This is a genomic window from Sphingomonas sp. (assembly GCF_965227385.1).
Lineage (GTDB): Bacteria > Pseudomonadota > Alphaproteobacteria > Sphingomonadales > Sphingomonadaceae > Sphingomonas.
The window spans coordinates 3255001-3479370 of the sequence record NZ_OZ245750.1; the positions used below are offsets into that span (position 1 = coordinate 3255001).

A 224370-nucleotide genomic window follows, 5' to 3' on the forward strand; every position below is an offset into this window, starting at 1 on the left:
TCGGCGGGTTTGGCGCGGGCGCCGTGCTCGGTGCCTTTGCCTCGCGGCGACTCCGCCAGATGCTGCCCACCGAGTTCCTGATCCGGCTCGCCGCGCTCGCTTTGGCGGCAGGTGCGGCACTCGTCGCATTGAAACTTGGCCTGGCTGCCACCCTTGCCGCGCTGATACTGGCCGGCGCAGGCTGGGTGAGTGCGCTTTCCACCTTCAATGTGAGCGTCCAGATGGCCTCCCCGCGCTGGGTCGTCGCCCGCGCGCTCGCCATTTATCAGATGGCAGCGTTTGGCGGCATGGCTGCAGGAAGCTGGGTTTTCGGCGCAATTGCCGGCGACCATGGCCTTGCCACCGCACTCCTCATTGCAGCTGGCGTGCAGTTGCTGAGCCTTGTTGCAGGTCTTCGATTCGCGGTACCAACCATCGAACAGCTCGACCTCGATCCGCGCGACAGCTGGCGTGAGCCACAGACAAGTATCCCGGTCGAACCGCGCAGCGGGCCAATCGTGATCACGATCGAGCATCGGATCGCAGAGCACGACATCGCCCGCTTTCTCACGGTAATGAGCGAACGCCGACGGATCCGGCGACGCGACGGCGCACACCACTGGACCTTGCTGCGTGATCTCGAAGAGCCCGAGCTGTGGATCGAGCGCTATCACGTCGCGACTTGGGTCGATTATGTTCGGCACAATCAGCGGCGCACCCGCGCCGACGACCTCAACAGCAACGCGTTGCGCGCACTCCAGATCGACGGTGCGGCACCGGTGGTGCATCGCCGGATCGAACGCCAGACCGGATCGCTCCCCGCAACGCGCACGCCCGACGCGCGCGAACTCGATCCGGTTACCGACGCGACGCGGTCGAGCTAGGCGAGACCTGACTGAGCCCCCAACCGACCCCTGCCCGTCCGTTAGCGAGGAATGGGGGGATGCCGCGTTCCAGCCATCGTTCGCCGATCAGCCCGTCAGCGCGGCAAGCAGGGCGTGCGCGGCGCCCTCACTCGATGCCGGGTTCTGACCGGTAATCAGCAACCCATCGGACACGATATGGGGTTGAAACGGACTGCCGCTGGAGAACTCGGCGCCCTGTGCGCGCAACTTGTCCTCGAGGAGGAAGGGCACGATGTCGGTCAGGCCGACCGCTTCTTCTTCCGCGTTGGTAAAGCCGGTAACCTTGCGCCCCTTCACGATCGGCGCTCCATCTGGCGCGGTGACCGGCTTGAGGACGGCGGGCGCATGGCAAACGAGCGCGACCGGCTTGCCTGATGCAAGTGCGGTTTCGATCAGCGACTTGGATGTCGCGCTTTCCGCGAGATCCCAGAGCGGTCCGTGGCCGCCAGGATAGAAGACGCCGTCGAAGCTGGCGACGTCCATGTCGGCGAGCTTCAGGGTTGAGGCCAGCTGTGCCTGAGCCTCGGCATCCTGCTTGAACCGTTCCGTCGCCGCGGTCTGTGCATCCGGTTCGTTGGATTTTGGATCGAGCGGCGGCTGGCCGCCGGCAGGGCTGGCGAGCGTGATGTCGTGTCCCGCGTCCTTGAGCACATAATAGGGGGCGGCGAATTCCTCGAGCCAGAAACCGGTTTTCTCGCCGGTGTCGCCGAGCTGATCATGGCTGGTCAGGATCATCAGGATCTTCATGAGTGGGGTCCTTTACAGGTTGGGGCCGGGCACGAGTGCGCGAGCGTGTCAGGGCGTGGGAACCCGTCAGCGCGAAATGAGTTTCGCGTCCGGAACGTTTTTTCTGGATGGTTCGGGAGCGTGCGCGAACAGCGCGCGTGCAAGGCGCGCTTGCGCCTTGCCGCCGCCTTGGGCGCGCGCTAGCGAATTTATTCAACAGGTATTGAATTAAGGTCGCAGGACACCGATCTGGTCGCGCAAGGAGCAGTGCATGAGCGAGCGACGCGGCCGCGGACGGCCAAAGGAGACCGAGACGGATACCAGCGCGCTGATCGCGCGGTCGGCGCTGCTGCACTTTGCCGCGCAGGGTTATGATGCGACGAGCCTGCGCGAGATTGCGGGCGCTGCGGGGGTCGATGTCGCGCTGGTCGCCTATCGCTTTGGCGGCAAGGAGGGACTGTGGAAGGCGATCGTGTCGCAGGCGGCGCGCGATCTGCATACGGCGCTGCAGGCTGCCGAGGCGGACCGTGCTCCGGTCGAACGGTTGCGGCACGCCATGCGGAGCTTCATCGCCTATCTGCTTGATCGGCCCGAAGTGCCGCGCCTGTTGCTGCGCGACATCACGATCGACAGCGAGCGGTCCCAGTGGCTGCTGGATGAGCTGTCCTCGCCGCTGCATTCCCATTTCTACGATCTCGCCGTTGCAGCAGCGGGCAATTGCGTCGGCAAAGCGCCGGATCATCTGCAGTTTCGGGTCGCCAACTTCATCTATGGCGCAGCGAGCGCGGTGGCGCGGCGCGAGCGGCTGACGCGGCTGGTTGACGGGATCGGCGACGATGCGACGTTCGCGGCGGCGTTGGAGGCGACCTTGGTCGAGGGAGCACTGCGTTGTGAGTGAGCGGCCCGTCCTGATCGACGATGCAGCCGGTTACCGGTTCAAGCCGCACGAGCTGCCGATCCTGCCCGGATCGCCCGCCAACCCGGACCACCCGCGCCGGCGGCGTATCGCCTATCTGGGCATCGGCATATTCATGGGCTTGCTTGGCGGCGCGCAGAACGGGTTTCTGCTGGCCAATGCGGGTGCGCTGCAGGCGCAGCTTGCGCTGACTCCCGTCGGGGCCGGATGGCTGACGGTCGCCTTCTACTCGACCTATGCGACCATGAGCATGATGCTGTTCCGCATCCGGCAGGAATTCGGCATTCAGATGTTCGTGCGCTGGGCGATGGTAGGGCTGGTTGCCGCCAATTTCGTGCAGATGATCCAGCCGGGCTATTATCCCGAGCTTGCCGCGCGGGCGGTTGCCGGGATCACGGCAAGCGGCCTGTCGGCGCTCGCGATCTATTATCTGATGCAGGGGCTGCCCGCCGCGGTGCGGGTCGGCGGACTGGTCATCTCGCTGGGACTGACGCAGGTCGCGTTCCCGCTGACCCGTGCGCTGTCTCCCGCCTTGCTGGTCGATGGCGATATGAGCCGGGTATTCCAGTTCCAGTTCGCACTGTCGCTGCTCGGGCTGGGACTAGTTACACTGCTGCGGCTGCCGCCAGGCATCCGCAAGAAGACGTTCGAGCCGCTCGACATCCCCAGCATCGCGCTTTTCGTGATCGGGGTTTCGGCGCTGTGCGCGTTCCTGATCCAGGGGCGGATCGAGTGGTGGGATACGCCGTGGCTTGGCTATGCCCTCGCGCTCGCGATCCTGGGCATTGGCGGCTGCCTGTTGATCGAAGCCAATCGCAAGAGCCCGATGCTGGACCTCAGCTGGTTGTCGAGCCGGGCGATCCTGGGGCTGGCGCTGATCGGCGCGACAGTGCGCATTCTGGTGGCCGAGCAGGGCTTTGGCGCGAGCGGCATGTTCGCCGCGCTGGGGTTCGGCAATGACCAGCTGGTCGGCTATTTCTGGGTGCTTACCGGTGCGACCTTTGGTGGGATGATGGTTTCGGTCGCGCGGCTCGATCCGCGCGATCTGACCCGGCCGGTGCTGGTGGCGGTGGCGCTGATCTGCATCGCGGCATTCGCCGATACCCGCACCGGCGTGATGAGCCGCCCGCAGGACCTGTATCTGACCCAGGCCGCCATCGCCTTCGCCGCCGTGTTCGCGATGGGACCGCTTCTGATGGAAGGCATGCTGCGTGCGCTGGCGGCGGGACAGAATTATGTGGTCAGCTTCATCGCGATTTTTTCGCTGTCGCAGTCGCTGGGCGGGCTGGCAGGGATTTCGGTGCTGTCCGCCTATCATACGATCCGGCTCAAGACGCATCTGATCGATGCCGGCAACACGCTGACGTTGGGCAACGCGCCCTTGGCACAGGCGCTGAGCAACGCAGCGCAGCGGGTGGCACCCGTGCAGCTCGACCCCGCACTGCGCCAGCAGGCGGCATCGGCAAGCATTTCCGCCGAGGTCGGTCGCGAGGCCGCCGTGCTCGCATTCAACGACGTGTTCTTCGTGATCGGTACGCTGTCCGCGCTGACCTTCGTCGCGCTGTTCGTGCCGTGGCTCATCAACAAGATTCGCGGGCGCAATCCGCTCGCCAAGGAACTGGCCTTCATGGAGGCCATGCGCACAGGAACGACGCAATGACCAAAAAAGCTGAACCCGGACCCGAAGCCGTGGCCCGCGAAGACGAAGCGCCGGCAGTGGAGCAACCGACCGGCTGGGCGCCGGCACGGTCGCGCCGCAACATCGTAATAGCGGTCGTCGCGATCGTGATCGGGGCGCTGGTGGCGCTCTATGCCTGGGGTCTGCCGCCGTTCGACGGCGCGACCCAGACGACGAACAACGCCTACGTCCGGGGGCGCACGACGATCGTCAGCCCGCAGGTCGGCGGCTATCTGGTCGACGTGCCGGTGGCGGATTTTCAGCGCGTGGAGAAGGGCGATCTGCTCGCCCGGATCGACGACAAGCCGTTCCGCGAAAAGGTGCAGCAGGGCGAGGCCAATACCGCCGCGCAGCGCGCGACACTCGCCAACAGCGCGCAGAGCCTGCGTTCGGCTCAGGCTCAGCTCGACCTGCAGGATGCCGCGGTCGCAGCAGCGCGTGCGGGACTGCAAAAGGCGCAGGCGGACATGAACCGGATCGCCGAGCTGGTGGATGAGGGATCGGTTTCGCTGCGCGAGCGCGATCAAGCGCGCGCGGCGCTGCAACAGGCTCAGGCCGGGGTGCGGCAGGCGCAGGCACAGCGCGCGATCGCGGCGCAGAATGTGCGATCGGTCACGGTCGGCCGCGGCGCGCTCGAAGCGCAGGTCGCCGGGGCGGAAGCCACCAAAGGCCTCGCCGATTTCGAGCTGTCGCGCACCGAGATCCGCGCCGCGCGTTCGGGTCGGCTGAGCGAAGTCACGGCGCGCGTCGGCCAGTTGGTCACGCCTGGAACGCAGCTGATGTACATCGTCCCCGACGATTTGTGGGTGGTTGCCAATTTCAAGGAGACGCAGACCGCGAAGATGGCTGTCGGGCAGCGCGCGACGCTAAAGATCGACGCGCTGGGCGGCATCCGCCTCACCGGACGCGTCCAGAGCATTGCGCCGGCCGCGAGCAGCGAGTTCAGCCTGGTCAAGCCCGACACCGGCGCGGGCAATTTCGTGAAAGTGCCGCAGCGGATCGCAGTGCGCATCGTCCTCGACAAGGGGCAGGCGGCGGCGCGCCGACTTGGTCCGGGCATGTCGGTGGTGGCCACCGTTCACACCAAGGGATGAGGATGATGCGCAAGTCTCTGATCTTGGCGGCAGTGTCCGCCCTCACCCTGTCCGCCTGCGCCCCGGCCTTGCAACAGGTGCCGCCAGGTAGCGCCGTCGCCCCGCCAACCGAATGGCGCACTCCGCTGGGGGTGACCGCGCCGATCGAGGCGGACTGGTGGAACGGCTTTGGCGATCCCCAGCTCACCCGGCTGGTCGAGCAGGCGCGGCAAAACAACGCCGATGTGCAGGTCGCCGCCGCGCGGGTCGAGGAAGCGCGCGCGACCGAGCTGGGATCGCGCGGCTATCTGCTCCCGTCGGTCGGCGCGGGTGTCGAAGGCGGGGTGCGGCGGGAGGTTTCGCCGTTCGGCCGGGCGCAGGAATCGATCGCGGCGCAGCCGACGTTCCGCGCGTCGTACGAGCTTGACCTGTTCGGCAAGAATGCTGCGCGTGTCGACGCCGCGAAGGCCGGGGTCGCGGCGAGCGCGGCGAGTGCGGAAGCCGCCCGGCTTTCGGTGAGCGCGGCGACCGCGACGGGCTACATCACGCTGCTCGCGCTCGACAAGCGGCTCGAGGTGCTGGAGGCGACGCGTGACGCGCGGGCGCGGGCGCTCAAGTTCGCGCGGGACCGGGCGGAGGTCGGCTACACCTCGCAGCTCGAACTGCGCCAGGCGGAAGCGGAGTATCAGGCGACGGTGCAACTGCTCCCGCAGCTCAAGGCACAGATTGCGCGACAGGAAAATGCGCTGTCCGTGCTGACGGGCGTGGTGCCGGGGGCGATCACGCGCGGCGGAGCGCTGGAACAGCTGCGCCAGCCCGCGCCGCCGGCGACGCTGCCGTCGCAGCTCTTGCGGCGTCGCCCGGACATCGCCGCTGCGGAATATACGATCGCGGCTGCCGATGCCCGGATGCGCGTGGCGCGCGCCGAGTTCATGCCGTCGATCAACCTTGGGGCGAGCGCGGGCGTGGTGCTGTCCGACCTGCTCGCCAATCCGATCGGTGTCTGGTCGCTCGGCGGCAGCGTGCTTGCGCCGATCTTTCAGGGCGGCAGGCTGCAGGCGCAACTCGACGGGGTGACCGCGCAGCGCGATCAGGCTGCGTGGAATTATCGTTCAGTCGTGCTCAATGCGTTTCGCGAGGTTGAGGATCGGATGGCGGTGCTGACAAATCTGCGCGATCAGGAGGTCGCGCTCATGGCGCAGCAAAGGGCTGTCGCGGATGCATTGCGCCATGCGCAGAATCGGTACCGCGCCGGCTACACGCCATACCTCGAGCAGATCGATGCACAACGCGCACTACTCGGGGTCGAACTGTCTCTCGTCCAGACGCGTGCGGACAAGCTGACGGCCATGGTTGGATTGTTTCAGGCGGTGGGCGGAGCTCCGGAATAAGCTCCGGCGCACACGTCCTTCATTGTCTTGGTCGGCGCGCGCCTGCGCGCACTACACGCTGCCGTAACTGTTTCAGTCCTGAACCAGACCGCTGTTCCTCAGATGGGACTTTCACAGGTAAGCAGGTCGTTCGCGGCGGATGCGATCGCCGGTTTCATGGCTCATACTGATCGAGAAAGTCTGCTGTGCCCAACGCCACCACTACGGCGACCACGGCGGACATGGCGACCGGATCCGGCTCCGTACCCTGCGCGATGGCGGCTCGAACCTCGCCGGGGTCCGGAAAGGCCGCGAGCAACGTCCGCATCCGTTCGAAGTCCAGATAGGGCACATCGTTTCCGCTCCGCGCCTCAATCGCTTCAAGCCGCTGCTGGAGGATCTCGCGATTGTCGACCATGTCCAGTGTGATGCCGGGAAAGGCGGATAACTTGTGATGGCGCTCGCAAACCGATTGCGGAAGCACGCCATGCATCGCCTGGCGAAAAACCTGGCGACGACGTCCCGCCTGCAGAAACATTGCGCTTGGCAGCGACAGGGCAAACTCGACGACGCGACGATCCAGCAATGGAAACGCAAAGGCCACCCCATATCGGGCGCCGGTCGCGGCCCAGCTTTCGGCGCGATCGGCGATGTGCGTTCCGGTGATCAGGCTGGCGCGGCTCTCACGGGCGTCGGCGGACATGGTCAGCGGCTGCGCTGCACCCTCCAGCGCCGCGAGCGCGGCATCGCTCAGCCCGGCCAGTGCGGACCAGCGCCGGGTGTGCCGCCCGGTCAGCGATCGCGCGAAGTTTCGCAGCCGCTCAGGAATGAGATAGGCAGTCACCTCATTGCGGATCGCGCGCGATAACGGCAGGCCGCGTTCGCGCGCAAATGCCCGCAATTCTCGCAACGCGGCGCCAAATTGTCCTCCGGTCAATTGCTCGGCTATCGCAGCTCTGCCGTTAAAGCTTGCGGCTTCATCACCGCCCCAGCCCGACAATATCAGTGAAACACCTTTCGCCGCCGCATCCGCGCACACCCGGTGCTCGGGATCATCTTCGCCCGCAAGCGCGGCATAATCGTCATAGTCGCGCCCACCGGCGAGCCAATCGGTTGCACCTCCAACAGGGCTCCAGTCGATGCCGGGTTCCTGCTCCAGCACCGCTTCGACGAATGGCCGCTCGTCCTCCAGAGCGATATCGTTGCGAGGACGATCGAGAAAGCTCCAGGCCCTGAGCGTACGGCCCTCGTCGCGCAGCCCGCGGGCGGCAAGCACGGCCACTGCCGACGAGTCGAGTCCGCCGCTCAGATGGGCACCGACCTGCCCGCCAGCTGGCAGTCGGCAGCGCACGGCCTGATCCATCAGTCGCCGCATTTCGGCCGCGGCAGCGGCACTTTCGATCGGATTGGTGCCAATCGCCGCCCGATCGATCCGCCAATAGCGCTGAACCGTCAACGTGCCGCCCTCGAGCACCAGGAAATGCGCGGGCGGCAATCGCAATATGCCCTGGATCAGCGTCTCATGGGCAGCGCCCGAGGTCGCCAGCCATCGAACGATCGCGCCGCGATCGGCACGGCGTGGCACGATTCCGGCGCCATGGATTGCGCAGGGAAGCGAGGCGAACGCAAAGAAACGGCCCGGCTCGTACGCATAATATAGCGGCCGGATGCCAAAAACGTCGCGCCCGCAGGTCAGGCGCCGCCCGCCATCATCCCAGTGCGCAAAGGCGAAATCGCCCAACACCTCGGCAAGGCTGGCCGGATCGCGCGCTGCCAGCTGGGCAAGATGCCAATTCCATTGGGCGGGATCTTCGCCAAACGGCTCATCCAGTCTGGCGTCACTGGCGATTACCGACCCGTCACGCTGTACCAATGGTGAGAGTTCTGCATCAAAGCCAAAGAGCAGGCCGATAGAGATACCATTGCCGTCCCATACCCGCTCGCGCCAGCCCGGCACGGCCGGCACCATTGGCTTCAGCATCGCGCGCGCATGCACGGAGGCGTCCTGGTCTCCCGACAGATCGACAAAACCGGCGATCAGTTGCATTGCGGCTCAAACATGCGCGTCAACCAACTGCGCGAAGCGGGTCATCGGCCCGTCCAGCAATTGATGATACATGGCCCCCCACCCTACATTGGTTTCCACCAGTACCGGTCCTTCCGCCGTGAGTGCGACGTCCCAACCGAGAAAGAGGAAGCGCGGCCAGCCGGATTGATGCGCGCGCAGCACCAGCGCAACGCTGTCGTGAAAGAACGGAATTTCCGCACCTGCCAGCCGCATGCCGCTGTCTGGATGGGTTTGCATCGGCGTGCCATCCGCCGCGATCGCGCGCGTAATGCGTCCAGCAACCTCGTCTAGCCCGCAGATAATGCCATTCACGGTGGTCGGATGATCGGAACGCGCCAGCACCAGGAATCCGGCAACGACGACGGCATCGCCGGCGGCAGTCATGCCGGTAACGAGGCGCAACGTTGCCAACGCCTCCGTGCCCAGCGCCGTGATCGCCGGATGGTTTTGCATCAGCGGCTGAACGATGCACTCGGCCTTGAGCGACTCTTCGGCCAACGCGCTTGGCGTCAAGCGTCTGCCGCGGGCATCGCTATACATGCCATCGCAAAGGACCCACCGCGCGCCGCCGCCGCGTCCGAGGTTCGGCTTGATCCACAAGCCCGGTTGATCCGGCACGAATGGCTGTTCCGGGAACAGCTGGGCTTTGCCGTCAAACTGCGCAAGCGTTGCAATGTGCGGCAGTCCCTGATCGCGCGCGATCTGCGCGAAGCGGGCCTTGTCCTGCACGTCCGCCATATCCGCTCCACGCGCGCGGCTTAGCGCAGCCAGGCCGGGGCCGTCGTTCCAAAAGACAAGATCGGCGTCACGCCCGTCGCCCGGGCACAACCGATATAGCCGGTATTCGAGCGGGGGAACTCCATGTCGCAGCGCGCGCCATAGCATGTCCTTCAGCGTACCCCGCGGCAGTGGCGCTCCGACATTCTGGCGCATCGCATGACATTCCGCAATTGAACGCCATAGCGCACCGATCGGCCAACCGAGCGTAACTGCAGTCCGTGCCGCAAAATGTTTGGCTGAACGCTTGGGAAAACGAGTGCGACGGGCGAGCGCGCGAAAGCGGCCAACAGGTCCGGAAGGCGTCCCGATCGTGAAGGGAAAACCGAACTCGATCAGTCCGCGGATCTTTGCAAAATCGCTCCAAACATGCCGGATCACATTCTTGGTGTCCAGATTTTGGACGAAAAATGCCTATTCCGTTCAGATTTTGTAGCTTTGACACCTCTCATACTTGACCGAATTTATGTGTTGCGTCATTCCGGGTCAACACGGGAAGCCGGGAGGAGAAGCACTGTGAATCTGGATTCCAATCAAGGCTCGGGGCGCCGCCCCTGGGCAACTCCCGAACTGGTAGTCGAAACCATCGAAAACACCCGGCAGCCAAAGGCACCGTCGGCGCCCGAGCGCGTCGTGTCCGGCGTTCCGGCCGGTCCGCCCTCCTGATATAGCCGGCGGCATGCAGGTTACTCTCGAAACCCGCCTCGTGAGAAGTGAAGATGTGATGCACGTGTCCGTCGGCGACGACGAGACAGTGATGATGAGCATCGCGGGTGGATATTATTACGGGCTCAATCCCGTTGCCACGTGGATTTGGCGCTTGCTCGAGAAGCCGCAGGCGCTTTCGGACGTCTGCAACAGCCTGATTGAAGAGTTCGAAGTCGACCGCCCGGCTTGCGAAAAAGAAGTCCTGCAATTCGCCCAACAACTGGTTGACCACCAAATTGTCGGACCGGCGGACTGAACTGGCGTCGCGTGCATGGATGCTAGTCTTTCGCAGGCGTCTCCTGCATTGCGCTGGTACCGGATTTGCGGGCTGACGGTCGCCTCCGAAATCGAGTTGTCCGGGGCACTGCCGGTGCCTGCGGCGATCGATGTCGACGTCTCCGTCCGACGCGGTGTTGCAGGGATGGAAGGGTTGCGGCTCAACCTGCCTGAGGGCGGGGCGATATCCGTTTCAGAGGGTCGACTGATCATCATCGATGTCGCGGACGATGGGCTGGAAAAGGCCGCGATATTCGTGCTCGGCTCGGCCATGGGTACCCTGTTGCACCAGCGCGGCACCACGGTCCTGCATGGCTCTGCCGTGGCTCGGGACGGTCAGGCCCTGCTATTCACTGGTGCCTCAGGGGCTGGAAAATCGACGCTGGCAGCGGCGCTCTGCACGCGCGGTCATCGCTTCGTCGCCGATGATGTCTGTGCGATCAGCAGCGACAGGCAAGAGCCAGCGATCCATCCCGATGGGCGGCGCCTGAAGCTGTGGGAGCCCTCCATAGCGCGGCTGGACCTCGCGGACCGACGGAGGGCCCGCATTGCGGCTTTCGGCGAAAAGTTCTTCATGGCCCCACCCGAAAGCATGGCCGTCTCGTGCCCGATCCTCGCGATATACGCCTTATGCGACGCGCCAGAAGGCACTGCGGTGGCATTTGAGCGATTGGGGTCTGTGGACGCGATGCGGGTGCTCGATGCAGACAGTTACCGCCCCGACCTGCGTGACCTGGTCCGTTCCCACGCAGAACGGATTGCGGCTGCAGCGGCACTGACGCGGCGGATCGCCATATATCGGCTCGTCCGACCGCGCGATTTGGCCGGCATCGATCGATTGGTCGATGCCGTCGAGATGCACTCCACCGCCCTGGCGCTAGCCGCCTAGCGCAGCTTCCTGGTCCCGGACCGGCCTGAGATCGGCGACAATGGAGATCCGCCGCTCGGTCAGCCCGGTCGGGACGACATCGTGGAAGATGTGCGACGGAAAAATGGTCAATACCCCTGCCTCGGGCTTGATCAGCCTCCGCCCCCAACTGGGCTTCAATCCCGGCGCGTAGTCATTGCAGCCGCCGAGTGTCAGCATGCCACGGTCATCACTGGAGTCTGCAATCTCTGGCGGAACTACAGCGTGGTAGACGGCGGAAATGTATCCGCGATTATGGATATGCTGGCCATTATGCCCGTCACCCCAGAGCACGGTGTTGGCGGTGTAGAAGATCCCTTTGGCGGGCGCAGGGCCAAGAATTTCCGCCATCCGATAGGCGTCGAGATCGTCGATATACGCCACCATCTCCTGACGCATGAACGCATAAAGCGCCGCGAAGGCTGGACCCTCGCCGCGCGGCGCAAGATTGATCTCGCTATCGGTCAGGGCAACTGTGACCGTTGCCGGATCGGCCGCCACCGCCTCTGCCAGCGCCACATTGAACGCCTTGATCGAGCCAAACGAAGCCGGGGGAACGAAGGCGACGCGTTTGACGCATGCCTCGAGGTTCATGATGGCACACGCTTCGTCATGCCGGCCCAGCCGTTCCAGCGCGATACCCTTGAACGCCCGCACCAGCGCGGTTGCCGCACGATGCGACGGCTGTGCATTGATGGCATCGAGCAACGCGGTGCCGTCGGCCGATCGGGCAAGCAGGATCAGCAACTCGTCCAGCGCCGGAAAGAAATCGAAATCGGGATCCTCCAGGCTGCGCAGCAGCGCGTCTCGCGCCTCCTCGCCCCGGCCCAGTCGGTTCAGCGCCCGACCGCGAACGAGCAACGCCGCTGCGGTTTCACCCATCTTTTCGCAGGCCGCCATGGCATCGGTGGGCCGGTCCAGCGCAAGCAACGCCGACGCCAGCGCTTCCCATGCGGCGGGATCATCCCACTCCGCAAGCGCCGCGCGATGGGACTGCTCGGCGCCGGCAAAGTCCGCTGCCGCAAACTGCAAATTGCCTAGTTCGAAATATTGCTGCGGGGTCGCATGTCCTCGCTCGGCCAATTTCGTGAGCAACGCGATCTTGCCATCGCGGCGCACGGACATCGAGTGCGGTTCTACCCAGAGCATTCTCGACGCTAGCGCAGCCAAGGCGCGGCGGACAATGTCAAAACGGAATGATCCGGCACTTGCCGCATGCGCGGCTATTCGTCACACTTCATCCATGGCCAATCAAACCCAGAATTCCGGCGCCGGGCAGCAGCGTTATATCGTGTTCGACAACGCGTTCGGCTCACAGCACGCGGCTGATCTGATGGCCTATGCCACACAGCGTCAGGACGATTTCAGCTCTGCCGAAGTGCAGTTGCCAACGGGCGGAAAACCCTATTTCAACCCGAATGAACGCGACTGTCTTAAGCTTCGGGATCTCGGCCCGCTTGAGAGCAGGTTTCAAACTGCCATCAACGCGTTTTTGCCGCAGGTAAGCCACGCTTTGGGTATTTCCTCCGAACGGCTCCAGCCTGGTGAGATCGAGCTTTGCGCCTATGGACCGGGCGGACATTTTCACCGCCATCACGACGTGCTCCGTCGCAGCCGGGGCACGCGCGAACTGACTTCCGTTTATTATTTCGGCGCTGAGCCTCGGCTCTTTTCAGGCGGTGAGCTGCGCATCCATGCTCTTAACCTGCCGATCGGGGCATATGGCGACGCGCCGATCGATATCGAACCGGTTGCCGATCGGCTGATCTTTTTTCCCAGCCTGTTGCCGCACGAGGTTCTGGAGGTTCGCAGTCCCTCGCCCGCCTGGGAAGCGCGCCGCTTCAGCCTGACCTGCTGGATTTGGCGGATGCGGGACGAGGATACGGCAGAAGCTGAGCGATCCTCCCCCAGTCCTTGAATGGCGTTGGAGGTAAAAGGGCCGTAACTTGCAGCCAGTCCCCCGGGGCAGATCGCAAGACGCTGTAACTGCTCGTGCAATGCTGGATGGACGACCTGACCGCGCGCGTGGTCGCGATGAGCTGCGTTCGTTCGAGACACGGTCACCCTTTCGAGTCGTTACTTTCGAACAGAGGCATGTGCGAGGTGCCCGGCTCGAAATTGGACACCGTAACGCCAACCAGGCGCACCCCTTGCTCAAGCGGATACAAGGTGCGGATCAAGTCGACAGACGTCGCTCGCAACGTCTCGACGCAGCGCACCGATTGCGGCTGCGTCCGACTGCGTGTCACTTGTTTGAAGTCCGCAAACTTGGCCTTCACGGTAACGGTCCGCCCAAACTGCTGACGCGCAGCGCACCAGGCACCGACATCGTCAGCCATTCTGAGCACGCCCGCCTCGATCTCGGCAGGGTCGCTGAGGTCGCGATCGAACGTCGTCTCAGACCCTGACGATTTGCGCTCTCGGCTCGGGTTTACCGGACGCTCGTCGATGCCGCGCGCGACGGCATGATACCAGTCGGCAGAACTGCCGAAATGTCGCACCAGGAATTCGATCGACCGCGCTTTCAGATCCGCGCCCGTCTCGATCCCCAGCCGCCGCATCTTTGCCGCCGTTACGGGCCCGACGCCGTGAAACTTCGCAACGGGCAGTTGCTCAACCCAAGCAGCCCCCATGTCAGGCGTGACGGCAAACTGCCCGTTGGGCTTGCGGTGGTCGGATGCGAGCTTCGCAAGAAACTTGTTATAAGAAATGCCCGCTGATGCGGTGAGACCCGTCTCAGCGAAAATGCGCGCGCGGATTTCCTTGGCCGTTGCCCATGCGGTTCCAAGACCTCTGCGATCCTCGGTTACGTCAAGATAAGCCTCGTCGAGCGACAGCGGCTGGATCAGCTCTGTGTATTCCGCAAAGATGCCGTGGATCCTGGAAGAGACGGCGCGATAGACCTCGAAGCGGGGCGACACGAACACGAGATCAGGGCAGCGCCGCAATGCGGTTACCGATGGCAACGCCGAGCGTACCCCAAAGGCGCGCGCTTCATAGCTCGCAGCGGCAACGACCCCGCGGGCTCCCGCAGATCCCACGGCGACAGGCTTTCCTCTCAGGTCCGGGTTATCGCGCTGCTCGACCGACGCGAAGAATGCATCCATATCGATATGAATGACTTTTCGAACTTGCGGACCACACACCCCTTCCACCTAGCACATGCCGAACAAAGATGGAACAGCCGCAACCGCACGGTCAGCGCAGTCCTCGGTCGATCCGTTTTCGAGCGTGAGCAGGCGGGACGATCCGAGCAGGTCGGCCCCGAAATAAAATCGTCGCGGGGGAAACCAACGAGCGCTTCGGCAATTTGGATGCTCGGAAGGAGCCTTCATGGCCATCACCATCAACGGTACCTGCTACGATCCACCGGTAGACCCGCGGGTATCGCTGCTCGATTTCATCCGGGATCACGCAGCGCTGCCAGGCTCGAAGAAAGGCTGCGATCATGGCCAATGCGGGGCCTGCACGGTTCTGCTCAACGGCCGTCGCATCAACAGCTGTCTGGCGCTGGCCGTGATGCACGATGGCGATACCGTCACCACGATCGAAGGCATCGGGACGACGGCCGAACCATCGCCACTGCAGCGCGCATTCGTCGCGCATGACGGCTTTCAATGCGGATATTGCACGCCGGGTCAGATTTGCTCGGCCACCGCGATGCTGCAGGAGATTGCCGATGGCTGGCCCAGCGACGCGACCGATGACCTGGCGAGCCCCCCTTCCCTGTCGGAGGACGAACTGCGTGAGCGGATGAGCGGCAATCTGTGTCGATGTGGCGCCTATCCCAATATCATCGACGCCATTCGCACCGTCGCGGACACACCGGCATGAAGCCGTTCGAATATCGTCGCGCCGCCACTGCGGTCGAAGCTGCGTCCGCAATGGCAGAGGCAGGCACGCTGGCCATCGCCGGCGGCACGAACCTGATCGACCTGATGAAGTTGCAGGTCGAACCCCCTGACCGACTGGTCGATGTCACGAAACTGGACCTAGCACAGATCGCCGACACCGATGGCGGACTGCGCATCGGCGCGATGGTGTCCAACACCGATCTCGCGGTGCATCCGCGCATCCGCCGCGACTATCCGGTTCTTGCCCGCGCAATCCTTGCAGGCGCGACCCAGCAGTTGCGCAACAAAGCCAGCGTCGGTGGCAATCTCTGCCAGCGCACCCGCTGCCCCTATTTCACCAATATCGATCAACCCTGCAACAAGCGTGCGCCCGGATCCGGTTGCGGCGCGATCGCCGGCGTTTCGCGCATCCACGCGATCCTTGGCGCGAGCAAGCATTGCATCGCGACCTACCCCGGTGACATGGCCGTGGCGCTGGCGGTACTGGATGCGAAAATCGACATCCTCCGCGCAGACGGTACCGCCCATTCCGTTGCTGCGCGCGCATTTCACCGCCTTCCGGGGGACCAACCCGAACTGGACAACGTGCTCGAGGCCGGCGACCTCATCACCGGCGTGCGCCTGCTCCGGCCCGTCGGCGGCAAGCAACTCTACCGCAAGGTGCGCGAGCGCGCGTCCTACGCGTTCGCGCTGTGCTCGGTTGCGGCGATCGTGGCGATGGAAGGCGGGCGGATCACCCGCGCGGACCTCGCTTTTGGCAGCATTGCGCACAAGCCGTGGACCGACGATCGCCTGAGCGACCTGCTGGTCGGTGAACAGCCGAGCCTCGCCGTGTTCGATCGTGCTGCCGACATCCTGCTGGATGACGCACAAGGCTATGGCGAGAATGACTTCAAGATTTCGCTGGTTCGGCGGTCACTGATCGCAACGCTATGCGACGCGACGGGGATCAGCGCATGACCATTCACCGCAGGCAGGACGAGCCCGACGCGCGCAACCTGCTCGATACGATGGCGCAGGGTACCATCGGCCAAGCGCTCGACCGACCCGAGGGGCCTCTCAAGGTCAGCGGTACGGCAACCTATGCTGCGGAATACCGGCTCGACGACATGCTTGAAGGCGTGCTGGTCGGAGCGACCATCGTCAAGGGCAAGGTGGAGGCCATCGACGATGCAGCGGTCCTCAAGATGCCGGGTATCGCAGCCGTCATCAGCGACAGGCGGATGATTGCCCGCGCCGCGCAAGGCACAGCGGGCGAGGCACCGACCCACACGATCGATACCGTCGAATATTGGGGACAGCCGGTCGCGCTAGTGGTGGCCGACACCCTCGAGAATGCGCGCGACGCGGCCAAAGCGCTCGTGGTCCGCTACCGTAGCGAAGCGGCCGCAGTCGATCCCGCGACCGTCGTTCCCGAGGGCGATGCAGACGCGACGCAGCAAGGCGATCTGGCAAAGGCAATGGATGAAGCCGACGCGGCAGTGGACGTCACCTACTCGACAAAGGGCCACGCCAGCGCCGCGATGGAGCCGCACGCCGCCATCGCCGATTGGGACGGAACGCTCCTGACCGTTCGCGCCAGCCTTCAAATGCTCAACTACAATATCAGCGAGCTCGCCGACGCGCTCAGCCTGCGCGAATCTCAGGTGCGGTTGCTGTCGCCTTATGTCGGCGGCGGGTTCGGCTCCAAGCTTGGCATCAGCCAGGATGTGGTCGCGGCGTCGCTTGCCGCGATGCAGCTGGGGAGGCCGGTCCGCGTGGTGATGAGCCGACAGCAGGTGTTCCAGACGATCATGCGGCGTTCGGAAACCCGGCAGCGCCTGCGTCTGGCAGCGACGGCCGATGGCACCATCAGCGGGATCGGCCATGAGGCGATCGTGTCCAACCTGCCCGGCGAAACATTCGCCGAGCCGGTGACCCAGTCCACCGCTTTCCTCTATGCGGGGAAGCACCGCACGATGGCCGTCAATCTCGCTCGGGTCCATCGCATGACTGCGGGATCGGCTCGGGCGCCAGGGGAAGCCGTCGGCATGCCGACGCTCGAAGCTGCGCTCGACGAACTGGCGGACAAGCTGGCGATGGATCCGGTCGAACTGCGCCTGCGCAACCTCCCCCGGACTCATCCGGTGTCCGGGCTGCCCTTCGGCTCGCGCAAGCTTGCCGAATGTCTCGAACAGGGGGCAGAGGCGTTCGGCTGGGAGAAAGGGCCGCGCAAACCGCGGTCGCGGCGCGAGGGTGAATGGTGGATCGGGTCAGGGGTCGCCAGCGCGGCGCGGGTCCACAATGTCGGCGAGGCAAAGGCGCGTGTGACGCTGCGTAGCGACGCCACGGCTGTCGTGGAATCCGACATGACCGATATCGGCACCGGTACCTATGCGATCCTGCGCCAGATCGCTTCCGAAATGCTCGGGATCGATCCTGCCAGCGTCGACGTCCGGCTGGGCGACACGCGATTTCCGCGCGGTCCCGGATCGGGCGGCAGCTGGGGCGCCGCATCGATCGGTTCGGCCGTATCGCTCGCCTGTGAAGGCATCCGGGAGGCGCTCGCCAAACGCCTCGGCACCCGCGCGGAGAAGCTCGTGCTGAAGGACGGGTACGCGACGCTGTCCGGAAAAGAGCAAGCTCTGGCGGAGGTGATAGACGGCAACGCGATCTCGGTACTTGGCCATTTCGAGCCGGGGGACGTCGAGGGAGCGTTCGTATCCTCTGGCTATGGTGCCTTTTTCGCCGAAGTTGCGGTGAACCACTGGACCGGCGAAACGCGCGTACGGCGCATGACCGGAGCATTCGGGTTCGGCCGCGTCCTGAACGCCAAGACCGCGCGCTCGCAATGTATCGGCGGGATGGTGTGGTGCATCGGCACCGCGCTGACCGAAGCGCTCGAGTTCGACCCGGTCGACGGCCATGTCGTCAACTGCGACCTTGCCGAATATCATGTGCCGGTCCATCGCGACGTGCCGCACATGGACGTGATCCTGGTCGAGGAGCGCGATCCGGCGGCGAGCCTGATCCAGGCAAAGGGGATCGGCGAACTTGGAATGTGCGGAGGTGCCGGCGCGATCGCCAACGCGATCTACAATGCGTGCGGCGCGCGGATCCGCGACTTTCCGATGACGCCGGACCGCGTTCTGGCGGCAATACCACCGGGCTGAAACCGGCCCCCGAGTCCTGGATCCGGGAGCCGGATCGCAGCTTGAGCCTGTGCATCGGCGCGAGGCCGCTCACCCCCAGCCGCGGTTGCGTTGGCTGCAAGCGGCAGAGACGACCAGGATAGAGCGCCGCCGTCCTCAGGCCTTATGCAATTGCGCCCGATCGGGTGTGACCGCAAATGTGGCGATGGTCGAAAGCGCGCCGCCGCGCCGGCTGACCGTGTCCACGCCCTTGACTTGCGTGAGCCAGCGCTCCTTCGTGATATCGAAGACCTGATATCCGCGCTGATCCTCGAACAGCGCGACGTGCGGATTGTTGCGCATCAGCGTATCGTGGCCCGGTATCGGCTTGCCGTCGCCGTTCGTGGAGATGGACGTCGCGAGGAACTCGGTCGCCACCATCTCGCCGTCGAGCGCGTCCTCGCGCAGCGGGACTGTGCCGGCAAAGTGCTTGTGATAGTCGCCGGACGCGATCACGACGTTCGACAGCCGCTGCCGACGAATGCTGTCGACCAGCCGTGCCCGTGCTGGACGATAGCCGTCCCACGTATCAGTTGCGAGGTTCGGGTCATTCTCGTCGGCCTTGCGTCGGTCGAACGGCATGACCAGAATCTGTTGCGCCAGCAGATTCCAGTGCGCATTGCCGCCGAGCCCCTGATCCAACCATTTTTCCTGGTCTTCGCCAAGCACCGTGGCGCCGTTGTGCGCGGCCGGCGGGCACGGCTTGCGCTTGCCGTCTTCGCAGACCTGGTCGCTGCGATTGCTGCGGGTGTCGAGTACGTGGATCCGAAGCAGGTTGCCGTAATCCAGTCGCCGATAGGCAAGCATGTCCCGCGCGCGCGGGAATTGCGATCGGCGCACCGGCATATGCTCGTACCATGCCTGCATCGCGGCGAAGCGGCGCAGCAGGAACACGGTGCGCGGCGTGCCGGTCTCGTCGAAGAAGCCGACCCAGTTATTGTCGACCTCATGGTCGTCGAACGTGGGCAGGAACGCGACCGAGCGATGCGCGGCCTGCAAATCCGGGTCGGACTTGTACTGGGCGTACCGGCGGCGATAATCGTCGATCGAATAGGTTTCATCGCCGACATGCTCGCGCACGCACACCGGCTTGCCGTCAGTCTTCGGACAGACGCGCTGCGCCCAATGTTCGTAGATATAGTCCCCATAATGAAACACCGCGTCGAGCTCGGGTTCCTGTGCCAGATGCTGGAGGGCGGTATAATAGCCGCCCTCCCAATGCTGGCAGCCGGCAACCGCGATCCGCACACGGTCGACCGACGCCCCGGCCGCGGGTGCGGTCCGTACGGTGCCGATCTGGCTCGTCGCGGTCCCGACGCGAAAGCGATACCAATAGCGCCGGCCCGGTTTCAGCCCAGCCACCTCGACATGAACGCTATGGGCGAGTTCCGGCCGCGCATGGGCTTCACCCGATTGCGCGATCCTGGCGAAGCGCTCGTCTTCGGCGACCTCCCAGCTGACCGCCACGGCCTTCATCGGCATGCCGCCGCCGGGATCCATCGGCTTTGGCGCCAGGCGTGTCCACAGCACGAACCCGTCGGGCCAGGGGTCACCCGATGCCACGCCCAGCGTGAACGGATCGCCTTCGAGCGGCGCAGCCAGCAGGCCTTGCGGCGCAAAGCCGGCCAGCAGAACCAACCCGCTGGCGGTCTGAATCAGGGAGCGACGGTCGAAATGCATGGTTACATATCCTTGGCGCAGGCGGGGCGTTGCCCCGGGGCAGCTGGGTCGATGGTCGTCACGGTTGCGGCGCGTCAGAAGCGCGCGCGCACGCCGAATGTCCCGCTGCGACCATTGTGGATGTAGATCGCACTATGGTTGCCCACCGTGCCGGTCGTGGCGAGGCTGCCCGGCACGATCACGTTGATCGGCTCGTTGAGCAGGTTGCGCAGCGAGAAGAATGCTTCCCAGCGCTTCGCGAAGGCATAGCTGCCCGACAGGTTCATATCGATCCGCTCCTCGAACCAGGTCGGCGTGGTGCTGCGGTATTTGTCCCCCGTCCAGACACTGTTGAGGAACAGTTTCACCGGCCCCTTGCTGTACGTGATCGAGAAGGACGCGACCTGATCCGCGACGCGCACGATCGGCACCTCCGGGTGGTTGTACATGTACGATCCGCGAACCGACAGCCCGTCGAGCGGTGCGGGCAGGTAGGTGAGCGCGTGGTTGAACTCGACCTCAATGCCGCGAATGTTCACCGCATCGCCGCTCACCGTCGTCGTGGTAACGAAGGTGTAGTTCGCATATTCAGTGCCGGTATAGCCGAACTCTTCCGCCGTCAGTTCCTGCTCCTGGAACAGACCCTTCACCTTGTTCTGGTAGAAGTTGATCGCCACGATCCCGACTGGCTCGAAATAGCGCGCCAGACGTACCGAGAGATTGTCGGAAATCGCCGGTTCGAGGCTGGGATTGGGTGCGCGGACGATGTTGTCGACTGCGTCGATCGTCCATGCACCGGCCAGGACGCTGACCGGCGGCCGCAAAATCGTACGGCTATAGCCAAGCTGCAGTTCCGTGCTGCGACCGAACAGATATTTGGCCGACGCGCTCGGGAAGAAGAAGTCGTAACGCCCCTTCCGATCGACCCTCGGGTTGGTCAGATACTGATATTCCAGTCCTTCGATCGTGGTCGCGCGACCCGTGCTGGCTGAGACCGCATAGCCCGCGGCCTGAACCTCAGCGGCCGACAACGGATCAAATGCACGCGATCGGGTCCGGGTCTGCTCCCACCGCAAGCCTGCACGCAACCGAAGCTGCTCAAACGGCGTCGCGGTCGCCATGCCGAAGAGCGCGGCGGTCGTCTCGCGATACCGGGCATTGTTTTCGACATTCGCGCTGTACCAGTTCGCGGCGGTAAAGCTGCGCTGCCAGTCCTGGGGATTCTGCGAGAACAGGTCATACACCCGGCCCATGCTGGGCAGATAGATATCCGAATTGCCGGACAGCGACCGGATGCTGGCGCCTGCGTCAGAATAGGAGAGCTGGTTGTTGCTGCGGATCGCGGTCAGAAACTCGGCGTTCGTCAGTGCGCCGACATAGGTGTACTGGTTCGCAGCCGAGCGGTTGTCGAACGCATATTCGGCATCCTGCACCTTGAACCCGGTCTTGAAGACCACCGGCACCCCGGCAACTTCGGTATCGTAGGTCGCGTTCATCGCGCCGGATCTGAGCGAAACTTCGGATGTTGCACCGTTGGTCGTCCGCAACGTCGGTCGACCGGTCAGGGTAAAGGACGCAGCATCGCCCCAATCGGGACCGCTGGTCTGGGACACCGTCCAGTCCGCATCGAGGATGTCGCCACGGCTGGCCGAGAAATTGCCGGTCGACCCGATCGCGCTGGTCAGCGACGTGACCTGCCCCTTGGCCGGGCTGTCATAGCGGCTCGTCGCCCGGGAATAGGACGCAAAGCCATCGATGCGCAGTCCATCGTGCTCCCACTCGAAGCCCGGCGTGATCGCGAAGGTCTTGTTGATCTTGTATTGCACCGTACCGGCCACTGCGAGCGTGCGCGTGTTCGCCGACTGGTTGGTGGTGAAGTCGAGCGCCGCGTCGCCTGTCACACCCGCGGTACGCGCGCCGGTGGTCAGCGTGGGGGTGAGCTCCTGCTGGTACACCGTGCCCCGATTGAAGTTCGTCGCAAGCGACAGGATCAACCGGTCGGTCGCGCGAAAATCGAGGTTCAGCGTCGCGGCCATGCGAGACGTTTCGCGCGCCTGCGTCTGCAGGGCGAGCGACGTGATCGCCAGCGGGTCGGCGCTGCGCGCGGTCGGCACATAATTGCGGCTCGCCGTGATTTCCTCGCGCTCGATATAGGTGTCGGTGTAGCCGAAGCTGGCGAGCACGCCGAGACGCCGGCCGAACAGGCTTTCCGAATACAGAATGTCGGCATTCGGCAGGAAGCGGGCACCGCCGAAACCGCCCTCGTCCGGACCGGTCCGCGTGCGGCTGTCGAACAGGTCGGCATGCGTCGCGCCGCTGACCCGCACCTGAAGCAAGCGCTTGCGCCGATCAAAGGCGCGCTTGGTGCGGATGTTGATCGTCCCCGCCGGCGCATTCGCGTCGACATCCGCGCTGGTCGTCTTCGAAATTTCGATCGAGTCGATCCCGGCCAGCGACATCGACTCAAAGCTGAAGACGCGCGCCGAACCCGCCCCGGTGTTGGCGTCAGCGGTGGCAAGCCCAGCACCGTTGAGCGTCACCTGCGTATAATCCGCGGGCATGCCGCGCAGGAACGCGTTGACCGCCGTGCCATTCGACCCATCGGTGTCCACGCCCGGCATGAACTTGAGGAACTCGGCAGGGTTGCCGTCGTCGATATCGCCATAGCTTTCCGCTGAGAGGACATTCTTGATGTCCATCGACTGGCGCTGGTTCATGATCGCGCGGGCATCGCCTTCGCGCACGCTCCCGACAATGACGACTTCCTCACCGGCCGAGCTCTGCGGACCGGTCGGCTGCATGTCGAGGCTGAGCTCGGTGGCGCTAGCGGCGGCGATCTGAACCGTCTGCTCCAGCGTCGTGTAGCCGGTGAAAATGATCCGGACGGTTGCTGGACCCACAGAAAGGCCACGGACGTCGAAGGTCCCGCCTTCGCCCGAGGTCGCCGTGCGCCGCTTGCCGCCAGCGTCGGTCACCTCGATGATCGCGTTGCGCAGAAATTCGCCGGTGTTCGCGTTCTGGATCTGGCCCGACAGACTCCCCTCATCGGCGTCGGGCTGCGACGCCGCAGCAGGCGTTTGGGCACCGCCCACCGTGGTGGACGACTGAGACTGCGCCACTGCCGCAGGCGCGAGCAAGACGGCGACGGCAGCAGCAGCGCTGCCGCTCAAATATCGAAACTTCATGCTTACCCCCTCAAAAAGGCTGGCTTGATCGGATGTGAATCGGTCGGAAAAGACGACGCCGGAGCGTCACACGTCGAATGCATGCGGGAGGATGACGAGATCGCGCACGATCACGCCCGCCCGCCGGGTGACCATGAACAGGATGGCGTCGGCGACGTCGGCGGGCTCCATAAGGGCTCCGGCGGCGATTTCATCCTTCAGCCGCTGGGGGTCCCAGTCCTTGAGCAGCGGCGTGTGCACCGGGCCCGGCAGCACGGCAGCGACGCGGACGCCGTGCGGCGCAACCTGGCGGCGGACGGTGTGGACGAATGCCTGAACAGCGTGCTTCGACGCGGTGTAGACCGGCTCTGCCACGATCGGGATGGCCCCGGCGATCGAGCTGGTGACGATGACATCACCGCTGCCCTGCCGCATCATCGCGGGCAGGACCGCACGGACCGACTGGAAGGTGGCGTTGATGTTGAGGTTCAACATCGCGTCCCACCGGTCCGCATCGCCCTCCCATACCTTCCCGCCGACATAGCTTCCGGCATTGGCGTGCAAGATGTCGATCCGCCCGTGCGCTGCGACGATCGCATCGATCGCCTGTTGGACGGCGGGATAATCGAACAGGTCGAGCACGACGGACCGGCACTGCGACCCCAACTCGGCCACTGCGGCGTCCAGCGCAGCCTGGTCGCGATCGAGCAGATGCACCACCGCTCCGGCCGCAATCAGCGCGCGCGCCGTCTCGAGACCGATGCCGGATGCGCCTCCGGTGATTGCGGCGATCGCGCCATCAAGCGATTTGGATTGCATAGTCGTCTCCTGGGGCATGGTCACCACCGCAGCTTGGGCAGAATGAAATCGGGCGCCGTGCCATGGCGCGCGAACTGCGCGTCGAGCTCGGCATCGGTGGCGTCGGCGATGATGCCGGTCCGAACGAGGCAGCTCGCAAGCCCCGCCTGGGCCGCGCCGCCGATGTCGTGGTCGATGCTGTCACCGACGCACAGAATGCGCGCGTCTGGCGTACCGGCAACGCGGTCGCGCGCTGCGGTGTAGATGGCCGGATACGGCTTGCCGATCCAGGTGACAGGGCCGCCCAGTTCCAAATAGCTCGCCGCAATCGCGCCGGCGCCAAACCGCAATCCTACGGGCGTTAGCATCTGGAAATCGGGGTTGGTGCAATAGGCCGGAACGCCGCGTCGCGCCGCGGGGGCGAGCAACGCGCGATACGTGTCGAGCGTCATGCGATCCCCCTCGCTCCCGGCGATCAGGACCACATCGCAGTCTGCGGCGTCATCAACCAGCTCGAGCGGCAACCCGTCGATCGCCATGCGGTCGCCGTCGCGCGTGAGCAGCAGGCAGCGCTGGCCCGCCGGCAGCGCGCCAAGTACCGACCGGCCGACCTCCCCGGAAGTGACGATCCCGGAATAGAGCCGGGCGTCAAAGCCAAGCCGTTCGAGCCGCGCGATATTACTGGCCGACCGCTTGCCCGAGTTCGACAGCAGTACGACCTGCTTTCCGTGATCGGCGAGCGCCGCCAGCGTTGCGACCGCCCCGGGATAGGCTGCGCTGCCGTCATGCAGAACGCCGAACTGGTCGATGAAGAAGGCGTCATAACATGCGGCCAAATCCGACAAGCCCGAAAGGATTGTCGGCGCGGAAAGCGTGGTCATGCCGCCACTCCCGCGCTGACGCCCTGGAGCGCGAGCCGCGCTGCGCCACTCGCTGCCTCGACCGACTGGGCGGGGAGGAACGGCGCACCCAACAGGCGCTGGCGCATCAGCGTCCAGTTCGGATTGGCCGCGCCGCCACCCACGCTGCGAACCGAGCGCAATGAAGGCGCACCAAGCTGCGTCAGGCGCGAATAGCCCTCCGCCTCGATCGCGGCGATCCCGGCGAGCAATTCATGAAGGAAATCGGCCTCATTGACAGGACGCGGCGACAGGCGGGGCGACAGCCCGGGATCGGCAAACGGAAACCGCTCGCCCACTGCGAGCAGCGGATAATAATCGAACTGCGCCGCGCGGTCGGGATCGATATGCTCGGACAGCTCGGCCAGGCGATCGCGGTCGAAATAGGCCGCCAGGACCCGGCCACCGGTGTTGGATGCGCCGCCCGCGAGCCAGCCGCCACAGATGCGGTGACTGTAGATCCCGTGTTCGGGCGAGCTGATCGGGCGGTCCGCCAGAACCTTGAGCGTGAGCGACGAACCGAGCGCAGTGACGCCATCGCCGATTTCGCAGGCGCCAGTCGCGAGGAACGAGGCGCAGCCATCGGTCGTGCCCGCGACGATCATCACGTGCCTGCTCAACCCGAAGCGGTCGGCGACCTTCGGCAGGATCGGCGCGATCGGTGTCCCTGCCGGCACGATGCGCGGCAACAATCCGTCACGCAGCCCGGAATCGCCGATCCACCCGCCCCAGCACCCGGCGATGCAGTCATATCCGGTCTTGAGCGCGTTGTTCTCGTCACCGATATCCCACTCGCCGGACAGGCGTGCGGCCAGCCAGTCGGCCTGGTGCAGCAGGCGCGCCACGCCGTTGGTCGTTTGGAGGACAAGCGCCTTGGCCAGGCCTGAAGTCGGCCCATGCGCGGCGCAATCGCTCGGAGCGATCGCCGCGATGCGCCGCACGATCGAAACGTCTTCGACCGCGTCATTGTACATCAGCGGCAGGCCCAGCGGCTCGCCACGGGCATCGATGGCCAGCACGCTACCGGATGTTCCGTCGATCGCGATACCGATCACGGCGTCCCGGTCGATGTGGGACAGCACGTCCCCCACCGTCCTGTCGACCAGCGCGGCCCAGCCCAGCGGATCGCGCGGATCGACATCATGGTCGGCAAAGCGTCGGGCAGCCGAAGCAATGTCGCGGCCCGCGACATCCATCGCTACGCAACGGACACCCGATGTCCCGACATCGATTCCCAGGACCAGTGGGTGGCTCATGCCGCGGACCGCGCGATCGTACCGTCGATCGACGGCAAGTTGGCGCGCCACTGACGCCGATATTCGTCCAGACCGACAAAGTTGCTCGGGACGACCGGCGCAGGTCGCGGAAGTTCCAGCCGGACGCCGTGCGCGGCAAAGGCCAGCGATGCGGCGCCAGCCGCCGTCCCTTCGTTCATCTCCGCTTGCTTCACCACCTGTCGCGGCCGCAGCTGCGCCAGCAATTCCGCCAGCACGCCCCCACTGGCAAGCCCGCCGTCAAGGACGAGATCGGTGTCGGACCGGATCGAATCGAGGCAGAAGTCGGTCATCAGCGCGACGTAGAGCATGGCAACCGCTGCCCGCTCGGCGGCATCGCGCATCGGCGGCAACGCAGGGGCCGGAACATGCCCGAACGGCCCGGCCGCAGCGAAGGCGGGCGGCACCATGATGCGTTGGTCGATCACGCGCTGAATGCTGGCACGATCCACGGCTGGGACGGCATCGCCAGCGATCACATCGAACTCGCGCCCGCCCATGAACCCGATCGTCGGCACCGGATCGCCGTTCACATCGACATTGCAATAATGGTCGAACCGCGCGTCGAGGGCGTCGAGGGGGCAGTCCGGGTTGAAGATGATGACCCAGGTGCCGGTCGAAACGAGCGTGAACGGCGCGTCCGACACGCTGCGATAGGCATGAAGCGCCGCGTTGCTGTCGTGCACGCCATTGTGCACCGCAATCGCCCGATCGGCGAGCTTCAGCTCCCCGATGACCGCCCCGGCGGGCGCGAAGTCCGGCATTTTCTCCCGCCAGCCCTGCTCGGCCACGACCGATGCGAAGTCGCGTCGCGCCGGTGCCCAGATGTGCGAGTGGCATCCCATATAGCTGTATTCGGCAGCCGGTCGCCCGCCCAGCCGCCAGCTCCAATATTGCGGGTAGCCGAGGATCGCGCCGGTTCGCGCCAGAACGTCTGGCTCAAGATGCTGAAGCCACAACAGATGCCGTCCGTAATTGAATCCCTGCGGCCGCGGCGGCGCGAAGGTTTCGGAATAGGGAGGCAGGCCGGCATGCACCGCGTCGGCAAATGGTCCGGGAAGTTCCTGCTCATAGTCGAGGATCGGCCGAGCGAGGCCATCGGCGTCCGTCAGCGCGAACGTACACCCATGCGCCGCGACCATCACGCCCATCATCTCACCGGCGCAGGCAGCGTCGGCTTCTTCCAGCGCCGCATGCGCCCACTGCGCAAGCGCGGCGTCGTCGAGGACCGAGACGCCGTCGATCATGCGCCAGACCGGACGCGTGCGCGCACTATGACGGACCTGACCGTCGGCCGCGAACACGAGCAGCTTGGTGTTGGTCTTGCCGAAGTCGAGAACGGCAATCATCACGCCGCGCCCGTACCGGTCGGCACGATCCTCAGCTCAACGCCCATATCCTCGAGCATCGCACGATGGTCCGGTGAAAGGCCGTCATCGACGATGATCGTATCGATCCGGCTCCACGGCAGCGAAACCTGACGCGCACCGACGACGAATTTCGAGCTTGCGACGAGCGCGACGATGCGATCAGCGCAGGCTGCATAACGCGTGGCCACATCGACCAGCAACGGATGCGATTCGAGCAGTCCGCGCTCATCGGCACCCTGCGCGCTCAGGAAGAATTTGGAGGCGAAGAACGGCTCTGCGCTGCCAGCGCCGTGCAGGATCAGCGGCTCGCGGTGCAACTCGCCACCGGCCACGGTCAATGCGCACGTGCCCGTCTCTCCGATGACGGCGGCAAGCGGCATCGAATTCGTGAACAGGCGGATATTGCGTCGGGCAAGGCGCTCGCCCAGCCTGAAACAGGTCGACCCGCCATGGACGATGACGGCATCCCCATCCTGGACCATGGTCGCGGCTTCGGCCGCGATGGCATCCTTTATCGTGACGTCGACGGCGCTCCGCTCGGCATAAGTGCGCGCAAACACGCCATGCGCAGTCGCTCCGTCGATGGCGGAGATTCCGCCATATACTTTGCGCGCAAGGCCCTGCTCATCCAGCTTGTCGATGTCCCGCCGCACCGTCGCGACGGACACTTGCAGGCTTTCGGCGAGGTCGCGGGCCGACGCGAATGGCGACGCCCGTAGAAGCTCAAGGATCCTGTGATGTCGATCCGAATCGCTCAACCGCCCCTCCCCTGCTTGTTGTGATCGAACTACGCCACATTATGACGCAATTCAATCTAAAAATGATTTTCTTCGATCATAGATTGACGCAAATACGTCATATATGGCAGCTATGCGATCCGGTCGGCGCACGTTGCGGACAGACCACGCACCGCAGGAGAGGATCGATACCGATGGATGATGGTCTCGCCATCCTGCGCGCACGTTCGGCAATCTGGGGACGTGACCCGACGCTCGTGCAGGGCGCCGGGGGCAATGTTTCGCTCAAGATCGACGATACGCTCTGGATCAAGGCGTCTGGAACCTGGCTAGCGGACGCCGACAGGCAGGATATCCTGGTGCCCGTGGCGCTCCCGCTGGCGGACCCACCCCGGGTGAAGGACGGCCATCGCACTGCGTTGCGCCCGTCGATCGAGACATCGCTTCACGCCGCGCTGCCGCACCGAGTCGTCGTGCATGTGCATAGCGTCGACGCGATCGCACATGCGGTACGTTCGGACGCCCCGGCCATTCTGACGCAGCTGCTGTCCGGCCTTTCCTGGGCGCTGGTCCCGTATCGAAAGCCCGGCCTGGAGCTCGCGGCGGCGGTGCGGGACGCTTATGTCGCGACGAAGGCAGAGATCTTCGTGCTCGCCAACCACGGGATCGTGATCGGCGCCGACGATGTCGACATGGCTGAGGCCCTGTTGCGCGAGGTCGTGTCGCGACTCGAAATCGCACCGCGTGCCGTCGTTCAGCCATCTGCGAAGCCGCACAACGTATCGGTGCCGGGATATCGCGCGGTAACCGATCTGCGCGTGGCGGCGCTCGCGATCGATCCGGCGAGTCTTGCCGTCGCGCTCGCGGGACCGCTCTATCCCGATCACGTCGTCTTTCTCGGCGCGGCGCCGCTGGTCGTCGGGGCATATGACGAGATCGCGCCGGCTCTTTCGCGGGCGCAGCGGGGCGGGCACCCTGCCGTTCGCTGGATCATCGTTCGAGACAACGCCGTGCTGATCGCCGACGATGCCCTGCGCGGCAGCGAAGAGATGCTGCGCTGCCTGGGCGACGTGGCAGCGCGCCTGGCGCCCGGCACGCCCCTCGCCCCCCTCGCTACAGCGGATATCGATGCGCTGATCGACTGGGACGCGGAACGCTATCGCCAGGCAATGGCGACCCCGGCAGTCGCGACGCCGACCTGCGCAGTCTGACGGAGCAGTACAGCATGACCCTTATCCCGGAACGCCGCCGCTGGCTGATCGTCGCCGTCATCTTCGTGGCGCTGGTCTTCAACTATCTCGACCGCCAGATCGTCGCGATCCTCAAGCCCGTGCTCAAAACCGAATACGCACTGGATGACAGCGGCTACGCGCTGCTGATCAACCTCTTCACCGTCAGCTATGCCGTGATGTATCCGATCGGCGGCTGGCTCGTCGACCGCTTCGGGCCGCGCACCGTCATGGGCATCGGCATCATCGGCTGGTCGCTTGCGTGCATCGGCGGCGGACTGTCGCGCACGATCGGCATGTTCGGACTGTCGCGCGCGATGCTCGGCGCTGCCGAGCCAACCAACTATCCCGCACAGCTCAAGGTCGTCGCGATCTGGTTTCCCGGTCGTCTGCGCGCCACGGCCAACAGCCTTTGCGTCGCGGGTGGATCGATCGGCGCCATCATTGCCCCGCCGCTGATTGCGTGGGTCGCCATCTCCTATGGCTGGCGCAACGTGTTCTTCATCGCGGGAGCGGTCGGGCTGCTGATCGCGCTTGCGTGGTTCCTCGTCTATCGCGATCCGCCGGAATCGGTCCGCAACGACGTCGAGGCATCGGTCGTCAGGGTTGACGATGGCGCAAAATTCACCTGGCCCCAGCTTTGGCGAACCCGCAGCCTGTGGGGCATTCTCCTCATTCGCTTCGTAAGCGATCCGGTCTGGTATTTTTGCCTGTTCTGGCTCCCCGGCTATCTGCAGGAGGACTCCGGCCTGACCCTGCAACAGGTCGGCATGGTCGGTTGGATCCCGTTTCTTGCCGCCGATATCGGGGCGATCGCCACCGCGGCATGGTCCGATCGAATGGTTCGTCGCGGCAGCAAGCCACTTTTGAGCCGCAAGCGAATGCTGTCCGTCGTCGGGCTGCTTGCGCCACTGTGCGCACTGACGCCCTATCTGCCCAATGCCTTCACCACATTGCTGGTGTTCAGCCTGGTCGCGGTCGCTGCCCTTAGCTGGCTCTTCACGATCAGCGTCGTCATCGCCGAATCCTTCCCCGTGGCCAATGCCGCCAGCGTGCTCGGCATCGCCGGTGGCTGCGGCGCGGCGGGGGCGGTCGTCTTCAACTATTTCGTCGGCCAGCTGATCGGAAGTGTCGGCGCGCACCAGATCTTCCTGGTGATGGCGCTGCTCCACCCGATCGCCATCGTCATCTTGTGGACGATGGTCCGTGAAGAACGGGTACCGCCCGCACGCCCCGTCGCCGTCTGATTTTCGCCCTAACACCTTACCCTTCAGCATCAGGATATCATCATGTCAGCGCAGTTCGTCAGCACGATCCAGGAACCCGCACGCACGCTCGCCGTCACCGCAAACTACGACGTTCTCGTGGTCGGCGGCGGTCCTTCGGGCCTTACCGCCGCACTCGCGGCGGCTGAGGATGGGTTGCGCGTCGGCCTGATCGAGAGCCGCAGCTTCCTCGGCGGCAACATGACCATCGGCCTGCCGGTGCTTGGCTTCCTTGGGCAAAAGGGCAATCAGATCATCGACGGCCTCCCCCAGAAGTTCATCGAGAGGCTGCGCAACGAACGCGACGGCGCGAGCGAGCATCGCCCCTGCCCGCTTCACATGGGCATCACGCTGGTCGAACCCGAGGCGGTCAAGACCGTCGCACTTGAAATGCTGACCGAGGCGGGCGTCGATATCCTGTTCTACACCTTCCTCGCGGGAACCATCGTTGAAGACGGCGCGATCCGCGGCGTCATCACCGAAAGCAAGAGCGGGCGCAGCGCGATCCTCGCCAAGGTGGTCATCGATTGTACCGGCGACGCCGATGTCGCCTATCAGGCCGGGGTGCCGACCGAGAAGGGGAATAGCGAGGGCGGGATGCAACCGCCGACGCTGATGTTCTGCCTTGCCGGCGTCGACACGGACAAGCTCCGCAACACGATCGCCGAGTCCCCGCCCGCAGCACGGACCTACCTCACCGATTTCATTCCGGCCGAATATTTCGGCCAGAACCACCAGTTCATCGTGGTGGGCTTGCGGGAGCTCATTGCCAAGGCGCGCGCGGAGCGCGGGCTGGAAATTCCCAACGAGCGCACGATCATCATCACCGGCCTCAAAAAGGGCGAGGTGTGGATCAACATGACGCGCGTAAAGGGCACCGATGGCACCGATGCACGCAGCTTGACCGAAGGCGAGATCGAAGGACGGCGGCAGATCGATGACATCGTCACCTATCTCACCAACTATGTCGCCGGCTTCGAACACGCCTATTTCACCAAGACGGCACCGTTCCTGGGAATTCGCGAGACGCGCCGCATCGTCGGCAAATATGTGATGAACCAGGACGATGTACTGTCGTGCAGGCATTTCGACGATGCGATCGCCGTCGCGAGCTACCCCATCGACATTCATCGCCCCGGCGACGAGGATTGCACGCTGATCTGGTGCGGCGACTGCTACGACATCCCGTATCGCTCGCTGGTCCCTGAGGGTGTGAGCAATCTCCTCGTCGCGGGCCGCAGCATTTCCTGCACGCACGAGGCGATGGGCGCAATTCGCGTGATGGCGACCTGCATGGCCATGGGCGAGGCGGCCGGCCGCGCCGCCAAAATATCGGTTCGCGGCAATCGCGCGCCAGCCGATATCGATGTCGGCGAATTGCGCCGGCAGCAGCTCGAGCGCGGGGTCTATCTGCGCAACGCTGACGGCTCGCGCATGACCGTGGCGCAAGCAGCATGAAGTTTTTCGCCGACACCGCCGACACCAACGACATTCGCGAGCTGGCGGATGCCGGGCTGCTGGATGGCGTGACCACCAATCCGTCGCTGATCCACAAGGCGGGGCGGAACTTCCTCGAGGTGGTCGCCGAGATTTGCGAAATCGTCGACGGCCCGGTGTCGGCGGAAGTCGTCGCGCTCGATTACGACGGCATGATGCGCGAGGCGGAGATCGTGCGGAAGATCGCCGACAATGTCGCGGTCAAGCTGCCGCTGACGATCGAGGGGCTGAAGGCGTGCAAGGCGCTGACCAGTGACGGGACGATGGTCAATGTGACCTTGTGTTTCTCGGCCAATCAGGCGCTGCTGGCGGCGAAGGCCGGGGCGACGTTCATCTCGCCGTTCGTGGGGCGGCATGACGATATCGGCTTCGACGGCATGGACCTGATCGGCGATATCCGGCTGATCTACGACAACTACGCGTTCGAGACCGAGATCCTGGTCGCCAGTGTCCGCCATCCGATCCACATCCTCGAAGCCGCCAAGCTGGGCGCCGACGTGATGACCGCGCCGCCGGCGGTGATCCGCCAGCTGGTCAAGCATCCGCTGACCGACAAGGGGATCGAGGGCTTCCTGTCCGACTGGGCGAAGACCGGACAGACCATCGCCTGATCATCCGTGGTCGCCGATTGAAGATTGCGACGCCGGCTTGCCGCGTCACGCAACCGGCATCCTACATTCAACTGGAGAGCAATATGTCCCGACCCCGTGCAGTGCTGAGCTGCATGCTCCTGCCGTTCATGCTCCTGACCACCGGCGCAGCCAGCGAGGATCGCGCGGGCTTTCTGTCTCCGGGTGAGTTTGACGTGTCAAAATTATTGGAGCCGGCTCCGCGCCGTGGCGATCCGCGCTATGAGGCGGATCGGAAGATCTTCCGTGCCACCCGCGCGCTGCAAGGAACGCCCCGATGGCAACTCGCTGCCTCCGACGTCGATACGAGTCCGACGGCGATGCTGCGCAAGTTCAGCTGCGCTGTAGGGATCGAGCTGACGCCGCAAGATGCGCCTAAGCTCGCCGAACTCGTACGACGGGCTAGCCTCGACACCGTCGGCCAGATGTCGATCGCCAAGGAAACATTCGCACGCGCGCGCCCGTTCACCATCGATCGCGGCGCGATCTGTCAGCCCGTCGACGCGCTGATCGATCGTCGGCATGATCGCATGAGCTACGATTATCCCTCCGGCCATACGACGCTGGGTTGGACCTGGGCGCTGGTGCTCAGCGCCGCGTTGCCGGACCGCGCGCAGCAGATCCTCGCGCGGGGACGCGCCTATGGCGAGAGCCGGTATGTTTGCGGTGCGCACAACAAGAGCGCCGTCGAGGCGGCCTTCTACGCGGCATCGGCAACGATGACGGTGGTCGCGACGAAGCCAGCCTATCAATCGGCATTGGATGAGGTTCGCGACGAAGTGGCAAGCCTGCGGCGCAGCGCCCCCCGTCCGTCGAAATCAGCGTGCGCGCAGGAGCAGGCTCTGACCACTGGCAACGCGATTTCGCGCCTATACCGCACGGATGAGAGACCCAAAAGGCAGCGTCAGTGACGCCTGCGCGCTGCGATCAGCCCCGCGCTGTCGAAACCATCGACGGGCGGTCGCACGGGGCGTTCGAGGTCCGACCGACGCGTGCGCCCGCCGCGGGGCAATTCCCGCCCGACCGGCTTAGTCGGGTCGAAGCCTGAACATCGCCTGCCGAACCGTTGCGATATGCGGTGTGTCCTTCCACGCTATCCCGATGTCACGGCGCCGGGCTCCCGGACCGCGCGAACCGATTTCGGCGAACCGCGAATCCTGGGGGCGGAAGATCGCCGTCTTGGTCCCGTCGCGCGCGGTTCCCGGCATGCTCGCCCAGCCGTCCGGGTGGATATGCGCGTCCATATGGCAATCGATGAACACCGCCTGCCCGATCGCCGCAGGATCCGCATAGCGGCCATCCGGGAAGAGCGTCGTCGGATGCCAGGGTCGACCCAGCGCCACCGAGCCATCGGCAACCCCGCGCTCGCGCGTCAGGCGCGAGCGATAGATGACGATACCGATCGGCTGCTGAATATTTGTCGACGGAGCGGTGACGAACGAGGCGAACGGTTCACCATCCGTCGCCGCGCCGCGCCGCCGCGTACGAACTTCGCTATGCTCGATCAGCAGCATGCCGTTGCCGAAGATGAAGTCGACATTACCGGCAATGAGGCTGTTGCGGATGATCGTCCGCTTGCCGCGGGTGAACAGCGTATCCTGATAGCCCAGCATCGCCACGCGATCGAACAGGACGCGGTCGCTTGCGGTATCCAGCGTGACCGCAACCGCCTGACTGTTGGAAATCTTGCGCGGATCGCCGTCGGGCCGCGCGTCATTGCCGAGGTAATCGAAATCATTCTCGATCGTCATGCCCGATACGAGGACCTCATCGGCCGCAACGGTCAGCGTCGCCGATCCGGCAGTGCCCCAGCGGCCGCGATCATAATGCGCGGCGTGTTCGGCGACGGCGTCGAAGTGGAGCCGGGTGCGACCAATGCCGCGCCCGATCAGCCGGATGCGATTTCGGCGGATCGTCGGCTTCTCCCGGAACGCGCCCGCCCCGACCTCGATCGTGATCCAGCGATCCGACCGGTCTTGCTCGGCTGCCTCCAGCGCTGCCCCGATCGTGGTGAAGCACCGTGGCTGCTCAGCGCAGGACGTGCGCACCTTCAGCGGAGCGGTCCCGGCAAGCGCAGGCGATCCCGCAGCGCACAGCAAGGACAGGCACAGCGCGGTGAGAGCAGTCTTCATCAGCGTTCCCGGAGAAAGCGGTCGATCTCGGTGGCGACGCGCGGGAGATAGGGGTCGTAGAGCCAGAAAGTGTGCGGCGCGCCGTCCAGCTTCACAAAGCGGTTACGGATGCCGTGCCGGTCGAGCGCCGCCTGCACGGCGCCCCGCCCCGCCGTGAAGCGCGCATGACCGCTGCCGAGGATCAGTGTCGGCGGCGATCGCGCATCGACATAGGTAGCGGCGCTTGCGGCGCGCCACCGCGCGGCCTGCGTCGCGAAATCGCCACCGACCCAGCGCGCGAAGGGTGAGGCCGCGCGGGCGGCATCCTCATGGTGCAGCGCCAGCGGGTCGGTCATGTCGAGCACGCCGTCCAGATCGATCAGCGCGCGCACCCGTGTGTCGCCGCCGGGCTGCGGCGCGAACGGGCCGCGCACAGCCGAATAGGCGAGCAGCGCCGCCATCTGTCCGCCCGAGGAATCGCCGCCCAGCGCCAGACCACCTGGGCGCAGTCCGAACTCCGCCCCACGCTGCTTCACCCACAGGATCGCTGCATTCACGTCGATCAGCCCGGCCGGATATTCCGCCTCGGGCGACAGCCGGAACTCGGGCATGAACACGGCATAGCCGCGCTGGGCGAGCAGATTGGCGAGCGGATAGCTGTGCGACTTGTTGCCCGACGCCCAGGCGCCGCCATGGATCAGCAAAATTCCCAGGCCATTCGATCGTCCGGCGGGCGGAAGGAACATGTCGAGGTGAAGATCACGGTCGCCGATCTGGCGATAGCGCTGATCGAACACCATCCGCTGCCCCCTGACGGTGCGGAGTAGCGGCAGCCTGATTTCGGGGTGCGTCGCGCTATCGGCGGCAAAGCGCCGCGCGACATTGAAGCTGTCATCGATCGGCAAAAGGCTCTGCGCCGCCACGGGATTGGCGACGGCGCAGAGCAGACCTGCGGAGAGGGCCGCCGGTTTAAAAACGCAGGCGAGCACCGACAAACCACTGCGCCCCGGTGTGGGTGTATTCGCGGGTGAGGTCCTGTGTGCCGTCGCCGGTGCCATAGATGCGCTCGACCTCATCGGTGATGTTGATCCCTTCGACGGTCAGCGTGAGCTGCGGCGTCACGTTGTAAAAGGCCGAGAAGTCGACATGGGTTGGCCCATATTTCCGCTCCTGGGCATTGCCGCTGCTGCCCGGCTGGGAGAGGAGATAATCGTCCCGCTTGTTCGCCGACACCCGCGCCCCGAACTTCTTCGAGTCGTAATAGACCGTCAGATTGTACGAATTGCGCGACAGCCCGGTCGAATCGCGGGCAGAGACATAAGTGTAGTTCGATGCCACGCCCAGGTTGCGCAGCGCCCCGGGGAGGAAGGTGAAGGGCTGATTATAGGTCAGCTCGATCCCCTTCACGCTGTTGCCGCCGTCCGCGTTCACGGGGATCGTGAAGGTATAGGGCACCAGCGCCGGATCGGCATTGTAGGACGGGTCATATTGCGGGTCGGCATAGATGGCCGGCCAGAAGGCCGGGTCGACCATCTGCGTCACAACCCGCGTCGTCAGCGACGTCGTGATGTCCTTGTTGAAGAAATTGACGGCCAGCAGTCCGCCCTTGCCGAAATACCATTCGAGGCCAGCATCGATATCGTTCGACTGATAGGGCTTGAGATCCGGGTTGCCGAGATTGCCGACCGTGCGCGTGGTGTAGCCGAACACCGGTCCGGCAATGTTGAGCGTGCTCAGGCCGGGCCGCGTCATGCTGCGCGCATAGGCGAAGCGCGCGACCAGTTTGTCGGTGATATCCAGCGCGAGGTTCATCGACGGCAGATAATTCTCGTAGCTGCGCGTCACCTCAACCGGCTGGCCAGCGATCGTCGCACGCGAACTGAGGTTGGTCTTGACGTAGCGCAGACCGGTATTGGCCCGCAGCTGCATGCCGCCCAGGTCGAAGCTGCCATTGAGCTCGACAAAGCCCGCCAGCGTCTCCTCACCAACTTCCCAGCCTGCGCCGACATTGGTGGTGTAACCAGCCGGGATCAGGTTGCTGCTGGCGATCTTGTCGAAATCGATCACCGCAAAGCGCGTCAGCCCGATGCCCTCGAACCCCTCCCCGAAATTCGGATAGGGAAAGTTGCGCATATAGGTCGACGGATTGAAGTTGACATTGGCCCCTGCCCCTTCGCCATAGCGGACCTTGCGGTTGTTATAGGCAAAGCCGGTCTTGGCAGAGAAACCGTTGTCATCGGCATAGGTAAGGCCGAGCTTGCCGGTGTAATTCTCCTTCAGCACCGTATTGATCCGGTTCGCCGCGGTCAGCGCGTCGACATAGTTGCTGAACGCATTGGGGTCATAGGACCCGAAACTGACGACCGGGACATAGGGATTGGTGCGATAGTCATAGGAATAGGCGTGCGGCACCGAGCGCGCGTAGAAGCGCAATTCCGTGCGGTCGGCGTCATCGCTCGCCTTCCCCAGCAGGCCCTCGACCTTCACCCGGTCAGAGATTTCGTAGGTGCTCGACAGCACGAACTGTTTGAATTCCGACGTGGATTGCTGGTGGCGGCTTTCGTACCAGGACGTCACGTCGTTGAACTGTGCCGCGATCAGCTGCTTGCCGTCCGGGGCGATCGTAAACGCCACCGGGGTCTGACCGACAAAACCGCCCGCCGGGCCATGGGTCAGCAGCCACTCCATCGAATTGTAGCTGTACCGGTCATTGTCCAACCGCGAATAAAGCGCATCGAACGTCACCAGCAGCTTTTCGGTGGGGCGGAATTGCAGCGATGCGGTCAACCCCAATCGCTGCTGATCGTTGCCGAAGAAATCGGCGCGTGGCAGGCGCGGCGCCCACAGGCAGTCGAGCGGATCGGCCGCTCCGCACGCGCGCGGCGTGCCGGTCACGGTCGGGTTGGTGTCGGCCCAGGAGTCGCCGTTGACGTAGGGGCTGATCCACAGGACGCTCGAATAGCCTTCCTGATAGACGGTCCGCTGCGAATAGGCGGCCGACAGCAGGACGCCGATCGTATCGTCGGCAAAGGTATTGCTCACCACCGCAGCGACGCGCGGATCGATCTTCCCGGTGAGCGAATTATATCCGCCCTGCCCCGACAGGAAGACGTTGAAGCCCGGATTGTCGAGCGGCTTGGACGTATAGAGATCGACGGTGCCGGCAATGCCGCCCTCTTCGATCGAGGCGGTCTGGGTCTTCTGGATGTCGATCCGGTTGAACAATTCGGATGCAAAGACGTGGAAGTCGAATGCGCGACCGGCATTCACCGTGAAGCCACCCGAATCCAGCCCGTCACTGCTGGCGGGGACCTCCATCCCGTTCAGCGTGGTCCGGGTAAAGTCCGGCGCAAAGCCGCGCAGGGTGATGTTGCGGCCCTCGCCACCCTCGCGAGAGATGGCCACGCCCGGCAGGCGCTGGATCGATTCCGCAAGGTTGAGGTCGGGGAGCTTGGCGATGTCCTCCGCCATGATGCTCTCGATCGTGTTGACCGCGCGCCGCTTGTTCTCCTGGGCGTTCTGCAGCGACTGGCGGAAGCCGGTGACGACGATCTCTTCGCCCGGCCCGGTTTCTTCAGCTGCAGTGGCAGCGGTTTCCTGCTGTGCCGGAACCGACGAGCTACTGTCGGCGGTGCCCACCGATGCCGCAGTCGTGGTCGCCGGTGCGACGACTGCCTGCGGGCTTGCCGGCCGGCGCTTCACCACCATCGCACCGCCGATATCCACCGCGACCAGATCGGTCCCGGCGAGCAGCTGACGCAGCGCGGTGGCGACATGCATCGTGCCCTTGACGCGGTTGACCTTGAGCCCGTCGACAATCGTCTTGGGGGCAAGGATCTGGATCCCGGCCTGACGCGCAAATTGGGGAATGCCGGTTTGGGCCGGCTGAGCCGGCACGTCGAACCGGCGAATCTGTGCTGCCGCTTCGGCGGGCGCAACCGCCAGCACCGCAACCGCCGCCACACTCGACATCAGAACATGATTCATCGTGCGCATTCGCACTCCTCCCCCAACGATTCCGCGCTCGCCTTGTGCGATGCTGCGATCAAGGGGGAAGAGCGGTGCCCAGCCGGATTTCCGTCACCGGGCGGCGTTTTTATTTCGCGACAGGCCGATTTCGTTCGGGGTGACCGTGACGTCGGCATCCAGCGTCGCCTCCAGCGTCCGCGCGAAACCGACCGGATTGTTGAGCTGGAACAGGCCGACCAGCCGTTCCCGCCCCAGCGCGGGATCGCGCACGACGAGCTGCTGCTGATTGTAGCGGTTGAACGCGGCCACCGCCTCTTCGAGCGTTTCGCCCTCCAACGCGATCTGCCCTTCGCGCCATGCGAGCGATCGCTCGATCGCGCTCGGGGCATTGCCCGTCACCGGCGCGGTGCCGTCGGCGCGAAACGCTGCGAACTCGCCCGCGTCGAGGATGCTGACGGCGCCACTGGCATCCGATGCCCAGATCGCAACCCGCCCCTCGGTCACCGCGATGCGCACGCCGTCACGGGTCCGCTTGACCGAAAAGGCCGTGCCCACCGCCTGCACCTTGGCGATACCGGCATCGACGATGAACGGGCGCTGCCGGTCCTTGGCCACCTGGAACCACACCTGACCACGTGCCAGATCGATCCGGCGCGCGTCCTTGGCCAGGGCGATGCGCAATTCGCTCTCGGCATCGATCGCCGCGATCGACCCGTCGGCCAGCGGCATGCGGCGGATTTCACCGGGACCGGTCGCAACGTGATCTGCCGAAGCGCCACGTAACCCGATCACCGCTGTGACCGCGGCGGCGGCGGCGATACTTCCGGCGCCGGCCAGGACCCAGCGGCGGCTACGCGGCGTCGCGGCCGTCTCCTCCTCCTCTGCGGACCCGGCCGGCTCCGGCGAGATGGCGCGATCGATGCTGCTGAGCGCGGCCTGCGCCCGCAACAGCGCGCCGGCATGGCGCGGGTGCGCCGCCAGCCACGCCTCGAGCGCCACGCGCTCGTCGGGCGAGAGCGGATGGCGCAGCGCCCAGCGGGCGGCTTCGGCTTCGATCGCATCACGCATTGCGACGCTTCCCCCGCGCAAGGCCGGGCTCGGCCACGGCGTCCGGATCGGTCAGCAGGCGGAGAATGGCGCGCAGGCTGCGGCTCGCGTCATTTTCCACGACCGCCTCCGATACGCCCATCGTCTGCGCGATCTCGCGTTGCGACATGCCCTCCAGGCGGCGCATGATGAAAATGGCCCGTGCGCGGTCGCTCAACGTCGCCAGCGCCGCCTGCACCCGTCCCAGTTCGCTCCGCGCCATGACGACGTCTTCGGGCGAGGGATCGTCGGAGCTCCACTCCATGTCCAGTTCCGCGAGAGCTTCAAGCCGGACCACACGTGCCGACCTCAGCTGATTTTGCAGGATGTTGCGCGCGACGGTGTAGAGATAGGCGCGCGGCTGGGTGATATGCGTGACGTCGTGCAGACGGGCGAGCCGACAATAGCATTCCTGCACGATATCCTCGACATCGCTTGGCGACGCGACACGCCGCCGCAACCAGGATCGCAGGTCGCGTTCCAGGGGAAGGATCTCGCGACCGACCCATGCAGCTAACTCCTCACGCGTGTTGATAAAACTCCCCCTCCAACCCTCAAGAGTCGTATCGGCGCGGTTTCCGTCAAGCGCACCAAATTTTCTTTGGGACTTGCGTTGCCCCGAGGAGGACTGCCGCGGGTCTCGCCCGACCGGCCTCACGCGCGGGCACGCGGCTGGCAGCTGCGCAGGATGACCCGGGTTCGCGTGAGAATATCCGAGGTGACGATCGATCGCGTCGACACGTTGCGCCAATCCCCAACGATCGGCGCTGCGCCGCACGCGCCAGGCGCGGCGCTGAACCAAATATCGTGGAGGCGCGTTTCACGGTGACAGGAGACACTTCATGCCCGTCGAGCCGCCCATCCCCGCCCAGCCATCGATCCCGCCGCCCGAGGCGCCGCCCATGCCTCAGCCCGGCCAGCCGGCACCCGCCACGCCGGAGATCGAGCCTCCGGCGCCGGACATCGACATCCCCGCCCCGCATCCGGGCGGCGATCCGCCCTCGACCCCGGTTCAGCCGGTGGCGTGAACAATCACGCCACCTTGGTTGACGCCACCAGCGCACGATAATCGGCGATGTTGCGGTCGAAATAATAGACCTTCGGCGCCTCGAAAGTGATCATGTACAATTGCCCGCGGATAATCGCGCCCGTGGCTTCGCCTGAGCGACGCACCTCTTCGCCCTGGACGGCGAAGCTGTAGGCGAAGCGGAAGCCGGGTTGGCCGGCAAAGGTCGCAGGCTCGATCGCGTCGACGGTAAACAGCGAGGTCGACGCCGCGATACGATAGGTTGATTCGAACATGGCGGCGACGTCGGGTGCCAGCATCTTCGAATCGAATTTCGGAAGCGGCTTGTTCTTCTTGTCGACCTCGCGGAACAGCGTGCCGCCCGCAGGGATCGCCGAATAGAAGATCAGATCGTTCAGCGAATGGCCGTCCAGCGTCCACGCCTCGGCGTTACGACCCAGCCGCGCGCCGAGCCGATTCCACGCGATCGTCGGCGTCACCGACATCGTCGATTTGCGGATCAGCTGACTCTGCCCCGGTGCCATCAGCTTGAACCCGGCCGTCGCAGGCGCGGACACCAAAAGTGCCGCCGCTGCGGCAGACAATATGAGCTTGTTCAATTCAGCCTCCCGCCAACATCTTGATCATTGCGTGGTCTTTTGCCTCCGGTCGATGCCGGAGATACTCTTTCAGCGCGGATTGCCCCTCGACCGTCTGGCCCGCCCGAAGCAGCGCCATGCCCAGGCCGCGATGCGCCTCCACCGGACCGCCCCCGGCAAGGGACTGACGATAGAAGTCGGCAGCGCGCTCGAAATCGCCGACCGCGGCGCGCGTGCGATACAATTCGCCCCGCGCGAACAGCAGATCCGCGTTCCACCCAGCCGATGCCAGCTGGCCCAGCAGAAACTCGGTTCCGCCGAAATCGTTCAGCTTGATCTGGTCGTCGATCAGATCGGGCCAGTATCGCGCGATCGCCGCGCGATATCGCTCCTCCCCCAATTCCCGCCCGTCCGCATGTGGCACGGCTTCAGCCTGCGCCTTCAGCGCCTGCATCCGCTCGAGGCTGGGCGGGTGGCTGGCGAACATGCCGCCCTCCCCGCGCCGCTTGGTCTTGCGGGCGGCGGCGGTCGCGTCATATTCCGCACTCAACTGGCTCCAGATTGCCGACGCCGCCATCGGATCATATTTGCCGGCCACCAGCGCCGAGATTGACCCCTTGTCCGCCGCGCGTTCCATATCGCGCGAGAATTCGAACATCGAACCGAGCAACCCGAGTTGGGCCAGCGCACCGAATGGCACGAACGACAGCCAGGCCATCGCATTGGTCTTGTTCTTGATGCTACGGAATGTCTGAAGCGAATGGCGTTCCTTGAAATGGGCATATTCATGCCCGAGCACGGCCGCCAGCTGCGCCTCGTTACGGACCCGCAGCAACAGCCCGGTCCAGATCTGCATCATCCCGTTGGGGGCGATGCTCGCATTGAAATAGGGCGTGCGCGTAATGTAGATGCGCACCCGCGCGCACTCGGCCTCGCCCACGGTGCGACACATCACGCCGCGAACATAGGCGTTGATCTCGGCGTCGCGCACCAGGAAATTGGATGCCTTGAGCCGCCGCTCGGCATCCTCCACCTGCATCCACAGCCCGCGCTCGTCAGCGTCCTGCGGTCCTTCGCCCACCGCCGGGACCGGAGTCGGCACCTGCGCCGCACGCGCAGGTCCGGCGCACAGCGTTGCTGCGGTTGCAAGCAAGGCAACCGCGGTTACGATCCGCCCGCGCATCGGATCAGCGCTTGCGCGCGGCCGCTACCGGGGCGACGCCCCCCTCACCAGGGCGGGACGGCATTGAGGCCATGACGGCATCGACCATGCTCTGCGCGCCGGCCTCCTCGCGCACATCGCCCTTCGATCCGCGCTGGATATTGAACCACACGACATTTCCGGTCGAAAGCTCGACCAGCGACGCATAGTAGACGTGCTGGCCACCGCCGGCGATGACACAGACGCCGATCAGGCAGCCCAGAAAGCCCGCAACTTGAACCGCCTTGCGCCCTGCGCTCGCGAAATTGTCGCGACCGTAGAAGAAGAGCGCGTAATTTGCCCCCGATGCCTCGCCCAGCTTCCTGGCGTCCGGCCCCAGTGTCCAGTCGAACTTGTCCTTCTTCGTCGGCAGCTTCGCGCCGTAATATTTGTAGGTGATGATCGCATCGGCAACCGCGCGGTGCAGCGCTTCATAATCGTTGATCAGTTGCTCGCTGTCCGCGCTGGGATCGAGCGTCTTGAGCTCGATGTTGCGCGCCGTATGGGACGCCTGCAGTGCCTTGGCGAGGTGTTCGCGCGCGGCCTTGGTCCAATCGGCGTTCGGTTCGATCAGCCCGCCGGCCTGCATCTCGCCGACTTCCATGTCGGGGCGCATCAGCAATATTGTCACCGGCTTGTCAGCGGGAAGCGCATAGCCCTGTGCCGTATGGTTTTTCTGACGCGCAGACGCAGGCGTAGCAACAAGCGCCGCAGCCGCGACGCCAAGCATCAACTTTCCGAACATCAGCCCCCCTTGGCGCCGAATCAACCCCCTCGGCGCGCAGTAATGCTGCGCGACATTCGGCGTTTCCGCAAGTAGCATCGGGACCTGAGCAACAGACACGTTGATCGGTCAGGCAGGGCCGGCTCACAAAGCTTGATCTAACCCGCCAGTGCCTTCTTAAGCAGGTCGTTAACCACGCCCGGATTGGCCTTGCCGCCCATCGCCTTCATGGTCTGACCCACAAAAAAGCCGAACAGCGCTTCCTTGCCGCCGCGATACTGTTCCAGCTGGCCCGGGTTCTTTGCCAGCACTTCAGCGATTACCGCCTCGATCGCGCCGGTATCGGATGTCTGCTTGAGCCCGCGCTCCTCGACGATCCTGCCCGCGCTGTCGCCGGTTTCGAGCATGATCTCGAACACCTGCTTGGCGAGGCTGCCCGAGATGGTGCCATCAGCAACGAGGCCGAGCAATTCGGCGGCCTGTGCGGCGCTGACCGGCGACTCCTCGATGCTCTTGCCGAGCTTATTGAGCGCGCCGAACAGTTCCGACGTCACCCAGTTGGACGCCGCCGCGCCCTTTGCACCCGCGTCGAGCAGCGCATCGAAATAGCGCGCGGTTTCGACCTCGGCGGTCAGCACGCCGGCATTATAGGGCGTCACCCCCGCCGCGATGTAGCGCGCGCGCTTGGCATCGGGCAGTTCGGGGAGCGAGGCGCGGCATGCATCGAGGAACTCGTCGTCCAGCTCGAGCGGGAGCAGGTCCGGATCGGGGAAGTAGCGATAGTCGTGCGCGTCTTCCTTCGACCGCATCGACCGCGTCTCGCCGCGATCGGGGTCGAACAGGCGCGTTTCCTGCACGATCGTGCCGCCGCTCTCCAGCACCTCGATCTGGCGCTTCGCCTCGATCTCCACCGTCTGCATGACGAAGCGGACCGAGTTGACGTTCTTGGTCTCGGTGCGCGTGCCGAACTCGGCACCGGGCTTGCGCACGCTGACGTTGACATCGGCGCGCATCGAGCCCTGGTCCATATTGCCGTCGCACGAGCCGACATAGCGCAGGATCGAACGCAGCTTGGCGAGATACGCCCCGGCCTCGGCCGGCGAGCGCATGTCGGGCTTCGACACGATTTCCATCAGCGCCACGCCGCTGCGGTTGAGGTCGACATAGGACAGGCGCGGATGCTGGTCGTGCATCAGCTTGCCTGCGTCCTGTTCGACATGGATGCGCTCGACCCCGATCGTCTTGGTCTCGCCATCGATGTCGATCTCGATCGCGCCCTCGCCCACCAGCGGGTGGTAGAGCTGGCTGATCTGATAGCCCTGCGGCAGATCGGCGTAGAAGTAGTTCTTGCGGTCGAAGCGCGACCATTTGTTGATCTGCGCGTCGATCGCCATGCCGGTGCGCACCGCCTGCCGGATGCACTCGATGTTCGGCACCGGCAGCATGCCCGGCATCGCCGCATCGATGAGGCTGACCTGCGTATTCGGCTCCGCCCCGAACGCGGTCGCGGCGCCGGAGAACAGCTTGGCGTTGGACGTGACCTGCGCGTGGACCTCAAGGCCGATCACGACCTCCCACTCACCGGTTTCGCCTTTGATGCGGTATGCGGATTCGCTCATTTCTTCAGCTCTTCAATTTCACGACGCAGCGCATCTTGCTGACGTTGTTGATCTCGACCGGACAGCTTCGGCCTTGGGCGCCTGCGCTCGCGAAAAGCAGGTATCAACTCGATGACCCGACCAACAGCCGAGGCAATCGCGTCCGATACGCTCACCACCACTGCTCCGGCCGCGCCGTAAATCCTGCCCGCTGCTCGATCGCAAGGCTCGCGTTGAGCACGCCCTGTTCGTCCAGCGGCTTGCCGATGATCTGCAGGCCGAGCGGCAGCCCGTCCTTGTCCAGCCCGCCGGGCACTGACATCGCCGGGATGCCAGCCAGCGAGGAGGGCACGGTGAAAACGTCGTTCAAATACATCGCCAGCGGATCGGCGCTCTTCTCGCCCAGCGCGAATGCGGCGCTCGGCGCGGTCGGGGTCAGCAGCAGATCGCACTGCGTCCACGCCCGTTCGAAATCGCGAGCGATCAGCGTGCGGACCTTTTGCGCCTGGGTGTAATAGGCGTCGTAGAAGCCCGCCGAGAGGACATAGGTGCCGATCAGGATGCGGCGCTGCACCTCAGGCCCGAAGCCGGCGGCGCGGGTCGCGGCGTACATGTCCTGCAACCCCGCCCCATCGGGCAGATCGCGCTGGCCATAGCGCACGCCGTCATAGCGGGCGAGGTTCGACGACGCCTCCGCCGGCGCGATGATGTAATAGGCCGGCAGCGCGTATTTCGTGTGCGGCAGCGAGACTTCGACGATCTCCGCGCCCGCGTCCTTCAGCCAGTCGATGCCCTGCTGCCACAGCGCCTCGATCTCGCTCGGCATGCCGTCGACGCGATATTCCTTGGGAATCCCGACCTTCTTGCCGCGCAGGTCGGGGTTCAGCCCCTGCTCCCACTTCGGCACGTCGAGCTTGAGCGAGGTGGCGTCCTTCGCGTCGAAGCCCGCCATCGCCTCCAGCATGATCGTGCAATCGCGCACGTCGCGCGCCATCGGCCCCGCCTGATCCAGCGACGAGGCGAACGCCACCACGCCCCAGCGCGAGCAGCGGCCATAGGTTGGCTTGATCCCCGAAATGCCGGTGAACGCCGCGGGCTGACGGATCGAGCCGCCGGTATCGGTGCCGGTCGCCGCGGGCACGAGCCGCGCGCTGATCGCCGCCGAACTGCCGCCCGACGATCCGCCGGGTGCCAGCGGTGCATTCCCGCCATCCTTGCGCCGCCAGGGCGAGATGACATTGCCGAAATAGCTGGTCTCGTTCGACGATCCCATCGCGAACTGGTCGAGGTTCAGCTTGCCCAGCATCCCCGCGCCCGCATCCCACAATTTCTGCGAGACGGTCGATTCATAGACCGGTTTGAACCCCTCCAGCATGTGGCTGGCGGCGGTGGTCTGCACGCCCTTGGTGCAGAACAGGTCCTTCATGCCGATCGGCACGCCGGCGAGCGGCTTGAGCGTTTCGCCAGCGGCACGCGCGGCGTCAGCCTCACGCGCGGCGGCGAGCGCGTGCTCGGGCGTTTCGACGATGAAGGCGTTCAGCTGCTTGGCCGCGCTCACCTTGACGATGAAGGCGTCGGCGACTTCGCGTGCCGAAAATTCGCCAGCGCGAATGCCGTCGCGTAGCGCGGCGACGCCGAGGTTGGTGAGGTCGGTCATTATTCGATCACCTTCGGCACGGTGAAAAAGCCATGCTCGGCGAGCGGCGCATTGGCCAGCACCGCGTCGCGCATGTCGCCGTCATTCACGACGTCATCGCGCAGGCGCAGCGTGTTGGGGATCACGGCGGTCATCGGCTCGACGGACGAAGTATCGACCTCGCCCAGCTGCTCGATCCAGCCGAGGATGTTGTTGAGCTCAGGCGCGAGCCGCTCGGCGTCGGCATCGCTGATCGCGATGCGCGCAAGGCTCGCGACCTTCTTCACGGTGGCGGGTTCTACGGACATGGGGGAGCGCCTAGCAGCGACGCCCCCGTTTCAGCAAGCGGGGTTATTCGAACGGATCGCCGACGGGTACGTTGCCGATAAATACCTGGCGTCGCTGAACGGGTCGGATCGCAATCTGCCCACGCGCCGCCGCCTCGCGGAGCGCCGCCAACGTAGCCTCGTCCAATGCTGGCTTGGGCCGGTCGTCCGCGACCCAGCGGCCCCCTGCGCCAGACAAACGCAGCACGTTGCAACTGGTGACGTGGCGCGCTGCGTTCGGGCTCGCAACGCAGCCGCCCGACACCGCCAGCGCCTCGGTCGCTCCAGAAGTGTAGAGCAGCACACAGCCCTGATTGGTCATGTCGCCGCAGACGTTCCAGTCCGACAATAGCGCGCTCAATTGCGGCGGCAGTGGCACCCGGCGCGGCAGGATTCGAACGCCTCGTTGGACAACGGCATCGCGACGCGCGCGCTCGGGCGCGTCATCGGCTTCGTAGCGCGTCTTTCTGGCCGCAGTCGTCCGCGCAAGCGTTGCGATCGTTCGATTGCTCGCCGTCTTCAACCGCTCCAGCGCCCTCCGCCCCGGCTCGCCGAAGTCGAACGCCAGCGCCGCCCAGTCGAACTTGTCTGGCGACACCTTCCCCGACTCCAGCCGCGCGACCTGATCACGGGTCGAGATCGCATTGAAGCTGACCAGCGGCGTCGCGAGCAGCAGCGCGACGCCGCACACGATCATCGCCAGATGCAGGTTCGCGGGTCGCACCCGCTCCGCCCAGCCGCCGCGCTCGCGGATCACGCTGGCGAGGTACGCGACCGCCACCACACTCGCGATGACGACAAAAGTGAGACCCCATAACCGCTCCGGCGTGAAGCCATATTGCCCGATGCGCAGTCCGGTCGCGATGGCCGCGATCCCGACCAGCGGCAGGGTCGCCACCGCCAGCACCAACGCCGCCCAGCGCAGCACGCGGTTGCGCGGGGCATCGTCGCCGCCATTGCCGATCACCGCATTGACCAGCAACAGCGCCCCGACCGCGCAGGCGAGCAGGATCGGCGTGGTCGCCTTGGTCGCCTCCCACAAGGGCTCCAGCCCGGTGAACGGCAGCGCGATCAGGAACAGACCCAGCCCGACCGCCAGCACCGGCGCGAGCACGCCGAGCACCAGCATCGCGACATTCTGCAGCAATCCCACGATCCGCCGCTGCTCGCGGAGCAATGCGAGGCCCAGCCCGAACGCCAGCCCGACCAGCGGACGCCAGAACCACTCTTCCCGCAACAGGTCCGAGAGCAGGTCGATACCGATCAGGTCGAACAGCGCCGCCAGAAGGAACGACAGCAGCAGCACGATGCCGACGAATGCCCAGCTGAGGCACCACAGCACCGCATTGGTCCAGGCGTGATCGTGCGCCAGCGGATAGGACAACGGCCGATACCCGCCCTCACGCCCGGCCTGAAACAACGGCGCCGCGATGCCGATGGCGAGCGCGAGGCAGGCCAGCCGCCACCCCTCGGTCGCGCTCCACCCCGATGTTGCGCCGTTGAAATAGAGGATCAGCGCCGCAACGGCGCCGCATCCAAGCGCGAAGAGCGCCGAGCGGATCAGGTCCGTGCGGATCGCGACGAACCCGAACAGGATCGCCGACACGCTGACAAAGCTCAGCAGCGCGAGACGCAGGGCGCTGATCTCGGGCTGATAGCCGGTACCGAAAATCCAGTGGACAATCAGGCCGCCCACCAGGCCCAGCCCGGCGAGGACGGGCGGCAGCAGCGGCCAGCGCTCGTCCCGTTGTTCGACCGCTTCGCTCATCCCCTGCCCCTTCGTGATCGTTTGCCGAGCTTGCATCCTTCGCAACCATCGCGCAACGGAAAGCGATTGCCCGGCAGCCCCTCATGCTGCATTGCACAATGGAGAGGCCCGAGTGGCACGTAAGTTCCTCTATATCGTGGCGGTGTTGATCGTGCTCGCGCTTGCAGCGACCTTTGCGTACCGGATCTGGGGTGTGGAACTGCTGCGGCAGGCCATGGTCCCCGGCGGGCGCTTCGAATCACAGGCAGCGCTGCCCAGAGGCAGCTATGCGCGCGCCGACATGTGGCTCGCCCGCCCCGACAAGCCGGGCAACCCCGCGCTGTGGACGCCACAGGGGATCAAGCCGGCCGACAAGCCCGAGGCGGCGGTGTTCTTCCTCCACCCGACCTCCTACCTCAACCGCGCGAAGTGGAATGCGCCGCTGGATGACGAGGAGGCGAACGACCGCGCCAACCTGTTCCTGCGCGGACAGGCGAGCGCGTTCAACGGCGCGGGCGCGATCTGGGCGCCGCGCTATCGGCAGGCGACGTTCGGCGCGTTCCTGACCAGCAAGGCGGATGCGCAACAGGCGCTCGACCTCGCTTATGGCGACATCACCGCTGCCTTTGACCAGTTCCTGAAGGAAGCGGGCGACCGCCCGATCATCCTTGCCGGGCACAGCCAGGGCGCGCTGCACCTCACCCGCCTGTTGCGCGATCGCGTCGCGGGCAAGCCCCTCGCAAAGCGCATCGTCGCTGCCTATGTCGTCGGCTGGCCCATATCGAAAGCGGCGGACCTGCCTGCACTCGGCCTGCCCGAATGCACCGCCGCCGACCAGAGTGGCTGCATCCTTTCGTGGCAGAGCTTTGCCGAACCCGCGGACCCATCGCTGATCCTCGACACGTTCGACGCCTCGACCGGCTTCACCGGCGCGCCGCGCAAGGGCACGGCGATGGTCTGCACCAACCCCGTTACCGGCGTTCCGGCCGCAAAGGACGCGGCGATGTTCGATGTCGGCAACCTGCTTCCAGCATCGGACCTCTCCTCGGCCACGCTGGCGAAGAGCCAGACGACGCTGCGTTGCGACGGTCGCGGCTTCTTGTTGCTCGGAACCGTACCGCAGGGGGTTGGCGGGCAATATGTCCTGCCCGGCAACAACTATCATGTGTTCGACTACACGCTGTTCTGGAGCAATGTCCGCGCCGACGCCGAACGGCGGCTGACCGCCTATCGCACGCGGCGCAGCGCCTGGATCGACCTCTTTGCGCGCCGGGCAGTGGGATGATTACCACCGACGCCGCTGCGTTTCGCGATGCCCTGCCCGACGGCGGGCGCCTGCTCGGGCTCGATGTCGGGACCAAGACGATCGGGACGGCTTTGTGCGATGCCGGCTGGTCCTTCGCCAGCCCCGCGCACCTGATCAAGCGCACCAAGTTCACCGCCGACAAGGCTGAACTGGTGACACTGATCGGCCACCAACAGGTCAAGGGGCTAGTGATCGGCCTGCCCCTCAACCTCGACGGGACCGACAGCCCGCGCACCCAGTCCACCCGTGCCTTCGCCCGCAACATGGCCGATCTCGCCCTGCCCATCTTCCTGTGGGACGAACGCTGGTCCACCGCCGCGGTCGAACGTCAGATGATCGCCGAAGACCTCTCGCGCGCCAAACGCGCCGAGCGGGTCGACAAGCTTGCCGCAAGCTACATCCTGCAAGGGGCGATCGACGCGCTCGCCGCGGGCTAGACTTGCCCTCCCCGCCTCGCTAACCGGCACCTTTAATGCAACCGCCGATCGATCATCGCCCCGGCGCCCAGATTCAGGGGCGCGCCGTGTTTCCGCACGCGCACCTCACGGGCATTTCCGGGCTCCAGCCGCACGAAATCCTGTTCCTGCTCGACGAGGCGGAACAATGGATCGAGGCGAACCGCAACCGCGCGCCCAGCGACCATCGCCTAGACGGGCTGACCCAGATCAACGCGTTCTTCGAGAACTCGACGCGGACGCTGCTGAGCTTCGAGATCGCGGGCAAGCGGCTCGGCGCAGATGTCGTCAACATGCACGCCGCGCAATCGAGCGTAAAGAAGGGCGAGACGCTGATCGACACCGCGATGACGCTCAACGCAATGCGCGCGGACGTGATCGTGATCCGGCACATGTCCTCCGGCGCCGTTCAGCTGATCGCAGACAAGGTCGATTGCCCGGTGCTCAATGCCGGCGACGGCAGCCATGAGCATCCGACCCAGGCGCTGCTCGACGCCCTCACCATCCGCCGTCGGCGGGGAGCCATCGCACATCAGCGTGTCGTGATCTGCGGCGATATCCTGCACAGCCGCGTTGCGCGCTCGAACATCCTCGCCCTCACTGCGCTCGCCGCCGAGGTCCGCGTGGTTGCCCCGTCCACCTTGATGCCCGCCGCGATCGAGAAGATGCACGTCTCCCCCTTTACCGATTTCGATGCGGCGCTGGAGGGGGCCGACGTGGTGATGATGCTGCGACTCCAGAACGAACGCATGTCGGGGGCCTACATCCCCTCGACGCGCGAATATCACCTCAATTACGGCCTGACGCTCGAACGGCTGAAGCGTGCCAAGCCCGATGCGCTGATCATGCACCCCGGCCCGATGAACCGCGGGGTCGAAATCGACTCGGTTGTCGCCGACCTGCCCGGCCGTTCCGCCATCACCGAACAGGTCGAGATGGGCGTGGCAGTGCGGATGGCGTGCCTCGACGTGCTGACCCGGCGTGCGCGTGGCGTGGAGGGCTGGGCATGAACCGCATCTTCCGCAACGCCCGGCTGATCTGCCCTGAAGGTGGTGCGCGTAGCGGCGACCTGTTCGTCGCCGACGGGCGGATCGCCAACACTGCGCCCGACGGGGCCGAGGTCGTCGACTGCGGCGGCAAGCTGCTGGCCCCTGCCCTCACCGACCTCGGCGTGTTCGCGATGGACAAGGCGGCGTGCCGCGCCGGCGGAATCGTGCGCATCGGCCTGATGCCCGACCAGTCGCCCGTCCTCGATGGCCCCGGCCTGGTCCAGCGCGCCGCCGACATGGGCAAGCCGGAACTTTGGGTCCACCCGATCGCCGCCGCCACGCGCGGGCTGGAGGGGACCGACCTTGCCGAATATGCCACCAATGCCGGAGCGGGCGCGCGCGCCGTCGGCAGCGGTCGCGGCTGGATCGCGGACAGCGGCGTCATGCGCCGCGTGCTGGGCTATGCGCGGGATTGCGGGATGGTCGTCATCTCGCACCCCGAAGACGTCGGACTGACTCGCAACGCCGTGGCAACCGAAGGCGAGACCGCGACTCGGCTCGGCCTCCCCGCCGCCCCCGCGATCGCCGAAGCGCTGGCGGTCCAGCGCGACCTGACCCTGGCCGAAGCGACCGGCGCAGCGCTTCACTTCCGCCAGCTGACCACCGCCGCCGCGTTCGACCTGGTGCGGGCCGCCAAGGCGCGCGGCGTGCGCGTCACCTGTGGCATCACCCCGGCGCATCTGCTTCTGTCCGACATCAACCTGTCCGATTTCCGCACCTTCGCGCGCCTGTCTCCCCCGCTCCGCGACGATAGCGACCGCCTGGCCGCGCTCGCCGCGCTTGCTGACGGGACGATCGACGTGCTGTGTTCGGGCCACGATCCGCGCGGGCCGGAGGAAAAACGCCTGCCGTTCGCCGATGCGACTCCGGGCATGGCAGGTGCGGCAACGCTGCTGACGCTGGGTCTGGGGCTGGTCCGCGACGGCCATTTGACGCTCGACCGCCTGTTCGCGCTCGTCGCACGCAACCCCGCCGGTATCCTCGGCATCGACACCGGCACGCTCGCGGCGGGCATGCCCGCGGACCTCGTCCTGATCGATCCCGATGCGCCGTGGCAGATCGCCGCCGACGCGATGGCCGGAAAGGCGGGGAACACCCCGTTCGACGGCCTCCCCGTTCAGGGCAAGGCGGTGCGGCTGTTCAAGGGCGGCAGCGAAGTAGCCTGACTAAGTAAAGGGCCGGGGAATCACCCCCGGCCCTCTGATCTTTCGTTCGGCCCCCGCCTCAGCGCAGCCAGCTGGCCTTCTTGTCGCCTGCAGCAGGACGCACGAAGCAATTGCCGCCGTCACTACGAACTTCACGGCACAGCGCATCCGCATCAGCGCGGGCGAGCCCGCCGACCGACAGCCGCTGAAACGCGCCCGCCTTGGTCGAAACACCGGCGCTGGCCGGGGTCATCCCCTTCAGCTCGGGCGTGCGGCGCACCATTCGGCCCCATGCGTCACGGGCGACGCCGATGCTGTCATAGGCACCGAGCTGGACATACCAGCTGCCCTTCGCGAAACGCTGGGTGGACGGAACATCTACCCGGACCGGCTTGATCGCGCCGACGCTGGCGACCGAAGTTTCGGCACGCACGGCGCGGGTCGGGAGCGCCTGGACGATTTCCTGACGCGGGCCGAAGACGATCTGCTGACCGCTCGGCGCGGTGACCGACGGTCCCTGCGTGACTTCAATTGCCGCCACATCCACCGACGTCGCGGCTGCGGCTGCTGCAACCGCTTCGACCGGGGCTGGGCCGGGCATATAGGTTTCGACCGGATCGGCGACGCGCGTTGCGGCAACCGCGCTGGTCATCGCGTGGGCCAACGCCAGCCGCTCGGGCTGCCCCTGGTCTGCGATCGGCGTCACGCCGAGCAGCGAGGCGACCTGGTCATAGGCGTTCTGCGGTCGCGCAAAGCTCGCCCATTGCATCATGCGGCCATCGACCTGATCGGGCGACAGGTCGAGCGCGGCGATCGCGCGTGCCTGCGGCCACTGGCCCGCCAGCGCGAGGCTGAGCGCAAGGTTCTGGCGCGTTTTGGCATCAGCGCCGGGCTGGCGCGCAATCTCCATCAGCAGCGCCACGGCACCTGCGGGATCGCCCGCCAGCGCCATGGCCAGGCCGCGGTCGCTTGCCGGGATCGTCGCGCTATGCGTTGCCAGCGTTTGCCGGGCCACGTCCCATTCGCCCGTCGCAATCTGCGCGAGGGCAAGGTTGAGCGCGGTGCGGCCATTGGCGGGATCGAGCGACAGAGCCTCGTTCAGCGCCTGCGCCGCCGACACGAACCGGCCCGCGAACAGATAGGTTTCGCCCAGCAGTTTGCGATATTCGCCATTGCGCGGGTCGAGCGTAACCGCAGCCTCGGCATGGGTCACCGCCTTCTGTCCCTCGCCCTTCTTAAGGGCCTTGGTGGCGGCGGCCGCTTCCTTGGCGGCGCGGCGCAGATCGGCGGTCTCGACACCGCCGCTGGCGACGGCGAGGCCGCCGATCAGCGTGGGACCGCCCACGATCGGTGCACCCAGCACCAGTGCAGAGACCGATACGGTCAGAATGCGACGAAGGTTCATGGCTCTGTGTCCCCCTGGATCAGCGCGCCTTGCCCGCGGGCAGCCGGTCGACCAGCGCCCCCAGTTCGGGCAAGGATTCGAGAAATGCATCGAGCGCCTCGGTGACGATGACCTGCGCCGAGCGGCCATTGACCGCCGAGGCAAGGCGCAGCTTGAGATGACGGTCTTGATCGAGCCGCAGCGTGAACGCCGCCTTGCCCTTGCGCGCGCCGACCTCGCGCCCGATCCGGGCGGCGGTGGCGGTCGATACAGGGCGCACAGGCGTTTCGGGTTCAGGCGCGACCGGTGCGGCAACGGGCGGTGGCGGCGCGAATTCCTCGACCAGCGTCTGGCGCTGAGCAAGCACCGGCGGCACCGGTTCGACCACCGGCGCGGGCGCGGGCAACTCGCCGCCCATGTCGTTCCAGCCGAGATCGTCGAGCGAGGTCCCCGGATCGAGGCCGACGAAACCTTGCGGGCGCATCGCGGGGCGCGCCTGCCCCTTGCGGGCGAGCAGGCCCGAGGACAGCGACGCGGCGGGCTTGGCGGAGCCGAACATCAGCTCACCACCCGGCGGCCAAAGCCACCCTGCGGACGCCCGGCAAAGGCGGCATGCGGCGCCGCCGCAACGGCGGGGGCGCTGAACACGGTGCGGCGGAAATTCTTCTCCAGCCGGTCGTTGATATAGGCCCAGAGGGCGGTGACCTCGGCGGCGGACTTGCCGTTCGGATCGACCTCCATCACGGTGCGACCGTCGATCATCGACGCGGCGAAATCGGTGCGATGGTGCAGCGTCACGGGCGCTACGGTGCCGTGCTGCGACAGCGCGACGGCGGCTTCACTGGTAATCTTGGCCTTGGGCGTCGCGGCGTTGACGACGAAGATCAGCGGCTTGCCAGCGCGGTCGCACAGGTCGACCGTGGCGCCGACGGCGCGCAGGTCGTGCGGTGATGGACGGGTCGGAATGACGATCAGCTCCGCGACCTGGATCACGCTCTGGATCGCCATGGTGATCGCGGGCGGAGTGTCGATCACAGCAAGGCGGAACCCCTGCTGGCGCAGTACCTCAAGATCGGCCGCGAGGCGGGCGACCGTGGTCTGCGCAAAAGCCGGGAAATCGGTCTCGCGCTCGTTCCACCAATCGGACAGCGACCCTTGCGGATCGATGTCGATCAGAACGACGGGGCCATGGCCGGCCCGCTGCGCCTGCACCGCCAGGTGCCCGCTCAGCGTGGTTTTGCCCGAACCACCCTTTTGTGATGCCATCGCTAGTACGCGCATCTACCCCTCGAAAAAATCCCGGTTGCCCAGCCTTGGGGATGCCATCGGGAAACTAAGAAGGGGTTAATACGGTAGCGCGGCACCGGATTGTCCCATGCCGGGCTTAACCAAAGCGCAAGCATATCTTGGCCATGCTATGGTTAACTGGCATTATCCACGTGTTGCGGATCGGGGAACGGACGGAATGAAGCACATCATCTGGGCGGCGGCGGCGGTCGGCGCGATGCTCGTCTGCGCGCCGGTTTTGGCACAGGCCGATGTAAAGGCCGGTGTCGAAGCCTGGCAGCGCGGCGATTATCGCACGGCGGTCGCGCAATGGCGCGGCCCGGCCGTGGCGGGCGACGCCGATGCGCAGTTCAACATGGGGCAGGCGTACAAGTTCGGCCGCGGCGTGCCGGCCGATCTTGCACAGGCCGAGGAATGGTATCGCAAGGCCGCGCTTCAGGGCCACCCGCAGGCCGAGGAGAATTACGGCCTCGCCCTGTTCGAGAATGGCAAGCGGCTGCAGGCGGCTGAATGGCTCGAAAAGGCCGCTGCCCGGGGTGCGCCGCGGGCGCAATATGTACTCGGCACGATGCTGTTCAATGGCGACGCCGTGACCAAGGACTGGGTCCGCGCCTATGCCCTGATCGTCCGCGCGGCCGCCCAGGGCCTGCCCCAGGCATCGACCTCACAGGCGCAGATGGACGGCTATATTTCTTTGGCCGACCGCCAAAAGGGGTTGGAGCTGGCGCGCGTCTACGAACGCGATGCCGGTCGCCCGAGCATCGCAGCGGCGCAGCCGCCGCGCGGCAGCCCGCCGCCCGCTCCGGTCGGGCGCGCCCAGCTCCCGCCGTCCACGGCCTATCAGCGGGGCGAGCCGACCCCGGCGCCGACGCAGAGCGCCGGAGTGCGCCCCGCTCCACCGATTGTCCGTCCTGCGCCCAGGCCGACCCCGAAACCGGCGAACCCGCCCCCCGTGACGGCCACCGCCGCCATCCGCGACGGCGGCTGGAAGCTTCAGCTCGGCGCCTTCGGCGAACCCGGCAATGCGCAGAAGCTGTGGTCACAGGTCGGCGGCCGTTTCCCTGGCCGCGCGGTCAGCTATGTGAAGTCCGGTCGCTTGACCAAGGTGCTCGTCGGCCCCTTCGCCTCCAGCGCCCAAGCCGGCGCCGCGTGTCGCGGCCTAAGCCCCTGCGTTCCGGTGCGGGAGTAGTCCCAAGCTCCTTCCCCGCCAGGGTTAGGATAACTCGGGTTCACGCCACCCAATCCCCTCGCGCGATCCCCTGCGCATAGAGCAGGGCTGTCAGATCGCCATGGTCGATCCGCGCGCCTGCCGCAGCGGCTACGATCGGCTTGGCGCGATAGGCTACGCCAAGCCCAGCCTTACGGATCATCGCCAGGTCATTCGCGCCATCGCCAACGGCCATCGTCGCCGATGCGTCCAACCCCAGCTCTGCCATCGCGCCGAGCAGTGTCGTTTCCTTGGTCGATGAGTCCACGATAGGCTTGGTCACAGCCCCGGTCAGCGCGTCGCCATCGATCAGCAACTCATTGGCAATCACGCGGTCGAAGCCAATCTGTGCGCCGACCGGGCCGGCGAAGCGCGTAAAGCCGCCCGACACCAGGATCGCGGTCGCCCCGCGCGCCTTCATCGTCCGCACCAGCGTGCGCGCGCCGGGCATCAGCCGTACCCGTTCGGCCAGACAGCGGTCGATCGCGTCCGCGCCCAGCCCCTTCAGCAGAGCCACCCGTGCGTCCAGCGCCTCGGCAAAATCCAGTTCACCACGCATCGCCGCTTCGGTCACTTCGGCGATCTGCGCCTTGATCCCGGCATAGTCGGCCAGTTCGTCGATGCACTCGACCGTGATCATCGTGGAGTCCATATCGGCGACAATCAGCGCCTTCTCGCGGCCCGCGACAGGCTGTACGACGACGTCCACCCGCGCCCATGCACCTTCCAGTGCCGCGCGCGCTGCGCCGGGGTCGGTATCAAAGAACAGGTCGCTCGCCTTGCCTTCGTCCAGCGTCTCCACGCCGCGCGGTCCGCACCCGGCATCAGCCAGCTTGTCCAGCGCGGAGGAAATATCCCCCGCGTCGAGCCGATCCGCTGCTATCAGCGTTGCGATGAACATGCCGCACTCCTCCAGGCCAAGGGTCGCGCTCATTGCAGGACCGACCGCCAGCGGCAAGTCCGCTTTGGCGATCGCGCTCGCGCAGGCAACTGGCGGCACGGTGATCAACGCGGATTCGGCGCAGGTCTATGCCGAGCTGCGCGTGCTGAGCGCTCGCCCCTCGACCCGGGACGAAGCGCAGGCGCCCCACAGGCTGTTCGGCCATGTCGCAGGCACCGACGATTATTCCGCAGCGCGCTGGGCGGCCGAGGCGAAGGCGGAGATCGCGGCGGCGCAGGGACGCGACAGCCTGCCGATTCTGGTTGGCGGGACCGGCATGTATATCCGCACGCTGCTCGATGGTATCGCCCCGGTCCCGGGCATCGACCCCGCGATCCGGGCGGAGGTCCGCACGCTTCCCGTGGCGCAGGCCTATGATCTACTCAGCGAACGCGACCCCGATGCGGCGGCGCGCCTCGCCCCCGCCGACACCACGCGCGTCGCGCGCGCGCTGGAAGTGGTCACCGCCACCGGCCGCACGCTGGCCGAGTGGCAGCGGGCCAAGGTCGGCGGCATCGGCGACCAGATCGACCTCGCCCCGCTCATCCTGCTCCCCGACCGCGCATGGCTGACTGAGCGCTGCGACCGGCGGCTCGCCGCGATGTTCGATGGCGGTGCGATCGACGAGGTCGCTGCCCTGCTCGCCCGCGACGACATCCCCCCCGAAGCCCCGGTGCGCAAGGCGATCGGCGTGCCGGAGATCGCCGCGATGCTGGCCGGCGAGATCGGGCGTGCAGAAGCGCTCGAACGGGCGCAGGCGGCGACGCGGCAATATGCAAAGCGCCAATATACCTGGTTGCGCCACCAGCCGCCGGCCGATTGGCGACGCACTGACTCGACAGATATTATCAATCAGATGTCAAATTTCGCACGAATCGTATAAACGTATTGCTTGACACGCATCTTTCATACGCATAGCAGCGCGCTTCCCCCAGTCGCATTGCACTGCGGCAAACCAGGAGACCTACCGTGGCCGAGAAAAGCGGAGCAGACATTCTGATCGAGGCGCTGGTCGACCTCGGTGTGGAGGTCGTGTTCGGCTATCCCGGCGGCGCGGTGCTCCCGATTTACGACGCGATCTTCAAACAGAAGAAGATCCGCCACATTCTCGTCCGCCACGAACAGGCGGCGACGCACGCGGCGGAGGGCTATGCCCGCTCGACCGGCAAGCCCGGCGTCGTGCTCGTCACCTCCGGCCCCGGCGCGACCAATGCGGTCACCGGCATCACCGATGCGCTGATGGATTCGATCCCGATGGTCGTCATCACCGGCCAGGTGCCGACGCACCTGATCGGCAGCGACGCATTTCAGGAAGCGGACACGGTCGGTATCACCCGCCACTGCACCAAGCATAATTATCTGGTGAAGGACCCCGCTCAGCTCGGCGCGGTGGTGCATGAGGCATTCCATATCGCCACCTCGGGCCGCCCCGGTCCGGTCGTGATTGACATCCCCAAGGACGTCCAGATTGCGACCGCGCGTTACAGCAAGCCCGGCCCGATCCAGCACAAGACCTATCGCCCGCAGGTCAAGGCCGACAAGGCGTTGATCGAAGCGGCGGTGGAGATGCTGGCGGCGGCGGAACGACCGGTCTTCTACACCGGCGGCGGCGTCATCAACTCCGGACCCGGCGCGTCGCAGCTGCTGCGCGAGCTGGCGAAGATCACCGGCGCACCGGTCACCTCGACGCTGATGGGCCTTGGCGCCTTCCCCGCTTCGTCGGACCAGTGGCTCGGCATGCTCGGCATGCATGGCACCTATGAAGCCAATTATGCGATGAATCAGGCCGACCTGATCATCGCGGTCGGCGCGCGCTTCGACGATCGCGTGACCGGACGGCTCGACGCCTTCGCGCCGCATGCGAAGAAGATCCATATCGATATCGACCGCTCGTCGATGAACAAGACGGTGCGCGTCGACCTGCCGATCGTCGCCGATGTCGGCCACGCGCTCGAGGACATGCTGCGTATCTGGAAGGCGCGCCAGCATCCCAAGCCCGACCTGTCCGAATGGTGGCGCCGCATCGAAGGATGGCGCGCGGTCAAGTGCCTAGACTTCCCCGAGGAAGGCCCCGGCATCGACGCCAGCACGATCATGCCGCAGCGCGCGATCCAGGCGCTGTGGGAGGCGACGCGCGACCAGGCCCCAATCATCACGACCGAGGTCGGCCAGCATCAGATGTGGGCCGCGCAGCACTTCCATTTCGAAGCGCCCAACAAGTGGCTGACGTCGGGTGGTCTGGGCACAATGGGCTACGGCCTGCCCGCCGCGATCGGCGCGCAGTTGGGCAACCCCAAAGCGCTGGTGATCGACATCGCCGGCGAAGCGTCGATCCAGATGAACATCCAGGAGCTGGCGACCGCGACCCAGTATCGCCTGCCGGTCAAGATCTTCATCTTGAACAACGAATATATGGGGATGGTCCGCCAATGGCAGGAACTGACCTATTCCAGCCGCTATTCGGAGAGCTACAGCGACTCGCTGCCCGATTTCGTCAAGCTCGCCGAAGCCTATGGGTGGAAGGGCATTCTGATCGAGCATCGCGATCAGCTCGACGCGGGAATCGCCGACATGCTGGCCTATGACGGGCCGGTTATCGTCGACTGCCGCGTCGCGAAACTCGCCAACTGTTTCCCGATGATCCCGTCGGGCGCCGCCCATACCGACATGCTCCTCCAGGCCGCCGAGGTTTCCGGCGAAATGGACGACGAAGCCAAGGCGCTGGTCTAAGCTCATGCACATCAAGGAAGAGAAGGCCGAGCGGCACACGCTCGCCGTCATCGTCGACAACGAACCGGGCATCCTCGCCCGGATCGCCGGTCTGTTCACCGCGCGCGGCTACAACATCGAGAGCCTGACGGTGAGCGAGATCACCGACGACAAGTCGGTCAGCCGCATCACCATCGTCACCAGCGCGAGCCCGCACGTGCTGGAGCAGATCGTGTCGCAGCTCGACCGCCTCGTGCCTGTACACAAGGTCCACGATCTCACTGCCGAGGGCGATCATGTCGAGCGCGAGCTGGCGCTGGTCAAGGTAGCGGGCACCGGCGACCACCGGATCGAGGCGCTGCGCCTGTCCGAAGTCTATCGCGCCCGCGTGGTCGATGCGACCATCTCCAGCTTCGTGTTCGAAGTGACCGGCACCACCGAAAAGATCGACAAGTTCATCGAACTGATGAGCGAAGTCGGCCTGATCGAAGTCGCCCGGACCGGCATCGTCGCCATCGCACGGGGACGTGAGGCGGCCTGAATCAATCCGTCACCCCTGCGAAAGCCGGGGTCTTGCGCGGCAAGCGCACGGCATAACCACGGGAGACCCCGGCTTTCGCCGGGGTGACGAGCCCGGACCAAAGGGAAGAAGAACATGCGTGTCTATTACGATCGTGACGCCGACCTGAACCTGATCACCGGCAAGAAGATCGCCATTGTCGGCTATGGCAGCCAGGGCCATGCCCATGCCCAGAATTTGCGCGACAGCGGCGTTGGCGAAGTGGCGATCGCGCTGCGTGCCGGTTCGGCGACCGCCAAGAAGGCGGACGGCGCGGGCTTCAAGGTCATGTCTACCACCGAAGCGGCGAAATGGGCCGATATCCTGATGATTCTGGCGCCCGACGAACATCAGGCCGCAATCTGGGAACATGACATCAAGGGTCACATGAAGCCGGGCGCCGCGCTCGCCTTCGCCCATGGCCTCAACGTCCATTTCGGCCTGATCGAACCGCCGGCGGACATCGACGTCATCATGATCGCGCCCAAGGGCCCGGGCCACACCGTGCGCAGCGAATATGTCCGCGGCGGCGGCGTCCCCTGCCTGATTGCAATCCATCAGGATGCGACCGGCAACGCGCATGACGTCGCCCTCGCCTATGCCAGCGGCGTCGGTGGCGGCCGTTCGGGCATCATCGAAACCAACTTCAAGGAAGAGTGCGAGACCGACCTGTTCGGCGAGCAGGCGGTTCTGTGCGGCGGCATCACCCACCTGATCCAGGCCGGGTTCGAGACTCTGGTCGAGGCGGGCTATGCCCCCGAAATGGCTTATTTCGAGTGCCTGCACGAGACCAAGCTGATCGTCGACCTGCTCTATGAGGGCGGCATCGCCAACATGCGCTACTCGATCTCGAACACCGCCGAATATGGTGACATCAAGACGGGCCCGCGCATCATCACCGACGAGACCAAGGCCGAAATGAAGCGCGTGCTCGCCGACATCCAGTCGGGCCGCTTCGTCAAGGACTTCGTCCTCGACAACCGCGCCGGTCAGCCCGAGCTGAAGGCGAGCCGCAAGGCCGCCGCCGCGCATCCGATCGAGCAGGTCGGCAGCGAGCTGCGCGCGATGATGCCGTGGATCGGCGCGAACAAGCTGGTGGACAAGGAAAAGAACTGACCGAAAGCCGGGGCGGGGTTGGATTCCCCGCCCCGCCTCCATAAAGCTGGAGCCATGCGCTCCCCCGCCCTGCCCTTCGCCGTCGCGCTCGCGCTGATCGCGGGCGGCTGTCAGGAGCGGCGACCCGACGACGTGCCGGTCGTGGTGAGCGCCATCGGCGACCCGGCGACCTTGCGCGATCCCGCGCGCGCCACGCTCGACTTGCCCGACGCCGTGCTGCTCGGTGCCACGGCGCAGGGGCTGGTCCGCTTCGACGCGAATGGCGGGATCGAGCCGGGTGTGGCGGAACGCTGGATCGTCAGCGACGAGGGCCGCAGCTACATCTTTCGTATCCGCAAAGCCGAATGGCCTGACGGAACCAACGTGACCGCTGCCGACGTCGTCGCGAGCCTGCGCACGGCGATTGCGCCGCGCGCGCGTTCACCCCTGACGCCGTTCGTCGCGGTGATCGACGAAGTCGTCGAAATGACCCCGCAGGTGATCGAAGTCCGGCTGAAACACCCGCGCCCCGACCTGCTGAAACTGTTCGCCCAGCCGGAATTCGCCATCCTGCGTCGCCCCCGCCTCTCCGGAACGGGACCACTCCGGGCCGGTGCGGAAGGCGGCGGCAGCCCACTGCTTCGCCCTGTGCCCGATCCCTATGCGGCGATCGAAAATGCCGCAGCGCCCGAAGCTGCAGACAATGTCCGGCTTATCGGCGAACGTGCGGCAGTCGCGTTGGCGCGGTTCGCGGCGCGCGAGTCCGACCTCATCCTTGGCGGGAGCTTCCACGACTGGCCGCTGCTCGACCATGCGGGGATCGCGCCAGCCAATTTGCGCATCGACCCCGCTGTCGGCCTGTTCGGGCTGGCGGTTGTCTCGGAAGAAGGCTTCACCGCCGATCCGGCCAATCGCGCGGCGCTTGCGATGGCGATCGACCGCGCGGCGCTGACCGCGCGTTTCCGTCCCCAATGGACACCGGTCGAAACGCTGCTGCCCGCGCAACTCGACTCGGCGGCAGCGCCGGCCGCTCCTGCATGGCTCCCGCAATCGCTGGACGCGCGGCGCATCCTTGCGCGCAACCTGGTGACCGCGTGGCGCGCCGCCAATCCCGACGCATCGCCGGTCATCCGCATCGCCATGCCGCGCAGCCTGGGGACCAAGCTGGTCTGGTATAGCCTTCGGCGCGATCTGCGCGCGATCGGCCTGCAACCCGCCTGGGTTGCCGAGAGCGAGGACGCCGATCTGCGTCTGGTCGATGCGGTCGCTCCCTATGACAGTGGCCGCTGGTATCTCGCCACCGCCTGCCGCCGGTGCCCCGAGGATCTGGCTGCGGTGATCGACGCGGCACGCGACGCGCCGACCCTGGCGGACCGTTCACGCCGCATCGCCGAAGCGGACCTCGCGCTTACGGCTGCGCATCGCTATATCCCGGTCGCACAACCGCTGCGCTGGTCGGTGGCGGCCCTCAGGCTCCGGGCGTTTCAGACGAACCCCCGCGCCTGGCATCCGCTGACCCATCTGCGCGAACCGTAAGGGAGGACCGACATGGCCAAGGCGACCCGCATGCAACGCACTCCAGGCGCCTTTCCGGTCGGTCGCGATCCGCAATCGGTGCGCCAGCGGGTCACGGCGATGGAAAAGCTGCTGGAGCGCAGCTTTACCATTCCCGGCACGCGCCAGACCGTCGGCCTTGATGCGCTGATCGGCCTGATTCCGGTCGGTGGCGATGTGATCGCGGCGGCGATGGGCCTCTACATGATCTGGGAGGCACGCAATATCGGCATGTCACGCGGCGCCATGCTGCGCATGGCTGGCAATGTCGGTTTCGACTGGCTGATCGGCCTGATCCCGGGCGTGGGTGACGTCGCCGACTTTTTCTACCGCTCGAATTCGCGCAACCTGCGGATCATCAGGCGGCATCTCGACAAGCACCACCCGGCGACCGCGACGATCGATCGCTAGAGCGGAATTGCGTCGGCCCCGATCGCCGGCCAAGCCGCTTCAACGGTTCCGAAACACCGCTAACCGGATCAGGCAACCGGCGGCGGTGGTGGTACGCTGCCATCGCTCGCACGAAACCATGCCGCGGCATCGGGCCGGAACAGCATCCACACAGCGACGGCGTTGAGCGCAAACGTCATCACGTTGAGCGCGGCTGGCACGATGCCGGTCTGCTTGAACCCCGCTAGGGTAAAGGGCAGGCCCACCGCCGAAAGCCCAAAAAGGGCTACGATGATCCACTTCGCGACCTCGCTCGCCTTGCGCGCGGTGAAATACCAAAGCAGCAGCGAGACGAACAACACGAACAGGGTTAGTCCGATCAGCAGACCCTGCATCGCGGGGATCATCTCGGGCATGCGCGCAAACGACGAATCGACGGCCGAAATCTGCGCGCGCCAGCCAAGCGCCGAGTTGACAGCCCACACGGCGACCGACGCCAGATAGGCCTGTTCGAACCGGATGATCGACTGCGGTCGCATGATGGTTGCCTCCCCCTTGATCGGCCAGATGCTTGGCGTCAGGCCGGGGCGAAGTCCAGCCCGATGTCGACCGCCGGCGCCGATTGGGTGAGCCGCCCGACGCTGATATAAGTGACCCCGGTCGCGGCGATCGCGGCGATCGTGTCGAGTCGGATCCCGCCCGATGCCTCGGTCGGCACGCGTCCTGTGACCAGCGCGACCGCTTCGCGCAGCAGCGCCGGCCCCATATTGTCGAGCAGCAAGTGCGTCGCTCCAGCCGCCAGTGCCGGTTCGATCTGATCGATCCGGTCGACCTCGACGATGATCGCGGCGATCCCGGCGCGCACTGCCCGCGCCACGGCCTCTTGCACCGATCCGGCAACCGCGACGTGATTGTCCTTGATCATCGCCGCGTCCCACAGACCCATGCGGTGGTTCTGCGCCCCGCCCATCCGCGTCGCATATTTCTCCAGCCGGCGCAGGCCCGGGATCGTCTTGCGCGTGTCGAGCAACGTCGCGCCGCCCCCCGCCATCGCGTCGACATAAGCTCGCGTCATCGTCGCGATCCCTGACAGATGCTGGACCGTGTTGAGCGCGGAACGCTCGGCGGTCAGCAACGCCCGCGCATTGCCGCGCAGCCGCATCAGGTCGCTTCCCCCCGCAACCGTCTCGCCCTCTGCCGCAAGGATCTCGATCTCGACCGCCGGATCGAGCGCGCGGAAAAATGCCGCGGCGATCGGTAGCCCGGCCACGACCACCGCATCGCGGCTGTCCATCACGCCGTCGAACACCGCATCGGGCGGAATGACCGCCTGCGCCGTGACATCGCCGGCACCAACGTCCTCCGCCAGCGTTGCGGCGACGAATGCGTCGAGATCGAACCCATCGAGCTGAAACACGGACATGGTGACTCCTGAAACCTGCGCCGCCGCCTACCGCCGCCGCCCGGCGGGGGCAATGTCGGTCAGCGGCCTTGCGCCCGTTGCCATGCGCGCGGCCCGCCCCTATTTCCATGGCGAAACACTTTTAGGGGTAACCAATATGACCACCTTCGACGACCGCGAACGCGCGTTCGAAGCCAAATATGCCCGGGACGAGGAAATGGCGTTTCGCGTGACCGCGCGGCGCAACCGCCTGCTCGGCCAATGGGCGGCGGCGAAGATGGCGCTGACCGCCGAGGAGACGGACGCCTATGCCAAGGCCGTAGTCCAGGCCGATTTCGAGGAATCGGGCGACGAGGACGTAATCCGCAAGCTGCTGGGCGACCTGACCGCTGCAGGGGTCGAAGTCGACGACGCCGCCGTGCGCGCCGCCGTTGAGGAAATGACGGTCGAAGCCCGTCGCCAGCTGATGGAAGCGCAGTAATCATGCCGATGGCGGCGAGCGAGATCGAGGCGCTGATCCGCGCCGGCATCCCGGATGCGGCGGTAGAGATCACCGACCTTGCCGGCGATGGCGATCATTATGCCGCGCGGGTAACGAGTGAGAGTTTCCGGGGAATGCCGCGCGTGCGGCAGCACCAGGCTGTATATGCCGCACTCGGCGGTCGGATGGGGGGCGTGCTGCACGCGCTCCAGCTGACCACCGCCGTGCCGGCGGGGAGTGAATGACCATGACCGACGATACCAATGCCCGCATCCAGACTCTCGTCGATTCGAACGACGTGCTGCTCTTCATGAAGGGCACGCCGCTGTTCCCGCAGTGCGGCTTCTCGAACCGCGCCGTGTCGATCCTCAACCATCTCGGCGTGGAATTCGGCAGCGTCGACGTGCTGCAGGACCAGGAAGTCCGTCAGGGCATCAAGGCGTTTTCCGACTGGCCGACCATCCCTCAGCTCTATGTGAAGGGCGAGTTCGTTGGCGGGTCCGACATCATGATGGAAATGTATGAGAGCGGCGAGCTTGCCCAGCTGCTCGAAGACAAGGGCGTCGCCGCGGCCTGATCGGCGGCGATCCTGATTGCGCGGGTCGCCAGCGTGCGGCCCGCTTTTTCGGCGTGCATCGCCGGCCAATGCACTCGACATCGCCACAACGGGAAAGGGCGGACGGCCCGAAAGCCACCCGCCCCTGAAGCGTCGCACCTGACGGTGAACACATATGCCAGCAGTGTTGCACCGCGCGTGCCAGATCGCGTGAACCACGCACATCCGCGCATGACGCTGGTTAACGAAATCTGCCGCTCGGCGAAGCTGTCAGTTTTTCCGACACTTTTCCCACCTACCCGCTCCTGAACATCATTCATCGCGCGTTCAGCCCATTGACTACAGATGTGATCGAAGCGATTACACCCGTAGTCAAAGAGGGATGCGATGACCGAGCGAATCAGCGAAGCCGAGCATGCGGTGATGGAGGTGCTGTGGGACGAGTCCCCGCTCGCCGCCCAGGATGTGGTCGAGCGCGTGGCACCGTCGCGCGGCTGGAGCGCCAATACGGTCAAGACGTTGCTCGGCCGCCTGCTCGCCAAGAACGTCATCGCCGCCGATGAGGATGGCCGCCGCTATCAATACCGCCCGCTGGTCGAGCGCGGCGACTATGTCGAGGGTGAGTCGCGTCGCCTGATCGACCGACTGTTTGGAGGCAAGCTCACCCCGCTGGTCGCGCACCTCGCCGAGCGCGACGCGCTGACCGATCAGGACATTGCCGAGATTGAGGCTCTGCTGAAGGAGCTCAAGCAATGATCGCCTGGATGATTGAAACCTGCGTCGCCACCACGCTGCTGATGCTGCTGGTCCTGGGGCTGCGCAAACCGGTCCGCGAACAGTTCGGTCCCAACATCGCCTACGCGCTATGGCTGTTACCGGTGCTGCGTCTCGTGATGCCGCCCTTGCCCGGCGCGTGGAGCTTCACCGAACTGCTCGGCGGGCTGACGCACAGCGCGGAGCAGGGGCCGGGCGTCGCGGTCGGCGTCCTCAACGCCGAAACCGCGCCGTCGGTCGTGATCGATCAGGCACTGCTCCAGGCGCAGTTCGAGCTCGCCGGACATCAGGCCGATCTGGCGCTGGTCCCGCCCACCACGGTGGCCGATGGTCCGAATATCGCGCTGTTGCTGATCGGGGTGTGGGCGATCGGCGCGCTGATCTTCATCGGCTACCATCTGATCGCGCACAGCCGCTTCTGCGCCAATCTGATGCGCAAGGCGGAAGTTCGCCGCACCGTTGCCGACGGGCGCGTCCATGTCATCGAAACCGATGCGGCCACCGGCCCGCTCGCCTTTGGCATCTGGCGCAAATATGTCGCGTTTCCGCGGGATTTCGCGGAGCGTTATGACCCGGTCGAGCGCAACCTCGCGCTCGCCCACGAACTCGGGCACCATTTGCGTGGTGACCTGATCGCCAACTGGATCGCGCTGGTCGTGCTCGCGCTCCATTGGTTCAACCCGGTCGCATGGCGGGCGTTCCGCGCCTTCCGCGCCGACCAGGAGCTGGCCTGTGATGCCTTGGTGCTCTCGGGCCGCGCACCGGCGCTGCGCCATGCCTATGGCCGCGCCATCGTCAAGTCCGCGCATGGGGGTGCGGTCTCGGCAGCTTGCCACCTACACACCGTCAACGAACTCAAGGGGAGGCTCAAAATGCTCTCGAAACACAATCCCAAGTCGCGCGCGCGCGTCACCATCGGAATTGCCGGCGCCGCGGCACTGACTTTGTCCGGCCTGGCGCTCACCGCCTCGGGCGCAGGCGCTGCGATGACCCAGGCCGACGCACCGATGCCGCCGGCCGCGCCCGTCGCCCCCGAGGCGCCAGAGGCGCCAACCGCTCCCGAGGCGCTCTCCGCGCCCGATGCACCCGACGCTCCTCAAGTGAGCAAGGAACAGCGCGTCCACCGCACCGTCGTGGTCGAGCGCAGGGGCGGCAAGGACGTCAAGACGGAGACCCGCGTGGTTCGAACGGACCGCGACGGCACGGCGTTCTCCTGGACCGGCGACATGGACATGGACATCAACGTTGAGGTCAAGTCGATGAAGTGCGGCGGATCAAAGGACGACGATGTCAAGATCGAGACCCGCAATGGCGACAAGCGCAAGATCGTGCTCTGCACCGACCGCATCGAAATGCGCGCCGACGCTGCGGCAGCCGAGGCCAAGGGTGCAGAGGCGCATGCGCGGCGCGCCCAGGCCATGGCAATCGCCAGCGCCGACATGGGCAAGCGTCACGCCATGATGGGCCTCAAGATGGCCCGCCGCTCGATCGAAGCGCAGACCGAACTGAGCGCCGCACAGAAATCCGCAGCGCTCAACGGCATCGATGAAGCGATGCGGGAATTGGAAGCAGCCGACAAGGACTGATCGCGAAGCGGACCATTGCGCGGCAAGCCCATCACCGCGCAATGGGCCACCAGGGCCGGCCGCGCGCCCTTCACGCGGTCGGCCCGTTCGCGCGTCCTTCGGGGTTGTGCAGACCGCGATGAACCGCCATTTCGGGCTTATGGATGATGCGGCAACCGGCGTGGCGATACAGCTTGAAGCGCTGGTGGCGCGCGTGCTGGCAGCCAACCCCTCCCCCTTCACCTATACGGGCACACAGACCTACCTTGTTGGCACAACCGACCTCGCGGTGATCGATCCCGGCCCCGATCTGCCCGAGCATCTCGATGCGCTGATCGCGGCCATCGCCGGACGACCGGTGCGCGCGATCCTGTGCACCCACACCCATCGCGACCATAGTCCCGCCAGCCGTCCGCTCGCCGCCGCGACCGGAGCGCCGATCATCGGCTGCGCCCCGCTCGCACTCGACGACGACGGACCGCGCTCCGATGCGGCCTTCGATCGCGACTATGCGCCCGACCATGTGCTGTCCGACGGTCAGCGCGTGTCCGGCGATGGCTGGACGCTTGAAGCGGTCGCAACCCCAGGCCACACCTCCAACCATCTGTGCTTCGCGCTGATCGAAAGCGGGGCACTGTTCACCGGCGATCATATCATGGGCTGGTCGACCAGCGTCGTGGCACCGCCCGATGGCGACATGGGCGCCTATATGGCCAGCCTCGACAAGCTGCTCGCTCGCGATGACCGCGTCTATTATCCCGCCCACGGGCCGGAGGTGACCACACCCCAGCGCCTGGCGCGCGGCATGATGGGCCATCGCAAGCAGCGCGAGGGCCAGATCCTGCGCCTGCTGGACCAACGCGTCGTTGCGATCCCGGACATGGTATCCCGCATGTATGTGGGACTCGACCCGCGGCTCACCGGCGCCGCCGGGCGCTCGGTCCTGGCGCACCTGATCGACCTGCGGAATCGCGGGCTGGCGACGGAGGAAAACGGTCAATGGCTCAGCGCAGCGTGACGGACCGCCCCCTTCGCATCCTGCTGGCGACCGCCGCGCTTGCCGTCATCGCCGCGGCCGCGTGGATATCCTGGGATCGCTTCGCCGAGACGCGGCTCGAAACCCTGCCCGCCGATGGCGGCGATCCGGTGACGCAAATCGTGACCGCGCGCCTCGATGGCGCCGGAACGCTCAAAGTGGCCGAGCTGACCGGCACGGTCCAGGCGACCGCGAGTGACACCCGCGGCCTCGGCCTGTTGCGCAGCGACCAGGTCGTGAAGATGCCCTATTCGGTCAGCTATTTCGTCGATGTGTCGCGGCTCGACGCCGATGATCTGCAATGGAACGGCCAGACCCGCACGCTGATCGTCGACGCACCCGACGTCACCGCCGCGCCGGCCAATACCGATGAAGGCCGCCGAACGCTGGTCGAGACTAAGGGCCTGTTCGTCACGCGCGAAGCCGCCGAAGCGCTGAGCAAAAGCACATCAGCCCGCGCGACCGCAGTTGCCGAGCGCGAGGCGAAGAGCCCGGAGCGGATGGCACAAGCCCGCGAACTGGGCCGCGCCGCCATCGCCCGCCTGCTGGCCCAGCCTCTCGCCGCAGCCGGAATGGGAGAGGTCCGCGTCGTCGTGACCTTCCCGCCCGAGCGCACGCTGCGCGACGGCGAACGCTGGGACATGTCCAAGCCGGTCGATCAGGTGATGCGCGAACGCGAACAGCCCGAACCAAACGCAAACTAGGCGTTCACTCTGCGACGGCAATATGGTATTGGCGCCCCCATAGACTGGTTGCGGGGGCAGCTTATGGCGACTTTAGCCAACGACGCGGCGTATGCGCGCACGCGTGATTCGCGTTTCTTTGAAGTCAGCGCAATCCTCATGGCGCTTATCCTAGTTTCCGGGTTCAGCATCCATTTGGCGATGGGGCGATCCAACTTCAGCGCACCGCTGTTCGTCCACGTTCATGGCGTGATCTTCTTCGGCTGGGTCTTACTGTATGTCGCCCAGACGTTCCTCGGCACCCGCGGTCCGATCGCGCTCCACCGCCGCCTGGGCTGGATCGCCGCTGGCTGGGTCGCGGCGATGGTGGTCGCGGGGTTCGCGGTCATCATCTGGCGGATACAGGCTGCGCAGGCGCCGTTCTTCTTCCGCCCACAGCATTTCCTCATCGCCAATCCGCTGGTCGTGCTGCTCTTCTCCGGCCTGACCAGCGCGGCAGTCGCGATGCGCAAACGCAGCGACTGGCACCGCCGCCTGCATCTATGCGCGATGGCGACGCTGCTGGGACCCGGCTTCGGGCGGCTGCTGCCCATGCCGTTCATGATCCCCTGGGCCTATCAGATCGCGATGGTCTGCGGGCTCACGTTTCCGATCGCCGGGATGATCCGCGATATGGTGCGCAACGGGCGTGTCCATCGCGCGTGGTGGTGGGGGATCGGAACAATCCTGGCAGTGATGGCCGGGACCGAGGCGATCGTCTATTCGCCGCTCGGCGATGCGATCTACAGCTGGGTCACCGCAGGCACGCCGGGTGCGACCGTTGCACCGCTCGAGTTCGGCGCGATGCCGCCAATGGGTTGAACCGCGTGCCCGACAAGGCCATGTGAGCCCTCGAATCAGAGGGCCTCACGATGAACGCACGCACCGACCTGTCCGGCATCGACATCCGCGCGGAGATCGACCGCCTGCGCAAGGAGCGCAACGCGGTCATCCTGGCGCATTATTACCAGAAGCCGGAGATCCAGGACCTTGCCGATTTCGTCGGCGACAGCCTGGAGTTGAGCCGCAAGGCGGCGGAGACCGATGCCGAGGTGATCGCATTCTGCGGCGTGCGGTTCATGGCCGAAACCGCTAAGATCCTGTCGCCGGACAAGGTGGTGATCCTGCCTGATATGAACGCCGGCTGCAGCCTGGAGGACAGCTGCCCGCCCGATCAGTTCGCCGCGTTCCGCGCGCAGCATCCCGACCATATTGCCCTGACCTACATCAACTGCTCGGTCGAGGTGAAGGCGCTCAGCGACATCATCGTCACCAGTTCGTCGGCGGAAAAGATCCTCAGCCAGATCCCGCCGGAGCAGAAGATCATCTTCGGCCCCGACAAGCATCTGGGCGGCTATATCAACCGCAAGATGGGCCGCGACATGCTGCTGTGGCCGGGCGTGTGCATCGTGCATGAGGCGTTCAGCGAGACCGAGCTGCTCAAGCTCAAGGCCCAGCACCCCAACGCCCCCGTCGCTGCGCACCCCGAATGCCCGCCGCACGTGCTCGACCACGCCGATTATGTCGGATCGACCAGCGGGATCCTGCAGTTCGCCAAGGATTTCGACGGCGACACGCTGATCGTCGCGACCGAACCGCACATCATTCACCAGATGGAAAAGGCGGTCCCGGAAAAAACCTTCATCGGCGCCCCCGGTGCGGACGGCAACTGCAACTGCAACATCTGCCCCTACATGGCGCTCAACACGCTGGAAAAGCTCTACGTGGCGCTGCGCGACCTCGAACCGCGGATCGAGATTGCCGAGGATATCCGGCTCAAGGCCAAGAAGAGTCTTGATCGGATGCTGGCCATGGCAAGCGGCACGGTGGGTCTCGGCGACCTCGGCCCGCTGCGCGTCACCGGCGACTGAGCCTCGCCGCCAGTCGCGGTGACCGGTCAACGCGGGCGCTGCACGCTGCCCCGACCGCAAGCGGCCGGGGCAGCGCAACGACCCGAACGTGCAGCTTAGCGCGTCAGTTTCTTGTACGCCAAGCGCGTCGGACGATCCGCCGCATCGCCCAGGCGGCGGCGCTTGTCCTCCTCATACGCCTCGAAATTGCCCTCGAACCATTCGACGTGCGAATTGCCCTCGAAGGCGAGGATGTGGGTGGCGAGACGGTCGAGGAAGAAGCGATCGTGGCTGATGACCACGGCGCAGCCCGCGAAATTCTCGATCGCCTCTTCCAGCGCGCCGAGCGTTTCGACGTCGAGGTCGTTGGTTGGTTCGTCGAGCAGCAGCACGTTGCCGCCGCGCTTCAGCATCTTGGCGATGTTGACCCGGTTGCGCTCACCGCCCGACAGCTTGCCGACATTCTTCTGCTGGTCCTGGCCCTTGAAGTTGAACGCGCCGACATAGGCGCGGGTCGACTGGTCGTGGCCGTTGACCTTCATGTAATCGAGCCCGTCGGAGATTTCTTCCCAGACATTGTTGGCAGGGTTGAGGTGATCGCGGCTCTGGTCGACATAGCCCAGACGTACCGTGGTGCCGACCTCGATCTTGCCTTCGTCGGGCTGTTCCTGGCCGGTGATCAGCTTGAACAAGGTCGACTTGCCCGCGCCGTTCGGGCCGATCACGCCGACGATGCCGCCCGCCGGCAGTGTGAACGACAGGTTTTCGAACAGCAGTTTGTCGCCATAGGATTTCGACAGGTTCTCGACCTCGATCACCTTGCCGCCAAGCCGCTCCGGCACCTGGATGACGATCTGTGCCTTGCCCGGCGTGCGATTCTGCTGCGCTTCGACCAGCTGTTCGAACTTCGAGATACGCGCCTTGGACTTGGTCTGGCGCCCCTTCACGCCGGCGCGAATCCACTCCAGCTCGTCCTTGATCGCCTTTTGGCGACCGGTGGCCTCGCGGTCCTCCTGCTCCAGGCGCTTGGCCTTCTTTTCCAGATAGGTCGAGTAATTGCCCTCGTACGGGAAATACTTTCCGCGATCGAGCTCGAGGATCCAGTCGACCACATTGTCGAGGAAATAGCGGTCGTGGGTGATCATCAGCACCGCGCCGGCATATTCTTTGAGGTGGTTTTCCAGCCACTTGACGCTTTCAGCGTCGAGATGGTTGGTCGGTTCGTCGAGCAGCAGGATCGACGGCTTCTGGATCAGCAGGCGGGTGAGCGCGACGCGCCGCTTTTCACCGCCCGACAGATTCTCGACCGACCAGTCGCCCGGCGGGCAGCGCAGTGCCTCCATCGCGATCTCGAGCTGGTTGTCGAGGCTCCAGCCGTCGACTGCGTCGATCTTGGCCTGAAGGTCGCCCATCTCTTCCATCAGCGCGTCGAAGTCGGTGTCGTCCTTGGGATCACCCATCTCGGCCGAAATCGCGTTGAAGCGCTCGACAAGGTCGGCGGTCTCGCGCGCGCCGTCCTTCACGTTCTCCAGCACCGACTTGCTCGGGTCGAGCTGCGGCTCCTGCTCCAGATAGCCGACGGTGATATTCTCACCCGGCCATGCCTCGCCGCTGAAATCCTTGTCGATGCCGGCCATGATCTTGATCAGGGTCGACTTGCCCGCGCCGTTCGGGCCGACGATGCCGATCTTCGCGCCCTGATAGAATTGCAGGTTGATGTTGCTCAGCACCGGCTTTTGCGCGCCGGGGAAGGACTTGGTCATGTCCTTCATGACAAATGCGTATTGGGCGGCCACTTATGGTCTCCGAAAAAATCGAACGAACGGGTCTGGGATTGACGCGCGATGTAGCGATGGCACGCCGTCAACGCAATCAGCGCAGCCAGCGGACCATCGCGGGATAGACCGGCGCACCCTCCGGCGCAGTCAGCGGACCGTGCGCCATCCCCGCCGCGACCAGCTCCGGCAGGCCGACATAGAGTCCCATCGCATAGGTCTGTGCCAGGCTCGGTCCGCGCCCGTGATAGCCACCCGTGTGAAACACGACGCCGGGGTCGATGCCCAGCTCCACCGCCGCGGCATAGGACCAAGCCATCGCCGCCAACTCCAGCGCGCGGTCGTCCGGCACGGCGCCGCCGCGTGCGTCGGCCTCCAGCACCGCGAGATGCCCCGCCTCGTGCAGGATGTCGCCCGGCCATTGCAGGCGCGCGCGATCTACCACCACTCCCCCCTTCACCACCGCGACGGCCGACAGAAACGAATCGGCCGCGACCGCATCCTCGGTAACCGAAATTCCGATACCACGCACGAACGCGACGATCCGTTCGATCATGTCTGACTGGTCGTCCATCAGCCTGACCTAATGCGGTTTTTGTCGATCGGGAGGATTTTCGGCCCATGACGGATGCGTTTCGGGATTCTAGGAGTAGCGGCATGATGCACCGCCTCACCCGCCTCGCTGCAGCGACCGCCCTCGTTGCGTTTCCCGCCACCGCCTCCGCGCAGATGATGGACCCGGCCGCCCTGCGCGATGCCGCTCTCAAGGACGATCTGGCCTATGAAATCACCGAGGGGCTGACTACCGAAGTCGGACCGCGCCTCGCCGGGACCGAGGCGGAGGCACGTGCCCGCGTCTGGGCGATCAAGAAGCTGACCGCGCTCGGCTTCAAGAATGTCCGCAACGAGCAATTTGAAATGAAGACCTGGGTACGCGGCGTGGAAACGCTGGAGGTACTCGCCCCTTTCCCTCAGCCACTGCACCTGACCGCGCTCGGCAATTCAGGGGCAACCGCCGCCAAGGGGCTTGAGGCCGAGATTGTGTATTTCCCGGACCTCGCCGCGCTCAACGCCGCGCCCGACGGCAGCCTCAAGGGCAAGATCGCGTTCGTCAGCCACGGCATGGCCCGTACCCAGGACGGATCTCAATATGGCGCCTTCGGTGCCGCCCGGCGCAGCGGGCCGACCGTCGCGGCGCGCAAGGGCGCGGCGGCGATCCTGATTCGCTCGATTGGTACCGACTATCACCGCAACCCGCATACCGGCGTCACCAATTTTGCCGATGGCGTCGCCCCGATCCCCGCCGCTGCCCTGTCGCTGCCCGATGCCGAGCAGCTGGAACGCATCCTGCAGCGCGGCCAGCCGGTGAAGGTCAGGCTGACCCTGACCCCGCGCCAGATCGGCACCACCGAATCGGGTAACGTCATCGCCGAAGTGCCGGGCAGCGACCCCGCCGCCGGTATGGTCGTGGTCGCGTGCCACCTTGACAGCTGGGACCTCGGCACCGGCGCGTTCGACGACGCCACCGGCTGCGGCATTGTCGCCGCTGCGGCGAAGCGGATCATGGATGCCGGCACGCCGCGCCGTACGATCCGCATCCTGTGGGCGGGCGCCGAGGAAGTCGGCGTGTTCGGCGGCAAGGCCTATTTCGACGCGCACAAAGGCGAGAATCACGCGCTTGCCGCCGAATCGGATTTCGGCGCGGACCGCGTCTGGCGGGTCGATTTCAAACTGCCCGATAGCGCCAAGACGGTCGGTGACCGCGTAGCGGCGGCGCTCGCCCCGCTGGGAATCAGTCGGGGCCGCGAACGCGCCAGCGGTGGCGCGGATGTCTCTGCCTTGATCGCCTCCGGCGTCGCGGGCATCGATTTGCAACAGGATGGCAGCCGCTATTTCGACCTTCACCACACGCCGGATGATACACTCGACAAGGTCGACCCGGTCCAGCTGCGCCAGAACGTCGCGGCGTGGACGGCCATGCTGGCTGTAGTCGCCAACGCCCCGGAAGGCATCGGTCCGGTGCGGTGACCTGTGATGCACCGCACCATTTCGGCTGGCCGCAAACCTTGCTGACAGATGAATTTCCATTGACGGACGCGTAACGGGCGCTATTCCGACTAACTCGCACGGCAATCGGGCCGGGGCGAACCGAAATAGCTTTGCTTGGGAGCAAACGAATGAAGAAGATCCTCATCGTCGCTGCCGCGACCGGCCTGATGTCGCTCGCCGCTTGCAACACGCCTGCCGCGAACAACACCGCCGAGAACGTCGCTGCCGGCATGGAAGCGGAAGCCGACAACATGGAAATGATTGCCGACAACGCGACCAACGAAGTCGTCGAGGACGCGGCTGAGAACGCTGCCGACAACCTGGAAGCAGCTGCCGACAACGTCGCTGGCTAATTCCGGTTCGGCTTCCCGGCTCGCCTGAGCCGGTCGAATCGAAAGGGCGTCCCCGCGGGGGCGCCCTTTTTTTCATGGCTCGCGACTGCTGCCGGGACGGCGCCGGTCGATGCTCGACGGCGTTCGACCGACCATTGATGGGCCCGATCGACTTGCCCCCTGGCTACGATCGACGCAGCGTCGGCTCCGTCGGTTGCCGCGCCCAACCGGGTCTGAGTTCAGCCTTCGAATGGGTTCAACGCGAAGAGGTCGGCGATGTTCGTCACGCGCTTCCGCATGCCCCTTGCAGCGACTTAGAGCCGCTCCACCGCGCGCTCGATCTTGCGCAGCACCGCGCGATCGCCGGCGGGCGCGTCCGCCGCATCCTGGGCAAGCGCCATCAGCCGGATCGCGCCAAAGCTTGCCGCTAGTCCCTTGAGCCGCAACGCCGCGCTGCGCCAGCCTTCCGGATCATCGGCCTTGGCCAACCCCTCCAGCGCGCGCTTCGCGCTTTCGAGGAACGCCCCGCGAAGCTCCGCGATCAGCCCGGGCTCATCGCCCACCGCCGCCGCCAGAGTCGCATCGATTGCACCGGGATCATACGCCATGCCCGACTCTAGATTCGGCGTGCTTAATGAGTGGTTTCACAATGCTAGGCGGCGATGGTGCGATTGTGCTAAACCGGGACGATGAACGGGGGAACGAACAAGATCGGGCCACGTCCGCTCGACGATGCGGACGACGAACTGCTGCTCGTCGATGAAGCGGTAGAACCGCCCGCGGCGGAGCTGGAGCCGGAGCCCGATATCGATGCTGCGGAGCCGCGCCTGCGCACGCCATGGCTCGCCGCCACGCTTGCTTGTGGCCTGGTGCTGGCATGGATCGGCATCGCCGGATGGCTGCTCCAGCCGGTCTTCGCCGCCCCGCCCCCGCCCGCCGATCTGATCCAGCTGATCGCCGCGCTGTGCGTGCCGCCTGCGTTGATCGGGATCGTGTGGCTGCTTGTCCAGCGCAACAGCGCGGCGGAAGCCCGCCGGTTCGGCAACACGGCCCGCGCGATGCGCGCCGAAGCTGCCAGCCTGGAACGCGTCGTCGCAACCCTCGCGCGCAAGATCGAGGCGAACCGCGCCGAACTCGCCGATCAGACCACCGCGCTGATGGCGATGGGCGACCGCGCCGCCGAGCGACTTCAGGCCATCTCCAACGGCATGGCCGCCGAAGCGCGGGCGGTTGCCGACAGCGCGCAGAAGCTGATCGACAGCGGCGTCTCTGCCGAAAAGAGCGTGGGAATCGTCCTGTCCTCCCTCCCTCGCGCCCATGAGGACATGACTGGTATCGCCGCGACGCTCGACGCGGCGGGGCTGAAGGCCAGCGAACATGCCTCTGCTCTCGACGCGCAGCTCGCTGCGCTGGCCGAGCGCGGGCGGGAGGCGGACGTGATTGCCGGAGGCGCCGCCCAGCGCCTCGCCGCGCATATCGCGCGCATGGAGGCGACCAGCGAGAATGCGGGCACCAGGCTGGAGGGCGTAGCCGCCAGCATGTCGGAAACCGTAGACGCCATGCTCGATCGCGCCGCCGCTGCCGTGGACGAAGCGCGCAAGGGCATCGCCGCGCAGGGCGAGGCGATGCTCGCCATGCTCGCCGCCAATCAGGCCTCGCTCGACAAGGCCGGGCGCGACAGCATCGACACGGTCGGCGCGCGCATCGGTGAGGTCGAGGAGACGATCGGTCGCATCGCCGACCGGCTGGGCGAGGAACAGACCCGCGTCGACATCCTGCTCGCGTCGGTCACCGGTGGCATCGCTCAGGCGGATGGCCAGCTCTCGGCATTGCACAGCCATGGCATGGAGCGCACGCAGGCGCTGTCCGCAGCGATCAGCGCGCTGGACAGCTCGGCAGGCGCGATGACCGAAACGCTGCGTGACGGCGACGCCACCGCCCGCCGCGTCATCGCGACCGCCGAGGAACTGCTCACCGCGCTCGACGCGTCGGCGCGCGAGATGGACGAGACGATGCCCGAGGCACTGGTGCGCCTTGAGCAGCGGATCGGCACGACGCGTGGCGTCATCGCCGCGTCCAAGCCCGAACTTCTCGCGCTCGTCACCGCCGCAGAAAGCACCCACGACGCGATCGAGGCGATCGCCGACGTCGTCCGCACGCAGCGCGACATGCTCGCAAAGACCCAGGCGTCGCTGCTCGAATCGCTCGAAGATGGCCAGGCCAAGACCGCGCAGCTGGAGGATGTCGTCGATCGCGCCATCGCCAACGCCCGCCGCTTCGCCGATGAAGCTGCACCCGAGCTGGTCGACGCGCTGCTCCGCATCCGCGAAACCGCCAATGCCGCGTCCGATCAGGCCCGCGCCGCGCTCGCCAGCATCGTGCCCGAAGCGACCCGCCAGCTCGAGGATGCCGGTTCCGCCGCGCTGCGCCGTGCGCTTGACGCGAGCGTGCGCACCCAGCTGATCGAACTGGGCGAAGTGACGCAGGGCGCGGTCAACGCCGCCGCGCGCGCCAGCGAGCGCCTCGCGCAGCAGATGCTGTCGATCCACGACGCCTCGGCACAGGTCGAAGCGCGGATCGATGAGGCCCGCGCCGAACGCGAAAATGCCGATCGTGACAATTTCGCGCGCCGCGTGTCGCTTCTGGTCGAAGCGCTCAACTCCGCCTCGATCGACATCTCCAAGGCATTCGCGCACGAAGTGTCCGATAGCGCCTGGGCGGCATATCTGAAGGGCGACCGCGGCGTCTTCACCCGCCGAGCCGTCCGCCTGCTCGACAGCGGCCAGGCACGCGAAGTGTCCTCGCTCTACGAAGGCGACCCCGACTTCCGCGAGCAGGTCAATCGCTACATCCATGATTTCGAAGCGATGCTGCGTCAGGTGCTCGCCCTGCGCGACGGCGCGCCGCTGGGCGTGACGTTGCTCTCATCCGACATGGGCAAGCTCTACGTGGCGCTGGCACAGGCGATCGAACGGCTGCGGGGGTAGGCGCCAAACGGGGCGAGATTATTGTCTCGCCGCCGCCTGCACCTTCATCGCAAATGCCATCCGCGCCGCCGATAAATCGCGGTCGCTTGCACGCGGCCAGGCGGCACTGGTAACCATCACCAGCTTGTTCGCCGGATCTACGATGATCGACTGCCCGAAAATACCCTGCGCCGCGAACACGCCGCCCGCCGGCACCCACCATTGATAGCCATAGCCGCCGCCGGGAAAGCTCACCTGCGCCTTGGTTGCGTCGGCGAACCAGCCGGCGGGGACGATGCCCTTCCCGCCCTCCAGCGCCATCTGCCCGATCCGCCCATAATCGCGCAGCGATACCGACAGACAGCACCCCGACACTTCCGCGCCGGTCTGGTCGGTCATCCAGAACGCATCGCGCTCCATGCCATAGGGCTTCCAGATCTTCTCTTCGAGATAGGCCGATAGCGACTTGCCCGTCGCACGGCGCACCAGCACGCCGATCAGGTTCGTTTCGCCGGTCTTGTAGACGAACTTGGCCCCCGGCTCGCTCTCGCGCGGCAGCTTGCGCATGTAAAACACGGTCGGGTCCTGCCCGGCAGGCACCGCCTCGGCGAACATCCGCGCCACGTCGCTATTCGGGTTGGTGTAATCCTCGTTCCACTTCACCCCCGACGTCATCGTCAGCAGCTGTCGGATCGACACCCCGTCATAGCCAGCACCGGCCAGATCGGGGATATAGCGCGTCACGGGATCGTCGATCGACTTGATATAGCCGTCCTTGATCGCCGCCCCAACCAGCGTCGAGGTCACCGACTTGGCGACCGAAAAGCTCGTCCAGCGCCCCTCTGGCCCATAGCCGCGCGCATAGCGTTCGAGCCGCACCTTGCCGTCCTGCAGCACCAGCAGCCCGGTCATGTTCTGCGCCGTCATGAACGCGGACACGTCAGCCTCTGCGACCGGCAGCGGCGTACCCTTGGGCAGCGCGCGGACCTTGCGCCCGGCCTGGGCGGTGGTGCCGGGGAAGATCGTCTCCATCGCCGGGAAGTTGCGGTACCGCTCCTCCTGCGACCAGAACAGCACCGCGGCACCGACCTGACGCAGCTTCGCCATATCCTGCGGCGCGGCCTGAACGGCGGGCGGCGGCGTTCCGGCACCCGCTGCGCAACCCGCCAATGCCAGTGCGCCGAGCGCTACTCCCCAAGCCCGCATCATCCCTCTCCCTAGTCTTTTATCAGCGTGACCTGCGCGACATGGATGCCCCCGCCGCGAAACCCGCCTTCGCAATACATCAGGTAATAGCGCCACAGATCGATGAAATGGGAATCAAATTCGGCAGGCAGCCGCCCCTCCGCCACCGCCGCGTCGAACGCCTCCCGCCACAGCTTCAGCGTATTGGCATAATCGATGCCGAAATTGTGCTGATCGGCCCAGCGCAGTCCCTGCGCCTGCGCGATCGCGCGGAAGCGGCCCTCGGACAGCAGCATCCCGCCGGGAAACACATAGGCCTGAATGAAATCGACATTGCGCGCATAGGCGTCGAAGATCGCGTCATCGATCGCGATATACTGAATCGCCGCGCGCCCGCCCGGCTTCAGCACCCGCGCGATCGTTGCCAGATAGGCCGGCCAGTAATCCTGCCCCACCGCCTCAACCATCTCGATGCTCGCCACCGCGTCGAACACGCCGGTCACGTCGCGATAATCGGTCAGCCCGACGGTCACACCGTCCAGCCCGGCACGCGCGATCCGCGCCTCGACATAGGCCTTCTGCTCCGCCGACAGCGTGATGCCGTGCACCAATCTCCTGCCGCGCGCCGCCAGTTCGGCGAAGGATCCCCAGCCACACCCGATCTCGAGGATGCGGTCCCCCGGCGCCGTCCCAGTCCGCTCCAGCACCGCCGCCAGCTTCGCCACCTGCCCTTGCGCCAGCGACGCCACCCCCGGCGCGAACAGCGCGCTCGAGTAAGTCATGCTCGCGTCCAGCCACGGCGCGTAGAAGTCGTTGCCGAGGTCGTAGTGATAGGCGATGTTGCGCCGCGATCCGGTCCGCGAATTGCGCTGGAACCAATGCCACACGCGCTTGGCGATCCGCCCCACGCCCCCTGCACGCCCGGCATTGCCCAGCGTCGCGCGATTGCGTACGAACAGGTCGAACAGCGGCACCGGATCGGGACTGGTCCACTCGCCCGCCGCCCATGCCTCGTACCAGCCCGCCGACCCGCCGGTCGCCAGCCGCCACAGCGCGCGCCAGCTGCGGATCGCCACGACCGCCTCTGGCCCCGGCGCTCGCCCGCCCAACCGCCGTTGCATGCCGCCGGGCAATGTCGCCGCAATCGCCCCCTCGGCCAGCCCCGCATCGATCCGGTCGAGCAGGCGGTGAAGCCAAGGCTCCGCCACCCCGGCAATCAGCGCGCTCGCGGTGCCTCGAAGGTTCGCTCCGTCACGACGGCCTCGATTGCGGAAATGGGTCTGGTTCACGCGCACAACAACCACGGCCAACGTGAGTCGGGCAAGCCGCAAAAGCCAGGATCAGATCCCCCGCACCGCCGCCAGCGCCCGTTCGCGCGCTTCGCGGTGGCCGACGATCTTCCGCGGATAGTCGTCCGGCCGCCGCCCATGTTCCTCGGGATCGTGGATCACATCATCGTGCAGGCGCGCGAGTTCCGGCACCCACTCACGGATATAGCCCGCCGCATCGAACTTCTCCGATTGCGACAGCGGCGCCATGATCCGCACGAACATGTTCGAATCGATGCCCGTCCCCGACACCCATTGCCAGTTGACCGCGTTGCTCGCGTAATCGGCGTCTACCAGCGTGTCCCAGAACCACTTCTCACCCTCACGCCAGTCGATCAGCAGATGCTTGATCAGGAAACTTGCCGCGATCATCCGCACGCGATTGTGCATCCACCCGGTCGCCCACAGCTGCCGCATCCCGGCATCGACGATCGGATACCCCGTCCGCCCCTTGGTCCACGCATCGAACTCGTCGCGCACCGCCGACGATCGGAAATCGCGCCACGGGATCGCGTCAAACTTTTCCCGCGCATTCTTCGCGGCATAGTCGGGGAATTGCAGGATCACATTCTGCGCATAATCGCGCCAGCCGATCTCGCTCAGGAACACATCGACCGATCCGCCGGCATCAGCAACCCGGTGCCAGACATAGGCCGGCGACACCTCGCCGAAATGGAGGTGCGGGCTGAGCCGCGAGCTCCCCTCGATCGAAGGCAGGTTGCGCGTGCGGTCGTAATCCGCCGCGCTGTCCACAAAGGCGTCGACCCGCTTGCGCGCACCCGCCTCACCCGGCTCCCACTCGGCAAAGCCTGTCGCCCAGTCGGGCTTGGTCGGCAGCAGCGCCCAATCCTCCAGCAGATCCGATTTGGGCCAGCTCGATGGTGCGGGAATGTCGCGCGGCCGGTTCGCCGGAGCCGCCGGGGGCATTCGCTGCCGCAACGCACGCCAGAACGGCGTGTAGATCTTGTACGGCTCGCCCGATCCCGTCGTCACCGCACCCGGCGGCGCGAGGTAGTTGCCATCATGGCAGACCAGCTCCAGCTGCTTCGCGACCGCCCGCTCGGCATTGCGCCACCACGGCTCGTAATGGCGGATGCAGTGGACCCGCTTCGTCCCCACGGCCTCCGCCAGCGCTGCCAGCACGTCATCGCACTTGCCCCGCCGCAGGATCAGCCGCGATCCTTTGGCACGCAGCGCCGCGTCGAGGCTCGCCAGACTATGGTGCAGCCACCAGCGCGATGCCCCGCCCATCGCGCGATGCCTGGGCGTATCGTCGTCGAGGATATAGACCGGCACCACCGGCCCCTCCCCCGCCGCGGCGATCAGCGCCGCCTGATCGGACAATCGCAGGTCACGGCGAAACCACAGGATGCTCGTCATTCAGTTTCCCTGTTGGGCAGGATGCGGACGCTGAACCGTCCGCGCGTCATCGGGTTGCCAAAGCGCTGGTCGCTGATGACGATGCTGTCATCCGCGCGCAGCTCTGCATAGGGCATGCGCGACCAGAACAGGAATGCGCGCACCTCCGGATACCGCGCCGCAGCCGCCGCGATACGCGGATCGTCCATCCCGATCGGCAGCGGCCCCCGCTCCGGCTCGGCGAACAGGCTGGGCAGCACCCCGCCGGTCAGGTTCAGCGACCCGCTCCCGCGCTGCCCCGCACCACGCCACAGCGTCTCGCGTTGCCAGAAGGCGATCGGCACCGGGTTGGCGACGACCAGTTCCGGGGTAATCCCGTATTCGGCACGCACCCGCTCGGCGGTCTGCGTCTCGGCCAGGCCGGTGAGCACGCCGTTGCCCAGGATATACGCGCTGACCGCCGCAACCACGATCCCGCCGCGCCGCCGCCAGTCGCCCCCGCGCCGTTCCGCCCGGCGCGACCACAGGAACCCGCCGATCAGCATCGCCCACATCCAGATGTCGATGATAAAGATGCTGTCGCCATAGAACCAGCGCGATGAAAAGGGCTCGAGCAACCGGATACCATAGCTGTTGAGCCAGTCGAACGCCGGGTGGCTGAGCGTACCGATGAACGCCAGCAACAACAGCTGCCACGGCCGCACCGGCGCGCGCGCTTCGGGTCGCTTGCCCCGCCGCGTCTGCCACCGGTCGAACCCGATCATGATCGCGGTCAACAGCACCGGCAGCACCAGCATCGCGATCGGCCCATGCGTCAGCCCGCGCCGCATCTCCAGCGACTGGATGCCATAGACTGTGCAGGCGGCATCGAGATCGGGGATGTTCGCCGCGATGATCAGCGTCGGCATGCCCAGGCCGGAGAGCTTCTTGAGCCCCGTTTGCCCCAGCGCCACCCCAATCAGGCTATGTGTCAGATTGTCCATGCTCGCCGCGCTATGCGGTGCGCGGTTCCTTGTCCACCTGCCAGGTCTGGCCCTTGCTGACGAGCTTTTGCAGGTCCGCGACCTTGCCCTCGCTCGCCGCCGTATTCTGCGCGACGACCGCGCTCTCGAACGTCGGCGCGGGATCGTCATAGATCACGCCCAGCGCCATCGGGAACGGCCCGAACGGCATTTCCACCAGCAGATGCGCGAGCATCCGGTTGGTGACGTCATGCACCAGCACGCCAGCCGTATCGCCATCGACCACATCGACGACCATCAGCGTCAGGCTCCCGGTATCGAGCGCCAGCCCCTTCGTCCCGCCCGCAAATACCAGCGGCTTGCCATGTTCGACCCACAGCTGGTGCCCGGCATTCGCCTTGTCGGTGAATGACGCGAAGACATCGGCGTTATAGACGATGCAGTTCTGGAAAATCTCGACAAACGCCGCGCCCTTGTGCGCGTGCGCCGCCTTGAGCACTGCGGGCAGATTCTTGTTCACATCGATCCCGCGCGCAATGAACCGCGCGCCGCTGCCCAGCGCAAACGCGCACGGCTTCGCCGGATGATCGACCGACCCGAACGGGGTGGAGGGCGATCGCGTCCCCTCCCGGCTGGTTGGCGAATATTGACCCTTGGTCAGCCCGTAAATTTCGTTGTTGAACAACAATATCTGGCAATCGAGGTTACGGCGCAGCAGGTGCATCGTGTGATTGCCGCCGATGCTCAGTCCGTCGCCATCCCCGGTGATGATCCACACGTCCAGATCGGGATTGGCCAGCTTCACCCCCGTCGCCACCGCCGGCGCGCGACCGTGGATGGTGTGGAAGCCATAGGTCTCCATATAATAGGGGAAGCGCGAGGAGCAGCCGATCCCGCTAACGAACACCGTCTTCTCCGGCGTCGCGCCAATCTCCGGCATCGTCCGCTGCACCGCTTTCAGAATCGCATAGTCGCCGCAGCCGGGGCACCAGCGGACCTCCTGATCGGTCTCCCAATCCTTGGGCGTCGAGGGGCGGATGGTGGTTATCTCGTTCATGCCAAAGCCTCCTCGATCGCCGCCTCGATCTCGTGGATCCGGAACGGCTGCCCCGACACCTTGTTGAGCGGTCTGGCGTCGACCAGAAACTGATCGCGCAGCAAGGTCTTGAGCTGCCCGGTGTTCATCTCCGGCACCAACACCTTCGCGTAGCCCTTGAGCAAATCACCCAAATTCCGCGGCAATGGCCAGATATGCCGGATATGGATGTGCGACACATCCAGCCCCTTGCGCCGCGCCCGCCGCACCGCCTGCGTGATCGGGCCATAGGTCGAACCCCAGCCGACCACGACCAGCTTCCCGCCCGGCGCGCCCTGCTCGACCAGCTGATCCGGCACCGCGATCCCCGCGATCTTCGCCTGGCGGGTGTCGGTCATGCTCTGGTGGGTGGCGGGAGCATAATCGATATTGCCCGTGCCCGGCGCCTTCTCGATCCCGCCGATGCGGTGGAGCAGGCCCGGCGTACCCGGCCTGACCCATGGCCGCGCCAGCCGGTCGTTGCGGGCATAGGGCAGGAACTTTTCACCCTCGGGCGGCGGATCGGTGCGGAATTCCACCGGGAATGGCGGATAATCGCCCATGTCCGGCACCTTCCACGGCTCGGCGGCATTCTGCAGATAACCGTCGGTCAGCAGCATCACCGGGGTCATATATTGCGTCGCGATCCGCACCGCCTCGATCGCCACGTCGAAGCAATCGGCGGCGGAACGCGCGGCGATCACCGGCACCGGCGCGTCGCCATTACGGCCATAGACCGCCTGATACAGGTCCGACTGCTCGGTCTTGGTCGGCAAGCCCGTCGACGGCCCGCCGCGCTGCGCATTGACGATCACCAGCGGCAATTCGGTCATGATCGCCAGGCCAATCGCCTCGGTCTTCAGCGCGATCCCGGGCCCCGATGAACAGGTGACGCCCAGCGACCCGGCATAGGACGCCCCGATGGCAGAGGCGACCGCCGCAATCTCGTCCTCCGCCTGAAACGTCGTGACCCCGAACTCCTTTAACCGCGCCAGATGGTGCAGGATCGCGCTCGCCGGGGTGATCGGATAGCCGCCATAGAACAGCTTGAGGTTCGCCAGCTGCGCCCCCGCGACCAGCCCCATGCTGATCGCATCCGCGCCCGTTACGGTGCGGTACAGCCCCGGCTCGACCGGCGCGGCGGGTACATGCAGCTGCCCGATCCCGGTCGCGCCCAGTTCCGCCGTCTCGCCATAGGCGTGTCCGGCATTCAGCGCCGCGATATTCGCCTCGGCCAGCTCGGGCACCTTGGCGAACTTCGCCTTAAGCCACTCCACCAACGGCCCGCGCTCGCGGTCGAACATCCACAGCGCCAGCCCCAGCGTCCACATGTTCTTGCAGCGCAACGCTTCCTTGTTGCCGAGGCCAAAGGGCTTCACGGCATCGAGCGTCAGCTGCGAGATATCGAGCTTGAGCAGCTGCCATTTGGCGAGGCTGTCGTCCTCCAGCGGGTTCTGCGCGTACTTCGCCTTGTCCAGGTTGCGCTTGTTGAACTCGCCCGCGTCCGCGATGATCAGGCCACCGGGCTTGAGGTCACCGACATTGGTCTTGAGCGCCGCCGGGTTCATCGCCACCAAAACGTCGGGCGCGTCGCCCGCCGTCTCGATCGCCGCGGATCCGAAATTGATCTGGAAGGCGGAGACCCCGAACAACGTCCCCTGCGGCGCGCGGATCTCGGCGGGAAAGTCGGGGAAGGTAGCGAGGTCATTGCCCGCCAGCGCGGTCGACAGGGTGAACTGCCCCCCGGTCAGCTGCATCCCGTCGCCGCTGTCCCCGGCAAATCGGACGACCACCGCTTCGGGCGGCGGATTGGCGGAAGCCTCTTCGGGCGTGACCTGATGGGCGGCTGTGGCCATTCAGTCTCTTCCTGCAATGTCGTCCCATCCTCTGCGGGACGGTATGCAGGAGAGGTTAGAACGATGGCGCGCGGTTGCAACCGCTTCTTTTACCGATCCGTCCGCGCCGCGCCGAGCGTGAGGATCGACGCGACATGCCGCGCCGATACCTCCATCGCATCCGCGCCATAACCGCCGCCCAGCGCACTGGCGAGCGGCAGCCCGCGCCACCGCGCCAGCGTGCCGATCCAGCGATCGCGCGCCACCAGCCCCTCGCGGCTCAGCCCCAGCCGCCCCAGCCGGTCGCCCGCCCATGGATCGACCCCGGCCTGATAGAGCAGGATCGTCGGCGCGAACGCATCGATCAGCCCAGGCAGGCTGGCGGTCAGCGCGTCCATATAGCCGGCATCATCCACCCCGTCGGGCAGCGCGACGTCCAGCGTCGAGCGGGCTTTGCGCACCGGGAAGTTCTTCTCCGCATGGATCGAATAGGTCGCGATTTCGGTGCGCCCTGCGGTCAGCGCGGCGGTGCCGTCGCCCTGATGCACGTCGCAATCGACGATCAGCACCCGTTCTCCCTCCTCCGCCAGCCGGTGCGCGGCGATCGCAAGGTCGTTGAACACGCAGAACCCCGCGCCGGTCGCGTGCAGCGCATGGTGGCTGCCGCCTGCGGTGTTGGCGGCAAAGCCCCGCTGCTGCGCGATCTTCGCGGCCGCATAAGTCCCGCCCGGCACTGCCAGCGCCCGCGCCGCCACCTCTGGCGTGATCGGAAAGCCGATCCGCCGCTCCTTCTCGCGCGGCACCCGCGTCTCGATCACCTCCGCGACATAGTCGGGATCGTGCACCGCCTCGACCCAGTCGCGCGGCATCGGCTCGGGCTCATGCCATTCCAGCGCATCCCCCAGATCGCGCAACAGATCGCGGACGAGGCCATTCTTGTTCCACTGATACTGGCTGCGCGCGGGCGCGGGCGCGACGTAGAGCGGGTGGTGGACGACGGTGATGGCCGTCCCGCCGCTCACGCCGCCAAAGCCTCCAACGCCTCCTGCGCCTCCAGCCACGTCACTTCCGCCGCCTCGATCGCCTTCACCACCACGCCGCGCTGCTTCATCAGCTCGGTCATCGTCAGCTTCGCCAGATCCGGCGCAGCGCTCGCAGGATCGAACATCGCGCGGTCGATTGCGCTCAGCTTTTCCTGCAGCTTGGCCAGTTCCGCCTCCGCCGCCTTCGCGGCCTTGCGCATCGCATTGCCCTTCTCGCGCGCCTCGGCCGCCTCCCGCCGCGCATCCTTGCGGTTGACGCCGCCCTTCGCGCTGCCCTCGCCCTTCGGCTCCTTGGCCAGCACGAAGGCAATGTAATCCTCGATGCTCCCGTCGAACGGGCGTGCGGTGCCGCCATCGACCAGCACCAGCCGGTCGGCGGTCATCTCGATCATGTGCCGGTCATGGCTGACGATCACGACACAGCCCTGATAGGCGGTCAGCGCCTGGATCAGCGCCTCACGCGAATCGACGTCCAAATGGTTGGTCGGCTCGTCGAGGATCAGCATGTGCGGCGCGTCGCGGGTAATCAGCGCCAGCGCCAGCCGCGCGCGCTCGCCGCCCGACAGCTTGCCGACCTGCGTCATCGCCTTGTCGCCAGCAAAGCCGAACCGGCCGAGCTGCGCGCGCACCGCAGCAGGCTTCTGGCCGTCCATCAACCGCTGCATATGGTCGAACGGCGTCTCGTCGCTGTGCAGCTCCTCGACCTGATACTGGGTGAAGTATCCCACCCGCATCTTGGCCGAAGCCGCCTTCTCGCCATCCAGCGGCGTCAGCTGCGCCGCCAGCAGCCGCGCCAGCGTGGTCTTGCCGTTGCCATTGCGGCCCAGCAGCGCGATGCGGTCGTCCGGGTCGATGCGCAGGTTGAGCCGCGACAGGATCGGCGTCCCGTCATAGCCGACACTGGCATGGTCCAGCGTGATCAGCGGCGGGCGCAGCTGGTCGGGATCGGGAAACCCGAACGCCAGCGTCGGATCATCGACCACCGCCGCAATCGGCTGCATTCGCGCGAGCGCCTTGGCCCGCGACTGCGCCTGTTTCGCGGTCGATGCGCGGGCCGAGTTGCGCGCGACATAGTCCTGCAGCTTCGCCCGCTCGGCCAGCTGCTTCTCACGCGCCGCCGCCTGCTGCGCCTGCCGCTCGGCCTTTTGCCGCTCGAACTGGTCGTACCCGCCGGGATAAAGCGTCAGCTTGCCCTTATCGAGGTGCAGGATGTGATCGACGACATTGTTGAGGAAATCCCGCTCGTGACTGACGATCACGATCGTCGCGGGGTAGGAAATCAGGAAATCCTCCAGCCACAGCACCGCTTCGAGGTCGAGATGGTTCGACGGTTCGTCGAGCAGCAACAGGTCCGGCTGGCTGAACAGCAACGCCGCCAGCGCCACGCGCATTCGCCAGCCGCCCGAAAAACTGTCGAGCGGGCGGTGCTGCGCCTCCTCGTCAAAGCCGAGCCCGACCAGGATCCGTGCCGCGCGCGACGGCGCAGTATAGGCGTCGATCGCCCCCAGCCGCTCATGAATCTCGCCCAGCCGGTCGGGGTCTTCCAGCCCCTCGGCCTCCGCCATCAGCGCCGCGCGCTCGATATCGGCGGCCAGCACCGTCTCGAACGGCGTGGTCTTTCCGGCCGGCGCTTCCTGCGCGACATAGCCGATGCGCGCGCCGCGCGGCATGTCGGCGCTGCCCTCATCCGGGTCGATCTGCCCGGCGATCACCTTGACCAGCGTCGACTTGCCCGCACCGTTGCGCCCGACCAGCCCGATCCGCCCGCGCGGGGGCAATGCGGCACTGGCGCGGTCGATGATCGTGCGCCCGCCCAGGCGGACGGTGATGGCGGAAAGGTTCAGCATGGCGGCGCGCCTAGCACCGCCACCCGATTCAGGAAAGCCGCCCCTCGAAATCGGCGTATCCGAACGACTTCACGATCCGCAGATCGTCGGTCCGGCTGTCCCACAGCGCGATACTCGGCAGCGGGACGCCGTTGAACGTCGTCGTCTTGACCATCGAATAATGCGCCTGATCGAGAAACGCGAAGCGCTGCCCCGGCACCGGCCATTCCGGAAAACGGAAATCGCCCAGGATATCGCCCGCCAGGCACGACGGCCCGCCCAGCCGCACCAGCACATCGCCCTCCTCGCCCAGCATCGCGGGACGATAGGGCGCCTCGATCACGTCGGGCATGTGGCAGGTCGCGGAGATATCGACCACGCCGATCGGCATGCCGTTGGTGAACACATCGACGAACTCGCCGACCAGGATGCCGGTATCCAGCGCAATCGCCTCGCCCGGCTCCAGGATGACCTCCAGCCCCGTCTCCTCGCGCACTTGGCGTAGGAAATCGACCAGATCGTCGCGCTGATAATCGGCGCGGGTGATGTGATGCCCGCCGCCGAAATTGAGCCATTTCAGCTGGCCGAAATAGGGTTCAAGCCGCGGCTTCAGTGCCTCCCAGGTCCGGCGGAGCGGTGGAAAATCCTGCTCGCACAGCGAATGAACATGGATGCCGTCCACGCCGTCGAGATGCTCGGCCTTCAGCTGATCGGCGGGGAAGCCGAGCCGCGAATGCGGCTGGGCGGGGTCGTATTTCTGGACCTCGCCCTCGCTATGCATCGGGTTGAGGCGCAACCCGACCTCGAACGTCTCGCCGCGTGCGCGCGCCGCCGCCAGCTCGCTCTTCATCGCGGCATGCTGGAACGGGGTGTTAAAGATCACATGATCGGAAATCGCGCAGACCTCCGCCATGTCCGACTTTTTATAGCCCGAACAATAGGTTGCGATCTCGCCATGATAGTGATTCTTGGCGAGCCGCGCTTCCCACAGGCCCGACGTCGCCACCCCGTCGAGATATTTGCCCACCAGATCACCCAGCGACCACATCGAAAACGCCTTGAGCGCCAGCAGGATCTTCACCCCCGCACGGTCGCGCACATCGGCGATGGTCGCGAGGTTCCGCTCGACCGCCGCCGCATCGACGACGAAGCATGGCGATGGCACCCGGCTCAGGTCGAACCCGGCAAACGCGCCCGGATCACCGGCCTTGGTGGACATCACGGGCGACGCGGCACGGGTTTCCATAAATATCGTCACCCCGGCGAAAGCCGGGGTCTCCCAGTTTGAGCGTAACGCGCTTGCCGCACGAGACCCCGGCTTTCGCCGGGGTGACGGCAAGCGATCAGAACTTCAGCGGCTCGGCCAGTTCCTTGACCTGCCACGGCAGGCCATGCTGGTTCAGCATGTCCATGAAGGGATCGGGATCGAACTGCTCCATGTTGAACACGCCCTCGCCGCGCCAAATGCCATTGAGCATCAGCGCCGCACCGATCATCGCGGGCACGCCGGTGGTGTAGCTCACCGCCTGGTTGCCCGTCTCCTCGAACGCATCCTCGTGATCGCAGACGTTATAGACGTAGAAGGTCTTCTCTTCCCCGTCCTTGGTGCCGGTCGCGATATCGCCGATATTGGTCTTGCCCTTGGTCGTGGTGCCCAGCGTCGACGGCTCGGGCAGCACGGCCTTCAGGAACTGCAGCGGCACGATCTCGCGGCCTTCGTACATGATCGGCTCGATCGAGGTCAGTCCGACATTCTGCAGCACGCGCAGATGCGTCAGATACTGTTCGCCGAACGTCATCCAGAAGCGCGCACGCTCCATTTCGGGGATGAACTTGGCCAGGCTTTCCAGCTCCTCATGGTACATGAGGTACATGTTCTTCGCGCCGACCTGATCGAACTCGAACACCTGCCGGGTCGACAGCGCCGGGGTCTCGACCCATTCGCCATTTTCCCAGTGCCGCGCGGGCGCGGTGATCTCGCGGATGTTGATCTCGGGGTTGAAGTTGGTCGCGAAATGCTGGCCGTGATCGCCACCATTGCAGTCGAGAATGTCGAGCGTGCGGATCGTGTCGAGCAGATGCTTCTTGATGTACATCGCGAACACGCTGGTCACGCCCGGATCGAAACCCGAACCGAGCAGCGCCATCAGCCCCGCATTCTTGAAGCGGTCCTGATAGTCCCACTGCCAGCCATAATGGAACCGTGCCTCATCGCGCGGCTCGTAATTGGCGGTGTCGAGATAGTCGGTGCCGGTGTTGAGGCACGCATCCATCAGGTTCAAGTCCTGATAGGGCAGCGCCAGGTTGACCAGCAGGTTCGGCTTGACCTGCTCGATCAACTTCGACGTCGCGGCGACGTCATCGGCATCGACCTGCGCGGTGTCGATCGTGACGCCAAAGCGCTCCTTGACCGATTCGGCGATCGCATCGCACTTGAACTGACGGCGGCTGGCGAGCGTGATCTTGCCGAACAGCTCGGGATTCTTCGCCATCTTGTGCACCGCGACCGACGAAACGCCGCCTGCGCCGATTACGAGAACGTCCTTCACGCCTTTGTCCTTCCTCAACTGTCCCGGGGGAATGCGGCCCCCATATGGGACCCGCGCGCCGGATGCAAAGGGCGAAGCACAGGCTGGCCCCAAGCCGCTGGATTCCCCTATGGATGCGACATGAGCATGACGATCCGACGCAGGACATTTATCGGCGGCGCGGCCGCATTCGGCCTCAGCGGCACCGCCGCCGCGCAATCGGCGCAGAAGGTGTTCGCCCCGCTCCCGCCATGGCCGCCACGCGAAACGCTGATGCTGTGGCCGACCCTGCCGCCCGGCACCCCGCCCGGAATCGCGCCGTCGAAGGAACCGGTCCCCCTGCCCCCCGGCACGGCGCAGCGCTGGGAAAAGGGCATCCGCCACCCCTATATCGGCGTGTTCCGCCCGCAGCGGCCCGACGGGCGCGCGGTTCTGGTGATGCCTGGCGGCGGCTATGTGTTTGTCAGCCTGATCAATGAAGGGGTGAATGTCGCACGCGTGCTCAACCCGCTCGGCATCACCGTGTTCGTCCTCGCCTATCGCCTGCCCGGCGAAGGCTGGTTCAACCGCACCGACGTGCCGCTGCAGGATGCCCAGCGCGCGATGCGCCTGATCCGCGCCAATGCCGCGCATTACCGCATTGACCCCAAAAAGCTCGGAATCCTCGGCTTTTCCGCCGGCGGGCATCTCGGTGGTACGCTGACCGTCGGCCATGCCGATCCGGTCTACAAGCCGCGCGACACCGCCGACAGCCTGTCCGCCCGCCCGGATTTCTCCGGCCTGATCTACCCGGTGACCCAGTTCGCCAGCGCCGGCCCCAACAGTCGCTCCGGCCCGAACCTGTTCGGCGGCCCGCCGCCCGCCGGTGCCGCTTCCGCCCGTTTCGACGTGCTCACCCGCGCCAGTCCCGCAATGCCGCCCCTGTTCCTGTGCCACGCGATGGACGACGGCACCGTCTCGGTCGGTCAGAGCATCGCGCTGGTCGAAGCCGCCCGCCGCCACAAGGTGCCGGTCGAGGCGCATCTGCTCGAACGCGGCGGCCACGGCTTTGGCGCGCTCTCGCTCCCCGCGACCAATCCCGGTCACAAATGGCTGGAATGGTTCGCCACCTGGACCGCGACGCACGTGAAGTAATCGGACCTTCCCCGAAAGGGGGAGGAATTGGTTGCAAACCCGTACCGACCGTCGCACCCTCACCTAACAAAGGGGGAGGACACATCATGCACAGCGCCATCTTCGGCCCGGTCATCGCACTGATCGGCTGGACGCTCATCATGTGGCTATGGATGTACGCCACCCGCATCCCGGCGATGAAGCGCGCAAGGATCGACGTCGCCAACCTCACCGGCGGCACCGGCGCGGACCTGCGCGCCAAGATCGAAACCAAGGCACAATGGCCCGCCGATAATTACAACCATCTGCTCGAACAGCCGGTACTGTTCTACGCGATCTGCATCGTGCTGGCGCTGATGGGTCAGGGCGACAATCTCAACGCGACCATCGCCTGGGTCTATGTCGTCCTGCGCATCGCCCACAGTCTGATTCAGGTCACCACCAACCGCGTGATCATCCGCTTCTCGCTGTTCGCGCTGGCGACGATCGCACTCATCATGCTGACGGTCCACGCCGCGATGGCGTATTGGGGCGTGAGCTTCCACTAAACTCACCGTCGTCTTGGGCTTGACCCGGGACAGGGCTTCTTCTTCACCGCACCCCGGCGCAAGGCCGGGGCGACGGGTCACGGGAACAACCGGGCCAAACTCCGCTCCAGCATCATCAACTGCCACAAGGTCCGCCCATGCTCGGCGCGCCCTGACCGATGCTCCTCCGCCAGCCGCGCAATCGCCTTCGGCTCGAACCACCCGCTCCCCGCTAGCACGCGCGATCGCGCCAGCCCCGCCGCTTCCTCCGCCAGCGCCTTGCGGAACCACGCTGATACCGGCGTCACGAACCCCATTTTGGGCCGATAGAGAATGTCCTTGGGCAGATACGGCTCCAGCGCCTTCTTCATCAGCCACTTGCCCTGCCCGCCCCGGATCCGCATCGACGCGGGCAGCGTCGCGGCGAACTCCACGAAGCGATAATCCAGCAGCGGCTCGCGCGCCTCCAGGCTGACCGCCATGCTGGTGCGGTCCATCTTGGTCAGGATGTCGCCGGGCAGCCAATGCTTGAAGTCGGCATATTGCGCCCTGTCCAGCCCGTCGCGCGCTGGAGCCTCCCGCATCGTCTCAACATAGCGCGTCTCGGCGCGATGCCCGCCCAGCGTGGCCCGGGCCGCATCGGTGTACAGCCCGCTGCGCACCTCCGGCGTAGTCACCCCCACCGCCTTGGCATAGGCCGCCCCGCCTTCATCCGCCAACGCCAGCAGCGTAGTCTTCGCGCGCAGCGGGCGCGGCGCCCAGTCCGCCTTGGGATAGACCCGCCCCAGCGCTCCGAACATGCCGCGCACCGATGCCGGGAGCACAGCGCGCACCCGCTCCTCCGCCGCGTGGAACTTGTACCGCCGATAGCCCGCCAGCGCCTCGTCCGCGCCATCGCCCGACAGCGCCACCGTCACGCTCTCCCGCGCCAGCTCGCACACACGATAAGTCGCCAGCGCCGACGCATCGGCAAACGGCTCGTCGAAATGATGCACCAGCGTGTCGATCAGCGCATAATCGTCCGCCGCGACGGTCTTCACCCGATGCTGGGTCGCGAACCGCTCCGCCACCAGCGCGGCATGCGCCGTCTCGTCATAGCCCGCCTCGTCGAACCCGATCGTACAGGTCTTGACGGCCGCCCGGCTCGCCTCTGCCATCAGCGCGACCACCGCGCTCGAATCCACCCCGCCCGACAGAAATGCGCCCAGCGGCACATCGGCGATCATGCGCGATCGCACCGCGCTGCGCAGATGCTGGATCAGCTCCGCCTCCAGGTCGCGCGCCGACCCCTTGGCCCGCTGCGAAAAGTCGATGTCCCACCATTTGACCGGCGCCGCCACGGGCCTGCCGCGCTCCAGCAACAGATAATGTCCGGCGGGCAGCTTCTTCACCCCCGCCAGCACGCTGGCGTCATCGGGGACGTATCCCAGCCCCAGAAAATCCTCGACCGCGTTGAAATCGGGAGTGCGACGGAACAGCGGATGCGCCAGCAATCCCTTGATCTCCGACGCGAACGCCACCGCCCCGTCCGACAATTCGGCATAATGGAGCGGCTTCACCCCCATCCGGTCGCGCGCCAGCAACAGCGACTGCGCCCGCGCGTCGTATAGCGCAAAGGCGAACATCCCGTTGAGCCGCTCCAACAACCTCGGCCCCCATGCGCGCCAGCCATGCAGCAGCACTTCGGTGTCGCTATGGCTGACGAACGCCGCGCCCTTCGCTTCCAGCTCGGCGCGGACCTCCTGGAAATTATAGATTTCGCCGTTGAAGCTGACGACGACATCGCCCTCCGGCGTCGCCATCGGCTGCCCGCCGCCGGCCAGGTCGATGATCGACAGCCGCCGATGCCCCAGGCCTACGCCGGGCGCGGTCCACACGCCTGCGCCGTCCGGCCCGCGATGCACCAGCGCATCGGTCATCGCTCGAACACGCGCCGCGTCCACCGGCTTGGGCGTCCCGGGATAGTAAAGGCCAGCTATGCCGCACATCAGTCAGTCGTTCCCCGCCCGGTTCCGTCTCACGGCTTTCGCGGGGATGGCGCGCCGGTGCAAGAGCACAGCCGCCCGTTCGCCGCTCAATCGACTCCCGCCGCCCGATCCGCCAGCACATCCACCGGCGGCATTGCTCCCAGGAACCGCTTGATCGCCGCGCGCGTCGGCAGGTCGCCCTTTTCCGCCGAGACCATCACAGCCACCGCGCGCTGCCGCCCGCCGAGCAGCTTCGCCTTGAGCGTCTCCGCCTTCATCCGCGACGGGCTGCCGGTAACGACATCGCCGACGCGATACCAGGTCACGACCTCGCGCTCGACCGGCCCCGGAGCGGTCATGCGCAGCGCACTTCCGCCCTCCAGCTCGGGGAGATCCTCGATCCGCACCCAGCTGTCATTCTCCCGGATCGCGCCCTGCCCGAACCCGACCAGCTCCTTGCCCTCGCGCTGGCTGGCATAGACCGCGATCACCAGATCGACCTGCGCGCCCATGCCGTCGGAATAGCGCGTCATGACGAAATGATCCGCGCCGGGGAAGTTCGGCTTCCAAACCGCACGCGTGCTCAGCGGCCCTTGCACCCACCCCGCCACCCGCGGCGCGACGATCCGCGCGGGCAGCGTATCCGCGCGCGTCGCGATCACCCCGGCCCAGGCCATGAACAGGCTCACCACGGTCAGCGCCACCAGCGCCACCACCGCCGGCATCTGCGCCGTCCCCGGCCAGCGCGCCTGCAGCCTGGCGGGATCGAACCACGGCGCGTCGGGATCGCGGTCGAACCATTTCCACCCGATCGCCAGCACGCCCGCCATCACCGCGCCAAAGAACACCCAGCCATAGAGGATATGGTCGAACCCCGTCGCCGCCTCGACCGACGTCAGGTACGCGGCATAGACCGTCCCGAACGCCCGCACGCCATTCGCCAGCATCGGCACGATCAGCGCCACGCCCATGAAGGCGATCCGGCGCGGCCAGCTGACGTAACAGACATTGGCCACCAGCGCGCCGTACGCGATCATCGCGATGACGAACTTCGCGCCCGAACAGGCCTCGGCCACCTCGAAATAGCCGTTCGGCGTGGTGATCAGCACGCCATCGACATGCGCCGGCACCCCGAACAGGTCGAGCAACGGCACCAGGATCGCGACCGTCAGGTCCTGCAGCGGCTTTTCCAGCCCCTCGCCGAACGGCACCAGGAAGATCATGTAGGCCAGCGGAAACGCCAACGCGCGCACCACATTGGGTCCCAGCAGCGCGACCGCCGCGCCCTGCAGCATCACCACCAGCCCCAGATGCCGGAACAGCGCCACGCCCGCCGCATCGCCGAGCAACCACGCCCCGGCGCCGCCAGCGACCACGACCAGCCCCGGCCACCAGGCGGCGGGCGGCACATTGGCGAGATCCACCCGCCGTTGCCACACCAGCCAGCCGACGACCGGCGCGACGAACAGGCAATGGCCGAAGGTGGTGTTGGTCCAGTAGATGGCGGCCAGATCGCCGACATCGCCGCGGAACAGGATCAGCAGCAGCGCCCATACCCCGGCCAGCATCGCCGCATGCCGCTGCCACACCGTGTCGAACAGCGGCTGGCCTGCCGCGACCGGGACCGCCGCGCTCGCCATGTTCAGGCCGCCGCCGGGCGCGCCGTGCGGCGGTCGGTGCGGCCGCGCAGCCCCAGAATATCGTCCAGCACCGACAGGCGTGCATCCCAGCTATAATGGTCGATCACGCGCTGCCGGGCGAGCGCGCCGAACTCCGCGCCCGTTTTCGGATCGGACAGGATCCGCGTGACCGCGTCGGCGATCTCGCCGACCGTTTCGCCGACCTCGATCGTGCCGCCATGGTCGATGCCGGTCGCCGCAGCCGCCGAGGCCACCACTGGCCGCGCCATCGCCATCGCCTCGAGCACCTTGTTCTGAACCCCCCGCGCCAGCTTCAGTGGTGCCACCACCACCGATGCCGCATGCAGCCAGGGACGGACATCCGCCACCTCGCCGGTCACGGTCACGCCCGGGTGCTTGGTCAGCGCCTTGACTGCGTCGGTCGGCTTACGTCCGACAATGGCAAAGCGCGCATTGGGATGGCGCAGCCGGATATGCGGCAGGATCGTCTCGACGAACCAGGTCACCCCTTCGATATTCGGGCGATAGTCCATCTGGCCGGTGAACACGATCAGCTCGCCCATCGTATCGATGCGCTTGAACTGCGCGCCGGGGTCGAAAATGCTGGTGTCGATGCCGTTGCACACCGCATGGACCCGCTGGGCCCCGGTGCGCGCGCGGAACAGCTCCGCCTCCTCTTCGCTGACGAACAGGCTGGCATCGGCGCGCGCGGCGATCGCCTTCTCGTGCGCGCCGAGCAGCTGTGCCTCGCGCCGCATCATCCAGCCTGTGAAGCCGCGGCTGGTCGCGCCATAGCTCGCGAACTTGGCCGAATCCATGTCGACAAAATCCATCACCACGCGCTGACGCGGGCGCAGCGGCACATATTGCGCCATCTGGCTGGAAAAGACGTAGATCGTGTCGATCGCATGCCGCGCCAGCATCGACTCCACCGCGCGATGCACCTCGGCATTGTCGAACGCGGTCAGCGATACCGGCCGGTGCGACAGCAGCGACTGGACGCCCGCCAGCGCCTGCGGCTTGCTGCGCCACACGATCTGACGATTGCCGGTCAGCTTGGCCAGGCCCGACTTGCGCTTGAGGTCGGCGGGATCGTCGGCGAACGCCACCAGATGCACGCGCTTGCGCTCGCTCAGGTAGCGGATGATGTTGAACGCACGGATCTTGTCGCCGCGATCGGGGGGAAACGGCACGCGATGCGCCAGGAACAGGATATCGCCCATCAGCCGAGCCCCCGCGAAATCCACGGGCCCACGCGGTTGGCGATGGCGAGCGGCAGCTTGCTCCAAACTGCGACCTGCAGCCGGTATTTGGGATTGAGCGGATTGGCGTCGCGGATCGCCGCGCCCTCGGCGACGCGGTCATAATAGGTCAGCGGCAGCGGCTCGAACCCCCAATTCTTCTTGAACGCCGCAGCGCCGGTGCCGACCTTCGACCGGCCGAAATCGAAGCGGGTACAGCCACGATCACGGGCATGGCGCATCAGCTCGAAATACATGCGGTCATTGGCGCGCAACCGGCGCGCCTCCGCCGTGCCGCCACCCCAATAGGGGAATACCGTTCGCCGCCAATAGAGACTCAACACAGCGGACACCGGCCTATCCTCACGCCGCACAACCAGTACATCGGCTGCGCTACCGAATTCCTGCAACACTTCCGTGAACAGCGCACGCGGAAATACCGGAGTACCCAGATTGCGCACCGATTCCGCATAAACGGCGTAATGCGCCGCGACGTCCGCAGGATCGCGCCCGACCGAGACTGTCAGGTCGGTGTCCAGTGCCTTGCGCACCTCGGCGCGCTGCTTGCGCGGTATGGCGAGCAGTTCGGCATCGTCATCCTCGGCGAGCGGACGGACGAAGCCGAGATAATGGCTGTCGTCCACGCTCCAGTCCGGCCCAGGCCGCGGCCCGCCGCGCACCTCGACACTCGGACAGCTCAGCCGCTGCGCCAGCGCCCAGCTCGCCTCGGCCAGCGCCTCGGCCACCACCGGCTTGTCGGCAAGGATGCCGCCGCCCACGCCGAACCCGGCTGACGCCAGCACGCGCCCGAACAGCGGCGAATGCAGCTCGGTCAGCGGCATCACCCCGACGATGCCGCGCTCGCCACGCTCGGCGACCAGATAATGGCTGCGTTGTCCGCACCCCTTGGCCACCGCCGCGCTCCATGCGGGCAGGTGAAACGGCGTCGCGTCGCGATGCTCATGGACATAGGCGCCGATCCGCGCGCGATCGATCGTATCGCCAAGATCGGCGACACGCAGCGTCAGCGGGCGCAGCTGGATCGGCGCGTTCACGCGGCAGCCTCCAGCACCGGCGCGCGATCGAGCAACGCCGCCTCCGCCGCCGCCACCCGATCGGTCCGGTCCCAGCGATGCGCCGCGAACAGCGTCCGCAACTTCCCCGCCATCGCCCCCAACCGGCTGTAATGCCGCAGCTTCGACTTGAGCGGCGCATTCTCGACACGCGGCTGGCCCGGATCGACCTCCCATGGATGGAAGTAGAACACCGCCGGCTGCCCCTGCACATTCATCGCGCGGATCGCCCCGTGCACGACGCTTCCGGGCAACAGGCGGAAAAACCCACCCCCCGTCGTCACCTCGCGCCCCAGGAACCGCGCGGTGGTCACCGGCAGCTCGATCAGGTCGCACCCGGGCACCGGGCGATAGGCGCGGCGCGGCGCGTCGGCCCAGCCATAATGGTCATGCCCGATCGGCGCGACGCTCGACGAATAGGCATAGCCCTCCTCCGCCAGCACCTGATGCGCCCAGGGGGTGCGGACATCGATCGAAAAGCTCGGCGCGCGATATCCGCTCACCTTCTGCCCGGTCGCGTCCTCCAGCACCGCGCGTGCGCGGGCGATGTCGGCGCGAAACTGTTCCGGCCCCATGGTGAACACGCGCTGGTGATCCCAGCCATGGCTCGCCACCTCATGCCCCGCATCGGCAATCCGCCGCATCAGCGCGGGATAGCGCTCGGCCACCCAGCCCAGCGTGAAGAACGTCGCCTTGACACCCCCCTCGCCGAACAGCGCCAGCACCTTGTCGGTATTCGCCTCGACGCGATGCTCGAGCGACGCCCAGTCGTCGCGCGCGATCACCGTCTCAAAGGCGCCGACCTGGAACCAGTCCTCGACATCGACGGAAAGGGCGTTGGCAACCATCGTCAGGCAGCGGCTCCCCGCCGCGTCGGCCGGGCATCCTCGACCTCGATGAAGTCGACCATCAGCGTCAGCACACGGCGCAGCGCCGCATCCTGTTCCTCGATCCGCGCCTCCAGCCGCGCGAACCGCGCGGCCAGATCGGCATCCACCACCGGCACGGGCGCAGCTGCCGCAGCAGGCGCCGCCGGAGCCGACACTTCGCGCCGCAACGCGTCACGCGCCGCCTGCGCAGCCTCGGCCGGCGCCGGAACCGGAGCCGGGCGCGCCGGAGCCGAAGGCGGCATCGCCCCCGCAAGATCGCCCTCGAGGTCCGCGATCACGGCCTCGACATCGGCGCCGGTAAAGCTCGTAATCTCCTCGATCGCGCCAAGCAGCAGCACACGGCCGGCAAGCAAATTGACCTTGCGCGGGATCCCGCCCGACCAGCGATAGATTGCCGCCACGGCATCATTGGTGAAGCGCGGCTTGCCCCGCCACCCGACGCACGACAGTCGGTGGATCAGATACGGCTCCAACTCGTCCGCACCCATGCCCTCCAGCGCGTGCATCGCGATCACCCGCTGGCGCAGCTGGTCGAGCCGCGGATCGGACAGCCGCGCACGAAACTCGGGCTGGCCAAGCAGGAAAATCTGCAGCAGCGGATAGCCGCCCGCCTGGAAGTTGGAGAGCATGCGCAGCTCCTCGAGGCTCTCGATCGGCAGCGCCTGCGCCTCGTCGGCGATCAGAAGCGTCCGCCGCCCCTGCCGCGCCACCGCGTGCAGCTGCTTCTCGATTGCCGCGAGCAATTGCGCCTTGGCCAGATGCGTGCCGTCGATGTTCAGCCCCGCCGCGACCATCAGCAACAGGTCCTCGGCCTCGACCTGCGTCGTCACGATCTTGATGACGTGCAGCCGCTCGGGGTCGATCGTTTCCATCAGGTGACCGACCAGAGTCGTCTTGCCCGCACCCGGGGCGCCGGTGATGACGATGAACCCCTCGCCCTGGCTCAGGCCATAGCCCAGATAGGCCATCGCCTTTTTGTGCGTGGCCGTATCGAACCAGAACGCCGGGTCCGGCGTCAGCTGGAACGGTCGCCCGCTCAGTCCGTAATGGTCGTCGTACATGCTGCCATTCCTGGACCAAAAACCTTCAGAAACCGTAGCGAAGGCCAAGCTGCGCCTGCGCCTGCGTGCTGCTGCCCTCGCCATCGACCTCGAAGCTGGAAACGCCGAGCGATGCCACCGCGCTCAGTGGGCCGAAATTGTGATAATAGGACCCCGCCGCGCCGCCGCCGAATACGCCCGGCGCACCGGCGATGCCGCTCTGGAAATAGTTGACGAACACGTTGCCGTTCACCCCGGACCGGCCGCTCAGCGCGCGCGATGCGAACAGCTGGGCGTAATATGTGTCGTCGCTGCTGCCGGCCAGGACTGAGCTGCCTGCGGGGACCAGATAGCGCCGATTGGCATAGCCCGCCCCCAGCCCCAACGTGGTGCGGCCGGAATTCATCGCCAGCACGCCGGTAATTCCGCGCGCACGGTAATTGGCGCTTGCGACTGATCCCAGCGCATTGGTCAGGCACCCGCCCGCCGCCGTGCCGCTATCGCCGAAGATGCAGCCATCGAACTGATCGCCAAACCCATCGGTCGGAACGTTGAAGCTGGTCGGCAACGCGGCAAGATCGCTGGCGAGCTGGCGGCCAAAGCTCTGCACCGAATCATACACCCCGACCTGCAACCCCGAACGGCGCGAGATCTGCCACTGCAGCGAGCCAGTGTAGCTCATCGAATCATAGCGACGGCCCGCCCGCGCTTCCAGCATCAGCCGCGCATTCGGCTTGTACAGCACCCCCGCGTCCCAGAAGATACCCTCGATTTCGTACGCGATCCGCGGCGGCGACGCCGGATCGGTGACAAACCGCCCTGCCCCGTCACGCACGATCGCGCCGGTGCCATCGCGCAGCGCGTCCTTCTGCGTGATCTCGATTTTCTCGTAGCCCACGCCACCCACGACCGCGAGCCCGCGACCGATCGGCAGCACGGCGTCGACGCGGCCATATTTGCCGTCGAACTTCTGGTCGAGCTGGCTCATCTCCTCGCGCTGCCACGCGCCCGCGACGCTGAGGCCCACGGGCAGGATCGTCCCCGCCTTCACCCCCGCGCGCACCTGCGCGAGGTGGTTCGTGGAGCTGTCGAACACATCGACCGGCGGCGCCGCCGGGTCGATCGACGAAATCGTCGGCGCCTCGACCTTGGTATAGCCGAAGCGATAGGCCGCACTCACGCTCGCCGGGCCGTTACCGGTGTGGAAGGTCGGCCCGCCATAGACCGAATAGACCTGCGCCACGTTGCGGACATTGCCCGCCAGATTGGTCGGGGCATCGCCGCGAATGTCGCTGCGCGCCCGCGTCGCCAGCGCGCCGCCCTCGACCGTGAATCCGGGCGCGACCTTCACCGCCGCACGCGCCAAGCCGCTATGCGTATCCTGATCGGCAACCGGCTTCTGATAGTCGAAGCGGCGCTCATACTTATACGACAGCTGCACCTCGACCCGGCGCGTCTGGATCGACGCATCGACCCCTGCACCGATGGTGGAGTAGGTCAGCACCTCGCCCCCGCCCGACAGGTCGGCGACCAGCACCTGCCCCGCGTCGACATAGGGGGTGATGGTCTTGCTCTTGTCCTTCGCCAGAGCGGGCGCAGCGATCATCGTGGTTGCGGCCAGCGCCGCGGCGAACAGCCTCATTGGTCGGGCTCCCCATAATAGGCGCCATAGCTCCCGAACCGGCGCCCATTGGGTTGGATGGAAACGCTGTTGAGCAACAACTGGATATGGTCGCACCCGTCGAGCAGGCCGACGGCGTCGCGCAGCTCGCTCTCGCGCGTGCGGTCGGCGCGGACCACCAGCATTACCTGACCTACATGGCTGGCGAGCGCGCTGGCGGGCGATGCGGCGAGGATCGGGGGCGAATCGAAAATAACGATGCGGCGCGGATTGGCGGCTGCCAGCCCGTCGAGGATCGCATGGGCCCGTTCGCTGGCGAGCAATTCGGTATCGGCGACGCTGCGCGTACCTGCAGGCAGGACCGACAGCTGCGGCACATCGGTGTCGATGATGCAGTCCTCGACATTCGCGACTCCACCCGACAGCGCGTCGAGCAGCCCCGGGCCGTCCCGCGCGCCCAGTCGCTGGAGCACATCGGGCTTGGCGAAATCGGCGTCGACCAGCAGGATTTCGACATCCTTTTCCGCCGCCAGCGACAGCGCGAGGTTGATCGCACAGAACGTCTTGCCGTCATTCGGCTTGGCCGAGCAGACCAGAATCATCCGCGACCGGTCATCAGAGCCTTCACCGCCAGCCGCACGAATCTGCCGCGCGGTAGTCAGCAACTGGCGCTTCACCAGCCGGAATTCCTCCGCCAGCGCGGTCACGGTCGCGCCGGGCACGAGCATGCCGTGCTCGGCCAGCTTCTTGCGATCGATCGCCACGCGCCGACGCGTGCTCGGCTCCTGGACGGAGTGCGCGGCAGCGACCGGCTCGGGCCGGACCAGCGGCGCACGCGGCGCTTCGACCGCGCCGAACACCGGAATGTCATGGCGCGGTTTCGCTACCGGAGGAGCAACCGGGGCCGCAGCCGCCTGCTGCGCAGCTTGGCGCTGGACGAACGCCTGATGCGCCGCCGCCCGTTCCACCAGCGATCCGCCAAGGCGTTTGGGAGTCTGGTCGTTCATCGCCTGTCCCTCACGCGCTCATGCCGCGCTGGAGCATTTCCAGCCCCAGCAACGCCACCCATGCGACAACCAACCCTGCCGTCGCTGCAGCAAACATCTGCAGCCGCTTCCGGCGGTGCGCTGTCTGCGCGGCCGTCACGACTTCGCCGATCGATCCGATCACCGGCATCCCGCTCATCTTCTCCAGCCGTGCCGTGGTCGGGAATGTCCCCGCCAGCTGGCTCAGGCCGAACGCCACTGCGATACCCGCACCCAGCCCCACGATCAGGACGCCGGTCAGCAACAACGGCCGGTTAGGCGCGGTTGGGGAAGGCGGCGCGGTCGGGGGATCGATCACGTTGAACTTGACCGCATCGGCCTGCCCTGCCGCCTGGCTGCGCAATTTCACCTGCTCGCGATCGGCGAGCAGCTTGTCATATGCCGCCTTCAGCACCTGATAATTGCGGTCGATCTCGGCCTGTTCCTGCGCCGCCGCCGGATCGCCGGCGATCTTGGCGTCGATCGCCGCCATGTCGGCCTCGATCTGCGCCTTGCGATTGGTCAGCGCGGCGACCTGCGCCGCCTTGTCGGCCTGCATCGCGCGCAGGCTCAGGTACAGCGGATTGGCACTCGCGCCACCGCCGCCGCCCGAATAGACCGGCTCGCGCTTGGCCGCACTCTGCGCCGCGGAAAGTTGGCTCTTGAGCGCGATGACATCAGGATGGCTGTCGGTCCACCCGCGCGCCCGCGCCTCGCTCAGCTGCCCCTGGATCGCTGCCAGCCGCGCACGTGCCGGCCCGGCGACCCCGCCGCCACCTGCGCCCGCGACCGTCGCCGACGTTCCCGCCATCTGGCCATTGACCGCGGCAAGGCCGCTCTGTGCCGCCGCCAGCTCCTGATTGACCTGCGCCAGCTGCGTCCGCGCCGCCGACAGCCGCTCCGACAAGGTGCCAGTGCCGGGTAGTGAACCCAGATAACGGTCCTGGAAGTCCGCCTTCTTCGCCTCGGCCTCCTGCAAGGCCTTTTGCCGCTGGGCGAGCTGCTGGTCGAGGAACTGGAGCGACTGGCTCGCCTCGTCGCGGATCGTGCCCAGATTATCCTCGACGAAAATGTCGATCAGCTTCTGGACGATGGTGCGCGACAGCTTGCCGCTGTCCGCAGTCGCAGTGATCTCGAACAGATTGTCCTGCTGCGCGGTGATCTTGATCTTCTTCTGCAGGCCCGCAACCCGGTCCGCGACATCCCGGTCGGTGGCGACCGTGTTGGCCAGGTCGGTACCGCGCACGACCTTTTCCAGATTGGTCGCGCTCGCCAGCGTGGTGCGGACGCGGTCGATGTCCTTCTGCTGCTCCTGCTGCGTCGCAATGCCCTCGCCGGGCAGGATCGACCGCAGCTGCACGAAGATGCGCGCGCGGCTCTCATACTGGTTGGGGATCTGTGACACGACCAGCCAGCCCGCCAGGCACACGGCCCAGGCGACGGCCACGGCGATCCAGCGGCGTTGCCACACGCCGTGAAGTGCCGTCCTGATCTCGTCCCACAATCCCCCCACCGGGCGGTCTCCGTCTGGTTAGAACATGCTTTCGGGAATGATGATCACGTCGCCCGGCTCCAGCCGGACGTTCGCGCTTGTGTCGCCGTTCTTGAGCAGGTCCGACAGGCGCACCTTGTATTCGCGCTGCCTGCCCGTAGCCTTGTCGTAGCGCACCAGCCGCGCGCGGTTACCCGCTGCAAACTCGCTCAAGCCCCCGACCGCGATCATCGCGTCGAGCAACGTCATGTTCGCGCGGTACGGCAGCGACGCCGGCTTTTCGGTTGCACCGACGATGCGCACCTGTTGGCTGAACGTGCCCGAGAAGCTCTTGACCACGACCGATACGATCGGGTCCTTGATATACTCGCCCAGCGCGTACTTCAGGTCATCGGCCAGCATGGCAGGCGTCTTGCCCACCGCCGGCATGTCGCTCACCAACGGCGTGGTAATGCGCCCGTCGGGGCGTACCTGCACCTCCGCCGACAATTCCTGGTTGCGCCAGACAAAGATCTGCAGCGTGTCGAGCGGGCCGATGACATATTCCTCGCCCGGCCCCTCGCGGCTCGCGACAAACGTGGTTGGCGGCAGCTCCGGACGATTCCCGCCGCCCATGCAGCCCGAAAGCGCCCCCGCCATCATCAGCGGAAGCGCCAGTCCTTTGCCGACCTGTCCCAAACGCATCACAATCGAACCTCCAGACGTTCGTACAGCCCCGGCGTCCCGAGACGACATGCACGAACAACCGCTTTGCTATGGCGGCGGGAGGTAAAGATTGCGTTAGGAACGCGGCCGCTGGCGGCGTGACGTCAGCCGTCAGGCGACGATTTCGGACGCGGGTCCGTGGCCCAGGAAACCGGCCGGACTCGCACTCGCGCCATAGGCCCCGGCTAGGAAGACTGCGACCACATCGCCCACCTGCGCCTCCGGCAGCGCCACCTTGTCGCCCAACCGATCCAGCGGCGTACACAGCGGCCCGACCACCGAAACCGTCTCGACCGCGTCCGCGCCCATCTTGTCTGCAATCGCAATCGGATAGTTGCGCCGCACCACCGTCCCGAAATTCCCCGATGCGGCAAGCTGGTGGTTCAGCCCCCCGTCACAGATCAGGAAGGTCTCGTCCCCGCTGATTTTCCGGTCGACGATCCGCGTCAGATACACGCCGCATTCCGCCGCGATCCACCGCCCCAACTCGATCGCATAGGCCTGATCCGGCTCCAGCACCTCGCCCAGCCGTGCGCCGACCAGTGCGATGTCCACCGGCGTATCGCCCGCAAAATAGGGCACGCCCAGCCCGCCCCCGATATTCACCAAAGGCGCCCGCGCGCCCACCGCTTCGGCCAGTTCGCGCGCCAACCCGACGGTCGCCGCCTGCGTCTCGCAGATCGCTTCGCTGTCCAGCGCCTGCGATCCCGCAAAGATATGAAACCCGCGCCAGTCCGCGCCAACCGCGATTAGCCTTTTGACCAGCTCCGGCACCCGCACCGCATCGATCCCGAACGGCGATGGCCGTCCGCCCATCTTCATGCCCGACCCCTTGAGCTCGAACGACGGATTCACCCGCACCGCCAGCTTCGGCGTCACGCCCAACCGTTCGCCGATCGCCAGCGCGCGATCCGCCTCGCCCTCCGATTCAAGGTTCAGCGTCGCCCCGGCGGCAATCGCCGCCTCCAGCTCGACATCGCGCTTCCCCGGCCCGGCAAAGCTGATGTGCCCCGCATCCTTGACCGCCAGCGCCGTTGCCAGCTCGCCCCCCGACGCCACGTCCAGCCCGCCGACCAGCGGCGCGACCGCCGCCAGAAACGCGGGCAAGGGATTGGCTTTGATCGCAAAATGCATCTCGACCGCATCCGGCAGCGCGGCGCGCAACTGCCTGATCCGCTCGCGCACGATTGCGGTGTCGTAGACGAACAACGGAGTCCCCGCCTGTGCCGCCCAGTCGCTCGCCGACCGCCCCGCGATCCGCAAGTCCCCGCTCTGCCCCGCAAAATAAGGGGGGATCGGCCCCATCGGCTTCATGCCGTCATCTCCGCCTTCAGGCCCGACCGGTCGAGCTTCCCGTTCGCATTGCGCGGCAAATCCTCACGCCAGACATAGCGCGTCGGCTGCATGAACGCGGGCAGCTCGCGCCGCAACCGCTCGCGCAACGCCGCTTCGGCTGCCTCCGCCTCACCGCGCGCCACCGCGATCACCACCACCGCCTGCCCCAGGCGCGGGTCGGGCACACCCAACGCCACCGCCTCACGCGCCTCGCCCCCGGCCAGCACCGCTTCCTCGACCTCGGTCGGGCTGATCCGGTTGCCCGAGGATTTGATCATCTCGTCATCGCGCCCGACGAACCGCAACAGCCCGTCAGCGCCTTCCACGACGGTATCACCGGAAAACACCGCCATCCCGCCATAGCTGGACTCCGCCGGCGCCGGTTTGAACCGCAGCGCGGTCCGCTCCGCATCCTGCCAATAGCCTTGCGCGACCAGCGGCCCGGCATGCACCAGCTCCCCCGCCTCGCCCGGATCGGCGCGCGTGCCATCGGCCCGCACCACCATAATCTCGGCAAACGGAATCGCCCGCCCCATCGATTCCGGGTGCGCGTCGACCAGGCTCGGGTCGAGATAGGTCGAGCGAAACGCCTCGGTCAGCCCGTACATCGGATACAGCGCGGCCTCAGGAAACCGCCCCCGCAACCCCCGCACCATACCGATCGTCAGCGCCCCACCCGAATTGGTCAGCCGCTTCAGCTTCGCCGCGACCGCCACCGGCCACTCCGCCTCCAGCAACTGCGTCCACAGCGGCGGCACCCCCGCAATCGTGGTGGCGTCATGCCGGTCCACCGCCTTGATGACGTCGCGCGCGGTGAGATAGTCCAGCGGGATCACCCGCCCGCCAGCCGCCCAGGTCGACAGCAGCTGGTTTTGCCCATAGTCAAAGCTCAGCGGCAGTACACCCAGCACGCGATCCTCCGGCGTCACCTTCAGATAATGCGCCACGCTGATCGCACCGAGCCACAAATTGGCATGGCTCAGCATCACCCCCTTGGGCCGCCCCGTCGATCCCGATGTATAGAGGATCGCCGTCAACGCATTCGGATCACGCTGCGAATAGTCCAGCCCCTCTCCCGCCAGCGGCGCATCGGCATCGAACACGACACGACAGCCTGCGGGCACATCGCCATCCTCCAGCGTCCCCGCCCGAGCCCCCTGCGTCAGCAACAGCCGCGCTCCGCTATCGGCCAGGATATGCGCCACCTGCGCGCGCTTGAGCACCGGATTGACCGGCACATGCACCAAACCCGCCCGCGCCGCCGCCAGCGGCATCACGCACGCATGCCGCGTCTTGGGCAACCAGGTCGCAACGCGATCCCCCGGCTCCAGCCCCTGCCCACGCAGCCACAACGCCAGCGCGGCAACCGCAGCCTCCAGCTCGGCATAGGTCAGCGTCCCAGCGCGATCCTCCAGCGCCACGGCGTCAGGCGCCCCGCGCGTCGTCAACGCATCGATCGGATAGGGTGTAGGGTCGAGTTCCACCATCGCGCCTGCATATCCCGCATCGGTTAACGATCCAGTGTCTATTATCGCTTAGCAGGTGCAGCACTTGGCATCGCGACGTCCAGCGCGTAACGGGCGCAAAACAACCGGGGATTTTGGGCCGTGCAGCCTGACGGATATAACGAAGTCGAAGAAACCGTGCGCGGCGTGCTGCGCGATGTGCTGGGCATCGACGCCGCCCGCGCGGCGACCTTCGACGAAGCAACGCCGCTGTTCGGCGCGCTCCCCGAACTCGATTCGATGGCGGTTGCCGGCGTGCTGACCGAGATCGAGGACCGCCTCGGCATCATCATCGACGATGATGAGGTGGATGGCGACATGCTCGAAACCTTCGGCGCGCTCGTCCGCTTCGCCGCGTCCAAGGCGCTCAGCTGATCCGCGCGACCACCTATGACTGGGCCGGGGGCCGCGAAGCGATGCTCCGCTTCGGCCCCGACACCGGTCCCGTAGTGGTCGTCGCGCTCCCCCTGTTCGAAGAAGCCAACCGCACCCGTGCCTTCGCGGTGACGATCCTGCGCGCGCTGGCGGAACGCGGCATTGCCGGGGCGCTGCCTGACCTGCCCGGCCAGGGCGAGAGCCTGCTGCCCACCCACGAAACCGATCTCGCCAAGCTCCGCGCAGCCTTCGCCGCCGCAGTCGCCAGCCTCACCGGGCCGACCTTGACCCTCGCCCTCCGCAGCGGCGCCCTGCTCGACAGCGACGCAGCCGTCAGCGCCCGCACCCACCTCTCCCCCATGACCGGCGCCGACCTGCGCCGCGAACTCATCCGCGCGCGCCAGGCCTCGGCGCGCGAATCCGGCGAGCCGTTCGATCCTGCCAGCCTCGACACCGCCACCGATCCGGTCGAACTCGCCGGCAATCTGGTCAGCCCGTTCCTGCTCGCCCAGCTAACCGACGCCAAGCCGTCACCCGATCAGACCCGCACCGTCCGCCTCGCCACCGAAGCCAAGCCCGCCGACGTCAAGCTCCCCGGCACCCCGCTGTGGCGCCGCGCCGAGCCCGACAACGACCCCGACTTCGCTCAGGCCGTAGCCGACGACATCGCCCAATGGATCGCGACATGCGCCGTCTGATCAGCTTCCCCTGCGCCGGCGAAACCCTCGCCGCCACGCTCGACGAAGCCCCCGGCATCACCGGCCTGCTGATCGTCTCCGGCGGCAATGAAATCCGCATCGGCGCGCATCGCGGCATGGCCGAACTCGCCGCTACCGTGGCTGCATCTGGCCACCCGGTGTTCCGCTACGACCGCCGCGGCATCGGCGATTCATCCGGCGAAAACAACGGTTTCGCATCGACAGCGCAGGACATTGCTGAAGCCGCCAGCGCCTTCCGCCGCGAAGCTACGCACGCCACCCGCATCGTCGCCTTCGGCAATTGCGACGCCGCCAGCGCCCTCATCCTATTCCATGCCGATGCGCCGATCGACGCCTTGATCCTCACCAACCCCTGGACGATCGAGCCGAGCGCGGACGGCAACGACCTGCCCCCCGCCGCCGCGATCCGCTCGCGCTATCTCGAAAAGCTGAAGAACCCGCGCGAACTCCTCCGCCTGCTCACCGGAGGCGTCAATATCCGCAAATTAATCAGCGGCTTGGCCAAGGCATCGGCGAAACAGTCGCAACCCCCAACGAGCCTCCCCGCCCGCCTCGCAACATCGCTGGCAACGACGCAAATCCCGGTGACGATCCTGCTGGCCGAACGCGACAACACCGCCCTCGCCTTCGCCGACCACTGGAAAAGCGCAGCGTTCGCCCCAGCCCGCAATACCGCAACCCTGACCACCTGCCCCACCGACAGCCACAGCTTCGCCCGCCCAGCGGACAAGGCATGGCTTACGGAGCGTGTACTGGCTGCGCTGGCGGACCACCCATCGTCGCCCGGCGCCTGACCAGAGGCCGGGGTCCCAAGGCGACAAGAAGAAGCCTAGCCCCGGGTCAAGCCCGGGGCGCCGAATGGTGTAGCGCCAGTCGCAGTGCAAGCGCTAAGAACCCGGCATGTCCACCGCCAAGACCCGCATCATGTATATCGAGGACAAGTCCGAAAGCCTCGACGGCCCTGCGCGGATCGGTCGCGTCACCTTCTCCAAATCGGGTCGCTCCATCCAATATGCCGGGCGCACCTTTCAGTCGCTCGACGGCAGCGGGTTCAAGGCGAACTATTTCGACGTCGAGTCCGGCGACCACTTCTGGATCTCCGGCCCGCGCAAGGACGGCATGGATCGCCTGTATGGGGGCTCAACGCCGGTCGAGATCGATCCCGACGTCGCCCAGGAATATTGGCGCGACATTCGCGGACGCGATTAGCCCCATACATTGCAGCTCTCCCATCCGTCGCCCCGGACTTGACCCGGGGCGGGGCTACGTCATGCAATCACATAGAAGCTTAGCCCCGGGCCAAGGCCGGGTGACAAAGGAAATGACAAGGCTTTCCTACAAGACCCCGAAAAGCGCATAGACTGGTCGATGCGCCCCCGACTCGCCCCGAACTTCGCGAACCACAGCGACGCCCACGCCGAAACTGTCAGGCAGCTATCAGCTTCCGCGCCGCACGCGCATCACATACCGCCATTTCCGTCAGCTTCGTCACCCAAAGCTGACAGAATCGCGCGCGTTGCCCGTAATTTCGTCAGTTTCCCCGGCTCACTCCGCCGCGTGGGCAACCGCCTCGAAATCCGCCTCGGCCAGGAAGCGTTCGGCGTCCAGCGCGGCCATGCAGCCGGTGCCCGCGGCGGTGATCGCCTGGCGATAGACCTTGTCCATCACGTCGCCGCACGCAAACACGCCGGGCACGCTGGTGCGGGTCGAACCGGTCTCGACGGTGATGTAGCTGTCTTCGTCCAGCTCCAGATGCCCGCGGAACAGCTCGGTCGCCGGGTGGTGGCCGATCGCGACAAAGCCGCCCTCGACATCGATGCTCGACTCTTCGCCCGTCACCGTATCGCGCAGGCGCAGCGCGACCAGCCCCTCGGGATCGCCGCCGCCGACGAACTCGACCACTTCCTTGTTCCACAGCGTCTTGATCTTCGGATTGGCGAACAGCCGCTCCTGCAGGATCTTCTCAGCGCGCAGCGTGTCGCGGCGGTGGATCAGCGTCACGTCATGGCTGTGGTTGGTCAGGTACAGCGCCTCTTCGACCGCGGTGTTGCCGCCGCCGATCACCGCGACCTTCTTGCCGCGATAGAAAAAGCCGTCGCAGGTGGCACAGGCGCTTGCGCCCTTGCCCTTCATCGCGTCTTCGCTCTCCAGCCCCAGCCACTTGGCCTGCGCGCCGGTCGCGATCACCAGCGTGTCGCCCGAATAGACGGTGCCGCCATCGCCGATCAGGCGGAACGGGCGCTGCGACAAATCGACCTCGACGATCGTATCGTACATCATCTGCGCGCCGACATGCTCGGCCTGCGCCTGCATCTCGCCCATCAGCCACGGGCCCTGGATCACCTCGCGAAAGCCGGGATAATTCTCGACGTCGGTGGTGGTCATCAGCTGTCCGCCGGGCTGGATGCCCTGCACCACGATCGGCGCCAGCCCCGCGCGCGCGCCGTAAATAGCGGCGGACAGGCCGGCCGGGCCGGAACCAAGGATCAGCATGCGGGTCGAGTGGGTGGCGGTCATTCGAAAATCCTGTTGAGCCCCGTGAAGCGGGTGGCGGTGCCGCATCTAGGGGGTCGGCACGGCCAAAGGCAACATGGGTGGTGGCCGCGCGCCTTCCAGCAAAGCGATTCTGTTGTGGACGAAAGCCGGTTGAAGGGCGCCACGCGGCTGGGCAGACTGGCGGCATGACCCTTCGCCGCACCCTGCTCGCCGCAGCCCTGCTGCTCCCCCTCCCCGCTTTGGCGCAGGAGGCCCCGACGCCTGCCCCAACGCCGGCAACGCAAAAGGTGGCGCTCGACACCAGCTTTGGTCGCATCGTGCTTGAACTGGAAACTGAGCGCGCCCCGATCACCGCGCGCAATTTCCTGCGCTATGCCGATCAGAAGCGGCTGGACGGCATCGCCTTCTACCGGACGGTCAAGGTCGCCGACAAATTCGGCTTCATCCAGTTCGGGATCGACAACGACCCCAAGCGCATCCTGCCCCCGATCAAGCATGAGCCGACCACGCAAACCGGGGTGAAGCACGTCAACGGCGCGATCAGCACCGCCCGCCTCGCGCCCGGCACCGCGCGCGGCGAGTTCACGATCAGCGTGGGGGATCAGCCCTCGCTCGACGCCGATCCGACCCGGCCGGGCGACAATCTCGGCTATGCGGCCTTCGGCAAGGTGGTCGAGGGGATGGAGGTGGTGTGGAAGATCCTCGACGCCCCGACATCGCCGACGGCGGGCGAAGGCGTCATGAAAGGCCAGATGCTCAGCCCGAAAATCCGGATCCTGAAAGTGACCCGGGTGCCTTAGGCTCCATTGAGCAGGACGAGGACAAACAGCCAGAACAGCAGCGAACCGCACATGACCATCAGAAAGCCCGAACCCGCGGGCAGCGCGTCGTCCGTCGCATCGTCTGCGCTGGTGATCTCATGGTAAGAGGACATGGCAACTCTCCGCTCGATGGTGCCATGCCTGCCACGCGCCGGGCGGGTTGCCCATATCGGGAAAATGCAATCGGGATTCTACGTGGGTCGGCGTTAATCCTGCCGATCATTGCGCGGGCGGGTATTTCTCCGCCAGCGCGGCGCGGACATCTGCCGCCTTGATCGCCCGCCATTGCCGCGACGGCTCTTCGCCCGCAGCCAGGCTGATCGGGCGGATCAACAGGCGGTACTCGAACCCCTGCGGCGTCCCGCCACCGGCGCTGTAGCCATAGCCATAGCCATAGGTCACGGTGCGTTCGACCAGCACGGCACTCTCGATGACAAAGGCGTCCTTGCCCAGCCCGCGAACATGGTCCGCCGCCACCAGCATCGCCGCCTCCTCGACCATCGCCGGACTGGCCGAAAGGCTGCCCATCCGCAGGTTCACCAATTGGGGATCGTCGCTCTTCATGACCCGATATCCTTCCATATCGGTGCGCCAGAAATTGCTCCCCTCGTCCCGCATCTTGGGCATGGCTGCGGCATGCTCGCCGCGCGGCAGCAGCTTGACCAAATCGCCGAACCCCAATTGCAGCATCTTGGTCATGCCCAGGTCCTGCATCCGCCGGATCTGGTCGATCGTCGCATCGATCGCGCGGGCTTCCGCCGGATCGTCCGCCCGCAGTTGCGCGATCAGGTCGGACATGACGACCATCGCCTCGCCGCGTGGCCGCTCGGTCTCGTCGGACAGCGCCTTCATCGTCAGCTTGCTCGCCCGCAACCGCAGGGCGATGGCCCGAGACCAGTCGTCCAGCACTGCGGTCGCCTTGTCCCCAGCGGCAACGCGGCGGCGATAATCCTCCTCCACCCGTTTGGGCTGCTTGCGCCCGTCGGGGCGCGGTGGCGGGGGCTCGACGGCAAAGGCAACCTCGTCCCGCGCACCCTTCAGTTCGATCGCCGATTGTTCGGTCTTCCCCGAAGCGAGCAGCGCATAGGCCCTGGCACCGCGAATGGCGGCGCGATCCTGGATCTCGTCATATTTGCGATCGTCATCGCCGCTCAGCGTCCAGCCACCACGGCTTTTGGGAAGGTCGAAACTGATCTGGTCGGCATAGAGCGCGGCATTCTCGAAATCCCCGGTCTGCAGCGCGATCATCAGCATCAGCCGGAGCATGACCGGATTGTAGGAGGCCTGTTCGCGCAGCTGGGCGATACGATTGCCGCGATCGGTGTCGAACAAGAGCCGGATCGCTGACGCCATCCGCCGCACGCTGGGCGAAAAAGGCCGCCGTGCGACAATCGAGTCGAGCATCTTCTGCGCCTCGGTCGCCTTCTTGGTCCGGTAGAGCGCGATGGCGCGCAGCGCGTCGCTTCCCAGACGGGTCGCCGCAAGCTCTTCCGGCGTGGCGTAGGTCGCGTGGAAGGTATCGAACTCGTCGAGAGTCGCCAGGGCGGTTGCGTCGCTCTTTTCGGCCAGTTCGTGCAGCGCGCGGGCACGGAGCAGCGAGAGACGGCGATTGCGAAACTCCGGCACTAGCATGGGGTCCGCGAGCGTCCGCTCGCACGCCGCGCTGCCCTGCACCCCGAACGACCGCAGCCGAATGCCGTAGTTCGGCCCCAGCCCGCCCCAGCCGCGATGTTCGGGCTGTGTATCGCCGGGCTTCAGCTTCTTCCTGGGGTTGGGGGCGGGATAGCCGTCACAGGCCGGATAATCCGACGCAGTGGCGGGCTGGGGCGCGACCGGGTTGGATGGAGTGGCCGGCGGTACAACTGCCATCGGCGGTGGCGGGGACGGCACTTCGACCGCCTCCGCCTGCCCCGCCTGCGCGCCATTTGCCAACCCGCCGGTCGCCAAGACGCCGACCAACGCTCCCCACAATCCCCGCATCGAAAGCCCCCTCACGATTCGTCGCGAAGATAGCGGCAGCCGGATGGGGCAGAAAGCGGCAAACATGCCGCAATCTCGACGGCCCCCGGGGACTGGGTGCCCCCGGCGACCGGCGTTTACTGGACCGGCTTGACGTCGAGCCCGGTCCACTTGGCGGCGAAGGCCCAGAGGTCGGAAGTCTCCTCGATGATCTTGTCGGTCGGCTTGCCCGAGCCATGACCAGCACGGGTTTCGATCCGGACGAGATGCGGCTTGGGGCCGATGTCCGCCGCCTGCAGCGCGGCGGTGTATTTGAAAGTGTGGCCCGGCACCACGCGGTCGTCGGTATCCGCAGTCGTGGCGAGGATAGCCGGATAGGTCTTGCCCGACTGGATGTTGTGATAGGGCGAGTAGCTGCGCAGAATTTTCCAGTCGGCTTCCTTCGACGGATAGCCGTAATCGTCGACCCAATAGCGCCCCGCGGTCCAGCGGTCGAAGCGCAGCATGTCCATCACGCCGACGGCGGGCATCGCCGCGGCGAACAGATCGGGGCGCTGATTGACGACCGCGCCGACCAGCAGGCCACCGTTCGACCCGCCCTGAATGGCGAGGCCGTCTTTCTTCGTGATCCCCTCAGCGATCAGATATTCGCCCGCCGCGATGAAATCGTCGAACACATTCTGCTTGTTCTTGAGGCGACCGCCATCGTGCCATGCCTTACCATATTCGCCGCCGCCGCGAATATTGGCGAGGACGAACACCCCGCCCTGCTCCATCCAGGCCAGCCGCGCGGCGCTGAACGCCGGGCCATAGCTGATGTTGAACCCGCCATAGGCCCAGAGCAGGGTCGGCGCCGGGCCGGTCACATCCTTGCGCTTGACCACGAACATCGGAACCTTGGTCCCGTCCTTCGAGCTGAAGAAGCGCTGCTCCACGGCATATTTGGTCGGGTCGAACGCCACCTTGGGCTTGGCCCATTCGGTCGCTTTTCCCGTCTTGATATCATAGCGGTAGATGGTGGTGGGCGTGTTGAAGCTGGTGAAGGCGTAAAACGCCTCGCTTTCGTCCGGGTCGCCGGTGAAGCCCGCGACACTGCCGATCCCTGGGGTCTCGACCTTGCCGAGCAACTTGCCGTCGAGCGAATACCGGCGCAGTTCATCCTTGGCATCGACCAGATAATTGATGAGCAGCTGGCCGCCGGCAATGCCGGCGCCTTCCATCGTCGCCTTGTCCTCACCGATCAGGTCGGTCGCTACCGGATTGGCGGCGGCGACGTCCATCGTGACAACCTTCTTACGCGACGCGCCCTTGTCGGTGGTCCAGAAGAATTTGCTGCCGATATTGCCGGCCAGGCTCCACTCATTCTCGAGCCCCTTGATGATCGTGCGCGGCTTTGCAGCGGCATCCTTGAGGTTGAGGATGGTGATCTCGTAGCGATTGTCGGTCCCCTCGGTCGTGGTGATGACCAGCCAATTGCCGTCATCGGTGACCTGCGCGAAATGGCCACGCCGGGGGTGATCGGGCGTCGCGTAGATCAGCTTGTCCTGATCCTGGCTGGTGCCGATGCGGTGGAAATAGACCGCCTGGTTTTCGTTGAGCGCCTGGAACGCCTCACCTTCCCGGACTGCGGGGAAACGCGAATAATAGAAGCCCGAGCCATCCTTGGCCCAGGACAGGGCGCTAAACTTGATCCATTTCAGCTCGTCCCCCAGCGTCTTGCCGGTGGCGACATCCATCACCCGCACCGTGCGCCAGTCCGAACCGCCGTCCTGGATGCCATAGACGAGCAGCTTGCCATCCTCCGACGGTACCCACTCCGACAGCGCGGTTGCGCCGTCCTTGGCCCAGCCATTGGGGTCGATCAGCACCCGCGCTGCGCCGTCGAGGCTGTCGCGCACCCACAGCACGTTCTGATTCTGAAGCCCCGTATTGTGGCTGTAGAAATAGCGGCTGCCCTTGCGGGTCGGGAGGCCAAAGCGTTCATAGTCGAACAGCTGCTTGATCCGGGCCTTGAAGATGTCGCGGCCGGGCAGCGTGTCGAGATAGGCGTCGGTCACCTTATTCTGGGCCGCGACCCATTCGGCGACTTCCTTGTCGTTGCGGACGTCGTTTTCGAGCCAGCGATAGGGGTCGGCGACCTTTTCCCCGAACGCCTCGTCGACGACATCGACGCGGCGGGTGTCGGGATAGGAAAGCGGTGCGGTCATGGTCGGCGCGGACTCCGGGCTGGCAACGGCGATGGGCGAAACAAACAAAAGCGGCAGGGCGAGAATCGACGCGCGGCGCATTGGTATCTCCTGAAACGGAAGCGCCTTACCCTATTGCGACACTGCGCAGGGTCAAGCGGGCCGTCCGACGATGCTGACAGAAAAGCGGGGGTTTTCCGGGCGAGGCGACCGGTTTGCCACCGCAATGGCACACCAACGCGACCGCCGCGCGACACCGACGCGACAGTAACGCGCCGTCCGGACGACAGTGTCAGGCACGGCCCTTGGCTGGCGATCGGGGTTGGAGCGGCGGGGCATCGACCAGATTAGATCCGAGGAAATCCAACATTCAAAGCCCCGATTCTCACGCGAAGGACATCAGCGCGCTTTCATAGGCGACCCAGCTCATGACCATCAGCGGGAGCGTCGCAAAGGCGAGCGCCACTGCGTTGCTTGCTCGATGTCCACGCGTATTTTTCATCCAATCCTCCTGCGCCGCAGTGTTTGCAGGGCGCGTGCCAAATCGGCGATCGGCGGATTTCCGTCGGTTCTTCCGTTGGATCGTAAATGGGGAGTCGGACGCCGTACCAAAGTTCAGCGATTCTTACGGTGCCGCAACATTAGCTTGGGACGCCGCACCGTGGCAGGATGAAGCGGATGTTCCTATCTGCCCTTATCCTCGCCACCCAGCCGCAGGCCGCCCCCGCCGCCGATGCCAGTCACTGCATCCGCGCGGCTCAGCCGGTCAGCGGGACGATCGGGACGCTGGAAAATCGCTGTCCCGATCGGCTGGTGGTGTTCATGTGCGTGACCGGACCGCCGGTGGCTGCGCGCGAGACCTATTTCGACTGCGCCAAGGGGCAGGTCGGGAGCTACGACGTGAAGGCGCACGGCAGCGCTCCGGCGATCTTTGCCGGGGCGCGACGGGTGCACATGTTCGCGTGCCGGTTTCCGCAGTTCCTGCCGCGCGATGTGCGGTATCACCATGGGCGAGGGCTGAAGGGGGTCTGTCGATAACGCGGCGGCGCCAGTTGCCTTTCCTCCTGCCGTCATCCTGAACTTGGTTCAGTTCCACGGGCGACTGAGCAGCGGGTGGCGGGGTGGATGCTGAAACAAGTTCAGCATGACGGAAGAAGAAGAAGAAGAAGAAGAAGACCCTCCCCAACCCTCCCGCAAGCGAGCGGGCTTCAGAAGAAGCGGGAGGAGGGTGACGCCGCCGCCGATCAGGCGCGTCTGTTGAGAAGAGCGAGCGGCGGTTAGCCCGCCCCAAACGAGAAGGGGCGGCCGCACCGTCGTGCGACCGCCCCAGCTCTGGTCGATGAAGCGCCCGAAATCAGGCTGCTTCGTCGAAATCTTCGTCGGTCATCACCGGACCCGAGTCCTGACCCTTGGCCGAGACATCGCGGTCGACGAGTTCGATGATCGCCATCGGTGCCGCGTCCGAAGCGCGCGGGCCCGTCTTGATGATGCGGGTGTAGCCGCCATTGCGGTCGGCGTAGCGCGACGCAAGCACGTCGAACAGCTTCACCAGCTGCGCGTCGTCAAGCAGACGCGCGTGCGCGAGACGGCGGTTCGAAAGACCACCCTTCTTCGCCAGCGTGATCAGCTTTTCGACGTAGGGACGCAGTTCCTTCGCCTTGGCGACGGTGGTGGTGATCTGCTCGTGCTTGATCAGCGCGGCCGACATGTTGCGGAACAGCGCGATGCGATGGGCCGAGGTGCGCTGGAGCTTACGACCGCCGTACTTATGGCGCATGATGTCTTCCTTCGTTCGTTAAGGGGCCGTCTTACGGAACCCCAGACCAGGCAGCACTTGGGGTGGCAGCCCATTGACCCTTCTTCCAGGAGGCCTGCCGCGGCAAAGCCGCGGCGTCAGACGGAGCCTGCGGCCCCGCTGGCCGGACTGGCGCTGTATCCGGGTTAGCTTGCGCTAACCCGGTGCAGCTCAGCCCATGATTTCCTGCTCGAGCTTCTTGGCCATCTCTTCGATATTCTCAGGCGGCCAGCCCGGGATTTCCATGCCGAGGCGCAGACCCATCGACGACAGCACTTCCTTGATTTCGTTCAGCGACTTGCGGCCGAAATTCGGGGTGCGCAGCATCTCGGCTTCGGTCTTCTGGACCAGATCGCCGATATAGATGATGTTGTCGTTCTTGAGGCAGTTGGCCGAACGGACCGACAGCTCGAGCTCGTCCACCTTCTTGAGCAGGTAGCGGTTGATCGTCGCGGTATCGCTGCTGCCTTCCGACGCAGTCGACTGGGCGGCGACGCCGACCGGCGCGCTGCGCGTGATCGCCGAATCGTCGAAGTGGACGAACAGCGCCAGCTGGTCCTGAAGGATGCGCGCGGCATAAGCGAGCGCGTCTTCCGGAGTGACGGTGCCGTCGGTCTCGATCGACAGGCTCAGCTTGTCATAGTCGAGTTCCTGACCCACGCGGGTGTTCTCGACCTTGTAGCTGACCTGGCGGACGGGCGAGTAGAGCGCATCGACCGGGATCAGACCGATCGGCGCATCCGCCGGACGGTTCGCACTGGCCGGGACATAGCCCTTGCCGGTATCGGCGATGAGTTCCATGTTCAGCGTCGCACCATCGTCGAGATGGCACAGCACCAGTTCCGGGTTCATCACTTCGATGTCGCCCGAGACAGCGATGTCGCCAGCCTTCACCTCGGCCGGGCCGGTTGCGCTCAGCTGGAGGCGCTTCGCACCTTCGCCCTGCATGCGCAGCGCGATCTGCTTCACGTTGAGGACGAGATCGGTCACGTCCTCACGCACGCCGGCGAGCGAGCTGAATTCGTGCAGCACGTTTTCGATCTTGATCGAGGTCACCGCCGCGCCCTGGAGCGACGAGAGCAGCACGCGGCGCAGCGCGTTGCCGAGCGTAAGACCGAAGCCACGCTCCAGCGGCTCAGCGACAAAGGTCGCCTTCCGCTTGCCGTCACCGCCCTTTTTCTCAAGGCCGTTCGGCTTCTTCAGTTCCTGCCAGTTCTTTGCGTTGACAGACACAGGCTTCCCCTGGGTTGGGCGGGACAGGGGAGGTCCCGCCAGGATTGGAGCCGCCTCCAGCCCGGACCCGGCATCCCGAGGCCGCGACGGAGGCGGAAAGTCAAATCAGACGCGGCGACGCTTCGACGGGCGCACGCCATTGTGCGGGATCGAGGTCACATCGCGGATCGACGTGATCTGGAAACCAACCGCCTGCAGCGCACGGAGCGCCGATTCGCGGCCCGAACCCGGACCCTTCACCTCGACCTCGAGCGTGCGGACGCCGTGCTCGGCAGCCTTGCGGCCTGCGTCCTCGGCTGCGACCTGGGCTGCATAAGGCGTCGACTTGCGCGAGCCCTTGAAGCCCATCATGCCGGCCGACGACCAGCTGATCGCGTTGCCCTGGGCGTCCGTGATCGTGATCATGGTGTTGTTGAAGCTGGCGTTCACATGGGCGACGCCGGCGGTGATGTTCTTGCGTTCGCGACGGCGAAGACGCTGCGGTGCTTGTGCCATTATTCAGTAATCCTTCGAAAATCGAAGCAGGCGGGCCGCCGTGAAACGGCCCAGCGGCTTACTTCTTCTTGCCAGCGATCGGCTTCGCCTTGCCCTTGCGGGTACGGGCGTTGGTGTGCGTGCGCTGGCCGCGAACCGGCAGGCCCTTGCGATGACGCAGGCCGCGATAGCAGGCCAGATCCATCAGGCGCTTGATGTTCATCGCGGTCTGGCGACGAAGATCACCCTCGACCGTGTGGTCGGCGTCGATGGTTTCGCGGATCTGCAGCACTTCCGAATCGGTCAGGTCCTGCACGCGACGCTCAACGGTGATGCCGAGCTTTTCGGTGATTTCCTTGGCCTTTGCCGGGCCGATGCCGTGGATATACTGAAGCGCGATCAGAACGCGCTTGTTGGTGGGCAAGTTAACGCCCGCAATACGTGCCATGAACTAAATTCTCCCAGCTCCACGGGGCGTGCATGGCAGCAAACCCCATCTCGTCGCGTTGACCCGAAACGCATGCGCGCGGCAGACGTGCACGCACGCTGCCGTTAGCCGGTGTTTCGGAAGATGGGCGACATATTGACCGCGGCCCGCACTGTCAAGCGCCGGGTCGGTGCAAAAATCGGTTCGGATGCCATACACCAAAGCGGGACAGCGGCCAAGCGCTCACGATGGAGGCCGTGACCCTATTCGGCACGCTCCGCCGCAGCCTTGAGCCCCGGCATCTGCGCGGCGATGACCCCGTCGACCGGGGCGGCGAGCGTGGCGAGGCCTGCGGGATGGAAGCCGCCGACGACATAGGTGACGGTCAGCGTGGTCCCCTGCCCATCCGGCTTGAGTGCGAAGGTCATCGTCGCGGTGACGGCACCGCTTTGCAGTGGACCGAACGCACCGGACAGCCGCAGCGCCTTGCCCCGCACGGCATAGACGGTACGGCCATGCTCGACCGCGCCGCCGTCCAGCGTCTCGCACCAGCAGCCGCCGGGACGGGTGTCCCAGCTGATGTTGGCAGCATTGCCCGAGTAGGTGTGGTCCTTGCTCCACCACAGCGAGGGCCGCGCGATGGTGTCCCACACCTTTTCGGGCGGCGCGGCGATGACAAGGCGGTGCGTGGAGACGAAGCCACCGCCGTCCGACCGGGTCAGTTCCGCCGCCGCCGGTGCGGCGGCCAACGTCGTCATGAGTGCTGCTGCAACGCGTGTCTTCATGCGCCCCCTCCCCGCCATGCCCGACCGGGAGGGTGCGCCGCAGCCACCGGATGGTCAATTCATTTCGGGGGCGGCGCGTCCTTGCCCATGCGGCGGTCGAGGAAGTCGAGGATCGTGGTCCACAGATGCACGCTGATGCCCGGACCGGCGACGCGGTGCGTCTGGCCCGGATACAGCATCGTTTCGAACGGCACCGCCGCGCCCTGCATCCTGGCCATCATCACGGTCGAATGCTCCAGCACGACATTGTCGTCGGCCATGCCGTGGATGAGCAACAGCGGATCGGTGATCTTGGTCGCATCGGCGACGGTATTCGCCTTGTCATAGGCGGCCTGCACCTGGCGCGGGTCGCCCATGTAGCGCTCGGTATAATGGGTGTCGTACAGCTCCCACTTGCTGACCGGCGCGCCGGAAATGCCCGCTGCAAACGTGCCGGGGGCGGCCTGGAGCATCTTGAGCGTCATATAGCCGCCGTACGACCAGCCATAGGTGGCGATGCGGTTGGCATCGACGAAATCGAGCGTCTTGAGATAGGCGGCCCCGGCGAGCTGATCCTCGACCTCGACCCCGCCCATCGCCTGGTACAGATGATCCTCGAACGCTTTGCCGCGATTAGCCGCGCCGCGATTGTCGAGCACGAACCAGATATAGCCGCGATCGACGAGATATTGCTGGAGCGCACCGCCCCATGCGCGGCTCACCTGCTGCGAATGCGGGCCGCCATAGTGATGGAAGAAGACGGGGTATTTCTTGCCCGGCTCCAGCTTCGGCGTGATCATTTCCCAGTGCAGGACGGTGCCGTCGGCTGCCTTGATGGTGCCGAACTGCTTCTGCTGATGGCTGGCGAGATAGGGCGCATAGGGGTGGTCCCCGGCGACCGTGTTCTCGTTGACCCAGGCGAGCCGCTTGCCCGCGGCGTCGGTCAGCATCACCTGTGCCGGCTGATCGCTCTTCGAACGGGTGAGGATGATCTTGCTCGCCGTGCCGTTGGCGCTGGCACCGTGCCACCAGCCCGGTTCGGTGATGCGGGTCACGGTGCCGGGCTTATTCAAATTCACCGTGTAGAGATGGCGTTCGAGCACGCCGTCCTTGTTGCCGGTGAAGGTGATGCGGCCGCTCGCCTCATCTACGCCGACGATATCGGCGACTTCCCAGTCTCCCTTGGTCAGCTGCATCCATTTGCCCGATTTGAAGCGGTAGAGGTGGCCATGGCCGTCGCGTTCCGACCACCAGATCAGGCTGCCGTCCTTCATCGGGTGATAGGCGTCGGACAGGTTGATCCAGCTGCGTTCGCCCGACTTCTCGCTGAACAGCACGCGCGACGCGCCGGTGGCGGGATCGACCGCGAGCATGTCGAGCACGGTCTGCGTGCGGTTCTGGCGCTGGACGAGCAGGGTCTTGCCATCGGGCGTCCAGTCGACGCGGGCGAGGTAGATGTCGGTTTCGGTGCCGAGGTCGACCTTGACCCGGCCCGACCCGTCGGGGTTCATCACGTAGAGGTCGACCAGCACGTTCGCGGTGCCCGCCTTGGGGTAGCGCTGATCGTAGATCTTGGTGCCCTCCGCCCCGATCGCGGCGCGGCTGACGATGCCGACCGGGCTCTCGTCGAAGCGCTGGACGGCGATGCGCGTGTCGTCGGGCGACCACCAGTAACCGGTGCGGCGGCCCATTTCCTCCTGCGCAACGAACTCGGCCTCGCCGAAGTAGACGGTCCCCTTGCCTTCGGTGGTCGCCTTGACCTCCTTGCCGCTGGTCAGGTCGAGCACGACGAGATTCTGGTCGCGGACGAAGCTGGCAAAGCCGCCGCGCGGGCTGATCACCGGGTTCAACTCGCCGCCTTCGGTGGCGGTCAGGCGGCGGACCTGGCCGTCGAGCGTGGCGAGGTAGAGGTCGCCGTCGAGGGGCACGAGGATCGACTTACCGTCGGGCGCCCAGTCATAGGCGACGATGCCCTTGCTGCCGCCGATGCGCGCACGTTCGCGCTGCATTTTCTCGGCCTCGGACAGTTCGGCGCCGGTGCCGATCTTCGCGCTGTCGACCAGCATGCGCCATTGCCCGGTGGCGGTGTCCATCGCCCACAGGTCGAAGCGTTGATTGTCGTCGGCGCGGTTGCGCAGCACCGTCACCAGCGTGCCATCGGGCGAAAGCTTGAGCGCGCGCGGGGTGGTGCCGGCGAGGTCGGGGCTGGCGAACACGCGCTCCAGCGTCAGGTCGCCGCCTGCCACCTGCTGTGCCTCAACCGGCATCGCCACCCCCGCCGACAACAACGCCATCGCGCCCAACGCCGCTTTCCACATCCTGCAATCCGTTCATGGTTTTCACGATGCCCACGCCTATCGGGCTTCACGCGGGCGAGGTAAAGTCCGCCCTCTTAGCCCGGAGGCTGGGCGAATGAATAAACAGAAGAAGACCCTCCCCTTCCCCCCCCCCGCAGGCGGGAGGGGTTCTTAGGAGAGAGCGGGCGGGTTCAACTCCGCGCCGCACGCAGCACACACAAGCTGAGCATGCGGTTGGCGATTTCGCGTTCGCCCAGCACCACATCGCCCGCCCCGCGCGCTTCGAGATGCTCGACTTCGGCGTCCGAATGCGCGCGCGCGACGACGGCGATGCCGGGGTTGAGTTCGCGCGCCGCCTGAACGACCGCGCCGCCCTCGAACCCCTCGGGGATCGCGATCAGCAGTTTTGCCGCGCGGTCGACCCCGGCGGCCTTCAGCGCTTCGGGATCGACGCCGTTGCCGCGCACCACGTCGAGGCCCGCGTCCTTGGCGACCTTGGCGACGTCCGCCTGATCCTCGATCAGGATGAACGGGCGCTTCTTTGCCAGCAGGTCGCGCGCGATCAGCTTGCCGACCCGGCCATAGCCGACCAGCACGATGTGGCCGGTGCGGTCGCCGGTATCCAGCGGCGGCTCGATCGGGTCGGTCTGCTCCTGCCGACGCGGGACGAAGGCGTTGAAGATGAACGGGTTGGCAAGGATCGACAGCAGCGCGCCCGCCAGCACCAGATCGCGCCCTTCCGGCGGCAGGATCTGCAGCGATACGCCGAGCCCGACCAGGATGAACGAAAATTCGCCGATCTGGGCAAGGCTGGCAGCGGCCGTCACCGCGATGCGATGCGTGCGGCCCAGCGCGCGGACGATGGCGTAGGCGACCAGCGACTTGCCGACCACGATGATCAGCACGGTCGCGATCAACGGCAGTGGCTGCTCCACGATCACCGCCGGGTTGAACAACATGCCGACCGACACGAAGAACAGCACCGCGAACGCATCGCGCAGCGGCAGCGTCTCTTCGGTCGCCTGACGGCTGAGCGGCGTTTCGCCCAGGATCATGCCGGCGAAGAAGGCGCCGAGCGCGAAGGACACGTCGAACACAACCGCCGCGCCGAATGCGACGCCGAGTGCGATGGCAAGGACGGCGAGGCGGAACAGTTCGCGGGAACCGGTGTGGACCACCCAATGCAGCGCCATCGGGATCACGCGGCGCGCGACCAGCAGCATGACGACCAGGAAGCCGGTGACCTTGAACCCGATCTGCGCCAGCGGCACCAGCAGCGCGCTCCACGTCATCGGGCCTTCGCTTTTCATGATCTGGGCCAGCACCGGCAGCAGCACCAGCGCGAGGACCATCACCAGATCCTCGACGATCAGCCACCCGACCGCGATCCGACCGCGTTCGGTATCGACAATGCCGAACCCCTGCAGACCGCGCAGCAGCACCACCGTACTCGCGACCGACAAGGCAAGGCCGAAGACGAACCCGGCGAGCGGGTCCCAGCCCAGCGTCCAGGACAGGCCCATGCCCATGACCACCGCGGCGGCGATCTGACCGATCGCCCCGGGCACCGCGATCTTGCGCACCGCGAGCAGGTCGCGGAGCGAGAAATGCAGGCCGACGCCGAACATCAGCAGGATGACGCCGATCTCGGCCAGTTCGGCGGCAAGGTCTCCGTCGGCGACGAAGCCGGGCGTGAACGGCCCGACCATGATCCCGGCGAGGAGATAGCCCGCGATGGGCGAAACCTTCAGTCTGTGGGCAATCGCCCCCATGATGAAGGCGATGACGAGCCCGGCCACGATCGTGGCGATAAGCGGTGTGTGGTGCATAGGCTGGCAGCTGTCCCGGTTGTGGCCCGGACCGTAACGTACGGCCCGGGCAGTGCGTTCAGCCGCTGGTGCCGCCGATCACGAGCGCCGCGGCCGCCGTGCTGGCCGCCACTCCACTCCAGACGATCGGCGCAAACCACCAGGGCTGCCGTTTGTCGTGCGCATTGTTCATGACATCGCTCCTGAAACCGCGCCGAAGCGCGAACGGGGAATGTCAGACGACGGGCGGCGCGCGCGGGCTGCCGACGCGCGGCGGGTGGGACGGGCTGATGGGGACAGCGACGACGCCGGACGGTCGTGCGTCAATCGCATCGACGGCGGGGGAGATCAGCGCCGTTTCTGGGCTGGAAAGCGTGGCACTGCCGACTCCGACGACCGGATCAGGATCCGGGCGAACATCGGGTGCGACGATCCGCGGCGACGCGCGCAGCGGGCGAAGCGCATCGACCGTGGTTGCAGGGTTGAAGGCCGAGCCGAACGCCATGGTGCGCGGCAGGCCGCTACTGAGCAGCGACGAGGCCAGTGCGACAATCAGCGCAATCCACAGCGCCGCAGCCCGGAGGAATCGAGCGTCTAGAGCGGCGAAGGCGGCGGAGCGGGCGGTCACCCGATCAACTTAGTGTCGCCCGGCCCGGAATCAAACGGGGCGCGGAAGCTTTCGCTCCGCGCCCCACGCTTGTTGCTGCCGAGGGCCGATTATTCGGCGGCTTCGGTGGTCTTGGCCGGACGCGGGTCGCGGCGCTCGGCGATACGTGCCGACTTGCCGGTACGACCGCGCAGATAATAGAGCTTCGCACGACGCACGACGCCGCGACGGACGACTTCGATGCTGTCGATGTTCGGCGAATAGAGCGGGAAGACGCGCTCGACGCCTTCACCGAACGAAATCTTGCGGACGGTGAAGTTGCTGCCCATGCCCTTGTTGGCGCGGGCGATGCAGACGCCTTCATAGGCCTGAACGCGGGTGCGCTCGCCTTCGACGACCTTCACGCCAACGCGGACGGTGTCGCCGGGGCGGAATTCGGGGATCTTCTTGTCGGCGGAGAACTTCGCGACGTTCTCGGCCTCGATCTGCTGGAGCAGGTTCATGGCTCTCATTCCTTTTCGCGCCGCGCACCAGAGGGAGACTGGACCCGAGCGCCCTCATGGCGCTCCCAAAGATCCGGCCTCCTTAGCCGTGTATCGGTCTCCGCCTGTTGCTTGCGCCAGGCGTTGATCCGCGCATGATCCCCCGATCGCAGCACTTCGGGGATCGTGCGCCCTTCCCATTCGACGGGTCGGGTGTACTGCGGATATTCAAGGAGGCCGCTTTCGAAGCTTTCCTCGACTCCGCTGGAAGGCGCGCCCATTACGCCGGGAAGCAGCCGAATGCAAGCGTCGAGCAGCACCAGCGCGCCCATCTCGCCGCCCGACAGCACATAGTCGCCGATCGACACCTGTTCGATGGGGCGGGCGTCGAACAGCCGCTCGTCAAACCCCTCAAACCGGCCGCACAGGATCGACACGCCGGAACCGGCGGCGAGCGCGCGCACCCGGTCCTGCGTCAGCGGCGCGCCGCGCGGGGTCATCGCCAGCATCGGGCGGTCGTAACCGACGCTGTCACATGCGGCAGCGAGGATATCAGGCTTGAGCACCATCCCCGCACCGCCCCCGGCTGGCGTATCGTCCACCGTGCGGTGCCTGTCGGTCGCGAAGTCGCGGATCTGGACGGTGTCGAGGCTCCATTTCCCCTCGCTCAGCGCGCGCCCGGCGATCGAATGGCCTAGCGGCCCGGGAAACATGTCCGGGTAAAGCGTTAAGACGGTCGCGGCGAAGGTCATGGTGCCTGTTCGCCGCTGACGCCACGATTGGCAAGGGAGCGGGCATGGAAGATTGCATCATAGTCGGCGCGGGGCCGGCCGGATTGACGGCGGCGATCTATCTGGCGCGCTATCACCTGTCGATCCGGCTGTTCGATTGCGGGTCGAGCCGGGCGGCGCTGATCCCGCGCACGCACAATCATGCCGGCTATCCTGAGGGGATCGAAGGCGTCGAGCTGCTGCGGCGGATGCTGGCGCAGGCCGAGCTGTATGGCGCGGTGCGTGAGGCGGCGAAGGTGACGCGGGTCGAGCCGGTCGCGGACGGCTTTATCGTCCATGCGGGCGAGCGGCGGGTGGCGACACGCTCGGTGCTGCTAGCGACAGGCGTGGTCAACCATCGGCCCGAGGGGCTGGAGGATGCGGTGCATGATCCAGCACTGGCGCGCGGACTGCTGCGTTACTGCCCCGTTTGCGATGGGTATGAGGTGACCGACAAGCGCGTCGGCGTGATCGGGACTGGAGACCATGGGATGCGCGAGGCGCTGTTCCTGCGCGGCTTTACCCGCGACGTGACGCTGATCGCGCCGGATGTGGAGCATCGGCTGGATGCGGCGTGTGTCGCCAAGCTGGAGGAAGCGGGGATCGCGCGAGTCGACGGGCCATGCGGGGGCTATGCGATCGAAGGCGACCGGATTGCGCTGGATACCGCGCATGGGCGGATGGCGTTCGACAGCCTCTACCCGGCGCTGGGGTCGCGCATCCGATCCGACCTGGCGGTAGCGGCGGGCGCGGCGGCGACGGCGGAGGGCTGCCTTGAGGTCGACGACCACCAGCGCACCAGCATCCCCGGCCTGTTCGCGGCGGGTGACGTGGTGAAGGGGCTGGACCAGATCAGCAACGCGATGGGTCAGGCGGGCGTGGCGTCGACGACGATCCGGAACATGCTGAGCGAGCAGCGGCGGATCTGGCGGTAGCAGCCTGCGCAGTTGGCTCGACCTCAGCGACGTCTCCTGCCCCTGCAAATTCGCAAGGCACCCGCCAGACAAATAGTCATCCCGAATGCACCGAGCAGGCAATCTCCAGCACGACTGCCTGTCAGGTAGTAGGCACTCTCACCGAATGGCATCGTCGTCGCGCCCGACCACGAGGCGTAGTACTCCATCCACTCCCCTCGCCAGAGGCCCAGAACATAGCCGCCTTCCGGGGGCTGGCCCAATTCGGATGTGGCCTCTTCAAAATGCCGATCCCCTGGTTCGATGATATATGGCCCATCGATCGACAAGTGCTGAGCAGTTTCGTCCTGATCCGGTAAGCGCCCGCGCTGCGCACGAAATCTGTCAACGACCCGAGCAGCTTGTTTGAATTCAGCCTCCAGTTGGCGGCTATGCTCAATGGTATGGGTAACCATGCCTTCGCCACCCACGGACAGAAACAGAATCCCCCAAAAAAGAGGACCAGCGGCCAAAGCAATACGGCCCCAAGGCCGAAAAACGTGACTTCCATGGACCGTTTGGTCATCTCATGCCCCTTCTATCGGAAGGGCAAACCTAATTCCGAGGTGATGAGCGGCATGAGCGAACCGTGAGGAATCAGTGAAATCGGCGAGGACGAATGTCCGCGACGGGATCGTCTGCCAATCCGCTTCTGTAACCCGTCCGTCAATCCGGCCGCGGATAGAACCGCAGCGCCTGGATCGCTGGTGGGTTGGTCGGGGCCAGCAGGATCTGGCCGTCGACCTTCCCCTTGGCGCAATTCCAACGAAAACTGGTCGACAGGTTGCCGGTCGGGGCGAGCGGTTCGGCGGTGGGGCAGTCGCCGACCAGCCCCTTGATCCGCGCGAATTCCGTCCGCCAGTGCGCGGCGTCGCGGTCCATCACGAAGTTCATCGCGAGCTTGCCGTCGAGCGGCTTGAGGTCGCCCGCCGCATAGGCGGCGCGGACGGCGTCGTGCATTTGCATGAGTAGCGGGTTGAGCGGGGTCGCGCGCGGATCGGCCGCCCCTGACCGCGCCAGCGACCACAACGACTGCCACACCGGCACGGCGGGGGCGGTATAGGTCTTGTTGGTGAAGGCGAAAGCGGCGATCCCGCGCTCCGGCACCAGTACGACATAGCTGCCATAGCCGGGGTAACCGCCGCCATGTTCGAGCGCGGTGCCGAGGTCGCAGTCGCTGGTGATGCGCAGGCCCATGCCATAGGCGGTGCCGTGCTTGCACGTATCCCCCTCCGGCGCGCCGCGACGCGGGCCGACGCGGACGAAGTTGAGGCCCTGGACCATCTCGCGCACCGTGGCCCGCTTGACCGGGCCGGTTTCGGCGACATCACGCGGGGGCCATGCGGAGAGCAGGAAGCCGACCCACTTGGCATAGTCATTGGCGGTGGTGATCATGCCGCCCATCGCCCCGAACGCACCGTCGCGCATTTCCGGCTCGGCCACCCACTTCTCATCCTCCCAGCGATAGCCGAGCGCGAACTTGTCGCGCGGCACCAGTGCGATGTCGTAGGTGGTCGCGGTCATGCCGAGCGGCTCTAGGATCGTACGCCCGATATAGGCCTGGTAGGGCTCGCCCGAGATGTTGGTGATGATGCGGCCGAGCAGCGCATAGCCATAGTTGGAATATTCGTGTGCCATGCCGCCGGTGCGGCTCCACGGCACGCCCTGCGCGATCATCGCGCTGAACTCCGCCTCGCTCAGCACCTGTTGCCGGTCGCCCCAGGGATCGTCGGTGACCATGCCGCCGACATGCGCCAGCAGGTCGCGGATGCGGATGCGCGGGCTGTCGGTGGTCGGGTATTTCCAGCCGCGCATTTCGGGGATGTGCTGTTCGGCAAGGTCGTCGAGACGCAGCTTGCCCGCGTCGCGCAGGTGCAGGATCGCGAGCGCGGTGAACGCCTTGCTCATCGACGCGATGCGGAAGCGGGTGTCGAGCGTGACCGGCGCGCCGCCGGAGGTCTGCGTCCCGACCATAGAGGAGACCGCAGGCTTGCCGTCCTTGATGACCATATAGACCATGCCGGGGGTCGGGTTCTGCGCGCGATACTTGGCGAAATGGTCGCCGATCTCGGTCACCTGAGCGGGCGGGATATGGCCCGGCGGCGTCTGGGCGAGCGCGGGCAGCGGGGCGAACGCGAGGGCGGCGGCGAGGCGGAGCTTCATGGCGCGCAACCAATCAGAATTCCGCCCCGCACGCAAACCCCCGCGCGCGTTATGCCGCGAGGTAGCTGTCGAGCTTGTCGAAGCTACCGCTCCAGCCGCCGGTCATCGATTCCATCGCGGCGACGAAGCTTGCCGCCTGCTCCGCCGTCGGATTGATCGCAATCCAGCGCAGGGTGATGCGCGTGCCGTCCGCGACCGCCTCGAACCGGATATCGGTGCGCAGCGTGGCGGGCCAGGCGTCGAAGAACGGGCATGGCACGATATTGCCATCGGCATCAGCGAAGCTCTGGTCATAGACGAGGTGGTCGGGGCGATCGACCGTGCGATAGTCGCACAGCGTGTGCAGGACGCTGCCATCCGCCGCGTCGGAGCGGGCGTGGAGTTGCGCTCCGCTGGCGATCGTGCCGCTGAGCACGGTCACCTGCGTCCCCTCCGGCCCCGACCAGCGCGCCATTTGCACTGGATCGGCCCAGGCGTCGAACACGCGGTCGATCGGGGCGGCGAAGGTGCGCTGGATGGTGAATTCGGGGGTCACGGCGGCGTCGGTCATGCGGGCTCTCCTGTGTTGAGCGTGGCGAGATAGGCGTCGAGGCGGTCGAACTTCGCATCCCAGTCGGCACCGAGCCGGTCGAGCCAGTCGGCGGGGAGCGCGAGCGCGGCGCGGTTGAGGCGGCGCGGGCGCGACTGTCCGGCGGTGGCGGTTTCGACGAAGCCGGCGCGCTCCAGCACCTTGAGGTGCTTGGAAATGGCGGGCTGGCTCACCGCAAAGGGCGCGGCGAGTTCGGATACCGTGGCCTCCCCCTTTGCCAGCCGTGCGAGGATTGCGCGGCGGGTGGGGTCAGCCAGGGCAGCGAAGGCAAGATCGAGCGACTCATCCATAGCCATATGGATATATAACTATACGGATATGTAAAGCACTATGCGTCGGTCGGCGCCATTCCCGTGCGCAGCGCGGTGGTCCAGTCGGGGCGCCCTTCCCGCTCAGCCTTTTCCGCCGCGCGCGCATGATCATAGGCGACGGCGCGCAGTTGTACCTGATGGTCACGGACCAACGCGTAGCGGGCGCGGGGGTCGCCGGTCTGCGCGGCGTGGGGATAGGGCAGGTCTTCGCGATAGGCCTGCAACCCGACGCTGCCGGGATTGGCGACGGTGCGGCCATCGCCGAGCGTGCGGACGGCGGGGAGATGCGAGTGGCCGCACAGGGTGAGCAACGCGACCTCCTCGCCCAGCCGCGTGGCGATCTCGGTATCGGTGGCGGCGCGCAGGCCCGTTGGCTCGACCGTCTCCAGCAGCTGCTCGACATCGCTGCGGCGTGTGCCGTGGACCAGGCGGATGCCGTCGATGCTCAGCGTCGCCGGCTGGGCAGCGAGCCAGCACAGCTGTGCGTCATCGAGGGTGGCGCGGGCGAAGCGATCGGAGGCATTCATCCGCTCGGGCGCGTCGGTGAGCAGCTGACGCTCGTGATTGCCGGCGATGGTCGGCCAGTCGAGCTGCATCAGCAGCGCGGCGGTCTCCGCCGGCCACAGCGGGCCGGACAGGCTGTCGCCCAGGTTGACGAAGCGCGTTGCGCCCGCCGCGTGCGCGTCGGCGATCACCGCTTCGAGCGCGGGCAGATTGCCGTGGATGTCGGACAGGACGGCGATCATGCCGTCCGCGCTCATTCCGCCCAGCCGTCGGCGATGGTGAGCGTGGTCGCGTCCCAGGCGGGTACGGCCTGCGCGCGCATCGGGATCATGAAGCGCTTGCCGTCGGGCTTTTCGATTTCAAGCACGTCGCCAGCGCCGAAATTCTCCACCGTCACGATCGTGCCAATCGGGTCGCCGTTTTCCGCAACGGCGGACAGGCCGAGCAGGTCGGCGTGGTAATATTCGCCCTCACCCAGCGGCGGGAGTTCGGCGCGCGCGACGGTGAGTTCGGTGCCGCGCAACGCTTCGGCGGCGTTGCGGTCGGTCACTTCGGCAAAGCGCGCGATCGCGCCATTATTGCCGGGGCGCACCGATTTGAGCGTCAGCGCGCCGCCGTTGAAGCGGCGGTGCACCGACAGGTCTTCGGCAAAGACCTTGAGGCGGACCTCCCCCGTCACGCCGTGCGCGCCGATAATGACGGCGAGCGTGACGGGGGCGTCGTTAGCCAAGGATCAGCCCTCGGCCTTTTCTTCGCCAGCTTCGGCAGCCGGAGCTTCCTCGGTGGTCGCTTCTTCAGCTGCCGGAGCTTCTTCAGCGGCGGGCTCTTCGGCCGGGGCGGCGGCAGCGGCTTCGGCAGCGGCCTTCGCTTCTGCGGCGGCTTCCTCGGCGGCCTTCAGCTTCTCAGCCTTCTCTTCGGCGCGCTCGACGGCCTTTTCGCCCGGCTTGCCCTTGTTCGGGTTGTTCTTGGCAGCGCGCTCCTTGACGCCGGTGACGTCGAGGAAGCGGGCGACGCGGTCGGTCGGCTGCGCGCCGACGCTCAGCCAGTGCTTCGCGCGGTCGGTGTCGAGCACGATGCGCTTCTCGTCATCCTTGGCGAGCAGCGGATTGTAGGTGCCGATCTTCTCGATGAACTTGCCGTCGCGGGGCGAGCGCGCATCGGCAACGACGATGCGGTAATAAGGGCGCTTCTTCGAACCGCCACGCGACAGACGCATGCTGAGAGCCATTGTGTACTTCCTTCTGTAAATTCAAACGGTTGAAACGAATTACTTCTTCTTGTTCAAAAACTTGGCGAGTTCTGGCGGGATGTTGCCGTCTCCGCCGGGAAGGCCCGGAAGCCCGCCGCCGGGACCGCCGAGCTTGCCCATCATGTCGCCCATGCCCGGACCGCCCAGCGCATTGCCGAGGCCGCCCATGCCGCCCTTGCCGAGCATGCCCAGCATCCCCTTGAGGCCGCCCATCTTCTTGAGCCGCTTCATCGCGGTTGACATTTCCTGGTGCATCTTGAGCAGCTTGTTCACGTCCTGAACGGTCGTGCCGCTACCCTTGGCAATCCGGATCTTGCGCTTCGCGTTGATCAGCTCGGGCTTGGCGCGTTCCTTGATCGTCATCGACGTGATGATCGCGTCCATCCGCAGCAGGATCTTGTCACCGCCGGCCTGTTCGACCGCGCCCTGCGCCTTCTTCATGCCCGGGATCATGCCGGCCAGCGCGCCAAGGCCACCCATCCGGCGCATCTGCGCAAGCTGGCCGCGCAGGTCGTTCATGTCGAACTGACCCTTGGCAAGCCGCGCCGCCATCTTCTCGGCGTCTTCCTGCTCGATCGCCTGTGCGGCCTTTTCGACCAGCGACACGACGTCGCCCATGCCGAGGATGCGGCCCGCGACGCGCGAGGGGTGGAACGGCTCGATCTGGTCGAGCTTTTCGCCGATGCCCGCGAACTTGATCGGCTTGCCGGTGACCGCGCGCATCGACAGCGCCGCACCGCCGCGCGCATCGCCGTCCATGCGGGTCAGCACGACGCCGGTCAGCGGCACCTGATCGCTGAAGTTCTGCGCCACATTGACCGCGTCCTGGCCGGTCAGCGAGTCGACGACGAGCAGGATTTCTTGGGGGCGCGAGATGTCGGCAACCGCCTTCATCTCGTCCATCAGCTGCTGGTCGACGTGCAGACGGCCTGCGGTGTCGAGCATCAGCACGTCGAAGCCCTGGAGCTTCGCGGCCTGAATCGCGCGGCGGCCGATATCAACCGGCTGCTGGCCGGCCACGATCGGGAGGGTAGCGACCTCGATCTGGGTCCCGAGCACCGCCAGCTGTTCCTGCGCGGCCGGGCGATTGACGTCGAGCGACGCCATCATCACCTTCTTGCCCTGCTTCTTGAGCAGGCGGGCGAGCTTGGCGGTCGTGGTGGTCTTGCCCGAGCCCTGCAGGCCGACCATCATGATGACCGCGGGCGGGGTGACGTCGATCTGCAGCTCGGCCGTATCGGGGCCGAGCATCGCGACGAGCGCGTCGTTGACGATCTTGACGACCTGCTGCCCCGGCGTGACCGAACGCAGCACCTGCTGGCCGACCGCTTCCTCGGTCACCTTGTCGACGAACTGGCGCGCGACCGGCAGCGCGACGTCAGCCTCGAGCAGCGCGATACGCACTTCGCGCATCGCCGTCCGCACGTCCGCTTCGGTCAGCGCGCCACGGCCCTTGAGACGGTCAAATACGCCGCCAAGCCGTTCGCTCAGACTGTCAAACACTCGCTTCTCCCATTGCTCTCAGGTCCGAAACGCATAAAACGCCGGCGGACGAAACCTCGTCGGCCAGCGTTGCCCGGGGGCATATGTCGTCGCGTTCGTGAGAACGGTCGGAGGCGCGCTTAGCCGCAAACCAAGATAAGTGCAACTCTCCCTGCGTTAACCCTCTTCCCGTCTTTGCCTTAACCCCTTCTACACGGTCCGCATGAGATATCCCCGGTTCGTATGAAGGGGAGCAATTCCGGCATGTCGCTGGGCATCGACGACGACCAGAACGAGCGCAGTGGCGCCGGATCGGACCTGATCACGGGCGCGATCAGCGTTGCCGCGATCCTGATGTTCGTCGGCACCGGCAGCTCGGTGCTGTCCAAGACGCTGCGCCACTATCTGGAGGGCGCGGCCCCGGCCGATCGCACGCTGGTGATCGCATTGCTGCTCAATGTCGCGCTGATCCTGTTCGGCTGGCGCCGCCATCGCGGCCTGAGCAACGAAGTGCGCATCCGCGCCGCCGCCGAAGAGCGTGCGCAGATGCTGGCGAGCCGCGATCCGCTGACCGGCTTCCTCAACCGCCGCAGCCTGGCCGAGGAAGGCGCGGCGATGTTCGTGCGCGGGCAGAAGCGGCGCAAGGCGATGGCGATGATGATCATCGACCTCGACCATTTCAAGACGGTCAACGACATGCACGGCCACGCGGTTGGCGACGCGCTGTTGCGCGCGGCGGCGGGCGAGATTGCCGGCGCGATGCCGCCGATCGCGCTGACCGCGCGGCTGGGCGGCGACGAATTCGCCTGCGCCTTCCTGTTCGATCCGCAGCATCCCGACATGATCGAACGGATTGCCGAGAAGCTGGTCGCGCAGATGGCGCAGCCGTTCGAAGCGGAGGGGCTGCGGCTGCATGTCAGCTGTTCGGTCGGCATCGCGCGGTCGGACTTCGACTGTCACTCGATCGACTCGCTGATGCGATCGGCGGATATCGCGATGTATGTCGCCAAGAAATCGGGCCGCAACCGCTATGCCTGGTTCGACCATTCGATGGAGCGCGAGCTGCAGACGCGCAACGAGCTGGAAAACGGCCTGCGCACCGCGATCCCGCGCGGCGAGATCGTCCCCTATTTCGAACAGCAGATCGACCTGCAGACTGGAAAGCTGATCGGGTTCGAGGTGCTCGCCCGCTGGGAACATCCCACGCGCGGCCTGATCAGCCCCGAACTGTTCATCCCGATCGCCGAGGAAACCGGCCTGATCGCGGACATGTCGCTCGCGTTGATGCATCAGGCATTCAACGCCGCGCGCGACTGGGACAGTTCGCTGACCCTGTCGGTCAACATCTCGCCAGTCCAGCTGCGCGACGCGTGGCTGGCGCAGAAGATCATCAAGGTACTGACCGAAACGCGTTTTCCGGCGAGCCGGCTGGAAATCGAGATTACCGAAAGCTCGCTGTTCGACAATCTCTCGCTCGCCCAATCGATCGTCGGCAGCCTGAAGAATCAGGGCGTCCGCCTGGCGCTGGACGATTTCGGCACCGGCTATTCCTCGCTCGCACACCTGCGCGCACTGCCGTTCGACCGGATCAAGATCGACAAGAGCTTCGTCATCTCATTGAACGAAAGCGCGGATTCGGCGGCGATCGTCAATGCGATCGTGTCGCTCGGCGAAAGCCTCAACCTGCCGATCACCGCCGAGGGTGTCGAGGATGAGGCGATCGCAACGCGGCTCAAAGCATTGGGCTGTGCCAAGGCGCAGGGCTGGCATTATGGCAAGCCGCTGTCGGTCAGCGGTGCGCGCCGGCTGCTCGCCGAACGCCGCCTGCTGGTGCAATCTCCGCCAGTGCCGACAATCGAGAGCGAATTGCCGGTGCAGGGCCCGGACCGGATGGCCGGATAAGTCCTACCAGCCGGCGTCCGGCCGCTTCAGATACTCCAGCTCCTCCGCCGTCGACTCGCGGCCAAGCGCTTCGTTGCGCGACGGGAAGCGGCCGAATTGTTCGATCACCACAGCGTGCTCCATCGCGAAGCGGAGATTTTCCGCGCGACCGAGTGCGGTGAATTTTTCGAGGCTCACCCGCTGCGCCTCGACATTTTCTGCGTGCATCAGCGGCATGTAGAGGAACGTCGCGCGCTCGGGCGCCATTTCGCGGTCCCAGCCCTTGCCGATCGCCTCCAGCGTGAGCGCCAGCGCGAGCGGGTCGGCGGCGAACGCCTGCGGCGTCCCGCGATGGATGTTGCGGCTGAACTGGTCGAGCAGGATAATCGCCGCGAGCAGGGCATCGGGATTGTCGCGCCAGCCCGCCGCACCGCTCGCCAGCACGACGTCGCGGGCGTGGCCGAAGCGGCGCGCAATCTCCGCATCGACCGCGTCGTCCTTGGCGAATTGCTGTTCGGGCTTCAGTTCGTCGAACCAATAGTCCAGCACCGCCTTCGCGCACGCATGGACTTCGATCCCGTGCGTCTCTAGATCGCCTGCCATGTCGTCCTCCATTGTCGCACCTGAGGTAATCAGCCTTGGCTGTCGGCTCAACCTTGCCGAAAGCGAAACGATCCGCGCGCTGTTGGGGTCCAGCGACGTGGTGGTGGTCAACAGCTGTGCCGTAACCAACGAAGCGGTGCGCCAGACGCGCCAGGCGATCCGGCGCGCGCGGCGGGCGCGGCCCTCGGCGCAGCTGGTGGTGACGGGCTGCGCGGCGCAGATCGATCCGGCATCGTTCGGGGCAATGCCGGAGGTGGACCGCGTGATCGGCAATGCCGAAAAGCTGGTCCCAGCCTCATGGACGCGCGACGATGCGGCGCTGGTGCAGGATATCATGGCGGTGCGCCAGACCGCGCCGCACCTGGCCGCGAGCTTTTCCGCGCATGTCCGCGCCTTTGTCGAGGTGCAGAACGGGTGCGACCATCGCTGCACTTTCTGTGCGATCCCGTTCGGGCGCGGCAACAGCCGGTCGGTGCCAGCGGGCGCGGTGATCGAACGGGTGCAGGCTCTGGTCGATGCGGGGCATCGCGAGATCGTGCTGACCGGGGTCGACCTGACCAGCTACGGGCCCGATCTGCCCGGCGCGCCGACGCTGGGCCAACTGGTCGAGCGGGTGCTGGCGCATACGCGGGTCGAACGGCTGAGGCTGTCCTCGCTCGACGGGATCGAGATCGACGAGCGGCTGTTTGCTCTGCTGACGCAGGAGCGGCGGGTGCTGCCGCATGTGCACCTGTCGCTGCAGGCGGGCGACGACATGATCCTCAAACGGATGAAGCGGCGGCATTCGCGGGCGCAGTCGGTGGAACTGGTCGCGCGACTGAAGAGGGCGCGGCCGGAGATTGCGATCGGCGCCGACCTCATTGCCGGCTTTCCCACCGAGGATGAGGCGATGGCCACGAACACGCTGGCGCTGATCGACGATTGCGACATCGTGCATGCGCACATCTTTCCCTATAGCCCGCGCGCGGGCACGCCGGCGGCGCGGATGCCGCAGGTTGCGCCGGGTGTCGCCAAGGCGCGCGCGGCGGCATTGCGTGAGCGGGCGGCGGAGCGGCGGACGAAGTGGTTGCGTGGGCTGGTCGGGACGAGCCAGCGGGTGCTGGTCGAGCGGCCGGGCGACCGGGGGCATGCTGAGAATTTCGCGGAAGTCATGCTTCCGCAGAGTGACATTGGATCGGTGCAACAGGTGATGATCACGAACGTGCAGGACGACAAATTGATCGGAGCGCGCGCATGAGCGGCCCGAGCTGGCGCGAGCGGTTGCTCGGCGGGTTCAAGAAGACGTCGGACCGGCTGGTCGGCAACCTGGCGGGACTGGGTACCGGGCGGCTGGACGAGGCGACGCTCGACGAGATCGAGGAGGCGCTGATCGCGTCGGACCTTGGCCCCGCCACCGCGGCGCGGATTCGCGAGCGGTTGGCGGAGGAGCAGGTCGAGCGCGGGATGGAGGAGCTGGGCATCCGGCTGGTCGTCGCCGACGAGATCGAGAAGGTGCTGACCAAGGTCGCCAAGCCGCTGATCACCGACAAGGCCCGGCCGCAGGTGATGCTGGTGATCGGCGTCAACGGATCGGGCAAGACCACGACCATCGCCAAGCTCGCCGCGATCCTGAAGGATCAGGGGCTTAAGGTGATGGTCGCGGCGGGCGACACGTTTCGCGCGGCTGCCATCGGCCAGCTGCGGACCTGGGCCGAGCGGATCGGCGTGCCGATCGTCGCGGGGGCCGAGGGCGGCGATGCCGCAGGGGTCGCGCATGAGGCGCTGCGTCGCGCGACCGCCGAGGGGATCGACCTGCTGATCGTCGACACCGCCGGGCGGTTGCAGAACAAGCGCGAGCTGATGGACGAGCTGGCGAAGATCCGCCGCGTGCTGGGCAAGCTCGATCCCGACGCGCCGCATGACGTGCTGCTGGTGCTCGACGCGACCACGGGCCAGAATGCGCTCAACCAGATCGCGGTTTTTCAGGAAGTCGCCGGCGTCACCGGCATGGTGATGACCAAGCTCGACGGCACCGCGCGCGGCGGCGTGCTGGTCGCGGCGGCGGAGAAATACGGCCTGCCCATCCACGCGATCGGCGTCGGCGAGAAGGTCGACGATCTGCGCGGATTCGACCCGCGCGAAGTGTCGCGGATCATCGCCGGGGTGGAGGCGTTGACCAAGGGCTGACCGCCCCGCGTCCAGTTTTCTTCGACAAGCCCGGCGCCATTTGTAGAGTGAGTGCATGACCGAATCCACGACGTCCCAAAACCCGGGCAAGCCCGCCCCTACCCCCGGCCTGCGCATGCTGATCGATTTCGGTCCGCTGGCGGTGTTCTTTGCCGTGAACAGCTTCATGGGCGGGCCGCAGCTGACGCGGATGCTGGCGGCGACGGCGGCGTTTATGGTCGCGATCTTCCTCGCCATGGGGCTGTCGCTGTGGAAGACGCGGCATATCTCGCCGATGCTGTGGATCTCCGGCGTGCTCGTGCTGGTATTCGGCGGGCTGACCCTGTGGTTCCACAACGACACGTTCATCAAGGTCAAGCCGACGCTCGTCTATGCGATGTTCGCGATCGTCCTGATTTACGGCCTGATCACCAAGAAGCCGCTGCTGCAAATGCTGCTCGAGAGCGCCTATCCCGGGCTGACCGCGCGCGGGTGGCGGTTGCTCACGATCAACTGGGCGGTGTTCTTCGTCGTGATGGCCGTGCTGAACGAGATCGTCTGGCGCACGCAAAGCTGGGATTTCTGGGTCGCGTTCAAGCTGTGGGGCGTGGTGCCGCTGACGCTGTTGTTCGCAATCGGCAACGTGCCGTTGCTGCTGCGCCATGGGCTCAAGACCGATGGCGAGATCGTCGACAAGGCGCTGCCGCCGGAGCAGTAAGCGCACATCCGACCGCATCGTCACCCCGGCCCTGTGCCGGGGGCCACCGTGCGGCACGCGCGTCGCTCCAGGCTATTGCGTCGCGCTCGCCGATCCGTGGGCCCCGGCACAAGGCCGGGGTGACAAAGGTTTGAATCAAAACGGGCCGAGGTTGCCCCCGGCCCGCTTCCTCGATCGATGATCGCGTGGATCAGCCGGCCTGGTCGGCGCGGCTGACGCCCTCGCCGTCTAGGTTGGCGGCGACGAAATCCCAGTCGATGATCTTGGTGATCGCTTCCAGATAGCCCGGACGCGCGTTGCGGTAGTCGATGTAGTAGGCGTGCTCCCACACGTCGATCGTCAGCAGCGGCTTGTAGTCATAGACGACCGGCGTGTCGGCGTCGTGGAGCGAGGTCACCTTGATCTCGTCGCCGTCGAGCACGAGCCAGCCCCAACCGTTCGAGAAGTGCGCGGTGGACTCGGCGATGAGCTGCTTGACCAGCTCTTCCTTCGAGCCGAACTTGGCTTCGATCAGCTCGGCGAGCTTGCCGGTCGGCTCCTTGGGCTCCGGCGTCAGGCCGAACCAGTAGAAGCTGTGGTTCCAGATCTGTGCGCTGTTGTTGAACAGGCCCTTGTCGCCGGTTTCCTTGGCATGCTGGATCACCTCGACCAGCGACTTGCCCTCAAGCCCCTTGTCCGCGACGAAGCCGTTGGTCTTGTCGACATAGGCCTTGTGATGCTTGCCATAGTGGAACTCGAGCGTTTCGGCCGAGATCGTCGGCGCGAGCGCGTCCTTGGCATAGGGGAGCGTGGGAAGTTCGAACGCCATGGGATTACCCTCCGTTTTTTGGTTCGCGACCGCCTAACGCATGACGCCCATGATTGCCGCACAAATTTTTCTGCGGACTGGATCGAGTGGGGCGATCAGCCGCCTGCGTTGAGCAGGTCATGCCGCTTGAGGGCGTGACGGAGTTGGTCGTAGCTCAGGCCTAATGCCTCCGCCGTCGCGCGCTGGTTGAAACGGTTCTCCGAAAGCGCGCGGCTGAGCAGTTCGCGCTCAAAGCGGTTGACGCGGCTCTTGAAGTCGCCGGACAGGTCGTCCTCGCGCTGCGGCAGGGGGCCGGGCTCTTCCGTCGTCAGTTGCACCGGCGCGGCGTTGCCGGGGATGCCGTGCGGCATCGGGCGCGGGCGATGGGGCGAGGCAAAGGGATCGATCTGGATCGCATCCACCGGGCCCGCCCGGTCCCAGCGATAGACGGCGCGCTCGACCACGTTGCGCAGCTCGCGGACATTGCCGGGCCAGTCGTGATTGGTGAGCGCGTCGAGCGCCGTCGGACCGAAGCCTTCCCAATCGCGCGCCAGCTCCGCCGCCATGCGCCGCCCGAAAAATTCGGCGAGCACCAGCACGTCGCCCGCGCGCGCGCGCAACGGCGGCAGCGTCACCACCTCGAAGCTCAGCCGGTCGAGCAAGTCGGCGCGGAACGTCCCCTTCTCGACGCGGTGGGGCAGATCCTCGTTGGTCGCGGCGACGATGCGGACATCGACGCGCATCGGGCGCGAGGAGCCGATCCGCGTGATCTCGCCATATTCGACCGCGCGCAGCAGCCGGTCCTGCGCGGCCATGCTGAGCGTGCCGAGCTCGTCGAGGAACAGCGTGCCGCCATCGGCCTCTTCGAAACGCCCGGGACGCCCCTTGGTCGCACCGGTAAAGGCCCCCGCCTCATGCCCGAACAGCTCCGCCTCGATCAGCGTTTCGGGCAGCGCCGCGCAATTCATCACTACCAAAGGCTGGTCCCAGCGCGGGGACAGGCGGTGGAGGCGCTCGGCGACCAGTTCCTTGCCGGTCCCGCGCTCCCCGATCACCAGCACCGGGCGGTCGAGGGCGGCTGCGCGTGAGGCGAGTTCGAGCGCGTCGAGAAAGGCGCCTGATTGGCCGACGACATGAGTGGTGCGCTCCATGCCGAACTCTTGGGATATTTTCCCAAGTTTTGGCAAGTGCGAAGTTTGAGCCGCACCGCCTTTCGGTAAGAAAACGGCGGAAATCTGCGAAAAAAGCGAATTGGCACGCCCCGTGCAAAGTTGCCGGCATGCCGCGAAGGGCGGCAACGAAACGAAGAAATCGAGGGACGGAAACAATGTATAAGGGCAACAACAGCTTTCGCACGACGCTGGCGGCGCTGGTCTGCACCCTGATCGTCAGCACCACCAGCCTGGCAACCGTGGTCGGCCCCGCCGTCACGGCGACGGATGGGGTCGCAGTTTCCACCCGAGCCATCGCGTAAGCGATCCCGCCGGGCGGGCACCCCCTAGTCCGCCCGGCGGCACGAGTTTCCAAGGAGCTAAGTTCAGATGGGCATTTTCTCTCGCACCCGCGATATCATCGCCGCCAACTTCACCGACCTGCTCGACAAGGCGGAAGACCCGGCGAAGATGATCCGCATGATCATCCTCGAGATGGAGGAGACGCTGGTCGAGGTTCGCGCCAGCGCGGCCCGCACCATCGCCGACCAGAAGGAAATGCGCCGCCACATCGCCAAGCTGGAAAACCTCCAGATGAGCTGGACCGAGAAGGCCGAGCTGGCGCTGAGCAAGGACCGCGAGGACCTGGCCAAGGCTGCACTGGTCGAGCGCCAGAAGGCGTATGACATGTGCGATCAGCTGAATGCAGAGATCGCGGTGCTCGACGATGCGCTGCGCGCGTCGGAAGAGGACATCGCCAAGCTGCAGACCAAGCTGCGCGACGCCCGTGCCCGCCAGAACGCGATCATGACCCGCCTGGAAAGCGCCAACAACCGCGTCAAGCTGCGCGAGATGACCCACGGGTCGAAGGTCAGCGACGCGTTCAGCCGCTTCGACCTGCTCGAGCGCCGCGTCGACTTTGCCGAGGGCCGCGCCGATGCGCTGGCACTGGGCGCGCCGAAGAAGTCGCTGGAAGAGGAAATCGCCGAGCTCCATTCGGCCGAAAAGGTCGATGCCGAGCTGGCCGCGCTCAAGGCGCGCCTGAACAAGGGGAATTAAGCCATGGAAGACGTGTTTCTTCCGATCATCATCGTCGGCATGCTCTTCATCGGCATGCCCTGGGTCATCCTCCACTATGTCACCAAGTGGAAGCAGGCCAAGACGCTGACCGGCGAGGACGAGAATCTGCTGGACGAGCTGCACTACACCGCACGCCGCCTGGAGGATCGTCTCCACACCATCGAGCGGATCATCGCCGCCGACAATCCCGAGTTCCGCATCCGCAGCACCGAAACGCCGCCGGTTCGCGAGCTCCCCGACTATGAACGCGCACGGAGGAACTGAGATGTCTGTCAGCCGCACGCAACTGTACCGCGACAAGGTCAACGGCAAATGGCTCGGCGTCTGTGAAGGGCTGGGCGAATATACCGGGGTCGACCCGCTGTGGATCCGCCTGGGCTTCTTGGCCCTGCTGGTCGCAACCTTTCCGCTGATGTTCTTCGTCTATATCGGCCTCGCCATGATCACCTCGCAGAAGCCGCTCGGCCTCTACGACAATGCCGAGGAAGCGAAATTCTGGCAGGGCGTGCGGGCCAACCCGCGCCGCTCGACCCAGGAAGTCCGCTCCAAGCTGCGCGACATCGATCGCCGCATGGCCGACATCGAGACATTCTACACGAGCCGCAACACGCAGCTCGCCGACGAGATCGAGCGCCTGCGCTGACAGCGCGCGCTCAACAGGAGGGAAGTATCATGAGTTGGGGTGGACCGGGTTTTGTTATCGCGATCATCGCGATCTCGACCTTCGGATGGCTCGCTTCGACCTGGATCCGCGCCAAGCACGGATATCCGATCGAAAATGAGTGGACCGGCACGACCGAGAAGCCGGACGCCGGCGCGGCCCGCAAGATCGAGCTGCTGACGAGCGAGAACGAGCGGCTGACCGGGCAGATCAGCCGGCTGGAGGAGCGGATCGCGGTGCTTGAGCGCATCGCCACCGACCCCGCCGAACGGACCGCCCGCGCCATCGACGCGCTGCGCTGAAGGGACCGACCTAATGGACAAGCTCTCCTTTTTCACCGCACTGGCCCCCACGATCGCCATCGTCGGCGTGGCCGGGATGATCGGGTGGATGTTCACCACCTGGCTCCGCATCAAGAATGGCTATCCGCTCGACGGGGCCTGGGGCCAGGCGGTCTATCCGCAGAAGAACGAAGAGATGATCGAGCGGATCAAGCTGATCAGCCAGGAAAATGCCCAGCTCCGCGCGGAATTGGGTTCGGTCAAGGACCGGCTGGCCAATGTCGAGCGGATCGTGACCGACAGCAGCCACGCGCTGGATCGCGAGATCGAAGCGCTGCGGGTGGGCAAGAATTGAGGACCTGACGATGGGCGACAAACAGAGCTTCATACTCGGCTTCTTCTTCATCGTGGTCGGTATCCCGGTGATCCTCGGCGTCGGCGGCGACATGTTCCGGCGCTGGCTGAAGCACAAGGAGAAGATGGCCGAAGCGCTGAGCGCACAGACCGCCGAGAAGGCCGCGCAATATGCGGCGCATACCGAGCGGCTGGAGCAGCGGGTGCGGGTGCTGGAGCGGATCGTCACCGACAAGGGCCTGGACCTGTCGGACCAGATCGAACGGCTGCGCGACGAGCGGCCGGTGAACTGAACCACCGAATTTTGTTAGGGAGTATCTACCATGTTGATCGGAGTTTTCGCGGTGCTGGGCGTCATTGGCGCGATCGGCGTCACGATGGCCGAGATGCGCGACCGCCCCGCCCGCCGTGCCGAGCGGCTGGCGCGCGAAGCGGCGGCTCAGCCGGCCGAGTAAGCCCGACCGGGCTGGCACCAGAACAGACGAACAGGAGGCAGGTATGGATTGGGCGTTCATGGTGGTCGCGATCGTGGCGATCGTAACCATCGGCAACATCGTCCGCGCCAAGATGGGCATCCAGAAGGACAGCCGCGGCAACGACTATGTCCCCCATGATCCCGCGGCGAGCGCCGAAGCCCGCCGCCTGGAGCAGGAAGTGCGCACGCTCAAGGACCGTATCGCGGTGCTGGAGCGGGTGATCACCGACAATCATTCGAGCGTCAGCCTCGACCGCGAGATCGAGAAGCTGCGCGACGGACGGAACTGAATTTTGACGCAACTGAAGTCCGGCCCCGGTCGGAGGAGGATGTGATGACTGACCCCAATTTCTACATGGTCATGGCGCTGGCGACCCTTGCGGGTCTCGGGATGGTGACCGGAGCGAGCCTGGCCGGATGGCGCGGCTGGCTGGCGCTGAAGCGGCAGGAACTGTCGCTGGTGCATCAGGGCGAAACGCCCCAGGCGGCGCAGGGCAATGCCGGCGCACGGATCGAGATCGCGGACCTCAAGGAACGCATCCGCAAGCTCGAGGCGATCGCCGCAGGCGTGGACCTCTAACCAACCCCCGGAGCAGCGGCGGACGGTTGGGAGGCCACCGCCACTGCACCACGGGAGCGGCAGCTGCAGACGCCGCTCCCACCCCAAGACCCAGAGTAAGTCTTGACCTAGTCGATCACGCGGTGACGCTTAAGAAAGGTCACCGCATCGGCCATCAGCCGGTCCTGCACCTCGGGACCGAATTTCCCATGTACCCCGCCGGACACGATGTGCAGCTCGGCCGGCACCTTCGCCCGGTCGAGCGCGGCTTTCAGGGCGGTCGAGGCGGCGAACGGGACGACCGGATCGGCATCGCCATGGACGATGAACACCGGCGGCAGGCCCGGACGGACGCGGGTGATCGGCGACATGCGGGCGGCCATCGCGGCGCCCGCCTCCCCTTCCCCGACCCATTTGCCGATCGAGGGGCTGTTCCAGGCGCCCAGTGATTGCGGGCGCAGGTCGGTCGGTCCGTAGAAATCGATCACTGCAGCGGCGCGCGGCGCGGGTCCGCACTCCGCCGGGTCCAGCCCCTCACGCTTGTCGATTGTTGCCGCCATCAGCGCCAGATGCGCGCCCGCCGATGTGCCCATCAGCACGATCTTCTGCGGGTCCAGCCCTTCCCGCTCCGCCGCACGCGCAATCCAGCCCATGACGCACCGGACATCCTCGACCGCCGCAGGCGCGCGCGCCTGGCCCGACAAGCGATACTGCATGCTGACCACCGCGAACCCGGCATCGACGAAGCGACGATAGCTGGTCCAGCCCTTGGGCCGCTCGCCGCGCGCCCAGGCTCCGCCATGGATGACGACGAGCACCGGCGCACGCTTGCCCTTGGCGGTGCTTGGGCGGTGGAGGTCGAGATGCAGCGGGCCGGTATCGGTCGCGCGATAGACGACCTCGCGCTCGCTCACGACAGCCGGTTGCGACTGTCGCGCGGGCGCGGGCGCCGCCAATATCGTCGTTGCCAGTCCCAGCCCGATCCATCTCAGCATCCACGCGCTCCTCTACCGTCAGACCAGCCTAGGGGCCGCGCGTCCCTGCACGCAAGACCGGGTGACGCGGGCGCGTGGTCCCGCTAAGGGCGCGGCATGACCAGCCTGTCCGACCTGACCGACGAATATGAGTTTCTCGACGCCGACGACCGCTACCGGTTGCTGATCGACCTGGGCAAGGCGCTGGAGCCGATGCCCGATGCGCTCAAGACCGATGCGACACTGGTGCGCGGCTGTTCGGCGGCGGTGTGGGTCTATCCCACGGTGCGGGACGACGGGACGCTCCACTTTCTTGCGGACAGCAACGCCGCGATCACCAAGGGGATCATCGCGCTGGTCCTGCTGACGGTACAGGATCGCGCGCCGGGCGAGATTCTGGCGACGGATATCGAAGGTGCGCTGGCGCCGTTCGACCTGCGCAACCAGCTCAGCTCCAACCGGACTCAGGGCATCCCAAACATGATCGCACTGATCCGCGCGACGGCGGAACGCTACGCCGGATGAGCGCGGAGGGGGGCAAGCTCTACCGCGCGATCTGGCGCTGGCATTTCTATGCCGGATTGTTCGTGGTGCCGTTCATCCTGCTGCTGGCGCTGACCGGGGCAATCTATCTGTTCAAGCCGCAGCTCGATGCGTGGCAGGAGCGCGACTGGCGCAACCTGCCCGTCACCGGGGTGGTGACGCCCGACGCGCAGTTGAAGGCCGCGCTCGCCGCGGTGCCGGGTGCGAGCTTCCACAGCTATCGCCTGCCCGCAGCGGCCGGTGACGCCGCGGTCATCCATGTCGGGCTGGCCGAAGGGGGCATGCGCGACATCGCCGTGTCGCCACAGGGCGTGGTGGTCGCGGTCGACCATCCCGAGGCGCGGATCGCCGCGACCGTATCACGCATCCATGGCTCGCTGCTGCTTGGTCAATGGGGCGGGCTTCTGGTCGAGATTGCGGCGAGCTGGGCGATCCTGCTGATCCTGTCGGGCCTGTACCTGTGGTGGCCGCGTGGGCGCGGACTGGCGGGCGTGCTGTGGCCGCGGCTAGGTGCGCATGGGCGCGTCATTTGGCGCGATCTGCATGCGGTCACCGGCTTTTGGGTTTCCGGGCTGGCGCTGGTGCTGCTCGTGTCGGGCCTGCCCTGGACCGATGGCTGGGCGACCGCCTTCCGCGCGGTCCGGGCCGAGCTGGGTCTGGTGCAGGGGCCGCAGCAATGGAAGGGCGGCGTCGATCTGCATGCCGAGCATGACCATGACGCGATGCTGCGCGCGGCGGCGGGCGGCAAGCCGGTGCCGATCGGCATGACGCTGACCGACATGGTGCAGCGCGCGCAGGCAGAGGATGTCGCCGCCCCCGCGATCCTGTCCCCACCCGGCGCGCCCGCGCAGTTCGGCCCGCCCAATGGCAATGTCTGGAAGCTGACCAGCGAAACGCAAAACCGCCCGGTTGCCCGCACCGTGACCTTCGATCCGATGACCGGCGACGTGCTTGCGCGCAGCGGCTTTGCCGACAAGCACCCGATCGACCGGGTGATCGGGTATGGCATCGCATGGCATGAGGGCCAGTTGTTCGGATGGGTCAACCAGCTGGTCGGCGTGTTGACCGCGCTGGCACTGATGCTGCTGGCGGTGAGCGGTATCGTCATGTGGTGGCGGCGACGGCCCCAAGGCTCGCTTGGCGCGCCGCCGCGTCCTGCCGACGCAAAGCTGCGCGTCGTGGCGGGGATCACCCTTATCATGGCGGCGCTGCTGCCGATGCTGGCGCTGTCGCTGATCGCGGTGTTCGTCTTCGACCGGCTGATCCTGCCGCGCTTTCCGCGCGCGGCACGCTGGTTCAACCGTACCCGCCCGGCCTGAGAGACAGCGGCCGGGCGGGCGGTAGTCCCGCCGATGGTCAAAGAGGGAAATCACATCGGCGGGGTGCCGCGCGGGACCGGGTAAAAACCCGCGCGACGGGGGTGGGGTCAGGGCATCAGCACCGTGTCGACGACGTGGATCACGCCGTTCTTTTGCGCCACATCGGCGATGGTGATGTTGGACGTGCCGCCCTTGGCATCGGTGACGATCCAGCCATTGCCGCGCTTCGACAGCGTGATCTTCTCACCCTGAACCGTGGTCAGCTCGAGCTTGCCGCCATTGGCCTTCGCCTTGGCCGCGATATCGCCCGCCATCATCTTGCCGGGGACGACATGATAAGTCAGCACGGCGGTCAGCGTGCCCTTGTTCTCCGGCTTCAACAGCGTGTCGACGGTGCCGGCGGGAAGCTTAGCGAACGCGGCGTTGGTCGGCGCGAACACGGTGAACGGTCCCGGCGACTTCAGCGTGTCGACCAGGCCGGCGGCCTTCACCGCCGCGACCAGCGTGGTGTGATCCTTCGAATTGACCGCGTTATCAACGATATCCTTGGTCGGATACATGGCGGCGCCGCCGACCATCTTGTTCTGTCCGGCGACGGCGACCGAGCCGGTTGCCAGTGCAGCACCGGCCAACGCCAATGCGAAATGCGAGGTACGAAACTTCATACATCCTCCTGCTTTCGTGGCAGTGCCCGGCCGCCTCGTGACCGGGTTGCGCAGGAGATACGGACGCGGATGCGCGCCGGATGTCAGATGCCGAAAATTTTTCCTGCAGCGACGCGCGGGCCGGTCGGCGCAGGGTGCGGCGCGGTCGCGCGCGGCTCCATCGTGATCGCCAACGTGGCGCCGTCATGCATCATCGACCGATGCCCTTCGGCCACGACCAGCCGAGTATCGCCCGCCGGCCGGATGACGCCGAGCGAGCGCGGGATCCCGTCCTCGGGAATGATCCACAGCTCCGGCACGCGCGGATCCTCGCCCATATCCTGCGCAACCAGCCGCAGCTGTGCAGTCGCCGGATCGTAGCGCGCGGCGACCAGCGGCCCCTCCCCCTCGCCGCGCAGCTGCGCGACGATGGCGGGCTGCACCGCGACCTGGGTCGGCGGCAGGATGATCGACGGCTCCGGGCGCGGAATCACTAGCATGACCGCAAGCGCTGCGGCGACCGCGCCCGCTGCGGCGGTACCGAACTGCCAGAGGCGCAGCTGGCGACGCGGCACCAGATCCACCACCGGCGCGGGCGCGATGCCATCGATCGCGCGTTCGATCCGGTTCCACAGTTCTTCCGGCGGCGTCTCGTCGGGCACGTCGAGCGCCATGCCTGCCAGCCGCTCGCGCCACGCCTCGACCTCTTCGGCAAAGGCGGCGTCGGTCAGCAGGCGACGGTTGGCGGATGCCAGCGCATCGCCCTCCAGCACGCCCAGCGCCAGCTCGGCCGCAAGCAGTTCGCGCGCGTCGGGAAGGTCCATCGGGTCAACCATCGCCCAGGCACGCCTTTAACTGCAACAGGCCGCGGCGAATCCACGTCTTCATCGTGCCGAGCGGGACCCGGTCGCGTTCCGCCAGTTCGGCATAGGTCAGCCCGCCGAAAAAGGCCGCGCGGATCGCCGAGGACGCACGCGCCTCCAGCGCATCGAGACAGGCGCTCATGCGGCCCTGTTCCTGCGCCTCCTCGATGACGGCATCGGCAGAGGGACGGTCGTCGGCAATCTCCCCCGCAGCGTCGATCGGCGCAGCAGCGGCCGCCGGACGCGCGCGCAACCGGTCGATCGCGCTGTTGCGGGTGATCGCGGCAAGCCACGTGATCGGGCTGGCGCGCTCGGGGTCGAAGCGCCCCGCCCGCTGCCACACCTTCACATAGACTTCCTGCACCACGTCCTCCGCTTCCTCCCGGTTCCCGCAGATACGCAGGCAAATGCCGAAAAGCTTCGCGCTGGTCAGATTATAGACTTCTGCCAGCGCGGCACGATCGCCCCGACCGACGGAAATCAACGCATCGGCCAACTGCTTGCGCGCGAGAGTTGCGGAGGGCGAAGCGGCGGTCACGCGCGGACCGTAGCGTGCGCTGCGCGCCGTGCAAGGCGATTAGCGCGGGTCGAGACCAAGCGCGTGCGCGACTGTATCGAGATCAGCACCCGCCGGAACCAGCAGCCATTCGCGGCTGGCGGCGCCGTTCACGACGGTCACCGCGCCGCGCGGGCAAACGCCGAGGCATTTGACGTCAACGACACCCGCCGCGGCCTTCCGCCCCTTTTTCAGGTGAAGCTGCTTGCGCAGCGCCTTGCCGAGCGAAGCCTTGCCCTTGGGACCGAACCCGCCATCCAGCTTCTTGGAGCATTTTGCGCAGACCAGAACCGCGTTCGCCCAGTTCGACCGGACCCGCGTCTTCAATCCGGCCGCCATTGCCGCCGCTCATCGGCCGCGCGCAGCACTTCATAGGCCGCCTGGATCGCCTGAAAGCGCTTGGCCGCTTCGGCGTCGCCGGGGCGGATATCGGGATGGTTCGATTTGGCGAGCCGGCGCCATGCGGTGCGCACGTCCTCAAAGCTGGCGTCCGGCTCGAGTTCAAGCACGTCGAGCGCGCGCATCTCGTCGCGCGAGCGGGTGCCGTCGCCCGGACCAGCCCAGGCATTGTGCTTGCTTTCGGAATATCCGTTGGCCGTGCGCCGCTCATCGGCCTCGCGCTTGGCGGCCTCCTCGGCGGTCAATCCTTCGAAATAATTCCAGTTGCGATTATATTCGCCGGCGTGTTCTTCGCAGAAATACCAGCGTTCCGGGCTGTTGGGCGATTTGGGTGCAGGGCGGTCGCCCGGCTTGTCGCAGCCCTCCCGGTCGCACAGGCGCACTTTGACCGCCTCGCGCTCAGCGCCATAAGCTCGCCAGCGAGGGAAGCCCCAGTCCATCGATCGTGAAGAACGCGCCATGCGACGCCAGATAGGGCGCGTTCGCGGCGAACGCCACCCCGTCCGGTGTTTTCACCCACCCGGGTTGACGCCCCGCCCGCCCCCCGATAAAGGCCCCGCTTCCGCTCGCGCGGCCCCTTCGTCTAGCGGTCTAGGACGTCGCCCTCTCACGGCGAAAACACGGGTTCGAGTCCCGTAGGGGTCACCAGGCCGCCGAAAATGGCGGAAATGGCGGTTTTCCGAACTTTTGAGTCTCTGCGGGTGCACCTGATGAGTACACCGGACACGTTCGATGACGAGATTGAAGGGCCTTTGGCAGGATCCGCGCAGCGGCATCTTTTACCTTCGCCGCAAGGTGCCCGGGGCGCTGCGGCCGATGTTCAATTGCGGCGAGCTCTACAAGGTGACGCTCGGCACGTCGGATTAGCGTGAGGCCGGGAAGAAGCTGGCGATCGCCAATGGCGAGTTCGAGAAGAAGCTCGAGACCTTCCGTGAGACGCTGAAGAACCAGGGCGTTGGCGCCCCGTCGCCTGAGGAGGCTCAGGCGTTGGTCGAGCGGCACCTTACGCGACGATCGGAAAGCGGCTTCGCTTCGGGCGGGGTGGACGTCGCATTCCTGCTGCGCGAACTCGACGACGCGGTAGCGGATCTCGCGGGCGAGCGCCTGCCGACTGCCCAATCGATGCCGCCCGCAGAATGGATTGCCTATCGCAAGCGCGTCGCGGGCAGCGATACCGATGACGAACTGTCCGATGAAGCCATCGCAAGGCTGGAGGCGGAAATGGCGACTCGCCATCGCCCACCCGGCGAGCTCTGGTTCGACTATCAACGCCGGACGCCGCGCCGGCGCTGGCGGGCGTTGATGACCGAACCGGTCGCTGCGCTCAAGCGCCAGATCGGTCTGGTCGAAGGCAACATACCAGGCATCGATGAACCGTTGGCCGACGCGATCGCTGCGGCACTGGCATCGCCGCAACTGCGTGAGCAAGTGCCGCAGGTCCAGTCATCTCGCCGTCGTCCCAACGCGACCCGCGCGCGCCCGGACATGAAGCTCGGCGACCTCGCCAAGGTGTGGAAGGCGGCACGCAGGCCGGGCAAGAAGGCCGTCGCGGCAGCCGACAAGGCGGTCGAAGACTTCACCAGCTTCATCGGTGACATCGGCATTGGCGAGATCACGGCCGATGACTGTTTCGAGTTCCGCGATGCAGTAGCCAAAATGCCGGTAAGCATGGGCGAGCGCGATGAGGCAGGCCGGCTTCTCCCCGAGCAAGACGCCGGCCGCGGGGTGTTGAAGGCCGACCTGTTCCGGCCCGAGGGCGTCGCGCCCCTATTCGAAGCCGTCGAATCCGACGCGCGCTTCGTCATGATCGCTACGCCGGCCGGCGGCCTTACCAAAATCGACGAACTCAGCGAGAATCTCGGCGCGAGCCACCTTATCCAGCACATCGTCGATTGCGGGCGGCAGCCGATCGTCATGGTGCCGTTTTCGCCGGACGTCGCTTCGATCAGGGGCGTCGCCAAGGCAGTGGAACGGTTCGGCGCCAGCGCGTCGATCGTCGCGATGCGCAGCATGGTCGGCGTCAAGGAGAGCGACTACCGTCTGTGGTCCGCCGAGAACTTCCAGGACCAGTACGGACGTCAGGTCGGAGGTCGAACCCGCGCCGCCTTCGAAGCGGTCGGCGGCCGGATGATCGACATCCCGGCTCTGACTGCCGGCCCGAACGCCATGGCCGAAGCACTGAGCCTCACTTACGCTCAAGCGGCCCGCTATGCCGGTGACGGTTGGCAGACCTACGACCGTCTCAATGTCCAGCAGTGGCTGTTTGGCTGGGTGGCCGAATTGAAGAAGGTGGCCGACCTCCTTGGGTTGGAAGATGCCGACTGGAGGGCGTACTGATGAGCGCGTCCTTCTCCGACACGTCCGGTTTCGATGCTACATCGGCCCGTGCCCTGCTCGAGCGCTATTGCTATGGCCACACGCCCGACGTCGAGGCCATCCTGCGCTTTGCGCACGATCATCGCCTCACGGAAGACAACGTCGTCTTCCTCTTGGTCGCCATCCTCAAGGTTAATGAGAGAATAATCGGGAACCTGCTGACGGCGATTGCCAGTGCTGATCGTGTGATCGACAATGCCAAACACGCCGGTCAGGCGCTCCGCACCCTGTCTCAGACTGAAATCGCGCAAATCGAGGCAGCAGGCATCAGAGCCGCCGGTCACCTCAATGTTGCAGCCGATCGGCTGATGCGAACGGCAGCGAAAGCTGAGCAGCTCTGCGAACGCATCCTGGCGGCCGGCGGCGATCTCACAGCGGCGCGCGGAGCGTTCGAACACGCTGCCGAACTCAGAAGCGGCCAGCGGGCGCTCGACAGCATGATCGAGATGATCCGCAGGCAGGCTCAGGCCGACCTCAGGGGATACCATGGCGAGATCATCGAAGGGCTGCAAAGCGACATACGCCGGGAACTCCGGGGCATCCACGCTTACGGGTTGATCGGGCTCGGAGGTTGGCTCGTCAGCATCGTCGTCTGGTTGTGGGCGTAGCAGCCGTCCAAGCCCCCACGAGCCCGCGAAGCCCTCCCCGGCATTAGTCCGGCCACTCCTCGCACCGGCCCAGCCAATGCCTGGGCCGGTGCCCCTCAATTATTGGAATAATTAACATGCGTGATCCGCCCGCACGTAAGCCGATGACGGTGCGGTCATGTATGTGGACTGGCATGGACGCTTTACGCGTGACGAGGTGGATGATCTACGAGGTCAACGACATCAAACACCGCCTCAACAGGCCGAACCATCCTGGACCAACGGGCAAGTCGAGCGGATAAACCGCACCATCAAAGGGGCGACCGTCAAACGCTTCAACTACGACAGCCACAAACAGCTACGAACGCAACTCGCCGACTTCACCGCCCCCTGCAATTTCGGCCGCAGGCTCAAGATCCTCAGCGCCCTCACACCCTACGAATACATCAGCAAGATCTGGACTTAAGAGCCAGAACGATTCATCCTCAACCCGATCAACCAGATGCCGTGCCTGAACACCTAGCCTGTGTTGGCAAAAGGGATTCCCAACAGGAATGTTCTCCGGCGACCGGCCGGTTGGCAGGCCCGAAATCAATCGGCTGAACTGCGCCACAAATACTTGCTGGACGGCAACCTTGAATTCGGGCGCAAACGTCGCGACGCAACCGATCCGGGGCCTGCATGCACGTTCTCTCAGACGAGCTCTTTGAGCGGCACGCTGGCATCGGCGAGTGCCACCGGATCGGGCGACAGCCGCTCCACCACCAGCTTGCGCCCCTGAACATAATCCTTGGTCGCGTTGACGCAGTCCAGCGCGATCACGCGGCCTTCCTTCAGGTACAGGACCGAAAAGCTGCGGTTCGCCGGATCGCCGCGCAGGATCGCCTGATCATGGCCGGTCGACAGGCCGACGGTCTGGAGCTTGAGGTCGTACTGGTTCGACCAGAACCACGGCACCGCGTCATAGGCCAGTTCCTGACCCATGATCGTCTTCGCCACCAACGTCGCCTGATCATTGGCGTTCTGTACCGACTCGAGCCGGATCGGCATATCGTCGGCGAAGCGGTTGGCGTGCAGCGCGCAGTCGCCGATGGCGAAGATATCGGGCAGCGAGGTGCGGCACTGGTGATCGACCGCGACGCCATTGCCGCCCTGCGCGCCTGCCGCGATCAGCGGTTCGACGGCGGGCACGATGCCGATGCCGACGATCACCATTTGCGCCGGGATCACCGTGCCGTCCTGCATCCGCACACCGGTCACCCGGCCATCACCCTCGATACACTCGACCGCCGCCGCCAGCCGCACATCGACCCCATGCGCGCGATGCTCGGCCTCATAGAAGCGCGATAGCGGCTCGCCCGCGACGCGCGCCAGCACCCGGTCGAGCGCTTCGAGCAGCACGACCTTCTTGCCGAACTTGGCGAGCACCGCCGCCGCTTCCAGCCCGATATAGCCGCCGCCGATCACCACCGCCTGTTCGACACCGTCCAGCTCGGCCAGCATCCGATCGGCGTCTGCGCGGGTGCGCACGGTGTGGACGCCGATCAGGTCGTTGCCGGCGCACCCGATCCGGCGCGGGCTGCCCCCGGTGGCCCAGATCAGCTGGCCATAGCCGATCGTCGCGCCATCGGCTGTGGTCACGCTGTGCGCGACGGGATCGACCGAAACCACACGCCGGTTCAGCAGCATCTCGACATTGCGCTCGGCCCAGAAGGCCGCGGGGCGGATCATGATCCGTTCGAACGCCTTCTCTCCCGAAAAATACTCTTTCGAAAGCGGCGGGCGCTCGTAGGGCAGCTCGGGTTCGTCACCGATCATCGCGATCGTCCCCTCGAACTTGGCCTGGCGCAGCGCGATCGCCGCCTGTGCCCCGCCATGCCCCGCACCTACGATCACGATATCGATACCGGTCATGCGATCAGCCTTTGCGTCGAAGGGAATTCCGGACGCGGTAGTTTAACGACGAGCCCTACGGCATGGCCTTTCGTAAAGTCGGCGGGCAACTGCCCCCCACCTTCGCGTATCCCCCTACCGAAGGTCCGGTTTTCGGTCGACTTCGCCCAACCCACCCCCGATCGTCGCGACGATCACGCGCTGTCAGAACACGACGACGCTGCGGATGCTTGTCCCCGCATGCATCAGGTCGAACCCCTTGTTGATGTCGTCCAGTCCCATGACATGGGTGATCATCGGGTCGATCTCGATCTTGCCGGTCATGTACATGTCGACGATCTTGGGCACGTCGGTGCGGCCCTTTGCCCCGCCGAACGCGGTGCCGCGCCAGTTGCGGCCGGTGACCAGCTGGAACGGGCGCGTGGCGATTTCCTTGCCCGCCTCGGCCACGCCGATGATGATGCTGGTGCCCCAGCCGCGATGGCATGCCTCCAGCGCGATGCGCATGACGTCCGTGTTGCCTGTCGCGTCGAACGTATAGTCGGCGCCGCCATCGGTCATCGCAACGATCCGCGCCACCACATCCTCGCGGCTCATGCCGCGCGAATTGAGGAAGTCGGTCATGCCGAACTTGCGCCCCCATTCCTCGCGATCGGGGTTGATGTCGACGCCGATGATCTGGTTCGCCCCGGCCAGCCGCGCGCCCTGAATGACGTTGAGGCCGATGCCGCCAAGGCCGAACACCACGACATTGTCGCCGACCTGCACCTTGGCCGTGTTGATGACCGCGCCGACCCCGGTGGTGACGCCGCAGCCGATATAGCAGCTGGTCTGGAACGGCGCGTCCTCGCGAATCTTGGCGACCGCGATCTCGGGCAGCACGGTGAAGTTCGAGAAGGTCGAGCAGCCCATGTAGTGATAGATCGGCTGGCCCTTGTAGGAAAAGCGCGTGGTGCCATCCGGCATCAGCCCCTTGCCCTGGGTTGCGCGGATCGCGGTACACAAATTGGTCTTGCCGCTGAGGCACGACTTACACTGGCGACATTCCGGCGTGTAGAGCGGGATGACATGGTCGCCCGGCGTCACGCTGGTCACGCCCGCGCCGACCTCGCGGACCACCCCCGCGCCTTCATGCCCCAGCACGCTCGGGAAGATCCCCTCGCTGTCGAACCCGTCCAGCGTATAGGCGTCGGTATGGCAGATGCCGGTCGCCATGATCTCGACCAGCACTTCCCCGGCTTTCGGCCCCTCCAGATCAAGCTCGACAATCTCGAGCGGCTTCCTGGCCTCGAATGCGACAGCGGCGCGGGTCTTCATGCTGGTCTCCTGATTTGCCAACCCCTCTAAATTCATTGCGAAGCAGGGAAAATCCGTCTTTTCTGCAAAACACTATCGCTCAGGAGAAACAATGGCGGGTCCGTGGGATGGTATCGACGAGGTTGCGGCAGTTGCTGAAACGGGCAGCTTCGTCGGCGCAGCGCGACGCCTCGACGTCTCCGTATCGCACATCAGTCGCGCAGTGGCGCGATGTGAGGACAGGCTGCAGGTGCAGTTGTTCGCCCGTACGACCCGCTCGGTACGTGTCACCGACACGGGGCGGCTGTTGGTCGAGCAATTCCAGCGCCTGATCGCTGAGCGCGAGGAAGCGTTCGCGATGATCGAAGCCAATGGCGCGCCTCAGGGAGCGTTGCGCGTGACCTGCTCGATCGCCCTGGGCGAACGCTTCGTGGCGCCGGTCTTGCGATCATTCGCTCAGAAGTACCCCTCTTTGACCGTGGAGCTCGATCTATCGAATCGCGTCGTGGACTTGATCTCCGAAGGATATGACCTTGCCATTCGAACCGGTGCCCTGACCGACACGCGGCTATTGCGGCGGCAGATTTGCACCCGCCACGTGACGATATGTGCTGCGCCCGCATATCTCAGCCGCCGCGGCATCCCCGGGTCGATCGCGGACCTGGACAGGCACGACTGTCTGGTGGGTTCTACGCGAATCTGGCAATTCGCTGTCGACGGAGCGCTGCAAAGCTACCGGCCTGTTCCGCGCTGGCAATGTAACAGCGGTATGGCAATCGCCGAGGCAGCTATCGCCGGAATGGGCGTTTGCCATCTGCCGACATTCTACCTGCGCGAGGCGCTCGCGTCGGGACAGTTGGTTCAGCTCCTCCAGCTGCACCACCCGCCCGCCGAGCCGGTATGGGCGGTCTATCCGCAGCGGCGGCACCTGCTCCCGAAGGTGCGCCGGGTGGTGGACCTGTTAGCGACAAATCTGGGTGACGGCCTCTAGCGGTTCTCCCAGACCGGCCCAGTCACTGGTCGTAGCGCAGTTTGCGACAAGTACCATCGCCGTTCAATCTATGTCGCCTTCCAGATCGCATTCCTATCAAGTGGGCTGCAATAAAGAAACTATGAGGGGAGGCAGTTTTGAAACAGCTATTGATGTCATCCGTTGCAACAGCCGTATTGCTGAGCGGAGCTACCGCGCATGCCGCAGACCCGGCCCCTGCCGCGCCGCAGAGCGAAACAACCCCGGCCAAGAAGGACCCCGAAGCCGACCGAGCGGGTATCGAGGAGGTCATCGTCACGGCCCAACGCACGGAGACCAGCCTCCAGCGCACACCCGTATCGGTCCAGGCCTACACCGCAGAAGAACTGACCCGACGTGGGGTCAGCGATATCGCGTCGCTGGTTCAGAACGATAGCAGCGTCAATCTCAACCTCTCGACCGGCCAGCCGATCATTGCCGTTCGCGGTGTGTCGAGCCAGAACGCGACCGAGGTGGGCGACCCCGCCGTGTCGGTGGCCACCGACGGCATCTTTACCAATCGGCCCTACGGCATCTTCGCCAGCATATATGACGTGGCGCGCGTTGAAATCCTTCGCGGCCCCCAGGGTACGCTGTTTGGTCGCAATGCCACCGGCGGCACGATCAACGTCATCACTGCGCGCCCGACGGATGGCAACGAGGCAATGGTGACAGGCGAAGTTGGAAGCTACTCGCTCGTCGGCGCTGAAGGTTACGTTAATTTTGGCGTCGCCAAGGGCGTGAACGGCCGCATTTCGTTCAACCTGCGCAACCGCAATGGTTACCGGGATCTGACACCGAACAAGACACGCGGCGATGACGAGGATCTGAAGTCGATCCGCGCCCAGTTCGCCTTCGAATCCGGCGCATTGGAGGGGTGGATTCTCGGCCAATACAGCCAGCTTGGCGGTGGCGGAGCCGTGCGTGAGACCCTGCCCTTCATCTTCCGGAACGGCGTGAGCGGCGAGCCGGTGCACGAGCTACATCCCGACATCAGCGATGGCCGCACCTTTCCGGCGTACGTACCGTATGTTCGTGACATGCGGCACTGGGAATTGCGCGGCGGCCTGACGTACACCTTCGCAGACGACATCTCGATCAGCTATCTCGGCGGCTACGACCGGATCAATTATTTACGGCAACAGGCGATCAGCCCCTTCTTCGCCGGGTTCGGGAATGGACCGCTGCCGGTGCCGCGGGTCTATGACAGCCGCGAGAAGCCCGAGACGATCAACCAGGAAATCCGCGTTGCATCCGCGCCGAACGCGCGGTTCTCCTGGCAGGCAGGCGCCTATTACTTCCGCGAACGCAACAGCGTTTTTGTCGATATCGTGTTCAATCCGAATTCCAACGCGCGACGCCTGGGAACGCAGTTCCAGTATCCGTCGATCACCTCCACATCAAAGGCGCTGTTTGCTCAGGCCAGCTATGGCCTGACCGAGGAACTGCGACTGACCGTAGGCGGGCGCTATACGTGGGACAACAAGGAACGGGTCGGCACCTTCATCCTGCATCCCGCGCAAACTGGTGGTGCAAACATCATCCGGATTGACCAACCGGCGACCTCCAAGTCGAACAAGCCGACGTGGACGGTTGGCCTCGACTATCAGGCAACGCCCGACAACCTGCTCTATGCAAAGGTCAGCACCGGCTACAAGGTCGGAGGTTTCAACAACGCCGTCAGCGTCTATGGCCCCGAAACCGTCACATCCTACGAGATCGGCTCGAAGAACAGCTTTCTCGACCGGCACCTGCAACTGAATGTCAGCGCGTTCCGCATGGACTACTCGGACCAGCAGGTCACGCAGTTCGTCGCTGGTGTCCAGAGCTCCGGCTCGCTTACCGTGAATGCCGGCCGCTCGCGCATCTGGGGGGCAGAGCTCAACCTGATCGCGCAGGACGATGCATTCGGGCGCGTGGCAATCTCCGGCAACTTCACCGATGCAAAGTATAAAGAGTTCATCGCATCCGCGGGGTGGAACTCGTCGATCAACCTCAATCTCGCCGGCAACACACTGCCACTCGCGCCGCGCTGGTCATTCACGGGCGAATACATGCTGCCGATCGAACTCGCGAGCGGCGCAACCGTGACGCCGCGGATTTCCGGCAAATACCAGAGCGATCAATGGTTTGCTGCCACGAACTACAACTCGCAGAAGAACCCAGCTTATGGCCTCGTCGATCTGGGCCTGGACTACGAAACAAGCGACGGCAATGTGCTGGTTCAGCTGTGGGTCAAAAATCTGTTCGACAAGACCGTATTCAGCGACGCAACTGAATTCTATCTCTACAATAACTATCAGTATTCCTATCAGCCGCCACGGACTTACGGCATCCGGGCACGGGTGAAGATCCGCTAGGTTCCGGTCATCCCAAAGCGCCATCGGGGCGGGACATTTGATGTCCCGCCCTTTTTTTGGCGGGAAATCCGGCAAGTCGGAGCGCGCAAATCCGCATGTCGCTCAGGGGGCAGACGGGTATGCTCCAAACTGGATAATAGCGTTCGGGAGTGGATTTTGATCATGAGCGAGGCCGCCGTAGCGCCACACCGACACAAGCTCTCGCATCTCGAGGTCCTCAGCTATGGAGGAGGCTCAGTCGCTTCCAGCCTTTCCTGGAACATGGTCGCCGGCTTTCTGATCGTCTATTACACCGATACGATCCTTCTGCCGGTCGCTGCGGTCGGGACGCTCGTCTTTCTGACGCGCCTGATCGACGCATTGTTCGACCCAGTCGTCGGCATGCTCGTAGATCGAACACGGTCGCGGTGGGGCAAGGCGCGGCCATATCTGCTGTTCATGCCGATCCCGTTCGCGATATTGTGCGTGCTGACATTCGCCGTCCCGGACGGCACGACCAACGAGAAGCTGGTCTACGCCTATATCACCTTCGGCCTGCTGGGTCTGGTCTACTCGTTGCTCTATGTGCCCTACGGCGCGCTTCAACCGCTGCTGACCTCTGACAGACCGCAATTGCTGACCATCAGCAGCGTGCGTGCGATGGGCACGTCGGTCGCATCGATTTTCGTGTACGCGCTTGTCGTCCCGACTATCGCCTTCTTCGGCGGCGGGCGAGCCGGCTACACTTGGGCGGCGGCGGTGTTCGCACTCTGCACGACCGCACTTTATTTCGTGACCTTTGCAAATTGTCGCGAACGGACTGCCGGTGATGCCGAGTCCGATCGCTCGCCATTCAAAAAGGCGTTTCCGCGCGCGCTGCGCAATCGCGTTTGGGTCGTCGCGATGCTGTTCGAGATTCTGATCTTCATTCGTCTCGGTATCATGACCGCCGCCATGGCCTTTTATGCACGCATCGTGCTGGGTTCGGCGGCATCGATCTCGATCCTGCTCCCGACTCTCTCGGTCGGCATCCTTCTGGGTGGCTTCATCGCGGCGCCGTATCTGCGCCGCTTCGGCAAACGACGGGGGGTCAGCTGGTTTCTGCTGTTCACCATCTTCATCTTCGCGCTGGTTCCGGTGATCGGCCACACCGTGCTCGGCTTCAGCTTGATCCTGTTCTTCGGCGCAATCGGCGCTGGCGTTCAGGCAACGATGGTCTTTGCGATGGTTTCGGAATCAGTGGAGGCCCAGTTGCGGCTGTTCGGGTTTCGGGATGCGGGGCTGCTGACGTCGTTCGCAGCGTTCAACTCCAAGGTCGGCTTCGCGCTGGGAAGCGCGGGCGTTGCCTGGGCGCTGGCGCTTGCCGATTACAGCCCGAACCTGCCCGCCGCTGCGGTCGCGCCGACATTGATCTGGATCTTCTGCCTGTCCCCGATCGTGCTGTCCCTGCTCCAGCTTGTGGTGATCCGCTACTATCCGGAGGACATGGCAGCGCTTGCGGCGGACCGGGCAGCCGCGGCGTGATCGCGCGGCGCACGGTCCTCGGCGCGGGCGGCCTTGTCGTCGCCCAATCGCTGGTCGGACGGGTTCGCGCATCGGCCCCCGGGCAACTCCTGTTCGACGGGCGCAGCCTTGCCGGCTGGCGCTATCACGAAGGCGGACGCCCGCGTGAAGTACCTCGGCATATCGTGACGCGCGCGGGCGAACTGCATGTCCTCGCCGATCCGCTGCCCGACGGCGCCGAAGTGCCCTTCGGCTATCTGGCGACCGACCGCAGCTTCGCCGATTTTCACCTGCGGCTCGACTATCGCTGGGGTCCCGCGCGCTATGCACCAAGAGCGCTCGCAAAGCGCAACAGCGGCGTGATGTACCATTTGTCGCCCAGTCCCGACCCGGGCGTCGAGCACGCGATCGAGTTTCAGATCCAGGAAAGCAATGTCGGGGACATCATCGCAATCAACGCCCGCGCTCTGGAGGCACCGCAACCCGGCGGAACGCCTGCCTGGCCGGAATGGCCCAGCTGGGTCCCCCGCACCTATGCCGAGCCATCCATCGCCGGGGGCATCTCACGCCAATGGTTTCGTGGCGCCGGTGATTTCGAACTGCGGGATCGGTGGAACCGGCTCGACGTCATCGCTTATCGCGACCAGGCCGCACATCTCGTCAACGGTCGTATCGTCGCGGCGGTCTACGGGCTGCGTGCAACAAGCGCGACCGGCATGGCCACAGCCGATCCGCTGATGTCCGGGCGGATCGCCCTGCAGATCGAAGCCGCGCAGATCGCATTCCGCAATATCCGCATCCGCCCGATCAGTCACCCGATGGACCTGAGTTCGGCCCGCGACTGACGTCGGTTTGCCCAGGGTCGCGCCCGCACTTTGCCCGCTGCGCAGTCCCGACCGAGGCCGATTGACGATATTTGGACGTTCGTACAGCACCTGAGTTCAATGGAGGGCAAGGTGGCAGATACGCACGCGGGCGGGCGCCCACGGACACTGGACGAGGCAAAGGAGTGGATGCGCCAAAAGGCGGTCGCTCGCCAGCATCCGATGAACAACCTGAGTGTAGAGGACACCGAAAGCGTCCTCGCAACGCTTCCCGGACTCGACGGCGCATCCTGGGCGCCGGCTTGGACGACGGCGGGCGAAGCTGCGTTCGAACAGGCCATGCAATCGCAGCGGGAGGGGGACCGGACCACGGCACGGGAACACTTCCTGCGCGCTCATGGCTTCTTCTTCATGGGGCGTTTCCCATGCCCCAACCACCCGTTCAAGCTCGAATCCGCCCAGCGCGAACGCGATGCCTATCTCGCCGCAGGGGCGCTGTTCGATCGTCCCGTGGAGCGCGTCACCGTGCCCTTCCAAGGACGCGAGGGCGAGGGCGATGCGGTGGTCTTCCTGTTCCGCCGCCCTGCCACGACCGGACCTGTCCCAGTGGTGGTGATGTGGGGCGGCGTCGACGCCTGGAAGGAACAGATGACCGCCGCGAGCGACCTGTTGCTCGCCCGCGGCGTGGCCACGATCGCCATGGACGGACCCGGGACTGGCGAGTCACCGGTCAAGGGTGTCCCGGATGCCGACCGCCAGTTCCTGCCGGTGTTCGACTGGGTCGAGCGCCGGGATGATCTGATCGGTCGTCCGGCATGTCTGGGGCGCTCGTTCGGCGGCTATTGGGCAACGCGCCTCGCCCACGTCCATGCCAGCCGCATCAGTGCAGCAGTCAACTGGGGTGGCGGCGCCCATTACATGTTTCAGGCCGACTGGATCGCGGCATCCCGCTATCCCGACAGCTATCTCATGGAACTGGTAGAGACGCGGATGCGAATGCTCGGCGCCAGTACCGATGCCGAGTATCTCGGCTTCTTCGAACGCCTGTCGCTACTCGATCAAGGTCTGCTCGACCAGCCTTGCGCACCGATGCTGCTGGTCAACGGGCGGGAGGACAAGCAATGCCCGGTCGCGGACATCGACCTGCTCGTTTCGCACGGATCGCCCAAATCAGTGCGCATGTTCCCGGGCGGCCATATGGGCATTACCCCTGAGACGCTGCCGCTGATCGTCGAATGGCTCGCCGCGCGCGCGCATGAGGGTGCACGGTGACCGCGTCGAACTGGGTCGGGACGCTGCCTTCCCAAGAGGCCTATGCGATCAACCGCATCCTGTACGATGTGCAACACGATCGCGCCGAGGAGGCACGCTACTTCGCCGATCCAAAGGCCTATCTGGCGGACCTGCCCGGGCTTTCGGATCGCGCGGTTGCGGCGTTGAGCACGACCGATGTGGGGCAGCTCTATCTGCTCGGCGCCAACCCCTATCTGCTGCGTGCCTATTGCCTGCAACTTCGCATGCCCGATCCCGAATATCTCGCCGCGCTGCGCGCCGTGGGAGGAACGAACCATGGCTGATATCGTCGGCATCTTCGCGGTCAGCCACACCCCGGTAATGACCAATCTGCCCGACGCGCCGGCGCCAGCCGAGCGCGACGAGATCTTTGCCCATTTCCGCCAGATCGGCCGGACCATCGCCGACCAGCGACCCGATGCGATCATCGTGATCTCCGACGATCACCTGCACAATTTCTTCCTCGATAACATGCCGGCCTTCTGCATCGGCGCGGGGGAGAGCCACGACAGCCCTATGGAGGCATGGCTGAGGGTCGAGCGTCGCCAATTGCGCGGCCACCGCGACCTTGCCGCGCATCTCATCGATCGCAGCTTCGCGAGCGGGTTCGACCCGTCCTTCTCACTCTCGCTGACACTCGATCATGGCATGATCACACCGCTCGAGCTTGCCGGTATCGCCACGCTCGCCCCGATTGTTCCGGTCATCGTCAATACGGTGCAACCGCCGATGCCGCGCATGCCGCGCTGCATCGCGTTCGGCCGGGCGCTCGGCGCGGCTCTTCGCGACTATCAGGAGTGCCAGCGGATCGTCGTGCTGGCGACGGGCGGGCTCAGCCACGATGTCGGCACGCCGCGCATGGGCATGGTGAACGAGGCGTTCGACCGTGGCTTCCTCGATCGCCTCGAAGCCGGCGACGAGTCCGCGCTCGTCGCGTTTGCGGAAGCGGAAGTCGGGCGGGCCGGAAACGGCGCGGAGGAAGTGCGGAACTGGCTTGTCGCCCACGGCATCGCCGACGGCGCGCGCTTCCAGCCAATTCACTATCGCGCCGTGCCGAGCTGGTACACCGGGATCGCCCTTGGCCGCTGGGTGCAGGCGTGACGGCGCTGAACCATCGCACCTGGGGCAACGACGCCGCGCCCCCGGTGGTCCTACTGCACGCGATCGGGACTTCGGGCGCGATGTGGACCCCGCAGCTGCTCAGCTGGGGCAGTCGCTTTCGGATCGTTGCGCTGGATCTGCCCGGCCATGGCAGCAGCCCCCCGATCCCGGACGGTGCCACGTTCGGCGACTATGCGGCATTGGTCGCCGCCACACTGGAACAGCTTGGAATTCGATCAGCGGCGGTCGTCGGCCTGTCGTTCGGGTCAATGATTGCGATGCGCCTCGCTCATGATCGCCCGGATCTGGTTTCGAGCCTGGTGCTGGCGAACGGCGTCGCGATCGCGCCATCGCCAGTACGGCGCGCATGGGCTGAGCGCATCGCCGCCGTCCAGACCGGCGGCATATCGGCCATTGTCGCGGGCACGCTCGATCGGTGGTTCACGCCAGCCTTTGCCGCCGTCGCACCGATGACGATTGAGGCGGTCGGCAACCTTGTGCGCGCGACCCGGCCGGACGGCTTCTGCGCCGCCGCGCAGGCGATCGCCACCCTCGATCAAACGGCGTTGCTCGGAGCAATCGCCTGCCCAACGCTTGTCGTCGCGGGCAGCAAGGATGCGGCCGCGCCGCCCGAACAGGTCGCGGACATCGCCCGGGCCATCCCGGGCGCCCGACTGATCGAACTGGATGCGCCGCATATGTCCAATATCGAATGCGCAGATGCGTTCAGCGAAGGGGTTGGCGCATTCCTGAGCGAGGTGACGGGACAATGAGCGTCACCGACTTGCGGATCCTGATCGTGGGCGGTGGCATCGCCGGGATGAGCAGCGCCATTCGCCTGCGCGCAATCGGTGCTTCCGTCGATCTGATCGACCTTGACCCGCTCTGGCGCGTTTACGGCGCAGGTATCACGGTCACGAGTCCGACGTTGCGCGCGTTCGACCAGTTGGGGATTTTGCGCGATTTTCTGGAGGTGGGCTATGCTGGCGACGGCATCCGCATCTGCGCGCCCGACGGCAGCTGGGTCGAGGATCTGACCGACCCGTTCGATTCGCGGACCGGCATTCCCGGCAGTGGCGGGATCATGCGGCCCGAATTGCACCGCATTCTTTCGGAACGGGTGCGGGCCAGCGGTACAACCATACGACTAGGGCTGACGGTCGAACATCTTGATCAGACCGCGGGCGACGGCGTCACCGTCCGCTTCAGCGATGGATCCACGAGCTGGTATGACCTCGTTATCGGCGCTGATGGCCTGTATTCAACGGTGCGCAAGCTGACGTTCACGCATGCGCCAAGCCCCGCCTATACCGGTCAGATGGTCTGGAGACTCTTTGCTCCGCGACCAGCCGGGGTCGACCGCCGTCATTATTATCTTGGCGGGCCCATGAAGGTGGGCGTCTGTCCCGTGTCCGACACGCACCTCTATCTGTTCCTGCTCGAAAAGACCCCGCAGCATCCGATCATACCCGAAGAGGAATTGCAGGGCAGGCTGGCCGCGCTGATGGCGGGCTATGGCGGGGTGATCGGCGACCTGCGCGATGGATTGAACCGCGACTCGCAGATCGTCGTGCGACCGCTAGAAGCATTCGAAATGCCGCCGCCCTGGCATTCCGGCCGCGTCGTGATTATCGGTGACGCAGTGCATCCGACGACCCCGCAACTCGCCTCGGGCGCGGGCATGGCGGTGGAGGATGCGCTGGTACTGTCGGAGGAGCTTGTAAACGCGAATGGCGACATCGACGCGATGCTGCCGCGCTTCGTCGCGCGACGGTGGGCGCGGTGCCGCATAGTCGTTGCCAATTCGCTCGAGATCGGACGACGGGAACAGGCAGGGCGCCCCCCATCCGAACAAACCGACCTGGTGACCCAGTCGCTCGAGAAGCTGGCAGAACCGATCTGATGCTGCACCCCCTTCCCGACTCTGAGTGGCCCGCAGAAATTGCCGACATGCGTGAGGGCTTTGCCGGGAAGCTGAACGTCTATCGCGTGATGGCGCACCATCCGGCGCTGCTGCGGGCCTGGAGCGATTTCCGCAATCATGTCGTGACGCAGTCAGCACTGACGCCGATCCAGTCGGAACTCGTCATCCTCCGCACAGGCTATCGCCATCGTTCCCGTTACGAATGGGCGCATCACGTGGCACGCGGGTTGGCAGTCGGACTGTCAGACCAGCGGATCAACGCCACCGCGCGCGGTGCGGAAGGGAACGAGGACGGCCTACTCATCGCCGCAGTCGATGCGTTGCTCGATCACGGAAAGCTTTCACCGGCCCTGCTTGACCGGATCACCCGTAAACTCGGTACGCCGGCTGTGCTGGATATTATTTCCACCGTCGGCATGTACACGACTCTCGCCTTCCTGATCGAGACGTTTCAGGTGCCGATCGATCGCGGCATCGATCCCGTTCCGCTGCCCTAAAGCTGGCTTTTCCCGCAGCGCGCCAGCAGTTGCCGGATTGCGCATCCCACACCGGGAGGTTGATCGAATCTCTCTAGCCGCAACCGTTGCACTGACGTAAGTTTGGACGATCGTGCAAAAATGGCACGGCTGGAGAGGTTTCATGATCGAGCAAGCGGTCCCGGATACCGGCATCACCGAGCCGGCAGCATTTACGCAGAAATTGTCGAGCCTGTTTCATGTCGGCTTCATCGTCGAGCCGACCGGTCCGGACGCATTTCAGGCCGTGATCAAGCCGGTCGAAATTGGCCGGCTGAACATCGCACAATTGAGCTTCTCTCCGCACAAGACGCGCCGATCGATCACCCCTGTGGCGCACGCGCGCGAGTATTTCCTGCTCAACCACCTGATTGAAGGAAGCGCCTGGATTAGCCAGGACGGGCGCGAGGCAGAGGTCGCGGCGGGGGATCTCTACCTCATCAACACGATGCGGGACTTCAACATTGAAACCGGGTCGATGCGCGCGAATTCCGTTTACATCGACGCTGCCTATTTCCGCTCCGTCTATCCCGAGATCGACTGCTGTCTGGGTGTTCGCCTGGACGGCAATAGCAGCACGACGCGAATCGTAGTGGATCTGCTGAGCCGCCTGTTCGACATGGCCCTGACGCTGACACCTGACGTTGCCGATCGATTCGCCGACGCAATCCCGCATCTGCTGGCGATCGCGCTGTCCGCGCGCGAGGGGAGCGGCGATATCTGCCCATCCAGCATCAGCCTGTTCCACAAAGAGCGGGTAAAGTCGTTCGTGCGCAAGCACCTCGCCAATCCGGACCTGAGCTGCAAGCTCGTCTCCGACGAGCTCAGGCTTTCGCAACGCTACATCTATGACATCTTCGCCGACGAACCGATGACGCTGATGCGCTGGGTTCGTGTCGAGCGCCTGGCGCGATGCCACCGTGAATTGTCGACCCCCGCGCTCGCCCGAAAATCGGTGAGCGAGATCGCGTTTTCCTGGGGCTTCATCGATCTGGCCCATTTCAGCCGGTCGTTCAGCAGCACCTACGGCGTCTCGCCGCGCGCCTTTCGTCAGCGAATCCTGGGCGAACTCGCCGCCGCCGGTTAGCGTCGGCGAGGCATTGGGCGAGGTCGATCGACGCGAATTTAGACGAATTCGAACAGCGCCGCCGCGCCCATGCCACCGCCGACGCACATTGTGACGACGCCATACCGTGCCCCCCTGCGCCGCGCCTCGATCGCAATATGGCCGGTCATCCGCGCGCCGGACATGCCATAGGGGTGCCCGATCGAAATGGCTCCGCCATTGACGTTGAATCGTGCTGGATCGATGCCCAGCCGGTCGCGACAATAGACGGTCTGGACCGCGAACGCTTCGTTGAGTTCCCAGAGGTCGATATCGTCCACGGACAGCCCATGTCTCGCGAGCAGCTTGGGTACGGCGAACACGGGCCCGATGCCCATCTCGTCAGGCTCGCAGCCGGAGATGGCGAAGCCTCGGAAGCGCGCAAGGGGCGTCAATCCACGGCGTATCGCCAGAGCTTCCTCCATCAGCACGCAGGCACTCGCGCCGTCCGACAACTGGCTTGCGTTGCCCGCAGTCACCGTCCCTTCCGGTTGCAGCACGGGCTTTAAGGACGAAAGTGCATCCAACGTTGTGCCCGGCCGGTTACCCTCGTCGCGATCCAGTCGCGCGGGGACAAATTCCCCCGCCGGATCGTCCGTGGCGGGCACCTCCCGCAGAACCTCGATCGGCACGATCTCTGCATCGAAGCGTCCGGCCGCCTGCGCTGCGGCGGTGCGCAGCTGACTTTGCAGTGCATAGGCGTCCTGCGCCTCGCGGCTGATCCCGTACCGCTCGGCGACGATCTCGGCGGTTTCGAGCATCGGCATGTAGATCGCAGGCGCCAGTGTCTCCAAGGAAGCACTCTTGCGCCGGAATTCATTGGTGTGACGATTCTGGACGAGTGAGATTGCTTCCACCCCGCCGGCGACGAGGATGTCGGCCTCACCGCACAGGATGCGTTGCGCAGCAATCGCAATCGCCTGCAGCCCGGACGCGCACATCCGGCTGACGGTCATACCAGGCACATCGACCGGCAGGCCCGCCGCGAGGCTCGCCTGTCGCGCAACATTTCCCCCGGTGGCGCCCTCGGGACGGCCGCAGCCCAGAACGACGTCTTCGATCATCCGGGCCGCGACTCCGGCGCGCGCGACGGCGTGCCGGATAGCGTGCCCCGCCAAGTCCGCACCATGCGTGGTGTTCAGCGTCCCGCGATAGGCGCGCCCGATCGGGGTGCGCGCGGTCGATACGATGACGGCCGCGCGCGCCATTACAGGCCCAGCACGCGTTCGGCCGTACCGTGGAAGAAGTTCTCCAGGAACGCGTCGTTGAAGCCCAGCTCGTTCCATTCCTTGAACAGGCGCGGATATGGGATGCTGGGATAATCGGATCCGAACATCATCTTGTCGCGCAGACGCCCGCGCATGTCCCGGATGATACTGTCGGGCAGATATTTGGGCCCCCAGCCCGACATCTCCCAATAGACATTCGCCTTGTGCAGTGCGACGACCGTCGTTTCATCGATCCAGGGATAGCCCGGGTGAGCCATGATGATCGTCAGGTCAGGAAAGTCGGCGGCGAGGGCATCGACCGCCGAGGGATGGGCATGCCGCGTCTTTGCCCCCATCCCCCCCGGCATCCCCGCGCCCATGCCAGTCATGCCGACGTCGATCATGACTGCGGCCTTGAGCGCCGATAACTCCTCGAACAGCGGGTAGTAGCGAACGTCATCGACGCTGAAATGCTGCATGATCGGATGAAAATGGAATCCGATCATTCCGAGATCGCGCATCGCGTGGCGCGCCTCCTTGATCGCAAGTTCGCCCATCGACGGCTCCAGCGCGCCCCAGGCCGCGATCATGCAGTCGCGGTTGCGATCGCGCATGCCCGCGACATAGTCGTTGGAACATGGCGGAGTGGCGATGGTGGTCGACAGGTCCAGCGCGACCAGGCACGCCTCGACCCCGTTTTCGCGGAACTCAGCCGCGACTTCGGCTTCTTCCTTCCACGTCCAGTCCCGCTTCCAGTATTTGGCCAGCGCATCGACATATGGACCCTGGCAATCGATCCAGGTCTTGGTGTTGGGATAACAGTGCAAATCGATGATGCGCATGGAAAGCTCCTCAGCGGCCCGTCCAGCGGGGCTCACGTTTCTGGGCAAAGGCGAGCGGTCCTTCGACGGCATCGCTGCTGGCGAGGCGGACCTGCTCGGCCGAGTAGGGCGCGGCCATTGCGTCGGCGAGCGGCAGCGCGCTGCCCTGCGCAACGCATTGCCTGATCGACCGGATCGAAAGCGGCGCGCCCGCGATGAGATCATCGACCCATTCCGAGATTGCGGCGTCGAGCGCTTCGGCCGGCACCACCTGGTTGACCAGCCCCAGTTCGAAGGCGCGTTGCGCGGTCATGTGGCGACCGGTCAGCAAATAGCCCATCGCAGTTTTGAGCGGCAGCTGACGCGGCAGGCGATGCACACCACCGGCGAACGGGATCAGACCACGCCGCACTTCCGGCAGCGCGAATGTCGCGCCCGCCGAGGCGACGATGAGATCACAGGCGAGCGCGAGTTCGAACCCGCCGCCAAGCGCGTAGCCGTTCACGCGCGCCACGATCGGCTTGGGATAGTCGAACCGGTCGGTCAGCCGGGTGACCCGCGACCAGCGCGCGGATGCAGCCGCAGCCATCGCCGGGTCCGACAGCTCCTTGAGATCGCGGCCGACACTGAACGCCCGGTCGCCCGCTCCGGTCAGCACCACTACGCGGACCGCATCGTCGGCCGCACAGACGTCGAGCGCTTCGCTGAGCGCGAGATGTGCGGCGGAGTCCATCGCGTTCAACACCGCAGGGCGGTTGATCGTGAGATAGGCGACCTGGTCGCGCGTCTCGATCAACAAGGGCGGCGCGGATGTCATTGCCCGCTCACCGTCCGATACATCCGGCTGACCCGTTCGGCAAACGCCGGCTGGTGCAGCGACCACGCCTGTTGCTCGGTCTCATGCGCCACGGCGGCTGCGTGCGAACTCGCCGCCGCGAGATGCAGGCTGTGCTTGGTCCGAACCAGCAACTCGCGCGGCAGCGCGGCTGCGCCCTTGGCCAGCGCGATGGCCTCGTCGAGCAGCTGTTCACCCGCGACGAGGCGCTGAACGAGGCGGATCGCCTCTGCTTCGGCGGCTCCGACGCGCGGGCCGGTGAGGAGCAGGCGGCTGGCCTCTGCCCAACCGACAGCGCGCAACAGCATCCAGCCATGCCCGCCACCGGGATGGAGGCCGATCTGCAGGAAGCGCGTATCGAACCACGCCCCTTGCGCTGCGATACGCATGTCGCAGGCTAACGCCAGATTCATCCCCGCGCCGACGGCAGGCCCGTTGATCGCTGCGATGGTCGGCAATGGACAGGCAGCAACATCCAGGAACGATCGATAGACCGGCTCCAGCGACACAGGGTCGGACGCCGCCGCGGTCAGATCGGAAAGGTCGGCGCCAGCACAGAAAGCGCTGCCGGCACCGGTGATGACAACTGCATGGATTTCCGGATCCGCGCCGAGGTCCGCGATGGCCGATGAAAGGGTCGCGCACATGTCGATCGACAGCAGGTTACGGCGATCGGGATCGGCCAGCGTGACGATCCCGATACCGTCGCGCCGCTCGACTGCGACGAGCCGGCTCATGCTGCACCGTCCATGCGCGCCACGACGCTCGCCACCAGATCCTTCTTTGAAACCTTGCCGAAATTGCTGAGCGGGAAGTTTGCGAACAACTCCAGCCGCTCGGGCAGCTTGAACCGCGCGAGTTCGAAGGTTTCGAGAAAGGCATTCAGTTCCGCAAGGTCGAGCAGCTGCCCCTCACGCAGGATGACGCATGCGCAGTTGCGTTCGCCCATGAGGGGGTCAGGGATCGGCACGCACGCCGCGTTGAGTACCGCCGGGTGCCGCAGGATCAGTTCCTCGATCTCTTCCGCGCTGATCTTTTCCGCGCCGCGGTTGATCAGGTCCTTCTTCCGTCCCTCGACCATGTAATTGCCGGACGGATGACGCCGCATCAGGTCGCCCGAGCGATAAAAGCCGTCCGGCGTGAACGCGCGGCGGTTGTGCTCATCGGCGCGATAATAGCCACGCAATGTGTATGGGCCGCGGCAGCAAAGCTCGCCCACCTCCCCGTCGGCCACGGGCAGATCGTCCTCGCCAAGGATCAGCACCTCGTCGTCGGGGCAGATGGGGCGCCCGACCGTCTCCATGCGGACATCTTCCGGGTCGTCGAGGCGCACGAACATCAGCAGCCCTTCGGCCATGCCGAAATTCTCCTGCACGATGACGTTTCGAAACGTGCGCGCTGTGCGACGACGGACTTCAGGTTGCAGCCGCTGGCCACCGCTCTGGATCACGCGGACGGATCCCAGGTCGTGGCTTTGACTCAACGGGCTCTCGGTCCAGCGTATCAACAAAGCGGGCACGGCATGAATATGCGTCACCCCGTAGCGGTCGATAAGCGGGAAGATAGCCTCGGGCGCAGTGCTGGTGTGGAGCACTACGCTCGCGCCGCGCGACAGAAATCCCTGCAGTCCGGGACAGGCTAGCGGGAGATTGTGCCCGATCGGCAGGATGTCGAGCAGCACGCTATCCGGTCCGACGTCACAGACCGAAACCGCCAGCTCGGAGTTGAAGACGTAGTCGTTATGCGTGCGCGGGATCAGCTTCGGGATGCCCGTGGTGCCGCCCGAGAGCAGGAATACGGCCGGCAGATCGGGATCGATCGCGATGCGCTCCAGCGACGCCGCGTGGCGCGTAGCCGGACGCTCGATGAGTTCCTCGAGCGAGATAACGGCCGCTTCCGCCTGCCCCAGCACCACGTGATGCCGCAGGTGCGGCGCTTCAGCACGGATGCGCGCGATCATGTCGACGTAGCTGAATTCGCGATGCGCAACCGGGGTGAACGCCGCAACGGCGGTCGAAACCTGCGCGAAGAAGCTCATCTCGCGATAGCGGTGCGGCGGCAGCGCCAGTACCGGAATGGCTCCGATCTTTTGCAGCGCGAAATGCAGATAGGCGAACTCCATGACGTTCGGAAGCTGCACGACCACGCGGTCGCGCGGCGCGATGCCTAGGTCGAGCAGGTTAAGCGCAAGATTGGTCGATCGCGCGTCAAGCTCAGCATAGCTGACCGCACGCTCGGCATCGCGAAGCGCGATGCGGTCCGCGAAGGTCGCGCACCAGCGCGCAAACACGTCGCGCATCGCTTCATCGCGCCAGTAGCCCGCGGCACGATATTTGGCCGCAAAGTCATCCGGGAACGGCACGACTCCATCCATTGGTGCGCCCGCCATGTCAGGTCACCGCCGCGAAGCCGCCGTCGATCACGAAGACCTGGCCGCTCATGAACCGCATACCCGTGGCGATCGACACTGCGGTTTCAGCAACGTCGTCGACGGTCGCACAGCGCCCCAGCGGGGTCGCCTTCGCGCGGCGCTCCATCAGCCGCTCGTAATTGCTGCCAAGCGCCCCCTCCATCCATTCACCTTCCAGCCAGCCGGGCGCGAGCGCGTTGACGCGAATGTTCGGCCCCAGTGCGCCCGCGAGCGTTTGGGTCATCGATACGATCGCCGCCTTGCTTGCCGAATAGGGCAATGGCTGCGGACCCGGCCGCAGGCCGACGATGCTGGCGGTGTTGATCACATCTGCGCGATCGGCTGCGCGCAACAGACGAACGGCGTGCTTCGTCACAAGAAACGTGCCGCGCACATTCACCGCGAACACCCGGTCGAACTCGGCGACGTCAACCTGATCGAACTTGTTCGGGGGCGTCGAGATGGTGGTTCCGGCATTATTGACGAGCAGGTCGAGCCGGTCCCCGAACTGCGATTCCAGCGTGGCGATCATGTCCACGACCTGCGCCTCGTCGCTCACATCGGCCTTGATCGTCAGGGTTCTGGCCCCGGCCTCCGCGATCCGCGCCGCCGTCTGGGCCGCCCCCTCGTCGTTGCGGCTGTAATTGATCGCGACGTCATATCCGGCGTGGGCGAGCGCCACCGCGATCCCCTGTCCGATCCCGCTGGCGGCCCCGGTTACGAATGCGAGTTTGCGCACATGATCTCCTGTCGATTCTAACCCGATATCGGGCACGCTGAACGGCGTTCTCGAGCCGCTGATGACACACGGAACACGCTGCATTCACGCGCTAATTGGCGATTTTCGGGGGCAGACAACTTTGTGCGAAGCAGCGGTCAAGAACAGCATGGACTGCCCCGTTGATGCTGCGAGCGCATGCGCGGTAACGGTCAGTTGGGCCGCAGATGCGGACAAGCCAATCGACCTGTGCAGCAGAGCGCCCCGCTCGGACGCGCTGCCTTGCCGAAGGAGAATACAGCAATGATGTTAGACAAGGTCATCGAGCCGGACAGCCTGCGCGCAGCTCGGGACGGCTTCACCCTCGGCCTCAGGCTGCCCTGGTACCGCGCCATTCCGCTATCCAATGTCGAACTGGACGAAGTTCTGATCGACGGCGCGCCGGTCGCCCTGGACGGGATCGACTTTGAACTCGACGGGACGCGGTTGCCGGTATCCGAACTACCCAGCAAGACCGACCAGTTCTGGTGGGTGCCCGACACCGCGACCATCGCCGCGCAGCTTCCCGGACTGGAGCGTGGCCGCGACTATGATGTCCAGGTCACCCTCAGCATCTACCCCCCCTATATCCGTGGATTGCGCCGCGCCGTGCGCTGGACCCGCAAGATGGAGTTGAAGTGATGGACGCAACGCACAGCGACACTGCCGGCATCACGCTCGGCTCGACCCTCTACAGCTTCACCAACGAGTTTCACTCGCGGCGGTACGACCTCGAGGGGCTGGTGCGTGAGGTTGCCGCCCGCAATCTTGGCCCCGGCATCGAGATCGTCGGGTTCCAGAGCGTAAGGGGCTTTCCGGTCGTGACCGATGCGTTCGCCGACTGGTTCAAGGGCCTGATTGCAGAAACCGGGCTTACCCCGACCTGCCTCGCGATCAACGCCGATGCTCTGATCGACCGCAACCGCCCGATGACCTTCGATGAATCGGTCGCCTATCACGCCCGCCAAATCGAAGCCGCGGCCAAGCTGGGCTTTCCAGTTGCGCGTTTCCAATATGCCGCCACCCCGGAAGTGGTCGCCAAGCTCGCGCCTCTTGCCGAGAAGCTCGACGTCCGTCTTGGCCTCGAGATCCATGCGCCGCACAGCATCGACCACCCCGATGTGATCGCTTACCGCGAGACTTATGAGCGGGTGGGCTCCCCCTATCTCGGCTTCATCCCCGATTTCGGTGCATCGGCCCGCTCGGTGCCGCCCGCGTACAAGGACTATTTTAAATGGCGCGGAATCGATCAGGGCATGGTCGACCACGCGCTTGAGATCTGGGAAGAGCAGATGGAGCCGTTCAAGCGGCGCGCCAAATTCCTCGATTGGGCAAAAGCGAAAGGCCATGACGAGGTTCATGCGGTCGATGTATCGATCATCTTTGGCTTGTTCAGCCGTCAACCGTTGACCAACTGGCTCGAAATCATGCCACAAACCGTGCATATCCACGGAAAGTTCTATGGCGTGGACGAGACAACGGGTGAGGATCCGTCGATCGACTATGAAGCAATTCTGCCCATTTTCGTCGCAGGCGGCTATCGCGGCTCGATTTCGAGCGAATGGGAGGGGCACCAGGTCAGCGATGACAACGGCTTCGAGAAGGTCGCGGCACATCTGGCCATGGAACGCCGGATTCTGCAACGCGCGGTTCAGCCCGTTTGACGGTTCACTGGGGCGGTCGGCATCGGCCGCCCCCGCTTGGAAAGCTGCCTGATTGACCACCACAACACTCGAACGCGCTGTGCGGGCGTCCTCAAATCCCAACGCCAAAGGGATGCGAACGAAGCAGCAGATCCTTGATGCGGCCGAACAATGCTTCGCAGAGCAGGGATTTGAGGGCGTTTCCATGCGGCTGGTGGCGGACCGGGCCGCGGTGCTGCTGGGGCTGCTCACCTATCATTTCGCCACGAAGGAAAGCCTGTTCGCGGCAGTCATCGCACGCCGGGCGGACGAGCTGAACGCGAACCGCCTCGCAGCAATGACGCTGGTGGCGCCGGACGATCTCGTCGGGCTGCTCGAAGCCTTCATACATCCATATCTCGACCTGCTGGAAACCGGCGAACCCGGCTGGCGGGCCTATGCGCATGTGATCGCGGTGACTGCGCAGAATTCGCGCTGGTCGGCTCTGGGCGAGCAGTATTTCGGTGCAGTCGGCCGCCTGTTCATCAGCAGGCTTCAGGTCGCAGTACCGGGGCTCGATGAAGATCTGGCCGTTCGAGCCTATGTTCACACGGTATCGATCATCATGGGACTGTTCGCCGCGTCCGGGCTGATCGACCGGTTCTCCGGAGGGCGGCTGGATAGCAATGATTTGCGCAGCGGCTATGCACCCGCCCTGCGTTTCCTGGCAGGCGGCATTCGCTCGCTTGCCGACGCATCGGCGCTACGAACCGATTAGATCAGCCCCAGCAGCGCACGGTTGGCCGCGCGATCCGCCCCGCCGGCCGCGAAATCGTCGAACGCGTGCTCGGTCACCCGAATGATGTGGCGGTCGATGAACGGGGCGCCCTCGGCTGCACCCTGTTCGGGATGCTTGAGCGCGCATTCCCATTCGAGCACGGCCCAGCCGGCAAAGTCGTACGCCGCCATCTTCGAGAAGATCCCGCCGAAATCGACCTGTCCGTCACCCAGGGAGCGGAAGCGGCCGGGACGGTCGACCCAGCTCTGATAGCCGCCATAGACCCCTGCCCGCCCGCTCGGCCGAAACTCGGCGTCCTTGACGTGGAAGCATTTGATCCGCGCGTGGTAGATGTCGATGAACGCCAGATAATCGAGCTGCTGCAGCACGAAATGGCTGGGGTCGTAGAGGATGTTGGCGCGCGGATGGTTGCCGACGCGCTCGAGGAACATCTCGAACGTCACGCCGTCGTGCAGATCCTCGCCTGGATGGATCTCGTAGCCGATATCGACGCCCTCATGGTCGAAATGGTCGAGGATCGGCTTCCACCGCCGCGCCAGCTCGTCGAACGCATCCTCGATCAGGCCCGCCGGACGCTGCGGCCAGGGATAGACATAGGGCCAGGCGAGCGCGCCGGAGAAGCTCGCATGGGCGGTGAGGCCAAGGCGACGGCTGGCGGTTGCCGCCTTCTTGACCTGATCCACCGCCCATTCCTGCCGCGCGACCGGATTGCCGCGCACATGCTCGGCCGCGAAGCCGTCGAACTGCGCATCATAGGCCGGGTGGACAGCGACCAGCTGCCCCTGGAGATGCGTCGACAGCTCGGTGATGGCGAGGCCGTGCGACGCGGCGATGCCGGCCACCTCGTCGCAATAGTCCTGGCTCTCCGCCGCGCGGTCGAGGTCGAACAGGCGCTTGTCCCAGCTTGGAATCTGGATGCCCGTATAGCCGAGCGACGCAACCCAGGCCGCAATGCTGTCGAGCGAATTGAACGGCGCGGTATCGCCCGCAAATTGGGCGAGGAAGATGCCCGGTCCCTTCAACGTCTTCATCGCGCGCTCCTCAAATCGTCAGATCGACCCAGCCGGCTCCGTTGTGGCGGACCGCCGTATCCACGAACGCCATTGACCGCAGACCGCTTTCAATGCCTGGCAGCAGCGGCGCGTCCCGGTCGTTCAGCAACCCCGCGAAGTCGCGATAGAGATTGGCAAACGCCTCCAGATACCCCTCCGGATGGCCGGCAGGCAGCCGGGCGGCGGCCCGGGCATCGGCGCCAAGCGCACCGCCCCCCGCGTACAGAGTCGTGACGGTCCCGTTGGCATCGCCGATTCGCAACTGATCACATGCGTCATGGGTCCATTCGACACTGCCAGTCGCGCCATAGACGCGGATCCGCAGCGTGTTGCGCTCGCCGGTCGCAATCTGCGAAGCCAGCAGTATCCCGTGCGCCCCGCCATCTAGACGCAATCCCACCGTGCAATCGTCGTCGAGCGTGCGACCATCGACCACCGTGACGAGATCGGCGTTGAGCGACGCCACCTTCTCACCGGTAACGAATTCGAGGAGGTTGAAGCCGTGCACCCCGATGTCACCGATGCACGCGCCGATCCCCGCGCGCGCCGGATCGACCCGCCACGCCGCCTGCTTGTTATCACCTTCGATCGGATCGGCGAGCCAACCCTGCAAATACTCGACGACAAACTTTCGAATCTTACCGATCGCGCCAGCCGCGATGCGCGCTCGCATCTCGCGCACCATCGGATAGCCGGTATAGGTGTAGGTCAACCGATAGGGCGTGCCGGTCCGCGCGACGATCTGCTCAAGCGCGGTCGCTTCGGCCAACGTCGCGGTGGCCGGCTTGTCGCTCATCACCGCAATACCAGCTTCCAACGCGGTCTTGGCCATCGCGAAATGGAGATGGTTGGGAGTGGTGATGGCTACCATCTGAACGCCATCTGGCCGGTCGCGTTCGCCCGCGATCAGCGCCTCGAGGCTGCCATAAGCGCGCGCCGGGTCGATGCCAAAACCCTGGCCGGCCGCGCGCGATCGCGCCGGATCACTGCTGAATACACCTGCGACCAGCTGAATCTCGCGATCCATCTCAGCAGCGATCCGGTGCACCGGCCCGATAAAGGCCCCCGGCCCGCCTCCGATCAGTCCCAGTCTCACCACGACAGGCAGGCCTGTGCGTCCGAGGACCACATCACAGCCGCCCCTCCTTGAGCATCGACACCGCGTTCGCGCAGGCGCGCGCGGTCAGCGCCATATAGGTCAGGGACGGATTCTGGCAGGCCGAAGAAGACATCGCGGCGCCATCGGTCACGAACAGATTAGGCGCGTCGTGCGCTTGATTATATGCGTTGAGCACGGATGTAGCGGGATCGTTGCCCATGCGGGCACCACCCATCTCATGCACTGACGTTCCCCCTGCTCCCGGCTGGTGCGAACTCGCGATCACCTTTGCCCCGGCCGCTTCCAGCATTCGACGCGCCTCCGTCTCGGCATCGCGGAGCGCAGCATATTCATTCTCGCGAAAGTCGAACGCGATCTTGAGCTGGGGTAGGCCCAATGAATCGACCGCCTTGTCGAGCGTGATGCGGTTTTCCGCGTAAGGCAATGTCTCGGCAAACGCCGTCAGCGACAGCACCCAGCCGCCCGGATCGCCCAGCGTATCCTTGAGCGCATCGCCGGTCCCCGCCATGTCGCCGCCTCGGCGCCAGCCTCGTCGGACTGCCCCGCCCTGATAAGTATATCCGCGCAGGAACGGCGCCTTGTCGTCGCCAATGTTGCGAAAGCGGGGAATGATCGCGTTGTTCGGCCGATTTCCATAATAGGTCCGGTCGGCAATCCCGGGTACGATTGCACGTGCCGCCATCGCAACGGCGTGATCCATGATGTACCGGCCGAGCACGCCGCTCGAGTTCGCGAGCCCGTTTGCAAACCGTTCGCTACGCGATCGCAGCAGCAGCGCGACGCTGTTGAAGGCGCCGGCATTCACAAACACCATCCGCGCAGTAAACGACCTGTGTGCCTTTGTATTCGCGTCGATAGTCCGGACGCCGGTCACGCGGTTCGTTGTGGGATCAAAGACAATCGATTCAACGGCGGTATCTGTAAGCAACGTCAGATTGCCGGTCGCCCGAGCCGCAGGCAGCGTCGAGGATTGGGAGGAGAAATAGGCCCCGTACGAACAACCGCGACTACAAATCCCGCGATACTGACACGGCCCACGATCGCCGATCTTTCGGGTCAGATTGGCGGGACGCCCCGGGATCATCTTGCGCCCCGGAAATGCCCGCTCGACTGCAGCCTTCACGCGCGTTTCCGCCGCGTTCAGCGGTATCGGCGGCTGGAACTCGCCATCAGGCAGCTGCGGCAGCCCCTCGCGCGTGCCCGAGACACCGATGAAGCTCTCGACATGTGAATACCAGCGATCCATGTCGGCGTAGCGGATCGGCCAGTCCGTGCCGTGTCCGTCAGCCTTGTTCGCGCCAAAGTCATAGTCCGACCAACGGAACGACTGACGTCCCCAGACAAGCGAGCGCCCGCCAAGCTGATGGCTGCGGAACCAGGTGAAGGGAGCGCCGGCAGTCTGATATGGATTCTCGCGATCGTTGACGAAATACTGCTTGTTCCACTCGTTCACCTGCCACAACTTGCGCTGCACAGGCTGCTCGCGTTCTAATTCTGCGGGATCGCCCAGGCCGCGATAGGGCAGCTCCCATGGCGCCGCAGTCTCAGTCGTGTACCCGCTTTGGTGTTCGATCGACCGACCGCGCTCGATCATCAGCACCTTCAGGCCGGCCTCGCAAAGCTCCTTCGCCGACCATCCGCCGGTGATACCGGATCCCACAACGATCGCATCGAAATCCGTCACATCCACCATCAGCCGAGGTTCGCCATCCAATTGTTCGATAGGTATCGTTCGCCATCCGTGAGCGGGATGTCGGGGTCGTAGCGGCCGGGAACGAGTTCGTAGCGAAGCTCGACAGACGCACCTACCTCGCTGGTGTAGTAAGAGTAGATGATCGCCTGCTTGACGCTCCGCCACGCCTTTGCGACGTCATCCTGCGGGCGGGGATCGGCAAATACGCGGCGGTCGAGATCGGCCAACATCAGCGCCTGGCGCTCGGCGGGCGCACGCATGAAGCCGACCCCACCTGCCTTGTCCAACGCTGCTTCGACCATGCCAACCGATGCGGCCGAACCGCCGAACAGGCCGCTGACCAGAGCGCGCTCGGCAAATCCGCCGGCACCTACCGCATTGGCACCCGGCGTGTCCGTCGCCGGGATTGTCAGGTCGGCGAGCCGGTCGAGAAAGCCGACCGATGCTTTGCGCGCGCCGTCGCCTTCGCTGCCGCATCCCGACAGCGCCAGCGCCACGGCCCCGCCCCCGACCGCACCGAGCAGCAGCCGCCTGCTCAGCCCACCGAGCTCAGGCGACGGCGCACCAGTCACGGCACCAAATCCAGTTCCGACCGGTCGATGGTCGGAATGCCGGCGCCCTTCAGCAGCGTGTACAGCGTGTCGACCTCAGCGCGCTTGGGTTTGGGCATCGGCGCCCGCATGAAGGGCGACGGGATCAGGCCGGCCAGCCAAGTCGCGGTTTTGTAGCGGATGTGCAGCCGGCCCATGTCCGCAACATATTCGTGCAGCTTCACCAGCCCGCTCTTCCATACCGCACTCGCGGCGGGATAGTCGCCCCGGTCCCACGCCGCGAGATGATCGAGCATCGGATCGCGTGCGAAGTTCCAGAACCCGCTTAGCGTCCCGTCGAACAACTCATTCGCACGATATTCGTGGAAGCGCGAGGCAAGCGCCCCCATCACCGCGACCGGTCGGTCCATCTGACGCAATGCATTAGCGACGATCTTGTAGCCGTCGTACATGTACGTCATCTTCCACCCGACGATGTTGGGAATTTCGCGGCACAATGCGACCGTCGCTTGCACCGGAAGCCCGGGGTAGAAGGGGAAGTCCGAGCCGGAAACAGGATGGGTCACGATCGGGAGATCAACCGCGCGATCCTGAGCCTTGATCGTGTCACCCCAGATTTCCGGGTACATGTCGGCATCCCAGCAGGACGTCACATCCTGGGCTCCGCCCGGTGGGGTGACGAATATGCCGTCGACGCCCAGCGCTTTGCAGTCGCGCGCCGTCTCGACCATCTCGTCGGTGGTCAGCGCCCAGGTACCGCTGATGATCGGCAGCTTGCCATGCGCTTCCTCCATCGCGATTTCGAGGACGCGCCGCTTTTCCTCCCGGGTGAGGTAGAAGATTTCTCCCGCCTCCGGGTTCACGCACAAGCCACCCTGCTCGCAAAAACGGGGATCATCGGCGAAGTGACGGATGAACCGCCGATAGCCCTGCTCGTCGATCTTCATCTCGCTGTCGAACGGCAGCAGCGCGGCAACATAACGTCGGTGGCCGATCGTCGGCATGGCACTCTCCTTGAAGTGCCTCCAGAAAACCGGTTGAAGCAAAGGGGTCAACGCCAGAACGCGCGAACGGCAGTGCGCGACAAGTCCAGACGCGAGCGCGGCAAAGCGACGCGGGCAGTGGCGGTCCCACTGCCCGCGTCCGCCGCCCTATTCCGCAGCAGCGAGGTCGGGAACGGCGCTGTCACCGCGACGCGCGGCCTCTTCGCGTCGCAGCTTCATCAGGTGGCGGCGTGCGCGCACCGCGGCGCTGTCCACGTTGAGGATCACCGGTCGCAGGTCCCAGAATTGCGCGTCCCCCATCTCGCGCTGCACCGCCTCCAGCATCGGTCGGTCTTCATTCTCGAACACTTGAGTTGCCAGCGCGGCAGCTTCTTCCCCCGGCTTGTGATTGTAGAAATAGTGGGACGAGGTCTGAGTCTCGGGCGTCACGATATGCGGATTGCGCAGCGGCTGTACCGGCGATTCATCGCGCGGGCAGCCGGTCGGTGCGGCGCCAACCTCAAGATAGAGGCTCGCGGGGGCGTTCCAGCGCATGTTGGTCCACCGGTCCGTCGGCACATCGGCCAGCGCCGTCGCGAAAAGCGGCGCCGGAACGTTGGTCATCGACCAGCATGACCAGATCGCACCCTGTTCGTCGGTGTAGGCCTTGTGCTCGCCCTTCAGCATCGCCCCGCCGGAGCGGAACGAGTTGCGATGGACGAACTCGACATGGCTCAGGTCCAGAAGATTGTCGGCCAGCAACTCGTAATTTGCTTCCATCCGCGTCCGCTTGCGAACCATCGGCGCCGGATCATCGAGGATCGAATAATCAGGGATCAGCGATTCGTCCGCCGCACCCGCATCACCGGGCCAGAACCAGATAATACCGTTCCGCGCGACGACAGGATAGGTCGGGATCGAGGCATTGGGCGGAATCAAATCGGAAAACGGATTGTGAACGCATGTTCCGGTGCGATCAAAGCGCAGGCCGTGATAGCCACATTCGATCAGATCACCCTCGCGCCGGCCCCGGCTCAACGGAGCGAATCGATGCGGACAGCGATTGAGCAGCATCGCATAGCCGCCATCTTCGGCCCGGTAGATCAGCCAGTTCCGGTCGAGCAAGGTGCGCGTAACCATATCGGTTGCGTCGACCTCTTCTTGCCATGCCGCCATGTACCAGACATTCAAAACATATGCGTTGGACATTTGACCTCTCCGGACATTATCGAAACCATGTGGTTTTGATAACATGACCGATATCGCAGCAAAAGAGATTATTCGGCGCGACGCCGACAGCGTCGTCGCGCGCATTCTGGATGCGGCGCAGGTCGAGTTCATGCGGGCTGGCTATGACCGCGCCAGCACCAACCGCATCGCCAGCGAGTTCAGCATCTCCAAGGCGACGATTTTTCGACATTTTCCCAGCAAGCAGGCGCTGTTCGAGGCCGTCATCGCCCGCGTCGCTACTCGCTGGCACGAACGCATCGACTGGCAGGCGATCGGCGATCTTGGTCCCGAGGCCTGGCTCAATCGCTTCGCGACGGCGGCGCTCACCTGGATCCTAGAAGACGAGGCGCTGTTTGTGGGACGCATGGCGATTGTTGAGGGGCCGGCGCATGCCGAAGCGCGAGCGCTGTGGCCGCGCCTTGCAACCCGTCCGATCCTGAACGTACTGATCGAGCGGTTTGAAGCTTGGAATCTGACCGGCACCTTGCAGACGGGCGACTCCGAGCGGCTGGCCTGGGCGTTCCTCGATCTCACCCTCGCCGGGGAAGTCAGCCGGGCATTATATGGATCGAGCATCCACGATGGACCAGCACAGATCGAGGCGCATGTGGCGTTTTGCGTGCGGTTATTCCTTTCAGGAGCGAGCGGAAAGCGAGAAGGCTGACCTCGCTTTGCAAGTGAGGGCACGCGACCTTATTCTGTTGCGTCCGCTCCCGCCAAACCCGTTCGGCCACGGCCGCCCAACCGGACGAATGCCGGATCGCGGGCGATCTCGTCGGCGATCTCAATCAGCAGATCGACGAACCGGTCCGCGAGGTGCGAGGGCTTGGCCGACCGTCGCACCTTATACCCGATCGCCCTTCGGTTTCCGTGAACGAGTCGCAGAATCCTGAAACCGGCGACGGGGAACCTGAGCTGCAACGGCGACACGAACGTGACATAACCCCCGGACGCAATCATCGCCTCCAAAAGCGGCAGCGAGTTGGCGTAAACCGCGTGTGCCGGCCACGGGACGCCAGCCGTGAGAAACATCGCTTCGACATGCCGGCGATAGGTGCTGCCTTCACGCGGCAGCACCCATTGCGCATCACCGAGTTCATTCAGCTGGATGCAGTCACGCTCTGCCAGACCATTGTCGGGCGGGACCGCGATGCAGAACGGATCCTCGAGCAGCACGTGCTCGACAATGTCCGAATGCCCCGTCAGATTCTCGCGCACCGGGCCGACAAAGATATCGAGCCGACCGGTCCGCAAATCCTGCGTCAATGCGTGATCGAGCCCCTCCACCACCTCGACGATGCGGGCGCCCGGGACGGATCCGAGCCGCGCAAGTGTCTGCGGCAGCAACGTCGGCAGTGCGCCCGGCGTCGCTCCGACGCGCAACGGCCCGGCGATCGCCGAATCGAAGTTCCGCACCTCGGCCTCGGCGTCGTTGAGAATCGCCGCAATCCCCTCGGTCCGCCGCACGAGAATTTCCCCATATGTGGTGAGCTTCGAGCCACGTCGGCTTCGCTCAAGTAGTTTCACGCCCAGCTTTCGCTCCAAAAGCGCAATGTTGTTCGACAGTGTGGGCTGGGACTGACCGAGCGCGATTGCGGTCCGACCGAACGAACCATGCCGCGCGATGGCAAGCAGGACGAACAGCTGCTGGGGATCCAAGGTCATCGGAAAATTTGTCCACGTGGGTCAATATCATAATTTGACTTAGTATCTGGCGTGCGGTCAACCGGCTTGCGGAACGGCACCGAGATCGCCCCCGGTTGGAGACTGCAGGCAATGACCGGAATGAATGCCGGGAGCTACGACGTCGCCATTGTCGGCTGCGGCCCGGTCGGAGCACTGGCGGCGAATCTCCTGGGTCGCGCCGGCCTGCGTACGGTGGTGGTGGAAAGAGACGTCGCCCCCTACCCCCTGCCCCGCGCTGTGCATGTGGACCACGAGATGCTGCGCCTGTTCCAGAGCGCGGGCATAAGCGACAGGATCGCTCCCTACCTGCAGGCCGCCGACGGACACCTGCATGTCGGTGCCGATGGCAACGTTATTCGCTATATGGCAGCCCACGGCGGGCCGAAGCCGTTCGGATGGTCGAACGACTATTTCTTCTATCAGCCCGAACTCGAGCAGCTCCTGCGCGAAGGCGCAGCGTCAATCCCCTGCGTCGATCTTCTTCTTGGGACCGTGTTTCTCGCGCTCCGCCAGCGGCAGGATCGAGTCGAACTGGACATCGGTGGCGCGAACGGTGCGGCCACGGTCTCCGCGCGCTGGCTGATCGCGTGCGACGGCGCGCACAGCCCAGTCCGGAAGGCGCTGGGTATCCGGTTGGACGATCTGGATTTCGATGAGCCATGGCTGGTCGTCGACGCAGAGGTCGAAGGCCCGATCCGCTTTCCGCCGGTTGGCGGCATGCCAGCCGACGCGAATTTGCAACGGCTTTCGGTGATGCTTTGCGATCCACGGCGGCCCGCGACTCTCGTTCCCGGGCGCGGCAACCACCGCCGCTGGGAGTTTATGCTGCTCCCGGGCGAGCGGGACTGCGTCATGACGCGGGACGAGACGGTCCGGGCGTTGCTGTCGCCCTACTTGGCCGGCGTACCGCACAGGGTTATCCGGGCGGCGACTTATCGCTTCCATGCGTTGGCCGCGGAACATTGGCAGCGCGGCAACATCTTCCTGGCCGGGGACGCGGCGCACCAGACGCCCCCCTTTTTCGGCCAGGGGATGTGTCACGGCATGCGTGACGTCGCAAACCTGGCCTGGAAAATTGCGGCAATCGCAAAGGGCGAAGCCGGTCCAGCGATTTTGGTGAGCTATCAGATCGAGCGTGACACCCATGTACGCACGGTCATCGGCGCCGCGGTCGAAGCGGGACGCTATATCTGCGAGCTGGACGCTGGTCGCGCTGCGGCGCGCGACGTCCGTGTCCGCGCGGCAGCACATCAGCGAAAGGGAGAGACCGCAGCGGACCTCATCCCCCCGCTCACCGGCGGGTTGATCGCGCGAGACACCCTTGGTGCTGGGGAGCGCTTCATTCAGCCGCTGCTGGCGAACGGCCGCAAGCTCGACGATGCAACGGGAGGCGGCTGGCGCTTGTTCGTCCGCAGCGATGCCGTCGTGAGGCAGCCAACTCACACACCGCAGATTGTCGCGGACACGTTGGCAGACGGAGGCGCCGTTATGAACTGGCTGGGTGCGCGCGGTGCGGGCGCCGCGCTGGTGCGCCCCGATCACTATGTGTTCGGCACTGCGACCGGGGACGGCGCGGATTTGCTTAAGCGACGCGACCGAATGATGGGCAAACCGTTGGAGACCATGACATGACCTTAACCTTGGCTCAGGCGCGGCAGATCATCGACGGGGCCCTTGCCGAGGCACGCACGCGAAACATGCAGCCGCTTGCCGTGATCGTACTCGACCGGGGCGGTCATCCGGTTGTATTTGCCAAGGAAGACAGGGCGAGCCTGTTTCGGTTCGACATCGCGCGGGCGAAGGCCAAAGGTGCGCTTGGAATGGGGGTAAACACCCGCCAGCTAGCCGAACGCGCAAAGGAAAATCAGGCGTTCTTCGCCAGCCTCTCTGCCGTGGTAAAGGGCGACATCGCCTTTTCGCCCGGCGGCGTTCTCATCTACGATGCGGCGGGGGAGATCATCGGCGCGGTCGGGATCAGTGGTGACACCGGCGATCTCGATGAGGCATGTGCCCTGGCCGGTCTTGCCTGTGCGGGCCTCGCGGCGGCACAATCCTCATGATGCTGCGCAGCATAGAGCTGGCACTGCCGGATCCGGCTGCAGCAGCCCGGTTCATGGTCGACATCTGGGGTATGACCCATGCCACGCAGCACGACGCGGGGCTTTATCTGCGCGGTTCAGGGCCCTCACCTTATCTGGTCGGGCTGTCGCAATCGCCAGACGAATTTGTCCGTTCGGTCACGTTCACCTGCACCGCACCTGAACTCTCATCGTTGATCCGCAACATCGTCGCGGCATGCTGGCCCGCAGCGCCGGTGGAGTCATCGGATCCGGGTGGCGGCCACGGCATTGTAGTCGAGCTACCCGAGGGCGAAATCTTCCGGTTTCTTATCGACAGCGTCACCGCGCCTCCGCTTGTCGGCTCCGATCTGCCCGTGAAGCTCGCGCATGTGGTGTTCAACTCGACCGACGCCGAACAGAGCGGTCATGCAGTCGAAGAGGTGCTCGGCTTCCGCGTGTCGGATCGCACCCTCGGAATGGTGTTTGTCCGCTGCAATGAAAGCCACCATGCCACCGCCTTTGCCCGTGCCGGATATTCCAGCCTCAACCATATCGCGTTCGAGATGGAGGATATCGACGCGGTCATGCGCGGCATCGGCCGCTTGCGCGACCACGCGATGGTCCCGGCGTGGGGCCCAGGACGTCACGGCCCCGGGGCAAATGTGTATGCGTACTATGTGGCGCCATTCGGACCCGTGATCGAATTCTCCACTGCGGTCGAACTGGTCGCCGAGGACCATCGGGTCGGAACCCCCGAAGATTGGATCTGGCCCGCAAACCGGATCGATCGCTGGGGCATCTCCGACAAGGATATCTATGCGCTTGCCGCGGCCGAGAAGCGCTTCAAATTCCTGCGCGAGTGGAATCCCGCTCCACTTCTCTGACGAAACCGGGACTGATGATGCGCACAGGTGCAAGAAAGCCGAACAACGAAAGGACAATTGCCCATGCGCTATGTCAGCTTCACCCGCCCGGACGGCGCGAATAGCTTCGGACGACTGGCCGGCGATTCAATCGTAGATCTGGGCGGTGATCCTAGCGGGCCACGCGACCTCAGAAGCGCGCTCGATCGCGGCAGTCTTGGCGCGTTGAAGGATGGCGCCCGGTTCGACATCATGTCGGTGCAACTGTTGCCGGTAATCCCCAATCCTGACAAGATTCTGTGCGTCGGGCTGAACTACGCAACACACGTCGCGGAAACGGGGCGCGAGCAAAAGGCGCATCCGGCGATCTTCACGCGCTGGGCCGACACCTTGGTCGGGCATCGCGCGCCGCTGGTCCGACCGCGCGAAAGCACCCGCTTCGATTATGAAGGGGAACTTGCGATCGTTATCGGGCGCCCGGGCCGCCGCATTTGCCGGACCAATGCACTTACCCATGTCGCGGGTTATTCGGTCTTCAACGACGGATCGGTTCGCGATTGGCAACGTCACAACATCCAGTTCACTCCCGGAAAGAACTTTCCGGCAACTGCCGCCTTCGGACCCGCCCTGGTCACCCTCGATGAGGTGGGCGACCTACCAGCACAGCGCGTTCAGACCCGACTCAACGGAAACCTTGTCCAGGACCAGCCGATTTCGGACCTGATCTGGGATATTCCAGCCATCGTCGAATATTGCTCGACCTTTACCGCCCTCTCGGCGGGCGACGTTATTGCCACGGGAACCCCGGGGGGAGTCGGCGACAAGCGTGTGCCGCCGCTGTACATGGTGCCGGGCGACGTGGTGGAGATATCCGTTGGCTCGATCGGCACGCTGGCTAACCCAATCGTCGACGACATATTGTCATAGGGAAGTTGGAAGCGACCACCCTTGGACTGGGAGCAGATCGACGGTCTGCAGCGGGTCCCAGGACCTGCCGTCCTGGAAACGTGCCGACGAAACGCGTCGAGCCGTTCGGAACCTCAGCGCATCCTCGTCCACGCAGAACGATCTCCGACGAAACTATAGAATGCCGGAACGAAGCAACGAGACCGCATGATCGCAAGCGCGGGCGGTGAGCGCCATGTAGGTCAGCGACGGGTTCTGGCAGGCAGACGAACTCATCTGAGCGCCGTCGGTGACGAACAGATTGGGCACGTCGTGCGACTGGCTCCATTTGTTGAGCACCGATATTGCGGGATCGTTGCCCATGCGTGCGCCGCCCATTTCATGGATCGACGTGCCGCCATTATTGGGCTGGTCGAAGCCCATGATCACCTGCGCGCCTGCAGCCGCCATCATCGCCCCCGCCTCGCGCTTGGCATCGGCGAGCGCGGCGAGTTCCTCCTTGCCATGCGCGAAGGTCACTTCGAGCTGCGGAATGCCATGCCGGTCCGTCCTGGTGCTCAACGCCAGGCGGTTGGATGCACGCGGCACGGATTCGGCAAAGGTGACGAACACCATCGTCCACATGCCCGGATTTCGCAGTTCGTTCTTGAACGCCGCACCGATGCCGGGCTGGCGCTTGCCGCGGGTCCAGGTGCCCTGCAGCGCACCGCCCTGGAACGAGTAACCGCGGGTAAAGCCGTCACCGTCGAGCTGGTCGAGGTTGCGGAAGCGCGGGACGACGATTCCGGTCGGCCGGTTGCCGAAGGTTGTGCGCCCCTCGAACCCCGGCACCACCGCCAGCGCGGCAATGGCGTTGGCGTGGTCCATGATGTGGGTGCCGAGCACGCCGCTCGAATTGGCGAGCCCGTTCGGATTCGCTTCGTTGCGCGAATTGAGCAGCAGCTGCACCGAGTTGAACGCGCCGGCATTCAGGAACACCATGCGCGCCGTCGCCTGTCCGCGGGCGCCGGTGTTGCGGTTGACCCACCGCACGCCCGTGGCGCGCCCGGTCCGCGGATCGGTATCGACCTTCTCGACAATCGCATCGGTTTCGACCGTCAGTCGACCGGTTTTCATTGCTGCCGGAAGCGTTGAGGACTGGGTCGAGAAATAAGCGCCATAGGAGCAGCCGCGCGCGCAGATATTGCGGTTCTGGCACGCGCCCCGCCCTTCCTCACCCTTTGCCACGGTCAGATTGGCGGTTCGACCGATCGTGATCAGCCGGTCGGGATAGGCGGCAAGCACGCGCTCGCGCATTGCCTGTTCGACCATGTTGAGCGCCATCGGCGGCTGGAATCGGCCATCGGGCAGTTGAGCCAGCCCCTCGGCCGCGCCCGATACCCCGATGAACTCCTCGACCTTGTCGTACCACGGCGCCAGATCGGCATAGCGGATCGGCCAGTCGGTACCCTGTCCATCGCGCCGATTGGCATCGAAGTCATAATCTGACCAGCGATAGCATTGCCGCCCCCAGGTCAGCGAACGCCCGCCCAGCTGATAGCTGCGGAACCAGTCGAACCGGGTGCCGTCGCCGGTCTGATACGGGTTCTCGGCGTCACTGACGAAATGCCCCTCGGTAAACTCATTGAAGTGCCGATTGAGCATCTGAACCGGATAGTCGCGCGCATAGCGTTCGGCGTCGCCGACGCCTCGAAAGGGCAGCTCCCACGGCGCCTTCTCCTCAGTGGCGTAATCCTTCTGATGTTCGATGTTGCGACCGCGCTCGATCATCAGCACCTTGAGGCCAGCTTCAGTCAGCTCCTTCGCCGCCCAGCCGCCGGTAATGCCGGACCCGACAACGATGGCGTCGAATTGCGTATTTTCCCGTGCCATCAGCCGAACTCCACCGCTGTCCAGTCACTCGACCACGCCCGATCGTCGGCCAGCAAAGGCAGATCGGGGTCGAACCGCCCCGGCACGAGCTGGTAGCGCAACTCCTGCGATCCGCCCGCTTCGGTCGTGTAATAGCCGGTCAGGATCAGCCCCTTGATCGCAACCCAGGGCAACCAGGGCGCGCCACGCGCCATCGCCGTCGCGTCGATCGCGGCGAGAATCTCGGCGCGTTCGCTCAAGCTGCGCCGCATGAAGTCGCCCCTGCCCGCCTGATCGAGCGTGCGTTCGAGCCAGTCGACATGGCGTAACGATCCGTCCGGCCGCAGAAAGGTCGCGATCGCCGGCGTTATCGCTCCGCTGGCAACCGGCGCGCGCGTTGCCGACAGGCCATGTGCGAGCGCAAGGATCGCAAAGTCGCCTGCGCCCACGTCGCGCCCGCCGGGCGTATCGGTGCGCGGGATCACGAGGTCGGCGACCTCTGCCATGATCGTCCGCTGGCGATCGGTCGGCGCTTCGTCGTCCGCCACGCGGGTGAGCTGCACCGTCGCGACCGGAACCCCGACGCACAGAGCGAGGAGCGCGGCGGCCCCCAGAAAATCGCGACGGCCCCACGGCGCTGCAGTCGTCATGCGTCGATCCCCATGATGCGCTTGTTCAGGTCGCGATCCGCCCCGCCCGCTGCAAAGTCGTCGAACGCGTGTTCGGTGACGAGAATGATGTGGCGGTCGATGAACGGCGCCCCTTCGGCTGCACCCTGTTCGGGATGCTTGAGCGCGCATTCCCATTCGAGCACGGCCCAGCCGGCAAAGTCGTACGCCGCCATCTTCGAGAAGATCCCGCCGAAATCGACCTGTCCGTCACCCAGGGAGCGGAAGCGGCCGGGACGGTCGACCCAGCTCTGATAGCCGCCATAGACCCCTGCCCGCCCGCTCGGCCGAAACTCGGCGTCCTTGACGTGGAAGCATTTGATCCGCGCGTGGTAGATGTCGATGAACGCCAGATAATCGAGCTGCTGCAGCACGAAATGGCTGGGGTCGTAGAGGATGTTGGCGCGCGGATGGTTGCCGACGCGCTCGAGGAACATCTCGAACGTCACGCCGTCGTGCAGATCCTCGCCTGGATGGATCTCGTAGCCGATATCGACGCCCTCATGGTCGAAATGGTCGAGGATCGGCTTCCACCGCCGCGCCAGCTCGTCGAACGCATCCTCGATCAGGCCCGCCGGACGCTGCGGCCAGGGATAGACATAGGGCCAGGCGAGCGCGCCGGAGAAGCTCGCATGGGCGGTGAGGCCAAGGCGACGGCTGGCGGTTGCCGCCTTCTTGACCTGATCCACCGCCCATTCCTGCCGCGCGACCGGATTGCCGCGCACATGCTCGGCCGCGAAGCCGTCGAACTGCGCATCATAGGCCGGGTGGACAGCGACCAGCTGCCCCTGGAGATGCGTCGACAGCTCGGTGATGGCGAGGCCGTGCGACGCGGCGATGCCGGCCACCTCGTCGCAATAGTCCTGGCTCTCCGCCGCGCGGTCGAGGTCGAACAGGCGCTTGTCCCAGCTTGGAATCTGGATGCCCTTATAGCCGAGCGACGCAACCCAGGCCGCAATGCTGTCGAGCGAATTGAACGGCGCGGTATCGCCCGCAAATTGGGCGAGGAAGATGCCCGGCCCCTTCAACGTCTTCATCGCGCGCTCCTCAAATGGTCAGATCGACCCAGCCGGCCTCATCGCGGCTGGCCGTCACGGCGGTCTCGATAAACGCCATGCCGCGCAGCCCCTCCGCCGCGTCGGGCAGCAGCGGCGCCACCTCTCCCCGCAGCTGCGCCGCAAAGTCGCGGTACAGATTCGCGAACGCCTCCAGATACCCCTCCGGATGGCCGCCCGGGGTACGGCTGCGCGCGCGCGCATCGGCGCCGAGCGCGGCATCGCCCGCGCGGACGATTTCGGTCCGCCCATGGATGCTGTGCAGCGTCAGATCGTTCGGCGTCTCCTGCCGCCACACCAGCCCGCCCTTGTCGCCATAGACACGGATGCGCAGGCCATTGAGTTCACCCACCTCGATCTGCGACGCGAGCAGCACGCCGCGCGCGCGATTGTCGAAGCGCAGCAGGATCGCGCAGTCATCGTCGAGCGCGCGGCCCGGCACCACCGCCGCGAGGTCGGCAAGCAGCCGCGTGACGCGCAGCCCGGTGACGAACTCGGCGAGCTGAAAGGCGTGGACCCCGATATCGCCGATGCACCCGCCCGCGCCCGACCGCGCCGGATCGACGCGCCATTCGGCCTGTTTCCCCTCGGCAGGCCCGGCGAGCCAGCCCTGCGGATATTCGACGACGACCTTGCGCACCATGCCGATCGCGCCCGCCGCGATCCGCGCCCGCGCCTCACGCACCAGCGGATAACCCGAATAGGTGTAGGTGAGGCCATAGGGCCGCCCGGCCTGTGCGACGAGATCGGCCAGTTCGCGCGCCTGAGCGAGCGATGCGGTCATCGGCTTGTCGCTCATCACCGCCACCCCGGCGGCGAGCGCGGTGCGCGCTGCAGGAAGGTGATGATGGTTGGGGCTGACGATCGAGACGAAATCGATCCCGTCCGGACGCGCCGCTTCACCTGCGAACATCGCGGCAAGGTCAGGATAAGCGCGTTCGGGATCGATGCGGTAGTCGGCTGCGGCCGCGCGCGAGCGACCGGGATCGCTACTGAACACGCCCGCGACCAGCTCGATCTCGCGGTCCAGCTCGGCCGCGATACGGTGGATCGGCCCGATAAAGGCGCCCGGCCCGCCGCCGATCATCCCCATCCGCAAACGCGTACTCATGCGTGTCTCACACAGAATGAAGCCGGGTCACCGAAACGCGATCACGCGCCCGGTGCCCGGCACGGTACAGAGTTTAGAAGTCAAACCCGAGGCGCAAACCGATGGCCCGCACCGAATCGAACCCCCAGCGCTGGACATAGGTCAATGCGCCCGCATTGATCCCGTCCCCGGCCTCGACCTCGATCGCGACTGGCCGGATTTCGTTAAAGCAGTTCTTGCAGAAAAGCGCGAGGTTCCAGCTCTTGCCCTTGATCCCGACATTCGCGTCCACCGTATCCCAGGAGGGGATGGTCGCGCCGGGCGCATAATCGGTCAGCAAGGACGAACGGTGGTAGAAGCTGCCGCCGATGCTGGCCTTCAGGTTTCCGCCAACGCTGTGCTCATATTCGGCGGAGATCACCGAGGTGAACTTCGCCGACTGCGGGACCTGACGTCCGGAAACGTCGAACGTGCCATTTGCAGTGCAGCTTGCCGCGACCTGACCGGGATAGCATTCGCGGCCCGGATAGCTGTCGAACTTCGCGTCGAGCAACGTGGCTGCGGCCGAGACGGTGAAGCCGGGCAGCGGGCGAGCCTGGACGTTCACATCGATACCCTTGGTCGTCGCCTTTGCCGCGTTCGCAAGCGTGATCGTCTGCAGCGCGGCATTGAACGCCTGTACCTGAAGATCGTCGAACTTGGTGTGGAAGGCCGAGACGCTCAGGTTGAGGCGGCGATCGAACAACGTCTGCTTGATCCCGATTTCCCCACCCTTCGAAATCTCGGGTTCGACCGCGAGATTGGCATTCGGGGCGGGCGAGGCGTTCGAGAAACCCGGCCCCTTATAGCCGTGCCCGTAAAATCCGTAGACGAGAGTGGTCGGCGATGCCTCCCAGTCAAAGCCCAGCTTCCAGCTGAAATTGGTGTGCTTCGCGCGCCCGCTATAGTTGTTGTTGGGGACGCCAAGCGTCACGAAATACGGTCTCGTATTTTCACTCAGCTGAAGCGCGACATTGTCATGCGTCACGCGACCACCGGCGGTGACCTTCAGCTGCTCGGTCAGGCGGTAGCTGAACTGACCGAATGCCGCGAAACTCTCGCTCGTGTTCCGCGCGGCATAGTCCTGCCCCAGGAAATAGCGGTTGCTGACATTGCAGGCCGGCGGCGGACCGGCGGCGACCGTGGCGTTCACGCAGAAGGGGAAGCCGCTGGTGACGAACGGAGGAAGGCCGCTACTGCCACCGCGCTCGCCAGCAAAATCGTTCGACGCGTTGAAGTAATAGACCCCGAACTGGCCGCTGAACACATTGGCAGTCGGCAGAGTCACGCGCAGTTCGTTGGAGAACTGGTCATAGCTGCTGCGCATCGCGTTGCGGTTGAGGAAATCGACCGGCGTGAAGTCGGAATCGAACGTCTGATCGAGCGAATAGGTCTTCCACGCGGCGATGTTGCTGATCTGCATGCCGTTATCGAGATCGACGGCAATCTTGGCCTGGAGCCCGCCGGTCTCGAGGTCGCGATAATATTGGCCATCGACGACCGACTGGAGGTTGCGCGGGCCCGGCGTGACGCCAGCACCCGCAAGGATTGCCGGATATTGGCTGCCTGCGCCGAGCGCACGGTAGCTGTAGTCGAACGTCCCCGAAATGCCCTTGAACTTGGCATAGTCGCCGATGACGTAGAGCGACACGTTCGATGACGGCTCGAGCAGATATTTCGCGCGGACCGCATATTCCTTGATGTCGCTTTCCGCGCGGCCCGGCGTCGTGCGGCGCATGTTCACGATCGAATCCTGCGTCGAATAGCTGGCGTTGAGGCGTAGCGCGCTCGATTCACCCAGCGCCAGGTTGGTGGTGCCGCGCAGCCGCAGGCCAAGCCCGTCCTTGCCGTCGCGATAGCGGCTGGTGCCCTCGGCATCGACCGAGACGCTGTTGACGCCCAGCTTTGGCGCGGCGGTGGTGATGTTGACGACACCGGCCGACGCGTTCTTGCCGAACAACAGGCCCTGCGGGCCGTTCAGCACCTCGACCCGCTCGATGTCGTAAAAGCCGATGCTGGCGAAATAGCGACTGCCGAGCACCACATCGTCGATCACCTGCGTCACGCTGGATTCGACGGTATCCGCATAAGTCGATGTGCCGATGCCGCGGATCGAGAACTGGTTGTCCTGGCTGGCCTGCAGGCTCGGGGCGAGCTTGGTCACGCCGCGCAGGTCGGTCGTGCCGCTGTCGGCGAGCGCCTCGGCGCCGATGACGGTGACGCTGACCGGCACCTTCATCACATTTTCACTGCGGCGCTGCGCGGTGACGATGATTTCCGCCGTCTCCGTTTCGCTCGCGGCCCCTGCCGCGGCGCTATCCTGAGCATGGGCAGTTGCGGTGGCGAGCGGCACGACGCCAAGCACGGCGCACGACAGCAGGAACTGCGAAGCAAGCTTGATGGTCTTCATGATTTACCTCCCCTTCGTTTTTCTATTTGAGCAATTTGGTCATCAGGCGGGTTGAAAGGCCGCCGGCGATCGAGACGATCCCGAGGATGAGAAACGCGTCGCGGATCGAGCCCGCGAAGAACTGCGTGCCGCTGACCAGCAATGGGCTGACGAACTGACCCAGGAAGAAGCAGCCGCTCCAGATCCCCATGCCCCGGCCGCGATGTTCCGCCGGCAGCTGCGACACCATCCACAGCACCAGCGCCGGGATCAGGATGCCTGCCCCGAGCTGTTGCACGAACGCAAAGCCGGTCATCACCGTCGCATTGGTGCTGAGGCCGATGCCGACCAGCCCGATCCCGAGCAGGCTGAGAAAGATCAGCAGCTGGAGATCGGACGGAAACCGGCTCGACACCCATTGAAAGACCAGCGCGCCAAGGACGACGCCGATGCTGGCGATCGAGATCAGGATTCCGACCTGCGCTGCGGAGTCGACGCCCACTTCACCGAACGCGCGGCCGACCTGGACGATGTAGACATAGTAGAGCGCAGCCGCGAACAGGGTGAAGCCGCAGCAGATAATGACCCGGCGCCAGGGAAAGGGCGTGCCGATCGCGTCCTGCGCCTCGGCTTCCGCGCGGACATCCGGTTCGTAGAGAAAGAGCAGCATCAGCAGCGAGATCGGGAACGCCACCGCATAGATCACGAACGGTAGCTGCCACGACTGCGCGGCAAGGAAGCCGGCGAGAAAGACCGTGCCGGTGCCGAAGATCGGCCCGATGACGCCCTGGAAGGTCAGCCATCCGCGGCGCTGATTGTGCGAGAAATAGTCACCGATCAGCGTGTTGGTGACGGTGAGGATCGCCGCTTCGCAGATCCCGAGGGCAAGGCGCGAGGCGATCAGCGCTTCGAGGCTCGCGACGAAGTACGGGACCAGCCCGATCGCGCCATAAGCCAGTGTCGCACCAAGCAGGAGCTTGCGCCGCCCATGCCGGTCGGCGAGCCACCCCATCAGCGGCGAGAACAGGGCGATCATCAGCCCCGGTGCGGTGACAGCAAGCGGCACAAGGGTGGTCGCGCCAGGCACGTCACCAAAGGCGGCGATGATGTTGGGTACCGCCGGCGCGAGGCCCACGATCGCGAGGATCGGAAGGAACGCCGCGAACATGACCGTGACGCCCTGTGCGATGCCTGCCCGGCGCGGTGGCGCCCCGACCGCGTGCGGAAGCGCACCCGTCACAGCACGATCGTCGCATGGCGGCTGTCGCGCACCGGGATCGGGCGAAACTGCGGCGGGAAATAGGGATGGCGGTAGTAAAGCACCGTTTCGACGAGGTGGACGCCGCGAGCGAGACCGCCCGGCTTGTCCACGATGACGTCGATCGTCTCTCCGACCGACCAGCGCAGTTCGGTCAGCGCGTCGAGCTCGGCATGGGCATAGTCGCGCTCACCGATCCGGTAGCGATTGCCCGATGCCGGGAAGAGTTCGCCGTCCACCGTAACGTCGACCCCTTGCATCAGCGACACCCGGGTGCCGCGATAATTGGGCTGGCGGATCCGCAGCCGGAATCCGGTGGGGCCATCGGACGGCCCGACATTGGCAAAGCCGCTGCTCTGCACATGACTACGCTCAAGCATTGGCGATTTCCGTCTGCGATTTGGTGGAGGTGCGCTGGTCGAATTCGTCTTCGAGCTTGCGGATCAGCGCGTGCTGGCGACGGACCTGTTCGATCGCGACCCAGGGGTCGCGCACGCCCTCATATTCGCTCGAGAGATAGCCGGAATAGCCCAGCGACTTGAGCGCCGGGACGACCTTTTCCCACGGGATGTTATGGTCGTGCAGCTGTTCGTCGATGTGGTGGAACTTGGCTTGGATGAACGGGACATAATCGATCACCTCGGCGAGTTGCTCGACCGGCACCTTGATGCCGTTGAGGAAGCTCATCGCGCCCTCGCGCATTTCGGGCGTCTCGTGCTGCCAATAGGGCAGCGGGCGGTCCTGAAAGATCCCGGTGTCGATCAGCAGGCCGAAATGCTTCGTGCCGGTGCGCTGGATGAAATCGACATAGCCCTCGACAACCGGATGGCGGATCGGAGTGGGCGCATGAATCTCGGGAATGATCATGACATCGAGCTTCGCGGCCAGGTCCAGCACGCGCTCGACCGCACCACTCCAGATCGGGTGGGGCGTCAGCTCGTCGTCGATGACGCCGAACTTGGGCCGCAGGAAGCGGAACCCCAGCCTTTTGGCTAGGTGCAGATCGAGGGTCAGCTGCGCCGCCCCCTCTTCGGCGGTCAGATCGCGGTCGCGCTGGACGTGCGTATCGATCCAGCTCGCGAAATTGGTTGGCTCCAGTCCGTACTGATCGACCAGCGCAAACCAGCGGTCCAGCCACGCGGCGCTGGGTTCGGGATAGGCGTCGACATGTGCTTCGCCCAAGATTTCGATGCCGGTCGCACCCAGATCGGCGGCGTGATAAAAGGCGTCTTCCAGCCCCATCACCGTGCCGATGTCGTCGGTATAGCTATACAGCGAGACGCCGTATTGGAACGATCCGCTCATGCAGCGCTCGCCTTCTCTTTCAGATGGGGTGGAATAAAGGGCTCGGCGTCCTCGATTTCGGCGAGTTGCGAGAGGATGTGTTTGGGCATTTCGTCCCCGACCATCTTTTGCAGGAACGACGTGTGGTCGAACACGAAGTCGCGAAGCGGGCGCAGCGGGGCCGGCAGATGGTGGAACATCCGGCCCGTCTGATACGCCTCTTGCGACACGCGCGAGGTGTGCGGCTTGCGCCGGTCCTCGTAGCGCTGCAAGGCTCCGGACACGGCCGCGGTATCCGCAATGTCGACCGCGGCAAGCTCGCGCGCGAGGAAGTAACCGTCCTCGATCGACATGCCCGCGCCATAGGCCGCATAGGGCGACGTCGGATGCGCGGCGTCACCGACCAGCGTCACCCGCCCCTTCGACCATTGCGGCAAGGGCGGCCGGTCGCGGATTTCCCAGCGCTGCATATGCTCGAGCGGCGTAGCTGCGATCAGATCGCGGACGGTCTGCGAAAATCCGGCGGCGCGGTCGCGACAGAATGCGATGAGGTCGGCAGGCGGCGGCGCACTGGGATCGCACGCCTCCAACACCCACCATTCATAGCCCCATTTCCCTTCGTGCCGGATCGGCGTGTAGCTGACCTGGGTCGTGCGATTGTGCGACAGGACGCCGACCCCGTCCGGCGCCCGGTCCAAAAACAGATAGCCGCCGACAAGATGCAGATGCTGGTGCCGGATCGGCGCATCGCCCCAGAGCGACTTGCGCACCGAAGAATTGATGCCATCGGCGCCGATGACGACGTCGGCCTCGAACGCCTCGCCATTTGCAAAGTCCAGCCGGACCGCATGGCCGAGGTCGGTGTGGCTCACCAGATTGTGATCAAGCCTGATCGTTCCCGGTGGCAGGGCCGCCATCATCCGCTGGTACAGTCCCCAGCGGAGCAGGCCGATGAACCCGCCGCCAAATTCGCGCTCGACCTCGGGGGTCAGCTTCACCTCGGCGCGGGTGCGGCCCTTGGCACTGCGGAAGAACAGCTTGCACGGCGCACCCAGGTCGTCGGTGTCGACGCCGATCAGCTTGAGCACTTTCTGGGGCGGCGGCCACAGATTGAGGATGTTGCCTGCTGCCCGAACCTCGGCGGCACGCTCGAACAGAGCGACCTCGAATCCGACGCGGATCGCGGCCAGTGCGGCAGCCATCCCACCCGGCCCAGCTCCGATGATTGCAATCCGCCCCTTTGACATCAGCCGATCCTCACCTGTGCACGCGTCAATCTAATCCGTGCTTAGATGGGTTCTAAACAGTGATTAGATTGTTTGGCAAGAAGCTTTTTTGGGGCTAATCAGCCAGAACAACGCGCGATCGAAGAGGCTGGAGAGAACGTGGCGACCAAGGCGAAAACCTATCACCGGGAAGATTTGCGGGGAGAATTGCTGCGGGCCGGGCGCGCGTACATCGCCGAACATGGGCACCATTCCCTCTCGGTCCGGACCTTGGCAAACACGGTCGGCGTGTCTCCCGGAGCGCCCTATCATCATTTCAAGGACCGACGGGCGCTCCTGCTCGCGCTGGCGATCGACGGCTATGCGGAGATCACCGACGCGGCAGCCGAAGCGACCTCAGTCGGGACGCCGGAAGAGCGGCTGGTGCGAATGGGGATGCAGTTCATCGACTTCGCGACCCGCAGCCCGCAACTTCTCGAGCTGATGTACGAGAGCGAGCTCACCAGCCCGGCTCCAGATCCGGCGCTCGTCGAATTTCAGGACAGGGGGCATGAGGCGCTCGTCAAACCCGTGCGCGAGGCGCTCGAGGGATTCAGCGAAGAAGAGATCGAAGTGCGCGTCCTTGCACTCTGGTCGACGATCTACGGGTTTGCCTCGCTCCGCCGCAAACACATGATCCAGAAGGTCGAGCCGCGCGAGTTGGGGCGTGATGAGGTCACGCGCAAGGTGATCCAGGTGGCAGTAAATGCTGCACTCGGGAATTTGACCAGCTAGACCAGTGCCTAACAAAGTGCCAAATAGCGAATTTTCTCTAGAGCCGGCCATTCAGCCTGAGCGTAGACAAACGGTCGATTTCGGGCGAGTGCGCTAGTAGGCTGGAGGGCCGAATTTAACGAATATGGCGGACGACGAATTGAGCTTGTCGAGCTCGCTTCGGATCGCGCCTCAGTCAGCCAGGCGTGCGAGGCGCTGCTTCCTTTATGTTCAGATAACGTTTCAAGCACCTACCGGAGAACTACCGGATCAGCATCTTCCGCCAGCTAGTAAAATACCACTAACCCATTTGATTAGCAGGCTTTTTATCGTCGACATGGCAAGGATTGAACTTGCGACCCCTGCGATGTCCACACAGCGCTTGATTACAAGGCCGCCTTTACAACACAGCTTTGCCGCATCTAAGGACCGAACTCGCTTACAAGTGTGAGTGTGAGTACATCCGCTGAGTACACCTGCGCTGATCTCTGGCATAGAGAATGGCGGAAAACCTTGGTTATTTGCCGTATTGACGCCTCCCGTAGGGTCACGACGTCAAACGGAAACTGGCGGAATATCGCCATTTCGGACGATCTAGTCAGATTACGTCCCACATCCCGCCCTACAAAATCTGGAAGCTCTTCTGACATCTTGCGGTGCATTCAAGTCATCGGCTTCACGCCGGCGTAAGGTCGCCCTGGATTGCAGCAACCTGATTTAGCGCCGATGCGATCGCCCTTTCTCGCTGTTCGGGCCCGTAGGCGACACCTTCGGCAATCACGAATTCGGGCTGCGCGATGCCGATAAAGCCAAGCATTGCTCGCAGATGCGTTTCGGCATGTTCCAATGCAGCCGAGCCATCGGCATAGTGGCCGCCGCGTGCGAGTGCGACCAGGACGCGCTTGTAGCCGACCAGGCCTTCGGCCCCGTTCTCGCCATAGCGGAAAGTCTTGCCGGCAATGAGAATGTGGTCGAACCAGCTTTTGAGCTGTGTGGGGATCCCGAAATTGTACATCGCAGCGCCAATCACCACGATGTCGGCGGCAAGAAACGCGTCGAGCGTGGCGGTCGCCTCAAGCGTGGCGAAGCCGGGAAGGGTCAAGTGGGGCAGCGGTTGTGCGCCGAGATCGCGGTAGGACAGCTCAAATCCGCTGTGCGACCGGCGCAGCTGTTCGACGACCGCGGCGGAAAGGGTGCGGCTGACCGAAGCGTCGCCTTGGATCGATGAATCGAGATGAAGTAGGTGCATGGGGCCTGTTCCTGTCTTACGTGGCCCAAACCACGTAGAGTGCCCCTTCGCCCCGCCAAGAACGCATATTTTCGAGACCTAGTCACATGGATATGACCGCTTCCACGACGCATAACCCCGCCCGATGCCAGGAGGTGGCGCGCCATCTGGAATGGATCGGGGATCGATGGACGTTGCCGGTCGTCGTCGTGCTTGCGTCGGGTACGCTGCGCTTCAATGAACTGCGCCGGGCTGTCGCGGGGATATCTCAACAGATGCTCACCCGAACGCTGCGCCGCCTCGAACGCGATGGCGTGGTGACCCGGACGGTGCGTCCCACGGTTCCGCCGATGGTCGAATATGCGCTCACACCGCTGGGGCATTCGCTGGCCGCGCTCGGCCAGGATCTGGGGCGCTGGGTGGTGGATCAGGAAGCGGCGATCCATGCCAGCCAGGCCGCGTTCGACGCGCGGGAAGCTTCGGAATAACGGTCTGCGCGAGGAACCTGCCGGGGCGGAGCGACAATTGCGCCGGGGCATATTGGTCACCCAGCCGCTCAAGCCGATGGTATATCGGATGGCACCAAGCCAACGCATGCGGGACCGCTTTCCGGAGTTGAAAATTGCCCGGGTTGGTCCGGCTACCCGGCAACAGGCGCCCGATCGGCGCGCGCCGCGGTCTGCAGTCGCTCGCACAGCCAGGCCAGCCCGCGGTCGGAAGAACGGGCACTATGAAACTGCATCATTTCGCGCATCAGCGGCAGCGGGAAGGGCGGCTCCTGAATCATCAGCCCGAGTTGAGGCGCAAGCTCCCGCGCGAGCCGCTCATGCATCAGCGCTAGCCGCGTTGTGCCCGGCAAGATCCACGGAACCTGCGAAAAGGCCGCACAGACCACCTCCACCCGGCGCTGCTCGCCCTGCCCGCGCAGAAAATTGTCGATGAACGTGCCGTCGCGCGACACGCTGGTCGCGACATGGCCACTGGCAAAATAGGCCTCGGCGTCCAGTGGCCGCTGCATCACCGGATTGGTCGAACAACCGACCACGACGTGCCGTTCCTCGAAGAGCAATTCGCGCGGGTGGTGGGGGCTGAGAAACTGTTCGGGCGAGATCAACAGGTCGATCTCACCATCGTCGAGCATTTCCAGAATATCCGAGCGCGGCAGCGTGATCTCAATCTGGATGAACGGCGCCACCTTGTGGAGCAAGCGCAAGGCGGGGCCGAGCAGCACGGTGGTGATGTAATCCGACGCGACGATGCGGAACTTGCGCTGGGAATGAGCGGGATCGAACCGCATCCCGCTGGCAAGCATGGCGCGCATGTTGAGCAACGCGGCAGAGACGTGAGGGGCCAGCGACAGCGCAGCGGCGGTGGGAACCATGCGCTTGCCATGCTGGACGAGAATCTCGTCCGAAAACGACTCGCGCAAGCGCTTGAGCGCGGCGCTCATCGCCGATTGGGTCAGGTTCAGCCGCTGGGCAGCACGCGTAACGCTGCGTTCGTCGATCAGGACATCGAATGCAATCAACAGGTTGAGGTCGAACTGATCGAGCCGCATCCATCAATTCCGTTTGTGCAAAACCATAGAAACAAATCGTTATGATAATTGATCGGCTTTGACCATCCTCAATGCAGAGGCGCGCTCAGCGAAGCGGCGCCCAGGGAGGGTTGTCTGATGAAAAAATTGCTTCTCGCGGGGACCGCGATCCTCGTCGCCCATGCCACGCCTGCATTTGCGCAGGAGGCACCTGCCGCCCCGGCCGCAGCCGAGGAAGCCGACGGTCTCCAGGACATCGTCATCACCGCGCAGCGCCGGTCGGAGTCGCTGCAGCGCGCCGCCGTTGCCGTGACCGCCGTAACCGGCGACGATCTGGCGCAGTCGGGCATCACCGAAACCGCCAATCTGGGCAAGCTCGTCCCCTCGCTGGTGGTCCAGCCGACCGGCGGCACGACCAGTTTCTTCCTGCGCGGCGTCGGCACGAACTCGCAAAACTCGTTCTCGGAGAACGCCGTCGCGTTCAACTTCAACGGCGTCTATGTTGGCCGCCCGACCGCCCCGGCTGGTGTGTTCTACGACCTGGAGCGGGTCGAGGTGGTCAAGGGGCCGCAGGGTACGCTGTATGGCCGCAACGCCACTGGCGGCGCGATCAACGTCCTCCCGAAAAAGCCGATCCTCGGCAAGTTCGGTGGCGAGGCGCTGTTCGAATATGGCAATTACGACAGCAAGAAGGGCTTCCTCGCGCTCAACGTGCCGATCGGTGACACGGTCGCGCTGCGCGTCGCCGGCCAGATCGTCGATCGCGACGGCTATATCTCCGATGGTTATGACGACGACAAGGGCGAGGCGGTGCGCGCGTCGCTGCTGATCGAACCGTCCGACCGCTGGTCGATGACGCTGGTGGCCGACTACTACAATCAGCATGGCAAGGGTTCGGGCGCGGTGCTGTTGCCCGAGGCGCGCTATACCGTTCCGGCGCTGGAGGATCGCGTCAGCGTGTCTGACCCGCGCGCGCAGGCCGCGATCCGCCAGCTCGCCTCGACGATCTTTGCCCCGCCCTTCTGCGGCGGCGCCGGCGGGTTCGTGACCAGCGGCTGCGTCGCGCTGCCGGGCAGCGACGGATTCCTCGACAACGAATTCTATGGCGTCAGCGCGACGGTGGTCGGCGATCTCGGCTTCGGCACGCTGACCGTGCTGCCGGCCTGGCGGCGGTCGGACGTGCGCTTCCGCACCTACCTGCCCGGTTTCGCAGGCGACATCACCGACCTCGCCGAGCAGACCTCGGTCGAAGTGCGGCTGTCGTCGAACGAGGACCAGAAGCTGCGCTATGTCATCGGCGGCTTCTATTTCGGTGAGAACCAGGCGACCGAGAATTTCTTCCGCCAGGGCAATATCTCGACCACACGCTTCACCCCGCGCCTCAACACCGAGAGCGTCGCGGCGTTCGGCCAGCTGACCTTCGACCTCAGCGACAGCCTGCGTCTGGTTGCGGGCGGCCGTTACACGCGCGAGGACAAGAAGCAGCTGACCTCGACCGCATCGGGCGGCCTGCCTGGCCCGATCAACCCGCCGCTGAGCGTGCCGTTCACCGGCAGCCTGAGCTTCGAGAAGTTCACCTGGAAGGCGGGCGTCGAGTTCGACGCGGGTCCGGCGTCGCTGATCTATGCCAACGTCGCGACTGGCTTCAAGGCGGGTGGCTTCTTCGTTGCGCAGCCGCCCAACAACACCTTCCGCCCGGAAACGCTGACCGCCTATACCGTTGGCGCGAAGAACCGCTTCCTCGACAACAAGCTGCAGCTGAATTTCGAGGCGTTCTACTGGGACTATAAGGATCAGCAGATCACCTTTGTCGGCGGCGTGCCGACTGGCAGCGGCGTGTTCGCGCAGGGTTCGATCACCGTCAATGCGGGCAAGTCGCACATCTATGGTGCCGAGTTCGAGGCGCGCTTTGCGCCCAGCCGCAACGACCTGTTCAATCTCAACATCCAGTATCTGAAGGGCAAGTACGACAGCCTGGTCACGGCGAACTTCTCGCCGACCGGGGCGCCGGTGACCACCGGCTGCCGCACGCTGGGCAGCCGCGCGGCCAATCCCGGCGTGAACAACGCCCGCTTCTACGACATCGACTGTTCGGGCAAGCCGACGGTCAACTCGCCGGAATGGGCGATCAATGTCGGTTACGAGCGGACGTTCGAGCTGACCGGCGACCTCGATTTCATCGCCGGTGCGCGGGCGAACATCGAGAGCAGCCGCTTCATGAACTCCAACTATCGCCCTGAGGAAAAGCAGGACGGGTTCGTGATGGCCGATGCGTTCGTGACGTTGCGCAGCCAGCAGGGGTGGAGCGTCACCGGCTTCGTCAACAACCTGACCGACGAGGAAGTGCTGGCGCGCGCGGGCACCCGCCCGATCCTCGACTTCCCGGTCGGTACGCTGCGTCCACCGCGCACCTATGGCGTCCGCGTCGGGTTCGACTTCTGATGCGCGCGTCGTTTCTGGGGCTGGCGGTTGCGGCGGCATTCGCGGCCTCGCCTGCAACGGCACAGCAGGCGCCGCCCCAGGGCGATGCGTTCATTACCCTCGGCACGATGGGCGGACCGGTGGCGGGCCGCGACCGGTCGCAGCCCGCCAATGCGCTGGTCCATGACGGGCGCGTCTATCTGGTCGATGCCGGGGATGGCGCGGTGCAGCAGCTGACCAAGGCAGGCTATCAGTTGCCCCGCGTACGCGCAGTGTTTCTGAGCCACCTGCACACCGACCATACCGGTGGCCTGTCGGCGGTGCTGGGCCTGCGCAACCAGACCAATGTGGCCGACAAGCTGACCGTATATGGCCCACCGGGCACGCGGGAGCTGGTTGCGGGGATGGTCGCGTCGATGCAGCCCGCGGCGCGCGTCGGCTATGGCATTCCGGGCCAGCCCTGGGCGCCGCCGGCCGACACAGTGACGGTGATCGAGCTGACTGACGGGGACAGGATGACCGTGGACGGCATGACCGTCACCGCGGCGCAGAACAGCCATTATGACTTCGCACCCGGCAGCATCGAGGACCGCAACTACAAGTCGCTGTCGCTGCGCTTCGACCTGCCCGGCCGGTCGATCGTCTATACCGGCGATACCGGGCCGAGCGCGGCGGTGGAAAAGCTCGCCAAGGGTGCGGATTTGCTGGTCAGCGAGATGATCGACATGGCCGCGACGATGGCGACGGTCGCCCGCAATTCGCCGAACATGCCCGCCCCGGCCAAGCAGAAGCTGGAGCAGCATCTGTCGACCCATCACCTGACGCCCGAAGCGGTCGGCGATCTTGCCGCACGTGCCGGGGTGAAGGCGGTGGTCATCACGCACTTCGCGGGCGGCACCCCCGACCCCGTCCGCACCCAGGGCTATATCGCCCAGGTCCGCGCGCGCTTTGCTGGGCCGATCACCCTCGCCAACGACCTCGACCGTTTCTGAGAGACTGAACATGAAATCCGGCAACATTCTCGTCATCGGCGGCGGCATTGGCGGCCTGACCGCCGCCATCGCGCTGCGCGCCAAGGGTTTCGACGTCACCGTGATCGAGCGGGATCCCGACTGGTCTGTCTATGGCGTCGGCATCATCCAGCAATCGAACGTGATCCGCGCGATGGCGCAGCTGGGGCTCATCGACGAATATGTCGCGTCCGGCGTCGGATTCGATGCGGTCGAGATTTTCACGCCCACCGGGGTCAAGGTCGCGCGCGTGCCGACCCCGCGACTGGTCGATGGTTATCCCGCGAACATGGGGATCGGCCGACCGGCGCTGCACAAGATCCTGGGCGACCGCACCATTGCCAGCGGCGCGAAGGTGCTGCTCGGCGTCACCGCGACGGAGTTGAACGACGATGGCAGCGGCGTCGATGTGACGCTGTCCAATGGCGGCCGGGCGCGCTTCGACCTCGTGATCGGCGCGGACGGCGTCTATTCGCAGACCCGGGCGGCGCTGTTCCCCGATCTGGCCGGGCCGCAATTCACGGGGCAAGCGGTGTGGCGCTACAACCTGCCCCGCCCCGCCGATCTTGACGCGCTGCATGTCTATAACGGGCCGACCGGCGTCGGACTGGTGCCGGTGTCGGAAGCGCTGATGTATATCTATGTCACCACGCCGGAGCCCGATAATCCGCGCTACCCCCGCGAGGGGCTGGCGGCGGTGATGCGGTCGAAGATGGCGGGCTGCGCGCCGTACATCCGCGAGCTCTCAGAGCTGGTCACCGACGACAGTGGCGTCGTGTATCGCCCGCTCGAAGGCATGCTGGTCGAAGGCGAATGGCATCGCGGCCGCATCGCGCTGCTGGGCGACGCGGTGCACGCAACCACCCCGCATCTGGGCCAGGGCGCTGGGATGGCGATCGAGGACAGTCTGGTGCTGGCCGAGGAACTCGCGCGGCACGATACTGTCGAGAGCGCGCTGACCGCCTATCGCAACCGCCGCTTTGATCGCTGCGCCTACATCGTCCGCTCGAGCCTTGCGATCTGCATGGGCCAGCTCGGCAAGGGGCCGCCGATCGATAACGCCAAGGCGACGCACGAGATGTTCGAAGTCGTAGCCCGACCGATCTGAGGAACGCGCGATGACCCAGCAAGCGACGACCCGCCATGGCGTGATCCTGATGCTCACCGCGGTGATGCCGACCATGGCGATCATCGCGCTGGTGCCGGTGCTGCCGCTGCTGCTGCGCGAATTTGCGGGCGTGCCGGGTGCGGCGGTGCTGGTGCCGATGGCGCTGACGATTCCGGCATTGTGCGTGGCGCTGTTTTCGCCCGTCGCCGGGTGGCTGTCGGACAAGCTGGGGCGCAAGCGGCTGCTGATCGCGGCGCTGGTCGGTTATGCCGGGTTTGGGCTGTTGCCGCTGCTGCTCGGCGACCTGCGCATGATCCTCGCTGCACGCGTGGCGCTCGGGGTGACCGAGGCGATCATCATGACCGTCGCGACCGCGCTGGTCGGGGACTATTTCACCGGCGAGCGGCGCGAGAAATGGGTGTCGATCCAGATCGCCACGGCAAGCGTCAGCGCGATCGTGCTGATCGCGGCGGGCGGTGCGCTGGGCGAGGCGTTGGGGTCGCGCGGGCCGTTCTGGCTGTATCTGCTGGCGCTGCCGGTCGCGGGGGCCGCGGCGATTATCCTGTTCGAACCGGCGAAGGCTTCGGTGGCTGCGGCGACTCCTGCTGCGGGCAAGGCGCAGGGTATCGCGATGCTTGTTGCGATCACCTTTGGCATCGGGATGCTGTTCTACACGCTGATCGTCCAGCTGGGCCCGGTGATCGAGGCGACCGGGGTCACCTCGCCCGCCACGATCGGGCTGGCGGGTGCGGCGGCGAACCTGGGCGTGATGGCTGGGTCGATGCTGTTCGGGCGGCTCAAGGGCTGGTCGGGCGAGACCTTGCTCGCGATCGGTCTGCCGCTGGTTGCGCTCGGCTATGTCGGGATCGCGCTGTCGATAAGCTTTGCGCTGACTGCGGCGTGCGCCGTGGTCATCTCGATCGGCAATGGCCTGATGCTTCCGACGATGCTCGCCTGGGTGCTGCGCCGCCTTCCGCCAGAGACGCGCGGGCGCGGGACCGGCGTGTGGACCGGATCGTTCTTCCTCGCCCAGTTCGTGGCGCCGATCGTCGCGGTCGCGCTGTCGGGCGTGCTCGGCGCCCTGTCGAGCGTCTTCCTTTTCTACGCCGCGGCGGCAGCAACCGGTGCCATTATCGCGCTGCTGCGTCGCGGCACCGCCACTCAAGGAGCATGAATATGACCAAACCAGTCCGTCGCGTCGTTACTGGCCATGATACCAGCGGGCGCGCGATCATCCAGGAGGATGGTGCCGCGCCGCGTGTTCAGCAGATCGGCGGCCCGGCGGGTCCGATGTTCCACGAAATCTGGAATACGCAGCAGACGCCGGTCCTGATCGACGCCGCCTCGGGCGAGCCGCATGAGGACGGCATCAAGCTCGCCCCGCCCAAGGGCGGCACCCGGATCCGCGTGCTCGACATCCCGCCCGAGAGCGACGAGATCCGCACCATGTCGCCCGAAGAGGCGCAGGCGCATTTCGCCGAGGTGGGCGCGGGCGACGCGTCGGCGCATCATGGCGAGGGCAGCCGCCACGCGCTGATGCACCGCACCGAAACGATCGATTACGGCATCGTGCTGGAGGGCGAACTGGTCCTGATCATGGATGAGGGCGAGACCACCGTGCGCGCGGGCGATATCGTGATCCAACGCGGCACTAACCATGGCTGGTCGAACCGCTCGGACGCCAATTGCCGCATCGCCTTCATCCTGATCGACGGCGAATTCGCGCCGGAACTGAAGCGGTAATGTTGCTCGCGATCACCGGCGCGGCGGGGTTCGTCGGCCGGGCGGTCGTGCGGCTGCTCGCCGCGCAGCATCCGGAGATCGAGCTGTTGCTCGCCGACCGGGAGGTGGTCGTGTTCGATGGGCACGAAACCCTCGCGGGTGATCTGACCGATCCGGCGGTGATCGCAGCGCTGACGGCGCCGCACATCGACGCGGTGCTGCACCTTGCCGCGCTGCCTGGCGGCGCAGCCGAGCGGAATCCCGAGGGGTCACGCGCGATCAACCTTGACGTGCCGCTGGCGCTGATCGAGGCGATGCGCGGGCGCAGACTGGTGATCGCGGGGTCGATCGCGGTGTTCGGCGGCGTGCTGCCCGATCCGGTGGACGATGCGACGGTCCCCACGCCGACGACTGTTTACGGCACGCACAAGCGCATGGTCGAGCTGGCCTTCGCCGATGCAATGCGGCGCGGCGCGGTGTCGGGCTTTGCGCTGCGACTGCCGGGGATCGTTGCCCGCCCGGCCGCGGCCGGAGGGTTTGGTTCGGCCTTTCTGAGCGATATCTTCCACACCGCAATGGCGGGTACGCCGCTGTGCGTGCCGGTGGCTGCGGACTCAACCAGCTGGCTGATGTCGGTGCGCTGCTGCGCGGCCAATCTGGTGGCCGCGGCGCTGGGCGAACGGGCGGCTCAGGCGGCGGTGACGCTACCGGCGCTGCGCGTGACGATCGGCGATTTGGTGGCGGAACTGTCGCGCCATGGCGATGTATCGGGCATTCGGTTCGAGGAGATTCCGGCGACGCGCGCGACATTCGGGAGCTATCCCGAGCTGCGCACCTCCCGCGCCGACGCGCTCGGCTTTCGGCATGACGGCAGCCTGACGCAGCTGGTGGAGGCAGTGCTTGCCGACCTCTGACGCCCTATCGGCCTTTCGCCTGGATGGGCGGACCGCGCCGATCACCGGGCCGGTGCGAGGCATCGGGCTGGCGATTGCGCGGCTATTTGCGGGCGCAGGCGCGCGCCTGGTGCTGGCCGATGTCGATGCGGTGGCGTGCGATGTGCTTGCCGGTGAACTGGGCGGCATCTCGATCCCGACCGACGTTGGCGACGCTGCGGCGATCGCGCGGCTTGCGGAGCAGGCCGAGGCGCAGACCGGCGGCATCGATATTCTCGTCTGCAATGCCGGAATTGCCGGGCGGGCATCGCCGCTGCACGCATTGGATGAGGTCGATCGCGAGCGGCTCTACGCGATCAACCTGCTCCACCCGCTGCGGCTGACCGGCCATCTCGCCCCGGCGATGGCGACGCGGGGGCGGGGCAGCATCGTGCTGCTGTCGAGCATCGCCGGGCTGCGCGGCAATGCGCTGCTGGGCCATTACGGGATGACCAAGGCGGCGCTGGCGCAGCTTGCCCGCAACCTGGCCGTCGAATGGGGGCCGTCGGGGGTGCGCGCCAACGCGATTGCGCCTGGGCTGATCGCGACCGACTGGGCGGGCGCGATCCTGTCGAGCGCGGAGCGCGCCGCGCGGCGGCTGGGCATGACGCCGCTACGCCGCGCCGGATCGCCGGACGAGGTTGCGGCGACCACGCTCTACCTCGCCAGCGATGCGGGCGGATTTACCACCGGCCAGACGATCGTGGTCGATGGCGGGACGCTGATTTCGGACGGGAGTTAGCCCTTCACAACCCGCTGATCGATCGCGCCGAAGGGCGAGGCGCCCTCCCCTGCCCGCATCGCGACGCGGCTGCCGAAGGCCAGGAACGGCGTCTGCGGCGCGCCGTGAGCGATCATCTCGATCGCGCGGCGTTCGGACATGCAGGTCGATCCGACCGTCTCATGCTCCGCGTTCGACACCGTACCCGACCCGATGATGGTGCCGGCGGGCAGCGAACGGGTGCGCGCGGCGTGCGCGATTAGCTCGTGAAAGCCATAGCCCATCGCCGCGCCATTCGGGCTGCCGAACCATCTGCCATCGACCTCGACCGTCAGTGGCAGGTGGATGCGCCCGTCGCGCCAGGCATCGCCCAGCGCGTCGGGCGTCACCGCAAACGGCGCGACGCTGCACGCGGGCTTCGCCTGCACCCAGCCGAAGCCGGTCTTCATCTCCGGAATTGCGATGGCGCGCAGCGACCAGTCGTTGATCAACACCACCAGCCGCACATGAGCCAGCGCGTCGGCAGCCGAGCACCCCATCGGCACGTCGCCGGTGATGACGCCGAACTCGCCCTCGAAATCGATACCATCCGCCTCGCTGGGAAACGGCACATCGGCGGTCGGCGCGATGAAGTGATGGCTCATCCCCTGATACATCAGTGGCAGATCGGTTTCGATCGGCGCATGGCCGAAGGCGAGCTGCATCAGCGCGCCGTGATTGGCGAAGGCCGATCCGTCGAGCCATTGCCACGCACGCGGCAGCGGCGCGGCAAAATCGTCCGGCCGGACCGCCTCACCGCTCTCCGCCGCGTTGGCCGCTGCGGTCAGCGCGCCCTGTGCCGCATCCCAATCGTCGAGCGCGGCCTGAAGCGTCGCATAGCCCGCGACCGGCGCGACCCGCGCGCCGTCGCGGCTGACCGCCACCAACGTCCCGTCGCGCCCGCCGCGCCGCAGTGTCGCGAGCCGCATCAGGACAGCTTTCCGCCGAGCGTGTCGGCGAACCAGTCAGCGATATAGTCGCGACCAAAGCTCATATTGTCCGCGCCGACATGCTCGACCCCGCCCTCGCGATCGGTAAACAGCTTGAGTTCGCGGCGCGGCGAGTTGACCAGCTGGTCATAGCAATCCTGCGCATAATCGACGCTGATCTGGCGGTCCTTGGCACCATGGGTGACGAGAAACGGGACCTTCACCCCGCCCATATGGCCGTTGAGGTTCATGTCCTCCGCCTTGGCGAGGAAGTCGTCCATGTCCTCGGCACCGAACGCCCAGATGACGTGCGCCCAGTAATGCGGGACCGGATTCTCGCCCTCACGCTTCAGGCGCTTCTGCTGCACCTCGGCCCAATTGTGGTTGGCACCCCAGCAGGCGCCGCTGGCGAAGCGCGGTTCATAGGCGACCGCGCGCGGGGCGAAATGACCACCGAGCGAAATGCCGGTCATGCCGATTCGCTTGGGATCGACGTCGGGCTGGGTTTCCAGCCAGTCGATCGCCTTGCTCGCCCAATTCTCGCTGTGCGGGTCGACGGGGAGGTTCTGGAGGCGCAGCGCCTCACCCGTGCCCGGCTGATCGACGCACAGGGTCGAAATGCCGCGCTTCGCCAGTGCTTCGGGCAGGCGCGACCAGTAGAGCAGCTCCTTGCAGCTATCGAGGCCGTTGCAATAAACCACCACCGGATGCGGCCCCGGCCCTTCGGCGCGAGTGTAGAGCGCGGGCATGGTGCCGGTGGTCAGCGGGATCTCGACCCGCTCACGGTTGATCGAACCGAGCCGGGTCGAGCGCGCAAAGGTGTCGAGTGCGCGCGCATAGGTTTCGGCGCGGCCCGGATGGCCATGACCCTGCATCCGCTCGGCCACGAGCAGATAGAGCGAGGCGCGCTCGAGCTTGTCGGAGGCGGAGTAGCCGCGCCCGGCGGCCTCATCCTCATCCGCCAGGCCGATCAGCTTGTCGCCCATCTCGACCCATTTAGCCATGAATTGCGGCGTGCCGGCATCCGAACCCGACGCGGCGGCGTCCCGGATCGGTTGACACATATCGACGATCTCGCCGATCCGCCCGCCACTTTCCAGCGCGATCGCGACCGACAGGTTCCAGATGTAATTCGGGAAATATTCGAACAATGCCATGACTTAAGCCTCTGCTGCCTGGAACAGGCCGGCATCGGCCTCGGGATGCGGCATGGTCTGCGGGCCGCCGACGCCGACGCCCCACTGGTCCATCACGGTCGGTCCGGGGACATGGACCTTGTCGACATGGCTCTCGAAATCGACCTCCTCCAGCTCCGAGGTATATTCGACCGCAAAACCGCTCGGCGTGGTGAAATAGCTGAAGGTGTTGTTGCCCGCCGTGTGCCGCCCCGGGCCCCAGCGGATATCGGTGCCCTTCTTCCGCAGGCGGCTGATGCCGCGCATCATGTCGTCCACGGTCAGCATGTCATAGGCGACATGGTTGAGGCAGGCGGGTCCGGGTAGGATCGCGATGCGGTGATGCGCGCTGTTGCAGCGCAGGAAGCACATGAAATCACCCAGCCAATCGCTGACGCGGAAGCCGAGCACATCGACGAAGAACTTCACCATCGCCTGATGATCGGGAGAGTGGAGCACGATATGGCTGATCTTCTGCGGCACGCCGTCCCAGCGCTGCATCGCGCGGCTCGATCCGCGCGCGACGTCGCTCGAAATCTCGAACGGCAGTCCATCGGGTGAGAAGAAGCGGAAGCCATAGCCGCCGCCCGGCGCGGTCAGATCGCGCGGGGCATGGATGATCTGGCAGCCGGCCGCTGCAACCTTGTGATGCAACGCGTCGACATCGGCGCGATTGTCCGCAGCCAGCGCGATCACGTCGATCCGCTTGGTATCGGCCGCGCGCAGCCGGACGACATGATGCTCGTCATGCCCCTGCGCCTTGAAATAGGTCATGCCGTCGTCCGACGGGACCGGCTCCAGCCCCCAGACATCGGCGTAAAATGCGCGTTCTTCCTCAAGCGCTGTAACGGCATATCCGACGTAGCGGATTTCGCTTACTCTGCTCATGCATCCTGCTCCGAATTTGGTTGGGCATGACCTACCGCCAAGCCGCAGCATTGAAAAACTTATAGTTCTGATCCATTTGAATTGATCCAAATGATGGATTGGCGATGCGTTTCAAGGGACTGGACCTTAACCTGATCGTCGCGTTCGAGGCGCTGATGAGCGACCGCAGCGTGTCGCGCGCGGCGGAGCGGCTGAACCTGAGCCAGCCGGCGATGAGCAATGCGCTGGCGCGGCTGCGCAGCTATTTCGGCGACGAGCTGCTGATCGCGCGCAACAAGCGGATGTATCCGACACCCTTTGCCGAAACGCTGCTGCCGCAGGTGCGCCAGGCGCTGGAGACAATGGAGGGCGTGATCGCGACGTCCCGCCATTTCGATCCGGCGACGACCAACCGGACGTTCCGGATCATGACGTCGGACTATATCGCGACGTCGATCCTGTTCCCGATCGTCACCCGCCTTGCCGCGACCGCGCCAGGGGTTCGGATCGAGTTGTTGCTGCCCAGCCCGCGACGGATCGAGCTGCTCGAAAGCGGCGGGATCGACCTGCTCATCACGCTCCAGGAATATGTGGCGCCCGAATTGCCGTCGGAGCGGTTGTTCGAGGACGAATACCGGCTGGTCGGGCGCGCGGGGCATCCGGCGCTGAGCGCTGAGACGACGCTGGCGGCGATGCTGGCGTATGAGCATGTTCATGTCGCGATCGGCGACGAACGGCTGCCGAGCTTTGGCGACGCCTATCTCGACCGCATGGGAATCCAGCGCCGAGTCGCGATGATCGCGCCCAATTTCGGCATGCTCCCATGGTTGCTTCAGGACACCGACTGGCTCGCGCTGATCCAGGGGCGGCTGGCGGCGCAAATGGCGCGCAACTTCCCGCTGATGACGGTGGTCCCACCGCTGCCGGTCCCGCCGCTGGTCGAGATGGCGCAATATCATGTCACGCGCAGCAACGATCCGGGGATGCGCTGGCTGATCGACCTGATCCGCAGTTCCACCGGTTAGTTCGCAAATATGATGCTTGCACATCCGTGAAACGATGCCATCACCGCCGCAATATCAGGAGACGGTGATGATCGCGACGACGCATGTGGGCAGCCTTCCGCGCGGTGATGAACTGACCCCGCTGCTGCTCGCCCGCGACAAGGGTGAGCCCTATGACGCGGCGCTGTTCGACGCGCGCGTTCAGGCCGCGGTTGATGCCGCGGTGGCGCAGCAGGTCGCATGCGGGGTCAGCATCGTCAGCGACGGAGAATTGGGGAAGGTCGGCTATTCGACCTATATGATCGAACGGCTGGAGGGCTTTGGCGGGCATATCGACCGCCGCCCCGCCGCCGACCTCGCCGCGCATCCCGGTCTTGCGCGCAAGCTATCGGCGATCATGGGGTCGCAGGAATTCACCCGCGCGTCGTGCATCGGCCCGGTGCGGCTGAAAACGCTCGATCCGCTGCACGACGATATCCGCCGCTTCCGCCACGCGCTCGACCAGGCGGGTGGCGGCGCGCGCGGGTTCATGAACGCCGCCTCGCCCGGCCTGATCACTGCGTTTCAGGTCAACCGCCATTATCCATCGCACGAGGCATACCTTACCGATCTGGTCGACGCGATGCGCCCGGAATATGAGGCGATCGTCGCCGCGGGCTTCGACCTTCAGCTCGACTGCCCCGACCTTGCCATGTCGCGGCACACCGGCTTTCAGGACCAGAGCGACGCCGAGTTCCTCGCGACCGCTGCCGCCAATGTCGAAGCGCTCAACGCCGCCACCGCGAACATCCCCGCCGAGCGGATGCGGATGCATGTCTGCTGGGGGAATTATGAAGGGCCGCATGACTGCGACATTGCGCTCGACAAGGTCATCGACATCGTCCTCACCGCGCGCCCGGGCACGATCCTGTTCGAAGCGGCCAATCCGCGCCACGAGCATGAATGGACGGTTTGGCGCGACGCGGCGCTGCCCGACGACAAGAAGCTCGCACCGGGGCTGATCGACACCTGTTCCAACTATGTCGAGCATCCCGAACTGATCGCCCAGCGGATCGAGCGCTATGCGCGGATCGTCGGCAAGGACCGGGTGATCGCCAGCACCGATTGCGGGTTCGGCACCTTTGCCGGTTATGGCAAGATCGATCCCGACGTGACGTGGAAGAAGCTGCGCGCGCTGCGTGAGGGCGCGGATCTGGCGGACGCACGGCTTTGACCCCGGAGGCCGCCCGCGCTATCGAGGCGGACTGCGCCAAGCTGGTCGCACGCTACGCCAATCTCAACGATGCCGCGCGCTGGGCGGAGCTAGCGAACCTCTATGCCGAGGATGGCAGGATGAGCCGCCCGACCGCGCCCGATGACTGGATCACCGGGCGCGCGACGATCCTGGCGGCATTCCTCGCCCGCCCCGCGCGCACGACGCGGCACATCTGCTCCAATGTCGTCATCGACGTGATCGATGCGGATCATGCGATCGGCGAATCCGCGATGCTGCTGTTCACCGGCGACGGCGCGCCCAAAGTCGGCAGCTTCCACGACCGCTTCATCCGCACCGATGCCGGATGGCGATTTGCCGAGCGCCGGGGTAGTCTGACCTTCTGAACAACGGAAGCCGAATGACCAAACCCACCCAGCCAACGGTCAAGTCCGCGATGCGGACGCTCGACATCATCGAATATGTCGTCGGCAATCCTTCAGGCGTGGCGGCGCAGGACATTGCCGCCGCACTGCAGATTCCGGTCAGCAGCCTGTCCTATCTGCTCGCGACGCTGTGCGAGCGGACTTATCTGCGGCGCGAGGGTCGCCGCTATCTCGCCGGCGCCGGTCTGGAGCGGCTGCGCATGCCCGCCAGCGCAATGTCGATCGAGGATCGCGTGGCGCCCCAGGTGCACGCGTTGCGCCGGTCGCTGAACGAAACCACGTCGTTCTTCACTCTGACCGAGTGGGAGATCGAGGCCCGCGTGACCGAGACCGCCGAACAGGCGCTGCGCTATGCGGTCAGTGTCGGCGCGCGCGCGCCGCTGCATTGCATGGCCGCGGGAAAGGCAATCCTGTCGAGCTTCGATGATGCCACATTGGCGCGCTATTTCGACGAAGCCCCCCGCCCGCTGTTCACCCCGCGCACGATCGCCGACGAGGCAACGTTGCGCGGTCAGATCGCGGCGGTGCGCGACACCGGCTTTGCGCTGACGGACGAGGAATATACGCTAGGCGTCTGTGGCATCGCCCGCGTGGTGCGGATCGACGGCGTCGCGGTGGGCGCGCTCGCCGTGGCGCTGCCCAAGCTGCGCCACACGGCGGAGGCGCGCACACAGATCATGGACCGCCTGACCGCCGCCTGCGCCGCGATCGATGCAGGGGCGTAGCCGGGCAGACCGCAGCGGCCTGCCCGGCACCACAATCACCCGCGCGTACGCCAGCCCTCGGCATAGGAATCGCGCGCGACTTCCGAATAGGGCGCGGGGGCGACGGTCGCCTTGATCTCGACCTGCACGTGCCGCTCGACGGTCGGCTTGCGCGTGCCGCCATCGGGCTCGCCCCACACGAAGGTCACTTCGGTGCCGGGCTCGGCAACGTCCGCGTCGACCATCGCCAGCGTCAGGAAGCGGCCTTCATTGGCGGTGTAGCCGATCCAGGTCGAGATGCCGACCGGGCGGCCATCCTTGAGCACCGCGTCATAGGGGTGCATCGCGTAAACCGCGCTCGGGAAGTCGAGGAACTTCGCGCGATCGCCCTTTTGCAGCATCGAGCTCATCACCCGCAGCATGTCCTGCGTATCGAGCGCCAGCGTCACCTTGCGGCGATGCGGCTGGTCCTTCATCCGCTCCAGCGCCTCGCGGCCGATAAAGTCATGGTCGAACTTGACCATGTGCCCATATCCCAGGTCCCACGGCGTCAGGTAGTAGTCCTCGATCCTCTCGGACACGAAGCTGCCGCCGACCGACGCGCCCGCCTCATAGGACTTGGCCGACAGCCACGCGCGATACTCGGCGAGCGAGTCGCCGGTGTAGATCGCCGGCAGCGGCGAGGGGATCCAGCCCGATTCCAGCGTGTTCGACGCATAGGTCCGCCCACCGCACGGCGTCAGGCCGAACTCCGTGCCCGCTTCGATCAGCGCGTTGCGGACCGTGTCATAGTCCTTCCACGGGCCGAACAGCTCGTACCCCGGCTGGCCGACCATGCCGTGGCGCAGCGCGCGCACTTCGACGCCGGCGATCTCGACCGGGGCCATGTGGAAGAATTTGAGCTCGGGCGGGGTCGCGCCCATCGCCTTTTCGAGCACCTTCATCGCGTTCGGACCCTGCAGCTGGAAGCGATAGTTGCGGCGATTATCCTTGTCCGGCCGCGCGGCGGTGCGCTCGTCACGCTCGACTTTGACGTCCCATTTGCCCGACGCTGCGTGGAATTCGACCCATTCGATCGACGGCGCGCGCCCGACCAGCTCGAAGGTGTTCTCCTCAAGATAGAACAGGATCACGTCGCCGATGACATAGCCTTCTGGGGTGACCGGGGCGAACTGCTTGGCGCGGTTGGGGACGAAGCCGTTGAAGCTGTTGGGTGCGAGATAGTGCAGCATCTCGAACGCGTCCGGCCCGGTGACGAGCAGGTCCACCATGTGGAAGCTCTGGTTGAACAAGACGGCGGTGTTCGCCCAGGACAATTGCTCGTCGCGCCAGTTGGAATATTCGGCCGGAACGCCCGGATAAGCGTTGGGGCCGACCTGCTGGTTGCGCAGGAAATCGACAATGTTGGTCTGTTCGTCGAGCAGTTGCTGAAGCGTCTTGTCGGTCATGGTCGTGCCTCTCCTAAGCTGGGGTCATGGCGGGGATGGCGAGCCATTCCCGGATCCGGGTGTTGAATTGTTGCGGCTCTTCCGCGGGGGCCATGTGGCCAGCAGCGCCGATGACATGCAGCGTTGCCCGCGCGATCCGCGCGGCGATGTCCCGGTGCTGATCTATGGTCGACCATTGGTCTTCGGCACCGACCACGACCGCGACCGGACAGGTCAGCGCCTGCAGCACGGCGTCGGTGTCGGGGCGGTTTAACAGCGCCTCGGTCTGCGCCTCGAACACCGCCTGCCCGGCGCGCAGGCACATGGCCCGCAGCACCGCCATCAATTGCGCATTGGCACGCGCGGCTTCACCGACCATCGGCGGCAACCACGCATCGACCAGCCGGTCGAACCCCTCGCGGCGACCGAGGTCGCGCAGCGCATATCGGCTTTCTGCTTCGCCCTCACGCACGCCATGCACGCCGGTGTCGGCGATCATCAGCCGGGTGACGCGATCGGGTACGCGCGCGAGCAGCTCGAGCGCGACCCGAGCGCCCATCGAATGCCCGATCAGCGCGAAATTGGCTGGCGCGGAGGCAAGGACATGCTCTGCCATCGCCCCGATCGTGTCCGCGCCCCCATAATGGTCGTCGATCGTGCGCGCCTGCGGGAATGCCGCCAGCGTCGCCGCGAACATGCCCGCGTCGCACATCAATCCCGGCAGGATCAGCAGGTCTTCGCGCAAGTCCATTTCAATCCGCATACGTGAATTATTCGTCTATGCGAATTTGAGTCTGCGCGCTAGACGCAAATCTTCAATCCAGGACGCGGAATCCGGTGCCCCCTCCCCTCATCCACCCCAACTGGTCCCGCCCCGCCACGTCGGCGATCGACGGCTATTCGATCGAGATCACCGCCAAGGATGCCGAGGCCCTGCGCACGGTCGCGCCGCGTATCCCGCCGGCGACGCCGATCGCCATCGCCTTCCTGCCCGGCGAGACCCTCGACGCGCGGGTGCGCGCCGCGCAGACGATCCGTGCCCTGGGGTTTGAGCCGATGCCGCATTTCTCCGCGCGGCGGATCGGGTCCGGCGCAGAATTCGAGGATTATCTGGCCGCCGTGGTCGATCAGGCCGGGGTGCAGCGCTGCTTCGTGGTCGCGGGCGATCCGTCCACGCCCGCCGGACCATTCGCCGACAGTGCGTCGCTGATCGCGACGGGCGCGTTCGAACGCTGCGGGATCCGCGCGATCGGGGTCGGCGGGCATCCCGAAGGCCATCCAAATATGACGCAGGCCGAGTGTTTCGCGGTGCTCGACGGCAAATGCCAAGAGATCGCGCGGCGCGGCATGGCCCCGCTCATCGTCACGCAATTCGGCTTCGACGCCGATGCTGTGGTCCGCTGGCTGACCGAATTGCGCCGCCGCAAGATCGACGCACCGGTGCGGCTGGGCGTGCCTGGACCGGCAGGGATCAAAACGCTGATGCGCTATGCCACGCTGTGCGGCGTCGGGGCATCGACTGCCGTGCTGCGCAAATACGGCCTCTCGCTCGGCAACCTGATCGGCAGCGCCGGCCCGGACCGCTTCGTCGCGACGCTAGCGGCGGGGCTGACGCCCGATCACGGGCCGGTCCGGCTGCATTTCTACCCCTTTGGCGGCCTGGCACGCACGCTCGACTGGATCGATGCCTATGCGCGGGCAAACGAAACGGACACCACCGCATGACCGAAACCTGCACCCTTACCCTACACTGCACTGACCGGCAGGGGATCGTCGCCACGGTTGCCGGCTTCCTCACCCGATCGGGCTGCAACATCGTCGAATCGCAGCAATATAACGACACGATCACCGGTGGCTTCTTCATGCGCGTTGTGTTCGCGGCGCCCGCCGGGGCAGTGGGCGATATTGAGACGCGCTTTGCCGAGCTGGCACGGGGCTGGGGCATGGACTGGAAATTCCGCGTCAATTCCCGCCCCCCGCGCGTACTGCTGCTGGTGTCGAAGTTCGATCATTGTCTGGGCGACCTGCTCTATCGCCGCCGTATCGGCGAGCTGAGGATGGATGTCGTCGGGATCGTCTCGAACCATCCCCGCGAAGCGCTCGCCACCTCGATGATCGGCGACATCCCCTATTACCATCTGCCGGTCACGCCCGACACGAAGCCCGCACAGGAGGCAGCGATCAAGGCGATCGTCACCGACGCCGGCGCGGAACTGGTGGTGCTGGCCCGCTACATGCAGATCCTCTCGGACGATCTCGCCGCCTTCCTGGCGGGGCGGTGCATCAACATCCACCACAGCTTCCTGCCCGGTTTCAAGGGCGCCAAGCCCTATCACCAGGCCTATCAGCGCGGGGTGAAGATGATCGGCGCGACCGCGCATTACGTCACCGCCGATCTCGATGAAGGCCCGATCATCCATCAGGATGTCGAGGCGATTTCGCACGCCGACACGCCCGACGATCTGGTGCGCAAAGGGCGCGATATCGAGCGCCGCGTCCTCGCCACCGCAGTCCACTACCATCTTGAGGATCGCGTGCTGCTGAACGGCGCGCGCACCGTCGTCTTCAAGGCGTAAGCGACGCCCGGCCTTCCTTGTGACATCGCCGACCTTGCCGACATTACCGGTACGACCATCTTCACCTCAGACCGCGCACGACGCGCGCCTGGACCGATGCCGACCGCCGGTTCAGGACCGGCATGATGGACACGCTGGTCGCCTCGCGCGCGCAGACAGGCCGGCAATGCCGTTGCACCAAGCAGCGAACGCGCGGGGCTGCGCTTCGTGAAGCTGGAGGGATAAACGCCGACAGCAGCGATGCTCCACGTCAAACGCCAGCACGCGTTTGAGAACATGGATCAGTCGGCGGTCCCGTCCGGGGACGCTGGAGCGTTCCTCAGGGCAGCGCCGAGCGCCGCCAGCTTTTGGTTCAACGCCTGCAACTCCGTCGGCTGCATTCCCGTTGCCTCGAGCACCGCGACTGGGATGCAGCCGAGCGCATCATCGATCACAGCATGGCCGGCATCGGTCAGTGCCAGCCGGACGACCCGTTCATCCTGCTTGTCCCGCGTGCGGGTCACCAGCCCCGCCGCCTCCAGCCGCTTGATGAGCGGGGTAAGCGTATTCGACTCCAGATGGAGCTTGCCGCCAAGTTCGCTCACCGTCTGGCTATCCTTACCGCGCAAGGCCACCAGCGCGATATATTGCGGGTAGGTGATGCCGAACCGGTCGAGCAGCGGCTTGTAGACCCGGTTGAACGCCAACCCTGCGGCATAAACCGAAAAGCATAGGAACTGGTCGAGCGGCTCGCCCTGGTCGGCGGAATGGAGGGTCTCTGTCATAGCTGAAATATAAATCGCACGCGATTAAATCGCAATGGTTGACAGCGCAAATCCCAGTGCTATTTAGATCGCACACGATTTAATCGTGAGCGATTATAAAGGAACCCGACCGATGCGCACCATGATCCAATTGTCCGCCCTAGCCTCGACCGCATTGCTGGCGTTCGCCTCCACGCCCGCCATGGCCCAGACGCTCGAGCCGTCCGCCGCTGCTTTCGCGAAGGCTGCTGCTGCGGGAAAGCCGATTTACGAACTGCCCTATGCCGACGCTCGCGCCGTGCTGGCCGGTGTGCAGGCCGACAC

222 protein-coding genes, 1 tRNA gene and 1 pseudogene (2 of these 224 cut by a window edge) are annotated in these 224370 nt (G+C 65.6%); 105 read left to right on the plus strand and 119 right to left on the minus strand.

Annotation, left to right across the window (positions count from 1 at the left end):
• Positions 1-863: the 3' portion of an MFS transporter gene (locus tag ACO05N_RS15965; RefSeq protein WP_422057980.1), read on the plus strand. Its footprint begins 784 nt before the window's first position; only the last 863 of its 1647 coding nucleotides appear in the window; the start codon falls outside the window, past its left edge; its stop codon occupies positions 861-863.
• Positions 864-950: 87 nt separating this feature from the next.
• On the opposite strand, the gene ACO05N_RS15970 is transcribed toward ACO05N_RS15965, so the two are convergent.
• Positions 951-1631 carry a type 1 glutamine amidotransferase domain-containing protein gene (locus tag ACO05N_RS15970; protein WP_422057981.1) on the minus strand — a complete coding sequence of 227 codons (681 nt, stop codon included), beginning with the start codon at positions 1629-1631 and terminating at the stop codon, positions 951-953.
• A 250-nt stretch (positions 1632-1881) separates the two neighbouring features.
• Between ACO05N_RS15970 and ACO05N_RS15975 the strand changes: the two genes are divergently transcribed.
• The 4 genes from ACO05N_RS15975 to ACO05N_RS15990 are packed head-to-tail and all read left to right on the plus strand — an operon-like array spanning position 1882 to position 6668.
• Entirely contained in the window at positions 1882-2508 is a 627-nt protein-coding gene (locus tag ACO05N_RS15975) for a TetR/AcrR family transcriptional regulator (protein ID WP_422057982.1), read from the plus strand.
• Positions 2501-4186 (plus strand): MFS transporter, encoded by a 1686-nt coding sequence (locus ACO05N_RS15980; protein WP_422057983.1) that lies wholly within the window; start codon positions 2501-2503, stop codon positions 4184-4186. Before ACO05N_RS15975 ends, ACO05N_RS15980 begins: the two co-directional genes overlap by 8 nt.
• On the plus strand, positions 4183-5298 hold the full coding sequence (locus tag ACO05N_RS15985; protein ID WP_422057984.1) for an HlyD family secretion protein: 1116 nt from the start codon (positions 4183-4185) through the stop codon (positions 5296-5298). The genes ACO05N_RS15980 and ACO05N_RS15985 overlap by 4 nt, the downstream gene beginning before the upstream one ends.
• Positions 5299-5303: 5 nt before the next feature.
• Positions 5304-6668 (plus strand): efflux transporter outer membrane subunit, encoded by a 1365-nt coding sequence (locus ACO05N_RS15990; RefSeq protein WP_422057985.1) that lies wholly within the window; start codon positions 5304-5306, stop codon positions 6666-6668.
• A 154-nt stretch (positions 6669-6822) separates the two neighbouring features.
• Here the strand turns inward: ACO05N_RS15990 and ACO05N_RS15995 are convergent, their stop codons facing one another.
• Both ACO05N_RS15995 and ACO05N_RS16000 read right to left on the minus strand, forming a co-directional pair.
• Positions 6823-8694 (minus strand): asparagine synthase-related protein, encoded by a 1872-nt coding sequence (locus ACO05N_RS15995; protein WP_422057986.1) that lies wholly within the window; start codon positions 8692-8694, stop codon positions 6823-6825.
• Positions 8695-8700: 6 nt separating this feature from the next.
• A complete protein-coding gene (locus ACO05N_RS16000; protein ID WP_422057988.1) occupies positions 8701-9873 on the minus strand; it encodes a sugar-transfer associated ATP-grasp domain-containing protein in 1173 nt (390 codons plus the stop codon).
• 298 nt (positions 9874-10171) lie between these two features.
• Between ACO05N_RS16000 and ACO05N_RS16005 the strand changes: the two genes are divergently transcribed.
• Together ACO05N_RS16005 and ACO05N_RS16010 are read left to right on the plus strand one after the other, a co-directional pair.
• Positions 10172-10456: a PqqD family protein gene (locus tag ACO05N_RS16005; RefSeq protein WP_422057989.1), complete on the plus strand. Its 285-nt coding sequence runs from the start codon at positions 10172-10174 to the stop codon at positions 10454-10456.
• Positions 10457-10471: 15 nt separating this feature from the next.
• Positions 10472-11365 (plus strand): HPr kinase/phosphorylase, encoded by an 894-nt coding sequence (locus ACO05N_RS16010; protein ID WP_422057990.1) that lies wholly within the window; start codon positions 10472-10474, stop codon positions 11363-11365.
• Here the strand turns inward: ACO05N_RS16010 and ACO05N_RS16015 are convergent.
• Positions 11354-12313, minus strand: coding sequence for a putative 2OG-Fe(II) oxygenase (locus tag ACO05N_RS16015; protein ID WP_422057991.1), 960 nt, complete (start codon positions 12311-12313; stop codon positions 11354-11356). The genes ACO05N_RS16010 and ACO05N_RS16015 overlap by 12 nt on opposite strands.
• Positions 12314-12470: 157 nt before the next feature.
• On the opposite strand from ACO05N_RS16015, the gene ACO05N_RS16020 reads away from it, so the two are divergent.
• Positions 12471-13301, plus strand: a complete 831-nt coding sequence (locus tag ACO05N_RS16020; protein WP_422057992.1) for a 2OG-Fe(II) oxygenase — start codon at positions 12471-12473, stop codon at positions 13299-13301.
• A 142-nt stretch (positions 13302-13443) separates the two neighbouring features.
• Here the strand turns inward: ACO05N_RS16020 and dinB are convergent, their stop codons facing one another.
• Positions 13444-14529: a DNA polymerase IV gene (gene dinB, locus ACO05N_RS16025; RefSeq protein ID WP_422058768.1), complete on the minus strand. Its 1086-nt coding sequence runs from the start codon at positions 14527-14529 to the stop codon at positions 13444-13446.
• A gap of 187 nt (positions 14530-14716) precedes the next feature.
• On the opposite strand from dinB, the gene ACO05N_RS16030 reads away from it, so the two are divergent.
• Genes ACO05N_RS16030 through ACO05N_RS16040 form a run of 3 tightly spaced genes read left to right on the plus strand, consistent with a single transcriptional unit; the run spans position 14717 to position 18389 of the window.
• Entirely contained in the window at positions 14717-15217 is a 501-nt protein-coding gene (locus ACO05N_RS16030; RefSeq protein WP_422057993.1) for a 2Fe-2S iron-sulfur cluster-binding protein, read from the plus strand.
• On the plus strand, positions 15214-16197 hold the full coding sequence (locus ACO05N_RS16035; RefSeq protein WP_422057994.1) for an FAD binding domain-containing protein: 984 nt from the start codon (positions 15214-15216) through the stop codon (positions 16195-16197). Before ACO05N_RS16030 ends, ACO05N_RS16035 begins: the two co-directional genes overlap by 4 nt.
• Positions 16194-18389, plus strand: a complete 2196-nt coding sequence (locus tag ACO05N_RS16040; protein WP_422057995.1) for a xanthine dehydrogenase family protein molybdopterin-binding subunit — start codon at positions 16194-16196, stop codon at positions 18387-18389. The genes ACO05N_RS16035 and ACO05N_RS16040 overlap by 4 nt, the downstream gene beginning before the upstream one ends.
• 135 nt (positions 18390-18524) lie before the next feature.
• On the opposite strand, the gene ACO05N_RS16045 is transcribed toward ACO05N_RS16040, so the two are convergent.
• From ACO05N_RS16045 to ACO05N_RS16075, 7 genes are all read right to left on the minus strand, one after another.
• The gene (locus ACO05N_RS16045; protein WP_422057996.1) at positions 18525-20087 is read right to left on the minus strand and encodes an alkaline phosphatase D family protein; all 1563 of its coding nucleotides are present in this window, start codon (positions 20085-20087) and stop codon (positions 18525-18527) included.
• Between the two features lie 74 nt (positions 20088-20161).
• A complete protein-coding gene (locus tag ACO05N_RS16050; RefSeq protein ID WP_422057997.1) occupies positions 20162-23251 on the minus strand; it encodes a TonB-dependent receptor domain-containing protein in 3090 nt (1029 codons plus the stop codon).
• 66 nt (positions 23252-23317) lie between these two features.
• A complete protein-coding gene (locus ACO05N_RS16055; RefSeq protein ID WP_422057998.1) occupies positions 23318-24049 on the minus strand; it encodes an SDR family oxidoreductase in 732 nt (243 codons plus the stop codon).
• A 20-nt stretch (positions 24050-24069) separates the two neighbouring features.
• Entirely contained in the window at positions 24070-24909 is an 840-nt protein-coding gene (locus ACO05N_RS16060) for a TIGR01459 family HAD-type hydrolase (protein ID WP_422057999.1), read from the minus strand.
• Positions 24906-26183, minus strand: coding sequence for an FGGY-family carbohydrate kinase (locus tag ACO05N_RS16065; RefSeq protein WP_422058000.1), 1278 nt, complete (start codon positions 26181-26183; stop codon positions 24906-24908). The genes ACO05N_RS16060 and ACO05N_RS16065 overlap by 4 nt, the downstream gene beginning before the upstream one ends.
• The gene (locus ACO05N_RS16070) at positions 26180-27550 is read right to left on the minus strand and encodes a hypothetical protein (protein ID WP_422058769.1); all 1371 of its coding nucleotides are present in this window, start codon (positions 27548-27550) and stop codon (positions 26180-26182) included. The genes ACO05N_RS16065 and ACO05N_RS16070 overlap by 4 nt, the downstream gene beginning before the upstream one ends.
• On the minus strand, positions 27550-28329 hold the full coding sequence (locus ACO05N_RS16075; protein ID WP_422058001.1) for a DeoR/GlpR family DNA-binding transcription regulator: 780 nt from the start codon (positions 28327-28329) through the stop codon (positions 27550-27552). Before ACO05N_RS16075 ends, ACO05N_RS16070 begins: the two co-directional genes overlap by 1 nt.
• On the opposite strand from ACO05N_RS16075, the gene ACO05N_RS16080 reads away from it, so the two are divergent.
• From ACO05N_RS16080 to ACO05N_RS16100, 5 genes are all read left to right on the plus strand, one after another.
• Positions 28275-29519: a class II aldolase/adducin family protein gene (locus ACO05N_RS16080; RefSeq protein ID WP_422058002.1), complete on the plus strand. Its 1245-nt coding sequence runs from the start codon at positions 28275-28277 to the stop codon at positions 29517-29519. The two genes, ACO05N_RS16075 and ACO05N_RS16080, sit on opposite strands and share 55 nt — an antisense overlap.
• Positions 29520-29533: 14 nt before the next feature.
• On the plus strand, positions 29534-30784 hold the full coding sequence (locus tag ACO05N_RS16085) for an MFS transporter (RefSeq protein WP_422058003.1): 1251 nt from the start codon (positions 29534-29536) through the stop codon (positions 30782-30784).
• Positions 30785-30826: 42 nt separating this feature from the next.
• Positions 30827-32260, plus strand: a complete 1434-nt coding sequence (locus ACO05N_RS16090; RefSeq protein WP_422058004.1) for an FAD-dependent oxidoreductase — start codon at positions 30827-30829, stop codon at positions 32258-32260.
• Complete coding sequence (gene fsa, locus ACO05N_RS16095) at positions 32257-32910, plus strand: fructose-6-phosphate aldolase (RefSeq protein WP_066656352.1); 654 nt, start codon at positions 32257-32259, stop codon at positions 32908-32910. Before ACO05N_RS16090 ends, fsa begins: the two co-directional genes overlap by 4 nt.
• Positions 32911-32993: 83 nt before the next feature.
• On the plus strand, positions 32994-33839 hold the full coding sequence (locus ACO05N_RS16100; RefSeq protein ID WP_422058005.1) for an acid phosphatase: 846 nt from the start codon (positions 32994-32996) through the stop codon (positions 33837-33839).
• Positions 33840-33956: 117 nt separating this feature from the next.
• On the opposite strand, the gene ACO05N_RS16105 is transcribed toward ACO05N_RS16100, so the two are convergent.
• From ACO05N_RS16105 to ACO05N_RS16125, 5 genes are all read right to left on the minus strand, one after another.
• Positions 33957-35060, minus strand: coding sequence for a pectinesterase family protein (locus ACO05N_RS16105; RefSeq protein WP_422058006.1), 1104 nt, complete (start codon positions 35058-35060; stop codon positions 33957-33959).
• On the minus strand, positions 35060-35962 hold the full coding sequence (locus tag ACO05N_RS16110; RefSeq protein WP_422058007.1) for an alpha/beta hydrolase: 903 nt from the start codon (positions 35960-35962) through the stop codon (positions 35060-35062). The genes ACO05N_RS16105 and ACO05N_RS16110 overlap by 1 nt, the downstream gene beginning before the upstream one ends.
• Positions 35963-36008: 46 nt before the next feature.
• Positions 36009-39035 (minus strand): TonB-dependent receptor, encoded by a 3027-nt coding sequence (locus ACO05N_RS16115; protein WP_422058008.1) that lies wholly within the window; start codon positions 39033-39035, stop codon positions 36009-36011.
• A gap of 84 nt (positions 39036-39119) precedes the next feature.
• Complete coding sequence (locus ACO05N_RS16120) at positions 39120-40076, minus strand: FecR family protein (RefSeq protein ID WP_422058009.1); 957 nt, start codon at positions 40074-40076, stop codon at positions 39120-39122.
• Entirely contained in the window at positions 40069-40629 is a 561-nt protein-coding gene (locus tag ACO05N_RS16125) for an RNA polymerase sigma factor (protein ID WP_422058770.1), read from the minus strand. The genes ACO05N_RS16120 and ACO05N_RS16125 overlap by 8 nt, the downstream gene beginning before the upstream one ends.
• Positions 40630-40936: 307 nt before the next feature.
• Here ACO05N_RS16125 and ACO05N_RS16130 point away from each other — a divergent pair, with 307 nt between their 5' ends.
• A complete protein-coding gene (locus ACO05N_RS16130) occupies positions 40937-41122 on the plus strand; it encodes a hypothetical protein (RefSeq protein WP_422058010.1) in 186 nt (61 codons plus the stop codon).
• A 4-nt stretch (positions 41123-41126) separates the two neighbouring features.
• Here the strand turns inward: ACO05N_RS16130 and ACO05N_RS16135 are convergent, their stop codons facing one another.
• From ACO05N_RS16135 to ACO05N_RS16170, 8 genes are all read right to left on the minus strand, one after another.
• On the minus strand, positions 41127-41720 hold the full coding sequence (locus ACO05N_RS16135) for a hypothetical protein (protein ID WP_422058011.1): 594 nt from the start codon (positions 41718-41720) through the stop codon (positions 41127-41129).
• Position 41721: 1 nt separating this feature from the next.
• Complete coding sequence (locus ACO05N_RS16140; protein WP_422058012.1) at positions 41722-42882, minus strand: M48 family metalloprotease; 1161 nt, start codon at positions 42880-42882, stop codon at positions 41722-41724.
• Between the two features lie 4 nt (positions 42883-42886).
• Complete coding sequence (locus ACO05N_RS16145) at positions 42887-43645, minus strand: hypothetical protein (protein ID WP_422058013.1); 759 nt, start codon at positions 43643-43645, stop codon at positions 42887-42889.
• Between the two features lie 137 nt (positions 43646-43782).
• The gene (gene gatB / locus ACO05N_RS16150; RefSeq protein ID WP_422058014.1) at positions 43783-45243 is read right to left on the minus strand and encodes an Asp-tRNA(Asn)/Glu-tRNA(Gln) amidotransferase subunit GatB; all 1461 of its coding nucleotides are present in this window, start codon (positions 45241-45243) and stop codon (positions 43783-43785) included.
• Entirely contained in the window at positions 45240-45398 is a 159-nt protein-coding gene (locus tag ACO05N_RS16155; RefSeq protein WP_422058015.1) for a hypothetical protein, read from the minus strand. Before ACO05N_RS16155 ends, gatB begins: the two co-directional genes overlap by 4 nt.
• Positions 45395-46879: an Asp-tRNA(Asn)/Glu-tRNA(Gln) amidotransferase subunit GatA gene (gene gatA, locus ACO05N_RS16160; RefSeq protein WP_422058016.1), complete on the minus strand. Its 1485-nt coding sequence runs from the start codon at positions 46877-46879 to the stop codon at positions 45395-45397. Before gatA ends, ACO05N_RS16155 begins: the two co-directional genes overlap by 4 nt.
• Positions 46879-47166 carry an Asp-tRNA(Asn)/Glu-tRNA(Gln) amidotransferase subunit GatC gene (gene gatC, locus ACO05N_RS16165; protein WP_066660166.1) on the minus strand — a complete coding sequence of 96 codons (288 nt, stop codon included), beginning with the start codon at positions 47164-47166 and terminating at the stop codon, positions 46879-46881. The genes gatA and gatC overlap by 1 nt, the downstream gene beginning before the upstream one ends.
• A 43-nt stretch (positions 47167-47209) precedes the next feature.
• On the minus strand, positions 47210-48952 hold the full coding sequence (locus ACO05N_RS16170; RefSeq protein ID WP_422058017.1) for a DUF4153 domain-containing protein: 1743 nt from the start codon (positions 48950-48952) through the stop codon (positions 47210-47212).
• A gap of 112 nt (positions 48953-49064) precedes the next feature.
• Between ACO05N_RS16170 and ACO05N_RS16175 the strand changes: the two genes are divergently transcribed.
• From ACO05N_RS16175 to ACO05N_RS16190, 4 genes are read left to right on the plus strand one after another with little or no spacing between them, the layout of a single operon-like run.
• Positions 49065-50216, plus strand: a complete 1152-nt coding sequence (locus tag ACO05N_RS16175; RefSeq protein ID WP_422058018.1) for a DUF3089 domain-containing protein — start codon at positions 49065-49067, stop codon at positions 50214-50216.
• Positions 50213-50674 (plus strand): Holliday junction resolvase RuvX, encoded by a 462-nt coding sequence (gene ruvX / locus ACO05N_RS16180; protein ID WP_422058019.1) that lies wholly within the window; start codon positions 50213-50215, stop codon positions 50672-50674. The genes ACO05N_RS16175 and ruvX overlap by 4 nt, the downstream gene beginning before the upstream one ends.
• Positions 50675-50709: 35 nt before the next feature.
• Complete coding sequence (locus ACO05N_RS16185) at positions 50710-51702, plus strand: aspartate carbamoyltransferase catalytic subunit (protein ID WP_422058020.1); 993 nt, start codon at positions 50710-50712, stop codon at positions 51700-51702.
• Positions 51699-52907 carry a dihydroorotase gene (locus ACO05N_RS16190; protein WP_422058021.1) on the plus strand — a complete coding sequence of 403 codons (1209 nt, stop codon included), beginning with the start codon at positions 51699-51701 and terminating at the stop codon, positions 52905-52907. Before ACO05N_RS16185 ends, ACO05N_RS16190 begins: the two co-directional genes overlap by 4 nt.
• A 58-nt stretch (positions 52908-52965) precedes the next feature.
• Here ACO05N_RS16190 and ACO05N_RS16195 read toward each other — a convergent pair whose 3' ends face one another.
• From ACO05N_RS16195 to ACO05N_RS16205, 3 genes are read right to left on the minus strand one after another with little or no spacing between them, the layout of a single operon-like run.
• On the minus strand, positions 52966-54291 hold the full coding sequence (locus tag ACO05N_RS16195) for a tetratricopeptide repeat protein (RefSeq protein ID WP_422058022.1): 1326 nt from the start codon (positions 54289-54291) through the stop codon (positions 52966-52968).
• 19 nt (positions 54292-54310) lie between these two features.
• Complete coding sequence (locus ACO05N_RS16200; protein WP_422058023.1) at positions 54311-54829, minus strand: hypothetical protein; 519 nt, start codon at positions 54827-54829, stop codon at positions 54311-54313.
• Complete coding sequence (locus ACO05N_RS16205; RefSeq protein ID WP_294017893.1) at positions 54829-55551, minus strand: ParA family protein; 723 nt, start codon at positions 55549-55551, stop codon at positions 54829-54831. The genes ACO05N_RS16200 and ACO05N_RS16205 overlap by 1 nt, the downstream gene beginning before the upstream one ends.
• A 184-nt stretch (positions 55552-55735) precedes the next feature.
• Between ACO05N_RS16205 and ACO05N_RS16210 the strand changes: the two genes are divergently transcribed.
• The gene (locus ACO05N_RS16210; protein ID WP_422058024.1) at positions 55736-56746 is read left to right on the plus strand and encodes an SPOR domain-containing protein; all 1011 of its coding nucleotides are present in this window, start codon (positions 55736-55738) and stop codon (positions 56744-56746) included.
• Between the two features lie 40 nt (positions 56747-56786).
• Here ACO05N_RS16210 and serB read toward each other — a convergent pair whose 3' ends face one another.
• On the minus strand, positions 56787-57665 hold the full coding sequence (gene serB / locus ACO05N_RS16215) for a phosphoserine phosphatase SerB (protein WP_422058025.1): 879 nt from the start codon (positions 57663-57665) through the stop codon (positions 56787-56789).
• On the opposite strand from serB, the gene miaA reads away from it, so the two are divergent.
• The 6 genes from miaA (at position 57658) to ACO05N_RS16245 (ending at position 64032) form a co-directional block, all read left to right on the plus strand.
• Complete coding sequence (miaA, locus tag ACO05N_RS16220; RefSeq protein ID WP_422058026.1) at positions 57658-58587, plus strand: tRNA (adenosine(37)-N6)-dimethylallyltransferase MiaA; 930 nt, start codon at positions 57658-57660, stop codon at positions 58585-58587. The genes serB and miaA overlap by 8 nt on opposite strands.
• 86 nt (positions 58588-58673) lie before the next feature.
• Positions 58674-60434 (plus strand): acetolactate synthase 3 large subunit, encoded by a 1761-nt coding sequence (locus ACO05N_RS16225; protein WP_422058027.1) that lies wholly within the window; start codon positions 58674-58676, stop codon positions 60432-60434.
• Positions 60435-60438: 4 nt separating this feature from the next.
• Complete coding sequence (gene ilvN, locus ACO05N_RS16230) at positions 60439-60954, plus strand: acetolactate synthase small subunit (protein WP_422058028.1); 516 nt, start codon at positions 60439-60441, stop codon at positions 60952-60954.
• A 114-nt stretch (positions 60955-61068) separates the two neighbouring features.
• A complete protein-coding gene (ilvC, locus tag ACO05N_RS16235; protein ID WP_422058029.1) occupies positions 61069-62088 on the plus strand; it encodes a ketol-acid reductoisomerase in 1020 nt (339 codons plus the stop codon).
• A 54-nt stretch (positions 62089-62142) separates the two neighbouring features.
• Positions 62143-63603 (plus strand): ABC transporter substrate-binding protein, encoded by a 1461-nt coding sequence (locus tag ACO05N_RS16240; protein WP_422058030.1) that lies wholly within the window; start codon positions 62143-62145, stop codon positions 63601-63603.
• A 30-nt stretch (positions 63604-63633) separates the two neighbouring features.
• Entirely contained in the window at positions 63634-64032 is a 399-nt protein-coding gene (locus tag ACO05N_RS16245; protein ID WP_422058031.1) for a DUF4112 domain-containing protein, read from the plus strand.
• Between the two features lie 68 nt (positions 64033-64100).
• Here ACO05N_RS16245 and ACO05N_RS16250 read toward each other — a convergent pair whose 3' ends face one another.
• Both ACO05N_RS16250 and nadC read right to left on the minus strand, forming a co-directional pair.
• Positions 64101-64550 (minus strand): hypothetical protein, encoded by a 450-nt coding sequence (locus ACO05N_RS16250; protein WP_422058032.1) that lies wholly within the window; start codon positions 64548-64550, stop codon positions 64101-64103.
• Between the two features lie 38 nt (positions 64551-64588).
• Positions 64589-65434: a carboxylating nicotinate-nucleotide diphosphorylase gene (nadC, locus tag ACO05N_RS16255; RefSeq protein WP_422058033.1), complete on the minus strand. Its 846-nt coding sequence runs from the start codon at positions 65432-65434 to the stop codon at positions 64589-64591.
• Between the two features lie 136 nt (positions 65435-65570).
• Here nadC and ACO05N_RS16260 point away from each other — a divergent pair, with 136 nt between their 5' ends.
• The 9 genes from ACO05N_RS16260 to nadA all read left to right on the plus strand — a co-directional run bounded on the left by ACO05N_RS16260 (position 65571) and on the right by nadA (position 72418).
• A complete protein-coding gene (locus ACO05N_RS16260; protein ID WP_422058771.1) occupies positions 65571-65894 on the plus strand; it encodes a DUF1476 domain-containing protein in 324 nt (107 codons plus the stop codon).
• A gap of 2 nt (positions 65895-65896) precedes the next feature.
• A complete protein-coding gene (locus ACO05N_RS16265) occupies positions 65897-66139 on the plus strand; it encodes a BolA/IbaG family iron-sulfur metabolism protein (protein WP_066661979.1) in 243 nt (80 codons plus the stop codon).
• 2 nt (positions 66140-66141) lie between these two features.
• Positions 66142-66471: a Grx4 family monothiol glutaredoxin gene (gene grxD / locus ACO05N_RS16270; protein ID WP_422058034.1), complete on the plus strand. Its 330-nt coding sequence runs from the start codon at positions 66142-66144 to the stop codon at positions 66469-66471.
• A 366-nt stretch (positions 66472-66837) separates the two neighbouring features.
• Entirely contained in the window at positions 66838-67206 is a 369-nt protein-coding gene (locus ACO05N_RS16275; RefSeq protein WP_066661983.1) for a BlaI/MecI/CopY family transcriptional regulator, read from the plus strand.
• Entirely contained in the window at positions 67203-68810 is a 1608-nt protein-coding gene (locus ACO05N_RS16280) for a M56 family metallopeptidase (protein ID WP_422058035.1), read from the plus strand. Before ACO05N_RS16275 ends, ACO05N_RS16280 begins: the two co-directional genes overlap by 4 nt.
• A gap of 139 nt (positions 68811-68949) precedes the next feature.
• Positions 68950-69807 carry an MBL fold metallo-hydrolase gene (locus ACO05N_RS16285; RefSeq protein ID WP_422058036.1) on the plus strand — a complete coding sequence of 286 codons (858 nt, stop codon included), beginning with the start codon at positions 68950-68952 and terminating at the stop codon, positions 69805-69807.
• Complete coding sequence (locus ACO05N_RS16290) at positions 69789-70529, plus strand: DUF4230 domain-containing protein (RefSeq protein ID WP_422058037.1); 741 nt, start codon at positions 69789-69791, stop codon at positions 70527-70529. Before ACO05N_RS16285 ends, ACO05N_RS16290 begins: the two co-directional genes overlap by 19 nt.
• A 138-nt stretch (positions 70530-70667) precedes the next feature.
• Positions 70668-71369, plus strand: coding sequence for a hypothetical protein (locus tag ACO05N_RS16295; RefSeq protein WP_422058038.1), 702 nt, complete (start codon positions 70668-70670; stop codon positions 71367-71369).
• Between the two features lie 50 nt (positions 71370-71419).
• On the plus strand, positions 71420-72418 hold the full coding sequence (gene nadA, locus ACO05N_RS16300) for a quinolinate synthase NadA (RefSeq protein ID WP_422058039.1): 999 nt from the start codon (positions 71420-71422) through the stop codon (positions 72416-72418).
• Positions 72419-72513: 95 nt separating this feature from the next.
• Here nadA and ettA read toward each other — a convergent pair whose 3' ends face one another.
• Both ettA and ACO05N_RS16310 read right to left on the minus strand, forming a co-directional pair.
• Positions 72514-74193, minus strand: a complete 1680-nt coding sequence (gene ettA / locus ACO05N_RS16305; protein ID WP_422058040.1) for an energy-dependent translational throttle protein EttA — start codon at positions 74191-74193, stop codon at positions 72514-72516.
• Between the two features lie 76 nt (positions 74194-74269).
• The gene (locus tag ACO05N_RS16310) at positions 74270-74746 is read right to left on the minus strand and encodes a hypothetical protein (RefSeq protein WP_422058041.1); all 477 of its coding nucleotides are present in this window, start codon (positions 74744-74746) and stop codon (positions 74270-74272) included.
• 83 nt (positions 74747-74829) lie between these two features.
• Here ACO05N_RS16310 and ACO05N_RS16315 point away from each other — a divergent pair, with 83 nt between their 5' ends.
• Positions 74830-76200 carry a M28 family peptidase gene (locus tag ACO05N_RS16315; protein WP_422058042.1) on the plus strand — a complete coding sequence of 457 codons (1371 nt, stop codon included), beginning with the start codon at positions 74830-74832 and terminating at the stop codon, positions 76198-76200.
• Positions 76201-76349: 149 nt separating this feature from the next.
• Entirely contained in the window at positions 76350-76574 is a 225-nt protein-coding gene (locus tag ACO05N_RS16320) for a hypothetical protein (RefSeq protein WP_422058043.1), read from the plus strand.
• Positions 76575-76867: 293 nt separating this feature from the next.
• Here ACO05N_RS16320 and ACO05N_RS16325 read toward each other — a convergent pair whose 3' ends face one another.
• Positions 76868-77161: an Hpt domain-containing protein gene (locus tag ACO05N_RS16325; protein WP_300493697.1), complete on the minus strand. Its 294-nt coding sequence runs from the start codon at positions 77159-77161 to the stop codon at positions 76868-76870.
• A gap of 81 nt (positions 77162-77242) precedes the next feature.
• Between ACO05N_RS16325 and ACO05N_RS16330 the strand changes: the two genes are divergently transcribed.
• Positions 77243-79540 carry a hypothetical protein gene (locus ACO05N_RS16330; protein WP_422058044.1) on the plus strand — a complete coding sequence of 766 codons (2298 nt, stop codon included), beginning with the start codon at positions 77243-77245 and terminating at the stop codon, positions 79538-79540.
• 18 nt (positions 79541-79558) lie between these two features.
• Here the strand turns inward: ACO05N_RS16330 and ACO05N_RS16335 are convergent, their stop codons facing one another.
• From ACO05N_RS16335 to ACO05N_RS16380, 10 genes are all read right to left on the minus strand, one after another.
• Positions 79559-80725, minus strand: coding sequence for a serine hydrolase domain-containing protein (locus ACO05N_RS16335; RefSeq protein ID WP_422058045.1), 1167 nt, complete (start codon positions 80723-80725; stop codon positions 79559-79561).
• Positions 80726-80736: 11 nt separating this feature from the next.
• Entirely contained in the window at positions 80737-81993 is a 1257-nt protein-coding gene (locus ACO05N_RS16340) for a class I SAM-dependent methyltransferase (protein ID WP_422058046.1), read from the minus strand.
• 51 nt (positions 81994-82044) lie between these two features.
• Positions 82045-83412 (minus strand): cryptochrome/photolyase family protein, encoded by a 1368-nt coding sequence (locus ACO05N_RS16345; protein ID WP_422058047.1) that lies wholly within the window; start codon positions 83410-83412, stop codon positions 82045-82047.
• Complete coding sequence (locus ACO05N_RS16350) at positions 83409-84374, minus strand: metal-dependent hydrolase (RefSeq protein ID WP_422058048.1); 966 nt, start codon at positions 84372-84374, stop codon at positions 83409-83411. Before ACO05N_RS16350 ends, ACO05N_RS16345 begins: the two co-directional genes overlap by 4 nt.
• Before the next feature lie 10 nt (positions 84375-84384).
• Positions 84385-85410: a 2-oxoacid:ferredoxin oxidoreductase subunit beta gene (locus ACO05N_RS16355; RefSeq protein ID WP_422058049.1), complete on the minus strand. Its 1026-nt coding sequence runs from the start codon at positions 85408-85410 to the stop codon at positions 84385-84387.
• Positions 85407-87284, minus strand: a complete 1878-nt coding sequence (locus ACO05N_RS16360) for a 2-oxoacid:acceptor oxidoreductase subunit alpha (RefSeq protein ID WP_422058050.1) — start codon at positions 87282-87284, stop codon at positions 85407-85409. The genes ACO05N_RS16355 and ACO05N_RS16360 overlap by 4 nt, the downstream gene beginning before the upstream one ends.
• 89 nt (positions 87285-87373) lie before the next feature.
• Positions 87374-88285: a histone deacetylase gene (locus tag ACO05N_RS16365; RefSeq protein WP_422058051.1), complete on the minus strand. Its 912-nt coding sequence runs from the start codon at positions 88283-88285 to the stop codon at positions 87374-87376.
• Positions 88282-90153 (minus strand): ABC-F family ATP-binding cassette domain-containing protein, encoded by a 1872-nt coding sequence (locus ACO05N_RS16370; RefSeq protein WP_422058052.1) that lies wholly within the window; start codon positions 90151-90153, stop codon positions 88282-88284. The genes ACO05N_RS16365 and ACO05N_RS16370 overlap by 4 nt, the downstream gene beginning before the upstream one ends.
• A 28-nt stretch (positions 90154-90181) precedes the next feature.
• Positions 90182-91351, minus strand: a complete 1170-nt coding sequence (locus ACO05N_RS16375; RefSeq protein ID WP_422058053.1) for a carboxynorspermidine decarboxylase — start codon at positions 91349-91351, stop codon at positions 90182-90184.
• A gap of 124 nt (positions 91352-91475) precedes the next feature.
• Positions 91476-92681, minus strand: coding sequence for a saccharopine dehydrogenase family protein (locus ACO05N_RS16380; protein WP_422058054.1), 1206 nt, complete (start codon positions 92679-92681; stop codon positions 91476-91478).
• Positions 92682-92801: 120 nt separating this feature from the next.
• Here ACO05N_RS16380 and ACO05N_RS16385 point away from each other — a divergent pair, with 120 nt between their 5' ends.
• Both ACO05N_RS16385 and ACO05N_RS16390 read left to right on the plus strand, forming a co-directional pair.
• On the plus strand, positions 92802-93794 hold the full coding sequence (locus ACO05N_RS16385) for an alpha/beta hydrolase (protein ID WP_422058055.1): 993 nt from the start codon (positions 92802-92804) through the stop codon (positions 93792-93794).
• Positions 93795-93880: 86 nt separating this feature from the next.
• Positions 93881-94321, plus strand: a complete 441-nt coding sequence (locus tag ACO05N_RS16390) for an MAPEG family protein (RefSeq protein WP_422058056.1) — start codon at positions 93881-93883, stop codon at positions 94319-94321.
• 77 nt (positions 94322-94398) lie between these two features.
• Here ACO05N_RS16390 and ACO05N_RS16395 read toward each other — a convergent pair whose 3' ends face one another.
• The 12 genes from ACO05N_RS16395 to ACO05N_RS16450 form a co-directional block, all read right to left on the minus strand.
• Positions 94399-96288, minus strand: coding sequence for an XrtA/PEP-CTERM system amidotransferase (locus tag ACO05N_RS16395; protein WP_422058057.1), 1890 nt, complete (start codon positions 96286-96288; stop codon positions 94399-94401).
• Between the two features lie 86 nt (positions 96289-96374).
• On the minus strand, positions 96375-97907 hold the full coding sequence (gene xrtA / locus ACO05N_RS16400; protein ID WP_422058058.1) for an exosortase A: 1533 nt from the start codon (positions 97905-97907) through the stop codon (positions 96375-96377).
• Positions 97908-97909: 2 nt separating this feature from the next.
• The gene (locus ACO05N_RS16405) at positions 97910-99130 is read right to left on the minus strand and encodes a TIGR03087 family PEP-CTERM/XrtA system glycosyltransferase (RefSeq protein WP_422058059.1); all 1221 of its coding nucleotides are present in this window, start codon (positions 99128-99130) and stop codon (positions 97910-97912) included.
• Complete coding sequence (locus ACO05N_RS16410; RefSeq protein ID WP_422058060.1) at positions 99130-100203, minus strand: FemAB family XrtA/PEP-CTERM system-associated protein; 1074 nt, start codon at positions 100201-100203, stop codon at positions 99130-99132. Before ACO05N_RS16410 ends, ACO05N_RS16405 begins: the two co-directional genes overlap by 1 nt.
• On the minus strand, positions 100200-101069 hold the full coding sequence (locus ACO05N_RS16415; protein ID WP_422058061.1) for an XrtA system polysaccharide deacetylase: 870 nt from the start codon (positions 101067-101069) through the stop codon (positions 100200-100202). The genes ACO05N_RS16410 and ACO05N_RS16415 overlap by 4 nt, the downstream gene beginning before the upstream one ends.
• 2 nt (positions 101070-101071) lie before the next feature.
• A complete protein-coding gene (locus ACO05N_RS16420) occupies positions 101072-102172 on the minus strand; it encodes an AAA family ATPase (RefSeq protein ID WP_422058062.1) in 1101 nt (366 codons plus the stop codon).
• A gap of 25 nt (positions 102173-102197) precedes the next feature.
• Positions 102198-103793, minus strand: a complete 1596-nt coding sequence (locus ACO05N_RS16425; RefSeq protein WP_422058063.1) for a hypothetical protein — start codon at positions 103791-103793, stop codon at positions 102198-102200.
• Positions 103790-104779 (minus strand): AAA family ATPase, encoded by a 990-nt coding sequence (locus ACO05N_RS16430; RefSeq protein ID WP_422058064.1) that lies wholly within the window; start codon positions 104777-104779, stop codon positions 103790-103792. The genes ACO05N_RS16425 and ACO05N_RS16430 overlap by 4 nt, the downstream gene beginning before the upstream one ends.
• 10 nt (positions 104780-104789) lie before the next feature.
• On the minus strand, positions 104790-106310 hold the full coding sequence (locus ACO05N_RS16435; RefSeq protein WP_422058065.1) for an XrtA system polysaccharide chain length determinant: 1521 nt from the start codon (positions 106308-106310) through the stop codon (positions 104790-104792).
• Between the two features lie 18 nt (positions 106311-106328).
• Complete coding sequence (locus ACO05N_RS16440) at positions 106329-106973, minus strand: XrtA/PEP-CTERM system exopolysaccharide export protein (protein ID WP_422058066.1); 645 nt, start codon at positions 106971-106973, stop codon at positions 106329-106331.
• A 132-nt stretch (positions 106974-107105) separates the two neighbouring features.
• Positions 107106-108308, minus strand: a complete 1203-nt coding sequence (locus ACO05N_RS16445; protein WP_422058067.1) for a pyridoxal-dependent decarboxylase, exosortase A system-associated — start codon at positions 108306-108308, stop codon at positions 107106-107108.
• Positions 108305-109816 (minus strand): acyl-CoA ligase (AMP-forming), exosortase A system-associated, encoded by a 1512-nt coding sequence (locus ACO05N_RS16450; protein WP_422058068.1) that lies wholly within the window; start codon positions 109814-109816, stop codon positions 108305-108307. Before ACO05N_RS16450 ends, ACO05N_RS16445 begins: the two co-directional genes overlap by 4 nt.
• Before the next feature lie 120 nt (positions 109817-109936).
• Here ACO05N_RS16450 and ACO05N_RS16455 point away from each other — a divergent pair, with 120 nt between their 5' ends.
• From ACO05N_RS16455 to ACO05N_RS16470, 4 genes are all read left to right on the plus strand, one after another.
• Entirely contained in the window at positions 109937-110209 is a 273-nt protein-coding gene (locus ACO05N_RS16455) for an acyl carrier protein (RefSeq protein WP_422058069.1), read from the plus strand.
• 41 nt (positions 110210-110250) lie between these two features.
• Entirely contained in the window at positions 110251-110907 is a 657-nt protein-coding gene (locus tag ACO05N_RS16460) for a hypothetical protein (protein ID WP_422058070.1), read from the plus strand.
• Positions 110895-111722, plus strand: a complete 828-nt coding sequence (locus ACO05N_RS16465; RefSeq protein WP_422058071.1) for a hydrolase 1, exosortase A system-associated — start codon at positions 110895-110897, stop codon at positions 111720-111722. Before ACO05N_RS16460 ends, ACO05N_RS16465 begins: the two co-directional genes overlap by 13 nt.
• Before the next feature lie 106 nt (positions 111723-111828).
• The gene (locus ACO05N_RS16470; RefSeq protein ID WP_422058072.1) at positions 111829-112137 is read left to right on the plus strand and encodes a 1-deoxy-D-xylulose-5-phosphate synthase; all 309 of its coding nucleotides are present in this window, start codon (positions 111829-111831) and stop codon (positions 112135-112137) included.
• 336 nt (positions 112138-112473) lie between these two features.
• On the opposite strand, the gene trxB is transcribed toward ACO05N_RS16470, so the two are convergent.
• Positions 112474-113445, minus strand: a complete 972-nt coding sequence (gene trxB / locus ACO05N_RS16475; protein WP_066663033.1) for a thioredoxin-disulfide reductase — start codon at positions 113443-113445, stop codon at positions 112474-112476.
• A gap of 164 nt (positions 113446-113609) precedes the next feature.
• On the opposite strand from trxB, the gene ACO05N_RS16480 reads away from it, so the two are divergent.
• Positions 113610-114224 carry a peptidylprolyl isomerase gene (locus tag ACO05N_RS16480; RefSeq protein ID WP_422058073.1) on the plus strand — a complete coding sequence of 205 codons (615 nt, stop codon included), beginning with the start codon at positions 113610-113612 and terminating at the stop codon, positions 114222-114224.
• Here the strand turns inward: ACO05N_RS16480 and ACO05N_RS16485 are convergent.
• The 3 genes from ACO05N_RS16485 to ACO05N_RS16495 all read right to left on the minus strand — a co-directional run bounded on the left by ACO05N_RS16485 (position 114221) and on the right by ACO05N_RS16495 (position 118492).
• The gene (locus tag ACO05N_RS16485; RefSeq protein WP_422058074.1) at positions 114221-114358 is read right to left on the minus strand and encodes a hypothetical protein; all 138 of its coding nucleotides are present in this window, start codon (positions 114356-114358) and stop codon (positions 114221-114223) included. The genes ACO05N_RS16480 and ACO05N_RS16485 overlap by 4 nt on opposite strands.
• 106 nt (positions 114359-114464) lie before the next feature.
• Complete coding sequence (locus ACO05N_RS16490) at positions 114465-116225, minus strand: hypothetical protein (protein ID WP_422058075.1); 1761 nt, start codon at positions 116223-116225, stop codon at positions 114465-114467.
• A 116-nt stretch (positions 116226-116341) separates the two neighbouring features.
• A complete protein-coding gene (locus ACO05N_RS16495; RefSeq protein ID WP_422058076.1) occupies positions 116342-118492 on the minus strand; it encodes a prolyl oligopeptidase family serine peptidase in 2151 nt (716 codons plus the stop codon).
• Positions 118493-119068: 576 nt separating this feature from the next.
• On the opposite strand from ACO05N_RS16495, the gene ACO05N_RS16500 reads away from it, so the two are divergent.
• On the plus strand, positions 119069-119428 hold the full coding sequence (locus ACO05N_RS16500; RefSeq protein ID WP_422058077.1) for a hypothetical protein: 360 nt from the start codon (positions 119069-119071) through the stop codon (positions 119426-119428).
• 316 nt (positions 119429-119744) lie between these two features.
• Here ACO05N_RS16500 and rplQ read toward each other — a convergent pair whose 3' ends face one another.
• The 10 genes from rplQ to trmD form a co-directional block, all read right to left on the minus strand.
• Positions 119745-120167, minus strand: a complete 423-nt coding sequence (rplQ, locus tag ACO05N_RS16505) for a 50S ribosomal protein L17 (RefSeq protein WP_422058078.1) — start codon at positions 120165-120167, stop codon at positions 119745-119747.
• Positions 120168-120356: 189 nt separating this feature from the next.
• Positions 120357-121418 carry a DNA-directed RNA polymerase subunit alpha gene (locus tag ACO05N_RS16510; protein WP_066659977.1) on the minus strand — a complete coding sequence of 354 codons (1062 nt, stop codon included), beginning with the start codon at positions 121416-121418 and terminating at the stop codon, positions 120357-120359.
• A 105-nt stretch (positions 121419-121523) separates the two neighbouring features.
• The gene (gene rpsK, locus ACO05N_RS16515; RefSeq protein ID WP_066579261.1) at positions 121524-121913 is read right to left on the minus strand and encodes a 30S ribosomal protein S11; all 390 of its coding nucleotides are present in this window, start codon (positions 121911-121913) and stop codon (positions 121524-121526) included.
• Positions 121914-121971: 58 nt separating this feature from the next.
• A complete protein-coding gene (gene rpsM, locus ACO05N_RS16520; protein ID WP_066659980.1) occupies positions 121972-122340 on the minus strand; it encodes a 30S ribosomal protein S13 in 369 nt (122 codons plus the stop codon).
• A gap of 242 nt (positions 122341-122582) precedes the next feature.
• Entirely contained in the window at positions 122583-123104 is a 522-nt protein-coding gene (locus ACO05N_RS16525) for an SRPBCC family protein (protein ID WP_422058079.1), read from the minus strand.
• 59 nt (positions 123105-123163) lie between these two features.
• A complete protein-coding gene (locus tag ACO05N_RS16530) occupies positions 123164-125401 on the minus strand; it encodes a DPP IV N-terminal domain-containing protein (protein WP_422058080.1) in 2238 nt (745 codons plus the stop codon).
• A gap of 170 nt (positions 125402-125571) precedes the next feature.
• Complete coding sequence (ybaL, locus tag ACO05N_RS16535) at positions 125572-127209, minus strand: YbaL family putative K(+) efflux transporter (RefSeq protein WP_422058081.1); 1638 nt, start codon at positions 127207-127209, stop codon at positions 125572-125574.
• 214 nt (positions 127210-127423) lie between these two features.
• Positions 127424-127816, minus strand: coding sequence for a hypothetical protein (locus ACO05N_RS16540; RefSeq protein ID WP_422058082.1), 393 nt, complete (start codon positions 127814-127816; stop codon positions 127424-127426).
• 89 nt (positions 127817-127905) lie between these two features.
• Positions 127906-128298, minus strand: a complete 393-nt coding sequence (gene rplS, locus ACO05N_RS16545; protein ID WP_066660010.1) for a 50S ribosomal protein L19 — start codon at positions 128296-128298, stop codon at positions 127906-127908.
• Positions 128299-128303: 5 nt separating this feature from the next.
• Positions 128304-129029 carry a tRNA (guanosine(37)-N1)-methyltransferase TrmD gene (gene trmD / locus ACO05N_RS16550; protein WP_422058083.1) on the minus strand — a complete coding sequence of 242 codons (726 nt, stop codon included), beginning with the start codon at positions 129027-129029 and terminating at the stop codon, positions 128304-128306.
• A gap of 44 nt (positions 129030-129073) precedes the next feature.
• Here trmD and ACO05N_RS16555 point away from each other — a divergent pair, with 44 nt between their 5' ends.
• Positions 129074-129982 carry an NAD(P)/FAD-dependent oxidoreductase gene (locus ACO05N_RS16555; protein ID WP_422058084.1) on the plus strand — a complete coding sequence of 303 codons (909 nt, stop codon included), beginning with the start codon at positions 129074-129076 and terminating at the stop codon, positions 129980-129982.
• 23 nt (positions 129983-130005) lie between these two features.
• Here ACO05N_RS16555 and ACO05N_RS16560 read toward each other — a convergent pair whose 3' ends face one another.
• The 8 genes from ACO05N_RS16560 to ffh all read right to left on the minus strand — a co-directional run bounded on the left by ACO05N_RS16560 (position 130006) and on the right by ffh (position 136319).
• Positions 130006-130416 carry a hypothetical protein gene (locus ACO05N_RS16560; protein ID WP_422058085.1) on the minus strand — a complete coding sequence of 137 codons (411 nt, stop codon included), beginning with the start codon at positions 130414-130416 and terminating at the stop codon, positions 130006-130008.
• Positions 130417-130666: 250 nt separating this feature from the next.
• Positions 130667-132163 carry a serine hydrolase domain-containing protein gene (locus tag ACO05N_RS16565; RefSeq protein WP_422058086.1) on the minus strand — a complete coding sequence of 499 codons (1497 nt, stop codon included), beginning with the start codon at positions 132161-132163 and terminating at the stop codon, positions 130667-130669.
• A gap of 49 nt (positions 132164-132212) precedes the next feature.
• Positions 132213-132713: an SRPBCC family protein gene (locus tag ACO05N_RS16570; RefSeq protein WP_422058087.1), complete on the minus strand. Its 501-nt coding sequence runs from the start codon at positions 132711-132713 to the stop codon at positions 132213-132215.
• A complete protein-coding gene (locus ACO05N_RS16575) occupies positions 132710-133042 on the minus strand; it encodes an ArsR/SmtB family transcription factor (RefSeq protein WP_422058088.1) in 333 nt (110 codons plus the stop codon). The genes ACO05N_RS16570 and ACO05N_RS16575 overlap by 4 nt, the downstream gene beginning before the upstream one ends.
• Before the next feature lie 38 nt (positions 133043-133080).
• Positions 133081-133809: a metallophosphoesterase family protein gene (locus ACO05N_RS16580; protein ID WP_422058089.1), complete on the minus strand. Its 729-nt coding sequence runs from the start codon at positions 133807-133809 to the stop codon at positions 133081-133083.
• An 11-nt stretch (positions 133810-133820) separates the two neighbouring features.
• Positions 133821-134297, minus strand: coding sequence for a ribosome maturation factor RimM (gene rimM / locus ACO05N_RS16585; RefSeq protein ID WP_422058090.1), 477 nt, complete (start codon positions 134295-134297; stop codon positions 133821-133823).
• A 3-nt stretch (positions 134298-134300) separates the two neighbouring features.
• Positions 134301-134795: a 30S ribosomal protein S16 gene (rpsP, locus tag ACO05N_RS16590; protein ID WP_422058091.1), complete on the minus strand. Its 495-nt coding sequence runs from the start codon at positions 134793-134795 to the stop codon at positions 134301-134303.
• 39 nt (positions 134796-134834) lie between these two features.
• The gene (gene ffh / locus ACO05N_RS16595) at positions 134835-136319 is read right to left on the minus strand and encodes a signal recognition particle protein (RefSeq protein WP_422058092.1); all 1485 of its coding nucleotides are present in this window, start codon (positions 136317-136319) and stop codon (positions 134835-134837) included.
• A 243-nt stretch (positions 136320-136562) separates the two neighbouring features.
• On the opposite strand from ffh, the gene ACO05N_RS16600 reads away from it, so the two are divergent.
• A complete protein-coding gene (locus ACO05N_RS16600; RefSeq protein ID WP_422058094.1) occupies positions 136563-138200 on the plus strand; it encodes a putative bifunctional diguanylate cyclase/phosphodiesterase in 1638 nt (545 codons plus the stop codon).
• Positions 138201-138203: 3 nt separating this feature from the next.
• Here ACO05N_RS16600 and ACO05N_RS16605 read toward each other — a convergent pair whose 3' ends face one another.
• Complete coding sequence (locus ACO05N_RS16605) at positions 138204-138782, minus strand: DUF924 family protein (protein ID WP_422058095.1); 579 nt, start codon at positions 138780-138782, stop codon at positions 138204-138206.
• Here ACO05N_RS16605 and mtaB point away from each other — a divergent pair.
• The 3 genes from mtaB to ACO05N_RS16620 are packed head-to-tail and all read left to right on the plus strand — an operon-like array spanning position 138781 to position 141645.
• Positions 138781-140019 carry a tRNA (N(6)-L-threonylcarbamoyladenosine(37)-C(2))-methylthiotransferase MtaB gene (mtaB, locus tag ACO05N_RS16610; protein ID WP_422058096.1) on the plus strand — a complete coding sequence of 413 codons (1239 nt, stop codon included), beginning with the start codon at positions 138781-138783 and terminating at the stop codon, positions 140017-140019. The genes ACO05N_RS16605 and mtaB overlap by 2 nt on opposite strands.
• Complete coding sequence (ftsY, locus tag ACO05N_RS16615) at positions 140016-140948, plus strand: signal recognition particle-docking protein FtsY (protein ID WP_422058097.1); 933 nt, start codon at positions 140016-140018, stop codon at positions 140946-140948. The genes mtaB and ftsY overlap by 4 nt, the downstream gene beginning before the upstream one ends.
• A gap of 55 nt (positions 140949-141003) precedes the next feature.
• On the plus strand, positions 141004-141645 hold the full coding sequence (locus ACO05N_RS16620) for a septation protein A (protein ID WP_422058098.1): 642 nt from the start codon (positions 141004-141006) through the stop codon (positions 141643-141645).
• A gap of 190 nt (positions 141646-141835) precedes the next feature.
• On the opposite strand, the gene ACO05N_RS16625 is transcribed toward ACO05N_RS16620, so the two are convergent.
• Both ACO05N_RS16625 and pspF read right to left on the minus strand, forming a co-directional pair.
• A complete protein-coding gene (locus ACO05N_RS16625; protein ID WP_422058099.1) occupies positions 141836-142453 on the minus strand; it encodes a superoxide dismutase in 618 nt (205 codons plus the stop codon).
• 95 nt (positions 142454-142548) lie between these two features.
• Complete coding sequence (pspF, locus tag ACO05N_RS16630) at positions 142549-143583, minus strand: phage shock protein operon transcriptional activator (protein ID WP_422058100.1); 1035 nt, start codon at positions 143581-143583, stop codon at positions 142549-142551.
• Positions 143584-143759: 176 nt separating this feature from the next.
• Here pspF and ACO05N_RS16635 point away from each other — a divergent pair, with 176 nt between their 5' ends.
• The 10 genes from ACO05N_RS16635 (at position 143760) to ACO05N_RS16680 (ending at position 147014) form a co-directional block, all read left to right on the plus strand.
• The gene (locus tag ACO05N_RS16635) at positions 143760-143906 is read left to right on the plus strand and encodes a hypothetical protein (protein ID WP_422058101.1); all 147 of its coding nucleotides are present in this window, start codon (positions 143760-143762) and stop codon (positions 143904-143906) included.
• A 67-nt stretch (positions 143907-143973) separates the two neighbouring features.
• The gene (gene pspA, locus ACO05N_RS16640) at positions 143974-144642 is read left to right on the plus strand and encodes a phage shock protein PspA (protein WP_422058102.1); all 669 of its coding nucleotides are present in this window, start codon (positions 143974-143976) and stop codon (positions 144640-144642) included.
• A gap of 3 nt (positions 144643-144645) precedes the next feature.
• Positions 144646-144927 carry an envelope stress response membrane protein PspB gene (pspB, locus tag ACO05N_RS16645; RefSeq protein WP_422058103.1) on the plus strand — a complete coding sequence of 94 codons (282 nt, stop codon included), beginning with the start codon at positions 144646-144648 and terminating at the stop codon, positions 144925-144927.
• Position 144928: 1 nt separating this feature from the next.
• On the plus strand, positions 144929-145306 hold the full coding sequence (gene pspC / locus ACO05N_RS16650) for an envelope stress response membrane protein PspC (RefSeq protein ID WP_422058104.1): 378 nt from the start codon (positions 144929-144931) through the stop codon (positions 145304-145306).
• 29 nt (positions 145307-145335) lie between these two features.
• Positions 145336-145626: a hypothetical protein gene (locus ACO05N_RS16655; RefSeq protein ID WP_422058105.1), complete on the plus strand. Its 291-nt coding sequence runs from the start codon at positions 145336-145338 to the stop codon at positions 145624-145626.
• A gap of 13 nt (positions 145627-145639) precedes the next feature.
• Positions 145640-145960 carry a hypothetical protein gene (locus ACO05N_RS16660; protein ID WP_422058106.1) on the plus strand — a complete coding sequence of 107 codons (321 nt, stop codon included), beginning with the start codon at positions 145640-145642 and terminating at the stop codon, positions 145958-145960.
• Between the two features lie 10 nt (positions 145961-145970).
• Positions 145971-146252: a hypothetical protein gene (locus tag ACO05N_RS16665; protein WP_422058107.1), complete on the plus strand. Its 282-nt coding sequence runs from the start codon at positions 145971-145973 to the stop codon at positions 146250-146252.
• 30 nt (positions 146253-146282) lie between these two features.
• Positions 146283-146414, plus strand: a complete 132-nt coding sequence (locus ACO05N_RS16670) for a hypothetical protein (protein ID WP_294017795.1) — start codon at positions 146283-146285, stop codon at positions 146412-146414.
• A gap of 43 nt (positions 146415-146457) precedes the next feature.
• Entirely contained in the window at positions 146458-146724 is a 267-nt protein-coding gene (locus ACO05N_RS16675; protein ID WP_066664534.1) for a hypothetical protein, read from the plus strand.
• 44 nt (positions 146725-146768) lie between these two features.
• Positions 146769-147014, plus strand: a complete 246-nt coding sequence (locus ACO05N_RS16680; RefSeq protein WP_422058108.1) for a hypothetical protein — start codon at positions 146769-146771, stop codon at positions 147012-147014.
• A 107-nt stretch (positions 147015-147121) separates the two neighbouring features.
• On the opposite strand, the gene ACO05N_RS16685 is transcribed toward ACO05N_RS16680, so the two are convergent.
• Positions 147122-147988 (minus strand): alpha/beta fold hydrolase, encoded by an 867-nt coding sequence (locus tag ACO05N_RS16685; protein WP_422058109.1) that lies wholly within the window; start codon positions 147986-147988, stop codon positions 147122-147124.
• A 96-nt stretch (positions 147989-148084) separates the two neighbouring features.
• Here ACO05N_RS16685 and ACO05N_RS16690 point away from each other — a divergent pair, with 96 nt between their 5' ends.
• Positions 148085-148492, plus strand: coding sequence for a SufE family protein (locus ACO05N_RS16690; protein ID WP_422058110.1), 408 nt, complete (start codon positions 148085-148087; stop codon positions 148490-148492).
• Positions 148489-149829: a PepSY-associated TM helix domain-containing protein gene (locus ACO05N_RS16695; protein ID WP_422058111.1), complete on the plus strand. Its 1341-nt coding sequence runs from the start codon at positions 148489-148491 to the stop codon at positions 149827-149829. Before ACO05N_RS16690 ends, ACO05N_RS16695 begins: the two co-directional genes overlap by 4 nt.
• A gap of 107 nt (positions 149830-149936) precedes the next feature.
• On the opposite strand, the gene ACO05N_RS16700 is transcribed toward ACO05N_RS16695, so the two are convergent.
• The 5 genes from ACO05N_RS16700 to ACO05N_RS16720 form a co-directional block, all read right to left on the minus strand.
• Entirely contained in the window at positions 149937-150494 is a 558-nt protein-coding gene (locus ACO05N_RS16700) for a fasciclin domain-containing protein (RefSeq protein ID WP_422058112.1), read from the minus strand.
• Positions 150495-150577: 83 nt separating this feature from the next.
• Positions 150578-151309 carry an anti-sigma factor gene (locus tag ACO05N_RS16705; RefSeq protein WP_422058113.1) on the minus strand — a complete coding sequence of 244 codons (732 nt, stop codon included), beginning with the start codon at positions 151307-151309 and terminating at the stop codon, positions 150578-150580.
• Positions 151302-151874, minus strand: a complete 573-nt coding sequence (locus tag ACO05N_RS16710; protein WP_422058114.1) for a sigma-70 family RNA polymerase sigma factor — start codon at positions 151872-151874, stop codon at positions 151302-151304. Before ACO05N_RS16710 ends, ACO05N_RS16705 begins: the two co-directional genes overlap by 8 nt.
• Positions 151875-151913: 39 nt before the next feature.
• Complete coding sequence (locus ACO05N_RS16715) at positions 151914-152231, minus strand: (2Fe-2S) ferredoxin domain-containing protein (RefSeq protein ID WP_422058115.1); 318 nt, start codon at positions 152229-152231, stop codon at positions 151914-151916.
• Positions 152216-152752, minus strand: a complete 537-nt coding sequence (locus ACO05N_RS16720) for a J domain-containing protein (protein WP_422058116.1) — start codon at positions 152750-152752, stop codon at positions 152216-152218. The genes ACO05N_RS16715 and ACO05N_RS16720 overlap by 16 nt, the downstream gene beginning before the upstream one ends.
• Before the next feature lie 111 nt (positions 152753-152863).
• On the opposite strand from ACO05N_RS16720, the gene ACO05N_RS16725 reads away from it, so the two are divergent.
• The 5 genes and pseudogenes from ACO05N_RS16725 to ACO05N_RS16745 all read left to right on the plus strand — a co-directional run.
• Positions 152864-152939, plus strand: a tRNA-Glu gene (locus ACO05N_RS16725).
• 84 nt (positions 152940-153023) lie between these two features.
• Positions 153024-153158 carry a DUF6538 domain-containing protein gene (locus ACO05N_RS16730; protein WP_422058117.1) on the plus strand — a complete coding sequence of 45 codons (135 nt, stop codon included), beginning with the start codon at positions 153024-153026 and terminating at the stop codon, positions 153156-153158.
• Positions 153159-153278: 120 nt separating this feature from the next.
• Positions 153279-154628, plus strand: coding sequence for a hypothetical protein (locus ACO05N_RS16735; protein WP_422058118.1), 1350 nt, complete (start codon positions 153279-153281; stop codon positions 154626-154628).
• On the plus strand, positions 154628-155275 hold the full coding sequence (locus ACO05N_RS16740; protein ID WP_422058119.1) for a hypothetical protein: 648 nt from the start codon (positions 154628-154630) through the stop codon (positions 155273-155275). Before ACO05N_RS16735 ends, ACO05N_RS16740 begins: the two co-directional genes overlap by 1 nt.
• Positions 155276-155490: 215 nt before the next feature.
• Positions 155491-155720 (plus strand): annotated as a pseudogene (locus ACO05N_RS16745) (integrase core domain-containing protein); the annotation flags it as partial.
• Between the two features lie 227 nt (positions 155721-155947).
• Here ACO05N_RS16745 and ACO05N_RS16750 read toward each other — a convergent pair.
• Together ACO05N_RS16750 and ACO05N_RS16755 are read right to left on the minus strand one after the other, a co-directional pair.
• A complete protein-coding gene (locus ACO05N_RS16750; RefSeq protein WP_422058120.1) occupies positions 155948-157168 on the minus strand; it encodes an NAD(P)/FAD-dependent oxidoreductase in 1221 nt (406 codons plus the stop codon).
• Between the two features lie 183 nt (positions 157169-157351).
• Complete coding sequence (locus tag ACO05N_RS16755; protein ID WP_422058122.1) at positions 157352-158464, minus strand: S-(hydroxymethyl)glutathione dehydrogenase/class III alcohol dehydrogenase; 1113 nt, start codon at positions 158462-158464, stop codon at positions 157352-157354.
• A gap of 91 nt (positions 158465-158555) precedes the next feature.
• On the opposite strand from ACO05N_RS16755, the gene ACO05N_RS16760 reads away from it, so the two are divergent.
• The 11 genes from ACO05N_RS16760 (at position 158556) to ACO05N_RS16810 (ending at position 170038) form a co-directional block, all read left to right on the plus strand.
• Positions 158556-159434 carry a LysR family transcriptional regulator gene (locus ACO05N_RS16760; protein WP_422058123.1) on the plus strand — a complete coding sequence of 293 codons (879 nt, stop codon included), beginning with the start codon at positions 158556-158558 and terminating at the stop codon, positions 159432-159434.
• A 137-nt stretch (positions 159435-159571) separates the two neighbouring features.
• Positions 159572-161812 carry a TonB-dependent receptor gene (locus ACO05N_RS16765; protein ID WP_422058124.1) on the plus strand — a complete coding sequence of 747 codons (2241 nt, stop codon included), beginning with the start codon at positions 159572-159574 and terminating at the stop codon, positions 161810-161812.
• A 162-nt stretch (positions 161813-161974) separates the two neighbouring features.
• Positions 161975-163315, plus strand: a complete 1341-nt coding sequence (locus ACO05N_RS16770) for an MFS transporter (protein ID WP_422058125.1) — start codon at positions 161975-161977, stop codon at positions 163313-163315.
• The gene (locus ACO05N_RS16775; RefSeq protein ID WP_422058126.1) at positions 163312-164139 is read left to right on the plus strand and encodes a 3-keto-disaccharide hydrolase; all 828 of its coding nucleotides are present in this window, start codon (positions 163312-163314) and stop codon (positions 164137-164139) included. The genes ACO05N_RS16770 and ACO05N_RS16775 overlap by 4 nt, the downstream gene beginning before the upstream one ends.
• Before the next feature lie 111 nt (positions 164140-164250).
• Positions 164251-165390 carry an alpha/beta hydrolase family protein gene (locus tag ACO05N_RS16780; RefSeq protein ID WP_422058127.1) on the plus strand — a complete coding sequence of 380 codons (1140 nt, stop codon included), beginning with the start codon at positions 164251-164253 and terminating at the stop codon, positions 165388-165390.
• Positions 165387-165695, plus strand: a complete 309-nt coding sequence (locus ACO05N_RS16785; protein WP_422058128.1) for a hypothetical protein — start codon at positions 165387-165389, stop codon at positions 165693-165695. The genes ACO05N_RS16780 and ACO05N_RS16785 overlap by 4 nt, the downstream gene beginning before the upstream one ends.
• On the plus strand, positions 165688-166512 hold the full coding sequence (locus ACO05N_RS16790) for a 2,3-dihydroxyphenylpropionate 1,2-dioxygenase (RefSeq protein WP_422058129.1): 825 nt from the start codon (positions 165688-165690) through the stop codon (positions 166510-166512). The genes ACO05N_RS16785 and ACO05N_RS16790 overlap by 8 nt, the downstream gene beginning before the upstream one ends.
• Positions 166509-167285 (plus strand): alpha/beta fold hydrolase, encoded by a 777-nt coding sequence (locus ACO05N_RS16795; RefSeq protein ID WP_422058130.1) that lies wholly within the window; start codon positions 166509-166511, stop codon positions 167283-167285. Before ACO05N_RS16790 ends, ACO05N_RS16795 begins: the two co-directional genes overlap by 4 nt.
• Entirely contained in the window at positions 167282-168415 is a 1134-nt protein-coding gene (locus tag ACO05N_RS16800; RefSeq protein WP_422058131.1) for an FAD-dependent oxidoreductase, read from the plus strand. The genes ACO05N_RS16795 and ACO05N_RS16800 overlap by 4 nt, the downstream gene beginning before the upstream one ends.
• Positions 168415-168933, plus strand: coding sequence for a carboxymuconolactone decarboxylase family protein (locus ACO05N_RS16805; RefSeq protein WP_422058132.1), 519 nt, complete (start codon positions 168415-168417; stop codon positions 168931-168933). Before ACO05N_RS16800 ends, ACO05N_RS16805 begins: the two co-directional genes overlap by 1 nt.
• A gap of 142 nt (positions 168934-169075) precedes the next feature.
• A complete protein-coding gene (locus tag ACO05N_RS16810; protein WP_422058133.1) occupies positions 169076-170038 on the plus strand; it encodes a helix-turn-helix domain-containing protein in 963 nt (320 codons plus the stop codon).
• Positions 170039-170076: 38 nt separating this feature from the next.
• Here ACO05N_RS16810 and ACO05N_RS16815 read toward each other — a convergent pair whose 3' ends face one another.
• Genes ACO05N_RS16815 through ACO05N_RS16840 form a run of 6 tightly spaced genes read right to left on the minus strand, consistent with a single transcriptional unit; the run spans position 170077 to position 176069 of the window.
• The gene (locus ACO05N_RS16815; protein WP_422058134.1) at positions 170077-171264 is read right to left on the minus strand and encodes an acetyl-CoA C-acyltransferase; all 1188 of its coding nucleotides are present in this window, start codon (positions 171262-171264) and stop codon (positions 170077-170079) included.
• A complete protein-coding gene (locus ACO05N_RS16820) occupies positions 171264-172106 on the minus strand; it encodes an amidohydrolase family protein (RefSeq protein WP_422058135.1) in 843 nt (280 codons plus the stop codon). Before ACO05N_RS16820 ends, ACO05N_RS16815 begins: the two co-directional genes overlap by 1 nt.
• 10 nt (positions 172107-172116) lie before the next feature.
• The gene (locus ACO05N_RS16825) at positions 172117-172902 is read right to left on the minus strand and encodes an enoyl-CoA hydratase-related protein (protein ID WP_422058136.1); all 786 of its coding nucleotides are present in this window, start codon (positions 172900-172902) and stop codon (positions 172117-172119) included.
• Positions 172899-173657: an enoyl-CoA hydratase gene (locus ACO05N_RS16830; RefSeq protein WP_422058137.1), complete on the minus strand. Its 759-nt coding sequence runs from the start codon at positions 173655-173657 to the stop codon at positions 172899-172901. The genes ACO05N_RS16825 and ACO05N_RS16830 overlap by 4 nt, the downstream gene beginning before the upstream one ends.
• Entirely contained in the window at positions 173654-175309 is a 1656-nt protein-coding gene (locus tag ACO05N_RS16835; protein WP_422058138.1) for a (2,3-dihydroxybenzoyl)adenylate synthase, read from the minus strand. Before ACO05N_RS16835 ends, ACO05N_RS16830 begins: the two co-directional genes overlap by 4 nt.
• A 1-nt stretch (position 175310) precedes the next feature.
• Positions 175311-176069 carry an SDR family NAD(P)-dependent oxidoreductase gene (locus tag ACO05N_RS16840; RefSeq protein ID WP_422058139.1) on the minus strand — a complete coding sequence of 253 codons (759 nt, stop codon included), beginning with the start codon at positions 176067-176069 and terminating at the stop codon, positions 175311-175313.
• A gap of 282 nt (positions 176070-176351) precedes the next feature.
• On the opposite strand from ACO05N_RS16840, the gene ACO05N_RS16845 reads away from it, so the two are divergent.
• The 3 genes from ACO05N_RS16845 (at position 176352) to ACO05N_RS16855 (ending at position 178487) form a co-directional block, all read left to right on the plus strand.
• Positions 176352-176729, plus strand: coding sequence for a C-glycoside deglycosidase beta subunit domain-containing protein (locus ACO05N_RS16845; RefSeq protein ID WP_422058140.1), 378 nt, complete (start codon positions 176352-176354; stop codon positions 176727-176729).
• Positions 176729-177751 carry a sugar phosphate isomerase/epimerase family protein gene (locus tag ACO05N_RS16850; protein WP_422058141.1) on the plus strand — a complete coding sequence of 341 codons (1023 nt, stop codon included), beginning with the start codon at positions 176729-176731 and terminating at the stop codon, positions 177749-177751. The genes ACO05N_RS16845 and ACO05N_RS16850 overlap by 1 nt, the downstream gene beginning before the upstream one ends.
• Before the next feature lie 112 nt (positions 177752-177863).
• The gene (locus ACO05N_RS16855) at positions 177864-178487 is read left to right on the plus strand and encodes a TetR/AcrR family transcriptional regulator (protein WP_422058142.1); all 624 of its coding nucleotides are present in this window, start codon (positions 177864-177866) and stop codon (positions 178485-178487) included.
• Here the strand turns inward: ACO05N_RS16855 and ACO05N_RS16860 are convergent.
• The 6 genes from ACO05N_RS16860 to ACO05N_RS16885 all read right to left on the minus strand — a co-directional run bounded on the left by ACO05N_RS16860 (position 178484) and on the right by ACO05N_RS16885 (position 185116).
• On the minus strand, positions 178484-179539 hold the full coding sequence (locus ACO05N_RS16860; protein ID WP_422058143.1) for a sugar phosphate isomerase/epimerase family protein: 1056 nt from the start codon (positions 179537-179539) through the stop codon (positions 178484-178486). The genes ACO05N_RS16855 and ACO05N_RS16860 overlap by 4 nt on opposite strands.
• 10 nt (positions 179540-179549) lie before the next feature.
• Positions 179550-180656 carry a Gfo/Idh/MocA family protein gene (locus ACO05N_RS16865; RefSeq protein WP_422058144.1) on the minus strand — a complete coding sequence of 369 codons (1107 nt, stop codon included), beginning with the start codon at positions 180654-180656 and terminating at the stop codon, positions 179550-179552.
• Between the two features lie 34 nt (positions 180657-180690).
• Positions 180691-182373, minus strand: a complete 1683-nt coding sequence (locus ACO05N_RS16870) for an FAD-dependent oxidoreductase (RefSeq protein WP_422058772.1) — start codon at positions 182371-182373, stop codon at positions 180691-180693.
• The gene (locus tag ACO05N_RS16875) at positions 182373-182945 is read right to left on the minus strand and encodes a gluconate 2-dehydrogenase subunit 3 family protein (protein WP_422058145.1); all 573 of its coding nucleotides are present in this window, start codon (positions 182943-182945) and stop codon (positions 182373-182375) included. Before ACO05N_RS16875 ends, ACO05N_RS16870 begins: the two co-directional genes overlap by 1 nt.
• A complete protein-coding gene (locus ACO05N_RS16880; RefSeq protein ID WP_422058146.1) occupies positions 182942-183928 on the minus strand; it encodes a dihydrodipicolinate synthase family protein in 987 nt (328 codons plus the stop codon). The genes ACO05N_RS16875 and ACO05N_RS16880 overlap by 4 nt, the downstream gene beginning before the upstream one ends.
• Before the next feature lie 147 nt (positions 183929-184075).
• On the minus strand, positions 184076-185116 hold the full coding sequence (locus ACO05N_RS16885) for a Rieske 2Fe-2S domain-containing protein (RefSeq protein WP_422058147.1): 1041 nt from the start codon (positions 185114-185116) through the stop codon (positions 184076-184078).
• A gap of 43 nt (positions 185117-185159) precedes the next feature.
• Between ACO05N_RS16885 and ACO05N_RS16890 the strand changes: the two genes are divergently transcribed.
• Positions 185160-185801, plus strand: coding sequence for a TetR/AcrR family transcriptional regulator (locus ACO05N_RS16890; protein WP_422058148.1), 642 nt, complete (start codon positions 185160-185162; stop codon positions 185799-185801).
• A gap of 29 nt (positions 185802-185830) precedes the next feature.
• Here ACO05N_RS16890 and ACO05N_RS16895 read toward each other — a convergent pair whose 3' ends face one another.
• Positions 185831-186802, minus strand: coding sequence for a LysR family transcriptional regulator (locus tag ACO05N_RS16895; RefSeq protein WP_422058149.1), 972 nt, complete (start codon positions 186800-186802; stop codon positions 185831-185833).
• A gap of 111 nt (positions 186803-186913) precedes the next feature.
• Between ACO05N_RS16895 and ACO05N_RS16900 the strand changes: the two genes are divergently transcribed.
• From ACO05N_RS16900 to ACO05N_RS16915, 4 genes are all read left to right on the plus strand, one after another.
• Positions 186914-188455, plus strand: coding sequence for a bifunctional 3-(3-hydroxy-phenyl)propionate/3-hydroxycinnamic acid hydroxylase (locus ACO05N_RS16900; protein ID WP_422058150.1), 1542 nt, complete (start codon positions 186914-186916; stop codon positions 188453-188455).
• Positions 188452-188883, plus strand: a complete 432-nt coding sequence (locus ACO05N_RS16905) for a GlcG/HbpS family heme-binding protein (RefSeq protein WP_422058151.1) — start codon at positions 188452-188454, stop codon at positions 188881-188883. Before ACO05N_RS16900 ends, ACO05N_RS16905 begins: the two co-directional genes overlap by 4 nt.
• Entirely contained in the window at positions 188880-189767 is an 888-nt protein-coding gene (locus tag ACO05N_RS16910) for a VOC family protein (protein WP_422058152.1), read from the plus strand. Before ACO05N_RS16905 ends, ACO05N_RS16910 begins: the two co-directional genes overlap by 4 nt.
• A gap of 63 nt (positions 189768-189830) precedes the next feature.
• Positions 189831-190673, plus strand: coding sequence for a fumarylacetoacetate hydrolase family protein (locus ACO05N_RS16915; RefSeq protein WP_422058153.1), 843 nt, complete (start codon positions 189831-189833; stop codon positions 190671-190673).
• A 153-nt stretch (positions 190674-190826) separates the two neighbouring features.
• On the opposite strand, the gene ACO05N_RS16920 is transcribed toward ACO05N_RS16915, so the two are convergent.
• The 9 genes from ACO05N_RS16920 to ACO05N_RS16960 all read right to left on the minus strand — a co-directional run bounded on the left by ACO05N_RS16920 (position 190827) and on the right by ACO05N_RS16960 (position 201533).
• On the minus strand, positions 190827-192524 hold the full coding sequence (locus tag ACO05N_RS16920) for a GMC oxidoreductase (RefSeq protein ID WP_422058154.1): 1698 nt from the start codon (positions 192522-192524) through the stop codon (positions 190827-190829).
• Positions 192524-193153: a gluconate 2-dehydrogenase subunit 3 family protein gene (locus ACO05N_RS16925; protein WP_422058155.1), complete on the minus strand. Its 630-nt coding sequence runs from the start codon at positions 193151-193153 to the stop codon at positions 192524-192526. The genes ACO05N_RS16920 and ACO05N_RS16925 overlap by 1 nt, the downstream gene beginning before the upstream one ends.
• Positions 193150-194208: a sugar phosphate isomerase/epimerase family protein gene (locus ACO05N_RS16930; RefSeq protein WP_422058156.1), complete on the minus strand. Its 1059-nt coding sequence runs from the start codon at positions 194206-194208 to the stop codon at positions 193150-193152. The genes ACO05N_RS16925 and ACO05N_RS16930 overlap by 4 nt, the downstream gene beginning before the upstream one ends.
• Before the next feature lie 10 nt (positions 194209-194218).
• A complete protein-coding gene (locus ACO05N_RS16935) occupies positions 194219-195337 on the minus strand; it encodes a Gfo/Idh/MocA family protein (RefSeq protein WP_422058157.1) in 1119 nt (372 codons plus the stop codon).
• 73 nt (positions 195338-195410) lie between these two features.
• Positions 195411-197765 (minus strand): TonB-dependent receptor, encoded by a 2355-nt coding sequence (locus ACO05N_RS16940; RefSeq protein ID WP_422058158.1) that lies wholly within the window; start codon positions 197763-197765, stop codon positions 195411-195413.
• Positions 197766-197787: 22 nt separating this feature from the next.
• A complete protein-coding gene (locus ACO05N_RS16945; protein WP_422058159.1) occupies positions 197788-198912 on the minus strand; it encodes an MFS transporter in 1125 nt (374 codons plus the stop codon).
• Between the two features lie 68 nt (positions 198913-198980).
• Complete coding sequence (locus ACO05N_RS16950; RefSeq protein ID WP_294017409.1) at positions 198981-199382, minus strand: C-glycoside deglycosidase beta subunit domain-containing protein; 402 nt, start codon at positions 199380-199382, stop codon at positions 198981-198983.
• Positions 199375-200307, minus strand: a complete 933-nt coding sequence (locus ACO05N_RS16955) for a sugar phosphate isomerase/epimerase family protein (protein WP_422058160.1) — start codon at positions 200305-200307, stop codon at positions 199375-199377. The genes ACO05N_RS16950 and ACO05N_RS16955 overlap by 8 nt, the downstream gene beginning before the upstream one ends.
• Positions 200304-201533 (minus strand): FAD-dependent oxidoreductase, encoded by a 1230-nt coding sequence (locus ACO05N_RS16960; protein WP_422058161.1) that lies wholly within the window; start codon positions 201531-201533, stop codon positions 200304-200306. The genes ACO05N_RS16955 and ACO05N_RS16960 overlap by 4 nt, the downstream gene beginning before the upstream one ends.
• A 138-nt stretch (positions 201534-201671) precedes the next feature.
• On the opposite strand from ACO05N_RS16960, the gene ACO05N_RS16965 reads away from it, so the two are divergent.
• Positions 201672-202286 carry a TetR/AcrR family transcriptional regulator gene (locus ACO05N_RS16965; protein WP_422058162.1) on the plus strand — a complete coding sequence of 205 codons (615 nt, stop codon included), beginning with the start codon at positions 201672-201674 and terminating at the stop codon, positions 202284-202286.
• 655 nt (positions 202287-202941) lie between these two features.
• Here ACO05N_RS16965 and ACO05N_RS16970 read toward each other — a convergent pair.
• Complete coding sequence (locus tag ACO05N_RS16970) at positions 202942-203514, minus strand: FMN-dependent NADH-azoreductase (RefSeq protein WP_422058163.1); 573 nt, start codon at positions 203512-203514, stop codon at positions 202942-202944.
• Positions 203515-203606: 92 nt separating this feature from the next.
• Between ACO05N_RS16970 and ACO05N_RS16975 the strand changes: the two genes are divergently transcribed.
• Complete coding sequence (locus tag ACO05N_RS16975) at positions 203607-203981, plus strand: winged helix-turn-helix transcriptional regulator (protein WP_422058164.1); 375 nt, start codon at positions 203607-203609, stop codon at positions 203979-203981.
• Between the two features lie 152 nt (positions 203982-204133).
• Here the strand turns inward: ACO05N_RS16975 and ACO05N_RS16980 are convergent, their stop codons facing one another.
• Positions 204134-205051, minus strand: a complete 918-nt coding sequence (locus ACO05N_RS16980) for a LysR family transcriptional regulator (protein WP_422058165.1) — start codon at positions 205049-205051, stop codon at positions 204134-204136.
• 117 nt (positions 205052-205168) lie between these two features.
• Here ACO05N_RS16980 and ACO05N_RS16985 point away from each other — a divergent pair, with 117 nt between their 5' ends.
• Genes ACO05N_RS16985 through ACO05N_RS17015 form a run of 7 tightly spaced genes read left to right on the plus strand, consistent with a single transcriptional unit; the run spans position 205169 to position 212965 of the window.
• Positions 205169-207472: a TonB-dependent receptor gene (locus ACO05N_RS16985; protein ID WP_422058166.1), complete on the plus strand. Its 2304-nt coding sequence runs from the start codon at positions 205169-205171 to the stop codon at positions 207470-207472.
• Positions 207472-208443, plus strand: coding sequence for an MBL fold metallo-hydrolase (locus ACO05N_RS16990; protein WP_422058167.1), 972 nt, complete (start codon positions 207472-207474; stop codon positions 208441-208443). Before ACO05N_RS16985 ends, ACO05N_RS16990 begins: the two co-directional genes overlap by 1 nt.
• Positions 208444-208453: 10 nt before the next feature.
• Positions 208454-209569: an FAD-dependent oxidoreductase gene (locus tag ACO05N_RS16995; RefSeq protein ID WP_422058168.1), complete on the plus strand. Its 1116-nt coding sequence runs from the start codon at positions 208454-208456 to the stop codon at positions 209567-209569.
• Positions 209570-209579: 10 nt separating this feature from the next.
• Positions 209580-210743, plus strand: a complete 1164-nt coding sequence (locus ACO05N_RS17000) for an MFS transporter (protein ID WP_422058169.1) — start codon at positions 209580-209582, stop codon at positions 210741-210743.
• Between the two features lie 2 nt (positions 210744-210745).
• Positions 210746-211312: a cupin domain-containing protein gene (locus ACO05N_RS17005; RefSeq protein ID WP_422058170.1), complete on the plus strand. Its 567-nt coding sequence runs from the start codon at positions 210746-210748 to the stop codon at positions 211310-211312.
• A complete protein-coding gene (locus ACO05N_RS17010) occupies positions 211312-212205 on the plus strand; it encodes an NAD-dependent epimerase/dehydratase family protein (RefSeq protein WP_422058171.1) in 894 nt (297 codons plus the stop codon). The genes ACO05N_RS17005 and ACO05N_RS17010 overlap by 1 nt, the downstream gene beginning before the upstream one ends.
• Entirely contained in the window at positions 212192-212965 is a 774-nt protein-coding gene (locus ACO05N_RS17015; protein WP_422058172.1) for an SDR family NAD(P)-dependent oxidoreductase, read from the plus strand. Before ACO05N_RS17010 ends, ACO05N_RS17015 begins: the two co-directional genes overlap by 14 nt.
• Here the strand turns inward: ACO05N_RS17015 and ACO05N_RS17020 are convergent.
• From ACO05N_RS17020 to ACO05N_RS17030, 3 genes are read right to left on the minus strand one after another with little or no spacing between them, the layout of a single operon-like run.
• Positions 212962-213912 carry a fumarylacetoacetate hydrolase family protein gene (locus tag ACO05N_RS17020; protein ID WP_422058173.1) on the minus strand — a complete coding sequence of 317 codons (951 nt, stop codon included), beginning with the start codon at positions 213910-213912 and terminating at the stop codon, positions 212962-212964. The genes ACO05N_RS17015 and ACO05N_RS17020 overlap by 4 nt on opposite strands.
• A complete protein-coding gene (locus tag ACO05N_RS17025; protein ID WP_422058174.1) occupies positions 213912-215069 on the minus strand; it encodes an alpha/beta hydrolase family protein in 1158 nt (385 codons plus the stop codon). Before ACO05N_RS17025 ends, ACO05N_RS17020 begins: the two co-directional genes overlap by 1 nt.
• 3 nt (positions 215070-215072) lie before the next feature.
• Positions 215073-215975 carry a VOC family protein gene (locus tag ACO05N_RS17030; RefSeq protein WP_422058176.1) on the minus strand — a complete coding sequence of 301 codons (903 nt, stop codon included), beginning with the start codon at positions 215973-215975 and terminating at the stop codon, positions 215073-215075.
• 104 nt (positions 215976-216079) lie between these two features.
• Between ACO05N_RS17030 and ACO05N_RS17035 the strand changes: the two genes are divergently transcribed.
• From ACO05N_RS17035 to ACO05N_RS17050, 4 genes are all read left to right on the plus strand, one after another.
• The gene (locus ACO05N_RS17035) at positions 216080-216979 is read left to right on the plus strand and encodes a LysR family transcriptional regulator (RefSeq protein ID WP_422058177.1); all 900 of its coding nucleotides are present in this window, start codon (positions 216080-216082) and stop codon (positions 216977-216979) included.
• Positions 216980-217043: 64 nt separating this feature from the next.
• Positions 217044-218171 (plus strand): cobalamin-independent methionine synthase II family protein, encoded by a 1128-nt coding sequence (locus tag ACO05N_RS17040; RefSeq protein WP_422058773.1) that lies wholly within the window; start codon positions 217044-217046, stop codon positions 218169-218171.
• Complete coding sequence (locus tag ACO05N_RS17045) at positions 218168-218557, plus strand: nuclear transport factor 2 family protein (RefSeq protein ID WP_422058178.1); 390 nt, start codon at positions 218168-218170, stop codon at positions 218555-218557. Before ACO05N_RS17040 ends, ACO05N_RS17045 begins: the two co-directional genes overlap by 4 nt.
• 14 nt (positions 218558-218571) lie before the next feature.
• Positions 218572-219321, plus strand: coding sequence for an IclR family transcriptional regulator (locus tag ACO05N_RS17050; RefSeq protein WP_422058179.1), 750 nt, complete (start codon positions 218572-218574; stop codon positions 219319-219321).
• Positions 219322-219356: 35 nt separating this feature from the next.
• On the opposite strand, the gene desA is transcribed toward ACO05N_RS17050, so the two are convergent.
• A complete protein-coding gene (desA, locus tag ACO05N_RS17055) occupies positions 219357-220748 on the minus strand; it encodes a syringate O-demethylase (protein WP_422058180.1) in 1392 nt (463 codons plus the stop codon).
• Between the two features lie 13 nt (positions 220749-220761).
• Positions 220762-221478, minus strand: coding sequence for an alpha/beta fold hydrolase (locus tag ACO05N_RS17060; protein ID WP_422058181.1), 717 nt, complete (start codon positions 221476-221478; stop codon positions 220762-220764).
• An 86-nt stretch (positions 221479-221564) separates the two neighbouring features.
• Between ACO05N_RS17060 and ACO05N_RS17065 the strand changes: the two genes are divergently transcribed.
• Both ACO05N_RS17065 and purU read left to right on the plus strand, forming a co-directional pair.
• Positions 221565-222452: a methylenetetrahydrofolate reductase gene (locus tag ACO05N_RS17065; RefSeq protein ID WP_422058182.1), complete on the plus strand. Its 888-nt coding sequence runs from the start codon at positions 221565-221567 to the stop codon at positions 222450-222452.
• Positions 222449-223303 carry a formyltetrahydrofolate deformylase gene (gene purU / locus ACO05N_RS17070; protein ID WP_422058183.1) on the plus strand — a complete coding sequence of 285 codons (855 nt, stop codon included), beginning with the start codon at positions 222449-222451 and terminating at the stop codon, positions 223301-223303. The genes ACO05N_RS17065 and purU overlap by 4 nt, the downstream gene beginning before the upstream one ends.
• A gap of 281 nt (positions 223304-223584) precedes the next feature.
• Here the strand turns inward: purU and ACO05N_RS17075 are convergent, their stop codons facing one another.
• Positions 223585-224067, minus strand: coding sequence for a MarR family winged helix-turn-helix transcriptional regulator (locus tag ACO05N_RS17075; RefSeq protein ID WP_422058184.1), 483 nt, complete (start codon positions 224065-224067; stop codon positions 223585-223587).
• A 112-nt stretch (positions 224068-224179) separates the two neighbouring features.
• Here ACO05N_RS17075 and ACO05N_RS17080 point away from each other — a divergent pair, with 112 nt between their 5' ends.
• Positions 224180-224370, plus strand: partial view of an alpha/beta hydrolase gene (locus ACO05N_RS17080; RefSeq protein ID WP_422058185.1) — the start only. The gene runs 826 nt beyond the window's last position; only the first 191 of its 1017 coding nucleotides appear in the window; its start codon is at positions 224180-224182; the stop codon falls past the right edge of the window.

What these genes read in the sequence shown, in the direction of transcription:
- ACO05N_RS15970 (WP_422057981.1), bottom strand. Translation starts at nt 1,631, where the DNA reads ATGAAGATCCTGATGATCCTGACCAGCCATGATCAGCTCGGCGACACC.
- ACO05N_RS15975 (WP_422057982.1), top strand. Translation starts at nt 1,882, where the DNA reads ATGAGCGAGCGACGCGGCCGCGGACGGCCAAAGGAGACCGAGACGGAT.
- ACO05N_RS15985 (WP_422057984.1), top strand. Translation starts at nt 4,183, where the DNA reads ATGACCAAAAAAGCTGAACCCGGACCCGAAGCCGTGGCCCGCGAAGAC.
- ACO05N_RS15990 (WP_422057985.1), top strand. Translation starts at nt 5,304, where the DNA reads ATGCGCAAGTCTCTGATCTTGGCGGCAGTGTCCGCCCTCACCCTGTCC.
- ACO05N_RS15995 (WP_422057986.1), bottom strand. Translation starts at nt 8,694, where the DNA reads ATGCAACTGATCGCCGGTTTTGTCGATCTGTCGGGAGACCAGGACGCC.
- ACO05N_RS16005 (WP_422057989.1), top strand. Translation starts at nt 10,172, where the DNA reads ATGCAGGTTACTCTCGAAACCCGCCTCGTGAGAAGTGAAGATGTGATG.
- ACO05N_RS16010 (WP_422057990.1), top strand. Translation starts at nt 10,472, where the DNA reads ATGGATGCTAGTCTTTCGCAGGCGTCTCCTGCATTGCGCTGGTACCGG.
- ACO05N_RS16030 (WP_422057993.1), top strand. Translation starts at nt 14,717, where the DNA reads ATGGCCATCACCATCAACGGTACCTGCTACGATCCACCGGTAGACCCG.
- ACO05N_RS16035 (WP_422057994.1), top strand. Translation starts at nt 15,214, where the DNA reads ATGAAGCCGTTCGAATATCGTCGCGCCGCCACTGCGGTCGAAGCTGCG.
- ACO05N_RS16040 (WP_422057995.1), top strand. Translation starts at nt 16,194, where the DNA reads ATGACCATTCACCGCAGGCAGGACGAGCCCGACGCGCGCAACCTGCTC.
- ACO05N_RS16045 (WP_422057996.1), bottom strand. Translation starts at nt 20,087, where the DNA reads ATGCATTTCGACCGTCGCTCCCTGATTCAGACCGCCAGCGGGTTGGTT.
- ACO05N_RS16050 (WP_422057997.1), bottom strand. Translation starts at nt 23,251, where the DNA reads ATGAAGTTTCGATATTTGAGCGGCAGCGCTGCTGCTGCCGTCGCCGTC.
- ACO05N_RS16055 (WP_422057998.1), bottom strand. Translation starts at nt 24,049, where the DNA reads ATGCAATCCAAATCGCTTGATGGCGCGATCGCCGCAATCACCGGAGGC.
- ACO05N_RS16060 (WP_422057999.1), bottom strand. Translation starts at nt 24,909, where the DNA reads ATGACCACGCTTTCCGCGCCGACAATCCTTTCGGGCTTGTCGGATTTG.
- ACO05N_RS16065 (WP_422058000.1), bottom strand. Translation starts at nt 26,183, where the DNA reads ATGAGCCACCCACTGGTCCTGGGAATCGATGTCGGGACATCGGGTGTC.
- ACO05N_RS16070 (WP_422058769.1), bottom strand. Translation starts at nt 27,550, where the DNA reads ATGATTGCCGTTCTCGACTTCGGCAAGACCAACACCAAGCTGCTCGTG.
- ACO05N_RS16080 (WP_422058002.1), top strand. Translation starts at nt 28,275, where the DNA reads ATGGCGACGCCCGTAGAAGCTCAAGGATCCTGTGATGTCGATCCGAAT.
- ACO05N_RS16085 (WP_422058003.1), top strand. Translation starts at nt 29,534, where the DNA reads ATGACCCTTATCCCGGAACGCCGCCGCTGGCTGATCGTCGCCGTCATC.
- ACO05N_RS16090 (WP_422058004.1), top strand. Translation starts at nt 30,827, where the DNA reads ATGTCAGCGCAGTTCGTCAGCACGATCCAGGAACCCGCACGCACGCTC.
- fsa (WP_066656352.1), top strand. Translation starts at nt 32,257, where the DNA reads ATGAAGTTTTTCGCCGACACCGCCGACACCAACGACATTCGCGAGCTG.
- ACO05N_RS16100 (WP_422058005.1), top strand. Translation starts at nt 32,994, where the DNA reads ATGTCCCGACCCCGTGCAGTGCTGAGCTGCATGCTCCTGCCGTTCATG.
- ACO05N_RS16105 (WP_422058006.1), bottom strand. Translation starts at nt 35,060, where the DNA reads ATGAAGACTGCTCTCACCGCGCTGTGCCTGTCCTTGCTGTGCGCTGCG.
- ACO05N_RS16115 (WP_422058008.1), bottom strand. Translation starts at nt 39,035, where the DNA reads ATGCGCACGATGAATCATGTTCTGATGTCGAGTGTGGCGGCGGTTGCG.
- ACO05N_RS16120 (WP_422058009.1), bottom strand. Translation starts at nt 40,076, where the DNA reads ATGCGTGATGCGATCGAAGCCGAAGCCGCCCGCTGGGCGCTGCGCCAT.
- ACO05N_RS16130 (WP_422058010.1), top strand. Translation starts at nt 40,937, where the DNA reads ATGCCCGTCGAGCCGCCCATCCCCGCCCAGCCATCGATCCCGCCGCCC.
- ACO05N_RS16140 (WP_422058012.1), bottom strand. Translation starts at nt 42,882, where the DNA reads ATGCGCGGGCGGATCGTAACCGCGGTTGCCTTGCTTGCAACCGCAGCA.
- ACO05N_RS16145 (WP_422058013.1), bottom strand. Translation starts at nt 43,645, where the DNA reads ATGTTCGGAAAGTTGATGCTTGGCGTCGCGGCTGCGGCGCTTGTTGCT.
- gatB (WP_422058014.1), bottom strand. Translation starts at nt 45,243, where the DNA reads ATGAGCGAATCCGCATACCGCATCAAAGGCGAAACCGGTGAGTGGGAG.
- gatA (WP_422058016.1), bottom strand. Translation starts at nt 46,879, where the DNA reads ATGACCGACCTCACCAACCTCGGCGTCGCCGCGCTACGCGACGGCATT.
- gatC (WP_066660166.1), bottom strand. Translation starts at nt 47,166, where the DNA reads ATGTCCGTAGAACCCGCCACCGTGAAGAAGGTCGCGAGCCTTGCGCGC.
- ACO05N_RS16170 (WP_422058017.1), bottom strand. Translation starts at nt 48,952, where the DNA reads ATGAGCGAAGCGGTCGAACAACGGGACGAGCGCTGGCCGCTGCTGCCG.
- ruvX (WP_422058019.1), top strand. Translation starts at nt 50,213, where the DNA reads ATGATTACCACCGACGCCGCTGCGTTTCGCGATGCCCTGCCCGACGGC.
- ACO05N_RS16185 (WP_422058020.1), top strand. Translation starts at nt 50,710, where the DNA reads ATGCAACCGCCGATCGATCATCGCCCCGGCGCCCAGATTCAGGGGCGC.
- ACO05N_RS16190 (WP_422058021.1), top strand. Translation starts at nt 51,699, where the DNA reads ATGAACCGCATCTTCCGCAACGCCCGGCTGATCTGCCCTGAAGGTGGT.
- ACO05N_RS16195 (WP_422058022.1), bottom strand. Translation starts at nt 54,291, where the DNA reads ATGAACCTTCGTCGCATTCTGACCGTATCGGTCTCTGCACTGGTGCTG.
- ACO05N_RS16200 (WP_422058023.1), bottom strand. Translation starts at nt 54,829, where the DNA reads ATGTTCGGCTCCGCCAAGCCCGCCGCGTCGCTGTCCTCGGGCCTGCTC.
- ACO05N_RS16205 (WP_294017893.1), bottom strand. Translation starts at nt 55,551, where the DNA reads ATGCGCGTACTAGCGATGGCATCACAAAAGGGTGGTTCGGGCAAAACC.
- ACO05N_RS16210 (WP_422058024.1), top strand. Translation starts at nt 55,736, where the DNA reads ATGAAGCACATCATCTGGGCGGCGGCGGCGGTCGGCGCGATGCTCGTC.
- miaA (WP_422058026.1), top strand. Translation starts at nt 57,658, where the DNA reads ATGAACATGCCGCACTCCTCCAGGCCAAGGGTCGCGCTCATTGCAGGA.
- serB (WP_422058025.1), bottom strand. Translation starts at nt 57,665, where the DNA reads ATGTTCATCGCAACGCTGATAGCAGCGGATCGGCTCGACGCGGGGGAT.
- ilvN (WP_422058028.1), top strand. Translation starts at nt 60,439, where the DNA reads ATGCACATCAAGGAAGAGAAGGCCGAGCGGCACACGCTCGCCGTCATC.
- ilvC (WP_422058029.1), top strand. Translation starts at nt 61,069, where the DNA reads ATGCGTGTCTATTACGATCGTGACGCCGACCTGAACCTGATCACCGGC.
- ACO05N_RS16240 (WP_422058030.1), top strand. Translation starts at nt 62,143, where the DNA reads ATGCGCTCCCCCGCCCTGCCCTTCGCCGTCGCGCTCGCGCTGATCGCG.
- ACO05N_RS16245 (WP_422058031.1), top strand. Translation starts at nt 63,634, where the DNA reads ATGCAACGCACTCCAGGCGCCTTTCCGGTCGGTCGCGATCCGCAATCG.
- ACO05N_RS16250 (WP_422058032.1), bottom strand. Translation starts at nt 64,550, where the DNA reads ATGCGACCGCAGTCGATCATCCGGTTCGAACAGGCCTATCTGGCGTCG.
- nadC (WP_422058033.1), bottom strand. Translation starts at nt 65,434, where the DNA reads ATGTCCGTGTTTCAGCTCGATGGGTTCGATCTCGACGCATTCGTCGCC.
- ACO05N_RS16260 (WP_422058771.1), top strand. Translation starts at nt 65,571, where the DNA reads ATGACCACCTTCGACGACCGCGAACGCGCGTTCGAAGCCAAATATGCC.
- ACO05N_RS16265 (WP_066661979.1), top strand. Translation starts at nt 65,897, where the DNA reads ATGCCGATGGCGGCGAGCGAGATCGAGGCGCTGATCCGCGCCGGCATC.
- grxD (WP_422058034.1), top strand. Translation starts at nt 66,142, where the DNA reads ATGACCGACGATACCAATGCCCGCATCCAGACTCTCGTCGATTCGAAC.
- ACO05N_RS16275 (WP_066661983.1), top strand. Translation starts at nt 66,838, where the DNA reads ATGACCGAGCGAATCAGCGAAGCCGAGCATGCGGTGATGGAGGTGCTG.
- ACO05N_RS16280 (WP_422058035.1), top strand. Translation starts at nt 67,203, where the DNA reads ATGATCGCCTGGATGATTGAAACCTGCGTCGCCACCACGCTGCTGATG.
- ACO05N_RS16285 (WP_422058036.1), top strand. Translation starts at nt 68,950, where the DNA reads ATGGATGATGCGGCAACCGGCGTGGCGATACAGCTTGAAGCGCTGGTG.
- ACO05N_RS16290 (WP_422058037.1), top strand. Translation starts at nt 69,789, where the DNA reads ATGGCTCAGCGCAGCGTGACGGACCGCCCCCTTCGCATCCTGCTGGCG.
- ACO05N_RS16295 (WP_422058038.1), top strand. Translation starts at nt 70,668, where the DNA reads ATGGCGCTTATCCTAGTTTCCGGGTTCAGCATCCATTTGGCGATGGGG.
- nadA (WP_422058039.1), top strand. Translation starts at nt 71,420, where the DNA reads ATGAACGCACGCACCGACCTGTCCGGCATCGACATCCGCGCGGAGATC.
- ACO05N_RS16310 (WP_422058041.1), bottom strand. Translation starts at nt 74,746, where the DNA reads ATGGACGACCAGTCAGACATGATCGAACGGATCGTCGCGTTCGTGCGT.
- ACO05N_RS16315 (WP_422058042.1), top strand. Translation starts at nt 74,830, where the DNA reads ATGATGCACCGCCTCACCCGCCTCGCTGCAGCGACCGCCCTCGTTGCG.
- ACO05N_RS16320 (WP_422058043.1), top strand. Translation starts at nt 76,350, where the DNA reads ATGAAGAAGATCCTCATCGTCGCTGCCGCGACCGGCCTGATGTCGCTC.
- ACO05N_RS16325 (WP_300493697.1), bottom strand. Translation starts at nt 77,161, where the DNA reads ATGGCGTATGATCCCGGTGCAATCGATGCGACTCTGGCGGCGGCGGTG.
- ACO05N_RS16330 (WP_422058044.1), top strand. Translation starts at nt 77,243, where the DNA reads ATGAACGGGGGAACGAACAAGATCGGGCCACGTCCGCTCGACGATGCG.
- ACO05N_RS16335 (WP_422058045.1), bottom strand. Translation starts at nt 80,725, where the DNA reads ATGCGGGCTTGGGGAGTAGCGCTCGGCGCACTGGCATTGGCGGGTTGC.
- ACO05N_RS16345 (WP_422058047.1), bottom strand. Translation starts at nt 83,412, where the DNA reads ATGACGAGCATCCTGTGGTTTCGCCGTGACCTGCGATTGTCCGATCAG.
- ACO05N_RS16350 (WP_422058048.1), bottom strand. Translation starts at nt 84,374, where the DNA reads ATGGACAATCTGACACATAGCCTGATTGGGGTGGCGCTGGGGCAAACG.
- ACO05N_RS16355 (WP_422058049.1), bottom strand. Translation starts at nt 85,410, where the DNA reads ATGAACGAGATAACCACCATCCGCCCCTCGACGCCCAAGGATTGGGAG.
- ACO05N_RS16360 (WP_422058050.1), bottom strand. Translation starts at nt 87,284, where the DNA reads ATGGCCACAGCCGCCCATCAGGTCACGCCCGAAGAGGCTTCCGCCAAT.
- ACO05N_RS16370 (WP_422058052.1), bottom strand. Translation starts at nt 90,153, where the DNA reads ATGCTGAACCTTTCCGCCATCACCGTCCGCCTGGGCGGGCGCACGATC.
- ACO05N_RS16375 (WP_422058053.1), bottom strand. Translation starts at nt 91,351, where the DNA reads ATGTCCACCAAGGCCGGTGATCCGGGCGCGTTTGCCGGGTTCGACCTG.
- ACO05N_RS16385 (WP_422058055.1), top strand. Translation starts at nt 92,802, where the DNA reads ATGAGCATGACGATCCGACGCAGGACATTTATCGGCGGCGCGGCCGCA.
- ACO05N_RS16390 (WP_422058056.1), top strand. Translation starts at nt 93,881, where the DNA reads ATGCACAGCGCCATCTTCGGCCCGGTCATCGCACTGATCGGCTGGACG.
- ACO05N_RS16395 (WP_422058057.1), bottom strand. Translation starts at nt 96,288, where the DNA reads ATGTGCGGCATAGCTGGCCTTTACTATCCCGGGACGCCCAAGCCGGTG.
- xrtA (WP_422058058.1), bottom strand. Translation starts at nt 97,907, where the DNA reads ATGGCGAGCGCGGCGGTCCCGGTCGCGGCAGGCCAGCCGCTGTTCGAC.
- ACO05N_RS16405 (WP_422058059.1), bottom strand. Translation starts at nt 99,130, where the DNA reads ATGGGCGATATCCTGTTCCTGGCGCATCGCGTGCCGTTTCCCCCCGAT.
- ACO05N_RS16415 (WP_422058061.1), bottom strand. Translation starts at nt 101,069, where the DNA reads ATGGTTGCCAACGCCCTTTCCGTCGATGTCGAGGACTGGTTCCAGGTC.
- ACO05N_RS16420 (WP_422058062.1), bottom strand. Translation starts at nt 102,172, where the DNA reads ATGTACGACGACCATTACGGACTGAGCGGGCGACCGTTCCAGCTGACG.
- ACO05N_RS16425 (WP_422058063.1), bottom strand. Translation starts at nt 103,793, where the DNA reads ATGAGGCTGTTCGCCGCGGCGCTGGCCGCAACCACGATGATCGCTGCG.
- ACO05N_RS16430 (WP_422058064.1), bottom strand. Translation starts at nt 104,779, where the DNA reads ATGAACGACCAGACTCCCAAACGCCTTGGCGGATCGCTGGTGGAACGG.
- ACO05N_RS16440 (WP_422058066.1), bottom strand. Translation starts at nt 106,973, where the DNA reads ATGCGTTTGGGACAGGTCGGCAAAGGACTGGCGCTTCCGCTGATGATG.
- ACO05N_RS16445 (WP_422058067.1), bottom strand. Translation starts at nt 108,308, where the DNA reads ATGAAGCCGATGGGGCCGATCCCCCCTTATTTTGCGGGGCAGAGCGGG.
- ACO05N_RS16450 (WP_422058068.1), bottom strand. Translation starts at nt 109,816, where the DNA reads ATGGTGGAACTCGACCCTACACCCTATCCGATCGATGCGTTGACGACG.
- ACO05N_RS16460 (WP_422058070.1), top strand. Translation starts at nt 110,251, where the DNA reads ATGCTCCGCTTCGGCCCCGACACCGGTCCCGTAGTGGTCGTCGCGCTC.
- ACO05N_RS16465 (WP_422058071.1), top strand. Translation starts at nt 110,895, where the DNA reads ATGCGCCGTCTGATCAGCTTCCCCTGCGCCGGCGAAACCCTCGCCGCC.
- ACO05N_RS16470 (WP_422058072.1), top strand. Translation starts at nt 111,829, where the DNA reads ATGTCCACCGCCAAGACCCGCATCATGTATATCGAGGACAAGTCCGAA.
- trxB (WP_066663033.1), bottom strand. Translation starts at nt 113,445, where the DNA reads ATGACCGCCACCCACTCGACCCGCATGCTGATCCTTGGTTCCGGCCCG.
- ACO05N_RS16480 (WP_422058073.1), top strand. Translation starts at nt 113,610, where the DNA reads ATGACCCTTCGCCGCACCCTGCTCGCCGCAGCCCTGCTGCTCCCCCTC.
- ACO05N_RS16485 (WP_422058074.1), bottom strand. Translation starts at nt 114,358, where the DNA reads ATGTCCTCTTACCATGAGATCACCAGCGCAGACGATGCGACGGACGAC.
- ACO05N_RS16490 (WP_422058075.1), bottom strand. Translation starts at nt 116,225, where the DNA reads ATGCGGGGATTGTGGGGAGCGTTGGTCGGCGTCTTGGCGACCGGCGGG.
- ACO05N_RS16495 (WP_422058076.1), bottom strand. Translation starts at nt 118,492, where the DNA reads ATGCGCCGCGCGTCGATTCTCGCCCTGCCGCTTTTGTTTGTTTCGCCC.
- ACO05N_RS16500 (WP_422058077.1), top strand. Translation starts at nt 119,069, where the DNA reads ATGTTCCTATCTGCCCTTATCCTCGCCACCCAGCCGCAGGCCGCCCCC.
- rplQ (WP_422058078.1), bottom strand. Translation starts at nt 120,167, where the DNA reads ATGCGCCATAAGTACGGCGGTCGTAAGCTCCAGCGCACCTCGGCCCAT.
- rpsK (WP_066579261.1), bottom strand. Translation starts at nt 121,913, where the DNA reads ATGGCACAAGCACCGCAGCGTCTTCGCCGTCGCGAACGCAAGAACATC.
- rpsM (WP_066659980.1), bottom strand. Translation starts at nt 122,340, where the DNA reads ATGGCACGTATTGCGGGCGTTAACTTGCCCACCAACAAGCGCGTTCTG.
- ACO05N_RS16525 (WP_422058079.1), bottom strand. Translation starts at nt 123,104, where the DNA reads ATGAAGACACGCGTTGCAGCAGCACTCATGACGACGTTGGCCGCCGCA.
- ACO05N_RS16530 (WP_422058080.1), bottom strand. Translation starts at nt 125,401, where the DNA reads ATGTGGAAAGCGGCGTTGGGCGCGATGGCGTTGTTGTCGGCGGGGGTG.
- ybaL (WP_422058081.1), bottom strand. Translation starts at nt 127,209, where the DNA reads ATGCACCACACACCGCTTATCGCCACGATCGTGGCCGGGCTCGTCATC.
- rplS (WP_066660010.1), bottom strand. Translation starts at nt 128,298, where the DNA reads ATGAACCTGCTCCAGCAGATCGAGGCCGAGAACGTCGCGAAGTTCTCC.
- trmD (WP_422058083.1), bottom strand. Translation starts at nt 129,029, where the DNA reads ATGACCTTCGCCGCGACCGTCTTAACGCTTTACCCGGACATGTTTCCC.
- ACO05N_RS16555 (WP_422058084.1), top strand. Translation starts at nt 129,074, where the DNA reads ATGGAAGATTGCATCATAGTCGGCGCGGGGCCGGCCGGATTGACGGCG.
- ACO05N_RS16560 (WP_422058085.1), bottom strand. Translation starts at nt 130,416, where the DNA reads ATGGTTACCCATACCATTGAGCATAGCCGCCAACTGGAGGCTGAATTC.
- ACO05N_RS16565 (WP_422058086.1), bottom strand. Translation starts at nt 132,163, where the DNA reads ATGAAGCTCCGCCTCGCCGCCGCCCTCGCGTTCGCCCCGCTGCCCGCG.
- ACO05N_RS16570 (WP_422058087.1), bottom strand. Translation starts at nt 132,713, where the DNA reads ATGACCGACGCCGCCGTGACCCCCGAATTCACCATCCAGCGCACCTTC.
- ACO05N_RS16575 (WP_422058088.1), bottom strand. Translation starts at nt 133,042, where the DNA reads ATGGATGAGTCGCTCGATCTTGCCTTCGCTGCCCTGGCTGACCCCACC.
- ACO05N_RS16580 (WP_422058089.1), bottom strand. Translation starts at nt 133,809, where the DNA reads ATGATCGCCGTCCTGTCCGACATCCACGGCAATCTGCCCGCGCTCGAA.
- rpsP (WP_422058091.1), bottom strand. Translation starts at nt 134,795, where the DNA reads ATGGCTCTCAGCATGCGTCTGTCGCGTGGCGGTTCGAAGAAGCGCCCT.
- ACO05N_RS16600 (WP_422058094.1), top strand. Translation starts at nt 136,563, where the DNA reads ATGTCGCTGGGCATCGACGACGACCAGAACGAGCGCAGTGGCGCCGGA.
- mtaB (WP_422058096.1), top strand. Translation starts at nt 138,781, where the DNA reads ATGTCGTCCTCCATTGTCGCACCTGAGGTAATCAGCCTTGGCTGTCGG.
- ACO05N_RS16605 (WP_422058095.1), bottom strand. Translation starts at nt 138,782, where the DNA reads ATGGCAGGCGATCTAGAGACGCACGGGATCGAAGTCCATGCGTGCGCG.
- ftsY (WP_422058097.1), top strand. Translation starts at nt 140,016, where the DNA reads ATGAGCGGCCCGAGCTGGCGCGAGCGGTTGCTCGGCGGGTTCAAGAAG.
- ACO05N_RS16620 (WP_422058098.1), top strand. Translation starts at nt 141,004, where the DNA reads ATGACCGAATCCACGACGTCCCAAAACCCGGGCAAGCCCGCCCCTACC.
- ACO05N_RS16625 (WP_422058099.1), bottom strand. Translation starts at nt 142,453, where the DNA reads ATGGCGTTCGAACTTCCCACGCTCCCCTATGCCAAGGACGCGCTCGCG.
- pspF (WP_422058100.1), bottom strand. Translation starts at nt 143,583, where the DNA reads ATGGAGCGCACCACTCATGTCGTCGGCCAATCAGGCGCCTTTCTCGAC.
- ACO05N_RS16635 (WP_422058101.1), top strand. Translation starts at nt 143,760, where the DNA reads ATGTATAAGGGCAACAACAGCTTTCGCACGACGCTGGCGGCGCTGGTC.
- pspA (WP_422058102.1), top strand. Translation starts at nt 143,974, where the DNA reads ATGGGCATTTTCTCTCGCACCCGCGATATCATCGCCGCCAACTTCACC.
- pspB (WP_422058103.1), top strand. Translation starts at nt 144,646, where the DNA reads ATGGAAGACGTGTTTCTTCCGATCATCATCGTCGGCATGCTCTTCATC.
- pspC (WP_422058104.1), top strand. Translation starts at nt 144,929, where the DNA reads ATGTCTGTCAGCCGCACGCAACTGTACCGCGACAAGGTCAACGGCAAA.
- ACO05N_RS16655 (WP_422058105.1), top strand. Translation starts at nt 145,336, where the DNA reads ATGAGTTGGGGTGGACCGGGTTTTGTTATCGCGATCATCGCGATCTCG.
- ACO05N_RS16660 (WP_422058106.1), top strand. Translation starts at nt 145,640, where the DNA reads ATGGACAAGCTCTCCTTTTTCACCGCACTGGCCCCCACGATCGCCATC.
- ACO05N_RS16665 (WP_422058107.1), top strand. Translation starts at nt 145,971, where the DNA reads ATGGGCGACAAACAGAGCTTCATACTCGGCTTCTTCTTCATCGTGGTC.
- ACO05N_RS16670 (WP_294017795.1), top strand. Translation starts at nt 146,283, where the DNA reads ATGTTGATCGGAGTTTTCGCGGTGCTGGGCGTCATTGGCGCGATCGGC.
- ACO05N_RS16675 (WP_066664534.1), top strand. Translation starts at nt 146,458, where the DNA reads ATGGATTGGGCGTTCATGGTGGTCGCGATCGTGGCGATCGTAACCATC.
- ACO05N_RS16680 (WP_422058108.1), top strand. Translation starts at nt 146,769, where the DNA reads ATGACTGACCCCAATTTCTACATGGTCATGGCGCTGGCGACCCTTGCG.
- ACO05N_RS16685 (WP_422058109.1), bottom strand. Translation starts at nt 147,988, where the DNA reads ATGCTGAGATGGATCGGGCTGGGACTGGCAACGACGATATTGGCGGCG.
- ACO05N_RS16690 (WP_422058110.1), top strand. Translation starts at nt 148,085, where the DNA reads ATGACCAGCCTGTCCGACCTGACCGACGAATATGAGTTTCTCGACGCC.
- ACO05N_RS16695 (WP_422058111.1), top strand. Translation starts at nt 148,489, where the DNA reads ATGAGCGCGGAGGGGGGCAAGCTCTACCGCGCGATCTGGCGCTGGCAT.
- ACO05N_RS16700 (WP_422058112.1), bottom strand. Translation starts at nt 150,494, where the DNA reads ATGAAGTTTCGTACCTCGCATTTCGCATTGGCGTTGGCCGGTGCTGCA.
- ACO05N_RS16705 (WP_422058113.1), bottom strand. Translation starts at nt 151,309, where the DNA reads ATGGTTGACCCGATGGACCTTCCCGACGCGCGCGAACTGCTTGCGGCC.
- ACO05N_RS16715 (WP_422058115.1), bottom strand. Translation starts at nt 152,231, where the DNA reads ATGGCGGCCGGATTGAAGACGCGGGTCCGGTCGAACTGGGCGAACGCG.
- ACO05N_RS16720 (WP_422058116.1), bottom strand. Translation starts at nt 152,752, where the DNA reads ATGGCGCGTTCTTCACGATCGATGGACTGGGGCTTCCCTCGCTGGCGA.
- ACO05N_RS16730 (WP_422058117.1), top strand. Translation starts at nt 153,024, where the DNA reads ATGACGAGATTGAAGGGCCTTTGGCAGGATCCGCGCAGCGGCATCTTT.
- ACO05N_RS16740 (WP_422058119.1), top strand. Translation starts at nt 154,628, where the DNA reads ATGAGCGCGTCCTTCTCCGACACGTCCGGTTTCGATGCTACATCGGCC.
- ACO05N_RS16750 (WP_422058120.1), bottom strand. Translation starts at nt 157,168, where the DNA reads ATGACCGGTATCGATATCGTGATCGTAGGTGCGGGGCATGGCGGGGCA.
- ACO05N_RS16755 (WP_422058122.1), bottom strand. Translation starts at nt 158,464, where the DNA reads ATGAAGACCCGCGCCGCTGTCGCATTCGAGGCCAGGAAGCCGCTCGAG.
- ACO05N_RS16760 (WP_422058123.1), top strand. Translation starts at nt 158,556, where the DNA reads ATGGCGGGTCCGTGGGATGGTATCGACGAGGTTGCGGCAGTTGCTGAA.
- ACO05N_RS16770 (WP_422058125.1), top strand. Translation starts at nt 161,975, where the DNA reads ATGAGCGAGGCCGCCGTAGCGCCACACCGACACAAGCTCTCGCATCTC.
- ACO05N_RS16790 (WP_422058129.1), top strand. Translation starts at nt 165,688, where the DNA reads ATGGCTGATATCGTCGGCATCTTCGCGGTCAGCCACACCCCGGTAATG.
- ACO05N_RS16800 (WP_422058131.1), top strand. Translation starts at nt 167,282, where the DNA reads ATGAGCGTCACCGACTTGCGGATCCTGATCGTGGGCGGTGGCATCGCC.
- ACO05N_RS16805 (WP_422058132.1), top strand. Translation starts at nt 168,415, where the DNA reads ATGCTGCACCCCCTTCCCGACTCTGAGTGGCCCGCAGAAATTGCCGAC.
- ACO05N_RS16810 (WP_422058133.1), top strand. Translation starts at nt 169,076, where the DNA reads ATGATCGAGCAAGCGGTCCCGGATACCGGCATCACCGAGCCGGCAGCA.
- ACO05N_RS16815 (WP_422058134.1), bottom strand. Translation starts at nt 171,264, where the DNA reads ATGGCGCGCGCGGCCGTCATCGTATCGACCGCGCGCACCCCGATCGGG.
- ACO05N_RS16820 (WP_422058135.1), bottom strand. Translation starts at nt 172,106, where the DNA reads ATGCGCATCATCGATTTGCACTGTTATCCCAACACCAAGACCTGGATC.
- ACO05N_RS16825 (WP_422058136.1), bottom strand. Translation starts at nt 172,902, where the DNA reads ATGACATCCGCGCCGCCCTTGTTGATCGAGACGCGCGACCAGGTCGCC.
- ACO05N_RS16830 (WP_422058137.1), bottom strand. Translation starts at nt 173,657, where the DNA reads ATGAGCCGGCTCGTCGCAGTCGAGCGGCGCGACGGTATCGGGATCGTC.
- ACO05N_RS16835 (WP_422058138.1), bottom strand. Translation starts at nt 175,309, where the DNA reads ATGGCGGGCGCACCAATGGATGGAGTCGTGCCGTTCCCGGATGACTTT.
- ACO05N_RS16845 (WP_422058140.1), top strand. Translation starts at nt 176,352, where the DNA reads ATGATGTTAGACAAGGTCATCGAGCCGGACAGCCTGCGCGCAGCTCGG.
- ACO05N_RS16850 (WP_422058141.1), top strand. Translation starts at nt 176,729, where the DNA reads ATGGACGCAACGCACAGCGACACTGCCGGCATCACGCTCGGCTCGACC.
- ACO05N_RS16855 (WP_422058142.1), top strand. Translation starts at nt 177,864, where the DNA reads ATGCGAACGAAGCAGCAGATCCTTGATGCGGCCGAACAATGCTTCGCA.
- ACO05N_RS16860 (WP_422058143.1), bottom strand. Translation starts at nt 179,539, where the DNA reads ATGAAGACGTTGAAGGGACCGGGCATCTTCCTCGCCCAATTTGCGGGC.
- ACO05N_RS16870 (WP_422058772.1), bottom strand. Translation starts at nt 182,373, where the DNA reads ATGGTGGATGTGACGGATTTCGATGCGATCGTTGTGGGATCCGGTATC.
- ACO05N_RS16880 (WP_422058146.1), bottom strand. Translation starts at nt 183,928, where the DNA reads ATGCCGACGATCGGCCACCGACGTTATGTTGCCGCGCTGCTGCCGTTC.
- ACO05N_RS16885 (WP_422058147.1), bottom strand. Translation starts at nt 185,116, where the DNA reads ATGTCCAACGCATATGTTTTGAATGTCTGGTACATGGCGGCATGGCAA.
- ACO05N_RS16890 (WP_422058148.1), top strand. Translation starts at nt 185,160, where the DNA reads ATGACCGATATCGCAGCAAAAGAGATTATTCGGCGCGACGCCGACAGC.
- ACO05N_RS16895 (WP_422058149.1), bottom strand. Translation starts at nt 186,802, where the DNA reads ATGACCTTGGATCCCCAGCAGCTGTTCGTCCTGCTTGCCATCGCGCGG.
- ACO05N_RS16900 (WP_422058150.1), top strand. Translation starts at nt 186,914, where the DNA reads ATGACCGGAATGAATGCCGGGAGCTACGACGTCGCCATTGTCGGCTGC.
- ACO05N_RS16905 (WP_422058151.1), top strand. Translation starts at nt 188,452, where the DNA reads ATGACCTTAACCTTGGCTCAGGCGCGGCAGATCATCGACGGGGCCCTT.
- ACO05N_RS16910 (WP_422058152.1), top strand. Translation starts at nt 188,880, where the DNA reads ATGATGCTGCGCAGCATAGAGCTGGCACTGCCGGATCCGGCTGCAGCA.
- ACO05N_RS16915 (WP_422058153.1), top strand. Translation starts at nt 189,831, where the DNA reads ATGCGCTATGTCAGCTTCACCCGCCCGGACGGCGCGAATAGCTTCGGA.
- ACO05N_RS16920 (WP_422058154.1), bottom strand. Translation starts at nt 192,524, where the DNA reads ATGGCACGGGAAAATACGCAATTCGACGCCATCGTTGTCGGGTCCGGC.
- ACO05N_RS16925 (WP_422058155.1), bottom strand. Translation starts at nt 193,153, where the DNA reads ATGACGACTGCAGCGCCGTGGGGCCGTCGCGATTTTCTGGGGGCCGCC.
- ACO05N_RS16930 (WP_422058156.1), bottom strand. Translation starts at nt 194,208, where the DNA reads ATGAAGACGTTGAAGGGGCCGGGCATCTTCCTCGCCCAATTTGCGGGC.
- ACO05N_RS16935 (WP_422058157.1), bottom strand. Translation starts at nt 195,337, where the DNA reads ATGAGTACGCGTTTGCGGATGGGGATGATCGGCGGCGGGCCGGGCGCC.
- ACO05N_RS16940 (WP_422058158.1), bottom strand. Translation starts at nt 197,765, where the DNA reads ATGAAGACCATCAAGCTTGCTTCGCAGTTCCTGCTGTCGTGCGCCGTG.
- ACO05N_RS16945 (WP_422058159.1), bottom strand. Translation starts at nt 198,912, where the DNA reads ATGTTCGCGGCGTTCCTTCCGATCCTCGCGATCGTGGGCCTCGCGCCG.
- ACO05N_RS16950 (WP_294017409.1), bottom strand. Translation starts at nt 199,382, where the DNA reads ATGCTTGAGCGTAGTCATGTGCAGAGCAGCGGCTTTGCCAATGTCGGG.
- ACO05N_RS16955 (WP_422058160.1), bottom strand. Translation starts at nt 200,307, where the DNA reads ATGAGCGGATCGTTCCAATACGGCGTCTCGCTGTATAGCTATACCGAC.
- ACO05N_RS16960 (WP_422058161.1), bottom strand. Translation starts at nt 201,533, where the DNA reads ATGTCAAAGGGGCGGATTGCAATCATCGGAGCTGGGCCGGGTGGGATG.
- ACO05N_RS16970 (WP_422058163.1), bottom strand. Translation starts at nt 203,514, where the DNA reads ATGCACCTACTTCATCTCGATTCATCGATCCAAGGCGACGCTTCGGTC.
- ACO05N_RS16975 (WP_422058164.1), top strand. Translation starts at nt 203,607, where the DNA reads ATGACCGCTTCCACGACGCATAACCCCGCCCGATGCCAGGAGGTGGCG.
- ACO05N_RS16980 (WP_422058165.1), bottom strand. Translation starts at nt 205,051, where the DNA reads ATGCGGCTCGATCAGTTCGACCTCAACCTGTTGATTGCATTCGATGTC.
- ACO05N_RS16985 (WP_422058166.1), top strand. Translation starts at nt 205,169, where the DNA reads ATGAAAAAATTGCTTCTCGCGGGGACCGCGATCCTCGTCGCCCATGCC.
- ACO05N_RS16990 (WP_422058167.1), top strand. Translation starts at nt 207,472, where the DNA reads ATGCGCGCGTCGTTTCTGGGGCTGGCGGTTGCGGCGGCATTCGCGGCC.
- ACO05N_RS16995 (WP_422058168.1), top strand. Translation starts at nt 208,454, where the DNA reads ATGAAATCCGGCAACATTCTCGTCATCGGCGGCGGCATTGGCGGCCTG.
- ACO05N_RS17000 (WP_422058169.1), top strand. Translation starts at nt 209,580, where the DNA reads ATGACCCAGCAAGCGACGACCCGCCATGGCGTGATCCTGATGCTCACC.
- ACO05N_RS17005 (WP_422058170.1), top strand. Translation starts at nt 210,746, where the DNA reads ATGACCAAACCAGTCCGTCGCGTCGTTACTGGCCATGATACCAGCGGG.
- ACO05N_RS17010 (WP_422058171.1), top strand. Translation starts at nt 211,312, where the DNA reads ATGTTGCTCGCGATCACCGGCGCGGCGGGGTTCGTCGGCCGGGCGGTC.
- ACO05N_RS17020 (WP_422058173.1), bottom strand. Translation starts at nt 213,912, where the DNA reads ATGCGGCTCGCGACACTGCGGCGCGGCGGGCGCGACGGGACGTTGGTG.
- ACO05N_RS17025 (WP_422058174.1), bottom strand. Translation starts at nt 215,069, where the DNA reads ATGGCATTGTTCGAATATTTCCCGAATTACATCTGGAACCTGTCGGTC.
- ACO05N_RS17030 (WP_422058176.1), bottom strand. Translation starts at nt 215,975, where the DNA reads ATGAGCAGAGTAAGCGAAATCCGCTACGTCGGATATGCCGTTACAGCG.
- ACO05N_RS17035 (WP_422058177.1), top strand. Translation starts at nt 216,080, where the DNA reads ATGCGTTTCAAGGGACTGGACCTTAACCTGATCGTCGCGTTCGAGGCG.
- ACO05N_RS17050 (WP_422058179.1), top strand. Translation starts at nt 218,572, where the DNA reads ATGACCAAACCCACCCAGCCAACGGTCAAGTCCGCGATGCGGACGCTC.
- desA (WP_422058180.1), bottom strand. Translation starts at nt 220,748, where the DNA reads ATGACCGACAAGACGCTTCAGCAACTGCTCGACGAACAGACCAACATT.
- ACO05N_RS17060 (WP_422058181.1), bottom strand. Translation starts at nt 221,478, where the DNA reads ATGGACTTGCGCGAAGACCTGCTGATCCTGCCGGGATTGATGTGCGAC.
- purU (WP_422058183.1), top strand. Translation starts at nt 222,449, where the DNA reads ATGACCGAAACCTGCACCCTTACCCTACACTGCACTGACCGGCAGGGG.
- ACO05N_RS17075 (WP_422058184.1), bottom strand. Translation starts at nt 224,067, where the DNA reads ATGACAGAGACCCTCCATTCCGCCGACCAGGGCGAGCCGCTCGACCAG.